The organism is Oryzomonas sagensis (assembly GCF_008802355.1).
GTDB classification, from domain to species: Bacteria; Desulfobacterota; Desulfuromonadia; order Geobacterales; family Pseudopelobacteraceae; genus Oryzomonas; species Oryzomonas sagensis.
The window spans coordinates 1,146,647-1,367,797 of record NZ_VZRA01000001.1; the positions used below are offsets into that span (position 1 = coordinate 1,146,647).

Below are 221,151 nucleotides of genomic sequence, written 5' to 3' on the forward strand. Positions count from 1 at the left end.
ACCGCCACCTGGAAGAGCGAACTCCCCTTGGAACAGAGCGAGCCATGGTTGATCGGATGCTGGGGGTCACCCTCGATGTTGACGATCTTGCCGTCCTTGGTGTGGACGATCAGGCCGCAGCCGACCGCGCAATAAGGGCAGATGGTGGTGGAACTCTTCAGTCCCTTGATCCTCATCTGCGGGGCATCGGCGCTCGCCTCGCCCGGCCTGCCGGTAAGGGCCACGCCGGCTGCCGCCAGCGCTCCTCCCCGCAGGAAGTCTCTTCGTGACATTCCCATACAGCTAACTCCCTTCACTATGAATAATTGTCCGGGCAGCAGAGGAAATGTTGGCTGCCCGGCGCCTTTGAGGTCACGCGTATACAGCAAATGGTATGCCTAACGGGGAAAATGACGGACGCATTTGATAAGTACCAGTAATTATTTTATATTTGTCGTGAGGAGGCTTTGGGGTGACCTTGGGAAAGGTATAGTGAGGTGATCCCTTTTGACCAGGTGGTGCACCCTTTTGTCAATTGGATAAAGGGGGTCTTAAATGGTGGTTGGGGGTCTGGTGGGGGTGTTTGAAATGCTGTCGTAGGGGGGCGATGTGGTCATGCGGGGCCAGGGGGGGCTGGAAGGGAGCGTGGAGTCAGGAGGAGACACCGTGCCGGCCGGTTCTTAAACATTACGCGCCGATACCGCGGCCCGTCCCGTTTCCGCTCCCAATTCAGGCGCCGAGTGCGGGTCAATCCAGGTATCTTACCTTCATCTCGAACGGCTCTTTCTTGGGCCCGCTCCCCCCCTCCCTGGAAGCATACCCCACGGGGACCACCGCCATGAACTCTCCCGCAGGTTCCCCCAGGAAGGCCAGGACCTCGTCCTTCATCAGGAACATGATGCCGAGCCAGACCGACGCCAGTCCCAGGGAGGTCGCCGCGAGCAGCATATTCTCAACGGCCGCCGCGGAGCTCTGGATCTCCATGGTCCTGAAGAAGTCGTAGGCCATCTCCTTCTCCACCTTGAAGAGCTCCGTGCCGTGATCGATCAGGTCTCCCGTGTTCGCAACGGCGATCACGACCGCCGCACTGGCGATGCTCCGTGCCGACATGCGCAGGAGTGCCTGGGCCGGTTTGGAGAAACGGGAAGCGCCTTCGGAGACCAGCTCGGCAAGCTCGTGTTTCTTTTGCCCCTTGAGGACGATAAACCGCCATGACTGTTGATTGTGGGCGGAAGGGGCCTCGTTTGCCGCTCGAAGGAGTATATGGATTTGTTCGTCGGAGACCGCCTCCTCCCTGGCAAAGGCCCTGATGCTCCGCCGCGCCTTTATGGTTTTCAGGGTTTCGTTTGTGGAAAAGATGGTTTCTTCTGGTAGCATGATTACCTCGATTGAAAGATGGGGAGGGCAACGGCGGCGGATTGCCACAAATGTGCCGGTCAAAGGTGAGGGCGGGGACCGGCACCGCAGATGCCCGATGCGTCATTCCCTCATTAGCACAATTTGCCGCCTCTTGAAAGTGATTTCCCCTGGATCTGTCCTGCAAGGCAGGGAGCCCGTTTCCTTGCCGCACCGCCGGCCGTCTTGTCTGTCGGGGCCGGGTGACGTATCTGTTTTATGACTGCATGGCAGCGGTTTTGATTGAAACTACCAATTTGACCTGGCCGGGGCGTCACGCTATAAGTGTGGCCGCATTTTCGATTGAACCCCAAAGGAGAAGTACATGAAAATCAGCAGATTCTTGGCCGCTGCTACGGCGCTGCTCGCGGCCCTTGCCCTGGCCCCGGCCTCGTGGGCGGCCCCTAAAAAACATTCCGGCACCATCACCACCACCGTGGACCTGTCCGCCTACGACCCGGCCGGGGAAGCGGAGCTGTGGCTCCCCTATCCGGTCTCGGACCGGGACCAGAAGATCACCGACGTCACGGTCAAAGGCGACTTCGTCGCCTCGGCCGTGTATGCCGATGCCGCCTTCAGCACCCCCATGCTGTACGCCCGCTGGAACAAGGGGGCCACGAGCCGCAAGCTGACCTTCTCGTTCAAGGCCGAGCGCAGCGAGGTCGTCCGCCGGGACTTCCCCGCCGTGGAGGGGACCTGGAACCGGGCCGATTTCGCTCAATATCTGGCCGCCACCAGCCTGGGCCCCCTGGATGGCGAGGTGGGCAAGCTGGCCACGACCATCACCGCCGGCAAGACCACGGTGCTTGAGAAGGCCAAGGCGATCTACGACTGGACCTGCGAGAACACCTACCGCGATCCCAAGACCCGGGGCTGCGGCGCCGGTGATGTGTGCGCCCTGCTCAAACAGCCGGGGGGCAAGTGCGCCGACATCCATTCCGTGTTCGTCGCCCTGGCCCGGGCGGCCGGCGTCCCCGCACGGGAGGCGTTCGGCATCCGCATGGGGAAAAAAGATGTGGAGGACGTGTCCACCTGGCAGCATTGCTGGGCCGAATTCTACCTCCCGGGCTACGGCTGGGTGCCGGTTGACCCGGCCGATGTGCGCAAGGCCATGCTGGTGGAGAACCTCAAGCTGGAGGACGCCAAGACCAGGGAATACCGTACTTACTTCTGGGGCGCCATCGACCCCTACCGGGTCAAGCTCTCCGCCGGCCGGGATCTGATCCTCAATCCGCCCCAGCCGGGCGGCCCGGTCAACTACCTCATGTACCCCTTTGCCCGGGTGGGGGACAAGATCATCGACTCCCTCGACCCGGCAACCTTCAAGTATTCCATCATCTACACGGCGCGCTAGGGCGTGTAATTCACTAAGTATAACGCAATCATGTTCCCTCTCCCCGCGGCAAGGGAGGGGGAACATGATCGTTGCATATCCACCGGGCTACTTGGCGATATTGGCCACGGTCAGCCGGGAGATGCAGACCAGCTTGTCCCGCTCGTCATGGATTCTGATCTCCCAGATCTGGGTCGTCTTGCCCACGTGGATCGGTCTCGTGATACCGGTCACCCACCCCTCCGTCACCGGGCGGATGTGGTTCGCATTGATCTCCAGCCCCACGATCCGCTGCCGTTCCCGGTCCACGCACAACCCGGCCGCGATGCTCCCCAGGGTCTCGGCCAGGGCCGCCGAAGCCCCGCCGTGGAGGATGCCGGCCGTCTGCCGGGTCCGCTCGTCCACCGGCATCCGCGCCTTCAGGTAATCGTCGCCGATCTCCAGGTACTCGATCCCCAGGTGCTCCATCAGGGTGTTTCTCGATCTCTCCGTGATCTGCTCCAGGGTTGCCGGGGATTTCCAGATGGGCATGGCGGTTTCCTTTCTCTGCCGTCGCACGGGCACTTCTTGTCTTGTAGGGAGGGTAGCAGAAGGGCCTGGCGTGTCAAGCTCGCCGGGAACCGGGTCGGCATAATGCTGTTCCCGCGCTTCCATATGTGATAGCCTCGCCGGGAGCCAAGGGATTGTCCGTCTCTTGCGTCTCGAACACCGCGGCCTCGCGTGTGACCCTTCTTTTTGTGCGAAAGATGCCATGGCTCCCGCCAAACGCCCCTCGGGGAAATACCAGCCCAAAGGCCTCCCGGTCCTGTACGAGGATCATGCAATCATCGTGGTGGAGAAACCGTGCGGCCTCCTGACCATGGGGACCGACCGGGACAAGTCGCGGACGGCCCATACCATCCTCAACGACTACGTGCGCAAGGGCGACCCCCGCTCCCGGAACCGGGTCTACATCGTCCACCGCCTGGACCGGGACACCTCCGGCATCCTCATCTTCGCCAAGAGCGAAGCGGCCAAGATCTTCCTCCAGGGGCACTGGGAGGAGACCGACAAACGCTACCTCACCATCGTCCATGGCACGCTCACCCCAAAGAACGGGACGATCACCAGCCATCTGGCCGAGAACAGCGCCCTGAACGTCTATTCCACCCCGGACCCGGCGCTGGGCAAGCTGGCCCACACCGAGTACACGGTCCTGAAGGAGGCCAAAGGGCTCAGCCTGCTGGAGATCCACCTGCTCACCGGCCGCAAGCACCAGATCCGGGTACACCTCTCGGAGCAAGGGCACCCGGTGGCGGGGGACCGGAAATACGGCAGAAACGACGGCTACGCCACCTTGGCGCTCCATGCCCGCTCCATCTCCTTCACCCACCCGGTGAACGGCAGGAGGCTCTCTTTCGAAACCGGCATCCCTGACTTTTTTACCCGCCTGATGGGGCGGATAGACATACCGTCGGCCTGACGGCTGACGGTGCCGTCACGTACGATGGTTCTGCGCTGCAGGGTAGGATATACGGGGGGCAGGAAAGGCCGTTGAGCAGGGCGGGGCGACGATGACGATTTATCCACAATGAACGAGTATACCCGGAAGATATTTTTTTTAACAGACTGTAAATTATCCGATCCGGTGGTATAGTCGAATCAGCAACAAAGAGGTACAAACTGTAGCGAGGAGGTTTTACTCTTTATGGAAGACACTCCACCCGACCGGATCGCGAAGTCATAGCTGAAAAACATAGTCCGATGGCAGGATGAATCGGATACATCCTTGCAAAAGGAACAAAGAAACGAAAAAATTACAGAAGCCCACCGAATCTCTTGGTGGGCTTTTCCTTTGCCGGAAGGGGGGAGATGCCGGGTTTGGACGAGGGCGGATTTCGGCGGAGGGGTGGGGGCTTTTTGAGCCAGGGGAGGATGCGCTGTAGCGTTGACAGGTAGGGGGCTGGCGGGATAATGTAAAATTTTCCATGAAGGTGCCAGCGTGACAGAACTCATCTGCGACTTCTACTGCGACAAGATTCTGAAAAGCCTCATCGACGTGCCGGTGTACCTCGAGAACGAACACATCTTTGCCTTTCACCACACCAACCCCCTCTGGGAAAACCATGTGGTCCTGCAACAGACTTTTTCGGGTGGAGCGGCTTCATGAAAAAGGCAGATCGCTACGACACATCGAACCTGATCGAGGACCAGTACGAACCCGGTTCCAGTGGTAGCGTGCTGCGTAACCTGCTTGGCATCACGAGCAAGGAAAAGATGGAGCGTGTCGAAGAAGCCCGGTTTGAGCGCTTGATGGACGAAGCAACAGCGCGCTTCGACAACGATCATCGTTTTACCGCAGGAGATATCCTCTGGCTCCACAAATGCTGGCTTGGCGGTATTTTTTCCTGGGCTGGCATCTACCGTACCGTCAACATCGGCAAGGGTGGCTTCATGTTCGCGGCTGCCACCCATGTGCCGGGATTGATGCGGCAGTTCGAGAACGATCAACTTGCGCGTCTGACACCGTGCCGGTTCGAGCGCACAGAAGATGTTGCAGCGGCCCTGGCCGAGGTGCATGTGGAGTTGATTCTCATTCATCCCTTCCGGGAGGGTAACGGCAGAGTTGCGCGGCTGTTGATGGTGTTGATGGCGTTGCAGGCCGGACTGCCGCCGTTGGATTTTTCCGAACTACAGGGGGCGAAGCGGGAGGAGTATTTCGCTGCCGTCCAGGCCGGGATGGACCGGGATTACCAGCCAATGGAAAGAATCGTCAATAGAGTTATCGAGCGAACGTTGAGCGCTTGCGGGCAGTAAAGACAGGTGTATCTTCCTTCACTGCGTTGCTGGTTTCTTCTTGCAGGTAGATTCCCTCGACGGCAAACGACGACACCAGCGAACGCCGCAGCAAACGCTTGCGCTGTTCGGGATTTTTCAGGTAGGGATTTGTTTCAAGCAGTGACTTTTTCATGCTGTTACTATACCGTAAAACGAACTGAAACGTGAGCAAAAAAGAGACAGCGAGCCACCATGACCACACCCGCCTGCGACTTCTACTGCGACAAGATCCTGAAAGGCCTCATCGACGTGCCGGTGTACCTGGAGAACGAACACGTCTTTGCCTTTCACCACACCAACCCGCTCTGGGAACATCATGTGGTGCTGCTCCCCAAGCGCCACATCGAATCCCTCATCACCCTGGAAGAGGCGGACAACGACCTGCTCCTGGAACTGCTGCGCACGGCCAAGGCGATCTCCCGCGACTTCATGGAGCGCTTCGGGGCCTGCCGGGTGTACACCAACCTGGGCGACTACCAGTCCTCCAAGCATCTCCACTGGCATATCGGCTGCGGCGCGCAGTTGCGTCCTTATTGATAAAACCGATGAGCCTTCGCGTATTCGGTAATGTCTCTGGTTTTTTACCCCTCCCGCTAAGGAGTGAACCATGCCCATCTTCACCTACTTCCCCACCCCGGATTTCGCCGCCAAGCTGGCAAAGATCGAGAAACACGACCCGCCGGGCCATACCCGCATCCTGGACGTGATCGACCGCATCCTCAACAACCCCGGCGACGCCGACGGCTGGATGCACGGCGAACACCACGGCCGCCTCAAGAAGTATGTGGGCCGGAGCGAGTACCGCCTCATCTACAACTGGTGCGAGGCTTGCCGCAAACAGGCCAAGAGCCTGGAAGAGAAGTGCGGTTTCTGCCGCCAGGTGGGGGACAACAGCGTGATCTTCTTCAACGTCTACCACAAGAACGAGGCGAGCAGGGTTTAAGCACAAGCCCCCTCCGAGCACTCCCCCGCTGGGGGAGGGGACTTGTGCATACCGGGAACCACGAAAGTAGAGAACCATGGATCGCTCCTCGCGCAATAGACTTACGGAAAAGCTTCTCCCCCACTTCGGCGGCGACACCCTGTTCGACGCCGTGGGCCGGGCGGTGTGCGCTGCCGGCTGCCTGCCGCGCAAGGAGCTGTACGAGGCGTGGGAGGTGGCCCGCCGGGTGCGTCGCCGTTTCCGGGGGGGACGGATCGTGGACCTGGCCTGCGGCCACGGGCTGTTGGCCCAGGTTCTGCTCCTGCTGGACGACAGCTCGCCCCTGGCCCTGGCCGTGGATCGCCGGATACCCAAGAGCGCCGCGACCCTGGCGGCGGCCATGGACGCGGCCTGGCCGCGCCTGCACGGACGCACCCGGTTTGTGGAGGCCGACCTGGAAACGGTGGCGTTGCACCGGGACGATGTGGTGGTGTCGGCCCACGCCTGCGGAGGGCTGACGGACCTGGTCCTGGACCGGGCGGTGGAGGCGCGGGCCAGGGTGGCGGTATTGCCCTGTTGCCACGACCTGAAGGGGGCCGACCTGGGCGGCCTGGAGGGATGGCTGGACGGCCCGCTGGCCATGGACGCGGCCCGGGTGGCCCGGCTCCGCTCCCAGGGATACCGGGTGGTTACCCAGCGGATTCCGGGGGATATCACCCCCAAGAACCGGCTGCTTCTGGCGGAGCCGGAATAGGGGAGAGGGATGGGGGGAAGCATGTCCACCACAGAGCAGACCGATCACCATGAAGAGGGGGTGGAGATCCCCTATGAACTCATCAACCCGGATACCCTGCGCAACCTGATCGGCGAGTTTGTGACCCGAGAGTGGGAGGAGTCGGGGGAGGCCAGCTATACCTATACCCTGGACCAGAAGATCGAGCAGGTCCTCCGGCAGTTGCGGGAGGGGAAGGCCAGGATCGTGTTCGACGCCACGTCGGAGAGTTGCAACATCGTTCCGTACCGTTAGGCCCACCTCCCGCCCCTCTTGACAGCAAGGGTATTCCCGTGGTTCACTACGCCATGATATCCGCCACGCGACAACCCCACCTCGTCATGCATCCCATAGACACCGTATCTGGCCGCGCCAACCGTGAGCCGGGCAGGATGTGACCCATGCTCCTGCGCCTCTTCCTGATATGTACCATTGTCCCGATCATCGAGGTCTGGCTGTTGATCCTGATCGGCCGGGTTATCGGCGTGCTTCCGACCGTGGCGACCCTGCTGGCCGTCTCCCTGGCCGGGGCCTGGCTGGCCAGGTCCCAGGGGTTCCGGGTCGTCGTCGCCATCCGCGACGAACTGGCGGCGGGGCGTCTGCCGGGAGCCCCTATCCTGGACGGCGCCCTCATCCTGGCGGGGGGGATTCTCCTTCTGATCCCCGGCTTCTTCACCGACTTCATCGGCCTGTTTTTTCTCATCCCCGCCACCCGCACGCTCCTGAAACGCTGGCTGGGGATCTGGTTGGAGCGGCGGCTGCGCCAGGGCAGTTTTGTGGTCCGCCGTTTCTGAAAGACTCGGTAAAAATTGAAAGACAATCATTGAACCAGAAGGAGACCCTATGAGCGACATGATGGAACTGTTGAGGAAGCGCCGCAGCATCCGCGCCTTCACGCCGGAACCGGTGGCCCCGGAAACCGTGGACCTGCTGGTGGAGGCGCTGCTCCGGGCCCCCTCGTCCCGTGGCAAGAATCCGTGGGAATTCGTGGTGGTGGATGACAAGGAGTTGCTGGAACAACTCTCCCGCGCCAAGGAGCATGGTTCCCAATTCATCAAAAAAGCGCCGCTGGCCATCGTGGTCTGCGCCGACACGACCGTATCGGACGTGTGGGTCGAGGATTGCTCCATCGCAGCCATCCTTGTGCAGATGGCCGCCCTCTCCCTGGGGCTGGGGAGCTGCTGGGCCCAGATGCGCAAGCGCCAGCACGACGCCGACAGCTCGGCGGAGGAGTATATCCGCAAGCTCCTCGGCCTGCCGGAACGGCTTGGGGTGGTGTGCATCATCGGTATCGGCCATCCGGCGGAGGACAAAAAGCCGGTCCCGGCCGATGCTCTACAGTACGACAAGGTGAAGCGCAACCGCTATTGACAGGTGGCCCCCATGAAGAGCTATCGCAAGGAGTTATGGTTCGAGACAAAAAGCCGCCGGGAGCTGATCAACATCACCTCCCGGGTGGCGGAGTGCCTCCGGGAGAGCGGCATCCGGGAGGGGCTTCTGTTGTGCAACGCCATGCACATCACCGCCAGCGTGTTCATCAACGACGACGAGTCCGGTCTGCACCAGGATTTCGAGGAGTGGCTGGAGGGGCTGGCGCCGGAAAAACCCTATTCTCGCTACCGTCACAACGGTTACGAGGACAACGCCGACGCCCACCTCAAACGGACCATCATGGGGCGGGAGGTGGTGGTGGCGGTGACCGACGGCAAGCTGGACCTGGGGCCGTGGGAGCAGATCTTTTACGGCGAATTCGATGGGATGCGTAGAAAGCGGGTCCTTGTCAAGATAATTGGAGAATAGCATATTCAAGGCACTTGGAGACAAAGGTTATGAAATTTTTTAGTGACCCAAACAACCTTTATTACGCTGGAGTTGTATTAACCATGGTTGGGCTACTTTTTACAGGTGTCGCTACTGTTCGTTCTTCTAACCTCCAAGCTAAAGCCGCAAAAGAAATAGCAGATTCTCAAAAGCAATTAACAATCAAGAGTGACCAGTTAACAAAGAAGAGTGAGGAAATATCGAAACTGAACCGTGAAATTGCCGATAATCAAAGTTTATTACGTGAGGATACCGAGAAACAATTAGAAATGCAGAAGAAACTTGCAGAAAAAAGTGAAGAAAACGCCCTACTAAATAGTCAATTAGCTAATATTAATAAAGATTTACGACTGAAGTCTGAAGCACAAATAGAGTCGCAAAGCATGCTTAAAGATAAAATTGAAAATAGTTTGGCATTAAATAAAGAGATAGTAGAGCTTGAATATGGACAAAACCAAATCATCGGAGATATTAAAGCAACAATTTTAGATCTTGAAAATTCTTTGGTGGCTAAAGGCATTATACAGACCCCAGAGAAGCACAATGCTATAGTTCAAGTACACGGAGCTAGCTCCACGTCTAGCATCAGTACCGTAAAGTTATCTCTGGCATCAACCAGCGTAACTGTTGCAAACGGTGGTACTCAGCATCTATTCGATAATAACCTATCAATTTCAGCCGATATTACCACTGCAAAGAAAAATCACCACTTATTACATGCTATTTTAGTCTCCTTGGGTAAAAAACCGTTCCGAGTAAACACAGATAAAGTCGGATATAAATTTGATTATGAAGAATATTCTGTAAGAGTTGATAATATATCACATGATTCAGTTGTATTTTTTATATCTATTAATGTCCCACATAACAAATAAAAGGCAAGATAGCCAGCATGTCAATATCAAATACTGGAGAATAAGATGACTATAGTGGCTCTTGATGCAAATGTATGGTTAAAAGAGCGTCTACTAAGGTCTGGAATGGGTGCTGCCTTACTCTGGGCAATAAAAAATACCGATAGTGTCCTTCTTCTTTCCGACGTAACCCAATGCGAAATCATGAATGGGGTAGTGAAAGAAATCCAAGAGGCTGCCGAAGAAATAGAAGCCGGTCTTTCGACCATACGTGCATTCATTGGAAAAAGCCAGGAAGTGACGATTCCATCGCCGGAAGAAGTTTATAAAAGTGTTAATGGGCGATTGGTTGATATTGGCACTATTTTAAAAGTGGACAACCACAAGAGCGAACACCTAGAGTCAGCTCTCCAAAGAGTTCTCAACCATCTTCCTCCCGCCCATAAGAAAGAAGAATTTAGAGACTGCATGATTTGGGAAATGTGTTTGGACATAGCACGCAGAACTCGCGAAGACTTAATCCTAATAACTGCTGATGCAGCTTTCTACCATAAAGATAAGTTCGAGAATGGTATGGCTTACCCCCTGCGCGAAGATCTCAAGCGATTTGAAGCAAATATCCAACTCTACCACAACATAGGGGCATATCTCGAAACAATACAGGAAAAAATACCTAAACCAGATGTAAAGTTAGTGACTTCTGCTATTGATGAACAAGTAATCAATACAGTCAAAGCTTCTGTTCAGGACAGTTCTTATTCAGAAATTGAGATATGCGACTCAAAAATTGATGTATTTTTAACAGAAGCTTTTGAAATACTAGCAATAAGTTTTAAACTAAAGTACAAAATATCCGACCTTGAATTAAAGGAGGGTATTGTTTTGTCAGAGGCATATGGAATAGCCGAAGGTAGCGCAACCCTTAACACTAAAAGTAACATCATCAAGAATCTTCAAATGACGGCTTACAGAATCGAAAGTGCGGACGGACAGATTCTTCGTCAGAGTGGTTACGTATATGGGTCGGGCGGGATTGTGGGCACGCGTTACATTCCATACACTCTTAGGAGAGCAATCTAACTCAGAACGTATTTTTACCACGTTCATATTATCCCGCTCGATTGAAACGGCATCCCGGCGTAACTAAATTTGCTATAGAAACGCCATGCACATCACCGTCAGCGTGTTCATCAACGACGACGAGTCCGGCCTGCACCAGGATTTCGAGGAGTGGCTGGAGGGGCTGGCGCCGGAAAAACCCTATTCCCGCTACCGTCACAACGGTTACGAGGACAACGCCGACGCCCACCTCAAGCGGACCATCATGGGGCGGGAAGTGGTGGTGGCGGTGACCGACGGCAAGCTGGACCTGGGGCCGTGGGAGCAGATTTTCTACGGCGAGTTCGACGGCATGCGGAAAAAGCGGGTACTGGTGAAGATCATCGGGGCGTAGGGCAGCCCCTTGCAGGCACAATTCCGAATCCGAAAAGGAGGATGTCATGCCACAGACCGACGACCTGAAGCGGTACCGCTGCTCCGAGATCTTTTCCCAAGCCACCGGCGTGGAAATCCGCGAGGCGTTCAAGGCCCACGAGGAGGGAGGACAGGTCACGGAGCGCGCCGGCAGGGTGCAGTTGCGCTTCTTCAAGCTGACCCCCAAGACCAAGCCGGACGAGGTGACCCAGATCCGCTTCATCTGCGAACCGGACGAGGCCTTTGCCCTGGGGGTGATGATCGCCCAGGTGGCGGCCTCCTCGGCCCCGTGCAAGGAAAAGCTCGCCCCCCACAAGTTCCCGGGCAGCGAGCAGGCGGCGGAGACGGTGACCACCCTGGCCGTGGAAAAATGGGAACGGGGCGGAAAGAGCGGCTATGCGCTCACGGTGGGGCGCGGCAAGGATTTCATCAGCGTGCCGGTGCCCCTGGGCAAGTTCCTCTTCGCCGGAGAGTTCCTCAAGTCCCTGGCCGTGGAACAGTGCTGGGTGGAGCGGCCGGAGAAGAAGCACTAACGGGTTGTTGAAAAACAGCCATCGGACCTTCGTCCTCGAAAGCCCTTTTGTAACTGAGGCCTTTGGCCTCACCCTTCGGGCGCCTTCGCGGTCCAATTTGGCAAGCTGAATTGTGCGGCGTAGCGCCCCTCATCCTATCCTTCTCCCAAAGGGAGAAGGAATACCGTTACCCTCTCCCCCTGGGAGAGGGTGGCCAAAGGCCGGGTGAGGGCGCCTCCGCGGTGCTTCCTGCGGGTGCGACGATCTGACTATTTTTGAACAACCTGAGTTTTCAGAGACCTACAAGTGTCCCAACCCAAACGGTATAATACCTTTTCCGACGAGTTGAAGCGCATCTTCGGCTGCAAGGTGCAACGCATCTCCGTGGATGCCGGCTTTACCTGTCCCAACCGGGACGGGACCCTGGACCGGGCGGGGTGCATCTTCTGCGGCGGGTCCGGCTCCGGGGCCTACAGCATCCGTCCCGAACTCTCCGTGGCCGCCCAGGTGGAGGACGGCAAGGAGGTCATGCGCCGCAAGTACCGGGCGGAAAAATTCATCGCCTATTTCCAGGCCTATTCCAATACCTACGCGCCGGTGGAACATCTGCAGGCGCTGTTCGACGAGGCGCTCTCGGTCCCCGGCGTGGTCGGCATCATCGCCGCCACCCGACCCGACTGTCTGCCCGACCCGGTGCTGGATTTCCTGGCCCGCCTGGGGGAGCAGACCTATTTCTGGCTGGAGCTGGGGCTGCAATCCATCCACGACAAGAGCCTGGCGCTCATTAACCGCCGCCACGACTACGCCTGTTTCGTGGATGCCCTCGAACGGGCCAAGGCCCGCGGGATACGGGTCTGCGCCCATGTGATCCTGGGGCTGCCGGGGGAATCGCGGGAGGAGATGCTGGCCATGGCGGGCGAACTGAACCGCCGCGGCGTGGACGGCGTCAAGCTGCATCTGCTGCATGTGATGAAGGGAACCCGCCTGGCGGAGATGTACGGGCGGGGCGAGGTGGCACTGCTGGACCGGGACGGCTACGCCGGACTGGTGTGCGATTTCCTGGAACTGCTCGATCCGACGGTCCTGATCCATCGCCTGACCGGCGACGGGGGGCGGGACAACCTGGTGGCGCCCCTCTGGTCGCTGAACAAGTTCGAGGTGCTCAATCTGATCGATGCCGAACTGGAGCGGCGCGACAGCCGGCAGGGGATGAGGTTTTCCCTGAACCCGTGACGCCTCCATGCCTCCGCTGGTCCGGAAGGCCTCTGCCTTTGTGTTTGAATGATGTGCAACAGACAGTCGGGGGGCGTCCGGGGGCGTGGGATGTTACGGCATGGCGGCGTGCGGGCCCCGGCTCTTCCGGGCGCTGCGGCATTCCGGCGTCCCGGATTCAGCCTCTCCCCAGCACGACAAAGCCGATGAACGCCAGGTAGAAAATCCCCCCCGCCAACAACGTCCCCGGCGTCAGGTGCCGTTTCCAGCGGATCTGGCAGTAGGCCATCCCCACCGAAGCGAAGGTGATGCCCACGGTGGTCAGGGCCGTGGCCTCCAGCCGCCATTCGGTCATCAGGATGCCGATGGCCGTGATGACCGCCCCCTGAAAGACCATGGCGCCGGTGATGTTGCCGATCGCCAGGGTATCCTTCCCCTTGCTGATCCAGATGACGCTGTTGAACTTCTCCGGCAGTTCGGTTGCGATCGGGGCGATGATCATGGCCAGCACGAAGGCTGAAATCCCCATCTGGGCCGAGATGACCTGGACCTTTTCCACAAAGATATACGAACCCCATACGATCAGGAGCAGTGACCCGAGCACTTGGAACGTGATGATGCTCATGTGGGGGTCATGGGATTTTGGCGCAAAATAGCACGGGTCCAGGTCGGCCTCCTCGACCTCGTGATTGCCGTTGCCCCCCCGCAGGGTCCTGAGCACGTAACCGCCGTAGGTCAGGAGCAGCGCCAGGGCGATGAAGGTCTTGATCACCGGGTGCCCCCCCAGGAACGAGGCGGCGATGGCCAGGGCGTAGAGTGCCATGAAGTATTCCATATCGCGGCGCATGACGATGGTGTCCACCCGCATGACCGGGTAGTCGTCCCTCTTGCCGCGGTTGACCATGACCGCGATCCCGCTGATGCAGAAGGCCAGGGTGCCCAGCATGAAGGGGGCGCCGATGATGGCCCCCACGCCGATCTCGTGGCCGGCGGCTTTGGAACCGAACAGGATGGCGATGATCGGCACCAGGGTCTCGGGCAGGGCCGTGCCGATGGCGGCAAAGATACTCCCCACGGCGCCGTCCGACAGGTTCATCTTCTTGCCGAACCACTCCAGGCCGTTCGTAAAAACGGTCGCCCCCAGCAGGATGATGCCCAGGGCGACCACCAGCAATAACCAGTTGATCATGATTGGATGACGTTCTTTCTGCGTTGAAATGGGGCAGCTAAATTTTCACGCATCTACATCTCAACACGGGTAATGACCCCTTGCAGCTTGGCTGCGGGGAGTTTGTTGAACTGCACGAAGTTGGGGGTCAGTTTCTTGATGGCGGAGAAGACCTTCCAGACCGGGTTGGCGGTGGCGATGTCCTCGATGCCGTAGAAGATGACCTTTTCCAGGATGCCCTTATCCTTGAGCAACTGTTCGATGTCGAACATCTCCATGTAGCCGGCGATGACTTCAAAGGCGTCCAGGCCGGTTCCCAGGCCGGTGGTCAGGTTGCTTTTCAGGCCATAGGGCTCGTCCGTGCGGATGATGGAGATCAGCACATTGCGCTCGTAGATGATGTTGCTGCGGATGGTGCAGTGCACGAGGTACGGCGGGATGGTGTCGTACTCCTTGACGAAGAACAGGCCGGTTCCGGCTATGTGCCCCTTGTGGTAGATCTGCTCGTAACTCATCAGGTAGGTTTCCAGGTCCAGCGGCTTCAGGGCGCGGTACAGGGCCCGCTGTCCCTTGGTCCAGATGAGGATGGCCCCCAGGGGGATGGATGCCAGAATCAGCGACCAGTAGCCGCCGGCAGGGAGTTTGTGAAGATTCGACGTCAGGAAGGCGGCGTCGATCAGGGTCACGAACAGGGCCACCGGCACCTTCCACTTCTTCTTGGTGCGGGAGAAGATCATGACCATCATGATGCCGGTGATGGTCATGGTGCCGGTCACCGCCAGGCCGTAAGCCGCCGCCAGGTTGTCGGACTTCTTGAAGATCAGCATGATCATGATCACCAGGGCCAGCAAGAGCCAGTTGACGGCGCCGATGTAGATCTGCGATTTGAGGTAATGGGAGGTGTAGTCCACCTTCAAGAGCGGCAGGATACGGGTGGTGATACCCTGGTAGACGATGGAAAACACGCCGCTGATCAAGGCCTGGGAGGCGATCACCGTGGCCATGATGGTCAGTACCAGAAAGGGGACATACAGCAGCGCCGACTGGGACTGGACCATGCCGAACAGGATGTTCTTGGCGTCGGGATGGGTGATGATGAAGGCGCCCTGCCCCAGGTAATTGATCACCAGGGCGACAAAGACCAGATACCAGGCCCGCTTGACCGGCTTGCGCCCCAGGTGCCCCATGTCGGCATAGAGCGCCTCGCCGCCGGTGGCGCAGAGGATGACCTCCGACAGGACAAAGAAACCGGCCAGGCCGTTTTTGGCCAGGAACGCGATGGCGTAGTGGGGGCTCATGGCGGCGATGATGCCGGGAAAGGAGGTCAGGGAGAGGGTGCCTGAAAGGGTCAGGGAGGCGAACCAGACCAGCATGATCGGCCCGAAGGCCTTGGCCACCTTGTCGGTTCCCTTGAACTGGAAGATGAACAGGATTATGGCGATGACGGCGGCGCCCAGTATGATGGCGCCTTGGGAGAGGCCGCTCAGGGACGGGATCAGCAGAGCCCCTTCCACGGCCGAGAGGATACTGATGGCCGGCGTGATGACACCGTCCCCCAAGAGCAGGGCGACACCCAGGTAGGAGAGAAAGGTCACGAAGACCATCTGGCGTCCCGGCTTGATCATGCGCACCAGGATCTCGCGCAGCACGATGGTCCCCCCCTCGCCCTTGCGGGAGAGGCTCATGGCCAGGAGGGCGTACTCGATGTTGACCAGGATCATCAGGGTCCAGACGATCAGGGAGATGATGCCGAAGACATTCTCCTGGGTCGGCTTGGTCAAGGCGATGATGACGGTCAGGGTATAAATGGGGCTGGTACCGATGTCGCCGAACACCAGTCCCATTGATTTGATGATGCCGCCCCAGTAGGAGTCGGCTTCCACATGTTTTACCACGCAATGCCTCCGAAAAATTACAACTTATACCACCGGAGGCGTATGCGCTCAATGTTTTTTCTGGAGGGGCTTCCGGCGCAGCCCCCATTCCATGGTCTGCCGGTTCGCCACGGCCGCCTGCTCGGGGGCGCCTCCGGGATAGGGGCCGGGTCCCGCGTCACAGAGGTCAATCTTCATGGCCGCGTCTCGCCGCGTTATTCGATAATCTTGAGCCGATATCCCACGCCCGGTTCGGTGACGATGTAGCGCGGACGTGAAGGGTCCGCCTCGATCTTGCGGCGCAGGTTGCTGACGTTCACCCGCAGCACGTGGGGCTGTTCCTGGTAGGCGATGCCCCAGATCTGCTTGAGTATCTGGCTGTGGGTCAGCACCTTGCCGGCATGGGTGACCAGCAGCCTGAGCAGGTCGTACTCGGTGGGGGTCAAGGGGACCTCGACGCCGTTGACGGTTGCCCGGCGGAGGTTCAGGTCGAGGGTGAGGCCGCCGCTGGTAAAAACCGGTTCCGCGGCCTGCTGGAGCGTGCGGCGCAGCGAGGCCCGGATGCGGGCCAGCAGTTCGCCCACGCCGAACGGCTTGGTGAGGTAGTCGTCGGCGCCGGCGTCCAGGGCGGCGACCTTGTCGTCCTCCCGCTCCCGCACCGAGAGCACGATGATCGGGACCTGGGACCATTCGCGGATGCGCCTGATGACCTCGATCCCGTCCAGGTCCGGCAGCCCCAGGTCGAGCAGGATCACATCCGGCCGGAATGCGGCTGCCGCCGCCAGCCCGCTGTGGCCGCCTTCCGCCTCGTGCAGGGAAAACTCCTCGTTGGACAGAATGGTATGGAGAAAGCGGCGTATCGCCAGTTCGTCGTCGATTACCAGGATGCGGGGCAGGAGGGAACTCTTTTCATCGGCCATGTCGCGCGCCCTTTCCGTCAGTCGTGTTCTCTCTTGAAGGTCTCACAGGGGATGTCCTCCCGGAGGATGCGGCCGGGAAACCCGTCCCGGATACTACTCTGTTCATGCCCTACAAGCCCGGCAGGCTGCCCGGATCGAGCGGCAGGTGCAGCACGATCCCGAGCCCTCCCCCCGGACGGTTCTCCGCCCTGATCGTGCCGCCGTGCGCCTCCACGATCCCCTTGCAGATGGAGAGCCCCAGGCCGGTCCCCCCGGCGCCCTCGGGGACCGGGATGCGGTAGAACTTGTCGAAAACGCGCTGGAGATCCTTTTCGGGAACGCCGGGGCCGTGGTCGGTTATCTCGATGATGAGCCGGGTGGCGGAGGTCTTGGCGGCAATCTCGATCGGTGTGGCGGGGGGCGAGTATTTCACGCTGTTCTCCAGGAGATTGACCAGAACCTGGGTCATCAGAACCAGGTCCATGGGCACCAGCGGCATGACCGGGAGCATCCTGAACGAGATCTCCCGGTTTTCGATGCGCGGCTCCAGTACCGCCAGGGCGCATCCCACCAGGTCCTGCACGTCGCACGGTTCCAGGTTGAGCCTGACCGCGCCGGCCTCGATGCGGGTCATGTCCAGCAGGTTGCCGACAAAACGGTTCAGACGCTCGGCCTCGCCGCAGGCGGTATCCAGAAGTTCGCGGCGCGCCGGGTCGCTCAGGTGCGCCCCCTCGTCCCTGAGGCTGGTGAGGACGCCGGTAACCGATGCCAAGGGGGTGCGCAGGTCGTGGGAGATGGAGTTGAGCAGGGCGCGCTCCAGGTTTTCCCGGGCCTGGAGTACCTGGGCCTGCTCGGCCTGCCGCGAGAACTGCACCCGTTCCATGGCCATGGCGGCCTGGGTGGCAAAGGCGTCCAGGAGCCGCCGGCTCTCGGTGGAGCGGTACTCCACCTCGTTTTCCAGGCGCACCCCCATGACGGCCAGCGTGCTGGCCGGGGTCTGCAGGGGGAGGTAGAGCAGGTCGGCGGAGACGAGGGTGTCGGTCCCGCGCCCGGCCGGGTGACGGTTGCGGAAGGCCCAGTCGGCCACGGCCTGTTCCTTGGCGTCGATAGTCAGGCCGCTGCTTGCCGCCATGACGTCGAGCCGTTCCCCCTCGGGCAGGAACAGGGCCACGTGCGCGTTCAGGGCCTCCTCCACATTCCTGATCAGTGCCTTCATGACGGCGCCGATATCCACGGCGGCGGCCAGGTCCCGGCTCAGGTAGTAGAGGCTCGCGGTTTGCACCTCCCGGGTCCGCATCGCCTCGGCCCGCTCCTTTGATCGGGCCACCAGCGTACTGATGACCACCCCAACGGTGAACAGGGCGATGAAGGTGATCAGGTATTGGGCGTCGGCCACGGCAAAGGTGAGGCGGGGGGGGACGAAGAAGAAATCGAAGGCCAACACCCCCAAAAAGGAGGTAACCACGGCCTGTTTCCGGCTGAGGCGCACCGCGGCGACCACCACCGCCAGGAGGTAGAACATGACCATGTTGGTGGGGTCCAGGAGGGGCCGGAAAAATTCGCACACCACCGAAACCGCAGCGACGAGCAGGAGGCTCGCCCCGTAGCCCCGGAAATCCGGCGCCCCCGGCACGGCCCGCTTCGGCCGCCGGGCCGCTTCTCCGGGCGATGCGAAGCTGACCACCACCACGTCTATGGCGCCGCTGTGGCGGATGACCCGGTCCACCACGGGGGGGGCAACCAGTTCGCGCCAGCGCGGCCGGGTCGGTTTACCCATGACGATCTTGGTGACGTTATGCCGCGCGGCATAGTCCAGGATCGCGTCGGTCACCGTGGGGGCGGTGACGGAGGCGACCTGGGAGCCCAGACTCTCGGCCAGGCGCAGGTCGCGCCACACATGCTCCCGATTCTCCCTGGCGTGTTTGCCGCTGCCCGGGGTCTCGATATAGACGGTGTACCATTGGGCCTTCAGCTCTTCCGCCAGGCGGCAGGTGGCCCGGATCAGCTTTTCGCTGTAGGGGCTGCCGCTGACGCAGACCAGGAGCCGCTCCGTGGCGGCCCAGGGGCCGGTGATGGCCTGAGTCTCCATATAGGCCCGCATCTGGTCGTCCACCCGGGCGGCGGTGCGGCGCAGGGACAACTCCCGCAGGGCCATCAGGTTGCCCGGCCTGAAAAACTTCTCCATGGCCTTGGCCGCCTGGTTGGCGATGTAGACCTTCCCCTCGTGGAGGCGTTGCAGCAGGTCTTCGGGGGGGATGTCCACCAGCCTGATCTCGAAGGCGGTGTCCAGCAGGTGATCGGGGAGGGTTTCCCGTACGACCACGCCGGTGATCCGGGCGACCACGTCGTTCAGGCTTTCGAAATGCTGGATGTTGACCGTGGTGAAGACATCGATGCCGGCGGCCAGGAGTTCCTCCACGTCCTGCCAGCGCTTGTCGTGGCGTGCTCCGGGGGCGTTGCTGTGGGCCAGCTCGTCCACCAGGGCGATCTGTGGCTTGCGGGCCAGCAATGCGTCCAGGTCCATCTCGGGGAGTCGCACCCCCTGGTGGATGAACTCCTTCCGGGGGAGGACTTCCAGGCCCTCCAGCAGGGCGTCGGTCTCGGAGCGGCCGTGGGACTCCACGTACCCCGCCACCACGTCGCGTCCCTCGCTGCGGCGCTGCCGGGCGGCCTCCAGCATGGCATAGGTCTTCCCGACCCCGGCGGCATAGCCGAGGAAGATCTTCAGTTTTCCCCGGTGTGCCTGATCCGCCTCGGCTTCCTCGGCCTGGGCGCGTTTCAGGAGGGTTTCGGGGGAGGGGCGGTTGTCGTCGCCGTTAGCGGGCATGGGGCAAGCCTCGTTGGGGGGGTGGCATGGTTCCATTATAGCCCATTGCCCCGGTGTGTCCATATCGGAATTCTAATGAACAGAAGGGGGATTCCGGTGGAGCGGCGCGGCGGGCATGGTATCCCAGGCCTGCTTGTCCGGGTCGAAGACCGGAACCTGGCCCGGCCCATAGGGGGGCGGGGCGATGGTGGTGACTCCTGCCACGTATTTCAGCGTCTCATCATTTTCGAACAGCTCGCCGGCATAGATGCCGTTATCCGGGTTGAACTGGTAGACTTTCATGGCCCGCCTCCTGTGCGCGTTCCTGCTACGATTACAGGATATCAGGGGTCTCATAAGGTGTGTGTCAAAATGGGGTGCAGGCCCGTCAAGAAGGTATCAAGACTTCAACTCCGCACCCGTATGGGGAGGATGACCGTTGTGAGGCCGTCCCACTGAAGGCGGCGCTGGATGGCGAAGGCGGTCTCGTTGTGCAGCATCCGGTGGTAGAACTTTTCCAGCCTGAAGGTGAGCTGGCCGGTGAAGACCACTGACCGTGGGTACTCTTCGTGTACCTGCTTGCAGATACCGGTGACGGTTTCCACCACGTCGGTGGCCACCTCCATGCGGTAGTCCGCGGCGAAGCCGAGCCGCCGCGCCAGATTAACGTATTTCTCCAGTCCCGCCTTGGCCGAGGCCTCCAGGGCCTCCACCTCTTCGGCCCCCTTGAAGGAGCCGGAGTCGACCACCGCCACGGAGACGAACACCACGTTCTTGTAGGTCTGGGGGAAGATGGTCAGGATCGAGAGCAGGGTATGCACGCCAAAGCCGCTGTAGCCGGAGACCAGTTGGATGGCGGTGGTATCGTTGCGGTTCAGGGGCGCGTCGTTATAGGGACGGGTGATGGGAAAGTCCAGCAGGGCTTCGTCCAGTTGGGCGATCCCCCGGCGCACCCTGGTGTAATGCCCCTTGATCTGGTAGCAAAGGGCGATGACCACCGAAGTGATCAGCAGGGTCAGCCATCCCCCCTCGGCGAACTTCTCCACCGTGGTGATGACCAGGATGGTAGCGCAGATCACGAGACCTACGAGGTGCACGCTCAGGTGTTGGAGCCACTTCGGGTCTTCCGTGCGGCGCTGGATGAAAAAGCGCGACATGCCCAGTTGGGAAAGGGAGAAGGTGACGAAGACATTGATGGAGTACATGACGATGAGCGCATCGACCGATCCTCCGGTATAGAGCAGCAGTGCAATGGCCGCCGTGCCCATGAGCATGATGCCGTTGCGCATGGTCAGCCTGACGGAGAGGGCGGCAAAGCGGTGGGGGAACCAGGAATCCACCGCCATGTTGGCCATGACCCGCGGCCCGTCCACGAAACCGGTCTGGGCGGCCACCAGGAGCAGGGCGCCCTCCGAGAAGATGGTGATGAAGGCTACCGCGTGCCCCATGGGCCAGTCGCTGAACAGGCCGTCGGCCAGGACGGCGTTGAGGGTCTTCCCCTCCACCGGTCTGACGCCGATGAGGGAGTAGCAGAGGAAGAGCACCCCGGCGGTGAAGGCCAGGGAGGCGGCCATGTAGACCATGGTCCGCTTGCCGGTCTGCACCCGCGGTTCGCGCATGATCTGCAGGCCGTTGGACACCGCCTCGATGCCGGTATAGGTGCCGCCGCCCAGGGAATAGGCCCGCATGAACAAGAGCAGGATGCCGAAGAAGCCGATGGTGGAGAGGTCCTGGTGGAGTCCGCTGCTGAAATCCCGGGTGATCGGTGCGAAGCGGTCGGTATGGGTGAAGATGCCGTCCAGCAGCATCAGGATGTGGGTAACCACAAAGGTGGCGAAGATCGGCGCCAGGACCGAAATGGACTCCTTGACCCCGCGGATATTGAGAATTATGAGGACCACCGCCAGGAAACAGGCGAAAGGGACCTTATAGTGGTGGAACTGGTGGGGGACATAGCTGAACATGGCATCCACGCAGGCCGCGATGGACACGGTGATGGTCAGCACGTAGTCCACCAAAAGGGCGCTGCCCGAGACCACCCCCGCCTTTTCCCCCAGCATGTGGGTCGCCACGATGTAGCCCCCGCCGCCGTGGGGGAAGTGCTCTATGATCCGCGAGTAGGCGTAGGAGATGATGAAAACGGTGACGGCCGTGGCCAGGCCCAGAAGGATGGCCAGGTAGGTGTGCTGCCCCAGGGCGCGGAAGGCCTCCTCGGGCCCGTAGGCCGAGGAGGAGAGGCCGTCGGCCCCCAGGCCGACCCAGGCCAGTATGGGGATGAGGGACATCTTGTGGAAGAGATGCGGGTCCTTGATGAGTTTCGGGCTTCCGAATACGGCGCGGGCGATCTTCTTGAAGATGCTGCTGTCGGCGGGATCGTTTTCCGGTTCCATCTGTTTCTCCGCGAGCGGTGGCCTGTGCCATGGCTGCAATGCGATAGTTTAAGACGAGTGTAGCTTATGATGTAATCATTTCAATCTACCATCACAGCCATTAAGAAAGTATCAAGATGCCCCGCGGCAATATCAAGAAAACATCAAGACGACCGCTGTCGCGGCGGAATAACCATATTTGGGTTGTACACGGCGGCCAAACCTTGCTAGACTGCGCCCCTATGGCACACATGGGCAGGAGAGCGGCGTTTCATGGCTGACAAGATCGTTGCACTGAAGGTGGATGTGGATACCTATGCCGGGACGCGCGACGGCGTACCGGCGCTTTTGGAGGATATGGCCCGCTTCGGGGTTTCGGCCACCTTCTATTTTTCCCTGGGGCCGGACAATTCGGGCAAGGCCATCCGGCGTATCTTCACCCGCAAGGGCTTCCTCAAGAAGATGCTGCGCACCAAGGCGCCGGCGGCCTACGGCATCAAAACCATGCTCTACGGCACGCTGTTGCCGGCGCCCATGATCGGGGCGGCCTTTCCCGGCGTGCTGCGGGCCACGGAACAGCGCGGCCACGAGGTCGGCATCCACTGCTGGGACCATGTCAAATGGCACGATTACCTCCCCTGGTTTCCCAAGCGCGTGACCGCCATGGAGTTGGGCCTGGCCAGCGCCCAGTTCGAGGAGATCCTGGGCCATCGCGCCGTAACCACGGCAGCCCCCGGCTGGACCGTGTCGCCCGATTCCCTGGAGGTGCAGGACGCCATGGGATTGAGCTATTGCAGCGACGGGCGCGGCACCCACCCCTTCTACCCGGTCATGGACGGCCGCCGTTTCCGCACCCTCCAGATCCCGACCACCCTGCCGACCGCCGACGAGATCCTGGGCGAGAACGGCGTCACCCCCGACAACATCCACGACTACTACCTGGCCCAGTTGCATGACGGGCTCAATGTGCTGACCATCCACGCCGAACTGGAGGGGGGCGCCATCCGCGCCTCGTTTGTCCGCCTGCTGGAGCGTTTCGCGGCAGAGGGCATCCGCTGCATCACCCTGGGCGAGGCGGCGCGCCAGGTTGCCAACGTGCCGGCATGCCGGCTCTTCATGGGCGAGATCCCCGGACGGGCGGGCCGGGTGGCCATCCAGGGGGAAGAGGCCCCGTGATGCGTTTTCAACCTCCTCGCCCCAGCCCGTTTTCCCCCGAAGTCCCCCTGTCCGATGCCGTCTGCCGTTATTTCCGGGTCAAGCACCGGGATATGGTCTACCTCAAGTTCATCCTGGAGGCCTATGAGGGGATGAACACCATGAGCACGGTGGATAATGTGGCCGGCATCATCCGCATTGCCATCATGCCCGGCTTCGTGGCGGAGATGGATGAACTGCTGGCCGAACTGGGCACCAGGGTGACCATGGAACCGGTCGCCTGGGAGGATCAGGGGGGTGAGTGACATGACCGGCCGCGTGGCCGTCATCCGAGTACTCCTGTTCCTCCTGTTTATCCCGTGCCTCCCTGCGCAGCTCTTTGCCGCCGCCGGCCCGGTCCTGCCCGGCATCGACGTGCTGGAACAACGCGGTTTCGACCTCCTGCAAGGGAAGCGGGTCGGCCTGATCACCAACCACACCGGCCGTTCCCGGGACGGCCGCAGCACCATCGACATCATCAACCGGGCCCCCGGCTGCCGCCTGACCGCCCTGTTCAGCCCCGAGCACGGCATCCGGGGCGAGGCGGACGACAAGGTCGCGTCGGCCACGGACCGGGCCAGCGGCCTGCCGGTGCACAGCCTCTACGGCGCCACCTGCCGCCCCACGCCGGACATGCTGCACGGGGTGGATATCCTGGTCTTCGACATCCAGGATATCGGCACCCGCTTCTACACCTACATCGGCACCCTCTCCCTCGCCATGCGCGCGGCCCGTGACGCCCACATCCCCTTCGTGGTCCTGGACCGCCCCAACCCCCTGGGGGGAGAGCGGGTCGAGGGGGCCATCCCCACCACGCCCCTGCCCGAGCGGGCGAGCGGCTGCGGCGCCATCACCAGCATCCATCCCATCCCCACCCGCCACGGCATGACCATGGGCGAACTGGCGCGGCTCTTCAACGCGGAGTTCGGCATCGGCTGCCGCCTGACCGTTGTCCCCATGCAGGGGTGGCGGCGCGCCATGTACTTCGACGCCACCGGCCTCGCCTGGATCAACCCCTCGCCCAACATGAAGAACCTCTCGGCCGCCATCCTCTACCCCGGCCTGGGGACGCTGGAAACGGCCGACCTCTCGGTGGGACGGGGCACGGAGCGAGCCTTCCTGGCCTACGGCGCCCCCTGGGTGGATGGCGCGGCCATGGCGCGCAACCTGGCGACACGTTCTATCCCCGGCATAAGCTTTACCCCGTGCAGCTTTGTGCCGACCGCGGCCGGGCACCCCTATCGGGGCAAACGCTGCTCCGGCGTCTGCGTCGCCAGCCTGGACCGGGACCGGCTCGATCCAATCCTGGCCGGGCTGCACCTGGCCCAGGCCTTCTACGAGACCCATCCCCGGCGGTTCAAGGTATCTGATGGGTTCGGCACCGAGGTGGGGGATCGGGAGGCGTGGCGATTGTTGAGGCAGAAGGGGGTGAGCCCCCTGGATGTGGAGCGACGGTGGGATAGGGAGCTTGAACGGTTCAGGATGGTGCGGGGGAGGTATTTGTTGTATTGAGCGTGCGTGGCAGGCTTTCAATAAACTTTGTGGACAGGCTTGCATTAAGGTTGAATCAGCCGATAAAGGCTCAGAAAATGGGGCAACCTCAATTAAAATAGGGATGTCCCGATTTAAGCCCAGATGTTATCAGATTCCCAACACTATCAACGGGTGTGTAGGAGTGTGCCGCTCTCGAAAATTCCCACGCCATAATTCCAATATATCCACCATCTTTGATTGCAATTAATTTTAAATAATCGTAGTGTCCCTGACTGTCGTTAATGCTTAAAGCACGAGTGAATAGCCCTATGACTAATGAATTATTGATAAAAAGTGCTATTGCACATAAAACCTCAACTGGCTTATATTTCAACGGCAAATCTGAGGATATTCTCCAATCTGAGGCCATGCAAGGATACAAAGGTAAAATACAGCTTATTTTAACCTCTCCGCCATTTCCCCTGAACAACAAGAAAAAATATGGAAACCTCAAAGAAGAAGCCTATCTTGAGTGGTTCACAAATCTGGCACCAATTTTCTCCCAGATGCTGACAGATAATGGGTCCATAGTTATCGAAATTGGGAATAGTTGGGAAGATAGTCGCCCTGTACAGTCTTTGCTGCCTTTGCAGTCACTGATGGGATTTGTGAGTCATGCCAATGCTGGTTTAAGGCTAATTCAAGAGTTTATCAGTTATAATCCTTCGAGACTTCCTTCCCCAGCCCAATGGGTCACGGTAAACCGAATAAGAACCGTTGACAGCTATACTCGTGTCTGGTGGATTGCAAAACAAGATTTTCCAAAGGCTGACAATAGCAAAGTATTACGGCCTTATAGCAAATCAATGCAAAAACTCCTAGAACGAGGAAGCTACAATTCTGGTAAACGGCCTTCGGAACATAACATAAGCAAAAATTCTTTTTTGAAAGACCACGGCGGTTCAATTGCCCATAATTTTTTCGAGATTGACGGACTTGATTTAGATCGTGAACCACGCTTACCCAATGCCTTTAGTTTTTCCAATACATCCTCAAATGACTTTTTCTCTCGCCAATGCAAAGAACGAGGCATAATTCCGCATCCAGCAAGAATGCCAATGGGGTTGGCAGAATTTTTTATTCAGTATTTAACTGACCCTGATGATGTTGTCCTCGACCCGTTCGCTGGAAGCAACACAACGGGTTATACTGCTGCCAGACTTGGCCGTAAATGGCTTTCAATTGACGCCAAAGAAGATTACGCCATTCAATCAAGGATTCGCTTTGAAGACCCCATACTATCAGATGGGCTACAGGAGGATTGAAATGCCCGAAAGCATTATTAGTCTTTTAACCCAAGTTGATTTATTCAAGCGCAGACAAGAGAGTGAAGACCTTGTTTGGGATACAGGCTTGTTTGTGGGACGCCCCTTCAAGCTCAGTTATGGAAAGGCTGAAATTTTGGTCGCTGATGCGTGGAAGCAGCGAGCGGGGGGGATTCCGCAGGGTTGTTTTCTTTTGGCATATTACGACAACGAGCCTTCCGACTCTTCTGCTTTTGAAGCGATTCTACTGCGGGTTATACAACCTACTAGCCTTCCGACAGACTCAACAGTTATTAGCAGCATGGTTGAATACTATAAGGATAATATCCGTACCGGCACTAACGCTCGTTCACAACTTGACACATTTACCCGGTACGAATTTTCCTTTAGTGCTCTGGAATGCTCCGTATTGGGGTCCTTTTACAAGGATGAGAATGGTAATGGGAAAATAAGGTTTGGGGCAGACCTGGAAAACTTTTTTAGTGCCCATAACTATTCAATTATCAAGCCGTCTCCTGAAATCCTCAAATCAATCGTGAATTATCGTGAAAGTGGCGCTCCGGGTGGAACTGGCGATATTCGCATCGGCAAGGTCAGGTATAGTTCCAGCCGGCGACGCCAACAATCAGAGGAGGTTGTGCCAGTATATGTTCAGGCCCCTGATTTTGCGGGAAAACGAACAGCCCTGTTTGGCATGACCAGAACAGGAAAATCCAATACAGTCAAAAAGATTATACAGGCGTGCGTTGAAATGAGTGAAAGCGCCCCGCTGGTCCTCGACCAAAGCCAAGAATCAACAGCAGAAGTCCTCAAACCGCTTACTGAAAACAATACCCCCAAGTATCCAATTGGCCAGATAATTTTTGACATAAATGGAGAATATGCTAATCCAAATTTGCAGGACCAAGGCACCGCCATTTTTGACATGTATCGTAACAAAACAGTACGATATTCAACCGTTGAAAAAGGTGACGACTTCAAGGTGATGAAGGTCAATTTTTATAATGAAGCAGGCACAGGGTTTGAGCTTGTAAAATCCTATCCAACAATTGCCGATGATACAACTCGCTTTGTAACAAACTTTAAAAATGTAATTTTGGAAAAGCCTGAAGATTATGATTCCAATAGATCTGCAAAAGAAAGGCATGACAGAAGGGTAGCGGCCTATTTTTGCTGTCTCTATCGTGCTGAATTTCCGGCTCCAAGAAATTTTAAGGTGAAATTCACTGCAAATGAAAAAGTTAGAGAAGCCGTAAATCCAAATATTGACCCGGCTAATGGGTTGTCACTGGAGGATGCCTCAAACTGGTGGGATAAGCTGTGGGAAGTCTATCCAAGCGCTCCATGCTTCGAGGAATATAAGCGTACCAAACAAAAAGAATGGGCAGATGACGATTTAAAAGCGGTTTTAACAATTTTGACTAGAAAGCGTGACCCAGGAACTGGGAGATCTGATTGCGCTGGTTTCCGAATCCTTAAAAATGTTAAAGATCAGCACACTTCTCAGACACAGGAACCGTTCGACCAAGACATTCTTAAGCAATTGCGGGCAGGTAAAATTGTTATTGTTGATTTGTCTTTAGGGGAAGAAAGTGTTCAGAGAATGTTTTCTGAGCGTATAACCAGAAAAATATTCCAAGACAGCATGAGTCGATTTACAAGTACAAAGCCAAACAATTTCATACAGTTCTACTTCGAAGAAGCACATAATCTCTTTCCCAAAAAAGAAGATAAAGATTTGTCCCAGATTTACAACAGGCTGGCCAAGGAGGGTGCAAAACTCAACCTCGGTCTTATTTATGCTACACAGGAAGTTAGTTCAATAAGTAGCAATATCCTGAAGGCAACGCAGAACTGGTTTATCTCCCATCTTAATAATGATGATGAAATCAGAGAATTGAGAAAATATTACGACTTCAGCGACTTTGCGGAAAGCTTGATACGTTTTAGCCAGGATACCGACAAAGGTTTTATCCGTATGAAAACCTACAGTAACCCCTTCGTCATTCCAGTACAGGTTGACCGATTTCCTTCTGATTAAGCTTAAGCCTGGAGGCTTCAATGTCATACTCAGCAGGTCGCCGACCTTACGAGGCAGCGAGCAAGGCTTCCCACCACCACATTATTAATGATTCAGCCGTTCAATCTCTGATGGGGCGAATCTATATGCCACGTCGGGACGATGCAATAAATCCTCTGGATATTTGTTGTGACTACTTGCCACCTCAAACCAATCCTGTAGAGGCCGTTATTGCTGTTGATGGTGGCTATACAGAAGTTGTTGTTGAACAAAAGTATCCTTCAAGGCTTATTCACTTCCTTCAGTTCGGGGCATTGATGTTCAAGACTGACGATCTGAGAACTTTGGAAAGAGCGCCTTTTATTGCACCTGAAGACATGAGCAAACTAAAAAATATTCAGCGACTCAAATTAGCACTTCCAACAAAGGGTATTCGGCTTGATGAAGAAATAACTCTCAAGGGATCAATTCTCAAAACAATTTATGAGTTTTTTCGAGATAACAACCTCGCTGAAGCTCAAAGTCTTCTTGATACATTGGCTTGGTTTATTTTCAGACGGTATAAGGGCGGGCAAAGGCAAGATGAAGATAAAAAATGGGTCTTAGCTACTAATCCGTTAAGTCCAACAGGTGAAAGGGTTACTTTGATTGAGTCTCAGATGGACTCCGATTACACCTTCCCATGTCCTGAAACGGGTGGACGTATCTTTCTGACGGATGTTTTCCGGTTACATGAAGTCATCGACGAGGAAACAGGGGCGGGTGGTATCCTGGGTTATCTGGTTAATGCAATCGAGCATCTGATTATTGTTCATCTTGTGCGAAACCTGCTATTACGCCAGCCGGATGTGTTGCAGAAGGTGTTTTTTATTAAAGATGGGCCAACTGGCTTATTTGGTCAGACAGCAAGACTCCACGAACCCATGAGAGATCTTGTAACTTGGCTTCTTGACAGTCATAATATCTATCTTGCAGGTTTTGAAAAAAGCGGTGCATTCGTTGAGCATGCACAAGCCATCCAGCAAATAATCCCTTCGGGTAAAGTAATCATACTGACAGACGATTATATTTACCGCCATATTTTACCTGGAAATCCTGATCCTACAGATCCCCCTTATGCTTCAACATCAAATTATGGCCATAAGGTCATTTTTAAAACTCCTGCTGGTCAAATGCATGTTGTCTCTATCCCTGTCAAGGAATTGAAAAAACAGCCGTCTGTTAATGACATTCCAAACTTACAAGCCATTTTGGCAAACGTAGAGTTGTTACATTGCGACATGTACGATTCAGCCCTTTTCCCTGTTGCACTTGTCAATAAGCTTGTTAGTCTTTCTGCATATCCGAGTCAGAGAATACTTCAAAAGTTCGCTACAAGCTCAATTGGATGATTAATCTCTGAGGGTGCAATTCCCCGCCTCTTGGGGCGATTGATGCACCCGATAAGGTTATTGATACCCCGCTGCTTGCGGCGGGGTGATTTATTTTTCAGGTCAAGTAGACACTCTGACCTTCCCCCTGTGGCAAACTACACCACCAGCACCCGCAGCCCCCGCCCCGTCCCGGAGGCGTACACGAAGGTAATCCCCACCGCCCCGTTCTTCCACTCCTCGCAACGATAATCCCTTAAAAACGTACAGCGGAAGGCCTTTACCCGGCTGTCCGCCGGCAGGTCCGGGGGATTGGGCAGGTCGCGCAGGGCCGGCCAGGTGCAGTCCGCCTGGCGTTCGGCGGCAAAGGAGGGGAGCTTGCCCATGAGCGGCATCTCGTGGCGGCAATAGTCGAAGAAGAGCGCGTCGTGCAGCAGACGCCGCGTTGCGTCGTCTACCAGCGGCTCCGCCAGACGGGCGAACAGTTCGTACACGCGCCGGGTGGAGAGGCCGGAGAGGTTGTCGTTGCCCGCCTGCCGCGCCAGGCGGTCGAAGAGGGAGGCGGTGTCGATGGTGCGCCGCAAGAGCGCCAGCGTCGCGGTAAAGCCGTCGTGGTTGTAAAACAGGTCCAGCAGGCGCCCGATGGTTTCGATGCGGCTGATGTCGGCAAAGGCGAGCCACGGGTTGCGCAGGATCGTGTAGGGGGGGAACCCGGAAAAATGGTAGTCGTCCCGGCTGGCGATCTCCCGCATGGCAGAGCCCTTGAGCACCTTGAGCGGTTCGATCTGGATCATGTGCGGGTTCAGGTCGGCCACGGCGCGCAGGGAGGCGAGAAAGCCGGTGAAGTCCTCGCCCGGCAGCCCGGCGATCAGGTCCAGGTGCAGTTCGATGTTGGTCTCGGCCCGCAGGCGGCGGACGGCGTCGAAGATGCGGCCCAGGTCCGTTTTGCGGCCGACCCGCAGCAGGGTGGTTTCCGAGGCCGACTGGACGCCGATCTCGAAGCGGAACGTGTCGGGGGGGACGCGCTTCAGCAGGTCCAGGTTCGCATCGGTCAACAGGTCGGCGGAGATCTCGAAATGGAAGTGGCTGCCCCGGTTGTGCTCCAGGATGAATTCCCAGATCCGGTTGGCCCGCTGGGCGTCGAAGTTGAAGGTGCGGTCCACCAGCTTGATATTGGCCACCTTGTGCCCCATGAGGAGGGTCAGGTCGCTTTTGATGCGTTCCGGGCCAAAGGAACGGACGTGCCCCTCGGCGGCCGAGAGGCAGAAGGCGCAGGCAAAGGGGCAGCCGCGGGAGGTCTCGTAGTAGATCAGCGGTTTCTTCAGGTCCACCAGTCCCGCCTCGAAGGGGGAGGGGACCGTGTCCAGCTCCAGAAAATGTTTGCCGAGCGGGCCGGAGGTGATGTCGTCGCCGTCGCGGAAATACAGGTTGTCGATCTCCCCCAGGGAACGCTCCAGGAGATTGCTGCCGCCGTGCTCCATGAGGGTTGTGGTCAGCTGGTGGAAGACCCGCTCCCCCTCGCCCTTGACCACGAAGTCCACGGCCGGATTGTCGTGCATCAACTCGAAGATGTTGAAGGATGCCTCCGGGCCGCCCAGGACGATGCGCGTATCCGGTGCGATCTTTTTGATGTCGGAGGCGATACGCAGGGTCTTTTCGATATTCCAGATGTAGCAGGAAAAGGCCACCATGTCCGCCTGTTCGGACATGATATGGCGCAAGAGCTGTTCGCGCGGCTCGTTGGTGGTCCACTCCCGGATGACGACCGCTACGCCGGGGATGGTGCGGCAGTATGCCGCCAGACAGGGGAGCGCCAGGGAGGCGTGGGAGTATTTGGCGTGGAGCGTGGTAAAGAGGATTTTCATGTCAGAAACTCACAAAGTATGACTTGTCGTGGGATTTGATCTCTGTTGTAAGCGCTTTCGACAGGGAATTCAATCGTTCTATGACGCTTGCGGCCGGTTTCCCCGACAACAGCCGGGGCTGAAACCCTACCCGTCGGTAGAGTACGTCCAGCGGCAGTATTTCCGCCTCGCGCCGCGTGTCGTCCAGGCGCAGGCGGATGATGACGCTCTGGTCGGCTGTCCTGCTCGTGCTGGCAAAGGTGAAGTTGCCCAGGCTGTAGAAGATGATGCCCTTTTCGTAACGCTCGATGCCCTGCAGCACATGGGGGTGGTGCCCGATGATCACGTCCGCGCCCGCGTCGATGGCCTTGTGGGCGATGCTGCGTTGAAAGGGGGTCGGCGTGGCCTGCCCCTCCTTGCCCCAATGGAAGGAGACGATCACGTAATCCGCCTCCCTGCGCGCCTTGGCAATATCGGGGGTAAAGATGGTGTCGTAGCCCGGTGCGGTTCCGGGGCGCTGCCGGGCGGCGAAAAACTCCACCGGCTGGGTCAGGGAATAGCCCAGAAAGGCGATCTTTTTCCCCTTGACGGTAAAGAGCGCCATCCTGCGCGCCTCGGCCAGGTTCTCGCCGGCGCCGATCCAGGTGATGTCGGCCGTCTCCAGGTTGGCCATGGTCTCGGTCAAAGCCGCGGCGCCGAAATCCATGCTGTGGTTGTTCGCCAGGGTGACCAGGTTGAAGCCCGCCGTGCGCACGGCCCTGGCCACCTCCGGCTCGGCCCGGAAGCGGAATTTTTTGGTGGTGAATTCTCTCCCCCGGTTCGCGATGGGGGATTCCAGGTTTGCCAGGTTGATGTCGCTCCCGGCCAGGGCCGCCGTCACCCCGCCAAAGGGGTGGTCGTACCCCTTGCTCTTCAGGAACGGTGCCCACCGGCCGGCCAGCATGATGTCGCCGACCGCGCCGATGACGATCTCCTGGCCATGGACGCACAGCGGCATGGCGACGAGCAGGATTGCGGTTAGTATGGCGAGGGCTGATATCCGTTTCATGGGGCTCTTTTACATTGACGTAGGGCGATGCAGGTGCTAAAAAATACACTTTTAATCCCTAAAAATAAAGGTGTTTCAGATGCTTGACATGAAATTTATCCGTGAAAACCTGGACGAGGCCGAACGCCGTCTGGCTACCCGCGGGGGCGCTCCCTACCTGGAACGGTTCCGTAACCTGGATGAGCGGCGCCTCGCGCTGCTTCGGGAGGGCGAATCGCTCAAGGCCGTCAAGAATAGCGTCTCCGAGGAGATCGGCAAGGTCAAGGACAAGAGCCTGGTTCAGGACAAGATCCTGGAGATGCGCGAGGTGTCCGGCAGGATCAAGGCGCTGGACGAGGAACTCAAACAGGTGGATGACGAGTTGACCGGCGTCCTCATGACCGTGCCCAACCTGCCCGACCCCACAACGCCGCTGGGGAGATCGGAAAACGACAACGTGGTGGTCAGGAACTGGGGCGAGCCGAAGCCGCTCGATTTCCCGGCCAAGCCCCATTGGGAGATCGGCGAGGGACTGGGCATCTTGGATTTCGAACGGGCCGCCAAGATCACCGGCGCGCGCTTCACCCTCTACCGGGGCGCCGGGGCGCGCCTGGAACGCGCCCTGACCAGCTTCATGCTCGACCTGCATACGGAACAGCACGGTTATACGGAGGTGCTGCCCCCCTTCATGGTCAACCGCGACTCCATGACCGCCACCGGCCAGCTGCCCAAGTTCGAGGAAGACCTGTTCAAGCTGGCGGACCCGGAATACTTCCTCATCCCCACGGCCGAGGTGCCGGTGACCAATATCCACCGGGGCGAGATCCTCAAGCGTTCCGACCTGCCGATCTGCTACACCGCCTATACCCCCTGTTTCCGGCGCGAGGCCGGTTCCTACGGCAAGGATACCCGCGGACTGATCCGGCAGCACCAGTTCAACAAGGTGGAGCTGGTCAAGTTCACCCACCCCTCCGAGTCGGCGACCGAGTTGGAAAAGCTGACGGCCAACGCGGAAAAGGTCCTGCAACTGCTGGAACTCCCCTACCGGGTGATGGCCCTGTGCAGCGGCGACATCGGCTTTTCCGCCGCCAAGACCTATGACCTGGAGGTCTGGCTGCCGGGGCAGAGCTGCTACCGCGAGATCTCCTCATGCAGCACCTTCGGCGATTTCCAGGCGCGGCGGGCCGGTATCCGTTTCCGCGAGGACGAAAAGGCCAAGCCGGAGTTCGTCCACACCTTGAACGGCTCGGGCCTGGCCGTAGGCCGGACCGTGGTGGCCGTGCTGGAGAACTACCAGCAGGCGGACGGCTCGGTGCTCGTCCCTGCCGTGCTGCGCCCCTACATGGGGGGGCTGGAGCGGATCGCCTGATACCCTTTGAATTTCGGGGGAGAGTATGCTATAGAAATTGAACTTGAGTGTCTGGAAGGGTGGCCGAGTGGTTTAAGGCAGCGGTCTTGAAAACCGCCGAGGTGCAAGCCTCCGTGAGTTCGAATCTCACCCTTTCCGCCATAACCATTTAAAACCATTTGGTTTTTAAAAAGGGGTCGTGAGCCGCAGCTCATGACCCCTATTTGTTACTGCCGCAGCTGTTGACGTGAAGAGGTGGCTCGCTTAGACCATCCGACTGATGGGGCGGGCCATGACAAGTACGGCGGTAAGACAAATGGTCGAGCAGACGGAGAGTGCCCTGGCAGCACCTACGGTCGTGGTCAGCAAGCCCATCAGGAAATGACCAAAGGGGGCCATGCCGATCAGCACGAGGGTATATATCCCCATGACCCGGCCGCGCAGGACGTCGGGACAGCGCCGCTGCAGCAGGCAACTGGTCAGTGCAAGCAGGAGGACGATCCCGGCGCCGATAAAGAGCAGCGCCAGCATGGAGGCGAAGTAGGCCTGCGAGCGTGCGAAGACCAGCAAGCAGACCGCAAATACCAGACCTGCAGCCACCAACAGTCGGCCCTTATGCGGCAATTCGCCTCGCAGGGCGATCACAACTGCTGCTGCCAGGGCGCCGGCGCCAGAGGAAGACCCTAGCATACCCAATCCTTGCGGACCGACGTGCAAGATACCATCGGCAAAAAACGGGAGCAACGGGACAAAGGGTATACCGAAAACGCTGAGTATCGCCACTAGGACAATGATTCGGGCAATGTCTTTTTCGGCGGCAACATAGCGCAGTCCGTCGTACAATTCATCCCGGTAGCTGTTGCGGGTTCCCTTCGCCTTTGCTGGTGGCGTGCCGGCGGCATGTTCCATGGCCAACAACGTGCCGATGCCAACCATAAAGCTGGCTGCATTCAGGTAAAAACATGTGGCGGTGCCCCAAGCGGCAATGATGCTTCCGGCCAGCAACGGCCCCATGATGCGGGTTGCGTTGAAAACAACGGCGTTTAGGGAAAGGGCGCTCAACAGGCATTCCGGTTGGACCAGCCTGCCCCACAGAGCCTGACGGGCCGGCAGGTCAAAAGCGTTGACCGTTCCCGTAATCAGGGACAGAACCACGATCCAGGGAGCCGTGATCATTCCGTTTTGAGTCAGGAGACCCAACAATAGTGCCGGCAGCAACGCCACTGCTTGCGTGATGATCAAAAGCCGCCGCCGGTCGCCGCGGTCCGCCTGTGCCCCTCCCATGAGAGCCAACAGGGAAACGGGCGCAGTCAAGGCTACCGCCGAAAGCGCCAGCCAGAAGGGGGAGTGCGTCAGGCTGTAGATTAACCAGCCCTGGGCAACCGACTGCATCCAGGTGCCGGAAAGCGAGACCAGTTGCCCTCCCAGATAGAGGCGTACGTTACGTTCTTCCAGTATGGTGAGGCATGCTGGACGGCCCATCATGGTCCCCCTGCGATGGTTGCGACGGGGCGGAGTATCCGCCCCGTCGCCTTTTAAAACGTGTCTACTTCTTTTCTATGGCTTGTTTGGCTGCATTTACACCGGCAATGCGCCCAAAGGTGATGGTTTGGGAAATGGAGTTGCCGCCCAGACGGTTCGCACCATGCACCCCGCCGGTTCCCTCACCCGCTGCATAGAAACCGGGAATCGGCGTGCCGTTTTTGGCAATGACCTGGGCAGCGGCATTGACCTTAAGCCCCCCCATGGTGTAGTGCACGCCCGGCTTGACCTCAATGGCATAGTATTTGGCGGTTCGCAACGGACGGGGGATGTCGGGACGCTTGAAGTCCGGATCGTTTTTCCCGTCGTAAGCCTTGTTGTAGGCCGCCACTGTTGCATCCAGGGCATCCGCCGGAACCTTGATGGCAGTGGCAAGTTCCTGGATGGTGGCGCTTTCCTTCACCAGTTGCAGGTGAAAATAGCCGTCGATCTGCTTGAGGCTCTTGCGGATACCTTCATCGAACACCAGGAACGCCGATTTGCCATTCTGGGCCAGAATAGCGGCCGATGCCTTGTCGCGGGTCGTCAGTTCGTTAACGAAACGCTTCCCGTCGTGATTTACCAAAATGGCGCCATTGCCGCGCACCGCTTCGGTGATCAGGATCCGGCTGCCGGCCGCAACGGTCGGGTGAATCTGGATCTCCTTCATGTCCTTCAACTCGCCGCCGGCGCCGACACCCAGGTCAATGCCGTCGCCCGTTGCGCCGGGTTGATTTGATGTGGTCATCCCTTTATAATCGGGCCGATAATAAGCCACTTTCTCGGGATTGGCGGAGAAACCACCGGTGGTCAGCACCACCGACTTGGCCTTGATGGTATAGAGACCGCTGTGTTTGCCTTCCACCTGAACCGCGACAACTCGCCCCTGTTTGTCCTCAATTAGCTTGACTGCCTTGCTGTTGACCCGAATGTCGATATTGCGATAGGCGGCGTTCCTGCGCAGAACGTCTATTACGTGTGCTCCTACCGCTGATCCGCCGTTGGGGCGATGAGTACGTGCGACGCTGGCGCCCCCCATCCTGCCCACGTCACTCATGTCTGCGCCGATGGAGGATAGCCAGTCGACAGAGGCGGCCGAGTTTGTTGCCAGTATCCTTGCCAACTCGGGATCGTTAATGTTGTGGCCGCCCTTCATGGTGTCCTGATACATGAGCTCCACGGAGTCGGCAATCCCCTTGGCCTTCTGAAAAGACGTCCCGGCGGCATTCATTCCGCCAGCGGCCAGCATGCTGTTCCCGCCCGTGATCGGTTGCTTTTCGAGTACCACGACCTTTGCTCCGGCGTCATGGGCAGTAATAGCGGCTGTCAAGCCGGTAGCTCCCGCACCAATAATGATGACATCAGCCTGCTCGGCCTGGCGGTTGCCGGCTTTTCCTTTTTCCGCGGCCGGTGGCAGTTTTTGCCAAGGTTGTCCCCCGCCAGCGGGTATCTTCATATCGTAGGTATGGCAGTTAAGGCAATAGGCCCACGATGAAGCATGCCCGTGATGACAGGTGGTACAATTGATTTCGCCCAGATGAGACTTGTGCGGATTGATGTGCTCCTTGGTATGCGTCGCCATTTCGGCAAGTGAGCCGTGGCAGGCGGTACAGTTCTTGTTGACGGTTGTTTCGTTGTCATCGACCGTAATCTTCTTGTCGTTTCCATGGCACGCCGCACATTTGAATTCCTTTTTCGCATGCAGGTCGGCAAGCATACCATCGCCGGTGGCGGCCCACACCATAGGTGTCAGTACGACCAATGCTGGGAAAAATAGCAACGGCACACTCCGTTTGAAACGTTTCATAATGTTTCTCCTTAACCATTTGTTGAGTTCGCCATAAGGCTCATGTTCAATAATGCGTGTCATCAGTTCCGTCGCGGCGTGGCAAGCGGATTACCCTGACGTGCAGAGCGAAGTCCTTGTCGTATTTGCGGGCGGCCGCCAAGATGATCGGACCCCCGGCTGTTTTGAGCTGATGCCGGCCGCCTTCGTGGCCCTTGTGATTGATACCCGGTCGTCGATCTTCTCCAGAAGGCTGATCGGGTAAACGTCCTGTCCGCCCTGTGCTTACCACGACCGCGCCTGCGGCAGACTCGGAATTGGTCAAAATTATTTAGGAAATGTCACCCCTGTAGAGTACATGACACGCTGCCCGACGTGGCGCAGCGTGTCATGTACTCTTCCTGTGGGCCTGATTAGAACTGCATCTGGACCTGGAAACGCACCTGCTGATCGTCGGTGGCGTTTTTGCCGCTCGTGGAGGCGATGGCGGCCTGCTTGTGGATATTGGTGTAATCGGCCTGGATCTTCAGATTTTGTTTGTTGATGTACCACGACACCGCGCCGGTGTTCTCCACCCAGTGGTCGTTGGTCACATCCCGGTTCGGGTCAATGTATGAATAGCGGTAGGCCAACTCGACCGTCTTGGGAATCACAAAATAGCCGGCCTGGGCGTAGAAGCCATCGGCGCGCAGTCTGTTCTTGGAGGTCTGGCCATCGGCTTCTGCGAAAAAGTATTCCCCGGTGGCCGAAAAACCACGCCATTTGAAGACCGCATCCGCGCCGGCCGTGTTGAAGTCGAGCGGTTCGCCGGCGCTGAATTTCTTTGTCATGAGGCTGCTGCCGAGCCCATACCAACTGGTGCTCTTGGCAAAGAAGAGGTTGTTGGTTTCGCCGTTGTAGATAGTGTCCCGGAAGAAGTTGGCGCCGAAGGATACGAGCGGGTTCACGCTGTATTCCACGTCGGATTCGGAGTATTTCACGTCGCCCAGGGGGTTGACGGCGAGCCGGGCGGCAAAGGAGTTATCCGTGGTGGTGCGGTAGGTGTTCTGCCCCACCCCGCCATAACCGCCGATGTTGTAGTTGACCAGGCCGCCGGCAATCTTGCCGTGGATCATCACCCCGGTGTCATATCCCGGGACAAAGGCGCTCGTTACCGCCGACGTATCGACGAACTGCTGGGCATCGGAAGATGTGATCCACTGCCGGCCGAACTGGACCTTGTCCTGGCCGAAACGGAGCTGGATCTCGTCGCGCAGGCGGTAGTTCAGCCAGGCAAACTCCAGTAGGCCGCCATTGTTGGTGGTGCCGCCGGCGATGTTGGCGAAATTCAGTTGCATCTTGTAGGTCAGGTCAGGGGAATAGGCATAGCCATTGAAGTGGAGCTTGATGCGTTTCAGTTCGAATTTGCTGTAGTCCTGTGCCCGTTTGGCGGCGGTGTTGTTAACATCGTCCAGATCCATCAGGGTGTAGCGGAGCTGATACACACCCCCAATGGAAGTGCTGAACTTCCCGTCGGCCGAGGTGAAGGTGAACCCATCACCCAGCTTGTATTTAATCGGGCTGCTCTTCTGAATATTTTTGTAATCATCCTCGGTGATGACACCCTTCTCCTTCAGCACGTCCTCAAGGCTCTTCGCCGAAACAGGGCCGGCCTGGGCCGCGATCAGGGCCACCCCCAGCAAAACGCCCAACCTTTTCATACCAACCTCCTTGTGTTTGATGAGCCTGATAGCCCACGTTTGTATTTGCCCTGTATGAGCATCGAGTGTGCCAAAGCCGTTAAAACGAATAAATGGCTAATATTATTAGTAAAAACAGGGTGTATCGAGTTTTGCCTCTATAACGTGTTGCTATAGCCTGTGTAAAAGAATATTGATTTTACTTAATTATTTCTATAGTTTGAGTTTGTTATAATTAAAGATTATATTTATAACATTACGTTATACCTGTTCAGTTAGACCGATCTCATGGCAAAATCGGCTCTCATGATTTGTCGCCCCTTTGCCAATGCACTGCGAACTTTTCAATATGGGTGTTTGTTCGAGCTCTACTCCGTTATTCGAGCACGATCTCCTGCTACGGATTCACTGGTGATATGACGACAAGGCAAAGTATGCGTGGAGGGGATTGCTATTGTGGCACGGGATGGGACTATGCGTCTTCATGACTTGATTTTATATCGAACGGGAATGTGCCCCTTCGTGGAAAGGTTTTTCCACCTTTTCATTATGGTTTCGTTCTCCATTGCGATCATTGCCGGCGAGGCCGAGGCAGACGGCCTCTCGGCGCCCAATGGACACCAGGCTATTATCGTCGGTGGCGACCGGGATTACCCCCCGTATGAATTTATTGACAAGAATGGCCAACCGGCAGGGTTTAACGTTGATCTTACCAAGGCCATTGCCGATGTTATGGGGATGAAAGTAGCGTTTAGGCTCGGCGGATGGTCAGAGATGCGCTCCGCTCTGCAGAGTGGTCAGGTAGACGTTCTGGAGGGGACGTCATATTCGGAAGAACGAGCCAAAGAGGTCGATTTTTCTCTGCCTTATGCCATGATCAACCACGCAGTATTTGCCCGTCGTGATTCACCACGAGTAAACTCACTCGCTGAACTGGCTGGGAGGTCGGTTGCCGTCATCCGGGGCGGGATCATGCACGACCTGTTGGAGCGGGAAGGATTTAACGGCCGGCTTCAACTCACACCAACTCCCGCCGATGCCCTGCGTTTTTTGGCAGCAGGGACTACCGACTATGCCATCGTCGCCATCGTGCCGGGCATGTACATTATCCGCGAATCGAAACTGTCCAATCTCGTTCCGGCGGTGCGTAATGTGGCAACGCAACGTTTCTGCTATGCCGCTAAAAAAGGAAATGATGAACTGCTGTCCCGGTTCAACGAGGGCTTGGCCATCCTTAGGAAGACTGGCCAGTATGATTTGATTTACAATAAATGGCTCGGCGTGATGGAGCCGGAGCATGTCGATTGGCGGACCATTTCCAAATATGTGGCACTAGTCGTTGTCCCGCTGGTAGCGTTGCTGGGAGGGTTTGCCCTTTGGTCGCGAACGCTGCACCGGCAGGTTGCCGTGCGTACTGCCGATCTGACGCGGGAGATTGCCGAGCGGAAACATGCCGAGGAAGAGTTGCGCATTAATCAGCAACAGCTTGTCCAGGCCGATAAGTTGGCCGCACTGGGAGTCCTTGTTTCGGGAGTAGCCCACGAGATTAACAATCCGACCGGCTTGATCCTGCTCGACGTTCCAATCCTGAAACGAGCAAACAGCGATACGGAGCGCATCCTTGAAGGGTATTACGCGGCGCATGGCGATTTCACCATCGGCGGACTTCCTTATTCCGAAATGCGCGATGAGATCCCAAAAATTCTGGACGCGATGCAGGATGGAGCAAAACGTATCAAGCGGATAGTTAGTGATTTGACTGATTTCGCCCGGCGGGATGATGTGGCCGACAAAGTGCGCATCGATTTTAATATGGTTGTTCAAACGGCGCTACGGCTCGTTGACCCGACGATCCGCAAGTCGACGAACCGTCTGCATGTCGATTATACTGAAGAGATGCCGTCGATATTGGGCAACAGCCAGCGGATCGAACAAGTGGTTGTCAACCTGATTCTCAACGCCTGTCAGGCCCTGCCGGATGCGGACAGGGGGATTTCGATCACTACCCGGTACAACCATGCGACCATGAGTGCCATCCTTATGGTCCGTGACGAAGGTGTCGGTATAGCCCCGGAAAATTTGCCACGCCTGACGGATCCCTTTTTTACCACCAAGCGGGAGAGCGGTGGAACGGGACTCGGTTTGTCGGTATCCGACGGTATCATCAAAGAGCATGGCGGCCATCTTAACTTTGAATCAACCATTGGCTCCGGCACCACCGTGACCCTGTCGATACCCGTAATTGAAGAGGAGCAGATGACGTGACCCAGCAAAACTATCCCGCCTTTGGTGTTCTCCTGGTCGATGATGAGCCTGCTTGGCTTAAATCTCTTTCCCTTGTCCTGCGGAGTTGCGCAGGGCTCAACAATGTCCGCACCTGTCAGGATAGCCGGGAAGTCCTGGGGCTGCTTGCTCGGGGGGACATAGGTCTTGTCATTCTCGACCTCACCATGCCGCATCTGTCCGGGCAAGAACTCCTCGAACAGATCAGTGAACGGCACCCCGAGGTTACCACCATCGTTGTTAGTGGCCTCAACCAGCTGGAAACCGCGGTTCGTTGCATGAAACTTGGTGCGTTCGAATATTTTATCAAAACCGATGAGGAAGACAGGATCGTGGGGGGAGTACTGCGGGCCGTCCGGATGAAGGAGATGCAACGTGATTACCTGGAGGTTTCGACCCGCCTGGTATCCGGTGAATTGTGTCATCCGGAAGCATTCGCCTCCATCGGCACCAGAAATCGGGCAATGTTGAACGTCTTTACCTATGTGGAGGCGGTGGCGAAAAGCCCGCAGCCGTTGCTGATCACCGGTGAGAGCGGCGTGGGCAAGGAGCTTATAGCGCAGGCTGCCCATCGGTTGAGCGGTTGTTGCGGCAAGTTGGTGACGGTTAATGTTGCCGGTCTTGACGACGCAGTCTTTGCCGATACCCTCTTTGGTCACGTCCGCGGTGCTTTCACGGGTGCCGATCAGCTCAGGCGCGGAATGGTCGAGGAGGCAGCCGATGGCACACTCTTCCTCGATGAAATTGGCGACTTGAGAATCGCTTCTCAGATCAAATTGCTGCGCCTGCTGCAAGAGGGTGAATTTTTCCCCCTCGGCAGCGACCAACCCAAGTGTCTCAAAGCGCGCATCATAGTGGCCACCCACCAGAATCTCGTGGAAAAGGAAGCGGCGGGAACGTTTCGCCGTGATCTCTTCTACCGCCTCCGTACCCATAAAGTGTATGTGCCCTCATTGCGGGAACGGCCGGATGACATCCCCCTGCTGCTAGACCATTTCCTGGGAGAAGCCGCCCAAGTACTGGGAAAAAAGAAACCAACCCCTCCCAGGGAACTGGCTCAGTTTCTGACTACTTATAACTTCCCCGGCAATGTTCGCGAACTGAAGGCAATGGTCTATGATGCCGTTAGTTTGCATCGCGGCCACATGCTTTCTATGGACTCATTTATCAATGCCGTCGGACAATCCCAACCTGCTAATGAAGAAACGGCCTCCCGACCCAAGCAGAACCCGTTTGCCGGTTTTGTCGACCTTCCCACATTCAGCGATGCGGCTGGCTTTCTTGTTGCCGAAGCCATGCATCGGGCTAATGGTAATCAGACCATGGCGGCGCGTCTCCTCGGTATATCCCAACCGGCCCTGAACCGCCGGCTGAAGATGTTGCGGGACTGAACCGCCGGGCCCTTGTCAGTAACCGATGCAGATGTATTTTACTTCGGTACTGACCGCGCAGTAAGGCGGTTTGCTGAATATGATTGTTGCGCTAGGACTTTTATGATTCGGCAGGTGCGTCCGTTATACCGAGATGGCCGACAGGGGAGTTTTTACGGAGCGGCAATAATTCCCTGGGTAAAGATGGCCGCATACTGGCTGACCAACTGCTCATCCTGAGCGGGTGAATGATTGGTCAGGGACTCGGTGGCCAGGGTGCTGAGGAAAAAATAATTGATCATGCCGGCAAGGGCAAGTGCGGCGTTCACGGCATCGATGCCCGGCCGGAATTGCCCTTGTTGCCTCCCCTCTTCAATCACATCCGCGAGGATTTTTATCACATTGCCGATGGGTGGCGCGACGAGCGTCGCAAAGTAAGCCGTGGGATTGGTGAGCTCGCTGGTGTAGAATCGCAGGAGGTACGGGTTGCTGCGGTGCCGCTGGATGGTCCAGCGAAGGTAGCCCTCTATCACTGCCAGAGGGCTGGCCCCTTGCTGCCGGATATCGCCAATCTGGTCGAAACAGGCAAACTGCTCCTGTAACACCGAACTGTATAAGCCTTCTTTACTGCCAAAGTAGTACGAGATCATGGAAATGCTCGTCCCTGCCGCCCGAGACAATTCCCTGACGCTAACGCCGTGCAAACCGCGCTCTGCAAACAGTCGTGTTCCCACCTCCATCAGTCTGCGGCGGCAATCCGCTTTTACCATGGCAATTCCAATCTGCTCGAGATATGTCGGGCCGGCAGCCCGATCCTGCAGCTACCGGCCCCATGAGGTACGTAACGCGGAATTCCATGGTTTTTCCAGCCCACTCGGCCTTTTTGCCGCGCCATGGGCTTCTGGCGTGTGGCCGGGCTCAGATATCCCAGTTGTCGATCTTCATTGTACCATTTTTTGCCAGATTGACCTGCATCTTGAAAACCCGATCGAGCAGCTGCGGTTCGTGGCCCGTCTTGCGTGCCAGGCACTCTTTCTTTGCCACGTCGAAATATTCCTGGAGCAGCGGTTTGTAGTCCGGATGGGCGCATTTATCGATGATGAGCTGTGCCCGGCTTTTCGGGTCCAGACCGCGCAGGTCGGCCAGGCCCTGCTCCGTCACCAGCACATCCAGGTCGTGCTCCGTATGGTCCACGTGGGGCACGTGGGGCACAACGCAGGTGATACCGGTGGGATCGGTCTTGGTCGGCCTTGCCGACGGCGTGTGCATGATGGAGAGGTAGGCGTTGCGGAGAAAATCGCCGGAACCGCCGATGCCGTTGATCATCCTGGAACCCCCCACGAGGGTGGAGTTCGCATGGGCATAGATGTCGAACTCGACCGGGGTGTTCATGGCAATGCACCCCAGACGGCGGATCGGCTCGGGATGGTTGGCAATGGAGAGGGGACGCATCAGTACCTTGTTGCTGTACTTGTCCCAGTTGTCGTAAAAACGTTTGAAACCGTCGACCGAATAGGAAAGCGAGACCGTCGAGGCGAAATCAAGTTTTCCCGAATCGAAGAGGTCGAGCATGGTGTCCTGCAACACCTCGGTCCAGACGTTCAAGCCGGTGAATGGTCCTTTCGCGAGTCCGCCGATAACCGCATTGGCGATGGAGCCGACCCCCGACTGGAGCGGCAGCAGGTTCTTGGGCAGGCGCCCCATCTTCACCTCGTTGGAGAAGAAGTCGATGATGTGGGCCGCGATGGCCTCCGAGGTCTCGTCCTGTTCGCTGAAGGAACGGCCTTTATCGGGGCGATCCGATTCGATGATGGCCACGATCCGGTCCGTATCCACCCGCACGTACGGGGAACCGGCCCGGTCGTCCACCCGGCTGATGAGATACGGTTGCCGGTGGGGCGGGTTCACCGGCTCGATGATATCGTGCAGCCCTTCAAAGCTCGGTATGGAGGTGTTGATCTCTATGATGATCTTGTCGGCGATCTGCACGATCTCCGGCACGGCGCCGCAGGAGGCGGTCAGCACCAGCCCGCCGTTTTCCGTGATGGCGGAGCACTCGATGATGGCGATATCCAGGCGTCCGCCGTTATCCTTGGTGTAGAAGCCATACCCCAGGTCCTGGGCAAACATGGAGAGATGTTTGTCCCCCATGCGGATGCGCCCTTCATTGATGCCGGCCTGGATATTCTTGCCGGTCTGGTAGGGCCAGCGGCGGTCGATCATGTCGAGGGCGGCCCAGCGGTCCTCCGTCTCGGTGCCGACCGAGGCGCCGATGAACAGGTTGAATTTCAGTTTGCCCTGCAAGCCGTTTTTCTCCACGTGATCTGCCAGGGCGATCGGCACCATCTTGGGGTAGCCGGCGGGGGTAAAGCCGGACCAGCCGATGTTCATGCCGGTTTTGAACAGGGGAATAACATCCTCGACCTTTTTGATCCGGGAGTGGAGATTGGTTTTTCTGATTCTCTTGAGCAATTCTGACATCTTCCTTCATTCTCCTTATGGTGTAATGGTTGCTTTCTGCGGCTCCGTGACGGCCCGTTCCCACAAAGGGGCGCGGACTCGCGTGATATGTCAATGCATCGAACGTTCGTTTGAATACACAATAACAATACGCAGTTTTGTCTGCAAGAGTTATTTTGCCGCACTCGCTCCACCACTGGGTTTGCGGGCCGCTATGCCGCTTTTAAAGAGAGCGGACCGGGTTGTCGCGCGGCCGGCTGGACGACGGTTTCGATGGCGGTTCATATGACGAGCCGGCGGTTGCGGATACCGGCTGCGGCATGGGGAGTTGCCGCAAGCAAGGCACGGGGCTGGCCTGCAGCCGCCTGCTTTCAGCAGAAAAGCGGCGGCCCCCCGGGACGGGGATTCCCCTGGGGGCTGGTGCAGCCAGACGCAATGGAAGGAAGAGGGATGAAACATGCCGCAGGACATGCCTGGGAACAACGAAGCAGCGATTTAAGCACGGTCCCCATACTCGTCAACGAGTGGTTGCCGCGCTTGGCCAGCCCACCTTTCGGAAGCTGAAATTTCAGCGATCCTCCACGGGGGTATCCAGAAAAGCCATGATCGAATGGTACATTGAAACGGGCAACTCCTTATGGCCTTTCCCGGGAGCAAAGACCTTGTCCCAGCCGTACCCCTGCAGATCCACCGCAATCACCCTGCCGGCGCCACGCGTATTGATGTGCGGGGTTATCTGTTTCACCACCCGCTGCCCAGGCTTTCGATTGAAAAAGTTGTGTTCTTCCTCTATATGCCGGATCAGTTCTACAAGTTGAGTAATGGTCACAGAGATGCGGCCTCGCTACGATCAGAGTCTTTCCCACAAGAGAAACCCCCCAAGCAGCCTCATCGCCTGGGGGGTCCGGTGCATCACACAAATGAAGGAGGGTAAAACATGACACCGGGCGCGGCAGAAGTCAACCGCAACAAGGATTTGCACAATGTTTCCCCATTTTTGCCGCCTTGAGCCCCCACGCCAAACCGTTCTCGAATGAACCGGCAAAAAATCGGGTGCCCGCCTCTGCCCGATGTCGCGGCCGAATAAGAAAGGCCCCGCTCCCTCTGCGCAGTGGTGCGTCGCACGGGGGCTCAGGGCCTTCTCCGGGGAAACGGTGGCGAACCGTGAGATCAGCGGGGCGCCCCGCGCCCCGCCTGCACCTGTGACGGCGCCACCCCCGCATGTTTCACGGGATACCGTCCCGTCCTAAAAATCGTCATTCTCGCGTTGTTTTTTGAGCATCTTTTCCAGATACAATTCCGGTGAGGTGAGCTTCGCAACTTCCGCCTCGTTGTAACCCAAGGCACGGAAGTTCAACACGCCGTTGACGATATGGCAATTCTCGCAACTGAGGGCCTTCGTCTTCGTCACGAGGTGGCTGCTGGAGAAGTAGATGGTTTGCCAGCCCGGCTCCGCCTGGTACTTCTTTATCCCCAAGGTCTTGGCCGCCGAGGCTACCCCGGCCAGGGTATCGCCGTTGGCCATGGGCTGGGCAAAGTCCATGGCAAGCAGGTTGCCGGTCAATTTGTCGTAATAGGCCTTACCCTGGAAGATCTTGAAGGGGTAGATCTTGCTGGCCGCGTCGCCCCGGCTCCCCTTGGGGCCGATGAAATGGGGCTCGTTCCGGACGGTCCTGTTGTACCACGCGTACACCGGGATCGTCTCGTTGGCTTCCTTCTTCAGGGTTGAAGGCTCGTAAAACCCGTTGGCCAGTTTTTCCCATTTGGTAAAATCCTTGGCGCTCGCCCCGCCGGTTCTGGGGATATGGCAGGTCTGGCAGGCGATCCGCGCCGTATGGCGGTTGTAGGCATCATCCTTGTGGGGGCGCTCCGGGTGGCAGCCGGAGGTGGTGCAGGTCAACCGGGTACCGTCATTGGCCCAGTTGTTGGGGTCGTAGCCGGTGGGAAAGCGGTGGTCCCTGGCCTTATGACAGTCCGCGCATTCCATCTTCTTGGCGGCGTGCACATCGTTCGCCGCGGTAAAGGCGAAGCCGCGCTTGATATAGACGCCGCCGCCGGCCGCTTCGTGGCAGACCATGCAGTTTTTGACCTTGGGCTTGGCAATGGCCAGCGCCGCCTTGGTGCTGCGGTCCTGCCCCATGACGATCCGCCCTTTGTCATCCTTGTACGGCTTGCGGTTGCTGAAGTCGTAGGCCGACGAATGACAGATCAGGCAGTCGATGGCCGCCTCCGCCTCGGGCCCCGTGCTCCCGACATCACTCACGTGGTTCCCGGGATGGCAGGTGTTGCACCCCGTATACTTGGTCTTGCCGGCGGCGTTCATCGGGATCTCTTTCAGATTGTTGACGATGTCGTTACCGTTGCACATGGTGTAGATGCGGTTTTTCATCCCATATTCTTTGCCCGCCTCCAGATTGTCCACGTTGTCAACCTTTGAAGCGTGTTTCCAGTGGACCGTTTCAAGAAACTTGTGCGCGGTCCCCTGATGGCACTCTTCGCAGGTCCCGGGACCTTTGTATCCGTTTTTCTCGATGTAGTCGCGCCCGGGATGCTCCGCCGCCTGGACGATGCCGGATAGCCCACACAGTACTGCCGCCGTTGCCAACAAGTTGAGATTCATGGTCCCCTCCGAGACAAAAATTTCTTTAAATATACAAAATACTATATATATGTCAATACAAATTTATATATAATAGTCAGTGGATGATGTGGGGCTTTCCGGAGCTCATGGGAAGGCCCTTCAGCGCGGCATATCCCTTCCGGTCCCTGAGGGGAGGGAGGGAAAAGTCCCCCTTCACCTGCCACGCGTCCTTCAGATAGACCCAAGGAGCAAGGGCCGACAGGGTGTAGCCCGGTTCGAGTTCGATCTTTTCTGAGCGGATGGCGCGGATGAACAGGCCGCTCTTGTCGGCGATCACCTCATGGCTGCCGTTGAACGGCAGCGCGCCGGGGTCGCTGTACTCCCAGGCAACCTGCTGCCGCTGCACCCCCTGGGGGTCGCCGTGGCAGGAGTCGCAGCCGCGGCCGGGGCCGTACTTGTGGGACATCTTGTCCAACTGGATCCAGAGCAGGGCTTTGTTGTTCTCCGGCAGGCCGTCGAAGAGCCCCACATAGGCCCAGGCGTCGTCCGTGCGTTTCAGGTCGGGAAGGTCGGCGGGGAAGCGCCAGTGCAGCCCGGGCGTGAAGGGTGACGACGTCTGGTTCATGACCGCCATGGGAAACGGTTTGACCGGAATCCAGCGCCCCTTCTGGTCTTTGATCAAAAAAGGCTCGGCCATGATCCCGTAGTAGGCTTTGAACTTGAAATAGGGGGTTGCTGCGCCGGCCAGTTTGCCCGGCCCCCAGTAGGTTCCCTGGTAGCCCCCCACATTGCGGATATGGCAGGCTTCGCAGGTCAGGCGTTTGTGCAGGGAGGCGGCATGGTTCCTGACGATCTCCCCATGGCAGCGGCCGCAGGAGTCCTGGGCCTGGCGCCTGACCATGGCGTGGCCGATGGCGGGGTTGCTTTTGCTGCTTTCGTGGCAGTCGAGACAGCCGACCTTGGCGGCCACGTGGACATCCGGCGTTCCCCCCTCGGGGAAGGAGAAGCTGCCGCCGAAATATCCCGCGCCGCGGCGCCGGTCCTCGGGTCCGGCGTGGCAGACCGAAGCGCGGCCATTGCCGTAGCAGCTCTCCGGCGAGGGGGTCTTGACAAAGGTGTGCACGCCTTTGGCCGGGTCGGTCCCGCTTTTGGGCTGGGGGGCGTAGTGGCAGTCCAGGCACCCCACATGGCAGGTGCTGCAACTCTTCTGCCCCAGGGCGGCGGCCTGGTCGCTGAATGGCTGCGCCGTTGCATTCCGCATCGCCCCCACGTTCCCCTCGAACCACGGGCCGCAGTTGTGCGGCCCGCGCTCAACGTCAAGCCACCCCCCGTACTGGCTCTGTTTGCCGTTTTGCGCCATGGTGCTGCGGCTGAACTCGGCAAATTCCCGCTGGTGGCAGGCGCCGCAGGTTTGCTCCATCATGGCGAAATTCTGCGACAGGGTGTCGCCCCGCTTGTCATGGTAGAGGAGCGCGGTCACCGAGGCATCCCTGACCTTCTTCCCACCCTTGTCGGTACTGACGATCAGGCGGGAGGCGGGGGCGGCGCCGAATTCCAGCGGGTAGCTGCGGGGGCTGGTCATGACGGCGAAGCCTTTCCGGGCCACCGGCATGAGGCGGCCCATGCCCCGATGGGCCTCGCCCGGCACGCGGGCGGACGGGTTGCCCCGATGGCACTCGCTGCAGGTGGCCGGCATACCGCTTTGGGCTGCCACCTCTTTTTGCGTGACCGTAAAACCGGGATAGCCCAGCTTTTTCATCGCCTGGCCGTCCTCGTGGCACTCCCGGCAACTGTCCAGAGGCCAGGCGGTCAGGGGGACAAGAATCCAGAGCACCAGTGCCAGGCTTATTGCCGACACGTTCATCAGGCACCTCCTCACTACGGGTTATGGGGGTTGGTCCGGTGGTTTCGCTGGCGTCGGGGAAAAGGCGGCAGCGCTTTCGCGGCTCATGCCGGATGGCGGCACGCCTCCGGCAGTTGCTGCAACGCCATAAATATTCAAATATCAATATGTTGCAATATAATGGGAGCCGGTCCACAGTATGGGCATTTTTTTTGCTTAATTCAACATTTTATATATGCGAGTAAAGAAATGTTTCACTATTTATATAAAATGATACAATGCGGCAAAAAAAGTTCAAGGCGGCCAGACGCGCGGGAAGGGGGGGAAAGGCGAAACCGGCCGTAAACCGCGCAGTGGAACGGGAGAATGGCGGCGCGTCGCGTGCCGCCACAACACACACAAAAAGGAGGAGACCGTGAAGAACAGAATGTTGTCCATGCTTTTGGTCGGGTTGATTGCAGGGATGAGTCTTCCCCTCTCGGCGCAGGCTGCCGATGAGGAGCTGCTGCAAAAGGTCGACAAGCTGTACAAGGAGATTGAAACCCTGAAGGGCTCGGTCAAGAAGGTGGAGGACAAATCCATCGGCAGATGGCTGACCATCGGCGGAGATTACCGTTTCAGGTACGATTATCTGAGTGGCCGCACCAAACCGTTCACCGATGTGAACGCCACCTTCAACAACGCCCAGAGCCAGATGCAGTCAAATTTTTTCTCTGCAAGCGCTTCGGGGGCTCCTGTTAATGGTTATTCCGCAGCCCAGTGGGCTGGGGCCCTTTCCCAGATGATGACGTTTTCACAACAGATGGCGCAGGTAAAGACGTATAATCAGGCCAATGCGTTTCTGGGTGCTAATCAGGCCCTGTTGGGTTCCCTGCAAAACTTTGCCGTACAGGTCCCTTCCTACAAGCCGGAAAACGCCACCCTCTATACCAACCGGCTCGGCCTGGACCTCCACGCCAAGGCCACCAAGGACGTTACGGTCAATACCCGCCTCGTCATGTACAAGGTCTTCGGTTCCCAGGATGACCAAGCCGTCACCAACGGCAACTCCGCTCCCTATTTTGCCGACCGCGTCGGCGTGTTCGACGGCACCCTCGGCCATGTCCCCTCCAACAGCTATCTGGATGTGGACCGGGCTTACGCCACCTGGAGCAATATCGCCGATCAGCCGCTCTGGTTCTCGGTCGGCCGTCGTCCCTCCACCAATGGCGCCCCCAGCAACCTGCGCCTCAACAACGAGCGCCCCGGCAATGGCGGCACCCCGTCGCTCCTGGTGGATTACGCCTTTGACGGTATGACCCTCGGCTATGCCCCGGACATCGAAATGCTTCCCGGCGCCTATGCCAAGGTGTGTTACGGCCGCGGCTTCGAGAGCGGCTTCCGTTCGACCCCCACCAACTCCGTCGCCGATACCGACATGCTCGGCATCGCCGTGATCCCGGTCGACACCGACCCGCTGCGCGTCTGGCTGCAGTGGAACCGCGGTTTCAATATCTTCGACGCCCCGAGCATGAGCAACACCTACTTCGGCAACACCGCTCCGAAAACCAACCTGGGCGATATCGACTGGTGGGGCGCCGGCGCCATGAGCACGCTCAAGAAGGTCGGCCCGGGCGATCTGAACTTCTTCACCGACGCGGCACTGAGCGTAACCCACCCCAACAGCAATGTTTCCTCGCAATTCGGCTTCCAGGGCCTCATGACCGGCGCCTTCTTCAATCCGGAAGCGCCGACCAGCAAGACCGGCTGGGCCGTATCCGCCGGCGTCCGGTACGACCTGCCGTCAAAGACCAAGCTGGGCTTCGAGTACAACCACGGCTCCAAGAACTGGATTACCTTTGCCCCTGCCGCCGACGACATGTGGACCTCGAAGGTCGGAACCCGCGGCAACGTGTATGAAGGGTACGTCATCCAGGAGTTGAACCTGAAACCGATCTCTTCCTACTTCAGCAAGACCTTTTTCCGCGTAGGCTACCAGTTCTATGACTTCGAATACACCGGCAGCAACAACTGGGTCGGCGCACCGGTCAAGATCTCCGATGTAAAGGGCCAGATGATGACCACCACCCCGCTGGAATACGCGCACAACGTGTATGCAACCTTCGAGGTGCATTTCTAGCAGGTTTCAAGTGTCCGCTTTCGTGATGCGGACAGTACACCGGGGGAGTGGAACCGTGCCTCCCGCTCCCCCGGTTTTTTTACCGGTTTGAGTCCTCTCCGTCTCCCGCCGGGGGGGGGCGGAGAAAAATACACCTACACCGTAAAAAAGGAGCAAGCGCATGAAAAAGATTCTCTCTGCCGTCGTTATGGCGGCCTTGTTGGTGTTCACCTCCCTGGCAGTCGTCACAACCGCCAGCGCGGAAGATGTCAAGATGGTCGGCGTCATCTCCAAAATCGAAATGGCGGCAGACGGCAAGTCGGCTACGGCAACCCTCAAGGACGGCAAAAGCGGGGAAAGCGTGACCATCATCATCACCGACGACCTGACCCTCGACAAATTCAAGGACAAACGCATCGTCGAGGGTGATGAGATCCGCTGCAAGTTCGAGAAGGCGGGCGGCAAGAATAGCAGCAAGATCTTCAAGAAAACGGCAGGATGTTAGACTAACCCCTCGCGAGGAGGGGCCGCATGACTGCCAGGCCGTTCCTGCTGCCGAGTAATGCACTTTTCAGCAGTTCAAACAGAGAGAGCCATGTCGCGTGACGTGGCTCTCTTTGTTTTTGCGCTGGCGGTTCCCGTGCATATGAAAAGCCCACCATGTCGTTCGGTGGGCTTCTTTTCTTTTGTGTCTCTTTGTGTGCTTTTCAAGCGGTTTCCCGATGCCTAGTGCCATCGGGCCACGTGCGCCTTCTATTTCGGGAACCAGCACGGCGGAGTGACTTCCATAGATTAGTAAGCCTCCTTTGCCTGGTTTGTACTGCTTTGCTGCTGATATTACTATAACATTAATGAGCTTAAATGGTAGTCTGTTTTTAAATAATCATAAAGAGTATACTAAAAAAATTGGCGCGGGCGCCGCTGCCGGGTGTTCGTGGGGCGTCACCACTTCTCCTGCACTGGCGGCAAGCGATAGGGGAGGGGCGGTACGTTAGTCTGTTGGTGGTTCTGATCGGGTTAATTTAATTGAAAATAATAATCAAAATCATTTACATTTAAAATCGGATTGGGTACTATACAACCATAAGTAGTACCAAAAATTCAGAGGAGGTAAGCCATGAACAGCATAGCAAGAACGATGACGGTAATCGCGGCATCTATGCTCTTTTCGGCCGTGCCGATCCTTGCCGATGAAGGAAATATGGGATCAATGGAGTCGCAGGTTCCGCAGGCGCAGGAAGGGACGAGGGATGAATGTCTGCTGGTTGCAATGAACTGTGGGAAAGACGTTGACTCTATTCAGGAACGGATTGATCGACTGAATGCTGAAATCGGCCGGGGAACGGACGTGTACACGCCGGAAGAGTTGAAAAAGCTTCAAGATCAGGTGAATGATTACAACAAGCAATTCGAACTTATCATTGAAAACGGCGGCGGTTAAAAGGGGTAGTGGCGGAATGTCTGCAACCCGGATGTAGCACGAAAAAGAAAGGCTGTGCGGCGAAATGCCGCGCAGCCTTTTTACGTCCCGATCAGGGCGATTGAATACTGTACTCTTTGCGAAAACAACGGTATGCTGTGTCCAACACCGACAACGCCCATAGATTATACCTCCCGGCAGGTTTTCGTGAAAGTGCTCCAACAGGGCTTGGGCCCTTTCTCGCCGGACGGCCTGTCGGGCGCCCGGCCCGAAGTGAAAGGAAAGGGATGCATGTCGTTTCAGATTACGAGTGAGCACATCAAGCTGGACAGTTTTCTCAAGGCGGTCAATGTCGTCGGTTCTGGCGGAGAGGCAAAGCTGATCATTGGGGAGGGGCATGTGCGGGTAAACGGTGCCGTCGAATTGCGCCGGGGTCGCAAGCTCCGTCCCGGCGACCGGGTAGAACTGGATGGCCATGCCTTTCTGGTGGAGTGACGGCGTCGTTTGGTGAGCCCCGGCGTTGGCCGCACCTCAAATTGATTTGACTTTTCCGGTGGTGTCGAACTAAAATCCCCCTCTATTTTGCTATTTTACCTGCAGCTATCACGTCCTGGGAGATGATATGAACACACGTTTTCTCGATGCTTGTTGGGGTAAGCCGGTGGACCGTACGCCGGTCTGGCTGATGCGCCAAGCGGGCCGCTACCTGCCGGAATACATGGCGGTGCGCTCGAAATGCACCTTCCTCGAATTGTGCAAAACCCCGGAGCTTGCGGCCGAGGTGAGCATTCAACCGGTGGACATCCTGGGTGTCGACGCCGCCATCATGTTTTCCGACATCCTCACGCCGGTGGAACCGATGGGGATGAAGCTGGATTTCGTGCCGGGACCGGTTTTCGAACACCCCATCAGAAGCATGGCCGACGTGGACCGGCTCCGCATCCCGCAGATGGAGCAGGACGTGCCCTATGTTCTGGAGACCATCAAGATCCTCCGTCGTGAACTGGCCAACAAGGTGCCGTTGATCGGTTTCGGCGGTGCCCCCTTTACCCTGGCCTGCTACATGGTGGAGGGCAAAGGCTCCAAGGATTTCGCCCAGATCAAGCGCATGATGTACTCTGCGCCCGATGTCTATGCGGCCCTCATGGAAAAGGTCACCATGATGGACATGGAGTATCTCAACGCCCAGATCAAGGCCGGAGCCCAGGCCATCCAGATCTTCGACACCTGGGGCGGCATCCTGGCGCCGTCGGATTACGAGACCTATGTCCTCCCCTATACCACCAAACTGATCAACGGCCTCAACCGGACGGAGACGCCGGTGATCCACTTCGTCAAGGGTGCCGGCGCCATGCTGGACTCGGTCAAGAAGGCCGGCGGCGACGTGATGGGGCTGGATTGGCACGTCAATCTGGGCGCGGCGCGCGATCTGCTCGGCCAGGGGATGGCGGTGCAGGGAAACCTGGACCCCACCGTGCTCTACGCGCCGAAAAAGGTCATCGAGGCGGAGGTCAAGCGGGTTCTGGACGAAAACGCCGGCCGGCCGGGGCATATCTTCAACCTGGGACACGGCATCCTGCCGACGGTCCCCCCCGAGAACGCCATCCATATGGTCGAGTGCGTACACCGGCTGTCGCAAAGAGCGGCACATTAACCGATTGGAGAATGGGGCTTCATGACCGTATCGATGAAAAACGTGGTTATCTTCGTCACCGACCTGGCCAAGGCCAAGAGGTTCTATGTCGAACTGCTCGGCCTGCCGGTTGCCGGGCAGAGCGAGATGGTGATGGAGTTCTTTCCCGGCACGCCGACCACCCTCGGCGTATCGTTGGCGCTCCACGAAGATGCCCGCAGGCTGGTGGGACGCCATACCGGCATCACCCTGCGGGTCGAGGGGATCGAGGCGCTGTGCGAATCCCTGCGGGCCGGCGGCGTTACCTTCGTGGAACCGCTGGAGTCGAGCCCGTGGGGCAAGATGGCGGTGGTCGCCGACTTTGACGGGAACCAGTTCGCCCTGGTGGATCGCTGATCCATAGTTATCGTTCTTAAGAACCGTCGCTGAGGCGCAAGATAAAAAGCGCGGCAGGCAACACGGGGGGAGGGGATACGTCGGGTGAGTTTTTTTCCGTCTATCCCCTTCATTCCTGGTGACCGGCTTCTCCGTCGCCCCGTCGCTGCGGCGGATTGCCCGCCGCGCAAATCATGGAGAATGGGATAGATGAAGATCGTAACCGCCGAACTGTTGCGCCAGCTTTCCGAACAAGCCTGCACCTCCCCCCGTCTGCGCAAGAATCACAACATCCATCGCTGCGACGAATCCCGTTGCCATCGCCTCCTGAATGCCGTTGAACCGGCCTCGTACATTCGCCCCCACCGTCACCTGGACCCGGAAAAGGATGAGGCCTTCATCCTGATGAACGGCAAGCTGGGCATTGTCACGTTCGCCGCCGACGGGACCATTGCGGAGACGGTTCTGCTCTCGCGGGACCAGGGCAACCTTGCCGCCGACATCCCCGCGGGCACCTATCATACGGCGGTGAGCCTCGAGCCGGGAACGGTCTTCTACGAGGCCAAGGCCGGGCCTTACCTGCCGCTCGGCGATGCCGAGAAGGCGGCGTGGGCGCCCGGCGATGACGAGCCCGGAGCAACGGCGTACCTGGAGCGGCTGCGGGGACTCTTTCCGGGGTGAGGCGGTCACGGCGATGAAGAGGTACGCACTGGCGATCACCCTGCTGCTCCTGATGGCCGCACCGGCGGTTTCCCAACCGCCGATGCGCCCGTACAGCGGCATCGGCGTGCTGCTCCTGACGACGGAACATGACGAGAGCGGCGTTCAGCAGGAGCCCCTGTACCTGTACGAGGAACCGGCCGTCCAGCGTATCGGAGCCCTGGACAGCGGCCGGACGCCCCCCTACGAGTGGCTCTTCACGGGGAACACTTCCGGGGTGCCGCTGATCGTGACGGCCCGTAAGGGGGAGTGGCTGCGGGTGGCCTATGACGATGCGGGCCGCCTGGGGTGGCTGGAACCGCGGCACCGGGGCGAGGTTCAGCCGTGGAGCGCCTTGCTGAAGGGGAAGCCGTGCCGGTTGCTGCCCGGCCTGCGTAAGCAGTATTACCAGATATTCCGGCAGCCGGGCAGGATGCCCTTGGCGCTGCCGGCATTGGCGAAGCAGTCGTTCAGGGTTGTCAAGCTGGACGGCGACTGGGCGCTGGCCATGCCGGACCAGAGTACGCTCGGCTGGCTGCGCTGGCGGGACGAGGACGGCCGGCTGCTGATCTCCGTGGGAATGGCCCCCGGCCCACAAAAACGTTGACGCCGACATGCCGGATGTGGTATAGAAAAAACCTATGTTTACTACGATGATTACCGCCATTGCAGCAGCACGAGCTATCAGCGCCGCGGCGAGCGACGCCGCTGGAGTGAGTTCTGCCCGGTGATCATTGTATGATCAGAATACCTTTACCAGCCGTGGGCAGAGAAGCCCGCGGCTTTTTTGTTTTTACGACGCTCTCGCCGCTCCGTTTCCGGTCCGGCGGGGGGATAGCGGAAACGATAAGGTGCATGTATCTATATAGTGAGAGGAGACGGCTATGCGTATCGATCTGGTAAGCCCCGGAACGGGGGAGTTGACCTACGAGATCCGCAATATTGTCAATGTGGCTGAAAAACTGCAAAAGTACGGCGTGAAGATCAACTGGGAGAATATCGGCGATCCGATCGTCAAGGGGGAGGTCATCCCTGGCTGGATGAAGGAGATCGTGGCCAATGCGGCCGCGGACGACGCCACCTGGGGCTATTGCCACACCCGCGGCGTACTGGAAACCCGCGAGTTCATCTGCGACATGACCAACCGGCGCGGGGGGGCCCGGATCACCCCGGAGGACATCATCTTCTTCAACGGCCTGGGGGATGCCATTGCCAAAATCTATGGCTGTCTGCGCCCCGAGGCCCGCGTGCTGATGCCGTCCCCCTCCTACACAACCCATACCCTGGGGGAGATCGGCCATGCCCATGCCGCCCCGGCCCTTTTCCGGCTCAAACCCGAGGAAAACTGGTATCCCGACCTGGATGACCTGCGCAACCATATCAAGTATAATCCCAACATCTGCGCCATCATGATCATCAACCCCGACAATCCCACCGGCATGGTCTATACCGAGAAGACGCTGCGCGAGATCGTGGCGGTGGCCAAAGAGCACAACCTGTTCATCATTGCCGACGAGGTCTACACGAACATCGTGTATAACGGCGAAACCGCCGTTCCCATCAGCGATGTGATCGGCGACGTCCCGGCCATCTCGTTGCGGGGGATCTCCAAGGAATTCCCCTGGCCAGGGTCGCGTTGCGGCTGGATCGAGGTGTATAACGGCCACGACGACCCGCAGTTCCAGAAGTACGTCAACCTGATCCTGACCAGCAAGATGAACGAGGTCTGCTCCACGACCCTGCCCCAGACCGTCATCCCCGCCATCATGCAGCATGCCGGCTACGCCGGGTACCTGGCGGAGCGCATCGCCAGCTACGAGAAGATGAGCAACATCACCTACGATTTTCTCAAAGAGGTGCCCCAACTCCAGGTCAACCGCACCAACGGCGCATTCTACATGGCCGTGGCGTTCAAGGCGGGGCTCTTGACCAACCGCCAGTCGATCCCCATCGCCAACAGCGAGGTGCGCGACCTGGTAAACGGCCTGGTCAACCAGCCCGGCGTCTCCCCGGACAAGCGTTTCGTCTACCACATCCTCGCGGCGACCGGCATCTGCGTGGTGCCGCTCTCCTCGTTCTCCACACCGTTGCAGGGCTTCCGCGTCACCCTGCTGGAGAAGGACGAGAACGAGTGCCGCCGGATCTACAGCACGCTGGCGGAGAAGATCGGCGAATACCTGGCGTCGTAATTTTCTGTAAATTCGCAAGTTGTCACGGGGAAGGGCTCGGGGAGTCTTTCCCCGTTTTGTTTTGATCTTTTGTGGGGCGAGGCTAGGAGCCAAGGGGAGGATTTTGTGTAACGTCAGGTTCTGTGGTATATAAAGCGATCATGACGTGTCACTTAATATCAAATTTTGAAAAATTGAGAGCGAGACGGGGTGAGGCTATCTCATGAACGACAAACCGAAAATCGTCATCATCGCCGGACCCAACGGAGCAGGTAAAACAACCTTTGCCCGTGAATTCCTCCCCCATGAGGCGAACTGCCCCGATTTCATCAATGCCGACCTGATTGCCGCAGGGCTTTCGCCGTTCAGACCGGAAGCGGCAGCATTTCGGGCCGGCCGTCTGATGCTGGAAGAGATGCACGAGAAAATCCTCAACAACAAGAGCTTTGCCTTTGAGACAACGCTGAGCGGCCGCACGTATGTAAAGCTGCTGCGGGAATGTCGCAATCGGGGCTACCATGTTTTGCTGGTCTTTTTAAGCCTGCCGACGGATGACATGGCGGTGGCGCGGGTAGCGGCCCGTGTGGCGCAAGGGGGCCACAACGTGCCGGAGGCCGATATCCGCAGACGATTCGGCGTGGGGCTGAAAAACTTCCATGAAGTTTACAAGGAGGCCGTTGATGGATGGACGATGTACGACAACTCTGGTAATATACCCAGAGTGATCGAGCGAGGAGAAAACAGATGAGCACAAAGTCTATGTTGCCGATGAATGCAGAATTTGCTGCTATTGATACCGCTCTGAAACGGGCCGCCAAGGCCGCCCATCTGCTGGCCCGCAAGACCAAAACCCCCTGCTATATCTGGAAAGGCGGCGAGATCGTGGATATTGCCGGATGGCAGAAAACGTCTGTGCAAGTCGATAGAACGGCAGGAAAGAAAAAAATCCAGCAATAGAATTTGAAAAAGCTGAAAGAAATAAAAAGGGGGGAAAGGCATCGCGCCTTTCCCCCTTGGTAATTCATCCGGGATCGACAAACCCCGATCAGGCTTTTTTGTCGTCCTCGCCGTCCTTCTTGGGCTTGATCTCGATCTCGTCCTTCCCTTCGGACGCTTTTTTGAAATTGCGGATGCTCTTGCCCAGTGCGCCCCCGATTTCGGGAAGTTTCCCTGCACCGAATACGACCAGAACGATGACTAATATGATTATCAGTTCGGGCATGCCAAATCCAAACATGTGATCCTCCTAAAACATTTCGGTAAATAATTTTGTCAGTATCGCACTGGCGCGCAAAAAAATCAAGTATTGCTGATGTCTCCCCGCCGGCTTGCCCGGCAGTGCGGGCGCACGGAGCTGATTTTATTCCATGTCTTTGAAATTAAAGATATTGTTTGCCCCTCATTCGTTGACAGCCTGTGGTCGGCATGATAAAAACGGTGAACTTCACATCGTTTCGCAAGGGTGGTCATGTATGGCAAACGAACGGCAGGCAAGCTTGTCGGCACTCAACAGCAAGATGGTGGCCGTTTCGCTGGGTATAGCGATCGTGGCGGCGGGCGGCCTGATGGCGGCCGGAGGCGGCGGTATCCCGGCCATTGCCGCTGTCGTCGTTACGGCGCTCTTCAGTTCGCTGGCGTGTGCCAGAATCTTTGCCGGGGGCGTTGCCGCCGCCCGCCTCGAACAACTCGCCGTGGTGGAAAAGCTCGGTTTGTCCGGTGAGGTATCCGGCTATGTGGAAGAAAACGACGACCTGAGATCCTTGCTGTCCCGCAGCGGCTTTATCATGGCGGTGCTGGACGCACGGCTGCGCGAGCATCGGCAGCTTCTGGCCCAGATCGTTGCGGCGGAGGAAAACCTCAAGGTCGTCATGCACAGCCTGTCGATCAGCGACGAGAAGGAGCTTGTCCAGGTGCGCGATGCCGTGGCCGCCATGGAGAGTATGGACGGCGCCTTTGCCACGGTTATCGGCGATATCGACGAACTGTCGGGGCGCAGCGCCGAGCAGGAAACCCTGTCGACCAAGATGAGTACGACCACCGACGGTATTGCCGACAATATCAATCAGTACTCCAGTTTTGTCATCGAGACCTCCAGCTCCATCGAGCAGATGGTCCGCGCCATCCGGGAGATCGCCGACAACATCCGTGGCCTGTCCGCCTCGACCGAAGAAACCGTGTCCTCCATCAACCAGATCAGCGTTTCCCAGGCCAAGGTGCGCAACAATGCCGAGCGCGGCGCCCTTGCCTCCGAAAACGTCCGCGAACAGGCCCAGAGCGGCTTGCGGAACATGGCCGCCACGCTGCGGGCAATGCAGGAGATTGAAAAGAGCAACGTGGAGTCCTTCGATGCCATCAACCGGCTCTCACGGTATTCGGCCCGTGTGGGCGAGTTCCTCAACGTCATCCAGGAGGTGGTGGAGCAGACCAAGCTCCTCTCCCTGAACGCCTCGATCATTGCCGCCCAGGCGGGCGTGCGGGGGCGGGCGTTTGCCGTCGTCGCCGAGGAGGTCCGTTCCCTTGCCTCCCGCACATCGGCCTCCACGCGGGAGATCGAGGAGTTGGTGCGCAATATCCAGAAGGAAACCGCCGCGGTGCAGCGTTCGGTGACCCAGGGGAAAGACAAGGTCAAGGAGGGGGTGAAGATATCCTCTCTGGCCAACGAAGCGCTGGTGAAGATCGAGAAGAGCGCCGACGAGGCCTCCCACATGGTGGCACGGATTGCCGCCGAAGCGGCGGAGCAGACGGTCGGCATCCAGCGTATCACCGAAGAGGCCGAGAAGAACCTCGAACGGGTCCAGCAGATCACCCTGAGCACGGAGAACCAACAGGACGGGGCCAACCTGATCGTCAGAAATCTGGAGCACATGCGGGATCTGGCCCATCGCATCAATATGACGGCCCAGGAGCAGGCCAAGGAGAACCGCCTGTATCTGCAGGGCGTCATTGAGCACAACGAGCGGACCAAGGGGCTGAAGGAAAACGTTTACCACCAGCTGGTCGTCGCGGAAAAGGCGGTAGAAGCCGTGTGCAAGGTGGACGACATGATCTCGGCCAATACCGTAGAAACCCGGAAGATCCTGGGGGCTGTCACGGCTTTGACGCGCGTGATCGACCTGCACCGCGGCGAGGCGGGCGCCGAAGCGGGTGAAGGTGAGGAGGCGGTCCGCTATGAATAGGATGCTGCCGGTATCCCTGCTCCTCCTGCTCGCCATGGCCGGTCCGGCGGCGGCAGAGGATATGGAGATCACCCCCTTCCGCACCGTCAACCAGAGCCCGCTGGTACAGATCTTCGGACTTCCCCCACAGTCGGAGGCTACGGTCGCCCCTTCCGGGAAGACCGTCGTTAGCCTTGTGCAGGATGTGGCCAGCGACTACACCGTCAGTTCCACGTCCCGGGAGCAGATCCATCTGGACGGCGAATCCTACCGGTGGACCCTGGCGGCCCGCCATGGTTTCGGCGGACGTTTCGATGCGGGGTTTGAGATCCCCTATGTCCTCTACGGCGGCGGTTTTCTGGACAGCTTCATCATCGAATGGCACAAATTTTTCGGCCTGCCCCAGGGGGGACGCACCAGCGCCCCGAAGGGCCGCCTGCTCTTCAGCTATACCAAGGACGGCGTACAGAAACTCAAGATGGACCACGCCGATTCCGGCCTCGGCGATATCAGCCTGACGGGCGGGATGCAACTCTACGAGGCCCGGGACGGGGAATCCCACGACAGCCTGGCGCTGCGGGCCTCCCTCAAGCTGCCCAGCGGCGACAGCAATTCCCTGCGGGGCAGCGGCAGCACCGATGCCACCCTGGCCCTGTGCGGCAGTATGAACAACTTCACCGAATGGGGTTCCCTGGGCGTCTTCGGCTCCCTGGGGGGGATGGCCATGAGCGATGGGGATGTGCTGCGCGACCAGCAGCAGCACCTGGTCGGCTTCGGCACCGTCGGCCTGGGGTGGGGGCCATGGTCGCGGGTATCCTTCAAGTTCCAGCTCAACGCCCATACGGCCTTCTACCGGGGAAGCACCCTGGACGAACTCTCCAAGCCGTCTTTGATGCTGGTTTCCGGCGGGGCGATCAAGCTCCCCGGCGATTACCGGCTCGACATCGGCGTTTCCGAGGATGTGGCGGTTGCCACCGCCCCGGATGTGGCCTTTCACCTGGGGGTGAGCAAACAGTTCTGACCGGCTGGCGGACCCCGTCCGGCCCTCTGACGATAAAAAAGAGCCCCGCTTTCGACGGGGCTCTTTGCGTTTCCAGGCTTTGTTGTCTCGCCGGATCAGTAGTTCTTGTCGGCGTAATCGACCCAGCCGCCGGCCAGCACCAGGGCCTTGTCGAACGGTGACAGGCTGAAGCTGAAGGTCTTCTGTTTGCCGCCGCCGCTCACGGTCAGGCTCTGGGCCTCGATGTCGATGCCGATGGCGGTGTCAGCGTCGTCGGCGTGGGAGAAAATCTGGTCCAGGTCCGCCTTGGGCAGCTCGATGGCGGCCATGCCGCAGTTGAACATGTTCTGGCGGAAGATGCGGGCAAAGGACTCGGCGATCACGGCGGTGATGCCGTTGACCTCGAACACCCAGGGGGCATGCTCCCGGGACGAGCCGCAGCCGAAATTGGCGCGGGAGACGACCACCCGGGCCGATTTCGTTCGCGGCCCCTTGGGGTCGAAGCCGGGCAGCTTCAGGTCTTCAAGTATGTAGGGTTTCAGGTCTTCCTTGGTGATCTCGGTCAGGTACTTGGCCGGGATGATCTCGTCGGTATTGATGTCGGAACGGTCGAGGAAGAGGGCCGGGCCTCCGAATGTCTTCATATGGTCAACTCCTTGAAAGAATTAATTCTCTAAAAACGTAAATCTGCCACAGAGACACGGAGACACAGAGGACGTCAAAATCAAAAGCGATATCAAAAGAAACTCGAATGGTTGAAAAGCATGTTTGCCGTTTGAGGTTTCGAATTTCTCCGTGTCTCTGTGTCTCTGTGGCAGGTTTTCTTCTGTGCCCTTACAGGTACTTCCTCGGGTCGGCGATCTTGCCTTCAATGGCCGAGGCTGCCGCGGTGGCCGGCGACATGAGGTGCACCATGCCCCCCTTGCCCATGCGTCCCATGAAGTTGCGGTTGGTGGTGGAGGCGCAGACCTCGCCCTCGGCCAGCACGCCGTTGCTCATCCCGAGGCAGGCGCCGCAGGTGGGGTTGGTGATGCAGAACCCGGCCTCCATGAAGGTGTCGATCAGCCCTTCGTGCAGGGCCTCCTGGTAGATCTTCGGCGTGGCGGGGGAGAGGATGCCGCGCACCGTGGGGGCGATCCGTTTTCCCTTCAACACGTGTGCCGCGATGCGCAGGTCTTCCAGGCGGCCGTTGGTGCAGGAGCCGAGGTAGACCTGGTCGAGCGGCGTGTCCGGCAGGTCGGCCACAAACTTGACCTGATCCGGTTTATAGCCGAAGGTGGAGATCGGCTGGAGCGTGGTGACGTCGATGTCGATCACTTGGTCGTACTCGGCGTCGGCATCGGCGGCCCACCTGGAGTATTCGGCCAGCGCGGCCTCCTTGGAGGCGAATTCTCCCTGGATGAAGGGCCAGAGGAACTCCACGGTGGTCGCGTCGGGCTGGCAGATGCCGGAGGTGCCGCCCGCCTCGATGGCCATGTTGCACAGGGTCATGCGGGACTCCATGGTCATGGCGCTGATGGTGTCGCCGTGGAATTCCATCACCCGGTCCGTGGCGCCGTTGACGCCGATCCTGCCTATGATGTGCAGGATGACGTCCTTGGCGTAGACCCCCTTGGGCAGGGCGCCGGTGACGTTGAACTTGATGGTCTTGGGCTGGCGGAAGGCGCAGACCCCTTTCAGGATGCCGACCTCCAGGTCGGTGGTGCCGATGCCCGCGGCAAAGGCGCCGAACGCGCCGTGGGTGCAGGTATGGGAGTCGCCCATGATGACCGTGTTGCCGGGGCGGATGAAGCCCTTTTCCGGGAACAGGGCATGGCAGACGCCGTTGGCGCCGATATCGAAGAAGTCGCGGATCGCGTGGCGGCGGGCCCAGTCGCGCAGGATCTTGGCCTGGGTCGCGGTCTTGCTGTCCTTGCTGGGGGTGACGTGGTCGATGACGGCCTTGATCCTGGACGGGTCGAAGACCCGGTCCTTGCCGCGCCGCACCAGGTCGTCGATGGCGATGGGGGTGGTGATTTCGTGGCACAGCACCACGTCCAGTTTCAGCACCTTGGTGCCGGGGAAGGGCTCCTCGACCAGGTGCGCCTCAAAGATCTTTTCCGCTGTGGTTTTACCCATGGGTTCATACCTCGCTTCAATCTGTAATGGTTCCCTGTATACCTTATTCTTTTCGCCAACAAAAGCAGTATATGGTGACGTTGCCATCGTGAACGGCGATGGCAGCCCCCTATGTTTCCGGTTGTCTGAGATGATCGACGAGGAGCCGGGCGGCGGCGTGCAGGGCAGCGCAGGAGCGGACGCAGAGCTTCAACTCCCGGCGGGCCCAGGGTTCGTCCAGGGCCACCGGGCGGATGCGCAGCCCTTTGAAATAGGGCTTGGCGGCACCCTTGGGGACGATCCCGATGCCCAGGCCGGCCTCCACCATCAGGCAGAGGGCATCGAAGCTGTTCACCTGGATACGCAGCTTGGGGGTCCGGTCCAGTTCCTGGGCGGCCCGCAGCACCTGGTTGTGGAGCGCGCTCCCCACGGTCAGGCCGACGAAATCGAACTCCAGGGTCTCCTGGAATGAAACGGACCTCCTCCGGGCCAGGGGGTGATCCTTGGGGGTGATGACGATGAGCTGGTCCGAGTGGTACGGCAGGAATTCCAGATCCTGGCGGTAGGTCCCCATGGTGATGATGCCCACGTCCGCCGCTCCCTCGGCCACGGATTTCATGATGGTCTCGCTGATCGCCCCCTCCAGGTGCACGTGTATCTGGGGGTGCAGGTCCATGAACGACCTGATCTCCGCCGGCAGGAACTGGTTGATGGCCGAGATGTTGGCGCACAACCTGACGTGGCCGCGCACGCCGCTGGAGTATTCGCTGATCTGCACGTAGAGGTTGTTCATGTCGTGCAGAACCCCCCGGGCAAGTTGCAGCAGGGTAATCCCCGCGTCGGTCGGGGCAACCCCCTTGTTCGTCCGGTGGAGCAGGGGGGTCCCGAAGCCCTCCTCCAACTCGCTGATCCGCTTGCTGACGGCCGACGCGGCGATATGCTCCCGTTCCGCCGCCCCGGCGATGGTGCCCTCTTCCACGATGGTGACGAACAGTTTAAGCGACAAGGGGTCGATAATCATGGTGTCTCGCTGGTCCGCCCTATTCCCGGCGGCCTGGGCCGCCCGGTTCCCTGGATCGGGCATAACAGTAAACCAATATCCTGGCATGCAACAACAATTTTTATCCGCAGCCTCGGCCCAGGGAAATAATCCGGGATTTCCCCTTGTCGCAATTCACGGAAATTTCAGGTGGAAAGCGTTGGGGGCGTGGTGTATAAACGAGGTTCGAGAGGTAAAGCAACCATGACACCCGATCAACTCAAACTATTGTTGGATTCCGTCAAAGAGGGCACCGTCCCGGTCGAGCAGGCCGTCGAGCGGCTGCGGCAGCTGCCGTTCCAGGACGTGGGGTGCGCCCAGGTGGATCACCACCGGGAATTGCGCCAGGGCATGCCCGAGGTCATCTTCGGCGAAGGGAAAAAAGACGAGCAGATCATCACCATCATGGGAGCCATGGCGGAAAACGGCAGCAACGTCCTGGTGACGCGGATCGATGCGGACAAGGCGCAGCGAATCCAGCGGACCTTTTTCGGCGCCCTGTACCACGCCAATGCCCGCTGCCTGACCCTGGAACAGCGGCCGGCGGAGGCCAAGGGGCGGGGGACGATCCTGGTGGTCTCGGCCGGGACCTCGGACCTGCCGGTGGCGGCCGAGGCGCTGGTCACGGCTCGTTTTCTGGGCAACGAGGCCGAGCATATCTACGACGTGGGCGTGGCGGGCATCCACCGCCTGTTGGCCCGGCACGAAGAGCTTGCCGCCGCTTCGGTGCTCATCGTGGTGGCCGGCATGGAGGGGGCGCTGCCCACGGTGGTGGGCGGGCTGGTGGACAAGCCGGTCATCGCCGTGCCGACCTCCATCGGCTACGGAGCGGCCTTCGGCGGCATCGCGGCGCTTCTGGGGATGCTCAACTCCTGCGCCGCCGGTGTTACGGTGGTCAACATCGACAACGGTTTCGGCGCAGCCTGCGCGGCTTCGCTGATCAACAGGGCCTAGCATGACAATCGTCTATCTTGACTGCTACGCCGGTATCTCCGGCGACATGACCGTGGGGGCGCTCCTGGATCTGGGGGTGCCGCTGGAACACCTGCAGGCCGAACTGGCAAAGCTCCCGCTCCCCCCCGGCTCCTACGCCCTCTCCGCAAGCCGCACCGAACGGCGCCACGTTCCGGCGCTGAAGTTCGACGTGGCCGTGCACGACCACCACACCCACCGCCACTACGGCGGCATCGACGCCATGATTGCCGGAAGCTCCCTGGCCGATGCGGTCAAGGAGCGGGCGCGGCGGATCTTCCGCCGGTTGGCCGAGGCCGAGGCCACGGTGCACGGCGTAGCCATTGAAGAGGTCCATTTCCACGAGGTGGGGGCGGTGGACTCCATCGTCGATATCGTCGGCACGGCCATCTGTTTGGATTACCTGGGCGTTACGGAGGTCTCTGCCGCGGCGCTGCCCCTGGGGGGCGGTTTCGTGGAGACCGCCCACGGCCGGCTGCCGGTGCCGGCCCCGGCCACGGCGGAGTTGCTGCGCGACCTGGCCGTGCACGGCGACTGCGGCGACGGCGAACGGGTCACCCCCACCGGCGCGGCCATCATCGCCGCCCTGGCCGCAGGGACGGGGCAGAGGCCGGCCATGCGCCTGGAACGGATCGGCAGCGGCGCCGGCGGCAAGGATTTCGGCGATTGCCCCAATATCCTGCGGGCCTTTCTCGGCACGGTTGAAAAAGGGGCGGGCGGCGACGACCCGGTCATGGTGGCCGAGACCAATATCGACGATTCCACACCCGAGGTCCTGGGGTACGTGATGGAGCGGCTTTTGGCGGAAGGTGCGCTGGATGTGTTCTTTACGCCGGTGCAGATGAAGAAGAACCGGCCGGCCACGCAACTCTCCTTCCTCTGCCGGCCGGAAGAGTTGGCAAACCTGGCGCGGCTGGTGCTGGCCGAAACCTCGGCCATCGGCCTGCGCCATTACCCTGTCGGCCGCATCGTCCTGGAGCGGCGAGTGGAGGAGTTGCAGACCCCGTTGGGCCCCGTGCGCTTCAAGCTGGTCTTCGACGGCGGCCTTTTGTTGCGGGCCGCCCCGGAATACGAGGATTGCCGCCGCATCGCCCGGGAACGGGGCATCCCCTGCCGCGAGGTCATGGAACAGGTGGCGGCGTGGCGGCGGGCCGGCGGGGAGGCGTCATGAGAATATCCACCCTGAGCATCGGCAGTGAGTTGATCAGCGGCGAGGTGACCGATACCAATGCCGGCCGCATCGCCGAACTCCTGCTGGGATGCGGCCTTCGCGTGCTGCGCCATATGGTCGTGGGGGATTCCGAGCCGGATATCGGCGAGGCCCTGAATGAACTTGCCCTGAAAAGCGACGCCGTCATCGTTACCGGCGGCCTGGGGCCCACGGTGGACGACGTGACTGCCCTGGCGGCAGCCCATGCCACCGGCCGACGCCTGGTGGTCAACGAGGAGTTGAAGGAACATATCCGCAGCTTTACGGCCAAGCTGGGGGGCGGCCATGCCTCCGACCGGCAGGCCATGATCCCCACCAAGTCGACGATCATCCCCAATCCGACCGGGACCGCCTGCGGTTTCCATTTCATCCACGGGGGGTGCTTTTTCTTTTTTCTCCCCGGCGTTCCCTCGGAGATGGAGCCGATGCTGGGCGATACGGTACTGCCGTTTCTCTGCGAACGGGTGATGCACAAAAAGGTGATCCTTTCTTCGTTCCAGAACGTCTATGGCCTTTCCGAGCCTGAGGTGGACGGGCTGCTGAAGGGGGCCTTCTCCGGCAACCATGCCGTGCAGATGAGTATCTGCGTCACCTTTCCCTGGATACGCGTAACCCTGCGGGTCGATGGGGATACGGAAACCGCGGCCCGAACCCGTCTCCAGGATGCGGTGGAACTGGTGCGGGAACGGCTGGGGGCTGCGATCTTTTCCGAAGGGCACGAGACCATGGAGCAGGTCGTGGCCGGACTCTTCGGCCGGCGCGGCCTGACCCTGGCCCTGGCCGAGTCGTGCACCGGCGGCCTGATCGCCAAACGGCTCACCGATGTGCCCGGCAGTTCCGCCTTTTTTCTGGAGGGGGCGGTGACCTACAGCAATGCCGCCAAGCAGCGCCTGTTGGGGGTGCCGCAGGTTGTTCTGGAGACCCGGGGAGCGGTCAGCTCCGAGTGCGCCGCAGCCATGGCCACCGGGGCGCGCGCCGCTGCGGGGAGCGACCTGGGGCTGGCCGTGACCGGCATTGCCGGTCCTGACGGTGGGACGGCGGACAAGCCGGTGGGCACGGTCTTCATCTCCCTGGCGGCGCCGGACGGCTGCTGGACCAGAGGGTTCCGGTTCGGCGGCAACCGGGAAGATGTGCGCACCTTGACCGCCTGGACGGCCCTGGACTGGGTGAGGCGTTATCTGGCGGACGGCAGTCCGTTTCCCGTATAATACCGATTCCAAATCAAGGCGCTATCTTCGTTGGCTCGTTTTGGGCTCCTCAGCGTACTGCTTGGTACGCCTTCGTCGCCACAAGCCTCGCCGCCTTGATTTCATCCTTGATTTGAAGTCGGTATAAACCCTTGCGGGAAAACCGCCGGATATGCTACCGTAACACCCCCCATTCATCCACGTTCATCCCACTTTCAGGAGACATGCAACCATGCAGGAAAAAAACAAGGCGATTGAACTGGCCCTGAGCCAGATCGAGAAGCAGTTCGGCAAGGGCGCCATCATGCGTTTGGGCAATGACGAGGCGCTGCCGGGCGTGGAGGCGATCTCGACCGGCGCCATATCCCTGGACATGGCCCTGGGGGTCGGCGGGGTGCCCCGCGGCCGGGTGGTTGAGGTCTACGGCCCGGAATCGTCCGGCAAGACCACCCTGGCGCTGCATATCGTGGCCGAGGCGCAGAAGACCGGCGGCATCGCGGCGTTCGTGGATGCGGAGCACGCCCTGGACATCGGCTATGCCCGCAAGCTGGGGGTCAAGACCGATGACCTGCTGGTATCCCAGCCGGACACCGGCGAGCAGGCGCTGGAGATCGCCGAGACCCTGGTGCGCAGCGGCGCCATCGATGTGCTGGTGATCGACTCGGTGGCGGCCCTGGTTCCCAAGGCCGAGATCGAGGGCGAGATGGGCGACTCCCATGTGGGGCTCCAGGCGCGCCTCATGTCCCAGGCCCTGCGCAAGCTGACCGGCATCATCAGCAAGTCCAACTGCTGCGTCATCTTCATCAACCAGATCCGCATGAAGATCGGCGTCATGTTCGGCAACCCCGAAACGACGACCGGCGGCAACGCCCTCAAATTCTACGCCTCGGTGCGCATGGATATCCGCAAGATCGCCACCCTCAAGCAGGGGGACCAGGTGATCGGCTCCCGCACCCGCGTCAAGGTGGTCAAGAACAAGGTCGCCCCCCCCTTCAAGGAGGTCGAGTTCGACATCCTCTACGGCGAAGGAATCTCCCGCACCGGCGACGTGCTCGACCTGGCGGTGGACAAAGGGATCATCGAAAAGAGCGGCGCCTGGTTCTCCTACGGCAAGGAGCGGATCGCCCAAGGCCGGGAGAACTCCCGCACCTGGCTGACCGAACACCCTGAAACCCTGGCCGAAATCGAAGGGAAGCTCTTGGCGCTGGTCAAGGGACCGGCGCCTGTAGAGGCCGCCTGATTCGGCCGGCATTCGAGTGCTGAGATAGTGGGCATTGCCCTCTGCTCATCATCTTGAATCCACGTCGGCACGGCAGACCTGAATTGGGGAGGCACGCATGGATCTGGACGAAATTCTCACTATCGCCGTCAAGGCCAAGGGCTCGGATATTCATATCAAGACCGGCCTTCCCCCCATCGTGCGCATCGACGGGCGGCTGCACCCCATTCCCAACACCCAGCGCCTCTCGCCGGATCTGGTGGTGGACATGTGCCAGTCCATGATGAACGACCGCCAGCGCCGCCTGTTCGAGGAAAACTCGGAGGTGGACCTGGCCTATGCCGTGCCGGGGCTGGGGCGATTCAGGGTCAGCGCCTACCGCCAGCGCGGCACGGTGGCCATGGTATTCCGTACCATCTCCTTCACCATACCGACGCTGGATGGCCTGAACCTGCCGCCGGTCCTGAAGAAGATCTGCCAGGAGGAGCGCGGCCTGATCCTGGTGACCGGCACCACCGGTTCCGGTAAGTCGAGCACCCTGGCGGCCATGATCGATTTCATCAACCAGAACCGCACCGCCAACATCATCACCATCGAAGATCCGGTGGAGTTTCTCCACCGGGATAATAAGAGCATCATCAGCCAGCGGGAAGTCGGCACCGACACGCCGAGCTTCTCCGCGGCGCTTAAAGGCGCCCTGCGCCAGGACCCGGACGTCATCCTGGTGGGCGAGATGCGCGATTACGAGACCATCGAAACCGCCATGACCGCCGCCGAGACCGGGCACCTGGTCATGTCGACCCTGCACACCATGGATGCGGCCGAGACCATCAACCGTATCATCGGCGTTTTTCCCCCGTACCACCAGCGCCAGGTGCGTATCCAGTTGTCCGGCATCATCAAGGGGGTCGTCTCCCAACGGCTGGTGCCGCGGGCCGACGGCAAGGGGCGCGTCCCGGCAGTGGAGGTCATGCTCGGTACGGCCAGGGTCAAGGAGTACATCGACGACAAGGAAAAGACCAAACAGATTCACGATGCCATCTCCCAGGGGTTTGTAACCTACGGCATGCAGACCTTCGACCAGTCGTTGATGAAACTGTACACCTCCAAACTGATCAGTTACGACGAGGCCCTGCGCCAGAGCACGAACCCGGACGATTTCGCCCTCAAGATATCCGGCATCTCCTCGACCTCGGATGCATCCTGGGAAAGCTTCGAATCCCAGGAGGAAGAGGCCGGTGAGCCCCGGAAGCTCGACATTGAAAAATTCTGAACCGTCGTCCCCGGAACGGGCCTTTCAGGCCGCGTTGAAGCTGCTTGCCCCACGGGATTACACTTCGGCGAAGCTGCGGGAGAAATTGGCCCGGCGGGGATTTGACGAAGCGGCGATCGAGGAGGCTGTGGCCCGCCTGGAGGGCCAGGGATGGCTCAGCGATCGCCGTTTTGCCGAGCGTTTCGCCGAGATGGCCGTGAACGGCGGCCGTTTTTTCGGCCCGCGCCTGCGCCTGGAGATGCGCCGCCACGGGGTCCCGGCCGAGCTGGTCGAGGAGACCCTGGGGCGTCTGCGCCACGAACGCGACGAACAGGACGACCTGCGGAGTGTGATGGAGCGCCGGTATCCCGGTTTCTCCTTTGCCGTGGCCGACGACCGTGAAAAACGCCGGGTAATCGCCTTCCTGCAGCGGCGCGGTTTCGGGCTCGGGGCGATCATGAAAATTTTGAAGGTTGAAGAAATTTACTAAAATTACCGTGAGTGCTGTATATGAGGAGACCGATGACAGGGAATGAGATTCGCGCACGTTTTCTGAAATTTTTTGCCGACCGGGGGCATACGGTGGTGCCCAGTTCGGGCATCATCCCCAAGAACGACCCGACCCTGATGTTCACCAACGCCGGCATGAACCAGTTCAAGGACTGCTTCCTCGGGATGGAAAAACGGGAGTACCGCCGGGCGTGCAGCTCGCAGAAATGCGTGCGCGCCGGCGGCAAACACAACGACCTGGAAAATGTGGGGCGCACGGCCCGCCACCATACCTTCTTCGAGATGCTGGGCAATTTTTCCTTCGGCGATTACTTCAAGAAGGAGGCCATCGCCTATGCCTGGGAGTTTCTGACCAGGGATCTGGGGCTGGACAAGAGCCGCCTGTATGTGTCCGTGTACAAGGAGGATGACGAAGCGGCCGACATCTGGCACCTCCAGGAGGGGATTCCCCGGGAGCGGATCTTCCGTTTCGGCGAGAAGGACAACTTCTGGTCCATGGGGGACACCGGTCCCTGCGGCCCCTGCTCGGAGATCTTCTACGACCAGGGACCCGAGGCGGGGTGCGGCAGCCCGGACTGTACCGTCGGCTGCGACTGCGATCGCTACATGGAGATCTGGAACAACGTCTTCATGCAGTTCGACCGGTCGAGCGACGGCGTCCTGACGCCGCTGCCCAGGCCCTCGGTGGATACGGGCATGGGGCTGGAGCGTATCTCTGCGGTTATGCAGGGGGTCATCTCCAACTACGACACCGACCTGATGCAGGGCATCATCAGGCACGTGGAGCGGCTGGCGGGGAAAAAGTACCGGGCCAACGAGAAGGACGACGTCTCCATGCGGGTCATCGCCGATCACTCGCGGGCGACAACCTTCCTGATCTGCGACGGGGCCCTGCCGAGCAACGAGGGGCGCGGTTACGTGCTGCGCCGCATCATGCGCCGGGCCGCACGCCATGCCAAGATGTTGGGCTTTGCCGAGCCGATGCTCTACCATACGGTGGACGCGGTCCGCGACATGATGGGTGACGCCTACCCGGAACTGCTGGAGCGGGAGGCCTACATCAAAAAGGTCGTCCTGGCCGAGGAGCAGCGTTTCGCGGAAACCCTCGACCGCGGCCTGGCCATCCTGAACGACGAGGTCGCCTCCCTGCGCGCCGCCGGGAAGAACGTCATACCGGGCGATACACTCTTCAAATTGTACGATACCTACGGCTTCCCCACCGACCTCACCGCGGACATCGTGGAGAGCGAGGGCTTTACCATCGACGAGGCCGGCTTCGAGGCCTGCATGGAAAAACAGCGGGAACAGGCCCGGGAACACTGGAAAGGGTCGGGAGAAGAGGGGATCGCCCAGGTGTTCAAGGCGCTTCACAAGCGCGGGGTGCGCAGCACCTTCGTGGGATACGACGAGATGTCGGTCTACGGGCCGGTGGTGGCCATCGTCAGGGATGGGGTCGAGGTAGACTCCGCGGTCGCCGGCGACTCGGTCGGGGTGATCACGGAAGCGACCCCCTTCTACGGCGATTCCGGGGGGCAGAAGGGGGATGTGGGGATCATCTCCACCGGCAATGCCCATCTGGAGGTCTGCGCCACCAGCCGTCCCTACCCCGATCTGATCGTGCACCACGGGGTGGTGAAGGAGGGGGCGCTCAAAAAGGGTGACGCCGCGGACCTGAAGGTGGCCCAGGCCAGCCGGAACGCCACGGCCCGCAACCATACCGCCACCCATCTGCTCCAGTCGGCACTGCGCCGGGTCCTGGGCGATCATGTCAAACAGGCCGGGTCGCTGGTCTCCGCCGATCGCCTGCGCTTCGACTTCACCCATTTCTCGGCCATGACCGCCGACGAGATCTGCCGGGTCGAGGATATGGTCAACGCCTACATCATGGGCAACGATCAGGTGGTCACGAACCAGATGCAGATAGCGGAAGCCATCGAGGCCGGGGCCACGGCGCTCTTCGACGAGAAGTACGGCGACACGGTGCGCGTGGTCAAGGTCGGCGACGTCAGCATGGAACTGTGCGGCGGCACCCATGTGCGCGCTGCCGGGGATATCGGATTGTTCAAGGTCGTCGCCGAGACCGGCATCGCCGCCGGGGTGCGCCGCATCGAGGCCCTGACCGGCACCGGAGCCCTTGCCTTTGTCCGGCAGCTGGAGGATGAACAGCGGGCCATGGCCGCGCTGCTCAAGGCCGAGGGGGGCAATCCCCTGGAACGGCTTGAACGGCTCCTCGCCCGGCAGAAGGAGTTCCAGCGGGAGATCGAGGCCCTGCAGGGCAAGCTCAACGCCGCCGCCTCGGGCGATCTGCTCGCGCAGGTCGTGGAGGTGCGGGGCATGAAGCTTTTGGCCGTCAAGGTGGCGGTGGAGGATGTCAAGGCGCTGCGCGATCTCTCCGATACGCTGAAAGAACGTATCGGCGAGGGGGTCCTGGTTCTGGGCGCCGCCATCGGGGGTAAGGCCAACCTGCTGGTGACGGTCACCAAGGGCCTGGTTGCCACCGTCAAGGCCGGTGATATAATTAAGCGTCTGGCGCCTCTCATCGGAGGCAGCGGGGGGGGCAAACCCGAGTTGGCCCAGGCCGGCGGGTCCCAGCCCGAAAAGCTCGAAGAAGCCTTGTCCGCCGCCGCACAGATGCTGTCGGAGCTGGTGGGGCCATAATCTGAACAGGATGGACAGATCGCTAAATGACGTTGCAGACACTGCATAACGGGGACTCCCCGTCGCCGGACAGGCCGGAAACGGTCCTGATCGTGGATGATGAACGGGTTATCCGCGAGTTGTGCGAAAAGGTCCTCAAGGAGTATCATGTCCTTCAGGCCGGCAGTTGCGCAGAGGCGCTGCACATCTACCAGAAGGAACATTGCGATCTGATCCTGACCGACGTGATGATGCCGGGCGGGTCGGGTATCGACCTGCTCAGCCAGGTGAAGACGCTGGACCCCAACGCGGTCGTGGTCATCATGACCGGCTTTTCCCAGAAGGAGATCATCCTCAATGCCCTCAGGGAGGGAGCGGACGATTTCATCAACAAGCCCCTCAACCTGTTGCAGCTTCGGACCGCCGTGGAAAAGTCTCTGGCCAGAAAACGGCTCAGGGAGGAGTTGGCCAGCCTCAAACGGCTCGACCGCTTCAAAAGCAACTTTCTCTCGCTGATTTCCCACAAACTGCGCACCCCGATTACCGCGATCTCGCTCTTTCTGCAGAATGTGGAAAAGGGTATCTACGATCAGAACGACCAGATCTTTCATCAGAATATCCGGCTGGTCAATAACGAAGTCGAGTATCTGGGGCGCCTGGTGTCGGACCTGCTCTCCTTCAGCAAGGTCATGGAGGGGCGTGAGGGGTTGAACCTGGAACCGTGCGACCTGAACAGCATTCTGGTGGAGGTCATAGGGGGAACGCAACGCAAAGAGGGGATCGAAACCGAGTTCAAGCCATCGCCGCTGCCCTTACTGCGGCTTGACCGGGGGAAGATCACCTTCGTCTTTCAGCAGGTCATCGAAAACGCCTACAAGTTTTCCGGCGAAACCGGGCATGTGTCCGTCACGCTGCGCATCGCCGGAGACGCCGTCCATGTGGTTGTCGCCGATACCGGCATCGGCATCCCCCGGGAGGAGTTGTCCAAGGTGTTCGAGAAGTTCTATCAAGCCGCCCCCGATAATGCCGGTCAGGTGCGGGGCTTCGGCCTGGGGCTGTTCTACGCCCGCGAGTTTGTGCACCAGCATGGCGGCTCCATTGCGATCGACAGCGAACCCCAGCGGGGAAGTACGGTCACGGTGACGTTGCCGCTGCAATAACCTTTTGAGATTTTGCCCGCTTTACGGTAAACTGCCACCTTTCCGGTCGGCAGTTTTATTTTTGGGGGATCAAGGTACGCGCTATGCTGATGGAACACCTGATAGGGAAGGCCAATACGCTGATGGAGGCGCTGCCGTACATCAGGCGTTTTTCGGGAAAGACCTTTGTCATCAAGTACGGCGGTCATGCCATGGCGGACGAAAGGCTGAAGGCCTCGTTCGCCCTGGATGTGATCATGCTCAAGTCCCTGGGGATCAACGCGGTCATCGTGCACGGCGGCGGCCCTCAGATCAACCAGACCCTCAAGCGCTACGGGATCGTCTCCGAATTTGTCCGCGGCATGCGGGTCACCGACGCGGAAACCATGTCGGTGGTGGAGATGGTACTGGTGGGCCAGGTGAACAAGGAGGTCGTCGGCTACCTGAACCAGCACGGCGGCCGGGCCGTCGGCCTCTCCGGCAAGGACGGCACCCTGCTGTTGTCCAAGAAGATGCTCCAGGAGGTCAAGGCGGAGGACGGCTCCCGCGAGTTGGTGGACATCGGCTATGTGGGGGATGTGGTCAAGGTCAACACCGACCTGATCAGGACCCTGGAGAGCGGGAAATACCTGCCGGTGATCGCCCCGGTGGGGGTCGGACCGGAGGGGGAGAGCTACAACATCAACGCCGACCTGGTGGCCGGCCGGGTGGCGGCCGCCCTGAACGCCGAGAAACTGATCCTGTTGACCGATATCGAAGGGGTCAAGGACAAGAACGGCACGCTGCTGGGCAGCATCGCCGTGGCCGGCATGCACCGCCTGATCGAGGAAGAGGCCATTACCGGCGGCATGATCCCCAAGGTGGTCTGCTGCGCCGACGCCCTGAACGAAGGGGTCAAAAAGGCCCATATCATCGATGGCCGGGTGGAGCACGCCGTGTTGCTGGAGATCTTCACCGACGGCGGCATCGGCACGGAGATCGTGAAATGAAACCTGAATCCGTGACGCCTCCATGCCTCCGCTGGTCCGGAAGGCCTCTGCCTTTGCCTTTGAAGAGTTTGCGACGATCAGGCGGGGTGCCAGCCACGTGAGTGATCTGTTGCGGCAAGGCGGCGTGCGGGCTCCGGCTCTTCCGGACACTATGGCATTCCGCCGTCACGAATTCAGGTACAGGGCCAAATAAACGCTTTTCATAGATTGGAAACGCAATGAACACACAACAATGGATAGAAAAGTCGGACAAATACATCATGAGGACCTACGGACGCTACCCCATCGTGCCGGTCAAGGGGCAGGGGTGCCGGCTGTGGGATGCCGACGGCAAGGAGTATCTGGACTTCCTGGGCGGGGTCGCGGTCAACAACCTGGGGCACTGCCATCCCGCGGTCGTCGCCGCCCTGCAAAAACAGGCCGCCGAACTGATCCACTGCTCCAACTATTACCAGATCCCGCAGCAGATCGAACTGGCCGAGTTGTTGTGCAGCCATTCCTTTGCCGACAAGGCCTTTTTCTGCAACTCCGGGGCTGAGGCCAACGAGGCGGCCATCAAGCTGGCCCGCAAGTACAGCCGGGACAAGTTCGGCCCCGAACGCTACGAGATCATTACCGCCGCCGAGTCGTTCCACGGCCGCACCATGGCGACCGTTTCCGCCACCGGCCAGGAGAAGGTGCAGCGTTTCTTCGATCCGCTGCTGCACGGCTTCAAGCACGTCCCCTTCAACGATGTCGCCGCCCTGGAGGCGGCCGTCACGCCCAACACCTGCGCCGTCATGCTGGAGCCGATCCAGGGGGAGGGGGGCGTCAATGTGCCCTCGCCCGGCTATTTCCGTGAGGTGCGCCGCATCTGCGACCAGCACGGCCTGATCCTGATCTTCGACGAGGTGCAGGTGGGCATGGGACGTACCGGCAAGCTCTTCGCCTACGAGCACTTCGACGTGCTCCCCGATATCATGACCCTGGCCAAGGCCCTGGCCGGCGGTGCGCCCATCGGCACCATGCTGGCCCGGGACGAGTTTGCCGCCGCCTTTGTGCCCGGCACCCACGGCTCCACCTTCGGCGGCAACCCGCTGGTCTGCGCGGCGGCCATCGCCACGGTACGCACCATCCTGGAAGAGGGGATTCTCAACCGCACCGAGGAGATCGGCGAGTACCTGCTGGGCGAGTTGACCGCCCTGGGAAAGAAGTACCCCTTTGTCAAGGAGGTACGCGGCATCGGCCTGATGATCGGCATGGGGCTGACGATCCCCGGCGCCGAGATCGTCAAGAAGGGGCACAGCCGTGGCCTGCTGCTCAACGTGACCCATGACACGGTGCTGCGTTTCGTGCCGCCCTTGGTGGTGACCAAACAGGAAATAACGCAAATGATAGCGATCCTCGACGGCATTTTTGCCGAGGTCGGGGCTTAGGGACTCGGAACGTGCCAATATACCGTTTTTGCATCTCGTCTTTAGGCCATCTTTGCCGCTCCCTCAATCGTAAAATCCTCAGCGTAGCTCTGGCTACGCCTACGGTTTTACTCAATCGGGAACGACAAATCTGACCTAAATCTGAGCGCAAAAAAAACGGCACATCGACAAATTCCAAGTCCCATAAACGGAGGAAATAATGGCGCGGCACTTTCTGGCGTTGCACGATTACAACAAGGCGGAACTCGACGGCATGCTGACCCTGGCGCGGGAGCTGAAGGAGAAGCAGCAACAGGGCGTCCCCCACCGGCTTCTGGACGGCAAGGCCCTGGCCATGATCTTCGAGAAGTCTTCCACCCGGACCCGCATCTCCTTCGAGGTGGGGATGTTCCAACTGGGGGGCCACGGCCTCTTCATCTCCAACCGTGACTCCCAGATCGGGCGCGGCGAGCCGATCAGGGACACGGCTCGGGTCATGTCCCGCTACTGCGACGGCGTGATGATCCGTACCTTCGGCCAGGAGATCGTGGACGAATTCGCCCGCTACGCCTCCGTGCCGGTCATCAACGGCCTGACCGACCTGTTCCATCCCTGCCAGATCATGGCCGACCTGCTGACGGTCGTGGAACACAAGGGCGCCTACGAGGGGCTGAAGTTCGCCTGGGTGGGGGACGGCAACAACATGGCCAACACCTGGATCGAGGCGGCGGCCATCTTCGGCTTCGACCTGGCCCTGGCCTGCCCGGCCGGCTACCGGCCGGACCAGGCGGTGCTGGCCTGGGCCGATGCCAAGGCCCCGGGCAGGATCATTGTGACGGACGACCCGAAGGCGGCGGTGAGAGATGCCGACGTGCTCAACACCGATGTGTGGGCCAGCATGGGGCAGGAGTCTGAGCAGAAGGAGCGGGAACGGGCCTTTGCCGGCTACTGCCTGGATGACGCCCTGCTGGCCCTGGCCAAGCCGGACGCAGTCGTCCTGCACTGCCTCCCCGCCCACCGCGGCGAGGAGATCTCTGATTCGGTCATCGAGGGGAAGAACTCGGTGGTGTGGGACGAGGCCGAGAACCGGTTGCATGTGCAGAAGGCGATCATGGCCACGCTCATGAAGTAGAAACGCCGCTTTTCCGCCATGCCGGCGTTGCCCTGCGGGAACTCCTTGTGCGACGTGGCGCTGCCACGTTTCCGCGGGTTCCCTTGGGCGCCTTGGCCTGACGAAAAATCGACGCTTCTTGGGGAAATACAACTACACCCCTTTGGGAAATTCATACAAACCTGTCAAAGGAGAACCACAACATGGCAAAAACTCAGAAGCAGGAAATCAAGAAGATCGTCCTGGCCTACTCGGGCGGCCTGGATACCTCCATCATCCTCAAATGGCTCAAGAACGAGTACGGCTGCAAGGTGGTCGCCTTTTCCGCCGACCTGGGGCAGGGGGACGAACTGGCGCCGATCCGCGAGAAGGCCCTGGCCACCGGTGCCGACAAGGTCTACATCGACGACCTGCGGGAAGAGTTCGTGCGGGATTTCGTATTCCCCATGTTCCGCGCCAGCGCCATCTACGAGGGGCATTACCTGTTGGGGACCTCCATCGCCCGGCCGCTGATCGCCAAGCGCCAGATGGAGATCGCCGCCAAGGAGAAATGCGACGCCGTCTCCCACGGCGCCACCGGCAAGGGGAACGACCAGGTCCGTTTCGAGCTGGCCTACTACCACTTCGACCCGGCCATCAAGGTCGTGGCCCCCTGGCGCGAGTGGGATCTGAACAGCCGCCAGGCCCTGATCGAATACGCCAAGAAGAACGGCATCCCGATCCCGGTCACCAAGAAGCGCCCCTGGTCCTCGGACCGCAATATGCTCCACATCTCCTTCGAGGGGGGCATCCTGGAGGATACCTGGGCCGAGGCGCCCGAAGAGATGTACGTATTGACCACCTCGCCGGAAAAGGCCCCCAACAAGCCGCAGTACGTGGAGATCGAGTTCAAGAACGGCAACGCCGTGGCCGTGGACGGCGAGCAGATGACGCCGGCCCAGTTGCTGGCCCACCTCAATTACCTGGGCGGCCAGCACGGCATCGGCCGGGTGGACCTGTTGGAAAACCGCTCGGTGGGCATGAAGTCCCGGGGCGTGTACGAGACCCCCGGCGGCACCATCCTGCGCGAGGCCCACTCGGCGGTTGAGCAGATCACCATGGACCGCGAAGTCCTGCGCATCCGCGACAGCCTCATCCCCGAGTACGCCCGCCAGGTCTACGGCGGCTACTGGTTCTCCCCCGAGCGCCAGATGCTCCAGACCCTCATCGACGATTCCCAGAAGTGCGTCAACGGCGTGGCCCGCGTCAAGCTGTACAAGGGACTCTGCCGCACGGTGGGGCGCAAGTCCGATACCGACTCGCTCTTCAATCTGGATTTCGCCACCTTCGAGAAGGACCAGGTCTACAACCAGGCCGATGCGGAAGGCTTCATCAGGATCAATTCGCTCAGGTTGCGGATCAGGTCGCTGATGCAGGCCAACCGGAAGAAATAGGGGCATCAGACGCAGATCGTTTTGTTTGCACACGAAGGGGCATGACCATGTTATGCCCCTTTGCTGTATCCGATCCCCTTCCCTTGCCGGAAGCGTTATCGCCAGGAAGAAAAAGCCGTACGTCTCCGCTTTGAATTTATCCATTTTTCACGTATAGTAGCGCCCGACATCAACTTTACTCCCAAACACGAGGAACCGAGATACCATGTCCAAAGACAAGCTGTGGGGCGGCCGCTTCACCCAGCCCACCGATAAGTTCGTCGAGGAGTTTACCGCCTCGATCCAGTTCGACAAGCGCCTCTACCATCAGGATATCCGGGGCTCCATCGCCCATGCCCGCATGCTGGGCAAGCAGGGGATCATCCCCATGGAGGATGTGGAGCAGATCGTCCACGGCCTACAGCAGATCCTGCAACAGATCGAGGCCGGCGAGTTCGACTTTTCCATCGCCTTGGAAGACATCCACATGAATATCGAGGCCAGGCTCTCCGCCAAGATCGGCGAGGCGGGCAAACGCCTGCATACCGGCCGCTCGCGCAACGATCAGGTGGCCCTGGATATCCGCCTCTACCTGCGGGACGAGATCGTGGAGATCGCCACCTATCTGGACCTGCTGATCGACGCCCTGTTGGGGCAGGCCGAGGCGAACCTGGATGTGATCATGCCCGGCTTCACCCACCTGCAGACCGCCCAGCCGATCCTGTTCAGCCACCACCTGATGGCCTACGTGGAGATGCTCAAACGCGACAAGGGGCGCATGGAGGATTGCCTGAAACGGGTCAATGTCCTCCCCCTGGGGGCGGGCGCCCTGGCCGGCACCACCTTCCCCATCGACCGGGAGTACGTGGCCGAGCAACTGAACTTCCCCGCCATTACCCGCAACTCCCTGGACTCGGTCTCGGACCGGGATTTCGCCCTGGAGTTCCTGGCCGCGTCGTCGATCCTGATGATGCACCTGTCCCGTTTTTCCGAGGAGTTGATCCTCTGGTCCACCAGCGAGTTCAGGTTCATCGAGCTGTCGGACGGCTTCTGCACCGGTTCGTCCATCATGCCCCAGAAGAAGAACCCGGACGTGCCCGAACTGGTCCGGGGCAAGACCGGCAGGGTCTACGGCAACCTGATGGCGCTTTTGACGGTGATGAAGTCGCTGCCGCTGGCCTACAACAAGGACATGCAGGAGGACAAGGAGCCGCTTTTCGACACCATCGACACGGTCAAGGGGAGCCTCAAGATCTTTGCCGACATGATCAGGGAGATGCGGGTCAACGGGGAGACCATGCGCCGTGCCGCCGGTTACGGTTTTTCCACCGCCACCGACGTGGCCGACTACCTGGTGCGCAAGGGGCTGCCCTTCCGCGACGCCCACGAGGTGGTGGGGAAGGCGGTGGCCTACTGTGTGGAGAACGAGATGGACATCACCGAGCTCTCCCTGGCCGAGTGGCAACTGTTTTCGGCCAAGGTCGACAATGATATCTTCGCGGCCATCACCGTCGAGGCCAGCGTCAATGCCCGCAATGTCCCCGGCGGCACCGCCAGGGCGCGGGTCGAGAGCGAAATTCGCGCCGCGCGAGAGGGAAAGTAGCGTCCGATGTATTGTGATTTTTTCGGATTCACCGAAAAGCCGTTTACGATCACGCCCAATCCCCACTTTATCTACCTGAGCGGCAACCATCGGGAAGCGTTTGCCCACCTCCTGTACGGCATCGACAGCCATGCCGGTTTCATCGCCATGACCGGCGAGGTCGGAACCGGCAAGACCACGGTGCTGCGTACCCTGTTGTCGCAACTGGACCCGGAAAAGTACAAAAGCGCCCTGATCTTCAACCCCTGCCTGTCGGGCGAACAGCTCCTGGCCAGCATCTGCCGCGATTTCGGCATCGAGACCGCCGAGAAGAACAGTTTTGCCTACCTGGAGGCCCTCAACCGTTACCTGCTGGAGCAGAATGCCGCCGGCCGCACCCTGGTGCTGGTCGTCGACGAGGCCCAGAACCTGGCACCGGAGGTCCTGGAGCAGGTGCGCCTCATCTCCAACCTGGAGACGGAGCAGGATAAGCTGATCCAGATCATCCTGGCCGGGCAGCCCGAGCTCGACGATGTCTTCAATCGCCACGACCTGCGGCAGCTCAACCAGCGCATCACGGTCCGCTGCAGGCTGTCCCCCATGGGGCTGGACGACACGAAGGAGTATATCAGCCATCGCGTGAAGATCTCCGGAAGCCGCATCCCCCGCCTCTTCTCCCCTGGTGCGGTGAAACAGATCTACCGCTTTTCGGGCGGTATCCCCCGCCTTATCAACGTTGCCTGCGAACAGGCGCTGCTTTTGGCCTGGACGCGGGAAAGCCTGACGGTAACGCCGGACATCGCCGCCCGGGTCATCGCCGCAGCAGGGGCCGTGGCCCCCCGCAGGGGACTGTGGGAACGAATCACCGGACGATTCTTCTCGGGAAAGTGAATAGAAATCTATGAGTTATATCCTCGATGCCTTGAAAAAACTGGAGAGCGAGAAGGAACGGAAGGCCCGCGGCAACGGCATGATCAACATTGCCGGGGAGCTGTTCAAAAACGGTCCGGCCCCCCAAAAGGAACGGAGGAACTGGCCCATTGTCCTGGGGCTGGTGCTGCTGGCATCGCTCATAACCTTCGGTGCGACCTTCCTGTTCCTGCACGGGGGCAAGGGGAAAAGGCATGCCGCTTCTCCGATTGTGCTGCCGCCGCCATCGGTGCCCCCTGCGCCGGCACTACCGTCGCTTCCCGCCAAACCGGCGATGCCCGAGCCGCCGCCCGGTCCGCCTGCGGCGGTTGCTCCGCAGAAAGCCGCGCCGCCTCCGGCACGGGTGCCGAAAGCCGCCAAGCCGCCCGTGCCCTGGCACCCCCCGGTTGCCCGGCCGGCACGACCAGTGGCACCGGCAGCCGAGGAAAACGCCCCCGCTGAGCCCGCCCGGCCCGCAGCCACTGCCCTTGTCGCCGCTCCCGCCGATATTAAGGTATCGGGCATCGCCTGGCAGGAACGTCGCGGTGCGTCCCGGGCGGTGGTGAATGGCTTCCTCCTGCGGGAGGGCAATACGGTTTCCGGCGCCAGGATTGTGGAGATCTTCCAGAACAAGGTCCGTTTCAGTTCAGGCACGGGAACCTTCGAAGTGTATCTGGTCGCCACCGGTTTGCCGGCGGCACCGAAATAGATGGGTATCGAGGTGCGCGTGGGCATTCGCTTTCTGCTGCTTTTCATGCTGTTTTCGCTGCTCTCCGGGTGCGGGAAGAAGGGGCCGCTGCTCTATCCCGACATGCTGGTCCCGGCCGCTGTGACCGCCTTGACGGCAAACCAGAGCGGCGCCGGCGTCAAGATCGCCTTTGAGTTGCCGGATAAGGACATGGCCGGGCGTTCGCTGCGGGATCTGGCCGGCGTAAGCGTCTTCAAACGGGTGGAATCATCGCTCCAGCAGCCCGATTGCCCCGCTTGCACCGATGATTTCCGGCTGTTTCGCAAGCTCTATCTCGATCTGCCCGATGCCACCCAGATCTACGGCAACAAGGTGGTGCTCCTGGACGGCGAGACGCGCAGGAATACCGCCTATAGCTACTACGTCGTCCCCTTTGCCCGGGATAACTCCGCGGGGGCGAGCTCGGCGCCGGTACGCGTTCGGGTCACGTTGCAGCCGTTCCCCCCGGTTCTCCAGGTCCTGCCGGCACCCACGGAAATCAAGCTGGAATTCGTGGCCATTCCGCCCGAGGAAGGCTCCTTCGTGGGGTATAACGTCTACCGCACCGCCAGGAACGAGCCCATGCCCTATCTTCCGCTGAACAAGGAACCGCTTACGGGCACCACGTACACCGATTCGGGGCTGGAGCGCAAGACGGTCTACCGCTATGTGGTCAGGACGGTGGTGCGCATGCCGTGGGGCGGGGTCGCCGAGAGCGGGGCCTCGAACGAGGCGGAAGGGGCTTTGAAGGAAGAGGAGTAATAACAGGTTGTTGAAAAACAGCCATCTCGCCGCCGTCCTCGAATGCCTTTTTGTGCGGCGTAGCGCTGCTACGCCTCCGCGGGGCGTTCTGCGGGTGCGACGATCTGACTATTTTTGAACAACCTGAGTTGAAAGACGAAAGAAACAGAAGAAGCAAAAAAGGGCATCCGACGGGATGCCCTTTTTTGCTTGCATGTTGATGCCGCTGCCGGGAGAAATTACTTGGCGACGGTTTCGGCCAGCTTGGTGGCGATTTCTTTGTAGGGGTTGGCGAACAGGATGATCAGGCAGACAACCAGGGCGTAGATGGCCAGGGACTCGATCATGGCCAGACCGATCATCATGGTGGTCAGGATTTTGCCGGAAGCGCCGGGGTTACGGGAAACGCCTTCTACGGCGCTTTTAACTGCCAGCCCCTGACCGATGCCGGTACCCAGGGTGCCCAGTGCCATGCCGATACCTGCTGCCAGAACGCACATTGTGAAAAAGCTCATTGTTACTTCTCCTCTCTTCGTATGGTAGTTATCCTAAACAGTATAGGATGCGTAAACTTGCTTGGGGACGCCTTGTTGCGTCCGGAAAACGCCTAGTGTGCCTCTTCCAGCGATCCCTGGATGTAGATCATGGCCAGAAGCATGAAGACGAAGGCCTGGATGAAGGAGACCAGCACGCCCATGAGCATCATCGGCAGCGGCACCAGGAAGGGGGCCAGGCCGAAGAAGATCATCAGGACCAGTTCATGGCCGTTCATGTTGCCGAAGAGACGCAGGGTGAGGGAAACCGGGCGGCTCAAGTGGCCGATGACCTCGATGAAGAACATGACCGGAGCCAGCCAGGCGATGGGGCCCATGAAATGTTTCAGGTAGTGCAGGCCGTGGTGCTTGATCCCGACCACATGGGTCGAGAGGAAGACGATCACGGCACAGGCGGCCGTGGTGTTGATGTTGGCGGTGGGTGGGAAGAAGCCCGGGATCAGACCGGTCAGGTTGGAGACCAGGATAAAGATCGCCAGGGTGGCTATCAGCGGGAAGTAGGGACGGCCATGTTCGCCCATGGTCTCGACGATCATGTTTTCAATGCCGCCGACAACCACTTCCATGAAGTTCTGCAGGCCGCCGGGGATCGCTTTGAGCGCCGACGTGGCCAGGACGGAAAGCACCAGCAGCAGCACGATGATCAGCCAGGTGTAGGCGATGGCATCGGCGCTGGCCTCGTTGAGATGCAGCGGCGCCAGCAGGTTGCGGAAAAACTCGAGAAACAGTAAAGGGTGAACCATGGAGCTAACCTCCCGTGCGCAAGGCACTATATAATGAAAGTGCAATTATGTTGGCAACGATAACGGACAGTCCCACCAGCAGCCCTGCCAGCGAGAACCATCCCGAAGTGATGATGACATACAGTACCAGGCCGGTGACGGTGATACGGCCCACGAACCGGATTTGGGCGTACAGATTCGGTTTGGCCGGCATCAGTCCGAGGATGCGCTGGAGCACGTTGCGCAGCCAGGCGAAATTACTGATGGCAATGATGCCGCCTGCCAGGATGCCCATGCCGGCCTTGGCCGAAAAAAAGGCGAAGCCCCCGATGCTCAGAACCGCCAGCAGGGCCAGGCTCCCTTTGATGATGACGGCGAAGAGGTTATCTTCGTTGATCGCTGTCGTCATCTCTGCGGATCTCCCTGCCGGCTATCACGTAAATATTCTTGAAACCGGCCGCAATCCCGATAAATAAAAAGATATAAAAGAACCACGGCTTGGTGCCAAGCCACCGGTCGAGCGCCAGGCCGAACCAGACGCCGATCCCTATTGCCAGGACGACCGAGATGCCCATGCTGGACACCATGGACAGGCTCCTGAGCAGATCGCGTTTGTCACGATCCATGATCAGAACCCCCGCCCGAAGTTGATACCAAAATCGATATTCCTTAGCATGGCAGCGCTCGTAATGTCAAACAAAATAACAGAATAACGTTTGACCTAGGCGATGAGCCGGAAGCATTTCGCCGCGGCGGCGATGGTTTTTTCGATATCGGCATCGCTGTGGGCGGCCGACACGAATGCGGTCTCGAACTGGGACGGCGCCAGGTAGATCCCTTCATCCAGCATGGCCAGGAAGTATGTGGCGAACGCCTTGGTGTCGCAGGCGGAGGCGGTCGGCCAATCGTGGACCTCGTTCTTGCTGAAGAAGGCGCAGAACATGCTGCCGACCCGCGTGGAATAGATCGGGTAGCCGGCGGTCTTGGCGGCCGCGGCGATGCCCTCCGCCACCTGGCGGCTCTTCTCTTCCAGTTTTTCATAGAAGCCGGGCTGTTTGAGCAGCGTAAGGGTCGCGATGCCGGCCGACATGGCCAGCGGGTTGCCGGAGAGGGTGCCGGCCTGGTAGATGCCGCCGGACGGAGAAAGTTTTTCCATGATTTCGCGCTTGCCGCCAAAGGCGCCCACCGGCAGGCCGCCGCCGATGATCTTGCCCAGGGTGGTCATGTCGGGGGTGATGCCGAACAGGGACTGGGCGCCGCCGTAGGCCACCCGGAAACCGGACATGACCTCGTCGAAGATCAGGATGATCCCCTCGTTGGTGCAAATCTCGCGCAGCCCTTCCAGGAAACCTTCCCGGGGGGGGACGGTTCCCATGTTGCCGGCCACCGGCTCCACGATGATGCAGGCGATGGTGCCCTTGTTTTCGGCCACCAGTTTTCTGACCGAGTCGAGGGAGTTGTATTCCGCCGTCAGGGTGTGTTTGGCAAAATCGGCAGGCACGCCGGGCGAATCGGGCACGCCGAAGGTGGCCGCGCCGGAGCCGGCCTTGACCAGCAGGGAGTCTGCGTGGCCGTGATAGCAGCCGGAAAATTTGAGGATATTGTCCCGCCCGGTGTAGCCGCGCGCCAGGCGGATGGCGCTCATGGTGGCCTCCGTCCCGGAGCTGACCATGCGCACCATCTCTATGGAGGGGACGGCCTCGATCACCATGCCGGCCAGGATGGTCTCCTGCTCCGTCGGCGCGCCGAAGCTGGCGCCGTTGTCCATGGTCCGCTTGACCGCCTCGATCACCTGCGGGTGGCAGTGCCCCACGATCATCGGCCCCCAGGAGCCGACGTAGTCCACGAAGGCATTGCCGTCTTCATCGTAGATGGCGCTCCCGGCCGCCTTTTTGATGAAAAGGGGGTCGGCTCCCACGGACTTGAACGCCCTGACCGGGCTGTTGACGCCGCCGGGGATTGCTGCTTTGGCCTGCTGGAAGAGAGCGCTGGAACGGGTGTGATTCATGGTGGAAGGACCCCTCATATTTTATTTTGAAATGAGCTTGCCAATGGGGTGTTTTGAATAGCACACCCTCCTCGATATTGTCAATCGCAAAGAAGGTTTTTTATTTTGATTTTAGTAGGTTGTGGGTAATGGCGGGGTATTTTGCGCGGCCCGAAAAAGGGGGAAAAATCTGCTTGACAAAGAAAATCAAATAACCTATTTTGACAACGTTTTGTATACAGTATACCGCAAGTAATTAGGAGGGTTTCCGATGCTTGGTGCATATCTCCCCATACTTCTCCTGGTCATAGTCGCCGTGTTGTTCGGGCTGGTTTCCATCGTCCTGTCCTCGCTCATCGGCCAGAAGAAGCCTTCCCCCGTCAAGCTGGCTCCGTACGAGAGCGGCTGCGTGCCGGTCGGAACGGCCCGGGAACGTTTCTCGATCAAGTTCTACCTGATCGCCATGCTGTTCATCCTGTTCGACATCGAGGCCGTGTTCCTCTATCCCTGGGCGATCCTCTACAAGAAGCTCGGCGTGTTCGGCCTGGTCGAGATGGGAACCTTTATCGTCATTCTCTTTGTCGGTTACATTTACGTCTGGAAAAAAGGAGCACTGGAATGGGAGTAGACAATCCGCTTGGCGACAACATCATAACCACGTCCTTGGATGCGCTCGTCAACTGGTCGAGGAAGTCGTCCATCTGGCCCATGACCTTCGGCCTGGCATGCTGCGCCATCGAGATGATGGCCGCCGGCGCTTCCCATTACGACCTCGACCGTTTCGGCATCATCTTCCGTGCCTCCCCCCGGCAGTCCGACTGTATCATCATCGCCGGTACGGTCACCAAGAAGATGCTGCCGGTCATCAAGACCGTCTATGAGCAGATGCCCGAGCCGAAATGGGTCATCGCCATGGGCGCCTGCGCCTGTTCGGGCGGGATCTTCGATACCTACAGCGTTGTGCAGGGGATCGACGAGGCGCTGCCGGTGGATGTCTATATCCCCGGGTGCCCGCCGCGCCCCGAGGCGCTCCTGTACGGCCTGATGAAACTACAGGATAAGATCATGCATGACAAGAACTCGTTTGGCTCCGCCATCGGTCTGGGCAACAGAATCGAGTCGGCTGCAGCGTAAGTCACCGGGTACACTGAATATATCAAATCCCAGACAAAGGGTCGAATGCCATGGCAGAGAACAATCGCGCAGTAGTCAAGTTGAAAGAGAAATTCGCCTCTTCCATCGTCGAGGTCGTCGAGTTTCGCGGTGAAGTGACGGTGACGATCAAAAAGGAAGACCTTCTGGCCGTTCTTGCCTTTCTGAAGCAGGCCCTCCAGTTCAATCTGCTCACCGACGTGACCGCGATCGACTATCTGGGCAAGAGGGAAGAACGCTTCATGATGGTCTACCTGCTGTACTCCATCCCCAACAAGGACCGGTTGCGCATCAAGGCGGCCGTTTCCGAGGCGGAGTGCCATATCGAGAGCGCGACCCAGGTCTGGGCTGCCGCCAATTGGCTGGAGCGCGAGGTCTACGACCTGTTCGGCATCACGTTCGACAACCACCCCGACCTGCGGCGCATCCTGATGACGCCCGATTGGGAAGGTTATCCGTTGCGCAAGGACTACCCGCTTCAGGGGCCGGACCGGGAACCCTATAAGGGCCGCCTGTCGTAAGTTCCCGCACCAACGTACTTCGTATCTACGATCATAGAAGAGGCGATATATGGCTACTACGGAAAAGATGACGCTGAATATGGGGCCGCAGCACCCCAGCACCCACGGGGTTCTCAGGCTCGTTCTCGAACTGGACGGCGAAGTGATCACCAAGATCACCCCGGACATCGGCTACCTGCACCGCGGGGTGGAGAAGCTCTCCGAGCACCGCACCTACCACCAGGTCCTGCCGCTGACCGACCGCCTCGACTACCTGGCCCCCATGCACAACAATCTGGGGTATATCCTGACGGTTGAGAAGTTGCTGGATATCCAGGTCCCGGAGCGGGCCCAGACCATCCGCATCATCATGGCCGAACTGACGCGCCTCGAGTCCCATCTGGTGTGGCTTGCCACGCATGCCCTCGATATCGGCGCCATGACGGTCTTCCTCTATGCCTTCCGCGAGCGCGAGGTCATCATGGAGACCTATGAACTGATCTCCGGCGCCCGCATGACTTCCAACTTCTTCCGCGCCGGCGGCCTCTCGCAGGATGTGCCGCCCGAATTCGAGAAGAAGGTGCGTGATTTCATCGATGCCATGCCCGGCAATCTGGATCAGTACGAGGGGCTCCTGACCACCAACCCGATCTGGCTCAAGCGTACGATCGGCAACGGCGTCATCACGGCCGAGGACGCCATCGACATCGGCATTACCGGCCCGGCCCTGCGCGGTTCCGGCGTGGACTGGGACCTGCGTCGCGACAATCCCTATTCCGGGTACGAAAACTACCAGTTTCAGGTTCCGGTGGGGGAAAAGTGCGATACCTTCGACCGCTACAAGGTGCGCCTGGTGGAGATGCGGGAAGCATGCAAGATCGTCACCCAGGCCCTCGACCGGCTCAAGCCGGGCCCGGTGCTGGCCGATTGCCCCCAGGTCTGTTACCCCCCCAAGGAAAACGTCTACAACTCCATAGAAGGTCTGATCCACCACTTCAAGATCGCCTCCGAAGGGTATCCCGTACCGGAAGGCGAAGTCTACCAGGGGGTTGAAAACCCCAAGGGCGAGTTGGGGTTCTACATCGTCAGCGACGGCAGTTCCAAGCCCTACCGCATGAGGATTCGGCCGCCCTCATTCGTCAACCTCCAGGCCATCGAGAAGATGGCCAAGGGGGCCATGATTGCCGACCTGGTGGCTGTAATCGGAACGTTGGACGTCGTTCTTGGCGAAATAGACAGATAACTCCCGTAACGATTCAAAGGAGACGGCGCGAATGAGTGAAGCAGTTGCGCAACAGGCAAAAGAACAGGAACCGGAAGTAGACCTCTCCATAGCCGATAAGGTTATCGATAAATACATCGATCTGCCGGGCAACCTGATGCCGGTCCTTCAGGGGGTCCAGGACGAGTACGGGTATGTGCCCCGCAAGGTTGCCGACTATGTCGCCGAGCGGCTGAACGTCTACCCCAGCCAGATCTACGGCGTCCTCACCTTTTACGCCCAGTTTCATCTGAAACCCCGCGGCAAGTTCATCATCCGGGTCTGCGTCGGGACCGCCTGCCACGTCTCGGGCGCTCCGCGCATCGTCGAAACCTTCTTCGACAAGCTGCACATCGGCCACGCCGAGACCACGCCGGACCTGCGCTACACCTTTGAAAAGGTCGCCTGCCTGGGCGCCTGCGGCATGGCGCCGTTGGCCATGGTCAACGATGACACCTTCGGCAAGATGACGGTCCAGAAGGTTGACGAGATAATTGCCGAATACAACCAGCGGCCGATGAAATAGAACCGACTCAACCATTCCAGCAGGGGACAAAGCGTTATGGGCGAAGCAATAAAAATTCTGATATGTCAAGGGACCGGCGGTATCTCGGCCGGTGCGAAAAAGGTTGAGGCGGAATTTCGCCGGGTGCTCCAGGAAAAGGGCGTTGACGCGGTGGTGGGCAAGCGTTGTGAGGTCATCCACACCGGTTGCCGCGGGCTGTGCGCCAATGACGTCCTGGTGGACATCATTACCGAAGAGCAGGGGCGGGTCACCTACGATTTCGTTCAGCCTGAAGAGGTCGAACAGCTCGTCAACGAGCATATCGTCGGCAAGACGGTCCTGGAAAAACGGAAGGCGAAACCGTACTACAACACGTTCGTCGACGCCCAGATGCGGGTCGTCATGTCCGGCTGCGGCCAGATAAACCCCGAGTCGCTGGACGCATTTCTCGGGGAAGACGGATTCAAGGCCATAGAGAAATGCATCACGACCATGAAGCCGGAAGAGGTCATCGAAGAGGTCAAGAAGTCCGGCCTGCGCGGTCGTGGGGGCGGCGGTTTCCCCACCGGCATGAAGTGGTCCTTCTGCAAGGCCTCCCCGGGCGAGCACAAATACCTGATCTGCAATGCCGACGAAGGCGACCCGGGCGCGTTCATGGACCGTTCGCTCCTGGAAGGCGACCCCTACTGCATCATCGAAGGCATGATGATCGCCGCCTATGCCATCGGCTGCGACTTCGGCTATGTGTATGTCCGCGCCGAGTACCCCCTGGCGGTGCAGCGCCTCCAGCGCGCCATCGACGACTGCTACGAAAAGGGCTACCTGGGGCAGAACATCAAGGGGTGGGGCCTCAACTTCGACATGCGCATCAAGATGGGCGCCGGCGCCTTTGTGTGCGGTGAAGAAACCGCCCTGATGGCCTCCATCGAAGGGCAGCGCGGCATGAGCCGTCCCCGTCCGCCGTTTCCAGCCGTGCGCGGTCTGTGGGGCAAGCCGACCAACATCAACAACGTGGAAACCTTCGCCAACGTCCGGCATATCATCAACAAGGGCGCTGCCTGGTACGCCTCGCTGGGCACCGAGACCACCAAGGGGACCAAGATCTTCGCCGTTACCGGCAAGGTCAAGCACACCGGCCTGGTAGAGGTCCCGGCCGGTATGACCGTCCGTTCGGTTCTCTACGACGTGTGCGGCGGCATCCTCAATAATCGCAAGTTCAAGGCCGTCCAGGCCGGCGGCCCCTCGGGCGGCTGTATTCCCGGCGAGATCCTGGACACCCCGGTCGACTACGACTCCCTGATCAAGGCCGGCGCCATGATGGGTTCCGGCGGTCTGGTCGTCATGGACGAGACCACCTGCATGGTGGACGTCGCCCGCTTCTTCCTCTCCTTCACCAGGATGGAATCCTGCGGCAAATGCGTCCCCTGCCGCATCGGCCTGAAGGTCATGCTGGACATCCTGGAACGCATCACCGAGGGACGCGGCGAACCGTCGGACCTGGATACCCTGCTGGATCTGGGGACAGCCATCAAGAAGGCCTCCCTGTGCGGCCTCGGCCAGACGGCTCCCAACCCGATCCTCTCCACCATCAACTATTTCCGCCACGAGTACGAGGCCCACATCAACGACAAGCGGTGCCCCTCCAACTGCTGCAAGGAGTTGCTCCTCTGGCAGGTCGTGGAAGACAAGTGCGTCAAGTGCGGGGCCTGCAAGAAGGCCTGCCCGGTGGATGCCATTGTCTGGGAAAAGGGCCAGGTCGCCTTCCTGGACCAGGAAAAATGCACCAAGTGCAAGTCCTGTTATGACGCCTGCCGCTTCATGGCGATCGAATAGAACCGGTTTCTTACAGAGTCAAACTCACTGATAGAGGTTGAGATGGTAAATCTGACGATAGATGACAAGCAGGTTACGGCTCCCAAGAACTCCACCATTTACGATGCCGCCAGGATCAACGGGATCAAGATCCCGATCCTGTGCCACGACAAGAAGCTGAAACCTTTCGGCGCCTGTCGCATGTGCCTGGTGGAAGTGGAACAGATGAGGGGACGGCAGGTCCCGGCCTGCACCACGCCGATCACCGAGGGCATGATCATCCGCACCTCGACCCCGGACATCATCAAGGCCCGCAAGATGGTGCTGGAGCTCCTGCTGCTCAACCACCCCATCGACTGCCCGGTGTGCGACAAGGGCGGGGACTGCGATCTGCAGAACCTGACCTACGAATACAAGGTGAACGCCAACCGCTTCAGCGACGAGAAGTTCCACCACGCGATCGACTACAGCAACCCGCTGATCGAGCGTGACATGAACCGCTGCGTGCTGTGCGGAAAGTGCGCCCGCATCTGCGACGAGATCGTCTCCTTCGGCGCCCTGACCTTTATCAGCCGCGGCATCGAAACCAAGATCGGCTGCGAGTTCGAAGGCTCGCTCAACTGCGAGTTCTGCGGTTCCTGCGTCTCCGTCTGCCCGGTCGGCTCCCTCCTGGCCCGCCCCTTCAAGTTCAAGGCGCGCTTCTGGGCCCTCACCAATCAAAAGTCCGTGTGCGGGTACTGCGGCACCGGCTGCAACCTGACCCTGGGGGTCAAGGACAACAAGGTCCTGACCACGGTCTACGACGAGAACCAGGGGTTCCATAACGGCCAGCTCTGTTGCCGCGGCCGCTTCGGCTACCAGTTCATCAACTCGGACAAGCGCCTGACCACCCCGCTGGTGCGCAAGAACGGCACCCTGACCGAGGCGAGTTGGGACGAGGCCCTGGAACTGGTCGCCGCCCGTCTGAAGGGCGCCGGTTCATCGGCTGCCGCCCTGGCCACGCCGCGCCTGACCAACGAAGAGCTGGTGCTGTTCAAGCGGCTGATGGAGACCGCCGGTTCGGCCAATTACGACCATTCGGCCGGTTACGCCCATGCCGCCCTGACCGAGGGCTTCGCCAAAAGCTTCGGGGCCGCGGCCTCACCGGCGACCATCCTGGATATCCAGAAGAGCGACCTGCTCCTGGTCATCAAGACCGACAGCTACGAGACCCACCCGGTGATCGGCTTCGAGATCAACATGGCGGTCAAGAACAAGGGCGTCAAGCTGAACATCCTCTCCGACAAGCGGGGCAAGCTCTCCAAGCTGCCCGACGCCCAGACCCTCGTACATACCCCCGGCAGCGAGGTCGCCGTCATCAACGCCCTGGCCAAGACGATCCTGGACGACAAGCTGGCCGCCGGCACGGCCGCTGCGATCCCCGGTTACGCCGACTTGGAAAAGGCCCTGGCCGGTTTCACCCCCGAGGCGGTCGCCGGACAGAGCGGTCTGAGCTCAGACGCCATCAAACGACTCGCCCGTGATTACGCCGCGGCCGAAAAGGCGCTGATCCTGTTCCCCATCGGCAACGCCTATCCGGGGCACAACGCCGACCTGGCCAGCGCCGTGGCCAACCTGGCCCTCCTGACCGGCAAGCTCGGTACGGAGGGAAGCGGCGTCCTCTGCATGGCCGAGAAGAACAACAGCCAGGGCGCCGTGGACATGGGCTTCTATGCCACCCGCGGCCTGAATGCGGGTCAGATCATGGACGGCTGCGCCAGCGGCGCCGTCAAGACCCTGTTCGTCGCCGGCGAGAACCCGGTGGTTTCCTACCCGAACCGGGCCGCCATCTCGGCCGCCCTGGACAAGGTCGAGTTCCTGGTGGTTTCCGACCTGTTCATGACCGAGACCGCGGCCATGGCCGATGTGGTGCTGCCGGCCTGTTCCTTTGCCGAAAAGGAAGGGACCTTCACCAGCGTCGACCGCCGTGTCCAGCACATCAAGCCGGCCATCGGGAAGATCGGCCAGAGCCGCACCGATTTCGAGATCTTTGGGCAGCTGATCGCCAAGCTGGGCGGACAGGCCCCCGCCACGCCGGCGACGGTATTCGGCGAGATTGCGGCCTCCACCCCGGGATACGCCGGCATGTCCTACGCTTCCCTGGGTGAGACGGGCGCCTTTGCGCAGGTTGCCGTCACGGCTGCCTTCGTGGTGCCCAGGACGGTCGCTGTGGAACCGGCGGCGGGCAAATTGGCCCTGGTTACCGGCAGCGCCCTGTACCACAACGGCACCCAGTCCCAGTTCGGCGAAGGCCCCATGTATGTCTGCCCGGAAGGGTACGTGGAACTCTCCCGCACTGATGCCGCCAGGCTGAAGATCCAGGAAAACGACCTGCTGAACGTGGCCTCCGCGATCGGCTCGACCAAGCTGAAGGCCAGGATCACCCCGCGCATGCCCGAGGGGGTGCTGTTCAGCCCGTACCACTTCGGCGCGGCAGGCGTCAACCAGGTCTGGGGCGGCGCTCCGGTCACCTGGGTGACCGTGACCAAGTAGCCTGACACCAACGTTCTCGGACTTATTTCATACTCGCAAGAAAAGAGGGACAGATGGGAATCGAGATTTTAGGACTGCCGATGATGTACTACGTCGCCATGGTCGCCAAGGTCCTTGTGGCATTTGTCTTCGTGCTCCTGACCGTGGCCTACGCCACCTACGCCGAGCGCAAGATCATCGGCCACATGCAGGTACGCTTGGGACCGATGCGCACCGGCTGGCACGGCCTGCTGCAACCGATCGCCGACGGGGTCAAGCTCTTCTTCAAGGAAGAGATCATCCCCTCCGAGGCGAGCACGTTCGCGTATCTTCTTGCGCCGCTGGTCGCCCTCATCCCGGCCTTCATCACCTTCGCGGTCATCCCCTTCGGCGGCGTCATCGAGGTGTCGGGCTACAAGATCCCGCTGCAGATCGCCGGCTACTTCGACACGGCCGCCGGCCGGGTCTTCGACATCAACGTCGGCGTCCTGTACATCCTGGCCATGTCCTCCCTGGGGGTGTACGGCATCGTCCTGGCCGGCTGGGCGTCCAACAGCAAGTACTCCCTGATGGGCGGCCTGCGCGCCTCGGCCCAGATGATCTCCTACGAACTTTCGGCCGGCCTGGCCATCGTGTCGGTGTTCATGCTCTCCGGCACCCTGTCTCTCAACGAGATCGTCGCCCAGCAGTCCGCCTCCAACGGGTTCAACTGGTTTGCCTTCAAGCAGCCGTTGGCGGCGATCATGTTCTTCATCTGCTCCCTGGCCGAGATCAATCGCACCCCCTTCGACCTCCCCGAGGCCGAGACCGAGCTGGTGTCCGGCTTCTGCACCGAGTACTCCAGCATGAAATACGCCATGTTCTTCATGGCTGAATACGCCAACATGGTGACGGTCTGCGCCCTGACCACCACCCTTTTCCTGGGCGGCTGGAACGGCCCGATGGCCGTTGCCGTACCCCTGCTCGGGCCGGTCTATTTCGTGGCCAAGGTCTATATCCTGATGTTCGTCTGCATGTGGATTCGCGCCACGCTGCCCCGCTACCGCTACGACCAGCTCATGCACCTGGGGTGGAAGGTCCTGTTGCCGCTCTCCCTGCTGAACATCGTGGCCACCGGCATCATCGGCTACTTCACAAACTAAGAAGCATACGACACCACGTAATTCCAAGAACAAGGATGGAATCATGAATCCGATTACGCCGATCATAAATGGTCTGAGGATCACCCTGGAACACCTCTTCAAGAAGCCGGTCACCCTGCAGTACCCGGCCGAGCGCCCCAAGGTCGCCCAGCGTTTCAGGGGGCTGCACGCCCTTAATGTCTCCCACGACAAGGCAAAGTGCGTGGCCTGCTACCTCTGTCCCACGGTCTGCCCGGCCAAGTGCATCACGGTCGAGGCGGGCGAGGACGCCAACCACGACAAGTATGCCGCCAGGTATGAGATCGACCTGTTGCGGTGCATCTTCTGCGGCTACTGCGTGGAGGCCTGTCCGGTGGACGCCGTCAAGATGACCGGCGAGTTCGAACTGGCCAACTACCATCGCTCGGACTTTGTCTATGACAAGGAACGCCTCTTAGAAAAGAAATAAAGGAGCAGTGCATGGAAACCCTTTTCTTCCTCATCATCACGCTGGTGGCCATCGTGTCGGCGCTTCTGGTGGTCACCTGCAAGAACCCGATCAACAGCGCCCTGGCGCTGGTCATGACCTTCTTCTGCCTGGCAACCTACTACGTCATGCTGGATGCTCCCTTCATGGCCGCCGTGCAGGTCATGGTGTATGCCGGCGCCATCATGGTCCTGATCGTGTTCACCATCATGCTGCTCAACATCAGGGTTGACGCAACCAAGAGGCACTCCCACAAGATCGTGCTGGGGTCCATCATCGGCTTCTTTACCCTGATCAACACCGCCTTCATCATCATGAGGAGCCGCGTCGCCATGCCCAACGGGCCGCTGACCGGCGAGATGATCCGGCAGCAGGGACACACCGAGCTGATCGGCCGCGAGATGTTCACCACGTTCCTGCTCCCCTTCGAGATCACCTCGATCCTGCTCCTGGTGGCCATCATCGGCGCGGTCATCCTGGCAAAGAAAAAACTCTAACAGAGGGCATATACAATGGAAAACCTGAACAGTTATCTCATCGTGAGCGCCATCCTCTTCTCCATCGGGACCATCGGCGTGCTGACCCGCAAGAATGCCATCGTCATCTTCATGTGCGTCGAACTGATGCTCAATGCGGTCAACCTGACCTTCGTGGCGCTCTCCCGTCACCTGGGCAACCTGGACGGCCAGATCTTCGTGTTCTTCGTCATGACCGTCGCCGCCGCCGAGGCTGCCGTCGGCCTGGCCCTGATGATCGCCTTCTACAACAACAAGGAATCCATCGACGTGGAAGACATCAACATCATGAAGTGGTAGCAGGCCCTCGCATCAACCGGAACGTAGACAACGCTTAACGATTGCATAAAAGGAGTCTTACATGTTTGACAACGTATGGCTGATCCCGCTCTTCCCCTTCATCGGCTTCCTGATCAACGGCCTGTTGGGGAAAAAGATCAAGAACGAGACCGTCATCGGCGGTATCGGCGCACTTGCCGTACTCTGTTCGTTCTTAGTTTCCTGCAAGACCATACTTGCTCTCCTTTCCTTGCCGGGTGAGGAACGGGTGGCCAATGTCAAGGTGTTCACCTGGATCACCTCGGGCAGCTTCAACGCCGACATCGCCTTCCTGATCGATCCGCTCTCCTGCGTGATGATCATGATCGTCACCGGCGTCGGCTTCCTGATCCATGTCTACTCCATCGGTTACATGCACGGTGAGGAAGGGTTCTACCGCTTCTTCGCCTACCTGAACCTGTTCATGTTCTCCATGCTCCTCCTGGTGCTGGGCAACAACCTGCTCCTGATGTTCGTCGGCTGGGAAGGTGTGGGCCTCTGCTCCTACCTCTTGATCGGCTACTACTTCCACAAGAAGTCGGCCGGCGACGCCGGCAAGAAGGCCTTTGTCATGAACCGCGTCGGCGACTTCGGGTTCCTGCTGGGCACCTTCACCCTCTACTGGTACATGGGACAGGCCCACAACGTCTGGACCATCAAGTTCACGGACCTGGCCGCCAACTCCCATCTCCTGCCCACCGGCGGCATCGTCACCGCGATCACCCTCTGTTTCTTCCTGGGGGCGACCGGCAAGTCGGCCCAGATCCCGCTCTACACCTGGCTGCCCGACGCCATGGAAGGCCCGACCCCCGTTTCCGCCCTGATCCATGCCGCCACCATGGTCACCGCCGGTGTCTACATGATCGGCCGCATGAACTACCTGTTCATCCGCTCGCCTGAAACCCTGATGGTCGTCGCCGTGGTCGGCGGCTGTACGGCCCTGTTCGCCGCCACCATCGGCACGGCCCAGAACGATATCAAACGCGTGCTGGCCTACTCCACCGTCTCCCAGCTCGGGTACATGTTCCTGGCCATGGGGACCGGGGCCTTTGCCGCCGGCATCTTCCACCTCATGACCCACGCCTTCTTCAAGGCCTGCCTGTTCCTCGGTTCCGGCGCGGTGATCCACTCCATGCACCACGCCCTGCACCATGCCCACTCCCATGACGACGCCCAGGACATGCGCAACATGGGCGGGTTGCGCTCCAAAATGCCCCTGACCTTCCTGACGTTCCTGCTGGCGACCATCGCCATCGCCGGTATCCCGGGCTTCTCCGGCTTCTTCTCCAAGGACGAGATCCTCTGGCAGGCCTTCTCCAACCCGCACCACGGCCAGTTGAACTACCTGCTGTGGGGGATGGGCGCCGTGGCCGCCGGCCTGACCGCCTTCTACATGTTCCGCCTGGTGTTCATGACCTTCTTCGGCGAATGCCGCATCACCCCCAAGGCCAAGGACCACCTACACGAGTCGCCCATGGTGATCGTCCTCCCCCTGATCGTGCTGGCCGCCCTGTCGGTGGTGGGCGGTTACATCGGCCTGCCCAAGGTGATCGGCGAACTGTTCGGCGGTATCCCCAACTATTTCGAGCACTACCTGGAGCCGGTCTTCAAGTATTCGGAAGAATACATGGCGCAGCACGCGGCCCATGCGGCCGAGCATAGCGCCACCCTGGAGTGGGGCCTGATGGGGCTGTCGGTCCTGGTCGCGCTCGTGGGCATCTCGATCGCGTTCACCATGTACGTCAAGAACACGGAGTTGCCCAAACGGTTCGTGGCCGCGTTCCCGGCTCTGCACCGCGCCGTCTACAACAAGTGGTACATCGACGAACTGTACGACTACCTGTTCGTCAACCCCTGCAAGGCGCTGGGCCGCTTCCTCTGGAAAGGGTTCGACGTGGTGGTGGTGGATGGAGCCGTCAACGGCGTCGCCCATGTGGTGATGGCCTTCAGCGGCGTGTTCCGCTACATGCAGTCCGGCTACATCTACAACTATGCCTGGTCCATGGCCTTCGGTGTGGTGGTGATCTTAGGCTACTACGTCTTCAAGTAATCGACACTTGCAATTTGCATAAAGGAGCATGAATTCATGAGTAACCACCTACTGAGCTTGACGACATTCCTGCCGATACTGGGTGTCTTGCTGCTGCTGTTCATCCCCAGGGACAGCAAGGGGGTGCTGCGGGGCGTCGCCCTGGCGGTGACCGTGGTGACCTTCCTGGTGTCGCTGCCGATCCTGACCGGCTTCCAGTCCAATGCCGAGTTCCAGTTCCTGGAGAACGTACCCTGGATTGCCGCCGGACCATTCGTCATGCGCTACAATGTGGGTATCGACGGCATCAGCCTGTGGCTCGTCATCCTGACCACCTTCATCATGCCGCTGGCCGTGCTTTCCACCTGGACCGCCGTGGAGGAGAAGGTCAAAGAGTACATGATCTGCCTGCTGCTCCTGGAAACCGGCATGCTGGGCGCCTTCATCTCCCTGGACCTGTTCCTCTTCTACATCTTCTGGGAGGTCATGCTGATCCCGATGTACTTCATCATCGGCATCTGGGGCGGCAAGAACAAAATCTACGCGGCCGTCAAGTTCTTCATCTACACCATGGTCGGCTCGCTGCTCATGCTGGTGGCCCTGATCTTCCTCTACTTCAAGGGATTGGATGCCGGCTTCAGCAACTTCGGCCTGCTGCAGTTCTTCGATCTGCGGCTTGACCCGGCGACCCAGACCTGGCTGTTTTTGGCCTTCGCCCTGGCCTTCGCCATCAAGGTCCCCATGTTCCCGCTGCACACCTGGTTACCGGATGCCCATACCGAGGCCCCCACGGCCGGTTCCGTGATCCTGGCCGCCATCCTGCTGAAGATGGGTACCTACGGCTACGTCCGCTTCGCCCTGCCGCTGTTCCCCGATGCCGCCCACCGGTTCACGCCGCTGATCGCCACCCTGGCGGTGATAGGCATCATCTACGCCGCCCTGGTGGCCATGGTGCAGGAGGACGTGAAAAAACTGGTGGCCTACTCCTCGGTGGCTCACCTGGGCTTCGTCATGCTGGGGGTCTTCGCCCTCAATACCCAGGGCATAACCGGCGGCATGCTGCAGATGCTCAACCACGGCGTCTCCACCGGCGCGCTGTTCCTTATCGTCGGCTTCATTTACGAACGCCGGCACACCCGCCTCATCACCGATTTCGGCGGCCTCTCCAAGCAGATGCCGATCTTTGCCACCATCTTCATGATCGTGACCCTCTCCTCCATCGGCCTCCCCGGCACCAACGGGTTCGTGGGAGAGTTCCTGATACTCCTGGGGTCCTTTGAGAGCAGTCTGCGCTGGTGGGCGGTGGTCGCTTCCAGCGGCGTGATCCTCTCGGCCGTCTACATGCTCTGGATGTTCCAGCGGGTCATGTTCGGCGAGCTGGACAACCCCAAAAACCAGACGCTTTCCGACCTGAACGCCCGCGAGATCGCCATCATGGTGCCGCTGCTCGCCCTGATCTTCATCATGGGCGTCTACCCCAACCCGTTCATCGAGAAGATGGACCCGGCCATCCAGAAGCTGGTTGCCCAAACCAAGCCTCTCGGGATGTCGGCCCGGCAGATGCCGGCCATGCAGGGGCTGCCCGTCGGGCATCCGGCGATACCCGGCATGGCTGTACCGGCTGTACCGGCAGTTGAACAGGCCGCACCGGCTGTTGCCGATCCGAATGAAGTCAAGTAACAAAACGAGTCAACCGACCGGAGGATTTCTTAGATGGACATGATTACTATTCCAGCCGTCAACATGACCCCAATCCTGCCGGAGATATTCCTCTCCGTGCTTGCCATGGCCCTGCTTCTGATCAACGTCTTCATTCCCAGCGGCCAGAAGTCCTACCTGGGGTACATCAGTTTCGTCGGCGTCGTGGCGGCAGGGGTTCTGGTGGGCGCCGGTTGGGGCGTGCCGGTTGAGAGCTTCAGCGGCTCGGTTGTCCAGGATAACTTCGCCACCTTCTTCAAGATGATCTTCCTGGTCTCGGCCGGTCTGGCGATCCTGATCTCCGACCAGTACATGGAGCGGGAAGGGTGCAACCACGGCGAGCTCTACCCCCTGATCCTCTTCACCGTGGTGGGGATGATGCTCATGGCGGCGGGAACCGACCTGATGACCATCTTCCTGGGGCTGGAGGTCATGTCGGTGGCCCTGTACGTCTTGGCCGGCTTCAACCGCGCCAGCCTGAAATCCAACGAGGCCGGGCTCAAGTACTTCCTGTTGGGGTGCTTTTCCACCGGGTTCCTGCTCTACGGCATGGCCCTGACCTACGGCGCCACCGGCACCACCCGCATCGCCAAGATCGCCGCCATCGTGGGGCAGATGACGGTGCCTTCCGCCAATATCATGCTGGTGGCCGGCATGCTGCTGATGCTCACCGGCTTTGCCTTCAAGGTGGCGGCCGCGCCGTTCCACATGTGGACCCCCGATGTCTACGAGGGGGCTCCGACCCCCATGACCGCCTTCATGTCGGCCGGCCCCAAGGCCGCCGGCTTCGCAGCCCTCCTGCGGATCTTCCTGGTGGCCCTGCCCACCTTGCAGGTCGAATGGAGCCAGCTCCTGTGGGTGTTGGCCGTATTGACCATGACGGTCGGCAACATCACCGCCTTGCGCCAGGATAACATCAAACGCATGCTGGCCTATTCGTCCATCGCCCACGCCGGCTATGCCCTGGTCGGTTTCGCCGCCGGCAACGGCACCGGCGCCGCGGGTATCCTGTTCTACATGCTCTCCTACGCCTTCATGAACATCGGCGCCTTTGCCGTGATCATCCTGATCGGCAAAAAGGGTGAAGCAAACGGAACGGTCATGGATTTTGCCGGCCTCGGCTTCAAACAGCCCGCCCTGGCGGTGGCCATGTCCGTGTTCCTCTTCTCCCTGGCCGGTATCCCCCCCACGGCCGGCTTCATCGGGAAGTTCTATCTGTTCTCCAGCGCCGTCCAGAAGGGGTACATCTGGCTGGCCGTGATCGGCGTTCTCAACAGCGCCGCCTCGGTGTATTACTATCTGCGCGTGATGGTCTACATGTATATGAAGGAGCCGGCCGAGGATTTCGAGTGGACCCGGGTCACCCCGCCCATCGCGCTCTCGCTGCTCATCTCCGTGGCCGGCACGCTGATCCCCGGTATCGTGCCGTCGGTCATCCTCCAGTTCGCCGAGCAGGCGGTCAAACTGATCTGATTGCCGGTTGCAGTCACGAAAAGGAAAAGGGCGGCCCCGCATTGCGGGGCCGCCCTTTTTTTCGTTGCACAGGCTGATTCCGTGTCGCCTTCACGGCTACTCTCGCTTACCACGTCGCCGTTACGGGTGCCGGTCGTGTCGGCATCGTGACGGCGGGGCATGGTGCCGCATGGAGGGCGCTGGCCCCAGGCATGCCGCTCGCGGTGCTCCGGATTCAGAACAGCAAACGGGGTATCAGTGGAAGGTGGGGGTCTTCTCCTGAATAAGGACGTAGGGACTGACGATCAGCATGGAAAACTTCTTGTGGCGATTGCTGTCCCAGGCGTGGATCTGGGACTCGGACGGTTTGCCGATCATGCCGGTGCTGATCCAGTCGGCAATGACTTCCGTATCGTCGCCGGCCACCCGCAGAGCGGCATCGGCCAGATCGAGGCTGTCGTTGACGAGGATGATGCCGCCGCGCTCCAGGTGGGCGCGCAGCCAGTCCCATTCCGCCTCGTCGATGGACAGCGCCAGTTCCTCTTTGCTCAGTACCATTGGATGCCCTTTCCCCCGCGCCGTTCGTGCACGGCACGAGGTGTGTCGTACGTCAGTGATCGTTTACTTGTATCAGGCTACGCAGATAAAGTCGAGCCCTTCCCGCAGTCCCAGGGGGTGGACCAGGCGCCTGAACTCCTCGCGGGCGCCGCGAACGCCGATGGCGACCAGCATCTTCTCCCCGGACAGGCACAATTGGTGCGGGTGGATGACCGGCGCACCGTGCAACTGGCGTCCTATCTTGCGGGGGTCCACATCGAGCCAGCAAGATACCCCGATACCCTCCGCCGCCAGCAGGCGCTGCCAGGCACGCCCTTCCAGGCCCGCTCCCGCCATGACGACGCTTTTCCGGCCGGCCAGAAAGCCGGGCAGGAGGTGATGGAGTTTGCAGGCGCGGAAGGCGGTGGCGGCATACTCCGCCTTGATGCGGGTCGCCCGCTCGGGGTGGTCGCGCCAGAAGAAGAGCGGCTGCGCCAGGCGCGCAAAACGGACGCCGGCAGCGGCCATGCGCAGCCAGAGATCGTAGTCCTCGGGCCAGCCGCAGTCGCGATACCCCCCCACACCGACCAACAGGTCGCGGCGCATCATGACGCTGGGGTGCACAAAGGGGGACTCCACGAACAGGTCGCGCATGATGATCTCGTGGTCGCGGAGCCCGTTCTGCCACGCCTCATAGGCCAGCATGCCCTGCTTGAGGGCAGGGCGCGGGAAGTGGCGGAAGGCGCAGGCCACAAGCCCGATCCCCGGCTCGGCAGCCAGCAGGTCTGCCTGCAGCTCCAGACGGCGGGGGTGGGCAACGTCGTCCCCGTCCATGCGGGCGATGAGCGGGGCGCGGCAGGCGGCCAACCCCTCGTTGAGCGCCGCGACCAGACCGCCACCCCCACATCGTTTCGCACGTACGCGCGGGTCGCGGCGGGCGGCGGCAGCGAGCAGGGCGGGGGTCGCGTCGGTCGAGCCGTCGTCCATGACGACCAGTTCCCAATCGGGCAGGGTCTGCCGGAACAGCGAGTCGAGGGCGGCCGACAGGTACCGGGCCTCGTTGCGCACCGGCATGAGCAGGGAAACGCGGGGTGGCCGGCTCACGGGGGTCAATGGAAGTTCTGCCAGATGAGTTTGGCCGTGATGACCAGAACCATGGTGACGAAGACCGGGCGGATGAAGCGCGTCCCCTTGCGCACCACCATGCGGGCGCCGATGCGGGCGCCGACGAACTGGCCGACCCCCATGACCAGGCCTTCCCGCCAGAGCACGGAACCGCCGCAGATGAACAGGACCAGGGACGCCACATTGCTGGTGAAATTCATCACCTTGGTATAGCCAGTGGCCCGGGTCATGGTGAACCCCAGGCCGAGCATGAGCGCCATCACCCAGAACGATCCGGTGCCCGGCCCCAGGAAACCGTCGTAAAAGCCCAGGACCAGGCCGGCCGCAAAGAAGAAGGGGCCCGGTTTCACGCGGGGGCGGATCTCTTCGTACCCCAGGCGGGGGGTCAGCAGGGTGTAGAGCACAATGGCGACCAGCAGCCAGGGGATGACGTGGCGCAGGAGCGCGGGGTCGAGCAACTGCACCGTAATGGTGCCGAGGGCGGCTCCAATGGCGGTATAGGCGATCCCGGTCCGGCAATCGTTCAAGCGCACCGTGCCCGAACGGACAAAGGTCAGCATGGCGCTGCCCGAGCCAAAGCTCGCCTGGAGCTTGTTGGTGCCGAGGGCGGCCTGGGGCGGCAGGCCGACGCCCAGCAGCACCGGAATCGTGATCAGCCCGCCGCCGCCGGCAATGGCGTCCACCAGCCCGGCGACAAGGCCGGTGAGGAAGAGGAGGGGCAAGAGGAGTAACGCAGGCATAGGGTATCGTCTCTGATTCTCGAAGTGATGGCGGCCGGCAGGGGTGCAGGTTTCGCCGGGGTGCGAAGCCGCACGGAACCATTCTCGCGATTCCGCGCCGATTGTCAAGCTATTCTGCCGTCGGGGTGTGCCGGTCTGGCGTGTTGGTGGAGGGGAAAAAAGAGCGGCGCGCCGTGGGGCGCGCCGCTAAGGAACGACAAAAGTGCTGGAGGACAGCGCTAGTTGAACTGCCGGACGATGTCGGGGACCGCCTGCTGCATGATCTCGCCGAGCGCGCCCTGAAACAGTTGTTGCGGCAGTACGTCACGGTCCTTGATGGCCACGTCGGACAGTTTGGAGTGATACTCGGACCGCTTGACGACCTGTCCGTTATTCCACAGTTCCACCTTCACCACCAGGTTGCACGACGCTTCGAGCTTGGGCAGGGAGGCCACCTCGTTCAGGGCCACGGTGACGGCGGTCAGGACGATAACCCTGCCCTGGCCCTCTTTCCGCGATTCCGTCTGGTCCACCCGGTAGCCTGCGGCGGAAAGTTCACGCTTCATGGCGTCGGCGATCACGCTTTGGGGCGAATAATCGCTGATCACATCGCCCCGTACGGCGCCGTCGCTATCCTTAATCTGACCCAATACCCAGCGTATGGCGGGATTGGAAGCCTGTTGCTCCTGGTGCGCGGCCTCCGCGACCAGGGTCACCTGCCCGCTGCCGCCGCGATACACGGCCAACGGGTTGTACAGTACATCGACCTTGTGGGCGGTCGGCATGCAGCCGGTCAGCACGAGTGCCGCCGCCAGGCCGGGCAAAATAAATTTGGACAGTACCTTGTTCATGGGGTCCCTCAGAGCGCCCGAAGTGTGACCCCCGGGCGCCGGTTGTCAGGGGGTTGCTATGACAAAATCGTCACGACGGTTTTTGGCCCAGGCCGCCTCGTCATGTCCAGCCACCGCCGGGCGTTCCTTGCCGTAGCTCACGACCGAAAGCCGGTCCGCAGGCACGCCCATGGTCACCAGGTATTTCAGGGCGGAGTTGGCGCGCCGCTCACCCAGGGCCAGATTGTATTCCGCAGAGCCGCGGTCATCGCAGTTCCCTTCGATCTTTATCTTTGCGTTGGGTTGCGCTTTCAGCATGGTAGCGGCATTCTTGCTCAGGACATCGCGAGCCGCCTGGCTGAGGTCGGACTGGTCGAAATTGAAGTAAATCGTCTCAAAGCTGGTCTGCTGTGCCGTTGCCTTCGCGGACTGGCCTGCGTTCTGCTTGGCCTGTTCAGCCGCTTTTTGCGCAGCCTGGTTCCGGGCGGCGTCGGATGCGTTCGCCTTTGCCGCTGCCGGGGCTGCCGGTTTGGCTGCCTCGGTCTTCTGAGCGATCGGCTCATCGCTCTTTACGACCTCTTTGTTTGCGCAACCAGCGATCATGAACACGGACACACAACAGGCCATCATTGTAGTTCCTACAACGGGTTTCATTGTCTTCTCCTTTTGGAATGGTGAATGTTTCTAGTACACATTATTTTAACTGATTATATTTGTATACTAACTAATAAGTCAATCAGATATTTAAAGAAATGTGCACCGCTTGACGGGTGGGAGCGTCGAAGGGGCCTGTGCCGGCGATGCCGTCCTGATGGCTTGCGGCAAAATGACCGTTTCGGAAAGCGATGCAATCGATCCCGCCCGGAAGGATCGCGGTGCAACGTGTCCCTCCTTTCCGCCGGCTTCATCTGTTGCCATTCGATTTTGCCAGTGCTATAAATAGAAATGAATGAAAATCGTAAAATGATAAATAGTCCTTATTGATTCCATGGCCATATCGTTTCGACAACTGGAAATATTCGAGAAGGTCGCCCAGACCGGGCATGTCACCCGGGCAGGGGAAGAGCTTCTGTTGACCCAATCGGCCATCAGTATGGCCGTGTCGCAGCTTGAGCAGTTCACCGGAGCCCCCCTGTTCGAACGCTCCGGCCGGAGGTTGATCCTGAATGACCGCGGGCGCTTGCTGCTTGCGGAGGCCGGGGGGATTCTCCAGGCGGTCCGGCGGATGGAACAACTGCTCCGGAAGGATGGCGGGGAGCTTACCGGCGAATTGCTGGTGGGGGGGAGCACAACCATCGGCAACTACCTGCTCCCGGCGCTCTTGGGCGCTTTTGCCCGGATGTACCCCAAAACCAGGGTTCAGCTGCGGGTGGGGAACACCCAGCAGGTGGTGAGCTGGATGGAGGAGGGGCGGTTGGACATCGCCTTTATCGAAGGTCCGTGCCACAGCCGCGGGATGATCGCCACCCCTTGGCGCGACGATGAACTGGTGGTGGTGGCCGGGCCGGAGCATGCCTGGGGCGGGGGACGCAAGGCTACGGCGGAGATGCTGGCTTCGGCTCCCTGGGTCATGCGGGAACGGGGTTCGGGAACCCGTGAAGTCTTTGAGACCGCAATGGATAACCTTGGGATCCACTATTCCATAGCGCTGGAGCTTGGCCATACCGAGGCGATCAAGAACGGCGTTGCCTCGGGACTTGGGGTGAGCTGCCTTTCGCGCCTGGCCGTCCATCGCGAACTCGAGCATGGCTGGCTCGTCCCGATTGCGAGCCCGTTGGCGCTCACACGTTCCCTGGCGCTCATCAGGCGCCGTGAAAGTTTCCGCACGCCGCTGCTATCCGCATTCCTCGAGGTCGCGGAGGGGGCGTGGGACGGCGCCGATTCTGCCGGGAGCGCTGCCGCCCTTCCCGGATAGCGGGACAGCCCTGTGCGGGGGGCGTGGTTAACGTTTTGCAAACAAACGGCTCTTTGTGGTATTGTTTTCCCATGAAAAAGATGCTCAACCAAAACGGTTTTACCTTCCTGGCCGCGCTGATGATCGTGGTCATCATGGGGATTATGCTCGGTCTTACCGGGCAGCCGTGGAAAACGATCATGAAGCGCGAGCGGGAACAGGAGCTGCTCTTCCGCGGCCTCCAGATCAGAAGCGCCATTATGGCCTGGAACGCAAAATCTGCAAAAGTGACTCCGCTCAACGACCTGAAAGACCTGTTGCTGGACCCCACTTCCCTGGAGAAGAAGAAATATCTGCGGCAACTCTATAAAGACCCCATGACCGGCAAGGATTGGACGCTCATTAGAGACAAGACCGGCGTGAAGGGGATTATCGGGGTGGCCAGCACCAGCAACGATGTGCCGCTCAAGACCTCGTTCTCGGAATACTCCGGCCTCGACACCTTTACCGACAAAAAAAAGTACAGCGAATGGCGTTTCGTGTTCGGGACCGATCCGGGGCCGGACCTGACGACTATCACCCCCCAGTCCCCGTGAGGGGCCGCTCGCCGGGGGCGATGCCGGCGTTTTCATGGATATGAAGATAATCGGAGGGGGGGCGGCGTATGCCGCACCCCCTTTTTATGTTTCAGGCCTGCACCTCGTCATGGCGCTATTTATTATGTCCTTTTCCTCTTCCTTTCCCTTTACCGGGCCCGTCACTCCCCCCGCCATCAGGAGTGCCGGTAAGGGAAAAATCGCCCCGTTTAAGGGCGTGGAACTCTCGTGAACCCGGTTTGATCCCCATTTCTTTGGCAATAACGCCCCACCCCTTGCCGCGATTTTTCTGATAGGTGCGGACAACTGCATCAGGAGCCTGCCGGGTCATGTGACCGAGCTGATAGACCATGAAGGCATCGGCCGGCTCCTTGACCGTGTTGATTACGGCACTGACCTGGGCCCCGGGGATGCCGAACTGGGTGCTAAGCCTGGCAGTAAAACCGTTCATATCGGCCTTTGCCTGGATATTGAGGTTGGAAAGAAAACCTTCGAGGCCCCCCGATGCGCCAGCTGGGCTGAATGCGAAAAAAACCGCCACTGCTGCAAGATAAATCATTTTCATTGTGAATTCCTTTCCCCGGCTGATTAGGAGTGGGATGGTCCGGATGAGCTATCGTCATTGCCCCTTGAACGGGGGCCCCCTTCCGGCAGGCCCCGGCTCACAAAGCGGATTTTCTGCACTACGGCCCGAGCTGGACGAGGCCGTTTGGCGGGACAGCCGTATCAACCCCCCCGGTCACGGTCAGGAGTGGCGAGGAGTAGAGGTTGAACGTGGGGACCGTCGACAGCGTGTCCCTGAACGCTCGCACGAACACCCGGTAGTGCGCCGAGGGCATGACGGCGCTGTTGTTCGGCGGCACAAACGCGCTGAAGGCCGTCTTCCAGACGCTCGGGCTGCTGAAGTTGCTGAAGACGACCCCGGAGGTGACCGCGCTCCCGGCGGGGTCGCGGGGCACAACCGTCACGGTGGCGCTCGACCACGGAGCGAACTGCGGCGAGCGGATCGTTCCCGATAGTGAACCGGCATTGGTCAGGGCGTTGAAAACCTGGATGATGCGGACGCCGGTCGGTTTGAGGTTGATATTACCTGAATTTCCCGCAAAGACAATCGCTTCATTCGGGTTGAAGTCGAGGACGACGGTATTCAGGGCCCCTGCCGTTACCGTGAAGTTGCCCTTGATCTTGAGCCCGCTCTCCTGGGCGCTCGGTGTGGTCAGGGGAAGCTTCTGGGCGGGGGCGGCCGACAGGGTGACATAGTTGTTGAGCGTCGGGCTGTTGGGCGCCAGTATGAGGCGGACCTGGCTGTAGCTGCCGGCGGGGATTGCGGTGGTCCCCAGGATCTGCGGCAGGAAATGCAGGTTGAGGATGTCGACGCCTACGCCTCCCGGGAAGGCGGCGATCACCGGCAGGGCGGGATCGTTATCCGCCAGGCCTTCCTTGCCGGTCGGGACAACCACCACCTTGTCGATCGTCAAATGGACACTGTCCAAATTCGGGAAGGCGGGGCTGTCCGTGATCCCGACCCGGAGCGTCCCCGTGTTGGCGGATGTGGAACCGTCTCCGCTGCATCCCTGCATCTGCCCAAGCCCCAGAAAAGCCGCTGCAAGAAGAACCGACGATACAAGGCGCGTTAGGGAATTCTTATTCATGGCTGTCGTCCTCCGTACTGTTTTTGACGTCTGAAGACCATACGAAAAAAGCCGGGTTGCCAATATCGCGTGATATTTCGGCAACCCGGCTGTCTCGGTAAGACCCTTGGGCTTTCCGCCCCATCCTCGCGGATGGTTGAGTAGTATCGTCTATCTCGAATATGGGAATAATTTTACACGATGAAATGGAAAAGTCAAAAAAATACATCCCGTTGTCTTCACAGGTCGATGCCCCTGGAGCCGCACCGGGCAGTTTACCGCGTTTCGTACTCCTTGAGCTTCCGGTAGAGCGTGGCCAGGCCGATATTCAGTTCCTCCGCGGCCCGTGCCTTGTTGTCGCCAACGGCGTGCAGCACCCCCAGGATATAGTCACGCTCTATTTCATCCAGAGGACGGATGCAGCCCGAGACCACCGGTTTCAATGACAGGGCCCGCAACTCGCATGGCAGGTCGGCGATGTCGATTTGATTGCCCTGGCACAAGGCAACGGCATACTCGACGGCGTTCTGCAGTTCCCGGACATTGCCCGGCCATTCGTAACGGAGCAGCTGAGCGGCGGCGCTCGGAGTGAACCCGGTTATGTCGCACCCTTGATTGCGAGTGATCTTATTGAGGTAAAAACGCGCCAAGGGAAGGATGTCTTCAGAGCGCTCGCGCAGTGGGGGAACCCGCACCTCGATCACTCTCAGGCGATAGTAAAGATCCTGGCGGAAATGCCCGGCGTTCAGCTCGTCGGTCAGGTTGCGATTCGTGGCGGCCACGACCCGCACGTCGATGGCGCGGGACCTGTTCTCGCCTACCCGCCGCACCTCCCGCTCCTGGAGGGCGCGCAGCAGCTTGACCTGCATGGCCGGGGACACCTCGCCGATCTCATCCAGGAACAGCGTGCCGCCGGTAGCCGCCTCGAAGAGCCCCAGACGGTCCTTGTCCGCCCCGGTAAATGCCCCCTTCGCATGGCCGAACAGCTCGCTCTCCAGCAGCGTTTCCGTGAGCGCGCCGCAGTTTACGGCCACAAATGGCCGGGATACCCGCGCCGATTGGTCATGTATGAAACGGGCCATGCGCTCCTTGCCGACGCCGCTATCCCCGGTTATGAGCACCGAAGAGTCGACCTTGGCGACACGCCGGGCGATGTCCACCACATCCCGCATCGCCTGGCTCCGGGCCATGATGAACGGGGAGGTGTCTTCCACGCCCTCGAGAAACTCGAGCTGCTCTTGCCGCCTCTTCAGTCGTTTTTCCGTACAACGCAGTTTGTCGCTCAACTCCTTCAAGATTGCCGAAGAGGATTCCATCCGATAATAGAGAAGATGGGGTTCGATCTCCGCCCCCCATTTTTCTTTGAAACGCCCCACAACGTGGCATGTGGCATCCCCCTTGCCGCAGCACCGGTCTTCGATGAAATACACCTCCCGGCCTTCTATATGGGACACAAACCCGCTGGCGTAGCCGACCAGCGTCCAGCAAACCGGTTCCTCCGCCCGCCCGATATGCAGAAGGTGCTGCTCGGCTTCGTAGCTGTCATCCCATGTCGAGTCGACCAGCGGTTCGTCGCCTTCCCCATTGGTTCGTATGTTGAGCGTGACATTGACCAGGCCTGTCAATGAATGGAACTTCGGTCCCGCTTTTCCCCGTGCATCCCGCCATACCTCCGGGAAGGTCGATTGGATGTTCTCGGCAGCCCGCCAGCCGTAGGCATAGCCGAAGCGGGTGAGAATGCTCCGCGCGGCGAACGTTCCCAAGGTATCGATCAGTTCCTTGCGGAGCAGTCCCATGGCGGCAGCATCGAACAGAAGCGCCCTTTGTCCCATGAGCTGTATCACCCCGCCCTTGGGGTCGAACGAAAGCAGCTCACGCAGGTCCAGACTCTCAATCTTCATGGCGCCCCCCCACGTTTTTTCATAATGATAAACCCTGTATCAAAACGAGAAACCCCTGTCTATGTATACATTTACAAAGTCAATAATAACAGATTGTTACATTTTTCTAACAAATGGCATGGCGGATGCTACATCCGTGTGACGACCAGAAACCAACGCTAGGAGCACGCGTACGGCGGATAACCATCCCGCAACCGCCGCAACGGTTGGGAGCCATTACGACAAAGGAGGTGAAGGGGATGAACAAACTGAAACTGGGAACATGCGCTGCTGCGCTTATCGCGGGCGTTATCCTCATGTCGGCCGGTGCGCAAGCGCACGAACTTTCCGGCAAGCATGCCAGGGAGGGGCTGAAATGCGTCGATTGCCACAAGGTGGACAAGCCGGTCTCGGCAGCGGCGCCGGATGCCTGCATGGAGTGCCATGGCGATTACGGCAAGGTTGCAGCCCTGACCAAGTCCTTGCACGCCAATCCGCACGATTCCCACCTGGGACGACTCGCCTGTACCAAGTGCCACGGCATACACAAACCGAGCGAGATCGTATGCCTGGAGTGTCATAGCGAGTTTGAGTTCAAACTAAAATAATAAACTATTAATTATCGTATTCCAAATTATTTGATCGTGTTCGAGATGGCTGGTGCGGAATTCGAGGTGAAGACAAGAGATCAGGGTGCCCTAAGGGGCATACCACACCACACGAGGAGGAAGCAATGAAGAGGTTTTGCGGAAAGATTGGCTTGGCGCTGGCACTGGTGACGGCCATGGCGGTACCGGCTCTGGCGGAAAAAACCATGGACACCGATGTTGCCATCATCGGAGCAGGCACATCGGGCCTGGCCGCCGCCGTCCAGGCACTGCAGGGCGGGGCCAAGGTCATTGTCCTTGAGAAGCAGCCCAAGGTCGGCGGGACCGGCAGCTTCTGCGAAGGGGTCTTCGCAGCAGAGAGCAAGATTCAGAAACGTATCGGCATTGACGTGTCCAAATCCTTCGCCTTCAAACTCATCATGAATTACAGCCACTGGAAGGCGAACGGCGCGCTGGCCAAGGCCTTTGTGGACAAGTCGGCCGAAACCATCGACTGGCTCGATGACCTGGGTGTCAAGATCGAGTATGTGGGGGTTGGCGGTTTCGGCGGTCCTCTGACCTGGCATGTCATCGCCCCCGGCCCGGACCTGGTCAAAGATCCGCGCGATTTCCATTGCCAGAGGATGATCAACGTCTTCAACAAATACGTCCTCGACCATGGCGGCAAGATCCTCCTTGAGACCCCCGGCACGGAGCTTATCTCCGAGAATGGCAAGGTCGTCGGCGTCGTAGCCAAGGATAAATCCGGCGAAAAGATCAGAATCAACGCCAAAGCGGTTGTGGTCGCTACCGGCGGTTTCGCCAACAACAAGGAGATGATGAAGAAATATGTGAAAGATTATCCTGACGTCATCCCGGTTGGGCAAATAGGCAAAGACGGCGACGGCATCAGGATGGCCGAAGCGGTTGGCGCCTCCCTCGAAGGCATGTCCACCGTCCAGGCGTACCGCCCCGGACTGGCCGGCTTCCACCCGGCTGACCAGATGATCGCCCTGGCGGTTCAGCCCTATTTTTGGGTGACCCCACGCGGCGAACGCTACACCGACGAATCCAGCATCGAATACTGGCCCTATGCCGGGAATGCGCTGACCAGGGTCGGCGGCACGACATACGCCATCTACGACGATGCCACCCGGAAGTTTGCCGTTGAAAAGGGCATTGAAATGCCCCTGGGCGAATGGGTTCTCCAGGGGACCAAGCTTACCAAGTGGGAAGATGCCTTCAACAAGGAACTGGCCCGCAAGCGGGGCAATGTTTTCAAGGCCACTACCATCGAAGACCTTGCCAAGCAACTCGGCATGGACGCGGCCGTCCTGAAAGCCAGCGTCGAGAAGATGAACAAGGCCGCCGCAACCCGTGAGGATACCGAATTCAACAAGCAGGCCAAGTTCCTCCGCCCGGTCGCCACTCCGCCCTTCTATGCAACCAAACTCCTGCCCCGCCACCTTGGTACGCTGGGCGGCGTCAAGGTGACGGCCGAGGCTGAAGCCGTCAACACCAAGGGCGTCCCCATCCCCGGTCTGTACGCCGTCGGCACCGATTCCGGCGGTATGTACGGCGACAGCTATGACCTGCTGCTCGGCGGCGGCACCGCCGGCTATGCCATCAATTCCGGTCGGATCGCTGCTGAAAATGCCCTGAAATACGCAGGTATCACCAAATAACGCTTCTGCTTCGGCTCCCCCTTCCCACTGGGGGAAGAGGGGAGCCTGAGCGGGCGGCATGGATTGTCTGTGTTGCATATTACCCGTGTAGACCCAATTGGCGCCAGCCAATCGGTAAAATGAGCATAAGGAGACACGCATGAAGAGAGGTATGATCGGAGTGGTAGCTTTTGGTGCGGCGGTGGCGTTTGCGGTTCCCGCCATGGCCATTGACTTTAGCGGGTACGGCGCCATCAGGCTGGGGACCTTCTGGCAACAGAACCAGTACTACAATGCTGCGGGTGCCAAAAGAAGCGACAGCGACTTCAGCCTTGACCTGATGGGCGACAGCCTGGTCGGCGTGCGCGCCAAGGAAGGCGACTTCTCCGCAGTCGCGGAACTCGGCGCCTACAACCCCAAGGCGTACTCGAAAGGCCTTGAACTCCGTCTGCTGTTCGGCGAATGGAATTTCGGCAACGGCAAGCTGCGCATCGGCAGGACCCCCAGCCCCTATGTCTACCGCACCCAGCAGGTATGGGACAGCGACGGCGGTTTCAACGCCTACGGTTCCCTGTGGGACGGCCGTTATGCAAATATCAAGCTGACCATGAACAACGGCTTCTACTTTACCCTCATGCAGCCGAGGGTCGGCGCCCAGGCCAACAACACCGGCAACGTCACAAGTAGCGACGCCACTGCCGCCGCCTCGCAAACCGGGAACCTCTATCCCACCGCGGCTTACACCAACTATAACACCATAATGCCAAAGATTGTAACCGGTTACGAGGGCAAATTGGACAGGTGGACCTATGGCGGCGGCGTGGCCTACAATATGTACAACGTGGAGACATACGCTACGGCAACGGCCAATCCTGTCAAAACGGACATCCACTCCTACCTGGTCTTTTTCCACGGCAAGATCGATCTGGCGCCGGTGGAGCTATCCTATAACGTTTTTACCGGCCGCAACCTGGGCGATCTGATGAGCACTGCCGCCAGCGCCTATGTCACGAGCGGCGCCAACCCCAACGGTGCCGGTACCGGCGCATACTATGATGTCACCAACAAGGCAAACGCCTACAGCTACGGTGGCTGGGGCCAGGTCGGCTATACCGTGAACGACAAACTCAAGCTCTATGCCGGCGCATCCTATGTCGCGGACGACAACCGCAAGACCCACGCCGACGAGCGCCTGGCCACCTTCGTCAATGCCCAGTACCAAGTCAGCAAGAATTTCAAGATCGTGCCTGAAATAGACTTCATGAATGACATGACCAGCACGACCGGTGCAAAAGAACCCAGAACATTCGTCGCCGGCGCCAAATGGGAAATGGCCTTTTAACACCACCACAAGGCTCGCCTCAAGGGCCTCCTTCATGTTATGGGGGGGAGCAGTCCCCCCCACTTTTTCACGGGTAGCCGGACTCGCGGGTCAGCTCCCGTTGCGGTTCGAGTATCTGGACATCAAAAGCTTGTATGGGCCGATGCCTGCCATGTCCAGGTTCCGGTATCCACGATCAGTCAACCATGCGGTAGAAAGACCATACAGCCACCATCGTCCCGGCTGTCCAAAAGGAGAACAGGTATGTTACCGACACTACGGGCACCTTTCTTTGTACTCGCCTTGTTCCTGCTGATTCCCGTCCTGAACGCTTCGGCGGCCGTCAATGAGGCGCTGGTTCGTGATTTCGCGCCGGTTTCGGGATACGTCGTCCAGCCGGCCGGGAGCGAGTTCATCATCGATCTGGATGCGCGGCAGCAGATTGCCGTCGGCGACATCTTCAGCGTCGTGACCCCCGGTGAAAAGATTGTCCACCCGGTGACAAAAGAGGTGCTCGGAACCCAGGATACCGTGAAAGGCGTCTTGCAGGTCACCCGCATCAAGGCGGGCTACTCCTATTGCCGCCCCCTCGGGTCCGTATCCGCCATCCGGAATGGAGACGTCATTCGCCGGTTCCAGAATATCGATGTTGATTTCTGGGACTATACCGGCCACGGGGAACAGCTCTTCAAGGAATTACGCGCGGCTCTGCCCCAGCTCCCATGGCAAGGCTATGCGGCATCCCAGAAGAACAGGCCTGCAACCCCGGCTCTTCCTCCGGGAAGGCCTCCCGCCCTCTACTTCGTCCTTACCAGCCTGGGGTTGGATGTACGCTCGTCCGATTTCGAAATTATCCATAGGTATCCTGTTTTCGACCTGTACCAGGCCCGAACCGCTCCGGCTTCGGCCATCGAGCCGGCATCGGTGACGCAGGATACCGCCATGATCAGCCGCGGACCCGACCCGGGCTCGAAAACCTACTGGACCAGCCCGCCTATGAAGGGGATGCCGGTCGGCGTGGAAACGGGAGATTTCGATGGGGACGGCAAGCAGGAGATTGCGGTGGCCTTCGGCGACAGGATAGAAATCTACCGCCTGACCGGTCACGACTATCAACAACTGGCCACGGTCCCGCTCGGCGCCGCGATCAGGGCCTATCATCTCGATGGGGTCGACCTGAAGGGAAACGGCCGGCCGCAACTCTTCGTTTCAGCCGTCACAAACGCCGGGAACCTGTCGGGCGTCATCATCGAATCGCAGGACGGCCAGTACCGCATCACCCGGAACGACATCCCCTGGCACCTGCGCCGCTTGACGATGCCGGGCGAGGGCCTTGTCCTGCTTGCCCAGAAGATGGGGCTCCAGGGACGCGAATTCGCCGGCCCCATCTTCCGGGTCAAACTGGCCGGCGGCGAGCTCGTTGAAGGCCCGACGGTGGACGTGCCCTCTAAAACGAATCTGTACGCTTTTGCCCTCCTTCCCACCAAAGGGCGGAACCTGTTCGCCTGTCTCGGAGATGACGGCTATCTGAATATCGTCACGCCGGACGGTCAGGTAGTGGGAAGCAGCGTCGACAGGATGGGGGGGAGTGAATCGTACCTGGAGATGAACGAAGAGGTGTCGAGTGGGGGAGAAAGCCGGATTTCGTACATCCCTGCCCGTATCGAGGTGAATGAAAACGGGGAAATCCTGGTTCCGGTCAACAGCGGTTTCAGCCTGCTCTCGCGCGTGCGGGTGTTTTCGAAATCGGAGATGAAAGCCATGACGTGGGACGGCTCGACCCTGCGCGAGGCATGGCACTCGACGCAGGAAAAGAGCTACGTGGCCGACTTTCGCCTGGCGGATGCGAATAACCGGGGAGTCAAGGCGCTTGTGACCGCTGTTGCCCTTCCCGATTACAGCCCTTTTTCGACTCGCAGGGCGGTACTGCACGTATATGAGCTCCCCTGAATCCGATGTGCGGTGATCTGCGCCCAAGGTCGCGGCGTCGGCTGGTGGAATCAGGCGCCCGTCGGATTCGGCTGTTAACCGACACCCCCGGGAAGATGGTCGGCCTGCAGATTGTGGAACGGATTCCCCATGGAAATCCCGCCCACCGGGACCCGCAGCCGCTCCATGAGGACCAAACGGGAAAAACGGGGCCATCTGCTGGCAAACCTGCAAGACGAGGACGTGGCATGGAAGTTCAAAATAACCATCGATTCAAGAGACAGCATAAGGCCATGAACAATGATTCACGCATGCCGAGTAGGGGGATGACCGTCAGCGACAGCCGCTACCGGAACATCGTCGGTCGATTGGATGCCATGTTTGAACAACTTTTGCATAAGCCGGATAAAGATCTTGGAGCGGACGTTGACCGGCTGCTGGACACCATGATGGAGCATATCGATAGCGAGAATGGTTACATGAGGATGGTGGGCTTTCCCCAAGCCGTGCAGCACGGTCTCCACCACCAGTTCATCTGCGCCAGGACGGCCGAATTGCATTACCGCATCAGCAAGGGGCAGGAGATAACGCCCGAAGAGTTGAGCAAGGTGCGCCTGCTCTGGATGGAGCACATCCATGTCCATGACCGGGCTTTCGAAGTGTTCCTGGCTTGCTAGTGGCCGCGCGGCTAGTCGTGGGGAGTAAGCCCCCCGCTTTTTAGACTGCTTCGGAAAGAGTGACGACCATGGCACGCTCATTAGTAGCCTTGCGCGGCGCTGATTTCGGGTCGCGCCCCATATATCGCCACAGGAACGAATAAAAAAGCGCATTGCAAGAAAAGGAACGACGACCATGAAGACCCGTAACCTGTTCCGGGGCCTGTTCCTGATCAACTTCGCCATTACCCTGGGTTTCGGCATCGCCGACGCCTTCTTCTCCATGTACGTCTTCAGCCTGGGGGCCCGGGGCCTCCTCCTGGGGCTGCCCCTGGTATTCTACTCCCTCTCCAAGGTCCTCTTCAGCCCCTTCATGGGCGCCTGGTCCGATCGGATCGGACGCAGAAAGATCGCTGCAATAAGCCTCGGCCTCTACCTGTTCGTCTCGGTCTGCTATTTCTTCACCACCAGCCTGCCCCTGATCACGGTCCTGCGCCTGCTCCAGGGGATCGGTTGCGCCATGTTCCGGCCGGTGGTGGTTTCCCTGGTGAGCGATTGCAGCTCCGCCAGGAAGCGGGCCACGGTCATGGGGACCTTTGACATGTCCTTCTACGGCGCCTTGAGCGTGGGACCGGTTATCGGCGGCATCCTGAAGGACCTGTGGGGTTTCAGGGGGATCTTCGCCACCCTGGCCCTGTTGTGCATCCTGGCGCTGGCAGTGGCCCTGGTCTGCATCCCTGCCCAGAGGGTCGCGCCGCGGCAAAGGGGACCCGGCGAAGGGGGGCGCTTCCGGGACATCCTGGACGTGACCCGCCACAGCACCCTGCGGGGCCTTCTGGCCTTCATCTTCGGCCGGGCCTGCGGCATCTCCCTCCTGGGCGCCTTCCTGCCGATCATGCTCACCACCCGGCTGGGGCTGAACGGCACCCGGACCGGCCTGGTCATGGCCTCCACAAGCCTGGTGATGACCCTGCTCCTGCGTCCCGTGGGCATGCTTTCCGACCGGGCGCCGCGCAGGTCCCTGGTCGCGGCGGGGGGCACCATCGTCTCGCTGCTCTACTTCCTGATACCGATGGCGGGCGGATTCTCCCAGATACTTGCCCTCGGGGTGGGGATCGGCCTGTTCAGCGTCCTGTCCCAACCGGCCAGCACGGCCCTGTTGGTGGAGGAGGGGAGCCGTCATGGCATGGGGGTGACGGTCGGGACCTTCAACGCCGTGCTCAACCTGGGCTTCGTCTCGGGACCGCTCCTGGGGGCGGGGTTGCAGAATACCCTCGGACTGACCGCCGTCTTCTACGCTGCAGGGATCATGGGGCTCGGCGCCGTGGCGCTGTTTATTAAGCATATTTCAGCAGAGGGAGGACATGCGAAACAAGATATGGGACAAGCGGAAGTTCGATTTTGACAAGTTGGCCGGGGGGCTATTTAAGAGGATGTAAGGCCGTTTGCCGGAAAAGCGGTCGCTCGGCTGCCGTCTGCGTCAGCAAATAAAAAAGGGGCTAGCTGATGAGCTAGCCCTTTTTTTAATTGGCGCGCCTGGAGAGATTCGAATCCACTTTCAGTGGTCAGTTGAATCTCTACTTTTTGGTAAAAATACTAATATGTTAGATAGTTATATCTAATGTGCCGGCTGGTTTTCGTTTGCAAACGTTCAACAGGATGCATCGGTTACCAAGCGATTGGTCAAAGTTAAGTCAAAGGCCTTGAGCCCGTCAATAAAAATGGTGTACCTCCAGAAAGGAGGGGAGACCGGGGTACGCCCATAACAACTATTTAAGTGAAATAAAGCGGGGCGGATCATGCCGGAATCGTTTGCTACAACGGACGGTACAGAAATGATGAAGTTCTCCTTTGTAGCTGAGCACCATTGCGGCCTTCTCCCCGTCGATCAATTCGCCGCAGACCGGATCGCGTACGACGTGATTCATGTCAATCTCCCGTTCCACACGCAAAGTGTTTGGCTAACTGCGGCAGCAAGCCGGAATACCGTATTTTTGCGCCGCGGCATTAATCTCCTTTTTGAGTTCCTTCTGGTTCTCCTCAAGCTCACGAACCTTGTTATTATCGATGGAGTCGGAACTGTTGTATTCCCGGTTGATTCGTAACAATTCAGTCATCATGGGGGCTGGTTTTCGTGTAGGCTCCCCCGCGTTATTGACAAGTAACCAACCTGCCGCATAGTGCATTGCTTGACGGAATCGTAAACCGAAATGCCCCCTCCATGGCTTACAACTGTTTTCAAATTATCCGCAAGATGAGAAAATCACCTGCATGCATATGAAACGGTAACCGAGCTTTCAAACAATCTGATAACCTGGTTCACGTGGTACAACGACAACCGGAAGCATTCTTCGCTTGACAAGCGAACATCGAATGAATCTTATTTATGCAACCGGATCTGGCACCTGAAGCCAAAACGTCAGGTCATTGCTCATTTCACCTTTCACACTGTCTCACAAGCCCCGCTCACCTCAGGAGGAAACAATGCCAACTACCACAACCGAAATAGAGCCAACCATCCGACGCGATAGGAAAATGGCGGATTATGCATTGGAACAGTTTTATTTATTCTTTGAGAACTCGTCCGACCTGTTGTGCATAGCTGATATTTCCGGTTATTTCAAGGTGTTGAGCCCAAGCTGGGAAAAGACCCTTGGCTATAACAATGAAGAATTATTAAGAAGGCCATATGTTGATTTTATTCATCCGGAAGACAAGGATAAGACTCTTAACGTAGTGCAAAATAATTTGAAACTCGGAATCCCTGTGTCCCATTTTGAAAATAGATTTTGCTGTAAAGACGGTACTTATAAATGTTTTTCCTGGGCAGCCAATTCTTTTCCTGAAAATAATGTAGTCTATGCCATAGCCCGAGATATTACCGACCGTAAGCAGATTGAGCATGAACGAGAGCAGTATTATATCTTCTTTAAAACATCCCGCGACATGATGTGTTTTACCGACCCCAATGGTGCTTTTATAAATGTAAACCCTGTCTGTACTGAGATTCTCGGGTTTTCCGAAGCAGAGCTCGTATCAAAACCCTTTATCGATTTTATCCATCCTGACGACAAACAGAAAACGCTCGATGAAATGGCACGGCAGCAGACAATCGGTTCCTCGTTGGCATTTGAGAACCGCTATATTTGCAAGGATGGTTCTTTTCGCTGGCTATCTTGGGGAGCCGTATATAACCGAGACGAAAAACGCACCTATGCGATTGCCCGTGACATTACAGAGATAAAGAAGTTGGAGGAAGAGAAAAATTTGCTTGAACAGCAGTTACAGCACGTCCAAAAATTGGAAAGCTTGGGTGTCTTGGCTGGTGGGATAGCCCATGACTTCAACAATATCCTCACCTCCATTGTTGGAAACGCCGACCTGGCATTGATGAAGATAAATCCAGAATCACCAATAATACAAAACCTGCACAATATCGAGCAGGCAGCCTCTCGGGCCGCCGATCTTGCCAAGCAGATGCTGGCCTATTCAGGCAAAGGAAAGTTTATTGTCAAAAAACTTGATCTGGGCCTGTTGTTGGAGGAAATGCTCCACATGTTGGAGGTATCCATTTCCAAGAAAGTGGTACTGCGCCTCAACACCTCCCCGAATCTTCCCTCTATCGAGGCTGATCCCTCCCAGATGAACCAGGTGATTATGAACCTGGTTATCAACGCTTCAGAGGCTATCGGCGACAAGAGTGGTGTCATTAGCATCACCACCGGCTGCATGGATTGCGACGAAAACTATCTGAAGGGCACCTGGCTTGCCGAAAACATCACCAATGGACTTTATGTCTATCTGGAGATCGCCGACACCGGCTGCGGCATGGACAAGGAAACGGTGGCGAAGATCTTTGACCCCTTCTTCACGACCAAGTTTACCGGGAGAGGTTTGGGCATGTCAGCAGTGATGGGTATTGTCCGGGGGCACAAAGGGGCCATCAAGGTCTACAGCGAACCCTCAAAGGGCACCACGTTCAAGATACTTCTGCCGACATCCGGCAAACCTGCTGAGATCTTCAATGTTGAATCCTTCGAAGACGACTGGAAGGGGAAAGGTAAAGTCCTGCTGGTTGACGACGAGGAAACCGTACGTGGCATTGGCAATGAAATGCTGAAGGAGTTGGGGTTCGTTGCCATTACCGCAATTGATGGCTTAGAAGCCATTGAAGTTTTTAAACAGAACCCAGATATCGCCCTTGTCATTCTCGACCTGACCATGCCCCACATAGACGGTGAACAGTGTTTCCGGGAACTCAAACGTCTCAATCCCGATGTCAAGGTGATTATGTCCAGTGGCTACAACGAGCAAGATGTCACTCAGAAATTTGTTGGCAAGGGCTTAACCGGATTCATTCAAAAGCCTTACAAATTATCGGCACTGAAAGAGGTAATACAGAAAATTATGTGACGGGGCTCTAATCCGTGTGCAAGGAGCAAACCCTGGCGACCTGACATTTGTTGTGCGGAGGGGAAAGCCTTGACGGCTTTTCCCCGTTCTTTCGCCTCGGGCAGGCCGTGTAGCTGCTGAGCGAGAGTTTAGGCTTTCTGGTGCCTTATTTCAGGATGTTTTTTGCTCCCAACTTCCCCTATTCGTCAAGCTTTCGATAGAGTGTAGTTTTGCCAATTTTTAATCTGGCTGCTGCGAGCTTCTTATTATCGCCACACGAGCGTAGCATGGACAAAATGTATTCCCTCTCCATTTCTTCCCGTGAAAAATCCCGGTTTGCTAAAACCGCTGTCGTGGTGGAGAGGTGAATTTCCTCGGGAAAGTCTTCCGGTTCAATGCAATTCCCATTACAAACAACCAGGCTCCGCTCAATAACGTTTTGGAGCTCACGAACATTTTCGGGCCGCTAACAGAAAAAGATGTCCGAGCCGGTAATTCCGTCCCAGATAGCAAAAGCCCCTGACCTTGCCATAGCTGTTAGTCACAGTTTTGGTCAAAGCCAAGGGCTCTATGCTGATAACTATCTGCAATAGTTATCTTTTTAATGGTGCGCCTGGAGAGATTCGAACTCCCGACCTACGGATTCGTAGTCCGTTGCTCTATCCAGCTGAGCTACAAGCGCAAGCTGATTTTCCTGAAACAAAAGGGTCGGTACCCTCTGGAAAATAATGGTGCCCAGGGACGGAATCGAACCGCCGACACGAGGATTTTCAGTCCTCTGCTCTACCGACTGAGCTACCTGGGCGAAAAAGGATTTTTTATATACCCCGATTTGATTCGAACTGTCAATGAAAAACTGCCCTTTGCCGGGCCTGTCTCACATTATTTCTCTTCGGCCCGCTGAACCCGGATGGGAACGTAGTTGCAGAAGGGCTCTTCCTCCATGTAATCGCCGTGCACCGCATCCGCCCTGGCCCGGCACCCGCCGCAGACGTTGATGTATTCGCATTGCCCGCATTTGCCCTTGTAGGCTTTGAAGTCGCGGAGATTCTGGAAGATTTCCGAATTCTCCCAGATCTCGCGGAACGGGGTCTGCTTGACGTTCCCGGCGACCCGATGGAAGTAGGAACAGGGCTTGACGTTGCCGAAGCAGTCGATCAGGCAGATGGTCTGGGCGGCGATACACCCCTTGCCGCCGCCGGTGGAAAACGTCAGGGAGCGCCGCTCAAACTTGAGCCCCTCCGCTTTGGCTTTCTGGGGAACGATCCGGTAGTAATGGGGGGCGCAGGTCGGCCGCATGAGGATGTCGTCTTCGACCTTTTCCTGCTGGTAGTGCCAGTCGAGGATCTCCTCGTAGTCCTCCTTGGAGATCAGCTCGTTCATGATCGCTTCGCCGCGGCCGGTGGGGACGATCATGAACATGTACCAGGCGGTTGCCCCCAACGATTTGGCCAGCTTGAACGTATCGGCAATGTCATGCTGATTGCGCTTGGTAAAGGACGAGTTGATCAGGAATTTCTGGCCGTTGCGGCGGAAGATCTCGGCCGCGCGGATAACCCCCTCGAACGAGCCGGGGCACTGGCGAAAGTTGTCGTGAATTTCCGGTGTCGACCCATCCAGGGACAGTGACACCATCTTTATGTCGGCCTTTTTCATCTTCTGGCAAATCTCGTCGGTTACCAGGGCACCGTTGCTTGCCATGCACATGCGCAGGCCCAGGGATGTCCCGAACTCTGCCAGTTCGAAGATATCCGGTCTCAAGAGCGGCTCGCCGCCGGAGAGTACGATGACCGGTTTGGAGAATGCGGCGATTTCGGACAGCAGCTTTTTCCCCTCATCCGTCGTGAAGTCGCCTTCCGATGAGGTCATGTCCGAAGAGCAGCGGCAGTGCACGCAGCGCAGATTGCATTTCTGCGTGGTTTCCCAGGCGATCCATTTGGGTACAAATTCCTCGCGCATAAGGCTCCCGTCTCAAATAATAGGGCGCCCATTCGTGACGCCCATTCAAGACTTTACCGCGAATGGGCGTGTAAACTCAAGGATAATTGTTGGAGAACCGTTTGTTTGCCAAACGGCGTATATTGGCGCTCCCCGTTTTTTAATAAACTTGAAAGGGCACACCAATTCTGTTATACAAAAGCCTATTAACCTAGATACGTGCAATTCTGCCTGAATTTCTACGGGTAAATGCAAGGAGCGAGGCATGTCCACTCCGCAGATGGTCATGTACGACGAAGAGTTCCAGGAGATCAACGAGGTTATCGGCAGACTCCTGAAAGAGGCGAATGCCAAGGTTATCTTTCTGGTGGACAAAAACGGCCAGCTCATTTCCGGTGTGGGGGAGACCGAGCGTTTTGATACGACATCGCTGGCCTCGCTCACTGCCGGCAATATCGCTGCAACGGGCGGCCTCGCCAAGCTGATCGGTGAAAAGGAATTCTCGATCCTTTTCCATGAGGGCGAAAAGGATAATCTGCACATATCGATCGTCGGCGGCCGGGTGATCCTGGTCGTGTTGTTCGACAGCCGCTCATCCCTCGGGCTGGTCCGGCTGCGGGTGAAAAAGTCTTCGGAAGAGCTCTCGGGCATTTTTGAAAAATTACTCAAAAAAGCGGAAGATAAGGAAAAGCGCGGGGTTTCTGATTTTCCCTTTGCCGAGATTACTGATGATGATATTGATAGCCTTTTCAGTTAAGGTTTCGAGGTAAGCTGGCAATGTCCTTTATCAACTACGCCTCCCGCGAGATTAATTGCAAGATCGTCTACTACGGTCCGGGGTTGTGCGGCAAGACCACGAATCTTCAGTATATTTATCAAAAAACCGCCCCGGACGCCAAGGGCAAGATGATCAGCCTCGCAACCGAGACGGAGCGGACGCTTTTCTTTGATTTTCTGCCGTTGGCACTGGGTGAGATCCGGGGCTTTAAAACCCGTTTTCATCTCTACACCGTTCCGGGGCAGGTCTTCTATGATGCATCGCGCAAGTTGATCCTGAAGGGGGTCGACGGCGTTGTCTTTGTGGCCGACTCACAGGAAGAGCGCATGGACGCCAATGTGGAATCCCTGGATAACCTGCGTTTCAACCTCAAGGAACAGGGGTACGACCTTGACAAGCTCCCCTATGTTGTCCAGTACAATAAGCGCGATCTGGACAATATCGTGAGTATTGAAGAGTTGCGCCGCGAAATCAATCCAACGAATGTCCCTGAATTCACGGGGTGCGCTACGACCGGCGAGGGGGTGTTCGAGACCCTCAAGGCGGTGGCGAAGTTGATCCTGATTGACCTGAAAAAAGGTAAGTAACACTCGAGACACCATCATTCAAGGCCCATGGATGGTATCTATGGGCTTTTGAATGAGTAATCGTGGAGGTTCAGATATGTCAACGGAGCTGATCGACGTACCCAAGGGGATGAGCATCGTCAAATCGATCCTCGTCAAGCGTCTCCAGACCCCCGGCTATTTTGCTGATGTCTACTTGGTTATGCAGAACGGGCAATATGAAGCCGCCTTGTTCATCAACGACAAATACAAGCCCGGCCCGCCGATCCCTTACCCGCTTGATAACCCTACCGAAGAAGTAACCCATTGGATGGGGGTGCGGCCGAGCGTGGGGCTGAGCCTGGAGGAGGCGGACCGGATCATCAGCGAGGTGGAGGGCGAGAATGCCATCCATCGCAAGAAGATGCAGGACCGCTGGAATAAGAGCGACACCCTGTAGCTTTCTTTCGGCTTGATTTTTTCGAGCCTGCATGGTAATTAGAAAACCCTGCTGAATCAGGGCTGCGATATTTGGAGAGATGGCCGAGTAGGTCGAAGGCGCTCGCCTGCTAAGCGAGTATACTGGGAAACCGGTATCGAGGGTTCGAATCCCTCTCTCTCCGCCATTGCGTTGTGATAATGGGTGTTTTTTTGACTATAGTTGCTCGCGTGCACAAGGTACTACTTATTGTTTTGCTTTTTCTGCCGGCGTTCCTGATGGGCTGTCAGCAAAAGGGACAAGAGCAGAAGCCGCAGCCGAAGATCGATGCCGCCGGGTCGCACGTCACCAAGAAGGAAGCGACGGTTGTTGTCCCCGATGCCGTAAAGAAGTCGTGGAAGGCGGTTCGGATCGCCGTCATAGACAAGGCGAACATCAAAGAAACCGTCTATACCGTTCCCATCGGCAGTTCCGTTTCCGTCCCCGCATTTTCCCTGGATATCGCAGTTGAGGCCTTCCTCCCCGCCTTTATCATGGAGGGGGCCGTCATGACCACCTCCTCAAACGACCTGAAGAATCCCGCTGCAAAAGTCACGATAACCGAAAAAGGGAACATCATCTTCAAAGGGTGGCTCTTTGCGCGGTTTCCGACGAACACCTTCATGCATCCGAACTATGGGTTCACCCTGGTCGATGCGGTCCCCGCCAAATAGCCGTCCCTGAGCGCTGTCGCCCCACGGCGTTCATCCCTGGGTGCCAATCGCCTCCCGGGCCAGCGTGTCGCAACGCTCGTTCTCGCTATGGCCGTTGTGGCCGCGGACCCACCTCCATTCTATGGAGTGGCGCTGGGCAAGCCCCAAAAGCGTCTCCCACAGGTCGCGGTTGACGACCGGTTCCTTCTTGCTGTTCTGCCACCCCTTCCGTTGCCACCCCGTGATCCATTCGGTCATACCCTTTACCAGGTACTGGGAATCGGTCGTCAGAATCACGCGGCAGGGACGGGTCAGTTGGCGCAATGCCTCAATGGCGGCGGTCAACTCCATGCGGTTATTGGTTGTGGGCGTTTCCCCGCCGGAGATCTCTTTCGTGCGCCCCTGGCAGCGCAGGATCGCGCCATAGCCGCCCGGGCCCGGATTGCCGCTGCAGGCGCCGTCGCAAAAGATCTCCACCACCCCGCCCGGCTGCTCCTGTTCGGTTTTTTTACGCTTCGCCGGCATAGGCCCCCTCCTTCTTCAGCAGGTCGGCGATGGCGTTCATGACGCGTTCGACGATGAGTTGGTGGGTTTCCCGGGTGTCTTCCAGGCAATAGAGGTCGCTGAAGTCGAGGGGGGCGCCGAAGATAACGGAGGCGGACTGGCCGAATCCCGGGAATTTCCAGTGGTTCAGGCCGATCAGTGCTGTCGGGATGACCGTGGGCCGGGTGTCGAAGATGATCTTGCCGACGCCCCGGTTGCCCTTGCCCAGGCGTCCGTCCCGGTGGCGCGTTCCTTCGGGGAAGAGCATGACCTTCTGGTCCGCAAGCAGTTGGTTGATGATCCGGTTGGCCCTGACGTCGCGGCCGCGCCTGACGGGAAAGGCCCCCCACGAGGAGTACAGAAGACGCGGGATAAGTTTCTGGAATAGCTCCTCCTTGGCCGGAGCCCATACCATTTGCAAGGGATGGTGCCGGACGATGGCCCAGGGGAGAAAAATCGTGTCGTAGGCGGAAATGTGGTTGGAGGTAAACAGAACGCCCCCGCTGTTCGGTATCTGCCCGCCCCCCTTGGAGGTGAAGCGGTTCAGTGCCGAGGCATAGGAGCCGATCACCCAGCAGGAAAATGTTACCCAACTACGTCGTACAAGCGACCCGTTCATCCGTCTACTTCCTTCATAATGCCGCCGTGCGGCAGAAATGGCCTTGCAAGCTCCCCGCTTATACCATGTCCGGCACAATTCGGCAACCTCGACCGGGGCAGATTGTTCTGCGTTGGAATTGCCCAGGATTGCTGCTATAGTTCAGGCATGAACGCAGACAACCGAGAGATCGTCTTCAACGGACTCGTATACGATATCGAGCAGATGCAGGTGGAGATCGGCTCCCACGGCAGCCATACCTTTCAGGTCATCCGGCATCCCGGCGGCGCCGGGGTGCTCCCGGTGCATGCAGACGGGAGCGTATCGCTGATCCGGCAACTGCGCCCGGCGGTCGACGCCGTGCTCCTGGAGATCCCGGCCGGTCGCCTCGGCCCGGGGGAACCGCCCCTCCGCTGTGCCGGCCGCGAACTGCGGGAAGAAACCGGGATGCGGGCCGAACGGTTGGTTCCGCTCGGCACGATTCATTCGTCGCCCGGCGTTTTCGATGAGCTCGTGCACCTTTATGCGGCTACCGGCATCTCCCAGGGGGAGGCGGAACCGGAGGACGACGAGGAGATCGAGGTCGTCCGCATGCCGTTTGCCGAAGCCCTGGCCATGGCTGCCGACGGGCGCATCAGCGATGCCAAAACCATAGTTACCCTTTTCAGATGGGACCAGAGATGCACGACGCAAACTACCTGATCGGCAGACAGCCGGTCCTTGACCGCAATGAAGGAATCCGCGCCAATCTCAGCCTCTCCCGGGAAGGCGTGCTGGAAGCCCGGGTCAAGGCCTACGGCTGGCGCAGCGGGATGTTCTGAACATGAGTGCCTATGCCGTAAGCGAGGAGAAAAACCGCTGGCTCATCCGCAAGATGGCCGAGCTGGGGGTGACGGAGGAGGACCTGGAGGAGACCTTTGTCCGGTCGTCGGGCAACGGCGGCCAACATGTCAACAAGACCTCCACCTGCGTCCAGTTGCGCCACAAGCCCAGCGGCATCACCGTAAGCGCTTCCCGGGAGCGCAGCCAGTCGGTAAACCGTTTCCTGGCGCGGCGCGAATTGCTGGAGCGCCTTGAGGCACGGAACGGCGTGCAGACGGCCGAGATGAAACGGGTCGAAAAACTACGCAAACAGAAAAACAGGCGCCGCAGACGGACCGCCACGAAGGTTGTATCATGATCGCCCCCGAAACCCTGAAACGGCTGGAATACGACAAGATCCTGACCGAGATCGCCACCCTGGCCCACAGCGACGCAACCTACGAACGGGTCATGGCCACCGCGCCGCTGGACACTCCTGAACAGATCCGGCTGGCGGCGGGACGGGTCGCCGAGGTCCGAAAGCTGATCAGCCTCGGCATCGCCCTGCGGCTTGACGCCTTCCAGGACATCCGCCCATTGCTGGAGGCCGTTCGTCCGGCGGGGGCCTTTCTGGCGCCCCAGGACCTGCTGCTGTTCATCCCCGTGTTGAGCGCCTTCGGCGACATCTCGCGCCAACTCGCCCCGCGGAGCGATTGCCCCGGCCTTGCATCGCTGGCCCCACCGTTGCGCCCCTTTCCCGACATCCTGGAGCCGCTGGTCGCCTCCATCGATCACGACGGCAGCATCATGGACAGCGCTTCGGTGCAACTCCGGGAGATCCGCCGGGCCAAACGCACCCTGGCGGCCCGCATTCGCAAGAAGATCGAGGAGATCGTCCGGGACAACGCAATCGAGATCTTTCTCCAGGACGACTTCATCACCCAGCGTTCGGGGCGGTGGGTGATCCCGGTACGCATGGACTCCAAGGGGATGGTGCGCGGCGTGGTGCACGACGTCTCGGCCTCGGGCGAGACCGCCTTCATGGAACCGCTGGAGATCATCCCCTTTGTCAACGAACTGGAAAATGTGAGCGCCGAGGAGAAGGCCGAGGAGATCCGCATCCTCAGGCAGCTCTCGGCGTGGCTCCGTGAGGATGCCCCGGCCCTGGAAGGGTGCTTCGCCACGCTGGTTGCGTTGGACGTGCTCAACTGCACGGCCCGTTTTGCCGAACGCCACGGCCTGGAAACGCCCAATCTGAACGGCGAGGGGGCCTTGCGTCTGGTCCAGGCCCGCCATCCGCTGCTCATGATGCTCCAGCGCCAGGGGGCCATTCCGAGGGTGCAGCCGCTGGATCTGGAGATGGGGGACGACGGCAGGGTCATGGTCATCACCGGTCCCAACGCCGGCGGCAAGACCATCGCCTTGAAGACCGCCGGGGTCCTGACCCTGATGGCCCTCTCCGCCATACCGGTGCCGTGCGACGGCGCCCGCTCCACCTTCCCGCTGCTGGATACCCTGCTGGTGGACATCGGTGACGAGCAATCCATCGAACAGAGCCTCTCCACCTTTTCGGCCCACGTGGCCCGCATCGTCACCATTCTGGGGCAGGCCGGCCCGCACTCCCTGGTGTTGCTGGACGAGTTGGGCGCCGGCACCGAGCCGCAGCAGGGGGCGGCCATCGCCTGCGGCGTGCTGCGGGACCTGCAGGAACGGGGCGCCACGGTGATCGCCACCACCCATCTCTCGGAGATCATCGGGTTCGTCCACCGCACCGCGGGCATGATCAACGCCGGCATGGAGTACGACGCCGCGACCTATACCCCGCTCTACCGCCTGATCAGCGGCGAGCCGGGGCATTCTCACGCCGTCGAGATCGCCCGGCGCTACGGCATGCCCGAACGGGTGATCGCCTTTGCCCGGGAGATGGTGGGCAGCGGGGGGGCGGAATTCACGGCGCTCCTGGCCGACCTGCACCGCAGGCGGGATGAACTGGCGGAGGCGCAGCGGGAGTTGGACCGGCAAGGGGACGCGCTGCGCAGAAAACAGCAGGAGGTGGAGGCGCGCGCCGGCGCCATCGAGGCGGCGCGGCGGGAGGCGTCGGATCGTGCCTGGACCGAGGCCCGGGACCTGATTTCCACGACCCGGCGGCAGATGAACGAGCTGCTGGAGGAGTACAAACGGGAGAAACGCGCCGAAACCATCGAACGACTGCGTCAAAGCGAGGCGGACCTGACCGGACAGCTCAAGCCCCGCACCTCCGAGGGGCTTGAACTGCTCCCCCTGAAGGAGGTCGCGGCGGGGGATGCGGTACATATTCGCTCTTTGGGGCACGACGGGGTTGTCGTTTCCGTGGACCCCCGGCAGGAGAAGGCGCGGGTCAGGACCGGCAGCATGGAGGTGGACGTGGCCGTCGGCGACCTGGCGGCCCCCCGCAAGCAGGGGAAAGAGAAGGCGCGGCGTCCGGCCCCGGGTGCCTGGAAGGCCGGGCAGGTGGAGACGGAGGAAGACGGGGAGCGGGAGCTGAAGCTGATCGGTCTGCGGGTTGACGATGCCCTGGACCTGTTGGAGCCGTTCCTCAACCACGCCTCCCTGAACGGCCTGACGGAGGTCCGCATCATCCACGGTGTCGGCACGGGGCGGCTGCGCGATGCCGTGCGCGACCACCTGACCCGCCATCCGCTGGTGGCGGAGTTTCGCTCCGGTGGTCCCCATGAGGGGAGAGACGGCGCCACGGTGGTGCTTTTACGAGGTTGTTGAAAAACCCAGGTTGTTCAAAAATAGTCAGATCGTCGCACCCGCAGAGGGCCCCGAGGAGGCGTAGCAGCGCTACGCTGCACGAAGGGGCTTTCGAGGATGGCGGCGAGATGGCTGTTTTTCAACAACCTGCTGCGGGGAGGTACACTCTGGACAGCTTCATCATGGAAGTCAGCGAACAGGACGTCAGGCGGGAACGGGACAAGTCCCGGGAGTTGCGCAGGAGCCGCTGGTGGCAGAATCGCCTCGCCCTGGGGCGTTGCCACTGGTGCGGCGGTGCGTTCCCCCCCGATGAACTGACCATGGACCATATCATCCCCCTGGCCCGGGGGGGGAAAGGCTCCCGCAACAACGTGGTGCCGGCCTGCAAGGAATGCAACAGCCGGAAGAAGTACCTGCTCCCCATGGAGTGGGATGATTACGTGAGACAGTTCGAAAAGCAGGAGCAGTGAATGACGAATGCCGCGACGAGCCGTTACAAGGTGGTCATCTACGATTGCGACGGGGTCCTGTTCGACTCCCTGGAATCCAACTACATCTTCTATAACCGGGTCATGGAACACCTGAACCGGCCCCCCCTGGACCGGGGGGACGAGCATGCCCGGAAGGTGCTGCACACCTATTCGTTCAACGATGTGATGGCGTATTTCTTTGCCGGCGACCGGTGCCACGAGGAGGCCCTGCGCTTTGCCAAGACCATCCATTACCGGGACCTTGCCCCTTACATGCGTATGGAGGCGGGGCTGATCGAGACCCTCGACCGGCTCAAGGGGCGGGTCTCCCTGGCCATCTGCACCAACCGGGCGGTTTCCATGGACATGATCATCGACGACTTCGGGCTGAACGGCTACTTCGAGTGCGTCATGACCGCATCCCAGGTGACGAATCCCAAGCCGCACCCCGAACCGCTCCTCAAGGTGCTGGACCATTTCGGCATCGAACCGCACGAGGCGCTGTTCGTGGGGGATGGGGAGGTTGACATGCTCTCGGCCCGCGGCGCGGGGGTCCCGTTTGTCGCCTACAAGACTTATTTGCCGGGTCAGACCCGCATCGAGCACCACGCCGAGATCATGGCGCATCTCTTTGGGGGGCCGGAAGACGTCCGGCTTACGCCATGATCGTCCTTTCAACCTAAAGACGTCAGTCCTTCACCACAAAGGCACAAAGAGCACAAAGAACCCACAGTGTTAGCGGCGAAAGATATTCAACCAACAGGTGAGTCCAGCCAATTATGAAATTATCATATAACCAGCTAAAATCATTATTCGTGTAGCTTTGTGTCCTTTGTGTCTTTGTGGTGAACTGCGTTTCCCTGGTTCAATCCTTGCCGCCGGCTGCCGCGCCGTAACCGCGGACCTGCTCCATCAGAAAATCGACGAAGGCCCGGTTGGCCCGCGACAGGTAGGCCCCCTTCTTCCAGGCCAACATCAGGTCCAGATGAAGCGGCGGGTCGAAGGAGACGGCCCGCAGTTCGGCGTCGTCCTCCACCACCATGCGCAGCAGGGTCGAGATGCCGAGTCCTTTTTTCACCAGCGACTTGACCATGGTGTACAGGTTGGTCTCGAAGACCACCTCGGGCGTTATGCCGCTTTCCTTCATCTCCTCGAAGAGCATCTCCCGCTGGTAGTACCCCTCCTTGAACATGATGAGCGGCTGTCGCGCAAACTCCTCCATGGTCAGGGCGGAACGGGCGGTGAAGGGGTGGTCGGGAGGGACGCAGACCACCACCTCTTCCCGCAGTATGGGCCGTACCTCCAGGTTGTCGGGGACATGACCTCCGGCAATGACCCCCATGTCCAACTCCCCCTGGATGATCATCTTCAGGATGCTGGCGGCGCCTTCGCCGGAAACCGCGAGGTGGAGGTACGGATAGCGCTCGGCAAAAGCGCAGATGATGGTCGGGAAGAAGTAGGCGCTCATCATGGGGGGGACGCCGACCCGCACCTCGCCCTTGCCGAGACCGCGCAGGTCGGCCATCTCCTGACCGGCGGCCTTCAAGTCCCCCAGGATGCGGCGGGCGTGCCCCAGCAGTATCTCCCCCTCTGCCGTCAGGGATATCTTGCGGTCCTGCCGGTTGAACAGGATCAACTCCAATTCCTCTTCCAGCTTGCGGATGGCCGCACTGACGGCGGGCTGCGCCACATGCAACGCTTCAGCCGCCCTGGTAAAGTTGCTGAACCGGGCAATCTCCGCAAAAAATTTCAGTTGACGCAGGTCCATTCCGCATCCTCCATATAAAATTATTATCGATATGATAGATATTATATATTTTTGTTATCGTAATGCAAATGGTACGCTACCAATATATTCGAAACAGGAAAGCGAACCATGAGCGAATTGACCATTACTACGGAAGCAGAGTTCATCCGCAGCGGCAGCACCACCTTCCGCCAGACCAATCTGGCATTTTTTGCCGCCGGTTTTGTCACCTTCATCACCCTGTACGACGTCCAGCCGCTCCTGCCGGAGTTTGCCCGGGAATTCGGCGTTCCGGCCGCCCTTGCCAGTCTGCCCCTTTCGGTTACCACCTGCACCCTGGCCATAGCCATGCTGCTCGTGGGAACCGTGTCGGAAACCCTTGGCCGCAAGCCGGTCATGGTGTTCTCGCTTTTTTTGACCTCGCTTTTGGCGTTCACGACCGCTTTCAGCCACACCCTCTCCTCGCTGATCGTCGTCAGGCTTCTGCAGGGATTGGTGCTGGCGGGGCTGCCCTCGGTGGCCATGGCCTACCTGAGCGAGGAGATCGACCCCCCGTCCATCGGTGCCGCCATGGGGCTCTATATCAGCGGTAACGCCATCGGCGGCATGTCGGGGCGGATCTTTACGGCCACCGTTACCGACCTCTCCTCGTGGCGTACGGCCCTGGCGCTCATCGGGGTCGCCTGCCTGGGACTGAGCGTCTACTTTGTCCGCCACCTCCCGCCTTCCGCCCATTTCCGGCGGCACCCCTTCGAGGTGGGGTATCTCTTCACCTCGCTCTACCGGCAGATGCGGGACCCGGCGCTCCTCTGCCTCTACGGTCTCGGCTTCCTGATCATGGGGAGTTTCGTCACCCTCTACAACTACATCACCTTCCGGCTCCTGGGGCATCCCTACGACCTGACCCAAACCCTGGTCAGCCTGATCTTCCTGGTCTACTTCTTAGGCTCCTACAGTTCCAGCTCCATGGGACGGATGGTGAACCGTTTCGGCCGCCGCGCCATGATCTGCGCCGGCCTCGGCGCCATGGCCGCCGGCACGGCCATCACCCTGGCCGCGCCGCTCCCCTGGATCATCGTCGGGGTGGCCGTATTCACCTGCGGTTTTTTCAGCGCACACTCCGTCGCCTCCAGTTGGGTGGGGCGCCACGCCAAAACCGGCAAGGCCCAGGCCTCCTCACTCTACCTCTTCTTCTATTACCTGGGATCGAGCATCTCCGGGACCGCAGGCGGGTTCTGCTGGACCCACGGGGGATGGGGCGGTGTGGCGGGATTGATCGGTCTGTTGCTCGCGACCGCGTTTGTGATCATCGCCTTGTCCACGCGCCTGTCGACAGAACAGCCCTCGGGTGGTATAGTTGGAAAGATTTGAAGCGGTCCGGCTGATTTCTGTCAGCCATGCTGGAAAGAGGAGGGCGTTATGGCGGCAAAAAAGATTCTGATGCTGGTAGGCGATTATGTCGAGGACTACGAGGTCATGGTGCCGTTCCAGGCCCTGCAGATGGTCGGGCATACGGTGCACGCGGTCTGCAGCGGCAAGAAGGCCGGCGACACGGTGCGCACGGCGGTGCACGACTTCGAGGGGGACCAGACCTATAGCGAGAAGCCGGGGCACAACTTTGCCCTGAATGCCACCTTTGCCGAGGTCCGCGCCCAGGATTACGACGCCCTCGTGGTCCCCGGCGGCAGGGCACCCGAGTATATCCGCCTGGATCAGGCGGTGCTGGAGATCGTACGGCACTTCGACACCGCCCGCAAGCCCATCGCGGCCATCTGCCATGGAGCGCAGCTCTTGGCCGCCGCCGGGGTGCTGAAAGGGAAGGGGTGTTCCGCATACCCGGCCGTCGGGCCGGAGGTGACCATCTCCGGCGGGACCTACGTGGACATCCCCGTGGACAAGGCCCATGTGGACGGGAACCTGGTCACGGCCCCGGCATGGCCGGCCCATCCCGAATGGCTGGCGAAATTCCTGAAGGTTTTGGGGACGGAGATCACCCCGTGATCAGGCGCTGTCCCGTTGTTGCAGGACCACCACATACCTCTGCCTTTCCGGCGCCGTGCGGCAGTCGGTGAGGGGGCCCTTCTCGCGTATGGCCCGCCTCCGGGCGCTGTTCGCCGCCCTGCTGCTGTTCGTCGGTGCTTCGTTCCCGCTGCCGGCAGGCGCTGCCGGCGACCGCACGGTCCTCTGGAATATCGTCACCAACTGCCTGGATGCTTCCGGTGCGGATTACTGTACGGCGTGCCGCTGGCCGCGGGTCGACAGCACCTGCTTCCACGGGGGCGCCTGCAACGGCGCGACGGAGGTCTGGGCCGAGTCGGGCGATTTCGTTGTGCTGCGCGACTCCAAGATGTGCGGCTGCCCGGAGGGCTTTGTGCACGGCCTGGCGATCCCCCGCGCCCGGGTGACCGGCGTCGAAGACCCGCGGCGTCCCGATGGCATCTGGGCGTTTGCCTGGGAGGCGGCCCGCAAGCGCATGGGTGACGACCCGGCTATCGCCCTTGCCGTCAACCCGCAGGGGCAGCGCGGCCAGGACCAGCTCCACGTCCACCTCCTCCGGCTGCATGGCGATGCCGGCGAACTCATCGCCCAACGCGCAAAAGACCGCGTGCGGAACCTGGATCAGGTCTGGAAGGTCGCCGCCCAAAGGGCTGCCGTCGAGGGGCTGACGGATTACGGCGTGCTGGTTGTCGCCCACCGCGAGGGGGGATTCATGGTGCTGGTCGCCCGGGAAAGCCCGGAAAAGCTGTACACCGATGCGCGCTGCCGTTGAGAACCACCGGCAGGGGCCTGTCGGAATAATCGGGATACGAGAAAGAAACATGGCCTACGTATATCTGCTGGTGGCAATCGTTGCCGAAGTGATCGGGACGAGCGCCCTGAAGGCGTCGGAGGGCTTTTCCCGCCTGATCCCGAGTACGCTCGTCGTGCTGGGGTACGGGATCGCATTCTACTGTCTGAGCCAGGTGCTGAAAAGCATCCCGGTGGGGGTGAGCTATGCCATCTGGTCCGGCCTGGGGATCGTCCTCATCTCCGTGGTCGGCGCCGTTTTCTTCAAGCAGGCGCTCGATCTCCCCGCCATCCTCGGCATGGCGCTGATCATCGCCGGGGTTGCCGTCATCAACCTGTTTTCCACGTCGGTAAGGCCCTGAGAAAAAATAGTCTGCACTACCATTCGACACGGAACATGGCCGCTACTTCCTCCCCGCCTCGGCCGGTTGCACCATCTGCCCCTCGCTGATGCCGCTGCCCGGATTGAGCACGACCCGTTCCCCCTCTTTCAGCCCCGCGCCACTCCGCACCATCTTGCCGTCGCTGTCGGCCACCGACACCTCGCGGAACCTCACCCGGTTGTCGCTCCCCACCACTCCCACGTAGGACTGTTCCCCCTTCACCAGCAGCGCCTCTGCCGGTACCTGGACATGGGGCGGGGCGGTCAGCGCCAGACTGACCTGCACGAATCCTCCGGCCAGAATTACGCCTTCCCGGTTATCCAGGTCCAACTCCACCAGGAGCGTACGGCTCTTGAGGTCGAGTTCGCCGCTGATGCGGGTCACGCTGGCCGGAAGTTTCACCTCGGGGCGTGTGGCGTCGGCGATCTCTGCACGGTCACCTTTTCTGACGAAGGCGGCGTTCTTTTGATCCAGGTAGACATAGACCCGCAGCCGGTCGGTTTTGGAGATGGTCGCGACCGGTTGCGCCGCGGTCTGGTTGGTGGTGGCGCTCTGCAGGAGCGCCCCGGGGTCGACGAAGCGGGCCGTCACCGTACCGCTGAACGGGGCGCGCACCGTCTCGTACCCCTTCTGGCTCTTCAGCCCCGCGGCGGTAGCTTCGGCGCTCCTGGCGGCGGCCTCGGCGTTGTCATAGTCCTGCCGGGCAACCACCCCGTCCTTGATCAGGAGCCGCTCCCGGTCGGCAAACAGCCTCTTGGTGCGGGCATCGGCCGCGGCCGCATCGTACTGGCGGTCCAGTTCGGGGGATTCGATCAGCGCCAGTACCTGGCCGCGGTCGACCCGGTCCCCCTTGTCCACGCGGATTTCGCGCAGATAGCCGCTTACCTTGGCGTACAGGGTAACCTCGGCAAAGGGACGTGCCTCGCCCGATAGTACCACGCTCCGCTGCGCGGGGGAGCGGCCGGCAACGGCAATCGTCACGCGAGGTCCGGCCGTGAGGGCGGCCTGGCGAACCCGGAGTTCAGCCCGCACCTGACTGCGGCGACTGCCCATCAGCACCGCCACAAGGACCACTGCCAGCGCCACCAGCAGGCCGCCGGCCAGGAAGAGTCGTCTTCGTGATGTCAAAGCACGTTCATTCATTGGGATTTCCCCTCTCTCCCTCGTCCTCGCCCCGCTCCGCAGCCAGGAACCGATCGTCAAGGAGATGCTTGACCGGCATCTTGGTGCGCAGCAACGAGTAGATTACCGGCACCACGAACAGGGTCAGGAGCGTCGCCACCAGCAGCCCGCCGATCACGGCCCGGCCCAGGGGGGCGTTCTGCTCGCCCGCTTCGCCCATGGCAAAGGCCATGGGCACCATGCCGATGATCATGGCCAGGGCGGTCATCAACACTGGCCTCAGCCGTGTCCTGGCAGCCTCCAGGGCCGCTTCCGCCGGTGTGACCACCTTTTCCACCCTGATGTCGTTGGCAAAGCTCACCAGCAGGATCGAGTTGGAGGTGGCGATGCCGATGGCCATGATCGACCCCATGAGCGATTCCACGTTGATGGTGGTGCCGGTCAGCGCCAGCATCCAGAGTATCCCCATCAGGGCGCCCGGCACGGCCATCATGATGATGAAGGGGTCGATCCACGACTGGAACAGCACCACCATCAGGAAATAGACCAGGAGGGTGGCCAGGACCAGCCCCAATCCCAGGCTGCGGAAGGACTGGTTCATGACCTCGTTCTGGCCGCGCACCGTGATGCGCATGCCCGGGGGGAGTTTTCCGAGTGCCGCGATGCTCTTGTCGATATCCCGGATCACGGAGCCCAGGTCGCGCCCCTCTACGCCGGCATCCACATCAAGCACCCTTTGCACCGTGTAGTGGGTGATGTTCTCGAAGCTCACCCGGTGGGAGATGCGCGCCAGGTTGCCCAGGGTTTGGGCCGGGATCTGGGGCGTATCCGCCGGTGCCGGCTGGAATGGCGGCTGGAGCAACGCGCCGGCCGACGGCGGGGTGACCGGCATGGCTGCCAGGTCCGACAGGGTGGTCTGGTACCGGCGCGGGATCTGCACCGCCACGGTGTAGTTGACGTTGTTGGCCGGGTTGAGGAAAAACGAGGGGGCGATCAGGATACTGGAGGAGAGGGCGATCAGGGCGCTGGTGGCCACGTCCCGTTCACTCATGCCGAGCCGGGCCGCCCGGACCCGGTCCACGTCCACCTGCAGGGTCGGGTAATCCAGCACCTGGTTGATATGCACGTCGGCGGCGCCCGGGATGGTGAGCAGGGCATCCCTGATCTTGAGGGCGTACGGGTAGGATTTGCTGAAGTCCGCCCCTTCGATCTGGATATCGATGGGTGAGGTCAGACCGAAGTTGAGCACCTGGGTGACGATGTCGGCGGATTGGAAATAGAAGGATGAGCCGGGGAACTCACGGGGGAGCACCTCCCGTATCCGGTGCCGGTACAGGGCCGTCGGCCGGTGCCCCTTCTTGAGGGAGATGAGGATCTCGGCGTCCATGCCGCTGATGTTCTCGGTCTGCACAAAGGCCAGGTTATAGAACGTGGGCACCCCGATCATATCGTTGATGGTGTCGATCTCCCCGGCCGGGATGATCCCGCGGATCCGTTCCTCCACCCGGGCCAGCAATCTCTCGGTATCCTCGATGCGGGTTCCGGCCGGGGCGCGCACATGCAGCTTCATCAACCCCACGTCCACCGGGGGGAAAAAGTCGGTGCCGATGATGAAGAGCAGCCCCAGGCTGGCCAGCCCCACCAGGGCCGCCACCGCCAACGTGAAGGCGCGGTGGTGCAGGGCCGTTGCCAGCAACCGGCCGTAGCGTTCCCGGAACCGCTCGAAGCCCTCCTCGCGGCGTTGGTTCAACCTCCGGAAGAGGTCGGCCGTCCTCCCGGGTGATGGCGGGGCCCCTCCCTGGTGGTGCTTCCCTCCCAGCAGCATCCGCGACAGCACCGGAACCAGGGTGCGGGAGAGCAGGTAGGAGGCCAGCATGGCGGTCACCACCGCGAACGCCAGTGGGGTGAAGAGGTGCTTGGCCGGCCCGACCAGCAGCACCACCGGAAAGAAGACCACGCAGATGGCCATGGTCGCCACGATGGCCGGCATCGCCACCTGGCGGGCGCTGTCCATGACCGCCATGGTGAGCGGCTTGCCCTGGGCGCGGTTGCGGTGGATGTTCTCCACCTCTACCGTGGCGTCGTCCACCAGCATGCCGATGGCCAGGGCCAAGCCGCCCAGGGTCATGATATTGATGCTCTGGCCGGCCAGGTTCATGGCGATCACGGCGCTGAAAATAGCCAGGGGGATGGAGGTGGAGACCACGATCATGCTGCGCAGGCTGCCGAGGAAGACCAGGATCATGAGGGACACCAGGATCGTGCCGATGACCGCCTCGCGCACCACCCCCTCCACCGCCGCCCGCACGAAGAGCGACTGGTCGAAGTCGATCTTCAGTTCCAGTCCCTGGGGCGCCACCTCCCTGATGGCGGGCAGGGCCTCGCGGGCGGCGTCCACCACCGCCAGGGTGGAGGCGTCGGCGTGTTTGAGGATGGACAGGTAGGTGGCCCGCCGGCCATTGACGTGCACGATGTTGTTCTGCTCGGCATAGCTGTCCGAGATTCGGGCCACATCACCCAGATAGACCGGGGCGTTGCCCACCACCTTGACCGGGATGGCGTTGAACTGGTCGATGATCCGCGGGCTGGAGTTGAGCAGCACGTTGTACTCCTGCCCGCCGATGCGGGCGGTGCCGGCCGGGATGATCACGTTGGAGGCCTGGAGGGCGCTCACCACATCGGCCGGCGAGAGCCCTCGCGCCGATAAGGCTGTGGGATCGATGTCGATCATGATCTGGCGGCTCTTGCCACCGAAGGGCGCCGGCGTGGAGAGCCCCGGGATGGTGAACAGCTTGACCCGGATGAAGTTGAGGCCGTAATCGAAGATCTTTTCTTCCGGAAGATTTTTGCTCGACAGGGTCAACTGGGCCACCGGCACGTTGGAGGCGTTGAACTGGACGATGGCCGGCGGCTGGGTGCCGGGCGGCGCGATCCTGAGCAGGGTGCTGGAGACGGAGGAGATCTGGGAGATGGCGGCGCCGATCTCGGTGCCGGGCTGAAAGTAGACTTTGAGGACCCCGGTGCCGGGGATGGATTGGGACTCGATGCGGGAGATGCCGTTGACGGTGGTGGAGTAGGCCCGTTCGCTGATCAGGACGATGCGCCGCTCCATGTCCTCCGGCGAGAGGCCGGGATAGTTCCAGACCACCACGACCACCGGGATGTCGATCACCGGGAAGATATCGACGATCATCCTGGTGAGGGAAAGGGTGCCCAGCACCAGGATCAACAGGGCCATCACCGCAACGCTGTAAGGGCGGCGCAGGGCCAATCTGACTAGCCACATGACGAACCTCGCGAGAGGTCGCACGGTTTCCTCCCTTGCCGCCGGACCGATTCGGGATGGGGCCGCATGGCCGGCAGGGGCGGGAAACGGTATGCATCTCTATTGTGTCATGGTAGAACCTCTTTCGTTAGATGATTACCAATAAGACCCCGTATGTCTTTATAGGTAGTATTGTACATCAAACCTGCCACTCTGCAAATCCGATTACGGCATGGGGGAGGAACACTGCGGGGAGGGGGGATAGGTCGATCATGCGGCAGGTGCAAAACCGCATGGGGCAGGATCGCGCGATCCCGCCCCATGCGGTCGGTAGACTGCCAGGGTGAGGCGGTTACCGCACCAGTTTGGACAGCTTCTTGAATTCTTCCGTTCCCGCGACCTTCAGGAGCTGGAACAGGACCGATTCGGTGGAGGTGGGGACCGCGCCGGTCAGGGTCATGGCTTCGGCGGCGGTCTGCCAGTTGCGCTTGCTGCGGCTCATGACGGCGTCCTTGACCACGTGGACCTCGAAGCCGGCGTCGCGCAGCTCGATGACGGTTTGCAGCACGCAGACGTGGGTCTCCATGCCGGTGACGATGATCTGGGTGCGGCCGGTGCTCGTGAGCCGCTCCATGAAATCGGTGCTGCCGCAGCAACTGAAGGCCATCTTCTCAAAATAGCCGGCATCACCGGCCTTCTCCTTCAGCTCCGGCAGGGTGGCGCCCAAACCCTTGACGTACTGTTCGGTGATGAGTGCCGGAATTCCCAACTCCTGGGCGGTTTCCAGCAGAATGGCGATATTCCTGGTCAGTTTGTGGAGGATCTTGTCGTCCATGGCCAGGCAGAGCTTCTCCTGGACATCGATCACCACCAACACCGCCTTGTCACGCTCCAGAAAGAATCTGTCCTTGACCGACATGGTTGATCTCCTTTCTAAGAGGTTGTTGAAAAACAGCCATCTCGCCGCCATCCTCGAAGCCTCTTTCGTGCGGCGTAGCGCTGCTACGCCTCCTCAGAGCTTGTCTAGCGGGTGCGACGATCTGACTATTTTTGAACAACCTGAGTTTTTCAACAGCCCGTCAATCCCGTTTCAATTCGATGCCCAGATCGTTGATCTTCTTGCGCAGCGTGTTGCGGTTGATGCCGAGGATATCCGCCGCCTTGACCTGGTTCCAGCGGGTTTTTTCAAGGATGAAGCGGATCAGGGGGCGCTCCACCTGCTCCAGCACCATGGCGTGGATATCCCCTTTTTCCAGTTTCTCGATACCGTTCATGCAGGAACGCAGCTTCAGGTCCACGATCGACTCCAGGGAGGCGTCGTGGGATACGGCTGCCTGCCCTCCGGAGAGCGGCTCGAGCCCTTCGAAGTCCCGGGGGGTCAACAGCGGGTCGCTGGAGAGGATGACGGCGCGCTTGATGGTGTTTTCCAACTCCCGCACGTTGCCGGGCCAGGAGTGGGCGGTCAATACGGCCATCGCCTCGTCGGTGCACTGCTTGTCGCTGATGTCCATCTCGGCACAGGCCCGGCCCAGAAAGTACTGCACGAGCTGGGGGATGTCCTCCCGGCGCTCCCGCAGGGGAACCAGGTTGATGGGAACCACGTTCAGCCGGTAGAAAAGGTCCTCTCTGAACTCCTTCTGGCGGACCTTTTCGATCAGTTCCTGGTTCGTGGCGGCCACGATGCGCACATCCACCGGGATGCTCTGGTTGCCGCCGGTGCGGGTGATCTCCCGTTCCTGGAGGACGCGCAGGATCTTGGCCTGCAGGTCGAGCGGCATGTCGCCGATCTCGTCCAGGAAGAGCGTTCCCTGGTTGGCCTGCTCGAACTTGCCCAGCTTGCGCTCCACGGCGCCGGTAAAGGCCCCCTTCTCAAAGCCGAACAGCTCGCTTTCCAGGAGCTCCTTGGGGATGGCGGCGCAGTTGATGGCGACGAACGGTTTGCCCAACCGGCGCGAATTGAAATGGACGGCCCGCGCCACCAACTCCTTGCCGGTCCCCGACTCTCCCTGAACCAGGATGGTGACGTCGCTGGCGGCCACCTTGCCGATGGTCTTGTAGACCTCGCGCATGGCCGGCGAGTTGCCGATGATATTCTTTTCGACCTGGTAGCGCTCCTTGAGTTCCTGCTTGAGCATGGTGACTTGACCGGCGATCTCCCGGGCGCGTCCGACCTTTTCGATGATGGCGTCGATCACGTCCAGGTCGAACGGCTTGGTGATGTAATCGTAGGCCCCGCGTTTCATGGCCTCCACCGCGTTCTTCATGCTGGCCTCGGCCGTCATGATGACCACCAGCAGGTCGCTCTTCAGTTCGCGGATCTTGTCCAGCAGGTCGAGACCGCTGATACCCGGCATCTTGATGTCGAGAATAGCCAGGTCGTAGTTGTTGTCCTGGACCAGCGACAGCGCCTGACGCCCGTCGTGGGCCAGGTCCACCGCGAACCCTTTCCGTTTCAGGGCCTTGGAAAGGACCCAGCGCATACTCTCTTCGTCATCGGCCACCAGGATTCTGTTTAACGGCATTGTTGTTGTCCCCTGTTCGTCACGAATAAAATTGCATTACACAACATCATGGACGCTCCCGACGGATGCGTTTGGTTGGCGCGTGCCGCCAGGTCATTGCACCAGCGGCAAGAGTACCGTGAACTTGGTCCCATGGACGGCATCGGACTCCACCTTGATCATGCCGCGATGTTCCGCCACGATCTTGTGGCAGATGGCCAGCCCCAGGCCGGTGCCCGACGACTTGGTGCTGAAAAACGGCGTCCAGATGTTTTCCAGGTCCTCGGCCGGGATGCCGGGGCCGTCGTCGGCGATCTCCACGGCAACCATACGGGAGCGGCGGTCATTCTGGGCCATGCGGTAATCGGACAGCACCCGGCTCGCCACCGTCAGCTGCCCGGTATCCTGCAAGGCATCGATGGCGTTGCAGATCAGGTTGAGAAACAGCCGGGTCAGCATCTCCTCGTCGGCCATGATGGGCGGTATGCTGGGATCGAAGTGTTTGTTGAAGGTGATGTCGCGACCGGTTACGGCCTGCTTTTGCAGCAGGAGGATGTCGCCCAGCACCTTGTGCAGGTTGACCGGCCCCAGCTTGAGCCCCCGCGGCGAGGCCAGTTCCAGCAGTTCGCGGATGATGTGGTCGATGCGTTCGGTTTCGCGGATCATCACCCGGGTGTAATCCAGCAGTTCGCTTTCGGCGTCCAACTCCCGCTCCAGGAGTTGGGCCGCCCCCTTGATGCCACCCAGGGGGTTCTTCACCTCGTGGGCCAGCCCGGCCGCCAGTGCCCCCATGGTGGAGAGCCGGTCGGCCTGACGGACCGCCGCCTCCAACTCGCGGATGTAGGTGATGTCCTTGAGGGACAGGATGGTGCCGATGTTTTCGCCGGTCCCCAGCATGAGCGGGTAACAGGTGGCGGCAACCGGCTTGACCTTGCCGGTGGAGCGGACCACCACGTTCTCATGGTCCGAGATGGTGATGCCGGTCTGGGTCGCCTTCTGGACCATCTCCACCAGGGCCTTTTCCAGGACAAAGAGCTTGGCGAAGCTGGCGCCCATGGCCTGGCGCCGGGAAAATCCGGTGATCTCCTCGGCGGCCGGGTTGCACAGGGTGATCACGCCGTTGCGGTCCACGACGATCACGCCGTCGCCGACGCTGTCGAGCACGGTGGCGTAGTAATCGCCCGGATAGCTGCCTTGTTCGGCGATGTTGTCAGGCGTGGGCATGGTGGTCATCCGGTGTGCCGGTTATCCTTTCGATCAGGGTGAACAAATCAGCGACGGTGCGGACGGAATTGGCTTCGCGCCGAATGTCGGCGGCGCCGGCAAAACCGCGCGCATACCAACCGATGTGCTTTTTCATCTCCCGGGCGGCCACAGCCTCGCCGCTTTCCTGCACGAACAGCTCCAGGTGCTGGCGCATGGCGTCGGCCCGCTCGGCTGCGGCAGCCGGCGTCACGGCCCCCCGCTCTTCCAGTTCCAGGACCTGCCGAAATATCCACGGATTGCCGAGGGCGCCCCGGGCGATCATCACCCCGTCGCACCCGGTTTCGGCCATCATGGCCCGGCAGTCGTCGGCGCTGAAGATATCCCCGCTGCCGATGACCGGGATGGTCAGGCACTCCTTGAGCCGGGCGATCTGGCTCCAGTCGGCATGTCCCGAGAACATCTGGGAGCGGCTGCGGGGGTGCAGGGTAACGGCGTCGCACCCCTCGGCCTCGGCGATCCTGCCGATCTCAAGATAGGTATCGTCTCCGCAATGCCAGCCGGAACGGATCTTGATCGTCAGGGGCAGGTCGGTGGCGGCCCGCACGGCCTTGACGATGGCGGCAATGCCGGCCGGATCGCGCAGGAGGGCGCTGCCTGCGCCGGTGCCGACCACCTTGCGGACCGGGCACCCCATATTGATGTCGAGCAGTTCCCCGTATTCCGCCACCATGCGGGCGGCTTCCGCCAGGCTCTCGGGCGTATCCCCGAAGAGTTGGATGCCCAGCGGCCGGTCTTCCGGGCAGCTCTTGAGCAGGGCCAGGGTTTTTGTGCCTTCGCGGACCAAACCGTTGACGCTTACCATCTCGGTGAAGGCAAGGGCGGCACCATTGCGGCGGCAGAGGAGACGGAACGGCAGGTTGGTGATTCCGGCCAAGGGGGCAAGCACAACGTTGTGCGCCAGGGATAGTCTACCGATTTTCAATGGTTTCAGCATGATGCACACGGGTAATGGCTAACGGAAGGAGAATAAATAGTCGAGCGATGCCTAATTTTTGGGCATAATATCACAGCCATTTAAAATGGCAAAGGGAAAATTCAGAAAATAGTTGTTGCCAAGATGGCTGTTTACGGTTTTAATATTATTCTAACCATTACGCACGCATTGGGTGACAGGCCAGCGCAATCAAGGAGTTGAACATGTTTGGAATCGGGATGCCGGAACTTATCATTATTATGGTCATCGCCCTGATCGTTATCGGACCGCACAAATTGCCGGAACTCGCCAAGTCCCTGGGCAAAGGTTTGGCGGAGTTCAAGAGGGCCTCCGAGGACTTCCAGCGCAACATCCAGGAAGAGGCCCGCAAGAGCGAGGAGAAGGTGGAGCCGCACCAGGAGGCCGTGACGCCGCCCGCCGAGCCCGAGCATGTGGCTACGGCCGCAGCGGCGCCGGCTGAGCATGCTGCCGGGGAAAAGAAGGATGCCCCGCACGCCTGATCCGACGGCTGGCGCAACGCTTCAAAAACGAAAAGAGCCGGGTCGCGCCCGGCTCTTTTTTTATACCCTGTGGTCCTCAGGTCGCTTATTTGACCTCGATATTGATCTGTTTCGGCTTGGTTTCCTCTTTTTTCGGGAGGACGATGTTCAGGATGCCTTTCTCGCAGGTGGCCTGCACATGTTCCTGATCAATGGTCGCCGGCAGGCTGAAGCTGCGTTGGAATGAGCCGAAATAGCGCTCGATGCGGTGATAGTTCTCCTTCTTGACCGAGTCCTCGTGTTTGCGTTCCCCCCTGAGGGTCAGGGTATTATCCTCGATGCGGACATCGATGTCCCTCTGGTCCACATCAGGCACCTCGGCCTTGATGACGATGGCGTCTTCCGTCTCGTAGATGTCCACCGCCGGCTGCCAGATCCCCTCGCGGGTCTCCTCCCCGGAAATATCATGGTTCCAGGAGACGTTCAGCAGCCGATTCATCTGCTCCTGCATGGTGCGCAACTCCCTGAGCGGGTTGTATTTGACAAGTGCCATATCCGTATCCTCCTTTGTTCTTTAAATGGCGAACCCTTTCTATCACAAACATAATGTCGAATCTCCCAAAGTCAAGGGGAGGCGAAACTCATTAAACTGGGTGTATTATTTTTTTACGATAGTGTATAGTAAAAACGGATTGGCAGCCAGAGTGGGCCGACAGGCCGCAGGAGACGAACCATGCCACTGATTGTAGAAGCGATCTTCATAGCACTGACCATGCTTATAGCCTTTTTCCTGGCGTTTTTGATGATGTTCCTCCTGGCCCTGTTCCTTGCCCCCATCGAGCGCGGGCTTTCCAAGTTCATTTGGGACCACACCACCCCCACTCCCCCTGCACCGTCCCAAAAGGGCCAGTCCTACCGGGATTTCAGCAAGAAACATTTTTAATGTCTTGTTGTTACAGGCACCACCCCTAACCCTTTAGGCCCCAGAGGGCCCTCCTGAATCGGGGGGGGATACGATCCGCCCCCCTCACGCACACCTTTAGGCCCCGTGGGTCCGCACGTGGCCATCCCTCAACAACCCGCTACGTCCCAATAATGGGAAACCTGCGCCGGGAGAGAGCTTATGGAATTCAAAAACCTGCTGATCGAAACCGTCGACAACGTGGCCACCCTGACCGTCAACCGCTCCAGGAGCCTCAACTCCCTCAACAGCGAGGTGTTGGGAGAGCTGGAATGCGCCCTGTATGGCCTGGACCTGAATGCGGACGTCAGGGCGGTGGTGCTGACCGGCGCCGGAGAGCGGGCCTTCGTGGCCGGGGCGGACATCAAGGAGATGTCCGCGATGAACGCCCCTGAGGCGCATGCCTTTGCCCGGAAGGGGCAGCAGGTGATGCTGCTCGTAAAGAGGATGAAAAAGCCGGTCATCGCGGCGGTCAACGGCTATGCCCTGGGGGGCGGGCTGGAGCTGGCCCTGGCCTGCGATTTCATCTACGCCGCCACCACGGCCCGGTTCGGTTTTCCCGAGGTGACCCTGGGGATCATGCCCGGTTTCGGCGGCACCCAGAACCTGGCCCGCCTGATCGGCCCCAACCGGGCCAACGAGATGATCTTCACCGGCCGGATGCTCGATGCCGACCAGGCCCGGGCCTGGGGGATCGTCAACGAGGTTTTTCCTCCGGAGGAACTTGTGGCCAAGGCCCGGGAAACGGCCCGGGCCATCGCCCAGGTGAGTACCCTGGGTGCGGGCAGCGCCAAGGATGCCATCGCCAATGGCCTGAACATGGGGAGGGAGGACGGCTTCCGCTACGAGGCGGCCCTGTTCGGCGTGCTCTTCGCCACCGAGGATCAGCGGGAGGGGATGGGGGCCTTTGTGGAGAAGCGTCGGGCGGTCTTTACGGGCAAATAGCGGCGGTTTCATCCGTCCGGCGGGAACGCTAAACGCACATGACATCATTCCCGTCCCGTCGCCCACAAATACAACTATTAAATGAGGACCCTATGTACCCTGAGTCGGACGATCTGAACGACTATCTGGTTTCCGATGCCGTTATCGACTGGCAGACCCCGGCTGTCCGGGAGAAGGCCCTGGAACTTACCCGGTCGTTGCCGGACGAGGTCGCCAAGGCCCGCTGTCTGTTCGAATGGGTGCGGGACACCATCCCCCATTCCGCCGACGCCGGTCTGGACATCGTGACCTGCACGGCCAGCGAGGTGCTCCGTCACGGCACCGGGATCTGCTTTGCCAAAAGCCACCTCCTGGCCGCCCTGCTCCGGGCGGTCGGCATCCCGGCCGGTTTCTGCTACCAGGTCTTGCGGCTGGACCCGCCCGTGGATAACGAGCCGGTCTTGCACGGCTTCAACGGCATCTACCTGGCGACCCTCCATAAGTGGATTCGGGTCGATGCGCGGGGCAACCGCAAGGGGATCAACGCCCAATTCAGCGTCGAGAAAGAACAGCTCGCCTTTGCCATGGACCCGGAGGCGGACGAGTTCATCTACGAGGCGATCTTTGCGGCCCCGGTGGAGAGCGTGGTCAACCGGCTGAAGATGTACACGAGCAGAAGCGAATTGTGGGACGATCTGCCCCAATGTCTGTAGTCGTCTGGAAATACACAAGGAACAGGGATGTACCATGAACAGGGACGCAACCCTCTATAACCAGGGCAAAAACGCGCTGATGCTGCTGGTGCGCCGGTATCGGCAATGCGGTTCGTACCGGATCATACGCGACCCCGAAGGGGTCATCAGCCTGTGGGCCATCGAAGGCGCCGAGAGAACCCCGTTTTCCGTATCCTTTGCGGATCGGGGCCGCATCAGCGGGAATATCGAGGACATGTCCCCCGATTTTGTGCGGTCATTCATCGAGTATGTCAGAAAGAACGGTGTGCGCGCCGCCTGATCCGATGGCGGAGTGATTCCCCCCTTGCGTCAAGCCCGCGCTGCAAACTGCCGGGACCTGCCTGTATACCTTTTCATTGCCCCCCCAGACGTGCTACATTGCCTCCCCTTTCAGGTCAAGCCTCCAGAGACCCGGAACCGCCGTCGCCTCCTCCCGCATTCCTCCATAGTGCTCCGTGATGCTGCGCCTCAACTGCCATGAGTTGCCGTAACAGGCCCGCGAAACAGTGCCACGGGGGGAGTTCGGCGACCTGCACGGCACTCGCACGAGTGACTTTTCATAGCCAAGGACGATACCATGATCGTACGCGAACGCCCCTCCGGGCTGCGCCTCTATTTCATCTTCAAGGGCTCCATGCTCCAGAGCATCCGCTGGCAGCTGGTCAGCACCGTACTGGTGGCCGCCGCCGTGTACCTGACCCACGGCATGCTGTTCGCCATCAAGATCACCATGACGCCGATCCCGTTCAGCCTTATCGGCCTGGCGCTCGCCATCTTTCTCGGCTTCCGCAACAACGCGAGTTATGAGCGCTACTGGGAGGGGCGCAAGCTCTGGGGTGAGTTGATGATCGCCTGCCGTACCATCACGCGGCAGATGCAGACCTTTGTTACGGGGAGCGGCGCGGATGAGGCGCGCCGCCGCATGGCATACCGCGCCATCGCTTTTGCCCATGCGCTGCGCCACCATCTGCGCGGATCGGACCCGCGGGAGGAGGTGGGCGCGCTGCTGACGGCCGAGGAGTTCGCCGCGCTCGAGGGGGCCGTCAACAAACCGGATTTCCTGGTGCGCCGCATGGCCGCCGACCTGCGCGGCCTGGTCGGTGAGCGGGCGACCAACCCGCTCTTTGCCGCACGCATCGACGAAACCCTGACGAGTTTTGCCACCATTCTGGCCGGCTGCGAGAGGATCAAACAGACGCCGATCCCGTTCTCCTATACCCTGCTGATCCACCGTACGGCCTATCTCTACTGCTTCATGCTCCCGTTCGGGCTGGTGGACTCCATCGGCTTCATGACGCCGTTCGTCGTCGGCTTGATCTCCTACACCTTTTTCGGGCTCGATGCGTTGGGGGATGAGATTGCCGAGCCTTTCGGGACGTTGCCCAACGATCTGCCCCTGGCCGGGATCTGCCGCGGCATAGAAATCAGTATCCGTGAGGCGCTGGGGGAAGAAGGGCTTCCCGAGGCGCTTAAGCCCGTTGATTTCTGCATCCTGTAGGCGCTGCCCTGAATTGCGGAGAGTGTGTTGAACTGCCGTGCCGCGAGGCGCCTGGATGTCGCCCTGCCGGAGCGGTTCTGCCGGCGGCGTGTCAGCCGCAAACCTCGGTCTTGGCGATGGTCTTCATCTTCTTCAGCCGGCCTATGGCCTGTTTGCAGGCTTCGAAGGCATCGCCGCTGTTGGGGGAACTGACGGCGGCAAGCGAGATAATGTCGCCGACGCGGAGCCGGCCGGTGCGTCGGATCAGGAGGATATCTTCCAGGGCGAATTCCGCGGCCAGTTTGCCGGCCATGTCGCGCAGCTCCGCCTCGGTATCACCGTTTGTGGCATAGTCGATGTAGCTTGTGGTCCCGCCAACCCCTGCCATGGGCTTTACCACGGCATAATGGATAACGACCGACCCGGCCTTCTTCGTCGTTATCAAGTCATAAATCTGTGCAGGGTCAATAGGGTCGGGTGTGATTCTAACCATTCGTATCTCCATTTCTGTGATGTCATACGGATGATGGCTCGTCCGTATCTTTTTACGTGGTTCTTGATTGCAGCACTGACGGTCTATAGCTCCATCTTTTGTTTTTGGAGCCGTTTGTAATAAAAATTCTGCCCGTACAGCACGGCGATGGGGTTGTGGCCGGTGACCCGGTCCTTGACCACCAAGGTGGTGACCGGCGCCTCCGAGCGCTTGTTGAAGAGCATGTCATGGCCGACGCACAGGCCGAGGATGATGTTCATGTCGGTCTCGAGCCGGTTGCAGATCTCGGCCTGGGCAATGGGGTTGCAGGCCGGCTCAAAGGTGCCGGGTCTGACCTTGTCCCTTTCCTCCAGCCCCAGTTCCCGTTTGTCGATGCTCCCCGCCTTGCAGCAGACGCTCAACGGTTCAAGCCCCTGGGCCTTCAGGATGGCCACGAGGCGGTCGGCTTCGTCCAGGAGGCCAATGCAGGTGGCAATGCCGATCTTCGTGTATCCCATCAGTTTGGCAAAGGCGATGGTGTCCTCCACGCGGGTCCAGCGCGGCATGATCGTATCGCCGCCCTCCGCCCGCTGGTAGCAGAGCCCTTCCACACGCGCCGCCACCAGGGCGATGCGGGCCTCCTCACTGTCCCCCCGGTAGTCCTCGAACGCCTCCTTCACCACGTCGTCATAGGTGCCGGACGGGCAGTTGCCCGGTTTGGGCGGCGCGGTTGCCGGGTCGCCGCTCCAGCAGTTGGTGGTGCCGCACTTTTGCCATACGGCGCTGCACTTGGAACATGAGACCGGTGTTTCGTCTGACATGATAAACCTCCCGAATCTGAAATTGTATGAACCTAAAAATTCGCTGAAAATCCAAACCCGCCACGGAGGCACAGAGACACAGAGAAAACCAGGAGTAAGACAAGCAAAAAAGGTTCTTGATGATAGTATTATCGAAAAATAGTTTTTGTTTTTCTCTGTGAACCTCTGTGTCTCCGTGTCTCTGTGGCAGATTTGAGGTTTTTCAGTGTTTTTGGGGATTGAGGTTGCGGGTCACCCCATGAACGCCACCAGCAGGAGCGGCGGCAGCGCCACCACGCCCATGGCGAACAGGGCGTCGAGCCAGATGGCGGCTCCGGCCTGGCACAGGCGGATCAGTCCCACCGCCGGTACGAGCAGAAATTTCCCAAGGATGCCTACGTGGGGGCTGGTAACATCCTGCCAGAGCGCATCCCCGTCGCCGCTGCTGGGAAAGGCGTGCAGGGCCATGGAAAAGCTGAGCCAGGCCCCGGCAACCACGGCAAGGTCCTTGAATTCAGCCGCCGCCGGGCTCGTGACGAGGAGGGATGTCAGCAGGCTGACCGCCAGGGCGGCCCCGGTGGAGACGAAGAATGGTGCGACCGCCACCATGATGTGCTGCACGGCGTATGCCGGCTGTTCGTGGAGCACATACCCCAATGGGTTGCCCAGGCGCAGGTAGCATACCTTCAGGACGCGGATGCCGAGCCGGCGGCAGGCCCAGGCATGGGCAAACTCGTGGGCCATAACGCCCGGAAAGGTAAGCAGGGAGACGATCAGCCGGACGGTCACGGGCGCCGCTTCACGTCGTGGTCATGGTGTTGAAGAGTTGGTTCACCTCGCGGAAGACCTCCACGTACTCATCGGACAACATGAAGAAGAAGTCTCCCAGGTTGTCGGGAAGGGGATGGCGCGACTGCTGCCTGAGCAGGTTCCAGGCGTATTCCTCGGACCGGTCCGGCTTGGTGGCCTGGGCCACGCTGTCCGAGATGGTGTAGGCCAGGCAGAAGAAGTCGGCCAGCGCGACGATGGCGGTCAAGAGCGGGTCTTCTATGGCCAGTTCGGAGGTGTGGTGGTGGGAGATGACATCGCAGTACACCGGCGGGAAGTTCCAGCGCTGGGCCAGGCAGAGCCCCACCTCGCTGTGGGTGGTGCCGAAACACTCCAGCTCGGCGTCGTAGGTCGTGGAGCGGGTGTAGTTGATGTGGGCGAGCATCTCGCCGTATTCTTCCCTGAGGTAATGGCCGAAAAAAACCTTGCCGATGTCGTGGATGATGCCGACCATATAGGCCAGCTCGGTGTCGTTGTACCCCACCATGGCGGCGATGCGGCGGGACATGGAGCCGACGCTGAAGGAATGCATCCAGAAGATGTTCATGTCGAAGGGCTGCTCCGGCGCCTTGAAGCCGTCCACGAAATAACTGGTCAGAATCATCTCGCGTACGCTCCTGAAGCCGAGGTAGAGCAGGGCGCGTTTCACCGAGGTGATCTTGCTCCCCGGCATGTAGAGCGGCGAGTTCACCACCCGGATGACCCTCGCCGCCAGGACCTGGTCGGAAAGGATCAGGTCCGCGACCTCGTCCGGGTTGGACTCGTGATCGTCCAGGAGCCTGATGACCCGTGAGACGATCACCGGGATGGTCGGCAGGTCGCTCACATCCTTGAACAGCTTGCGGGCCTTGATCATCATTGCTGCTTTGTCCAAGAGTCGTTCCTTTCGGTCTGCCGGTTGTGGGATGCCCTGAATCCGCGACGCCTCCATGCCGCCGGTCCGGAAGACCTCTGCCTTTGCGTTTGCAAAGTTTGCGACAATCAGGCGGAGGACCAGCCTGGTGAGTGGGCTGTTACGGCACGGCGGCGTGCGGGCCCCGGCTCTTCCGGACGCTGCGGCATTCCAGCATCACGGATTCAGGACATCAGTCCGTCTTCTGCACAAGCTCGGAAAACTGGGCCTCCGAGAGCACGGCAACGCCCAGTTCCCTGGCCTTGTCGAGCTTGCTGCCCGGCTCTTCTCCGGCGACGACGTAGTCGGTCTTCCGGGAGACGGAACCGACCACGTGCCCCCCCTCGTCTTCAACGATCCTGCGGGCCTGATCGCGGGTAAACCGGGCAAGTCCGCCGGTGAATACGAAACTTTTGCCGCTGAGTCTGCCGCCGACCCGTTTCTCTTCGGCGGTGGGGGCCACGCCCGCTTCCTGGAGGCGCCGGACGACGGCCACGTTGTCCCGGTTGTCGAAGAAGGTGCGGATACTTTGGGCAACGGTGGCGCCGATGTCGCGAATGCCGGTCAGTTCCTCGATGGTCGCCTGCTCCAGATTCTCCAGGCTGCCGTAGGACTGGGCCAGGGTCTTGGCCGTGCGTTCGCCCACGTGGCGGATGCCGAGGGCGAAGATGAACCTGCCCAGTTCCCGCTGTTTGCTGTTATCGATGGCTGCCAAAAGGTTGCCGGCCAGTTTGTCCCCCATGCGTTCGAACCGCATGAAATCGTCACGGGTCAGGCGGTAGATGTCGGCCACGTTGTGCACCAGCCCCAGGGAGAGCAGTTGTTCGATGAACTTCTCCCCCAATCCTTCGATGTCCATGGCGTTGCGCGAGGCAAAGTGAATGATCGACTCGCGGATCTGGGGCGGGCAGGAAAGTCCCATGCAGCGCACCGCCACCTCGTCGGCGATGCGGACCACCTCCGAGCCGCATTCCGGACAGGTCTGGGGCGGCGGCAGCGGCCGCTCACGGCCGGTGCGTTTTTCCGTCAGCACCCTCACCACCGCCGGTATGACGTCGCCGGCCCGTTCCACCAGCACGGCGTCGCCGATGCGAATGTCCTTGGCGGCGATCTCGTCCCAATTGTGCAGTGTGGCGCGGGCCACCGTGACCCCGGAGACCACCACCGGCCGCAGGTGCGCCACGGGCGTGATGACCCCGGTGCGGCCGACCGACGGGACGATGTCCTCCACCACGGTTTCCGCCTGACGCGGGGGAAATTTGCAGGCAATGGCCCAGCGGGGCGAACGGCTCTTCTCTCCCAACTCCCGCTGGAGGGCATAGGAGTCCACCTTGATGACCGTGCCGTCGATCTCGTAGGGGAGCGACTCCCGGCGCTCCTGCATCTCGCGGTAATACGCCACCGCCGCCTCGATCCCGGTTACCTGCCGCACCAGCGGGTTGACCGGCAGCCCCTTGGCACCGATGACGGCGAAGAATTCCTGCTGGGAATCGAAGGCCGTTCCCTCGCTGACGCCGGGGGCGTAGCAGAAGAGGGAGAGCGGCCGCCGCGCCGTGATGCGCGGGTCCAACTGGCGCAGCGAACCGGCCGCCGCGTTGCGCGGGTTGGCGAAGGGGGGCTCGCCGTTTTCCTCTTTTTCCCGGTTGATGTGCTGGAATGCCTCCAGGGAGAGATAAACCTCCCCCCGCACCTCCAGCAGGCGCGGGGCGTCTTTGCCGGAAAGCCGCAGGGGGAGTGAGCGGATCGTGCGGATATTCGCGGTCACGTCCTCACCGGTCAGGCCGTCCCCCCGGGTGGAGGCAACCGCCAGTGCGCCGTTCTCATACACCAGTTCCACCGCCAGGCCATCCATCTTCGGCTCACAGACGTAGCCCACCTCCGCCTCGGCCGGCAGCGCCAGGATCTTCTTGACCCGCTGGTCAAACTCCCTGATCTCTTCTTCATTGGTGGCGTTTTCCAGCGACAGCATGAGGAGGCGGTGGGGCAGGGGGGAGAATTTATCCAAGGCTGCGCCGCCGACCCGCTGGGTAGGTGATTCGGGCGTCACCAAGCCGGGGTACTGCTCCTCGATTGCCTGGAGTTCACGGAACAGGGCGTCGTAGTCGGCGTCGGTGACCTCTGGTGCGTCCAGCACATAGTACATCCGGTTATGGTGTTCGAGCAGGCGGCGAAGTTCCTCGGCCCTGGCCCGAACACTCTCCTGAGGATCGTGTATGTCAGGCAACAAGGGCATTTGCATGGGCGGCTCCGGGAGATGGTATTTGACTTCACCGCAGATTACAGTATTATTTCAGCAATTTCAACGCCGCAGGCAAGAACCGGACGATTCATGGAACAACAACAGCTTGCGGGCATCAGTCGATGGTTCGACGACTATACCCGCACCTTTCTCGATACCGACCCGGAAGGGGTTGTAAATATGCGGCTCAAGATCGAACACACCCGCAAGGTATGTGCGGTCAGCGACATTCTGGCAACCGGCGAAAGGCTTTCGGCAAGCGAGGCCCGCATTGCAGGGGCCATCGCCCTGCTGCACGACGTGGGCCGTTTCCCCCAGTACCGGCGCTGGCGCACCTTTCGCGACAGCCGGTCCGACAACCATGCCCGGCTCTCGGTGGAGGTCCTGCGGGAACACCACCTGCTGGACGGCCTTGATCCCGCCGAGCGCCTGCTGATCGAGGAGGCGGTGCGTTTTCACAACCTTCTGGAACTGCCCCAACGGGTCAGTTCGCCGACCCGGCTCTTCATGAAACTGATCCGGGATGCGGACAAGCTGGATATCTGGCGCGTATTTCTCGAACTCTTCACGCTGCCAGAAGAGCGGCGGGCCTCCGCCGCCACCCTGGATTTACCCGATCTGCCGGGGTGCACGCCCGCCTGCCGGGACGCCTTTCTGGCCCACCAGGTCGTCAGACTGGACCTGTGCCGGGTCCTCAACGACTTCAAGCTCTTGCAGATCTCCTGGGCACTGGACCTTGGTTTTGCCTCGTCCTATCGCCTGCTGCTGGAGCGCGACTATATCGCTCGCCTGGCAGGCACCATCAATGGTAAACTGGATATCGGGGCAGCCATCGAATATATTCGGCAAGAGGCCGCCCGGCGGGCGGAAAATTTTCAAACCCAGTGACCAACGCGGAGGCGATGATGGAAACCAAACTACGCATGGTTTTGCCGGATCAGGAGTTGCTGAGGCTCTACGAGCAGATGTTTCTTTCGCGGGAATTCGAGGAACATTGCGCCGAACAGTATACCAAGGGCAATATCACCGGTTTCCTGCACCTGTACAGCGGCCAGGAGGCCGTGGCGGTCGGGGCGACGGCCGGCCTGCACAAAGAGGACTATATCCTCTCGGCCTACCGTGAGCACGCCCAGGCCATCGTACGGGGCGCCGACCCGAAGCGGGTCATGGCCGAACTGTTCGGCAAGGCCACCGGCCTCTGCAAGGGGAAGGGGGGCTCCATGCACCTCTTCGATCCCTCCCTGAATTTCATGGGAGGCTATGCCATCGTCGGCGGCCAGTTCCCCATCTCGGTCGGGCTGGCCTTCAGCGCCAAGTACCGGAACGAGGACCGCATCACCGCCTGCTTCTTCGGCGACGGTGCGGTCAACCAGGGGACCTTCCACGAATCCCTCAACTGGGCTCAGTTGTGGGAGTTGCCGGTGCTCTTCATCTGCGAGAACAACTTCTATGGGATCGGCACCGAGGTGCACCGCTCCTCGGCCCTGGCCTCCATCCACCGCCGCACCTGCGGCTATGACATCCCCTCCGAAAAGGTCGACGGCATGGACGTGATCGCGGTCTACAAGGCGGTGAAGTACGCCGCCGAGAAGGTGCGGGAAACCGGTCGGCCTTACTTCATCGAGGCGGCCACCTACCGTTTCCGGGGGCATTCCATGGCCGATCCGGGCAAATACCGTTCGGCGGCCGAGCACGAACTATGGAAATCCCGCGATCCCCTGCCCGGCTTTGCCAAGCGCCTGCTGGAGGAGGGGATCGCCACCCGCGCGGCCCTGGACGCCATCGAGGCGCGTTGCACGGTAAAGGTGGAGGAGGCGGTCACCTTCGCCGAAGAGTCGCCCTGGCCGGAGGATAGCGAGGTTCGGGAGGATATCTATGTCTGAAATGACCTATCGTGATGCAATCAACCTGGCCCTCAAGGAAGAGATGCGCCGCGACCCGTCCGTGGTGGTCCTGGGCGAGGATGTGGCGCTCTACGAGGGCTCCTTCAAGGTGACCCGCGGGCTTCTGTCCGAATTCGGCGAGGAGCGGGTCAAGGATACGCCCATCTCGGAGAATACCATCGTCGGTGTGGCCGTGGGGGCCGCCATGGGGGGCTTGCGCCCGGTGGCCGAGCTGATGACCGTCAACTTCGCCCTCCTGGCCATGGACCAGATCGTCAACCACATGACCAAGATCCATTACATGTTCGGCGGTCAGACTGTGGTGCCCATGACGATCCGCATGCCGGGCGGCGGGGGGAGCCAACTGGGCGCCCAGCATTCCCAGAGCCTGGAGACCTTTTTCATGCACTGCCCCGGCATGCGGGTGGCCTATCCCGCCACGCCGGCCGATGCCAAGGGGCTTCTGAAGAGCGCTATCCGGGACAACAACCCGGTCATTTTCCTGGAGCATGAACTGCTCTACAACAGCAAGGGGGAGGTGCCGGAAGATCCCGAGTTTCTGGTCCCCATCGGCAAGGCCGCCGTCAAGCGGCCGGGGGAACGGGTCACCATCGTGGCCTATGCCCGCATGACCGTGCTGGCCCTCCAGGCGGCCGAGGAGTTGGCCAAGGAGGGGATCTCCTGCGAGGTGGTGGACCTGCGCAGCCTGGCACCCCTGGACGACGATACCGTCATGGCCTCGGTGAAAAAGACCGGCCGGGCGGTGGTGGTGGAGGAGTGCTGGCGCACCTGCGGCCTGGGGGCCGAGATCGCCAGCCGGATCTTCGAGAACTGTTTCGATCTCCTCCAGGCGCCGGTCAGGCGCGTTTCGGGGCTGGACGTACCCATGCCCTACTCGCGCAAGATCGAGAAGCTCTGCATCCCCCAGGCGGAAACCATCGTCCAGGCCGTGAGGGATGTGGTGAACGGCCGTTATTGAAGGTAGCACTCTCCCACTCAGCGGGGAAAGAAGGGGGCACGTCTCTATGGCACATGAAATCACCATGCCCAAACTGTCGGATACCATGACCGAGGGGAGCTTCATCGGTTGGCGCAAGAAGGTGGGCGAGCGGGTCGAGCGCGGCGAGGTGATCGCCGAGGTGGAAACCGACAAGGCGGTCATGGAACTGGAGGCGTTTGCCTCGGGTGTCCTGCTCAAAACCATGGCTAACGAGGGCGAAAACGTCCCGGTCGGCACGGTGCTCGGGGTGATCGGCGAACCGGGTGAACTGGCGGCCGGGACGGCAGTGCCTTCCCACACGGGAACAGCCGCCGTTGCGCCTCTTCCCGTGACACCGGCGGCACCGGAGCCACGGGATGCCGCGCCCCCGCCGCAGCCCGCGGCGCCGGCCTCCCCCGCGCCGACGGACCACGGCACGGACGACCATGAAAAGGCGTCCCCCCTGGTGCGCCGCATGGCGCGGGAGATGGGCATCGATCTCTCCCTGGTGCGCGGCAGCGGCCCCGAGGGGAGAATTCTTCAGGAAGACCTGGCGGCACCGGCGGCACAACCGGCACAAGCCCCTGAGCCGCAGGCAGCCCCTGTTCCGCCCCTTGATTCGGCTTCTGTTTCCCCCGGCCCGCCGGAGGCCGCCCCGCCTGCCGGCCTGCCGGCTTCGAGCGCCATGCGCCAGGCCATTGCCGCCACGGTCAGCCGCTCCTGGCGGGAGATTCCCTTTTTCACCGCTACGGTGGAGGTGGGGATGGAGGCCTGCCGCGAGGTGGTGAGCGAGCTCAAGGGGAGCGACGGGTCGGTCGGCTACCATGCCCTGCTGCTCAAGGCCTGCGGCGTTGCCCTGCAAGGTTTTCCGCTGCTCTCGGCCGGCAGCGCCGACGGGCCGGTCAACATCAGCTTTGCCGTGGCGTTGCCGGACGGCCTTTTGATGCCGGTGGTCAGGGATTGCGCGCGCCTGGGGGCTGCGGAGATCGAGCGCGAGGCCGCCCGCCTGGCGGACAAGGCCAGAAGCGGACGGCTCACCTCCGAAGAGATGTCGGGTGGCGGCTTTTCCCTCTCCAACCTGGGCATGTACGGTGTGGACGAATTCGATGCCCTGATCGTGCCGGGGCAGGTCGCCATCCTGGCTGTGGGCGCAGTGGCCGAGCGGCCCGTGGTCAGAAACGGTCAGCTTTGTGTGGCCCCCACCATGCGGGTCACCCTGTCGAGCGACCACCGCGTGGTGGACGGCGCCTATGCCGCCAGGTTCCTGGCCGAATTGCGCCATGTTCTGGAACACCCGGTTTTGTTGCTGGCCGCCCATGGTTCGCCGTGACATACCCCCCGGCCATGGAGCATGATTCCCATTTCCCTTGTGCAGGAGACCCCCATGTCATCCACCAAACTGCTCATACCTGCTGAAAAGCTCCGTTGGACGTGCGACCCCCATACCTTCGATTTCGAGACCACCGAAGATCTTCCCGACCTGGAAGACGCCATCGGCCAGGAACGGGCCCTGCGTTCGATCGAGTTTGGGCTCGGTATGCAGGGCACCGGCTTCAATCTCTACATCTCAGGCGAGACCGGCACCGGCAGGGCCTCGACCATCCGCAACATTCTCAGGAAACGGACCGCAAGCGAGCCCCAACCCTGCGACTGGTTGTATGTCCATAATTTCAAGGATCACGATGCGGCGGTATCCCTGTCGCTGCCGGCCGGCATGGGCAGCGAACTGGCCGCGGACATGAAGGAGTTGATCGAGGCCTTCAAGGAGGATATCCCCAAGGCATTGGAAAGCAGGGAGTACGAGAACCGTCGCGCCGAGATACTGGAAACCTATCAGGCCACCAATAGCGAACTGTTTCAGGTGCTTGAAAAGGAGTGCGGGAAACGCGGTTTTACCTTGCAGCGAACGGTCTCCGGGCTGGTTGTCGTCCCCCAGAAGGAGGGGCGCAACTACACCCAGGAGGAGTATGAGGGGCTGCCCCAGAAAAAGCGCGAAAAGCTGGAAAAGGACGGCAAGGAGCTGACGGAACGGTTGAACGAGGTGCTGCGTCAGGTCCGGGAAAGCGAAAAGGCGACCAAGGATGCGCTCGCCCAGGCCGACCGCGAATTGGGCATGTCGTGCCTGGGGCATCGTCTCGACCCGCTGCGCCAGAAGTATGGCGAGTTTCCCAAGGTGTTGGCCTATCTGGAGGCGGTACAGGAGGATATCCTCAATAATCTCGAGGATTTCAAGCCCCAGGCGCCCCAGTCCCAGATCCCGGGGCTGAAGATGCCGCGCCAGGAGCCGACCTTTGAACGCTACGAGGTCAACGTGCTGGTGGACAATCGAGAGGCCAAGGGCGCGCCGGTTATCTTCGAGTCGAATCCCACCTACAACAATCTCTTTGGCCGTATCGAGCACGTCATGCAGTACGGCGGGGTGGCGGTGACCGATTTCACCATGATCAGGTCCGGGGCGCTCCACCGGGCCAATGGCGGCTATCTGGTGATCGACGCCCGTGAGGTGCTGATCAACCCCTTTGTGTGGGACTCGCTCAAACGCTGCATCCGGACCGGCGAGATCAGGATCGAGGACGTGCTGGAACAGTACCGCTTCATGACCATGGTATCCCTGAAGCCGGAGCCGGTGCCGCTCCAGACCAAGATCATCCTGGTGGGCACCCCCTGGATCTACTACCTGCTGTTCCACCTGGACCCGGATTACCGCAAATTCTTCAAGGTCAAGGCCGAGTTCGACAGCCGGGTCGCCCGCACGCCGGAGATCATGCGGGATTACGCCCTGTTCGTGGCCACCCACTGCCGGTGCGAAAAACTGCTGCATTTCGACCGGAGCGGCGTCGCCCGCCTGCTGGAGTACACCGCCCGCATGGTAGAAGACCAGGAAAAACTCTCCTCCCAGTTCATGGAGATCGCCGATTTTATCCGTGAGGCTGCTTTCTGGGCTCAGAAAGACGGCCATGCCATCGTGAACAGCGCCGATGTGCAGCGCGCCGCCGATGAAAAGCTCTACCGGGTGAACCGCATCGAAGAACGCCTGCAGGAGCTGTACGACGACGGCACCATCATGGTGGATACGGACGGGGAGGTGGCCGGCCAGATCAACGGCCTGTCGGTGATGTCCCTCGGCGACCACACCTTTGGCCGTCCTTCGCGCATCACCGCCAGGGTCTACACCGGGCAGGCCGGCATGGTCAACGTGGAGCGGGAGGTCAAGCTCTCCGGCCCGATCCACGACAAGGGGGTCCTGATCCTGACCGGGTATCTGGGAGGGACCTTTGCCGCCAAGCATCCCCTGTCCCTCTCCGCTTCCATCTGTTTCGAACAGTCCTACGACGGCGTCGAGGGGGACAGCGCCTCCTCCACCGAGTTGTACGCCCTGCTGTCCGCCTTGTCCGGTGTCCCGATCAAACAGGGGATCGCGGTGACCGGCAGCGTCAACCAGCGGGGCGTCGTCCAGCCCATCGGCGGGGCCAACTACAAGATCGAGGGCTTCTTTGCGGTCTGCAAGTCCAAGGGGCTGACCGGGCGGCAGGGGGTCCTGATCCCCAAGGCCAATGAACGGAATCTGATGTTGCATGATGACGTGGTAGCCGCCGTTGCAGCGGGCCAGTTCCACATCTGGAGCGTGGAGACCATCGAGCAGGGGATCGAGATCCTGACCGGCATGCCCGCCGGAGTGCGGGCCAAGAACGGCGCCTTTCCCAAAGGGACGCTGTACCATCTGGTGGATGCCCGTCTGGGGCGGATGGCGGAGCTGTTGCAAAAACAAGAAGAAAAGGGTAAAAGAAAAACAAGAAAATGAGTCGGGTTGACCGGTCTGTGATTTAAGACTGTAAAGAGGGAGATTGGGTATGGGAATCGCGTGGAGAGAGTCGCTGGCAATCGGCATACCGGAGATCGACAATCAGCATAAGGAGTTGCTTGCGCGTTTCGACAGCCTGCTCAAGGCCTGCGAGGCGGGCAAGGGGATGGATGAATTGCGGAGGCTTTTGGGGTTTCTCGATGACTATGTGATCAGCCACTTCAGCGACGAAGAGGGGATCCAGAGAAGCAGCAATTATCCCGCATATGCCGCCCACAAAAAAGAGCATGACGGATTCATCGCCCGGGTGAAGGCGGTCAAGGACGAGATAAAGTCAGAAGGGGTGGCCGTCCATCATGTGACGGAAACCAACAACATGCTGCTCAAATGGCTGATCAACCACATCTCCAAGGTTGATGCGGAGTTGGGCAAGTACCTGCGGGCCACCAGGGCGCAATAGTGCGAACGGGGCGATTGCTCCCGGGGCGGTAGGGATGGCTCCGTGCCTGTTCCCCGTTGTCAGTCGCAATCCTCCCGCCAGAGGCAGTTGTCCTGGCCGCACGTGACGGCTTTGCCGGAATCGAAGCACTGCTCGTTCCCTTCGGCCTGCTGGATGGCGCGTATCAGGTCGGCTTTTTTCATCCTGCCTGTCTTGATGTTGAGCTGTTTCGCCCGTTCCTTGATTTCATCAAGCTTCATGCCGTGTTCTCCCATCATCTCGGTGATGACATCTCGTAAGATAATAACGCAGCTTGGTAAAATCTCCACAACGGTTGCGTAAAAAAACGCAAACAAAAAGGGCGGGCCAGTGGCCCGCCCTTTTGGCATGGTTTGAAAACGCAAGTTATGCGCGGATGCCGGCGATACGGAAGAGCGCCTCGCGGTACTTTTCGGCGGTCTTTTCAACGATCTCCGCCGGCAGGGGCGGGGCAGGGGCTGTTTTGCCCCAATCGAGGGTTTCCAGATAGTCCCGCAGGAATTGCTTGTCAAAGCTGGGCTGCTGGCCGCCCGGCTTGTAGAGGTCCTTGGGCCAGAAACGACTGGAGTCCGGGGTCAGGCACTCGTCGATGATGATCAGTTCACCCTCATACACGCCGAACTCGAATTTGGTGTCGGCAATGATGATGCCCTTCTGGGCGGCCAAGTCACGGGCCCGGCTATAGATCCTGACGGTATAGTCGCGGGCCTGCTCCGCCAGTTCGCGGCCGCAGATTTCAGCCATCTTTTCGAAGGAGATGTTTTCGTCGTGGGTGCCCAGCTCCGCCTTGGTGGAAGGGGTGAAGATCGGCTCAGGCAACCGGTCCGACTCCTGGAGCCCGGCCGGAAGTTTGATGCCGCAGATAGAGCCGGTGTCCTTATAGGCTTTCCAGCCGGAGCCGGAAACATAACCGCGCACGATACACTCCGCAGGCAACGGTTTGGCCTTTTTCACCAGCATGGAGCGCCCCGCGAGCACATCGGCATAGGGCCGGCACGCCGCCGGGTAATCGGCCACATCGGTGGAGATGATGTGGTTCTTGACAATGTCCTCCATCTGGCGGAACCAGAAGGCGGATATCTGGGTCAGCACGAAACCTTTGTCCGGGATCGGTTCGTTCATGATTACGTCAAAGGCCGAGATACGGTCCGATGTGACCAACAACAGGGTGTCCCCCAAGTCATAGATGTCGCGTACCTTGCCCCGGGCGATAAGATTCAGGGTGGGAAAATTGGTCTGCAGAACTGGTTGTGACATGATCTCTCTCCTATTTTTCAGCAATAAGCGTCTGGTTGATCTCGATCTTGGCCTTGTTCCTGAGCCCCTTTACCCAGGCGGCCAGCGCTTCTTCCTGCTTCTTGGGCAGCATTTTCAGCTTGAGCTGCTGTTTGGTCTTGTCGAAGTCCGCTTTCGGGGCTTCGATGCGTTGCTTGAGGCGTGCCGCATACCAGCGGTTGCCGACCTTGAACGGTTCGTTGGTTACCGGCGCTGCCGCGGTCAGCTTGAAGGCCGCCTCCATCAGGTCGGGGGCGTTGCCGATCACCGGGATGTTGCCTTTGTCCGAGAAGCCGAACGTGCCGGTGGTCTGGGTCTTGAGCGCTCCTTTGGCGGCTAGCTTCCGGGCCGCGTCGGCAGCCTTTTTCTTGGCCAGTTCCACCGCCTTGGCGGCCTTGACCTTCACTTCCAAAGTCGCTCTGATCTCGCTGAGCGGCGGGACGACCGAGGCCTTGCGTTCCCTGGCCTTGATGATGTAAATGCCCTTAGGGGTTTCGACCGGGCCGCCCAATTCGCCCTCCTTGAGTTCAAAGGCCTTTTTGATAACGGCCGTCTCACCGGCCAGGGCGGCCACCGGGGCATTGGCGTCGAACAGCGGCGTTTCCTGCACCTTGAGGTTCAATTGTCCGGCGATCTGTTTCAGATCGTTCGACTTGGTATGTTTGTAGAGGGTGTCGGCCGCCAGTTCAAAGGCCTGCTTGGTGGCCTTCTGCCGAAGGGCGTCGGCCTTGACCCTGTCCTTTACCTCTTTGAGGGGCAGGATGCCGTCTTTGCCCTGCCAGCGGTCGATGTTCTTCTGGTAGAAGGTCTGAATCTCCTCTTCGGAGACCGTCAGCTTTGCGGCCTGGGCGGCCGGATCGAGCAGGATGTAGGAAAGGGCCGTTTTCTCTGGTGTCTTGAACTCGTTCTGGTTTCTCTGCAGATAGTCGTTGAGTTCCGCATCGGTCGGCTTCACCTCGGAGATCACCTCATTCGGCGCATAGGACACGTACTCCAGTTCGATCTTGTCGTTTTCCTTTTTGTACTGGGCCAGGGCTTCGTCGTCAGTGACCGTGGCCTTGTCCTTGATGGCCTGGCGGGTCTTGGAAAGCAGCAGTTCCTGCTTCTGTCCCTCCTCGAAGTCCTTGGGGGTCAGGCGGTTGCTCCGCAACAGCTGCTGGTACAGGTCGAAATTGAACTTTCCGTCTTTCTGGAAGGTCGGCAGGGCTTCAATGGAGTTGGCCACCTCTTCCTTGGATACCTTGATCCCCATGGACTTGGCTTCCTTGGCGATCAGGAAGTTGTCGATCAGGCTGTCCAGGGCCACCTTTTTCAGCCCCAGGGCCTTTTCCATGTCGGGGGTGATGGATTGGCCGTAGATCTGCTGGTAGATGTTGCGGATGCGCTGATAGGCGTTCTGGTATTCTTCCAGGGGAATCTTGGTGCCGTTGACCTTGGCCGCGTACCCCCCGCGCCCGCCGACACCCTCGCTCCCCTTGCCCCATACGAGGAACATGGTACCGATAAAGGAAAGCACGATGACGACGAACACGATCTTGATGATGAAGGATTCCTTCTTCTTGCGGATGAAGTCCAGCATGGCCGAAATACTCCTTGAATAGATTGGTTTTCGCGGATAAGTGCCCTAGTGGCGGAAGAAAAAGAAAACAAATACTACTATACGTCCCACCCGAATGCAAGATGCTTGTTTGGCTTCACGATCGGGCGGATGAGCCCTCTTTGCGGCGTTTGATTTGCGCCCGGACCTGTGGTAGGGTGAGCGATCAGATTCCGAATCCAAGCACGGGGATGTGGTAATGGAACTCAGCTTTTCACGGCCCAACGCCGAAATCGACCAGTTGATCAACCGGCTGGTCGAGGCGGCCGGCGACATTCACCACGCCGAGATCACCCGCGAGATGATCCTGTCGACCCTCAAGATCGGGCAGGAGGTCGATTACCCTGCGGATCTCAAGCTGATCAACCGCACGTTGCGCGAGATGCGGTTCACGGCCCGGGTTTTCGGCCCGTATCGCGGCCGCAAGAAGGTCACCATCTTCGGCTCGGCCCGTACCGGGCGGGATGAGGAGATGTACCGGAAATGCATCCGCTTCAGCCGCATCCTGGCGGATAACGGCTACATGATCATCACCGGGGGCGGCCCCGGTATCATGCAGGCCGGCAACGAGGGGGCGGGCAGCGAGAATTCTTTTGCCGTCAATATCCGGCTCCCCTTCGAACAGCAGCCAAACCCGGTCATGTACCGCAACCCGCGCCTGATCACCTATAAATACTTCTTCAACCGCAAGGTCGCTTTCGTCAAGGAAGCCGACGCCATCGCCGTTTTCCCCGGCGGTTTCGGCACCCTGGACGAGGCCATGGAGGTCTTCACCCTGATCCAGACCGGCAAGACCTCGCCCAAACCGCTGATCCTGGTGGACGACGAGGGTGGCTACTGGGAGCAGTTCTTTGCCTTTGTCAAACAGAGCCTGCTGGTGAAAGGCTTTATTTCCGGGGAGGATTTTTCCCTGTTCACCATCACCAAGGACGAACAGGAAGCGGCAGAGGCCATTGAAACCTTTTACCGCATCTATCACTCCATGCGTTTCATCGACCACCGCCTCGTCATCCGGTTGAACAAGACGCTGGCCCCGGAACAGATCCGCACCCTTGAGGAAGAGTTCCCCGAGTTGCTCCAGGACGGCGAACATATCGTCTGCTGCGGGGCAATGCCCGAAGAGGCCGATCAGCCCGACCTGGTCGCCCTGCCGCGTATAACCATGAAGTTCAACCACCACCACTACGGCCTGCTGTTGGCCTTTATTCATCGGATAAACACCTTCTGAGCAAACGCTCTCATGGACGCGCCCGGCATTCGTTGACAAAGGCCGCCGATTGGCGGTATAGTCTCATTATCTTACTCGGACTCTTTATTCCCGGAACGCCATGCAGGACCTTAAACATCTATCCAGAAAAAAGCAGTTTTCCGCCTTCCGGCTTTTCGGCTTCTATCGCAGCAACAGGAAAATCAAGGCATCTGGCGAACGCACGGTCTTGCGGCTACCCATCCCGGTAGGCAAACGTCGCGAACAGCTGAAGCATGTCCTCCTGTTTCTGGCCGTTGTACTGGCGCTGACGCCGGTTTGCGCCCTTGTGTACCAGAAGTCACCCCACGTGGTGCGGGCGGTGACGCTCTGGCTCCATTCCCACTCCACTCCCGACATCAAAGCGGCCGAGGCGGCCAAGCCCCCGGCCAGTGGCAGTTTTGAGTCTGCCGTGCGCCTGTTCGATACGGCGGTCGTGAACGATGGACAGCTCACGGCCCGCAGCGCGGGCGGCGATACCCTGCACTACACCATCAAGGACGATTTGCAGAAGCGGGTTCACGATTTCATGGCCCAAAAGCAGGTGCCGTTCGGGGTGTTTGTGGCCATTGAACCGTCAACCGGCCGGATCCTTGCCATGACGTCCTATTCTGCCGTCGATCCCCAGTGGACGCAATCCGCGTTCTTCGACCTCTATCCCATGGCGTCGCTGTTCAAGATCATCATCGCTTCCGCCGCCCTGGAGAACAAGAAGATCACCCCCCAGACGGTGGTCGAGTTTCGGGGCGCCCCCTATTCGGAAAATCCCCGCTACTGGGATATCAACCCCAGGGGCAACAACAACCGCATGGATGTGGGCTATGCCATGGGCAAGTCCATCAACCCGGTCTACGGCCGGGTCGCCAACAATATCGTCGGCAAGGCGTCCGTCATGGAGTACGTGCATAAGTTCGGCTTTAACCAGGCGCTTTTCCCGGGCGTTCCGGTCAAGGCAAGCCGGGCCAGCGACCCCCAGCCGGGCCATGCCTTGATGTTGATGGGGGCAGGGCTCGACCACGAGGTCAAGATATCGCCCCTGCACGCGGCGGTGATCATGGGGGCCATCGCCAATCAGGGACGGATGATGGCCCCGACCCTGACCGACAAGGTGGTCAGCGCCGCAGGAACGGAGAAGGATGGGCATAAGCCCCGTGAACTCCGTCGGCTCGTATCGCCCGAAACGGCGGCGTCCCTCACCCAGATGCTCTCCAATACCGTTACCCGCGGCACCTCCCGGCGCGCCTTCCATGATCGCCGGGGAAGGCCGATGCTGGCCGGGATCGATATCGCCGCCAAGACCGGTTCCATCGACGGGGTCTCACCCAAGGGACATTATTCCTGGTTTGCCGCCTACGCGCCGGCCCATGAACCGCGCATAGCGCTGGTGGCGCTGGTCATTAACCAGGACCGGTGGAAGATCAAGTCTGCGCAGGTGGGGGAGCAGGCCCTGGAAGAGTTTTTCAGAAAATAGGGTCCAGCCTCTTGGCGCGATTTACGGCCGGTAGGTGAGCAGGTGCAACTCCCCGCCCCGCATCTCGCCGTAGGTGAACTGTTCCATCCAGTCCCCCAGGGAGAGGACGGTAAAGGGTGGGGAGCCCAGTTCCTGGCGAAACGCCAGGTGGAAATGGCCGGTAACGAGCCCGTCGTACCCCTGCTGTTGCGCTGAGCGGGCGAAGGTGAGGATGATCTCCCGGTAGTTCCATCGTTTCCGTTTGGCCTGGTAGCCGGATTGGCTGGTGCGTTGCAGGCGTTCCTTGACCTTCAGCGCCAGGGATGGCGGAAAATGCCGGACGGCAGCGGCAATCAGGCGGTTGTGCAACAAGAAACGCAGCAGGCGGTAGCCCCGGTCTTCCCGGTTGATCTGGTCGCCGTGGCAGAGCAGGAGCCGCTTCCCCTGCACCGTCACGACAGCCGGCCCCCGGTGGATCTCGGCCTTGAGATGCCTGCTGAAGATCGTGCCCAGGTGGAAGTCGTGGTTGCCTTCGAAGTAGACGATGCGGCAACCGTTGCGGGTCAGGTCCAGAAGGGCCTCCAGCACGGCGTCGTACTGGCGGAATGGGTGGGAGGGGAAGCCGACCCAGAAGTCAAACAGGTCGCCCATGATGAACAGGGTTTCCGTGTTCCCCTTCAGGGAATCGAGAAAACGGAGCAGCAAACGGTAATTCGGGTCCGTCGGCGCTTTCAGGTGGGCATCGGCCAGGAAGATGGTTCGCATGCCGGGGATTGTGCTGTCACTTGCACGATATGTCAACAGGATAAGAGGATAAGGCGTCATGGCTATTATACATAATGTGGAAATTGTCTGGGATGAACTGATGGACGCTTTCACCAGCGGGCAGAGCGACCGGGTATACTTTCTCGACCGCTATACCGGCGAGGTTTTCTTCATTCCGACCGCGTTGGAGGACGAGGATGTCTGGCAGCAGATGGATACCGGCCGGGATCGTTTTCTGGAGATTCCCCGCTTCGATTACGGCGTCGAACGGCAGCTCATGTCCGGTTTCGTCGGAGCCATCCAGGATCCGAGCCTGCGCAGCATACTCAACGGCTCCCTGGCCGGTAGAAAACCCTATGGCAACATCAAGGAGATCCTCTCCTTCTTCCCCGAAGAGGAGGAACGGCTCGGGGCAATGAAGGACGATTTCCTTGCCAGCAGGGTCAAAACCTGGCTCGACGAAAACAATCTGTTCACGGTTGATTCGGAAACGCTGCTTTCATCGCGTATGTAAGGAAGGCGGCCATGGAACACCATACCGAGCACCAGAGTGTTCGCCGAAGCGATTATGGCCGGCTGATCGCCATCATCATGCTGCTCTGCCTGCTGGCCGCCGCCGGATACGCTCTTCAGCATACCATCTCCTGTTTTCTGCTCTCCTGGATAATCGCCTATCTCCTCGACCCGCTGCTCGTACAGGCCGAACGGCATGGTATGAAACGGCTCGTTGCCCTGGGGCTGCTCTACGTCGCCCTCGGTATCCTGATCGTTTTCTTCTTTGCCTTCATGCTCCCCAAGCTCACCATCAGCTGGAACGGTATCCTCGCCGAACTGCCCACCTATATCCAGAGGATCAAGCTGGACGCCCTGGAATGGAAGTCACGGCTTCCCGACCGCTACGGCTCCGAGGAGATCCAGTGGCTTCTGGACAAAGTCTCGGCGAATGTGGATACGGCGGCTGAGAAGGCCGGCGCCTGGGTCTACGTCTTCGCCACGCGGATATTCTTCAACCTCTTCAATATCGTGCTCTCCCCGGTCCTGGTTTTTTTCATGCTCTACTACAAGCAGACCATCATCGAAACCGCCTCCTCCTGGCTCCCGGAACAGCGCCGCGAGATGCTCCTCAGTATCGGCCGCGAGGTCAATACCAGTATCGGCGGGTATCTGCGGGGGCAGGCCATTGTTTCCATCATCGTGGCGTTCCTGTCCCTGACGGCGCTGTTCATACTGGATATCCCGCACCCCATCATCAGCGGCATCTTTGCCGGGGCCGCTTCGGTGCTCCCCTTTATCGGGGTGTTTATCGCCGCATTGCCGGCACTGTTCTTCGCCTGGTTCAAATACCAGACCATGGCCAGCCTGGCCCAGGCCGCCGCCGCCTTCGGGGTCATCTACTTCTTGGAAGGGTACGTGATCAAGCCGCTGGTGTTCAGGGGGTCCATGAACCTTAATCCGCTGGTGACCATCATCATGGTCATGGCCCTGGGCGAACTGCTCGGTTTCTGGGGTATCCTTTTGGCCCTGCCCATCGCCGCCGCCATAAAGATAACGTGGGGGCACCTGCATAACGGCGATTTCAGGGATTAATTCTTACGAGACGTTCCGGCCCCCCCATTCGCCCTGATCAGGGATGGGGAACCGGACCTCTGGAAAGTCGGCCTATGACTACGATCAGCATGAAAATCACCGGCATGTCCTGTGCCAATTGCGCCGCCCGGATCGAGAAGGAGATCGGAAAACAGCCCGGCGTCTCCGCGGCAACCGTCAACTTTGCCATGGAAGAGTTGGTCGTCGGTTTCGATGAAGCTGTCGTTTCGCTGGAGGAGATCGCCGGCCGCGTCGAGAAACTGGGATACGGCGCGATTCGCCCCGAACCGGCCGATGAGCTGACCTTCGGTGTTCAGGGCCTGCACTGCGCCTCCTGCGTCAACCGGCTGGAAAAGAAGTTGCTGGAAAACCCGGCCGTCACCGCCGCCATCGTCAACCTGGCGGCCGAAACCGGGTTTGTGCGTTTCGACCCGCACCAGCTCGGCAAGGCGGATATCTTTGCCATGGTTCACGAGGCCGGCTACACCCCGGTTGAGCTGCAGGGCGCCGAGGCCTCGGCCGACGATGCGCTCCGCCGGCAACGCAACTGGTTCCTCTTCTCCCTGGCCGCCTCGCTGCCGATCATGCTTACCATGGGTATCCATGACAATCGGGCCGTGATGCAGCTCAATCTGCTTTTGGCCACGGCGGTCCAGTTCTCGGCCGGCCTGACCTTTTACCGCGGCGCCTGGAGCGCCTTGAAAAACCGCAGCGCCAACATGGATGTCCTGGTGGCCCTGGGGACCTCGGCAGCCTATTTCTATTCGCTCCTGGCCTATGCCGGCCTGTTGGGCTCCCATCGGGAGGTGTTCTTCGAAACCTCGGCCATGCTTATCGCCTTCATCCGCCTGGGCAAGTACCTGGAGGCCCGGGCCCGGGGCAAGGCCGGCGAGGCGCTGAAGAAGCTGCTCCATCTCCAGGCCGATACGGCCCGCCTGGTGACGGAGGAGGGGGAGCGGGAGGTGCCGGCATCCCTGATCCGGGTGGGCGACGTGGTGCTGGTGCGGCCCGGCCAGGCGATCCCGGTGGACGGCGAGGTCATCGAGGGGAACGGCGCGGTGGACGAATCCATGGTGACCGGAGAATCCCTGCCGGTGGAAAAGAAGGCCGGCGACACGGTGACCGGGGCCACCATCAATAAAAACGGCGTCCTGCGGGTCCGGGCCACCCGTGTCGGGGAGGCTACCCTCCTTTCCCAGATCGTTCGCATGGTCCGGGAGGCCCAGGGGGACAAGGCCCCCATCCAGCGGTTCGCCGATGCCGTTTCCGGCTGGTTCGTGCCGGTGGTGCTCCTCCTTTCTCTTGCGACATTTTCCATCTGGTTCTATACCCTTCACGCAGGTTTCCTGGCGGCCTTCCGTTTTGCCATCGCCGTCGTGGTGATCGCCTGCCCCTGTGCCATGGGGCTTGCCACGCCGACCGCCATCATGGTGGGGAGCGGCGTGGCTCTGGCCCGGGGCATCCTCATCAAGAAGGGCTCGGCCCTGGAGGCCATCTCCCGCATGCAGGTGCTGCTGCTGGACAAAACCGGCACGCTGACCATCGGCACGCCGACCATGACCGACCTGGCGGCCGTGGCGGGGGTTGATCCGGCGCGGCTCTTGGAGTGCCTGATAACGGCCGAGATCCACTCGACCCACCCCCTGGCCCAGGCTGCGGTGCGGGCGGCCGAGGAGGCGGGCATCAAGCCGGGGGCGGCAACGGACTTCGAGGAGCGGGGAGGTTTCGGTATCACCTGCACCCACGAAGGGTTCCGCTTGGCGGTGGGCAACGAACGGCTGATGGAGGAAGAGGGGATCGGCCTCAAGGCACTGGCGGATAAGGCCAGGGAACTGGCCGGGGCCGGCAAGTCGCTGATCTACGTAGCGGCCGGCACGACCCTGGTGGGGGTAGCCGCCTTCGCCGACACGCTCAAGCCCGGTTCCGCCAAGGCGGTGGCCGAATTTCGGCGCATGGGCATCCAGACCTGCATGATTACCGGCGACCACGCCGATGTAGCCGCGATTGTGGCCGGGCAGGCCGGTGTGGACAGCTTCGAGGCCAGTGTGCTGCCGGACCGCAAGCAGGAGGTGGTCAGGGAATACCAGCAGCGCGGTATGATCACCGGCATGGTGGGGGACGGCATCAACGACGCTCCGGCCCTGGCGCGGGCGGATATCGGCATTGCCATCGGCGGCGGCACGGACGTGGCCAAGGAAACCGGCGATATCGTCCTGATGCGCAACGACCTGACGGACGTGGTGCGGGCCATCGCCATCGGCCGGGCCACCCTGGCCAAGGTCAAGCAGAACCTGTTCTGGGCGCTGTTCTACAACATCCTCGGTATCCCGGTTGCGGCAGGCTTGCTCTCCCGTTACGGCATAGCCCTCAAGCCGGAGTACGCCGGCCTGGCCATGGCCTTTTCTTCGGTCTCGGTGGTGCTCAACTCCATCCTGTTGAAACGGGTGGAGCGGAGCCTGTGAGGGGGCTGGCCCCGGAGGCGGGACGGTGTTGACCAAACTGGAAGAGATCGTCCTCGAATGGGTGTGCCTCGACTATGAGCGGGCGCCTGCCATCGTCGGCGAGGTCTCTTCCGCTCTTGGCCGTCAGGCCACCGACCGGGAGGTGTTCGGGGTGCTGCTGGCACACCTTGGGCGTGGTCTGGTGAAAGCCTATCTTTACGAAACAGAGTCGAGAGCGTTCAGGCAGCTTACCTGTCCTGCCGGCCATGACCCGGAAGAGGTGTGGTGGTATTGTACGGAAGCAGGGAAGAAAGCTCTTTTCTGAGCCGCGACGGGATCATTCTTGAAGATCGTCGCATGCAGCGGCAGTCCCCGCAAAGAGGGTAATACCTCGCTGCTCATCAAGCATGTCTTCGCGGAATTGAGCCGTGGGGGATCGAGGCGATGCGCGACGGGGGACAAACACGGCGTGGCTGATGAAGAGGATGGGGGGATGCGGGGCGATTCGCGAATCGCCCCGCCAAAACCGGAAACAGCCTACAACAGCGCCTTGGCCGCAGCGATTGCGGCGGCGTAGTCCGGTTCGCTGGTCACCTCGGGAACGATCTGGACGTAGCGGACGATATCGTTGGCATCCACCACGAAGACCGCCCTGGCAAGCAATACCAACTCTTCGATCAGAACGCCGTAGTTCTTGCCGAAGGAGCGGTTGCGGTAGTCGGACAGGGTGACCACCCGGTCGATGCCCGCTGCGCCGCACCAGCGTTTCTGGGCAAAGGGGAGGTCCTGGCTGACGGTCAGCACCACCACGTTGCCCGGCAGGCCGGCTGCCTCCTGGTTGAAACGGCGGGTTTCCGTGTCGCACACCGGAGTGTCCAGTGAAGGCACGGCGCTGATGATCTTTATCTTGCCGGCGTAGGTTCCCAGGGTGGTTGCCGCCAGTCCGTTGTCCGCCACGGTAAAATCGGGTGCCTTGTCCCCGACCTTGATCTCCGGTCCGACCAGGGTCATGGGGTTCCCTTTGAAGGTGATGATGCCTTTGCGTTCGCTCATGGACGTGTCCTCCTGAAATTAGCTGCGTATCTTTTCGGACAATTTTACTCCGTAACCGGGAAAATGCAACCCTCCCCCGTCAAAACAAGCCATGCATCTTTAGAAACTGCATCACCAGCCGATAGGTAATGCCCCATAGCACCGGCTTGTCGGGCTGCGGCAGGCGAATGGCCGGGGTCTCCACCGGTCGGCCGCGAAAATGGACCTGAGCGGTGATGTGTCGCCGCTGGTCGGCAAGGTCGGCCAGATTGACCCAAAAGGCGTCCCGCGATTCGTGGTTGATGGTGACTGCCGGGAGGGCGCCGCTGAAACCGTAGGCGAAACAGGCGATCCTGACCGGCAGGTGCGCGCCGGCGATATCGCCCAGTCTGCCCAAATGGCGGGCAGCAGCCAAGTCGATGGCCGCCTCCTCGCGGGTTTCCCGCTCGGCGGCCTGGCGCAGTGTCTCCCCCGGCTCGACCCGTCCCCCGGGAAATGCCAGGTTGCCGGACCAGGGGTCGCGCTCGTCGGTTGCCCGCTCCAGGAACAGCAGATGGAGGCCGGCGGACCGTTCAACCAGAACCATGGCCACCGCTGCGGGGCTGCGTCCGTCGTCGGGCGCTTCGTCGTGCTGCAACCGGGAAATGGTTGCGCAGATGGTATCAAAGGTGAGGGTCATACAGGAACCTGCCACATGTTTTGTTTTACGGAACTGTAAACGGCAATGGGGAGGGAAGTCAAAACCATTTTCCCGTGAGCCGGAGTAGGGGACCAAAGTAATCCCATACTTTTTGACTTTTCAGGTCCCCCATGTTATAAATATCCACTTTTTCCTCAAATTATTGTCTGAAATATTTACGAAATCATTATATAGTTCATACAGGGAGGCATGCAATGAACCACTTTCAGTACAAAGCCAACGAACTCTATGCGGAAGACGTGCGGCTCGCGGATATCGTCGCCAAGGTCGGCTCGCCGGTCTACGTCTATTCCCACGCCACCTTGGAACGGCACTTCAAGGCCTTTGACGGTGCTTTCGCCTCGGTGCCCCACACCGTCTGCTACTCGGTCAAGGCCAACTCCACCCAGTCGGTGCTCAAAACCTTCATCAATCTCGGCGGCGGTGTGGATATCGTCTCCGGCGGCGAACTGTACCGGGCGCTCAAGGCGGGTGCCGATCCGAAAAAGGTGGTATACTCCGGCGTGGGCAAGAAGGACGAGGAGATCGAATACGCCCTGAATGCCGGCATCCTGATGTTCAACGTGGAATCGGAGCAGGAGTTGACCAGGATCAGCGAGATCGCCTCCCGCCTGGGGAAAAAGGCCGGCATCGCCATCCGGGTCAACCCGGACGTGGACCCCGGCACCCATCCCTACATCACCACCGGCCTGAAAAACGCCAAATTCGGCATTACCATCGACCGGGCGTTGGAGGAGTATAAACGCGCCGCCGGCCTGCCGGGCATCGAGGTGATCGGCATCGACATGCACATCGGCTCCCAGTTGACCAAGGTCAACCCCTTCGTCGATTCCATCGAGAAGCTGAAGATCATGATCGGCAAGCTGAAGGAGATGGGTATCAACCTGCAGTACTTCGACTGCGGCGGCGGCCTGGGCATCCAGTACAACAACGAGGAACCGCCCCTGCCGGCCGACTACGGCAAGGAGATCATCGCCGCCACGAAGGATCTGGGCCTGCACCTGGTGTTCGAGCCGGGCCGCAACATCGTCGGCAATGCCGGCATCCTGGTTGCCCGCTGCCTCTACACCAAGGCGCGGGACGAGAAGAACTTCATCATGATCGACGCCGGGATGAACGACTTGGCGCGCCCGGCCCTGTACGGCTCCTTCCATAGCGTGCAGGCGCTGAAAAAGGATCAGGACGGCCTGATCACCGCCGACATCGTCGGGCCGATCTGCGAGTCGGGCGACTTCCTGGTCAAGGAGCGGGAGGTGCCGATGTTCAAGCAGGGCGACCTGATGGCCTTCATGTCGGCCGGTGCCTACGGTTTTGCCATGAGCAGTTCCTACAACAGCCGCCCCCGCGTGGCCGAGGTGATGGTCAAGGGAGGCGCATTCGAGATTATCCGCGAGCGCGAGACGATCGAAGACCTGGTCAAGGGCGAGAAGGTCGCCACGTTCCTATAATTGAAATAACAATATTCCACCCGCAAGGAGGGAAAGGGTATGTTTAGAGGCAGCATTGTCGCCATCGTGACGCCATTCAAAAACGGTGCGGTTGACGAAGAAAAATTGCGTGAACTGGTGGAATTCCAGATTGCGGGCGGCACCGATGCCATCGTGCCCTGCGGCACTACCGGTGAGTCGTCCACCCTGGATTACGAAGAGCACGACCGGGTGATCGAGATCGTCGTGCAGCAGGTGGGCAAGCGGGTCCCGGTCATCGCCGGCACCGGCTCCAATTCGACCCGCGAGGCGATCGAGATGACGGCCCATGCCAAGAAACTCGGCGCCGACGGCGCCCTGCTGGTGACCCCCTACTACAATAAGCCGACCCAGGAAGGGCTTTATCGCCACTACACGGCCGTTGCCGATGCCGTCGAACTCCCGCTGGTCCTCTACAACGTGCCCGGCCGCACCGGCGTGAACCTGCTGCCCGAGACCGTGGCCCGTCTGGCGCCCCACAGGAATATCGTTGCTGTCAAGGAGGCCACCGGCTCCCTGCAACAGGCGTCCGAGATCCTGGCCCTGTGCGGCGGCCAGATCGATGTGCTCTCCGGCGACGACTTCATCACCTTCCCGTTGATGGCCTGCGGCGGCAAGGGGGTCATCTCGGTGACCGCCAACATCATGCCCGCTGAGGTGGCGGCCTTGGTGGACGCCTTCGAGGCCGGCAACATGGATGAGGCCCGCCGACTGCACCTGAAACTGCTCAAGATCAACAACGCCATGTTCCTGGAGAGCAACCCGATCCCGGTGAAGACCGCCCTGGGGCTGATGGGCAAGTGCAGCGACGAGATGCGCCTGCCGCTCTGCCCCATGGGCGAGGCCAACAAGGCCAAGCTTGCTGCCATCATGAAAGAGTACAACTTGATTTAACTTCATAACCTGCCACAGAGACGCAGAGAAAGGCAGGAGAGAAACAAAAGCATAAATCCGGGATTCAGGTTCACCCCTCTCTGCTTCCTGCTTTTGCCGTTCTCTGTGAACCTCTGTGTCTCCGTGTCTCTGTGGCAGATGTAAGGAATCTACCATGATCAATATCGCCGTTTGCGGCGCTGCCGGACGTATGGGACAGCGCATCATCAATTCCATTGTCGAAACCGAAGGGGTCCGGTTCTCCGGCGCGCTGGAGCGTCCGGGGCACCCTCTGGTAGGCCAGGATGTGGGCCTGATCGCCGGTTGCGGCGAGCTTGGAGTCGCGGTTTCCGATGACCTGAACGGCGTGATCGCCGCCTGCGACGTGCTGATTGACTTTACCGCGCCCAAGGTCTCCCTCAAGAACCTGGAGGCCTGCGGCCTGCAAAAGAAAGCCATCGTGATCGGCTCCACCGGTTTTACCCCCGAGGAGCGCGCCCTGGCTGCGGAACTGGCCAAGACCACCCCGGTGGTGCTGGCGCCCAACATGTCGGTGGGAGTCAACGTCTGCTTCAAGATTCTCAAGGACATCGCCGCAACCCTGGGAGACGATTTCGACGTGGAGATCGTCGAGGCGCACCACCGCCTGAAAAAGGACGCCCCTTCCGGCACGGCCGTGCGCATGGGCGAGGTGGTGGCCGAGGCCCTGGGCCGCGATTACAACAAGGTGGCCAACTTCCATCGCGAGGGGATCACCGGCGAGCGCACCCGGGAAGAGATCGGCATGCAGACCATCCGCGGCGGCGACATCATCGGCGAGCACACGGTCTACTTCATCGGCATGGGTGAGCGTATCGAACTGTCCCACCGGGCCATGACCCGCGACATGTTTTCCCGCGGTTCGGTCCGCGCCGCCAAGTGGGTCGTATCCCAGAAGCCGGGCCTGTACGATATGCAGGATGTCCTGGGGCTGCGATAGCCTCGAACAGAACTCAGCGGCCACGTCACGCCATTAAAAACGGGGAGCTTTTTGACCAATGAATGCCGGGGTTCCGTTCAGGCGACACAGTATCACCGTGAGGATGACCGTGGCGGTTTGCACCTTCGTCATCCTGTTCTCGTCGCTTATGGCGGTCGCCTCCCTGTACTATTTCAAACAGGAACTCAAGGAAACCATCTCCAACCAGCAGATGACCCTGCTGACCGTCGTGGCTCAGGGCATCGACCAAAAACTGACGTCCGCCCAAAAGACGGTTGTCGAGGCGTCCCGTGACGTCACCCCCGGCATGGTTGCCGACCCGGATGCGGCGCAACGGTTTCTCGATAGTCTGCACAGCGTCAAGAGCCTCTTCGACAACGGCATCTACCTCTTCTCGAAGGACGGGCGGATCATCGCAGAATCGCCTTTTCTTCCCGGCCGGCGGGGCAAGGACATCTCTTTCCGGCAGTTCTACCGACAAACCATCGCCACGGGAAAACCGACTATCTCCACCCCTTTCATCTCGACCCACTCCCCCGGGACCCCGGCGCTCAACATCACCGCCCCGGTGCGGGATAAGAACGGCGCCCTGATCGCCATCCTGGGGGGCAGCATAAACCTGTTGCAGGACAACTTCCTGGGGGATTTGTCCCATACCCGCATCGCGCAGAACGGGTATCTCTTCCTGGTGTCCGGCGACCGGACCGTCATCATGCACCCGGACAGGTCGAGGATCATATCCACCAAGATCGCACCGGGCGCCAACAAGCTCTTGGACAAGGCGCTGGACGGCTTTGAGGGGGTGGCGGAAAACACCACCTCCCGTGGTGTGCACGTCCTGTCGTCCTTCAAACGCCTCCAAGCCACCGACTGGGTCGTGGGAGGGGAATATCCGCTGAACGAAGCCTACCAGTCGATCTACCGGCTGGAGAGATATTTTGCCGTGGCGGTGGTGCTCAGCGCTGTCCTGATCATCCTGATCATCAGGCTGATCATGGGCAGCTACACCAACGCCCTGGTGCGCTTCGCCGAGCACGTCGGGCAAATCTCATCAAAGATCGGCGCGGACCGGCTGTTCAAGCTCGAGAGCAAAGACGAGGTCGGGTTCGTCGTGCAGGCCTTCAACGCCATGGTCGAGGACCAGGACAAGAAGAACGAGGAGTTGTTCTACATCAGTACCCACGACGCCCTTTCGGGACTCTACAACCGCGCCTATTTCGACGATCAGATGGACCGTCTCTCCGCCGGCCGCATCGCCCCGATCTCCGTGGTGATGGCGGACATCGACGACCTCAAGGTCTTTAACGACAGGCACGGCCATGCGGCCGGAGACGTGCTGATCACGACCGTCGCCATGATCCTGCTGGAATCGTTCCGGGCCGAAGACGTGGTGGCCCGCATCGGCGGCGACGAATTTGCCATCCTGCTGCCGGGCGTGGATGCCGTCCATGCGGAGATTGCCTTGAAACGGGTCCGGAGCGTGGCTGACAAGTATGCTGCCCAGGCAAACGGCCTCACCTTGACCATCTCCCTGGGGCGCGCCACGGTTGAGAACCCGGCCAAGCTGGATGAAGCCCTGCAACTGGCCGACCAGCAGATGTACCTGGACAAGGTGAGCCGCAAGCTGGTGGAAAAGGAATCGAAACTGTAGCTTCGTTACGCTATATTCAGACATTTCAAGGAGGATTGAAGCACCAATGGCAAAAATCAACGACAACTACCTGAAACTCAAAGCAGGCTACCTGTTCCCGGAGATCGGCCGCCGCGTGCGCGCCTTTAGCGAGGCCAACCCGAGCGCCAGGATCATCCGTCTGGGCATCGGCGACGTCACCCGCCCCCTGGCCCCGGCCGTGATCAAGGCCTTCCACGACGCCGTGGACGACCTGGCGACCACCGACAAATTCGCCGGCTACGGCCCGGAGCAGGGCTACGATTGGCTGATCAACGCCATCATCGAAAAATCCTATAAGCCGCTGGGGGTCAGTCTCAAGACGGATGAGATGTTCATCTCCGACGGCTCCAAGTGCGACTGCGCCAACATTCTGGACATCTTCGCCCTGGACAACGTGGTGGCCATCGGCGACCCGGTCTACCCGGTCTACAACGACACCAACGTCATGATCGGCCGCACCGGCGAGGCCGACGACAAGGGGTACTACAAGAACATCGTCTACCTGCCGTGCAACGAGGCCAACGGCTTCATCCCGGCCCTGCCGGACCGGAAGGTGGACATCATCTACCTCTGCTTCCCCAACAACCCGACCGGCGTGGTGGCGTCCAGGGACGAGTTGAAGAAGTGGGTCGATTACGCCCTGGCCAACGACGCGGTGATCTTCTACGACGCCGCCTATGAGGCCTTTATCACCGATTCCGCCATCCCCCATTCCATCTACGAGATCGAAGGGGCCAAGAAGTGCGCCATCGAGTTCCGCTCCTTCTCCAAGACCGCCGGGTTCACCGGCGTGCGCTGCGGGTTGGTGGTGGTGCCGGAAGAGGTCATGGGCACCACCCCGGCCGGCGAGCGGTACAGTTTCAACAAGCTCTGGCTGCGCCGCACCACCACCAAGTTCAACGGCGCCTCCTACCCGGTGCAGCGGGCCGCCGCGGCGGTCTACAGCGACGAGGGGTGGCCCCAGGTCCGGGAGACCATCGACTACTACATGGAGAACGCCCGCATCATCCGCGAGGGACTGGCGGAAGCGGGGCTCACGGTCTACGGCGGGGTCAACGCCCCCTACATCTGGCTCAAGGTGCCGGCCGGCATGACCAGTTGGGACTTCTTCGACAAGCTCCTGCACGAGGCCAACGTGGTCGGGACGCCCGGCTCCGGTTTCGGCCCCAGCGGGGAAGGGTTCTTCCGGTTGTCGGCCTTCGGGAACAGAGACAACGTCATTGAGGCGGTGGAGAGGATCAAGAAGAATTTGAAGTAGGATTGAGGAAGGGCAGCCGATCGGCTGCCCTTCCTTCTAGATTTAAGTATATTTTTTGTCATCAATTCCGAGGACATACATACAGTGCTTCTGAAACGACTATTTCGACGCACCAACCGTTGACAAAAACACCGCAACCGTGCCATAAAATAAACCGGTAAGGGAAAACCGCTTCTGCCTGATGAAGCGGTTTTTGTTTTTCCCTGGATGATCCTGTAAAAAATTTTTGGAGATAGTGTGTGGACAACAGAAAACGACTACTGATCAGAAACAAGACAATCGCCACGGGATTGATGATTGGTGCGGCCCTGCTGTTTGTTGTGGCTCGCTTGCACAAGGGGCAGGGGGCCTGGGAGTGGGCCGCCGCCTTTGCGGAGGCGGCCATGGTCGGCGCATTGGCGGACTGGTTTGCCGTGGTGGCGCTGTTCCGCCACCCCCTGGGGGTGCCCATACCCCATACGGCCATCATCAAGAACAAGAAGGCAGTCATTGCCGGGAACCTGGCCGGCTTTATCCGCGACAAGTTCCTGGCCACCGATACCCTGATCGCCAGGCTGCGGGAGTACAACCCGGCCGGGCATCTTGCCGTGTACCTCATGTCCAGGGATAATGCCGCCGGCCTGGCCAAGGGGGTGACCCGCGTACTGGCCGACTCCCTGGATTTTATCCATGACGAGCGGGTGCAGCGGTTGTTGCGGGCCGCCCTGGGCAATCGGCTGGAAAGCTTCGACCTCTCCACTGCCGCCGGGGGGATGCTCGATGCCCTCAGAAAGGACAACCGCCATCAGATCGTGCTCGACGACCTGTTGCGCCGCTGCGCCGCGTGGCTGGCGACCGACGAGGCGCAGACCGGGCTGGCCAACGCCATCGATACCCTGTGTACGAAAGAATATCCGCTCCTGAGCGCCTTCATCCCCAATCGGGACCAGTTCGCCAAAGGGGTGGGGGAAAAGGTCGCGCACCGGATCAACGCATTTATCCAGGAGGTTAATGCCGATCCGTGCCATGAGGTCCGGTACCGGTTCGATACCACCGTGACCGAGTTCATTGCCCGGCTGAAATCCGACCCGGCACTGCGCGCCAAGGTCGAGACGATCAAGGGTGAGGTCGTCCATAACCAGGCCATAGCCGATTACGCCCGGAGCATCGGCAGCGATCTGAAGAGTTGGCTGAGCGACGACCTGCACCGGCCCGAGTCACAGGTGCAGGAGAAGATCGGGGCGGTGGTTGCGGGCATCGGCGCGACCCTGTCCCACAATGGGGAGTTGCAGGAGTCGTTGAACGCATACCTGGAACGGTTGCTGCTGCACCACGGAGATACCCTGCGGAGCGCGGTTGCCGGGCATATCTCCGGCACCATGCAACAGTGGGAAAGCGCTGACTATACCAACGAGATCGAACTGAGCATCGGCTCCGACCTGCAGTTTATCAGGATGAACGGCACCCTGGTGGGCGGCATGATCGGCCTGCTGCTGCACGCCGTTTCCCTGCTGCTCGGGTAGCACCTCTCCCTATTTCAGCCAGTGCCACGGGGGCCCTATGAAGATACAAACAGTGACGCCGGAAACCCGGCCCAAGGTCTATGCCCTGTTGCGCCGCGCCTTTCCCGGCAGCGACTACGAAGCCGCGCTGGTAGAGAAACTCCACGGGAATGGCCGGGCCCTGCACGAGTGGGTCTGCATCCATACCAACAAGGTCATCGCCTATATCGCCTTTTCCCCTGCCTATCACGGCAATGAGGTCTGCGGCCTGCACCTGGCGCCCATGGCCGTGGCCCCCGATTTTCAAAGGCAGGGGGTGGGCACGGAACTGCTCCGGTTTGCCCTGCGCCAGGAGGCGATCAAAAGCCAGCCCCTGTTTGTCCTGGGCGAGCCGGGCTATTACAGCCGGTTCGGCTTTGAGCCGTGCCGCACGCCCCTCTGTCCGTTCGATGCCGATAACGCCCATTTCCTGGGCATGCGAAACAGTACTGCCGACAGCTTTGTGGTGGGTTACGAACCTGAGTTCAAACCGGCTGCCACACCGCCCCGCCCCCGGGGGAAGAAGCGACGGGCAAGGTAAATAGCGGGAGATAGGCTCCTGGGGATCAGGGGAGGGGATTCAGGAGGCGAACATCGCGGCGGGGAACCGGGTACTCGATCTTCTTGTCCCGGAAGGTTTCTAGTACGGCTTGGTAGATCGCCGCCTGGGTGGGAACAAAATCTTCAACCTTCACCCACGGCTTGATCGCCAAGGCGATGGACGATTCATTGAGGGCGGCTATGCCGACAACAGGGGCAGGTTCCCGTAAGACGGAGGCATTTTGCTGCAGGATGGTGTTCACCAGTGAGAGCGCCAGGGCGATGTCCGCACCGTACCCTACGGCCGCCGTCAGATCGAGCTGGCGGATCGTGCCGTAGTTGTGGAGGATCTCCCCCACGATCTTCCGGTTGGGGACGATGACGAGGGAATTGTCCGTATGCAGCAGCGTGGTGGAGAACAGGGCTATGTCGGTTACCTGGCCGTAGACCCCGAGGAGTTCAATATAATCGCCGATGGTGAACGGTTTCGAAAAGATGATCGTCAATCCGGCCACCAGGTTCCCGAGGAGCCCCTGCATGGCAAGGCTGACGCCGACCCCGGCCACGCCGATCCCGGCTATGAGCGGCGTGATCTGCACCCCCATCTGGCCAAGGGACATGATCCCTATGAGTGCTATGATCAGGAGCTTCACAACCTTGACGATGAGATTGCTCACCGGCTCGTCATACGCCCTTGACTTCAGCCAGCGATGGATGAGGTTGCCGACCCAGCGGGCGATAAACACACCGATGCCCATGAGGACGATGGCGGTGAGGATCTGCATCCCGTGATCGACAAAATAGAAGATTACCTTTTCGGTCAGTTCCGGTGAGGTTGCCGCGGCTGCCTTTTTTACCAGTGCGCTGTCTGCCATGAAAAAAGGGTATCATGGGATGGGGCGGCACGCAAGGGACTCCGGGGAATAACGTGCTGAATACATGCAGCATGGCGATTGATGGTGGAAGTTCTGCGTGCGATAGTGCATACTGACAGAGTAGATTCCGCGCGGGGCATCGCCTGACTGGAGACGCGCATATTAATCCTGCTGGAGTGCAACGGATGAAAGTGGATCTGGACGTGATGAAAAACCTGCTGAGCAAGCGGGGTGATGAGATCGAAAAAAGTGTTGCCGGCACCGGCTATCTGGTAAAGACCGTCATGGGCGTCGGCACCTTTCTGCTCGATAACGAAGGGGATATCGACCTCCTGACCGCCAAGCAGAAGGCCACGTTCGAAAGATTCCTCCTGCCGCTGTTGGAGGAACCGCCCCGTTAGCCGCTCGTGCACCTCACAACAGAGCAGACCCGACGACAGAGGCGGCCCATCGGCCGCCTTCCGTTTCTTTCGGCGGCATGGGCCGACGAGACGCATGCCCTTGGATAAAAGCGCACCGGCGGCAAAGAAGATCGAACAAGCTTTAAAAAATACCGACTGAAGGTGAAACTATGAGTATATTCAACCTGTGGAACCCCGAGAAAGTGTGCCGTACCCGTATGATCAGCAAGGATTTTTTCGAGTGCAAGGTGAAACGGCCCGACCCCGAATTCTGCGAGCATTCTCTCCGCATGGGGGGAAGCTACATCTGCAACCACCTGGATCGCCTCGAATTCTCCAACAGGAAATAGCAGGCGCCTGTGCCGCTTCTGACGGCGCTTTCCGGGGAAGCGGCGATATGCCGGCCTGAAATCGCCTGAACACCGTCCCGCGGCGATCGAGGAAACCTTATGGGGATTTCGAAACACCCTTCCGTCGTGACCATGCCGAAGGCCGAGAGGCCGTACCCCACCATCCTCTCTTTCCTGAGCGGGAGATTCCCCACGATCTCCCGGGAAATTTGGGAAGGGAGGATCAGGGAGGGCAAGGTCCTCGACGAGGGGGGGCAGTGCATAACCCTGGACACGGAATACGCCCCCTTGCGGCGCATCTTCTATTTTCGCGAGGTCGGCGCTGAACCGTCCATCCCCTTTAGCGAAAAGATCCTGTTTCAGGACAACCAGATCCTGGTCGCCTGCAAACCCCATTTTCTTCCCGTAACCCCTGGCGGACGGTATGTCGATGAATGCCTGTTGAACCGCCTGCGCACCAGCACCGGGATCGAGGAGTTGGCGCCGCTGCACCGCATAGACCGGGAAACAGCCGGTTTGGTGCTCTTTTCCGTCAACCGGGGGAGCAGGGGAATCTACGGTCAGCTCTTCATGGATGGCCGTGTTGAAAAGACCTATCAGGCTCTCGCGGCGTGTCGGCCGCTTCAGGAACCGGGAGCGTGGGACGTGGCGAACAGAATCGAGCGGGGAGAGCCGTGGTTCAGGATGAAGGCCGTACCCGGCGTTGCCAATGCCCGATCCACCATCCATCTGGTGGAGGTCAGGGGGGCGCTGGCCCGTTTTGTCCTGCACCCCCACACCGGCAAGACCCATCAGTTGCGGCTCCACATGAGCGGTCTCGGCTTCGGGATACTGAACGACCGGTACTACCCCGAGTTGCAGGCCGAGCGAGAGGATAACTTCGCAACCCCGCTCCAGCTTGTCGCTCAAAGGCTGCGCTTCAGGGACCCCCTCAGCGGCCGGGCCCGGGAATTTGTCTCCGAACGTACGCTGTTGTGGCAGCCCGCGTGACTGGCGAATAATTTGCTCAGAAAGCGGTACCATGGTATAGTTGCAGCGCGTCTGAACCACAGGGACAACCAACCTGTGGTTTTTTTGTGGACGCAGAACGGGAGCGCAGCGCCATGAACCCCACAGCATTTTCATCACTCCACCTGAGAGCCCCGCTGCTCAAAAACCTGGTCTCCCTCGGCTATGCCGAGATGACGCCGGTTCAAGCCCATAGCCTGCCGCTCATCCTGGCCGGCAAGGACGTGATCGCCAAGGCCAAGACCGGCAGCGGCAAGACCGCGGCCTTCGGCATCGGCCTGTTGACCCGCCTGGACGCTGCATCCTTCCGGGTACAGGCGCTGGTGCTCTGCCCGACCCGCGAACTTGCCGACCAGGTCGGCAAGGAGCTGCGGCGCATCGCCCGCTTTACCGACAACATCAAGATTCTCACGGTGTGCGGCGGCGTTCCCTTCGGTCCCCAGCTCACCTCCCTGGAACATGGGGCCCACGTGGTGGTCGGCACCCCCGGCCGCCTGCTGGACCATCTGCGCCGCGGCAGTCTCGATCTCTCCGCCCTGCACACCCTGGTGCTGGATGAGGCGGATCGCATGCTCGACATGGGTTTTCAGGAGGACATCAGCGCCCTGATCGCCGCCGCCCCGCCCAAGCGGCAGACCCTGCTCTTTTCCGCCACCTACCCGGAGTCCATTGCCGCCATGAGTGGGGCGATCCAGCACGAACCGGTGGAGGTCAGTGTGGACGAGGCCCATGACGAGGGGGCTATCGAACAGGTCGTCTACGAGGTGGACCACGAGCAGCGGACCGAGGCGGTGGCGCGCATTCTCGGCCATTATCGGCCGGAGTCGGCTCTGATCTTCTGCAACACCAAGGTGGAGTGCCAGGAAGTGGCCGATGCCCTGATCAGCCGGGGTTTTGCGGCCCTAGCTATCCACGGCGACCTGGAGCAGCGGGAGCGGGATCAGGTGCTGATCTGTTTTGCCAACCGGAGCGCCTCGGTGCTGGTGGCTACCGATGTGGCCGCCCGCGGGCTGGATATCAAGGAGTTGCCGGCGGTGATCAATTACGAACTGTCCCGCAACCCGGAGATCCATACCCACCGTATCGGCCGCACCGGTCGCGCTGGGGAGCAGGGGCTGGCAATAAGCCTGGCGACCCCCCGGGAAAGCCGGGTGGTCGCCGCCATCGAAGATGTCTTGGGGAGCACGATCACCCGCGGCGATCTTGCCGCCCTGACCCCGGCGTCGGGCAGGCCGCCGGGCCCCCCCATGGTGACGCTCTGCATCGACGGCGGCCGCAAGAACAAGTTGCGCCCCGGGGATGTCCTGGGTGCCCTGACCGGCGAGGGGGGGATCGCCGGGAGCGAGGTCGGCAGGATCGATGTCCTGGACTTTCACACCTATGTGGCGATCATGCGGCACAGCGTCGATCGGGCCGTGGCCTGCCTGGGGGGCAACAGGATCAAGGGGCGCTTCTTCAAGGCCCGGAAACTGCGCCTGCCTTTCTGAAATCCACCGCAGGGCCGTGGGGCGAGCCGCTTTGCTGTATGGCGGTAATAAAAAAATGCCTCTGCCTTCAATGAGTGGTATAGTGTGCCTGACCGACTCTGTCGGAGAGGCGCCATAACCATACGCGACAAGGAGAAACAGCCATGAGCAAAGGTGTGGACAGTAGGAAGGAAACAAAAAAAGAACCGGCTAAAACCCTGAAGGAAAAAAGGGCTGAAAAGAAGATCAAAAAGGCTGAGAAGAACCAATAGGGCAGACTTCCTGGGATGGGAAAATCGACGAAAGGCGGCCAAGCGGCCGCCTTTCGTATTTCCGGGGGAGATGCCGAACCCGGGAAGCGCCCCCGCCCTTCACCAGCATCGATGGGTTTGCAGAAGGGTGCGGTGTGAAATGCCGAGTGTGCCCCCTTGCGGATTGCCGCGATTCACGTGATGGACATCACAACATTTGCATCTGCTCCCATGTTATGGTAATCACTGGAGTGCCGCACTCAGCCCGGATAATCGCCCGGGCCCTGCGATCAACTGCCTGCACCCTGCAAAGGTCTACCGTGCGTCTTTTTTGTTGCATCATTTCATGCTGCCTGTTTTTTTCTGCATCGCCCCTGTTCGCATCGGATGAGATTCTGGATTACGGCCGTATCGCCACCATCGATCTTCTCATGGAACGGGCCATTTCCAGCAATCTCATCGCCGGCGGCGTCGTGGTGATCGGCAACCACAATGGTATCCTCTCCAGTACCGCCCGCGGACGGCTGAACGCCCGGCCTGATGCGCCGTTGCTCGACGGGCAGACCATCTTCGATCTTGCCTCCCTGACCAAGGTAATCGCAACCGCGCCGGCGGTGATGAAACTGCTGGATGAGGGGCGCATCTCCCTGCTGGACCCCCTCACCCTCTGGTTTCCCGAATTCAAGGGATCCGAACTTGAAAACGTCACAATCATCCATCTGCTGACCCATACTTCGGGACTCGCGGATTTCGATATGAGTACGGACGAGGCCATGAAAACAGCCGTCATCAGGGCGGCGGCGGAGAAAAACCGGCCCCGGCCGGGCAGCAGTTTCCATTATGCCGATATCAACTTCATTCTGCTGGGTGAGCTCGTCCACCGGGTTTCAGGCAGGACCTTGGACGCCTTCTGCCGCGAAGAGATCTACACGCCGCTTGCCGTCCCCGAGACCATGTTTTTGCCCGCACCGAATCTCGCAAGCCGGATCGCCCCCACGCTGGGCGGTGACGGCGGCACCGTGCAGGACCGGAACGCGCGGCGCCTCGGCAGTGTTGCGGGCCATGCCGGCCTGTTCAGCTCTGCCCGGGATCTCGCCCGGTTTGCCCGCCTGATGCTGGCCGGGGGGGCGCTTGACGGCAAGCGCATCCTGTCCGAACAGGCGGTGAAGCAGATGACCACCCCGTTTTCCTGCCGCAACGGCACGGTGGTGCGCGGCTTGGGCTGGGACATGAATTCTCCCTTTTCGGCGCCGAAGGGGAAATTGTTTTCAGATGCCTCCTTCGGCCATACCGGTTACAGCGGTTCTTCCATCTGGATCGACCCGAAACAGGACCTGTTCGTGGTTCTCCTGACAAACCGCCTGGATTACCGGCACATCAGACAGTTCAACAAGCTGCGCAGCGACATCTCCACCATTGCCGTGGCGGAGTTCCGCACATCGGGCGATGAACGGGGTCCGGCGGCAACGCCGGAGCTTGCAAGAATCTCCTCGGACCTGCACCAGAAGGTGGCGGTCGGGAAGGCCCCGGTCGTTGCACACCGCATCAGGCTGGTAGCGGCGGTATCCAAGCACACCAAGGCGTATCGTCAGTACGCCAAAAAGGGCGGCAAGAATCATCGTCACAAATCCTATGGCCGGACCCGCCGGGCGTGAATCACCGAAGGGCCGATTCCCATGCTGCATAGGGAGAACGGTTGACACCGGAATAGACAAAGGGCGACCGCTTGGCCGCCCTTTGTCTGTTCCGCGTTGCGCGAACGGTTACGTTCATGCCGGCGCCGCGCCGATTCCGCGTCCTGTACATCGGCGGCATTGTTGTTCCCTGCGGCGTCAATAGCCTGGGGGAGACCTAAAGCGACGGAACACGCCCGGCAACTCCGGGATGCCCCCGCTCGGCAGGATAGCCTTGGGGCGACATCAAGATGCGCCCATTGCAGTGCCCTCCCTTTTGTGCTATTCCCAGAGCAGGAAACGCTTGGGCATTTCATACGCGCCGGCATGGGGCGGTCCCTCGCCGATACGGGGTTCCGATGCTCCTGCCGGTTGCATTTCCGGGGCGCAGCGCCCCGGTGCGGGAGTCTTGTTGGGTGGAACTGTTTTCGATGGCCCAGTGCGTCGGGTATGGCGCCTTTGTTTTGGGGGTGACGGCCTTTTTCCAGAAGATCGATCATCGCCTGAAATTCTTCAACGCCGCCGAATGCCTCGCTTATGCGGTGCATTTCATGCTTTTGGGTAATTTCCCCGGTGCGGCCAGCGCCCTGATATCGAGCGCGCGCTCGTTTCTCGCCATAAAGATCCGCTCGCCGCTCCTGGCCGTGGCGATAATCGGCCTCAACATCGCCGTCGGACTCACCCTCGCCAAGAGCTGGGTCGGCTGGTTTCCCGTGGGCGCATCGAGTATGGCCACCTTGGCGGTCTTCACCATGCGGGGGATCCCCATGAGGCTGGCTTTGCTGGTCAGCACGTTTCTCTGGCTGGCCAACAACATCATCTGCGGCTCCATTGGCGGTACGCTGCTGGAAACCGTCATCGCCATCGTCAACGGCTCGACCATGTTCCGTATTCTCAGGTCGCCCGAACGGAGATTGTCTCGGGGATTTCCCGGAGCGGAAGATTGAGAGGGACGGGCAGAATGACATAATGGTGGGTAAGTGCCCTTTTCCCCTTGACGTCCGCCGAAATATGTAGGAATACGAGGCAGGCTTGGCGAAGGCGACGCTAGGACGAAAACCGATGGATTACCGTGCGATTACGCATTAGGACTGAATACCTTGAATATCCTCAGATACACTTGTGGTAAATGGCTGCTGTATCCCGTGCTTCTGGCTGTTTCCCTGCTTCTGACCCAGGTCGCCCCGGCGTCTGCCCAGGGCAATTTTGCCAACTACCCCCCGCTGCTACCCGACTATACGTCCATCAAGATTTTCGACAACCAGGGGAGGTATGTCGGCCGGCTCCTGCCGGAGAAGCGGTACTGGGCCTCCATCGACCGCATCCCTTCCTTTCTGCAAAAGGCGGTGGTTGCCGTTGAAGACGCCCGCTTTTACGAGCATGGGGGGATCGATATCCGCGGCATCGCCCGGGCCTTGGTGAAGGACGTGGTCAAGGGGAAGATGGTCGAGGGGGGCTCGACCATCACCCAACAGTTGATCAAGAATAAATACCTCTCCGGTGCCAAGACCATCGAGCGCAAGCTCGATGAAGCCCGCATGGCCATTGATTTTGAAAAGAAATATACCAAAAAGCAGATACTGGAGATGTATTTCAACGAGATCTATTACGGGAACGGGGCCTGGGGAATTGTCCAGGCTGCCCGCATCTATTTCGACAAAAACCCGGAGGAGTTGACCGATGCGGAGTGCGCCCTCTTGGCCGGTGTGCCGAAGAACCCGGGGCGTTATAATCCACTGGGGAAAGCGGCCAGCGTCACGCGGCGGCGGGACGTTGTTCTCAAACGGATGGTGGAGTTGAGCATCATCACCCCCCGGCAGCAACAACGGCTGAGGACCCAGCGGGTCACCTTCATGCGCTCCGGACAGGCCTTACAGTATGTGGCCCATGTCCGGGCCAAGCTGATCGAGCGGTACGGTGCCGAGATCATTGAGCAGGGGGGGCTGGAGGTGACCGCGGCTCTGGATCTGAACCTGCAGAAACAGGCGGAGCTGGCGCTGGCCGAGGGGGTAAAACGCATTTCTCCCCGCATGCAGGGGGCTCTGGTGTGTCTTGATCCCGCCACGGGCGATGTGCTGGCCGCCGTGGGGGGCGTGGGCGTTACCAAAGGGTCCTATAATCGCGCCTTTTCCGCCAAGCGTCAGCCTGGGTCGGCCATCAAGCCGCTGATCTATGCCGCAGCCCTGGAAAAGGGGATTACCGCCGGCAGCATCTGGAACGATACGCCGGTGGCCTACGACCGGGGCAATAATCAAGTCTGGAAACCGCAGAACTATGGGAGGGAGCGGTATGGTGATCTTTCCCTGAGGCGCGCCCTGGCATATTCCAACAATGTCATCACGGTAAAGGTGCTTGAGGCCATCGGGGTCCCGTATTTTACCGATTTCGCCGGAAAAATGGGGCTGCCGTTACGGGCGCAGAACGGCCTCTCCCTGGCCCTGGGAACGGATGAAGTCTCCCTGAACGACCTGGTCCAGGCGTACACGCCTCTGGCCACCGGGGGCATGCGCTCCGAAGGTCGGACCATTATCCGGATCTATGACCACAGGCGCCGTGCCTGGACGGAAAATCCTCCGATAGTCACCCCGGTCCTGGCACCTGCCACCGCTTTCGTCACCACCCAGATGCTGAAGGACGTCATGACCTATGGCACCGCAAAGTCGCTCAGGCGGTTCAGCCAACAACACCCGGCCGCCGGGAAGACCGGGACCACCGACGACTACCGGGATGCCTGGTTCGTCGGCTATACCCCCCAGGTGATAACCGGCGTCTGGGTCGGCTATGACAAACCCCGGCCGGGGGGGAAGGGCTTTAGCGGAGGTGCGGCCGCAGCCCCCATCTGGGAGCGGTTCATGCGCCGGGCTGTGGCAGGGAAGCCTGCCGTGGATTTTCCCAAGCCGGATACGGTGGTTTCCGTTACCATAGACCCCACCACGGGCTATCTGGCAACGGCGGAGTGCCCGAAGAAACACGACGAATTCTATATCGCCGGGACCGAGCCCACCCGCTACTGCCCCAAGCATGGCGGAGGTGCGGCTATGCCCGTACCGGTCCCGCCATCGCCACCGCCACCGCCGGCGGCACAGGATGGTATATTATGATTCATAAAGAGTCCCAACATTCATCACCGCGGTAAAAAGGAGAAGGAATATGGCACAGTACGGTTTTCTCGGTCTCGGTATCATGGGTAACGCCATGGCGGCCAACCTGGTGCGGGCCGGTTTCCAGGTCATGGTCTGGAATCGCAACCCGGCCAAATGCGCCCCCCTGGTGGCCCTGGGCGCGCGCCAGGGGGGGAGCCCCCGGGAGGTGGCCACTGCCTGCGACATCACCTTTGCCATGCTCGCCGATCCCGCCGCCGCCTCGGAGGTCTGCTTCGGCCCCAAAGGGGTGTTGGAGGGGATCGGCGGCGGGCGCGGCTACATCGACATGTCCACCGTGGACGACGCGACCGCCCGCACCATCGCCGGGGCGGTGGCCGAACGGGGCGGGCGTTTCCTCGAGGCCCCGGTTTCCGGCACGAAGAAACCGGCCGAAGACGGGACCCTGGTCATCCTGGCGGCGGGCGACCGGGCGCTCTACGACGAGGCCGCCCCGGCCCTGGACACGATGGGGAAAAAACGTATGTACCTGGGGACCGTCGGCCAGGGGGCGCGCATGAAGCTGGTGGTAAACGCGATCATGGGCGGGATGGTGACGGCCCTCTGCGAGGGGGTGGCCCTTGGCCAGAAGGGGGGGCTCGACGGTGCCGAGATCCTGGAAGCCCTCGATGCCGGTGCCCTCGCCAACCCGCTCTTCAGGGGCAAGGGGCCGATGTTGTTGCAGGGTGAATACCCCACCAGTTTTCCGCTCAAGCACATGCAGAAGGACCTGCGCCTCGCCGTGGCCCTGGGGGATGAACTGGGGCAGCCGCTCCACTGCATCGCCGCGGTCAACGAGACCTTCAAGCGGGCCCGCATGGCGGGCCACGCCGACGAGGATCTTGCCGCGGTCTTCCAGGTCGTCAAACAGTAGGGCGCTGCGGTCAGGGACGCGGTATGGGAGAGGACGTTGTCATGAAACAGGGGCCGTGTGCCACATGGGAAGCGGAAGCGGCAGTGACGCTTCCGCCCCTTGCGGACGGATGGGCAGCGGGGCGCATGAGATGAAATTCACCCTCCTGACCCATTTCAAGGAGTTCGAAAAACCCTCCAATACCGGCAAACTGGTGCTGGAAGTCCTGGGAGACGCGGCCGAGCAGGTCCGCTGGGACCGCCTGAACCCGCCCGCCGGACTCGTGGAGGAGATCGAGGCGGGCGGGGTGGCGCTGGTCTATCCCGGCGCACCGGACGAAAATGACGACGATTTGACCGGTATCGACCACTTCGTCCTTATCGACGGCACCTGGCACGAGGCCCGCAAGATCCACCAGCGTAGCCCCTATCTCCTGAAGCTCCGCCGGGTCTGTCTCAAACCGACCGGGAAGTCCCTCTACAACCTCAGGAAGAACCAGAAGGAGGCCTGCCTCTGTACCGCAGAGTGCGTAATGGAGATTCTGCGCAGCACAGGAAGAAACGAGGAGGCGGAGCGCCTGCGGGAACGTTTCCTGGCATTCATCAGGCCCCCGGGCGTCATGCGGGGAGCGGTGCCGGGACACTGAGGCGAAAAAATCACTTCCCCATTTGCCTCTTACCGCCTCGGAGGGCATCGACGCTCCAGATTCCCCCACCCTGGGTGGCGATGAACAGGAACACAAAGCAATAGATCACCGCCAGTTCGCCATTGTTCTGAATCGGCAGCAGCGCCTTTGTCCCGTGCGCCATCCAGTATGCCACGGCCATCTGGCCGCTGGTGACGAAGGCCGCCCAACGGGTGAAGAGCCCGACCATGACCAGAATACCCCCAATCAGCTCGATCGGGCCGGCGACGTAGGTAATGAATGCGGGGGCTCCCGGCGGCATCGGGATCGGGAGACCGAACAGCTTCTGGACGCCGTGCCAGAGAAAGAGAAACCCGACGACGATCCGCATCAGGGCGTAACACTGGGAATTGTAGGCCGACATGAATGGTTTCATGGTGCCACCTCCTGTGGTTTGTGACCGTGCCGGTTCATTTCGCGGCAAAGAGGGCCTTGGCACGCGCCCCGATCTCTTCCGGCGTCACGTCTTCCGTATGCGTGGCAACTGACCATTTGTGCCCGAACGGATCGGCGACCGTGCCCATGCGGTCCCCCCAGAACTGGTCCGCAACCGGCATCAGCAACTCGGCGCCGGCCGCAACCGCACGGTTTACGACGGCGTCCACATCCGCCACATAGAGTACGATGGATACGGTAGTGCCCCCCCTGGTCTGCGGACTGAGGGCATTCCACTCGGGGCATTCATCGCACAGCATGATCGGCGAATCGCCAATCATGATTTCGGCATGCATCAATTTGCCGTCCGGGGTTGGCAGACGCATGCACTCCGTGGCGCCGAATGCTTCTTTATAGAATTCTATGGCCTTGGCGGCATCGGTGATAACCAGATAGGGGGTAGCCGTGTGATAGCCGGCCGGGATCGGCTTTGCCGTGGTGCTCATGATGCTTCTCCTTTCCGTGGCGTAACGCTAACTCGGGTGTCTCTCCACCATGGGGGCCTTTTGCCTATGAGACCATTTTAGTCCCTTGGCGGAAAAAGGCAATACGCCGCTTTACAGCGTGTCAACCGGCTGGGGCAAGCAAGAAAAACCGGGCCACAACCGGCTTTGCCCCTGGAACATTGCCGGTCAACTCGTTATCCGTGACGCTCGCGACCGCATGATGACGGTTGTAATTTTGGGGTTCATAACCCATACTCCTGACTTCGCATACCGCCCACATCCCCTGACCGGGAAAAAGTAAGGATATCAGCCGACATGGCACTGCCGTCAAAAGTTTACAAAGCATCCCTGCAACTCTCGGATATCGACCATGGCGTCTATGAAACCTTGCTGGCGACGGTCGCCCAGCATCCCTCCGAAACCGAGGAGCGGCTTGTGGCCCGGCTGCTGGCCTACGCGATCTTCCACGAACCGGAGCTGACGTTCACCAAGGGAATCAGCGCCACCGACGAACCGGACCTTTGGGTGAAACGGGGCGACGACAGGGTCAGGCTCTGGGTCGAGGTCGGCCTGCCGGAGCCGGATCGCATCATCAAGGCGAGCCGCCACTCGGAACGGGTCGCCCTGCTGGCCTGCGGCAGGCAGCTCGCCACGTGGGATCAACAGCAGTTGCCCAAGTTGGAGAAGGTCGCCAACCTCATCGTCATCAGCATCGATCCGGCAATCATTGCCAGGCTGGCAGCGCAGTTGGAACGCTCCATCACCTGGTCGGTCACCATAACCGAAGGCACGCTCTATCTGACCTGCGGCGAAGAAACGCTGGAAAGCCCCATCCAGGTAAAGATGGGCAGCCGCTGAGCCCTGCGGGCGGGACCAGCTGTGTCCCCCTCCGCAAATGCGGTAGCCATAGCCACGATTACAGTCACGAAGGGAACGCCATGACCAATAACGATCTTCTCCGCAGCCTGCGCTACGCCCTGAAATTGAATGGCGAAACCATCGCCGAATTGTGTACGGTGGGCGGGCATGACCTCAAGCCCATAGATGTGTTGAAACTACTTAAAAAAGAAGAAGAAACCGGCTTTGCGGCCTGCGACGACGCGGTGATGGGGGCCTTTCTGGACGGCCTGATCGTCTCACGGCGAGGCGTGCAGGAGCCGAAACCGGGCGTAGCCAAGGCACCGGACGCGGCGTTGAACAATAACCTTATCCTGCGGAAACTCAGGATCGCGCTGGAGCTGAACGAGGAGGGGATGCTCGCGGTCCTGGCAAAGGCCGGGGTCCAGCTCTCGAAGTCCGAATTGTCCGCCATGTTTCGGGCAAAGGGACATAGGAACTACAAGGCCTGCGGCGACCAATTCCTCCGCAACTTCATCCGGGGATTGACGCTTGGCGGGGGGAACACAGAGTAGGAAGCGGCGTTTGCCCGAGATTTTGAGGGGACGGCCCGCTTTATGGAATGCGGCCCGCCCCCTTTTTTATGCTTGTTTTTTACCGAAACCAGAGGAGAGTTATGACCCCATGACGAAGGAACAGATGATTCAGGAGATAATCGCACGGCTCTCCGCCGATCTTGCGGTGCTCTCCACCGCCGCGCGGACGGCCCATGAGGCGGCCACCCACGAGGAATGCCTCCCCGACAACAAGTACGATACCACCGCCCTGGAGGCATCCTACATCGCCCAGGGGCAGGCCAACCGTGCCCAGGAGATCAGGATCGCCCTGGAGAGCTACCGGACCCTGACGCTGCATGGTTTCGACGACGATACGCCGATCCGGCTGACGGCCCTGGTTACCCTTGAAAGTGCCCAGGGGGAGGTGCGGCGGCTTTTCCTCGGCCCCCAGGCCGGAGGCATGAAGGTCGCGGATCGTGACGGGGAGATCATGGTCATCACCCCCCGTTCCCCCCTGGGGCGCTCCCTGGTGGGGCTGAAAACCGGCGATGAGGTGCAGGTGGGAGAGGCTGCGGCGGCCCGGTCCTTTACCGTTGTTGAAGTCTGTTGATGCGGCCCGTGCCGGTGTGCGGTCCCGCTCGGTAGTGTCCGCCGGAACTGCCGGATCGGGATTTTCTGATATACTTGAAGCATGAAACATGCACGAGGTGACGCCATGACGGAAGCATCTATAACCAGCGAGGATACCCCTCGCATCCGCGAGATGGAGATCGACGATTTCCCCGAGGTATTCCATATCGGCGAGGAGGTGTTCACCGTCGAATACTCCCAGAGCCTCTACCGCACCTGGGACGAATTCGAGATTACCACCCACTTCAACCTGGACAACGACCTCTGCCTGGTGGCCGAACTGGGAGGCCGCATCGCCGGTTTTGCCCTGGGGACCACGGTCAAGAAGCATAACTCCCCCTGGAAGTACGGATACCTGGTCTGGCTTGGGGTCCGGCGGGACATCCAGAAGGGGAGCGTGGGGAGCCGCTTGTTCCATGAGATCAGGCGCCGCATGGTGGAGCAGGGGGTGCGGATGATCATCATCGATACCTCGGCGGATAACCTGGCCGCCATCAATTTTTTCAAGAAACAGGGCTTCGGAGATATCCAGGAACACGTCTACATGTCCCTCAACCTGACGCGCAAGACCAGGAAAAAAACGGTGAAGAAACCATGATCGCCCGCCTTGATGAGGTCTGGAGGGCCATTGATCCGGTGCGGCTGCGCAGGACCCTGCTCGATATGCTTGATATCTACTCCCCCTCCGGCAAGGAAGAGGATATCCAGCTCTATCTGGAGGACATCCTCTCCCGTTCCGGGTTCCGCGTGGAACGCCAGGAGGTGGAGCATGAGCGGTATAACCTGCGGGTCACCATGGGGAGCGGCGAACCGGAACTCTATCTGGTCGGGCATGTGGATACGGTCCCGGCCTGGGATCTGGAGGAATTCGAGGCGCATGAAGAGGGAAACCTCATCCGCGGTCTGGGGAGCGCCGATATGAAGGGGGGCTGCGCCGCCATGGTGGAGGCGTGGCTGGCCCTGGCCGACGCCCTGAAACCGGAGGAACGGCCGTCCCTGGGCTTGCTGCTGGTGGTGGGGGAGGAAGAGAACGGTGACGGCAGCGCCGTCTTTCTGGAACGATACCGCCCTCCCTGGGTGGTGATCGGCGAGCCGACCGGACTGGCGGCCTGCTTCGCCCATTACGGCTACCTGGAGGCGGGGTTCGTCACCCGCGGCCTGCGGAGCCATTCGTCGCTGCCCGAACTGGGGAACAACGCCGTGGAGTCCATGCTGCGCCTGTTGCTCCACCTGGGCAAGGCCCAGCTCTTCGACCGGGAGCGGGGGGAGATCGTCTACTCGATCCGTGAGCTGAGTTCGTCCCGGGCCGGTTTTGTCGTCCCGGACCGCTGCGAGGCCTGGATCGATCTGCACCTGCCGCCCGATATGGACCCGGCCGTCCTGCAGGAGTCGATCCGCAGCATCGCCACCGATGCGGGACGCTTCATCCCGAAGCTCAACATGGAGTTGAGCTTCGACTTCTCCTCGCCCGGCTACGACTTGGGCAACGACAGCCGGCCGGCCCGGTTGGTGGAGGAAATATATGCCCGCCTGGGGCGCACACCCGACTTGAGCGCCTTCCGCTCCCACTCGGACGGCAACCTGTTCCATGCGGCCGGTACCTGTCCCATCATCCTGGGGCCCGGCTTCCTGGAAAACGCCCATACGCCCGATGAGCAAGTCCTCTTCCACGAGGTGGCGGAGGCCGCCCGCATCTATGCCGCCCTGGGCCTGGGGATGGGCTGATCCGAAACCAGCCTGGAGGACGGTGCCGGCAGAAGCATGATCACTGCAGGTATTCTTTGGCCCAGGCGCACATCCGATCGAGGATGGGGATGATGGTTGTGCCCTTTGGGGTGAGGGAGTACTCCACCTTGGGCGGCACCTGGGGGTAGACCTCCCGGTGCACCAGGCCGTCGGTCTCCAACTCCCGCAACTGCTGGGTGAGCATCTTTCTCGTGGTCCCGGAGAATTGCCGCTGCAAATCGGAAAAGCGCATGGTCCGTTGCGACAGGTGCCAGAGTATGGAAGCCTTCCATTTGCCGCCGACCACGGCCAGTGTGGCATCGATACCGCATTTGTATTCCTTCTCCCGATACACCATCCGCTCCCCTTTCTCTCCGTTCTCTTGCATGGGACCTCCAATGCTTCTTATGTTACAAAAAAGGTACTACGTACCTAAATAGTCCGTTATTGACGAATAGATACCTATGGTAGAATATAGCGCACATGTTTGAAAAATTGAAGCGCGAATGTAAAACCCACCGCGAAAACAGGAGGACGGATCGATGAAAGTAGTCGCCATTAACGGCAGTCCCAAAAAAGAGGGCAACACCTATCATGCCATCAGGATGGTTGCCGCCGAGCTTGAAAAGGCCGGCATAGAAACCGAGATCGTCCACATTGGCAACAAGGCGATTCAAGGCTGCATCGCCTGCGGTCAGTGTGCCAAGAACAGGAACGAGCGCTGCGTCCTGCCTGGCGACGAGGTCAATAACGCTCTCCAGAAGATGAAGCAGGCGGATGGGATCATCTTGGGGACTCCCGTCCATTATGCTGCCATCGGTGGCACCATGAAGTCGTTTCTGGACCGGGCCTTTTATGTCGCCGGCTCCAACGGCGGGATGCTGCGGCACAAGGTCGGCGCAGCAGTGGTCGCGGTGCGGCGCTCCGGCGGCGTGCCCACATTCGATCAACTGAACAATTTTCTGCACTATGCCGAGATGCTGGTACCGAGCTCCAATTACTGGAACGTCATCCATGGCACCCAGCCGGGAGAGGTCGCACAGGATGAAGAGGGGGTACAGATCATGCGCATGCTGGGGAAAAACATGGCATGGCTGCTGAAACTGGCGGAACACGGCAAGGGGGCGGTTGCGGAGCCTGAGGCGGAACCCAAGACCTTCATGAATTTCATCCACTAAATTGTACGGCATGTAAAGATGCTTCCCATGACTCCATGAAAAACGAAACGAGAAAGGACTCCCTATGTCGAGAGTAACCGTTGTTGCCAGACTGTTGGCACGAAAAGAGGCGGCCGATGCCGTCAAGGCCGAGCTCCTCAAGCTGCTTGCACCGACCAGAAACGAAGAGGGGTGCGTCGAGTACCGGCTGCACCAGGATAATGACGACCCGGCGCTGTTCTTCTTCTACGAGACGTGGGAGAGCGATGCCTGCCTGGGGAAACACAAGGAGACGACCCATTACCGGAACAGCTTCGGCGCCATAGAGGGCATGATCCGGGAACGGTCCGTGAACAGGTTGACCATGATTGAGGCGTGATGGTGCGTCGGCGGTTCGGGACCTGCTCCTCTGCCGGCAATTGGGGGCAGAACACAAGAATACAAAAGGCGGCCGATCGGTCGCCTTTTGTATTTATCAACGCTTTGACCTGAAACGGCACGACTGCATCGCTCTTCGCGAGCAGTATCTGGGGTTCGGGTGTTGGAGGCTGAAGGGGCGCAGGGGGAGTGTGGCCAAGGGGGATTCGTGCCGCGATGGGATAGATATGCTGTGTTCCGCTGGCGTGTAGATTAGGGGAGGGGCGCACATCGCAGCGGTCTATCCGCTGCGTCTAACCGAATCGGCAAAGGTGCTGGTCTGCGTTGAATTCCTTCAGCAATGGCTCGACCGCTGATGGCTTGCACCGCACCGCATCGATTCTTGCGCCCGGATTTAAGCTGTTTCTTCCTCGACAGGGGCCTCTTCGCCGTTTTCGTCGGTTGGGGGGCTGTTCTTGGCCGCCAGCTTGCGTTGCAGCTTTTCCTCGTTCTTTTTCTTCCGCTCCAGTTCCTTCTGCTTTTTCTGAAACTGAAAATTGGGCTTGGCCATTGTGTTGCTCCCTAACTAGTTGGTTTTAAATAAAAAAGCCCCGAGTATCCCCCGGGGCTTTTGAGGCCAATTACGGCGTTTTTCAGGCTCTGTTTACGTTCGCGGCCTGAAGCCCTTTCGGACCCTTGGTAATTTCAAACGTTACGCTATCTCCTTCAGCAAGGGATTTGAAGCCGTTGCCCTCGATTGCGGAAAAATGACAAAAAACATCTTCGCCATTTTCCTGCTCAATAAAACCAAACCCCTTGCTGTCATTAAACCATTTTACTGTTCCGTTTACCATTTTCTTACGTTCTCCTGATGCTGCTTTTAAATTTCGTCTGGAAACATTCCAGACGTAGTGTGAGCCTACCAGCTTTGAATGGCGCAAGTCAAGCTAAAAATAAGGACATAGGGTGGGGGGAATAATATAACTATTGGAATGAGTGCCTTGAAAAAATAAATACAATCATGATGTCATGGTGTGAATATTATGTATTGATTGCGTTACATCCTTTTATGAGCCAGGATTATACTGAATTTATAGTATTCAATTACCACTAAATATTGCAAATAATCATTGCTAACATACGGTTTGTGACGTAAAGTATAAAAATATAATTCTATTTGAATGGACGATAGTCGTGATGGGGGCGGGCCGGAAATGGTAATTTCACTCATTTCTCACAAGAAAGCGATATGACACTATGGTAATCAAAGTCGGCAACATTGTAAGCCACACAGGCGCACTTGAATGGGGCGCCGGCAAGGTTATGGAAATCACATCCTCCTCGGCGATGATCCAGTTCAGCGATGGCAAAAACAGAAAAATCGCCGTATCCCACTTTACCACCCTGCAACCGGCCGCTCCGGGCTCCTTTTTGCCCCCTCCCGAAGTACCTGCCGTGATGAAGGCCGCCCGAGCCGCCAAGGTGCCCAAGGCAGCCAAAAAGAAGCTGTAAAACCACCAGGAAAACCTGCAACGACGACGGGCACCTTATCGATGATAAGGTGCCCGTCGTCGTTGTATCGTGCGAACATACTCCTCCGTACCATGTTTCCGTTTCCGGAAACAAGCCTTGGCACTTCAAAATAACAGGATATAATCAGATAAACGATGCGATGCAACTCGGGAAGGCTTGCAGTCGGGGTCCCGAGGCGCATCCACAGGAGGGCACCATGTCAGATACAACCATTCGGGACCGCGGGGCGGGCGCCATCATGGGCGCCTTTATCGGCGATGCACTGGGGCTGGGGCCGCACTGGTATTACGACCTTGCCGAACTGCGCCATGACTACGGCGAATGGATCAGCGGCTATACCGACCCCCGGCCCGGCCGCTACCACGACGGGTGCAAGGCGGGCCAACTCTCCCAGGCCGGTTTCATCCTCAGACTGCTGGTCACATCGTTGGTGGAACGGGGTGGGTACGACGAGGCCGATTTCTGCCGTCGCATGGATAAGGAGCTGCTGCCGCTCCTGGATGGCACCCCCATGAGCGGGCCGGGGGGCTACACCAGCCAGTCGATCCGCGAATTGTGGCGGCGGCGCGTGGAGCAGAAACTGCCCTGGGGCGAGACCGGCGGGCATGCCGACACAACGGAAGCCATCGAACGCACCCTGGCCCTGGGGGTACGGTATGCCCTGGACCCCGCCCGACTGGCCGGCGCCATCACCGGCAATGCCGTCCTGACCCAGTCGGACGATACGGTGGTGTCCATGACCGTGGCCTATGGTGCGGTGCTGGGGCAGGTGGTGCAGGGGCACGCCCTGGATGCCCGGCTATCGGGCAGGTTGATGAAGCTGGTGCATGACGGGGCGCTCCCCTTCCACGCCGTTACCGGCGACAACCTGCAACCTCCCCGGCCCGGCGATCCCGATCCGCCCCGGGCCGGGAGGTTCGCCTCCCCCGACGCCCTGCTGACCCCGTCGTACATGGCGAGTGCGGCCGCCGACCCTGATATCCGTATCGAACCCGCCTGGAAGGTGTCCATCGTCTACGGCATGCCCTGTGCGATCTACCACCAATTGCCCGCGGCCTACTATCTGGCTGCCCGTTTTCACGACGATTTCGAATCGGCCCTGCTGCATGCCGTCAACGGGGGAGGGCAGAATCAGGCACGGGCCATCCTGACCGGAGCCCTGGTGGGCGCCCAGGTCGGCCTTTCCCGGATACCGCGGCGCTTCCTGGACGGTCTCGATGACTCCGCCGCCCTCTGCCGGCTGGCCGCCGATCTGGCTGCGGGTGTTGGTAAGCCATAACGCCGCAGGAAAACATGAGGTGATAGTGATGAACACCAAGAGGATTGCCTTTCCCAATAGCCGGGGGGAGCTGCTTGCCGCCCGGCTGGAACTCCCCGAGGACGAACGGCCCCTGGCCTACGCCCTGTTTGCCCACTGCTTCACCTGCTCCAAGGATCTCACGGCGGCGGTGCACATCTCCCGCGCCCTGAGCAGCCGGCGCATCGCCGTGTTGCGTTTCGACTTCACCGGCCTGGGGGAGAGCGAGGGGGAGTTCGCCGCCACAACCTTCTCCTCCGAGGTGAGCGACCTGGTGGCGGCGGCCCGTTTCCTGGAACAGGAGTATGAGGCCCCCCGGCTGCTCATCGGCCATTCCCTGGGGGGGGCGGCCGTGCTGGCGGCGGTGGCGGAGATCCCCTCGACCGTGGCCGTGGTCACCATCGCCGCCCCGTTTCATCCCGACCATGTGCGGGGCTTGCTGGGAGAGGCGGCGGAACGGGTCGAGGAGACCGGACAGGGAACCGTCACCCTCGAGGGCCGCACGTTCACCATTCGCAAGAGCCTGCTGGACGACCTGGCTGCCCATCGGCCGGAGGATACGTTGCGCCGGCTCAATGCGGCGCTGCTGGTGATGCACTCGCCCCGGGACCACGTGGTGGGGATCGACAACGCCACCGACATCTATCGGACAGCCCCACACCCCAAGAGCTTCGTCTCCCTCGATTCGGCCGACCACCTGCTGTCCGATAGCCGGGACTCCCGCTACGCCGGCGGGATCATCGCCGCCTGGGCCGGCCGCTACCTGGGGATATCCGAAACGCCGGGCCCCCACCCTATCCCCCCGGAGGCGATCGACAACCGTGTGTCGGCCCGCACCGGGGCGGGGGGATTTCGCACCGAGCTGTTTGCCAACGGTTTTCCCCTGCTGGCCGACGAGCCGGTGGAGGACGGCGGGGGCAACGAGGGCCCCTCCCCGTACGACTACCTGCTGGTCGCCCTCGGCGCCTGTACCGGGATGACGCTCCAGGTGTATGCCCGCAGCAAGGGATGGCCGCTGGAAGAGGTTGTGGTGCGGCTCTCGCACCGCAAGGTCCACGCCGAAGATTGCCGTGACTGTGATGAGAAGGAACGCCGGATGGATACGTTCGAGCGGGAGTTGGAACTGCATGGTGGGCTGGACGAGGCACAGCGGCAACGCTTGCTGGAGATCGCCGGGCGGTGCCCGGTGCACCGCACCTTGACGGCAGGGGTGCGGGTCGTGACCACCCTGCGGCCGGTCTGAGGCGCCGCCGGCTTACGCTCGGAACCGGTGGCCGATACCAAAGGGCCGGACTGCCGTTTTACTTGCAGTCCGGCCCCATGCGGTTGCGGTCCGTTAGTCCCTGTGGTGTTTGTCTTTATGCTCGTGCTTCTTGTAGTGTTTCTTGTAGTGTCCTTTGTGTTTGCCCCAGTCGTGCCGTTCTCCCCGTTCGTGGGTGATGACGCGTTCCCGCTCCACAACGACCGTGCGGGGGGCAAGGGGCGGTGGCGGCGGTGCGCCGACCTGCACCCGCACGTTGGGGGTGTTGACATCCACACCCACCGCCACGTCGGCCGCGCCGGCCACGGTTGCCATCGTCATTGCCCCGGCCACTGCCCCGATGATTGCTTTCATGCCATACCTGTTCATGTTCGTTTCCTTTCGTGATTGGATCTGCCGTGGGTTTCCGGCGTCCCGGCACGAAAAAAGCCGGGACGCCGAATATGGTGATAGTTCGGCATCCCGGCTGTCTCGGTGAGACCCTATGGGCTTTCCGTCCCACCCTCGCGGGTGGTTTAGTCTTATCGCGTATCTGCTGCCTGATGTTGAAACAGCGGCATTATAGAGGACAAATCTGCCCGCGTCAACCATCACGGGAGCCCGTCCCGCGGCCGTCCGCTCTTCCGTGCCCCTGCTGTCCCTCGTCAGGCTGCCTTGGCGATCAGGTGCCCCAGGAGCCCGTTGAGGATCGCCTCCTGTTCCCGCAAATCCGCTCGCCACTCACGATTGTCGGTTTTGCTCCTCTCCGTCTTAAGGTCGGAGAGGTAGGATTCCAGCGCATCTACCAAGACGATCCGTTCCTTTTCCGTCAATTCGAGGACTGACATGATGCTGCCCCCTTTCTGCTGCCCGATCCCCCTGCCGGGCCGGACAACGTTCCACCACGTACTACTGCCCCTTTTATATTTTATGCCCCCGCCTGGAGGTGGTCAATGCCGTTGGCGGGGGACAAGGGGGGGCGGACACCGCTGATTCCATGCTATAATTATGGTGTAGTCTCCACGGCCGTCAGCATTCCGCCGGGGTGGATATCTGCCCGGAGGGTGGGGTGAAGGGCCGCTTGGCGAAAGGGGTGGTTGAAATGTTGGAAGGATTCGAAGTGAGCGCGGAAACGGTCAAGGCCCATATGCATGACGCAGTTCTGCCGGTCTTCGTCAATATACGCCATCATCAGGATTGGGATAGCGGCCTCTTCAAAGCCAGGGGGGCGTTGCGCATACCCGATGACGAGGTGGAACGGCATCTCGATGAGATTCCCCATGACCGTACGGTGGTGGTGTACTCAAGCTGCCCGGGGGATGAGGCGAGTGTGCGGGCGGCTCAGGTTCTCAGGCAGCATGGCTGGGACGATGTCCACCCTCTGGCGGGCGGCTTCAATGCCTATCTCCAGGCCGGGCTTCCGGTCGAGGGTATCGGCGGGAACGTCCCGGCAACGAAGATCATGCTGCTCTAAGGTCCCGGAGGCCCCTTCGACGGGGATTCACGGAGGGGGATGAACGACGTGTTCCGCACCGGCGGCCGTTTGGCCGCCGGTGCGTGTCCCGGATGGTGGCAATGGTAGGGAGCGGGCTCATTTTTTCAGGGTGATGCAGAGGCACTCCCCTTCGGCGTAGACCGTTTCTCCGCTGCAGAGGCGGCCATGCACCATTATCTTGCGCCCTTCGGCGGAGATGACCCGGCTTTCGAGCGTGACGACCTGTTGCAGGGGCAGCAGATTGCGGAAGCTGACGTTCAGGTTGCCGACTACGATCGAATACCCCGCGGCCCAGGCGGCCAGTCCCAGTACCTCGTCGAACACTGCGGCCATGGAGCCGCCGTGGGCATGTCCCGGAGGGCCTTCGGTCTCGGGGCCGAACCAGATGCGGGCCTTCAATTGTTGCTCTCCGTCACGGTAATAGCGCACCCGGAAACGGTTGCCGTCCGGTTCGCCGGAGACGAAGCGCAGGGATTCCCCCACCAGCGCCGGGGCATCGAAATCGCTCCAGCCGGTTTCACCGCTCAGGTCCACCGGCGGGCAGAGGGTCGTACAAACTTTTTTTGCAGTGGTTTCGGTCACGGATGTTTTCCTCCAAAAGAGCGCCGCCAGGCGGTGGCGGCAGGATGATACGTCATACTAGCAGACTCCGGCAGGGCAATAAAGGGCTTCGGGGCGGTGCCGGCGGGCGACAAGGCGGCCGGTCGGGCCGCCTTCAGGCGTTGGAGCTGGTGGGGAACCATCACTTCCCGCAGCATTTCTTGTATTTGAGGCCGCTGCCGCAGGTGCAGGGATCGTTGCGGCCGATCTTGACGACGGTGATCGGTTTCGGCTTCACCATGGCCCCCTCGGTGAAGTACCATTTTCCGCTTTTGCGTTTGAACTGGCCGCACTCGTGATGTTCGCGGGCAACGCCCTTGTCCTTGAATCGCGCCACGAATTCCACCTGGCCGATGCTGTCTTCCTGGCCACCCTTGTCGGTGGCGATGATGTCAAGCCCCAGCCATTCGGAATTCTGTGCCCATTCCCTGGTGCCGGCATGGTCGTAGCCCTGGCGATGGTCGGGGTGGGTGCTTTCGAAGATGAAATCCATCTGCGCGCCGACATAGGCCGAATAGCGGGCTCTCATGAGTTGTTCCGCCGTTTCGGCGGGGCGGACTCCGTTGATGACCGGTTCGCAACAATCGGAATAGGCAATGCCGCTTCCGCAGGGGCAGCTGTTCATGTCTGGTTCTCCTTGATGATGGTAATTGGTTGATCCACTTGGGTGCCATAGAACCGGCCCATTTGTCAAATGGTAACTGAAGTGGCCACCTGTACGCCATTGCCGGCATCGGATTTCCGGCGCCTGTGCCTTGTGAAGCCTGTTATGGCGCCTTTTGCCGATTCGGCGTGCCAGGAGGGAGCTAACTTGGCAAAAAAGAGGCTGAAAAGACCAGTATCACGTTGACGACTGATCTTTGGGAGTGATATTCTCGCCACCCGATTATTGTGAAATAGCCGTTGTCGTGTGTGGTGGTACGTTTGGATTTGACTATCAGATCAGGAGGTGTTCGGTGAAAAAGAAACTCTGTGCGTTGCTGGTGTTCCTTGCAGTCTCTCTTATGGTGGCGGCTCCGCTCTTTGCGGCAAACCCGCCGAAAAAGGTCCTCATCGGGATATCCAAGATCGTGGCCCATCCCGCCCTCGATGCCGTTGAAAAAGGTATCAAGGACGAGCTTGCCGCTGCGAAGATCGCCGCGGAGTACGACCAGCAGAATGCCAATGGCGATATCGGCACTGCGTCGTCAATCTCCAACAAGTTCAAGTCGGAAAAGGTGACCCTGGCGGTGGGGATCGCCACGCCCACGGCCCAGTCGCTGGTGAATACCCTGAAGGGGACCCCGGTCGTCTTCTCGGCGGTAACCGACCCGGTGAAGGCCGGTTTGGTGGCCTCTCTGAAAAAGGGGGGCAAGACGGTTACCGGCGTGTCGGATATGACCCCGGTGAAACAGCAGATTCAACTGCTGCTCAAGATCAAGAAGATCAAACGTCTTGGCCATATCTACACCAGTTCCGAGGAAAACGCCGTGGTGCTGGCCGGTGTCGTAAAGCAGGCCTGCAAGGAGTTGGGGATCGAATACGTGGAGACGACGGTGTCCAAGTCGTCCGAGGTGAAAGAGGCTACCCAGGCGATCATCCGCAGGGTGGATGCGCTGTACATCAGCACCGACAACACGGTCGTATCGGCCATGAGCGCCGTCGCCGACGTGGCCGTGAAGAACAGAGTGCCGATCATGTCGGCTGACCCGAGTTCGGCTGAAAAATATGCCGTCCTGGCCGCCTGGGGGTTCGACTATTACAAAGTTGGGCGTGCCACCGGCAAGATGATCGTCGAGATCCTCAAGGGCAAGAAGCCGGAGCAGATGCCGACGCGTTTTATGACCAAGACCTCGGATGTCGACCTCTTGGTCAATCTTGATGTGGCCAGGAAACTCGGTCTGACCGTGCCGAAGGATATCGTCAAGAGCGCCAACAGGGTCGTGGAAAACGGCAAGCTGACCAAAAAGTAGAATTTTTTCCCCGCCGGGCGGCCGAGGCCGCCCGGCATTATTTTATCACGAAGGGTACACGGCATTGCTATGATCGAAGGTATTCTGGTAGAAGGCCTGATTTACGGAATTATGGTCCTGGGGGTATTCATCACCTTCAGGATCCTGGATTTTCCCGACTTGACGGTGGACGGCTCGTTCCCCCTGGGAGCAGCCCTGATGGTGCAGTGCATCCTGCTCGACGTGAACCTCTGGTTGGCGCTGCTGGTCGCATTTGTCGGCGGGATGCTGGCGGGCATGGTCACGGCGCTGATCCACAACCACCTCCGGGTGCCCAACCTCCTGGCCGGCATCCTGACCATGACCATGCTGTACTCCGTTAATATCCGCATCCTGGGCAACCGGGCCAATGTGCCGGTCCTGGAGCATGAAACCATTCTGACCAAGGTTTCCGAGCGCTTTTCGGGCCTTATCCCGGATGAGTACATCCTGCTCCTGTTTTTCATCGTGGTCGCCATCGTGATCAAGATACTGATCGACCTGTTCTTCCGCACCGACCTGGGCATGACCCTGGGGGCCATGGGCAATAATGAACAGATGGTCATCTCCCAGGGGGTTGACCCCAAAACCCTGAAAACCATCGGCGTGGGGCTGTCCAACGGCCTGGTGGCCCTATCCGGCGCCTTTGCGGCCCAGTACCTCGGGTTTGCCGATGTGGGCTTGGGGCAGGGGATCATTGTCTCGGGTTTGGCTTCGGTCATGATCGGCGAATTTCTGGTCATGAAGAGCAACCGCATCGGCGTTCTGACCCTCTGCGCCATCCTGGGTTCGATACTTTTCCACGCGGTGTTGTATTTGGGCAGGTATTACGGCTATGTCATCCATATGACGCCCAATGACCTGAATCTGATCAAGGGCATCCTGATCATCATACTGCTGGTCCTGACCCAGGCCAAAAAACTGAAGAAGGTCGCCATCAAGGCGGTGGTGGAAAAATGATCGAGCTCAAGAATGTGTCCATGCTTTTTAATCCCGGCACGGTGAATGAAAACCTGGCCATCAGCGCTATCAACCTGAAGGTCAAGGAAGGGGATTTCATCACCGTTATCGGCAGCAACGGCGCCGGGAAGTCCACGCTCTTCAACCTCATAGCCGGTACCATCATCCCGAGCCAGGGCGCCATCCTGGCAAACGACAGGGATATCACGCGGGAGCCCGAGTATCGGCGCGCCCGGTACATCGGCAGGATATTCCAGAACCCGCTTCTCGGCACGGCCTCCAACATGAGCCTGGAGGATAACATGATGATCACCTACCGGAAGGGGTTCAAGTGGCTGAAACGGAGCCTGAACAACAAGATGCGGGAGTTCTTCCGGTCGGAACTGGTCCAGTTGGAGATGGGGCTGGAGGACCGGATGAAGGAAAATCTCGCCATGTTTTCCGGCGGGCAGCGGCAGGCCCTGACCCTGCTGATGATGGTCCTCTCCAAGCCCGAGCTGATCCTGCTGGATGAGCATACCGCGGCGCTCGACCCCAAAAATGCCGAGATCGTCCTGGAATTGACCAACAAGTTCATCAAGGAATACAACCTCACCTCAATGATGATCACCCACAACATGAGCCATGCCATCGAGTTCGGTAACCGTCTGCTGATGATGGACAAGGGAGAGATTATCTTCGATGTGGAGGGTGAAGCGAAACGGGAACTGACGGTGGAGAAGCTGATCGAGAAGTTCCACGAGATTCGCCATGCCTCTTTTGGGGACGATAAGGCGCTTCTCTCCCCGTGAACGCACAGGCCAGCGGTTTCCTGCTGCGGCCGCAATTCTTTTTCTTCACACGGTTGCGCCCCTGAAATTATGTGGTAGCATTAAAAACAGTTAAGTATGCTTGGTATTCCCGCTGGCTATGCAGCAAGAGGGGGCGGATATCATGGGCGAAAAGAGGACCAGCCATAGGGTGGGGTGCTTCACAAAATGCTTCCTGTACCACGATGGGGCGACGTACGGATGTATCCTCGAAAATCTCTCGTTCTCCGGCGCCCTGATCAAGATGGGCCGTCCGCTGCCGGATCGGCTGCGGCAGGGGGACCGCTGCAGTCTGGTGTTGTGCGGAGACCCGGTCATTTCCCCCGGGGAATATAACAGCACGATCGCCCGCTTGAACTTCCCCAGGGTCGGCCTCCACTTCCAGGAACGGGAAGGGGAGGCATGATCGGCATGCTGCAGCGGCGAAGGCCGGCTCCCCGGGTGGGGTGCCGGCCTTTTTGCGCCAGCTCCATTCTGCGGGTCTGCTGCATCGGCCGTCAGACTCTTAGAAACATGCCCGGACCACGCCTCCGTCAACCCGCAGGGCCGCGCCATTGGTGGCGGACGAGAGGGTGCTGCACACGTAGACGGCCAGATTGGCAACCTCTTCCGGGGTCGCGAAGCGCTTAAGGAGCGAGGCCGGGCGCACGGTTTGGAAAAACTCCTTTTCGAAATCGGCGAAGGATTTTCCGCCGCTCAGTTTCGCTACGAAACCATCCACGCCTGCCGTGTGGGTCGGGCCCGGCAGGATCGCGTTGACCGTAACCCGCGTGCCGGCACACGTCTCGGCAAGACCGCGCGAAACCGCCAGTTGGGCGGTCTTGGTCATTCCGTAATGGATCATCTCGGCGGGAATCTGGATGCCGCTCTCGCTGCTGATGAAGAGGACTCGCCCCCAATTCTGCTCCTTCATGCCCGGGAGATACGCCCTGGCGAGACGGATGCCGCTCAATACGTTGACCTCGAAAAAACGCCGCCACTCTTCGTCGGAAATCTCCTCGAAAGGCTTTGGTTCGTAGATTCCCAGGTTGTTCACCAGGATATCCAACGAGGGCACCTGCTGGCGTAGCCTGTCAACCTCTCCGGCTTGGGAGAGGTCGCCGTTGAAACCTTCCACCGACGCATTCGGCAGGGCGCTTTTGATCCGTTCCCGTGCCGCGGCCAGGGAGTCGTCGTCGCGCCCGTTGATGACCACGCGGGCCCCTTCCCGCGCCAGGGCTGTGGCTATGGCAAGGCCGATCCCCTTGGTTGAGCCGGAGACGAGCGCCTTTTTACCGTTGAGTTGCAAGTCCATGAGATATCTCCTTGTACTGATGTGGTTGTCGTGCAACGCTGACTTGAGAGGCCGGATGGCCTTTGAAAGAAGTCTATCACGATGACGAAAAAATCAAGTAGCTGCCGGAAGGGCGCAGGGGGATACGGAAAGGCGCCCGGAAATAGGGGTTGTGTCTCCGGAAATTTCCTAGTAGGCTTGCGGTGCAGCTAGAATAACACCCGGAGAGGACCCTATGACAAAGGCCGATAAGGCGCTGCTGGTGGCGGCATTGACGCCGGAAGAGACACGCTGGGCGACGGAGCTCGCCGACAAGTTGCCCGGTGAGGTGGATCTGACGTTTGAGGAGGCCAAGATTCTGACCAGAATCCCGATTGACAGGTGGCCGAAGAGGCTCCTGGCCAAGGTGAGGGATGTGATCGACTTCGGTGATTTCATCAGCGACGATGCGGAGAGGGAAGAGTCCCCATGACCCTCCCCGAAGATTTCTAAAAGGCGGGACAAACAACGGGTGCGGACTGCGTGCGGAACACGGCCGCCGCACCCGTTTTCGGTTGAAGGCGGCTTACTTCGTCACGCCGAGCAGTTCTATCTCGAAGACCAGCGCTGCGTTGGCCGGAATGGGGCCGGCACCCCGTTCACCGTAGGCGGTTGCCGCCGGACAGACCAGTTTGGCCTTGCCGCCCGTTTTCATCATCTGCACCCCTTCGGTCCAGCAGGCGATTACCCCGCTGAGGGGAAACTCGGCAGGCTCGCCGCGTTTGTAGGAACTGTCGAACTCCGTCCCGTCGATCAGCGTGCCGCGATAATGTACCTTGACCTTGTCGCTGGCTGCCGGGGAAACGCCATTACCTTCCTTCAAGGGCTGGTAGACTATGCCCGTCTTGGTCGTGACCGCTCCCTTTTCCTTGGCCGCCTTGGCGAGGAATTCCTGAGCTGCGGCAGCCTGCTTCTCTCCCAGGGCGTTGCGGCGTGCGGTGGCCAGTTCCTGGGTCTTCTTCTGATAGACATTCACATCCACGAGGGGTTTTGCCCCGGTGATGCCGTCCGCCAGCCCCTGCTTCACCAGATCGAGTTCTGCCGGGGTGAGGTTGAATACGGACAGTTGGCGGGCGACAATGAGGCCAATGGCATACATGGTCTTTTGTTCTTCGGTTTGCGGAGCTTCGGCAGCAAAAGCCGGGAGAGCAATCAGGGTGACAAGTACGGCCAAGAATAATCTGCGCATGTTTTTCCTTTCGACGCTCGTGGATTTAAAGAAATTACATCTTAGCAGAATTGACGGCTGAGACAACAAATAGATGCACTCCGGCGCGCTCTTGGGCAAAACCGTAATTCTCATGGGATGTGACCGTGGCGGGGGTGTTCACCTTTCTTGCTTTTTTCGGCTGTCGACTATATGATTCCCCCACTGCGTATACGAAACGAGGGTCCCCTTCTCCTCTGGTGGAGCAACAAGCGCCGCGCCGCAAGGATTAGTGGGAGCAGAGCTGCGGAGGTCTGCCGATAAGGCCGCCCGTAAGGAGCCGGGCGCCACCGGTCGGCGCACGGAACCAGACGTTGTGTGATGTCGCCAGTTGCAGAAGGTGCAATACCATATGGCCGGCTTTGATCGGCCTGCTCCCAAGGATTGATGAATGCCTATTTCGCTGACGATCCGGCGGCTTCTGTCGATACAGCCTGTTGATCTGCCGGTCTTCCATCCCATAGCCCTCAAACTGATCCATCTGCTCTCCGATTGCAATTTCACCATCGATGAACTGGCGAGCACCGCCAACGACGACCAGGCCCTTGCCGGCCAGATCCTGAATATGGCGAATTCGTCCAGTTACAGTGGGCGGGTCAAGGTGGAAACGATCAAGGATGCCCTTATCCGGCTGGGGGCGCATCACGTTTCCAACTTGGCCATGGCGGCCTCCCAGGCGGCGCTCCACGCCTCGCACAACGGTACGGTCAATGCCATCATGCAGGAGTTGTGGCTCCACTCCCACGGCTGCGCCGTCGGCTGCCGCTGGGTGGCCATGAACACCGGTCACCGCGGCTTGGCGGAGCAGGCCTATCTGGCGGGTTTGCTCCACGATGTGGGCAAGTTGTATCTGATCAAGGCCCTGGAGCGGATAACCAACACAGGGGTTGCCCTGGCCGCGCTGGAGCGGGAGCTGTTGTTGGAAATTTTCGGCGAATTGCATGTGGAACAGGGAACCCGCCTGATGGAGCATTGGAGCATGCCCGCCGTCTACCGTGCTGCCGTTGACAAACATTCCGGCGAGCATTTTGATCCCGATGATATGGTTCTTGTTATTGTCCGGCTTGTGAACGCGGCTACCAGAACCTGCGGCTTAAGTCTGGGCGCCGGACCGGACCGGCCGCTTGTGGAATTCCCCGAGGCGGCCCGGCTCGGCATGAGCGAACAGCAGTTTACAGAGCTTGGGAAGGTGCTGGAAGCGTCCCGCAGTGTGTCTTTCCTGCCTGCTCCGGCATGATGTGCCGGCAGCTGCATCGGCGATTTCCCGCTCTTTCGGAGTAAGGTGCCATGACGAAAAATCTGAAAACGGCGTGCCTTCTGGCGCTTGTTGTTGTCTGCGTGACATGGCGGGAAGCCTACCCGTTCTGCTTCGATGAGGCCGGAGAGATGTATGGCATCAACCCCTTGGTCCTGAGGGCCATTGCCAAGGTCGAGTCGAATTTCGTGCCTGAAACGATCAACAAAAACAGTAACGGCACCTTCGACATCGGGTTGATGCAGATCAACACCATCTGGAAACCGGTGCTCGGCGAGGCGCGATGGAACTATCTCGGAGATGCCTGCTACAATACGAAGACCGGCGCATGGATACTGGCCGGCTGCATCAGCAAATACGGCTATAACTGGAAGGCCATCGGTTGCTACAACAGCCGGACGCCGGAAAAAAGCGAAGTCTATGCCAAGAAGGTCTTCAGCCATTTAAAACAGCTGGAACATCATAAAGAAGCCCAGCCCGTGGACAACAAGATGAAGGCGGTCATGCTGGACCAGATAAACGGTCTGGTCGAATCCGCACAGCAGGGCCGGGGGGAGAAAAAGGTCGTCAAGTTCGTCCCCTATGTGCGCGTGTCCCGCCAGACCCTGCGCAAACCACCGCCCCTTCCTCCCCGGGAGGCGGGGCCGCAGCCGCTCTCCGGCAATGACCTGCCGAAGCCCCTCCCTTCTCCCGCAGCCAACTAGTGTTGCGCGCTTCCCCTTGGTTGTAGCCTTGATTGATGGTATGGTGCTGCCGATCCCTTTCCTGCAAGCCGAAACGCCATGGAGAACCACTCACGATGCCTGAAAGCCCCCATCCTTTCCAGACCCTTATCCCCGGCTTCATCATGGATGCCGTCGAGAGCCAGGGGTTTCGTTGCGATTGCCGCACCCTTGCCCTGAACAGTTACGAGAACCGCGTGTACCAGGTCGGCATCGAGGAGGGGCTGCCCCTGATCGCCAAGTTCTACCGCCCCGGCCGCTGGAGCGACGAGCAGATCGTCGAAGAACACCGCTTCTGCTTCGAGTTGGCCGAACATGAACTGCCGGTGGTGGCCCCCTGGACCAATGCCGCCGGCGAGAGCCTCTTTCGCCACGCCGGGTTCCGTTTCGCCCTCTACCCGCGCCAGGGAGGGCATGCCCCGGAGTTCGACAATCTGGACAACCTGCTGATCCTGGGCCGTATGTTGGGCAGAATCCATCTCATAGGCGCCGTGCAGCCGTTTGCCTCCCGGCCGACCTTGGACAGCCGGAGTTTCGGCCATGCCAGCGTCGAGCTGATCCGGGAGCGCTTTATCCCGGAGGAGTACCGGGCAAGCTACACCGCCGTGACCGACCAATTGCTGGCGGCTGTGGACGGTATCCTGGCCGAGGCCGGGCCGATCCGTTACCTCCGCTCCCATGGCGACTGCCACAGCGGCAACATCCTGTGGCGCGACAATGCCCCTCACTTCGTGGATTTCGATGATGCGCGCATGGCCCCGGCGGTTCAGGACCTCTGGATGATGCTCTCCGGTGACCGCCAGCGGCGGAGCGCCCAATTGGAAGTGTTGCTGGAGGGGTACAACGAATTCTTCGACTTCAATCCGGCGGAGCTGCGCCTGGTCGAGGCCCTGCGCGCCCTGCGCATGCTCCATTACAGCGCCTGGCTCGCCAACCGCTGGGAAGACCCGATCTTTCCCGCCACGTTCCCCTGGTTCAACACCGTCCGCTACTGGGGAGAGCACATCCTCGACCTGCGCGAGCAGCTGGCCGCCCTCGGGGAACCGCCGCTGGAACTGGTGGGATAGGGGATGGCAGCGCGGTTGGGGGCCTTCCGGCCGGCGGCGCTCTTCCAATTCATGCAGGAAAGAAAAAAGGGGCTCGTGGGAGCCCCTTGATTTTAGCAATTAGTCTTGTGTAACTGATTGTTTTAACTCGTCGAGCTACCCGCAGCGGAGCAGTTTTTTCCCGTCCTGGAACAGGACCTGCATCTTGTTGGGCGTAACCATGACCTTGACGACGCCGAGGCCGAACACGGGGTGAGCCACCAGGCTGTTCACGCGGAACTTGCCATTCATATCGTACGGGAGCGCGCGTCCCGGCTCCATGGCCGGGCTGAGGGATTCCCACTCTTCCCGCTCGGCGGCTCCCGGGTCCTTCCGCGCTTTGCGGGGGGCAGCGGCTGCCGCTGTCCTGGTTGTCCTTGCCGCCGGTTCCTTGGTTGTCTTCTCGCCACGGTAATTATGCATCCCGCGGCAGGTATTGCACTCGACCCTGATGATCTTGTCCCCGACCATGGCGACAATGGTATGATTGAGCACTGCCCGGCAGCGCGTGCAGCGCGCCTCGATACAGTCCCCTGCCGCTAATTTTTTGGTTGCCATGCTGCTCTCCCGTATTCCCGACTATTAAATTTTCTGCATTCATCACAATAAAAAAACTCCGGACTGCTCCGGAGCATTATGTGGCGACGCACGTGACACGGTCTGCACCGTGATGGTATCGTCCACGGATGTTCCAGCGTACCAGCTTTCCTGGGGTGCTGTCAAACAAAACAGGCCCCGCCGGACCTGCCGCCCCGGCGGACGCCGTGCCGCCGCTCAGACATCCCCTTGAAATACGACAAGAAACAGCGCTGCGCACCGTTTCTTTGCTGCCTCCGGCGGGGAGTGGGCTGCCAAATGCGCGCCCGTCGGTTGCGGCCCTCACTGATTTGTGATACTACTTCCTAAACGCCTCGTTTCTCCGGAAGAACCGGGGGGACCGATATTCCGAAGCAAGGAGCCGTATAATCATGGAACTGCTGGACGGTAAGAAGTGCGCTGAGAGCCTGGTGGCCGATATTTCCCGGAAGGTCGCCGGTTATATCGGTTCCGGCCTGCGCAAGCCGCATATGACCATCATCCTGGTCGGCACGCACGCCCCCAGCGAATCCTATGTCAAATCCAAGATCGCCTCCTGCGGGAGAGCCGGGTTCGAGGGGAACCTGATCCGCCTGCCGGAAACGGTCACGGAACAGGAGCTGTTGGCGAAGATCAATGGTATCAACAACGACCCGAGCACCGACGGCGTGATCGTCCAACTGCCGCTCCCCTCCCATATCAACGAGCAGAACGTCATCAATGCCATCGCCCCGGAAAAGGACATCGACGGCTTCCACCCCACCAACTTCGGCCGCATGGCCCTCGGCCAGAAGGCCTTTCGCCCGGCGACCGCCTACGGCATCTGCAAGTTGTTGCAGTTCTACGATATACCGATCAGGGGGAAACACTGCGTCGTCATCGGCCGCTCGAACATCGTCGGCAAGCCGATCTCCATCATGCTGGCCAATGATTTCGATATCGGCAATGCCACCGTCACCCTGACCCATATCGAAACCCCGCGGCCGCTCCTGCTGGACGAGACGCGCCGGGCCGATATCGTGATCGTGGCGGTGGGCATCCCCGGCTTTGTCAGCGAGGACATGGTCAAGGAGGGGGTGGTGCTGATCGATGTGGGCATCAACCGGCTGGAGAACGGCAAGCTGGTGGGGGATGTGGATTTCGCTGCGGTCGCCCCCAAGTGCTCCTGGATCACCCCGGTGCCGGGCGGTGTCGGTCGTATGACCGTGGCGGCCCTGATGATCAACACCCTGATGGCCTACGAGAACAATTTCAATTTGACCTGAGGCCAAGGCAACGGGCCGCGACATGGCGCTGGAACCGACGGGTGGATACTATTATGGCATGTTTGAGTGGCACAACGGCTCGGATGGCTCGCTGCGGGGCGGCAATGCTGCTCGCGGTGCTCATGCTGTGCCCCTGCAGGGCCGGTGCCCACAGCGAAGAAGCCTCTCAAAAACACCAGGCCGGCGATCCCTTCCCGGAAGAAGGGGGGGCGGCGGTCGGGGTCGATGAGCGGTTGGGTGCCAAAATCCCCCTGGACGCAACCTTTCGCGACGAGGCGGGGAGGACGGTCCGCTTGCGGGACCTGATCACCGGGCCGACCATCATTCTCCCGGTGTACTACAGCTGCGCCAATGTGTGCAACTACCTGCAAGGGGGGCTGGCGCGGGTCCTGCCGACCCTGAAGAACAGACCGGCGACCGAATACCGCGTCATTTCCTTCAGCTTCGACGAGAGCGAAACGCCGCAACTCGCCGCCCGCTACAAGCGCATGTACCTGACCTCCATGAATGTCCCCTTTCCCGAGGACGGCTGGCGCTTTCTCACCGGCGACGCCGCAAGCATCCGGCGCGTGACCGCTGCCGCCGGGTATCGTTTCCAACGCCGGGGGCGGGACTTCATCCATCCGGTGACGACCCTGGTGGTCGCCGGGGACGGCACCATCGTCCGGTATCTGTACGGCACGACCTTCCTGGCCAAGGATGTGTCCCTGGCCCTGCTGGAGGCGCGGGAGGGGAAGGCGGGGGCCTCCATCCGCAAGGTGATGGAGTTCTGCTTCAGCTTCGATCCCACGGGCAAGACCTATGTCTTCAACCTGCTGCGGGTGAGCGCCACGGTGGTGATCCTCTGCGCCGGGGGCTTCCTGGCCTTTTTGCTGCTGGGCGGGGCAACGCGAAGAAAACCGGGCACCCTTGCCGACAAGAAGGAGCAGGATTAACAGGATACCGGCCGGAGCCTACCCCGTTTTTTCCGTTATCCCGCGCGGTGACGATTTTACCGTTCACCGCGAACATCGTTCTTCACCTTTCCGGGAGGTTTGATGACCACCGTTCAGCCTACGCAGCCAAGTTTCTGGAACGATACCGGCAGGAGCGGCCTCGCAGCCTGGATATTCTCCACCGACCATAAGCGGATCGGACTGCTCTATTTCTACTCCACCTTCGGTTTCTTCCTGGTGGGGGTCCTGCTGGGGCTCTTGCTCAGGATCGAGCTGATGGCGCCGGGGCGCACCATCATGGGGCCCCAGACCTACAATGCCCTCTTTACCGTGCATGGCGTGGTGATGATCTTCCTCTTCATCATCCCCGGTTTCCAGGGCTCCTTCGGCAACCTGGTCATGCCGATCCAGATCGGCGCCCGCGACGTGGCGTTCCCCCGCCTGAACCTGTTCTCCTGGTGGCTCTACATCATGGGTGCCGTGATCATCCTCGCCTCGCTCTTCACCGGCGGCGGTCCGCCCGACACCGGCTGGACCTTCTATGTCCCCTTCAGCTCCCGCACCGGCACCAACGTCTCCCTGGCGGTGTTCGGGGTCTTCGTGGTCGGCTTCTCGTCGATCCTGACCGGTCTCAACTTCATCACCACCATCCACCGCCTGCGGGCCGAGGGGATGACCTGGGGCAGGCTCCCCCTGTTCGTCTGGTCCCTGTACGCCACGGCCTGGGTGCAGATATTGGCCACGCCGATCCTGGCCATCACCCTGGTGCTGGTCATGGCCGAGCGGCTCCTGGGCACCGGCCTGTTCGATCCCGGCCGGGGGGGCGACCCGGTCATGTACCAGCATCTGTTCTGGATCTATTCCCACCCGGCGGTCTACATCATGATCCTGCCCGGCATGGGGGTGATCTCGGACGTGATCCCGGTCTTCTCCCGCAAGCCGATCTTCGGCTACAAGATGATCGCCTTTTCCAGCATCGCCATCGCGGCCTTCGGCTCCCTGGTCTGGGGACACCACATGTTCACCAGCGGCATGAGCGACACCGCCATCCTGGTCTTCTCGTTTCTGACCTTCATCGTCGCCATCCCCTCCGCCATCAAGGTATTCAACTGGGTGTCCACCCTCTACAAGGGCTCCATCTCCCTGGACGCGCCCATGCTGTTCGCCCTTTCCTTTATCCTGCTCTTCTCCATCGGCGGCTTGAGCGGCCTGATCCTGGGGGCGGCCGCCACCGACGTCCACGTGCACGACACCCATTTCGTGGTGGGGCATTTTCATTACGTGATCTTCGGCGGCGCCGGTTTCGCCTTCTTTGCTGCCATGCACTACTGGCTGCCCAAGTTCTACGGCCGCCGCTATGCCGAAAAACCGGCCATCGTGGCCTGGGCGCTCATGTTCGTCGGGTTCAACGTCATGTACTTCACCATGCAGGTGCTCGGCATGAAGGGGATGCCGCGACGCTACTACGATTACCTGCCCGAGTTCGCCACCCTCAACCTGGTGGCCACCGTCGGCAGTTGGATTCTGGCGGCCGGACTGATCGTCATGCTGGTGAATCTGTTCCGCGGCCTGTTCCGGGGAGAGCCGTTCACGGGCAATCCCTGGGGGGGGGCGACCCTGGAGTGGACGACCGCCACGCCGCCCCCCACGGAAAACTTCGAAGAGGAGCCGGTCGTCACCCACGGCCCCTACGACTTCAGGGGGACCGGTATCCCATGAGCCACCTCAAGGACGACAGCGGGGCCAAGCTCGGCATGTGGCTGTTCCTGTTCACCGAACTGCTCCTGTTCGGCGGCCTGTTCCTGCTCTATTCGGCCTATCTTTCCCGCTACCCCCATGACTTCTCGTCGGCCGGCCGTCAATTGAACGTGGTATTCGGCACGATCAACACCGTTGTTCTGCTGACCAGCAGCCTGTTCGTGGCCATGGCGGTCACCGCCGTGCAACGGGGGGAGCCGCGCCGCACCCTGTGGCTGCTCGGCGGGACGATCCTCTGCGCGGCCATCTTCATGGCGATCAAGTACGTGGAGTGGAGCACCAAGATCCTGCACGGCATCTATCCCAACTCCCCCCACCTGGCTGCCGGCCCTCCGGGGGAGTCGGTGTTTTTTAGCCTGTACTTCATGACCACCGGCATCCACGGCCTGCACGTGCTGATCGGCGCCACGCTGTTGGCCTGGGTGGGGGCCAAGGTGAAACGGGGCGCCGTCCACAGCGGAGATTACATCCTGCTGGAGAACGGCGCCCTGTACTGGCACCTGGTGGACCTGATCTGGATTTTCATCTTCCCGCTGTATTACCTGATTCTCTAGGAGTCCCGCATGACGTCCGACACGAGTGCCCATCATATCGTAGGTTACGGCAAGCTGGCGCAGGTCTGGCTGGCCCTGTTGGCCCTGACCGCCCTGACCGTTCTGATCACCCGTGTCGAACTGGGCGGCTACAAGGTGCTGGGGGCGCTGACCATCGCCTGCCTCAAGTCGGGGCTCGTGATCGCATTCTTCATGCACATGAAGTACGAGGGGCGGCTCTTGCGCTGGCTTTTGTTCGTGGCCCTGGTGACCCTGGCCATCTTCATAGGCTTTACCTTCTTCGACGTGCTCTACCGCTGAGGAGCTACCGTGAATAGCGCATATCTCACCACCACGACCGAAGCCATCGACCCGGTCTTCATGTTCATCTTCGGGGCCTGCCTGGTACTCTTGGCCGGCATCACCGCGGCCATGGTGTTCTTTGTGGTCCGCTACCACCGTTCCCGGG

The 221,151-nt window shown here is 60.1% G+C and carries 229 protein-coding genes, 4 tRNA genes, 1 pseudogene and 2 riboswitches (2 of these 236 only partly in view); of the genes and pseudogenes, 155 read left to right on the forward strand and 79 right to left on the reverse strand.

All coding sequences use genetic code 11. The features are described 5' to 3' along the window. On the reverse strand, positions 1-278 hold the start of the coding sequence (gene fdnG, locus F6V30_RS05145) for a formate dehydrogenase-N subunit alpha (RefSeq protein WP_151155560.1). The gene continues 2,755 nt to the left of window position 1, outside the view; only the first 278 of its 3,033 coding nucleotides appear in the window; its start codon is at positions 276-278; its stop codon lies off the left edge, out of view. 448 nt (positions 279-726) lie between these two features. Then, positions 727-1,356 (reverse strand): nitroreductase family protein, encoded by a 630-nt coding sequence (locus F6V30_RS05150; protein WP_151155562.1) that lies wholly within the window; start codon positions 1,354-1,356, stop codon positions 727-729. 343 nt (positions 1,357-1,699) lie between these two features. On the opposite strand from F6V30_RS05150, the gene F6V30_RS05155 reads away from it, so the two are divergent. Then, positions 1,700-2,728: a transglutaminase family protein gene (locus F6V30_RS05155; RefSeq protein ID WP_151155564.1), complete on the forward strand. Its 1,029-nt coding sequence runs from the start codon at positions 1,700-1,702 to the stop codon at positions 2,726-2,728. An 87-nt stretch (positions 2,729-2,815) separates the two neighbouring features. Here the strand turns inward: F6V30_RS05155 and F6V30_RS05160 are convergent, their stop codons facing one another. Beyond that, positions 2,816-3,238, reverse strand: a complete 423-nt coding sequence (locus F6V30_RS05160; protein WP_151155566.1) for a hotdog fold thioesterase — start codon at positions 3,236-3,238, stop codon at positions 2,816-2,818. 220 nt (positions 3,239-3,458) lie between these two features. On the opposite strand from F6V30_RS05160, the gene F6V30_RS05165 reads away from it, so the two are divergent. The 3 genes from F6V30_RS05165 to F6V30_RS05175 all read left to right on the forward strand — a co-directional run bounded on the left by F6V30_RS05165 (position 3,459) and on the right by F6V30_RS05175 (position 5,503). Then, a complete protein-coding gene (locus F6V30_RS05165; RefSeq protein WP_151155568.1) occupies positions 3,459-4,169 on the forward strand; it encodes an RluA family pseudouridine synthase in 711 nt (236 codons plus the stop codon). A 519-nt stretch (positions 4,170-4,688) separates the two neighbouring features. Continuing rightward, positions 4,689-4,856 carry a hypothetical protein gene (locus tag F6V30_RS05170; protein WP_246163219.1) on the forward strand — a complete coding sequence of 56 codons (168 nt, stop codon included), beginning with the start codon at positions 4,689-4,691 and terminating at the stop codon, positions 4,854-4,856. Further along, a complete protein-coding gene (locus tag F6V30_RS05175; protein ID WP_151155570.1) occupies positions 4,853-5,503 on the forward strand; it encodes a Fic/DOC family protein in 651 nt (216 codons plus the stop codon). Before F6V30_RS05170 ends, F6V30_RS05175 begins: the two co-directional genes overlap by 4 nt. Here F6V30_RS05175 and F6V30_RS05180 read toward each other — a convergent pair. After that, complete coding sequence (locus tag F6V30_RS05180) at positions 5,469-5,657, reverse strand: hypothetical protein (RefSeq protein WP_151155572.1); 189 nt, start codon at positions 5,655-5,657, stop codon at positions 5,469-5,471. The genes F6V30_RS05175 and F6V30_RS05180 overlap by 35 nt on opposite strands. Positions 5,658-5,716: 59 nt before the next feature. Here F6V30_RS05180 and F6V30_RS05185 point away from each other — a divergent pair, with 59 nt between their 5' ends. The 12 genes from F6V30_RS05185 to mnmL all read left to right on the forward strand — a co-directional run bounded on the left by F6V30_RS05185 (position 5,717) and on the right by mnmL (position 13,111). Then, complete coding sequence (locus tag F6V30_RS05185) at positions 5,717-6,061, forward strand: HIT domain-containing protein (protein WP_151155574.1); 345 nt, start codon at positions 5,717-5,719, stop codon at positions 6,059-6,061. A gap of 70 nt (positions 6,062-6,131) precedes the next feature. Further along, on the forward strand, positions 6,132-6,467 hold the full coding sequence (locus F6V30_RS05190) for a type II toxin-antitoxin system RelE family toxin (RefSeq protein WP_151155576.1): 336 nt from the start codon (positions 6,132-6,134) through the stop codon (positions 6,465-6,467). Between the two features lie 76 nt (positions 6,468-6,543). After that, positions 6,544-7,200, forward strand: a complete 657-nt coding sequence (locus F6V30_RS05195; RefSeq protein ID WP_151155577.1) for a methyltransferase — start codon at positions 6,544-6,546, stop codon at positions 7,198-7,200. Between the two features lie 21 nt (positions 7,201-7,221). After that, a complete protein-coding gene (locus F6V30_RS05200; protein WP_151155579.1) occupies positions 7,222-7,473 on the forward strand; it encodes a YheU family protein in 252 nt (83 codons plus the stop codon). A 146-nt stretch (positions 7,474-7,619) separates the two neighbouring features. Further along, positions 7,620-8,012: an FxsA family protein gene (locus tag F6V30_RS05205; RefSeq protein ID WP_151155581.1), complete on the forward strand. Its 393-nt coding sequence runs from the start codon at positions 7,620-7,622 to the stop codon at positions 8,010-8,012. Between the two features lie 49 nt (positions 8,013-8,061). After that, positions 8,062-8,589 (forward strand): nitroreductase family protein, encoded by a 528-nt coding sequence (locus tag F6V30_RS05210; protein ID WP_275938125.1) that lies wholly within the window; start codon positions 8,062-8,064, stop codon positions 8,587-8,589. Between the two features lie 12 nt (positions 8,590-8,601). Continuing rightward, positions 8,602-9,018 (forward strand): secondary thiamine-phosphate synthase enzyme YjbQ, encoded by a 417-nt coding sequence (locus F6V30_RS05215; protein WP_151155583.1) that lies wholly within the window; start codon positions 8,602-8,604, stop codon positions 9,016-9,018. 29 nt (positions 9,019-9,047) lie between these two features. Beyond that, positions 9,048-9,914 (forward strand): hypothetical protein, encoded by an 867-nt coding sequence (locus tag F6V30_RS05220; protein WP_151155585.1) that lies wholly within the window; start codon positions 9,048-9,050, stop codon positions 9,912-9,914. Between the two features lie 45 nt (positions 9,915-9,959). Beyond that, positions 9,960-10,973: a PIN domain-containing protein gene (locus tag F6V30_RS05225; RefSeq protein ID WP_151155587.1), complete on the forward strand. Its 1,014-nt coding sequence runs from the start codon at positions 9,960-9,962 to the stop codon at positions 10,971-10,973. Positions 10,974-11,040: 67 nt separating this feature from the next. Then, positions 11,041-11,346 (forward strand): secondary thiamine-phosphate synthase enzyme YjbQ, encoded by a 306-nt coding sequence (locus F6V30_RS05230; protein WP_420850265.1) that lies wholly within the window; start codon positions 11,041-11,043, stop codon positions 11,344-11,346. Between the two features lie 46 nt (positions 11,347-11,392). After that, positions 11,393-11,899 carry a hypothetical protein gene (locus tag F6V30_RS05235; protein ID WP_151155589.1) on the forward strand — a complete coding sequence of 169 codons (507 nt, stop codon included), beginning with the start codon at positions 11,393-11,395 and terminating at the stop codon, positions 11,897-11,899. A gap of 285 nt (positions 11,900-12,184) precedes the next feature. Next, complete coding sequence (gene mnmL, locus F6V30_RS05240) at positions 12,185-13,111, forward strand: tRNA modification radical SAM protein MnmL/YtqA (RefSeq protein ID WP_151155591.1); 927 nt, start codon at positions 12,185-12,187, stop codon at positions 13,109-13,111. A gap of 157 nt (positions 13,112-13,268) precedes the next feature. On the opposite strand, the gene F6V30_RS05245 is transcribed toward mnmL, so the two are convergent. From F6V30_RS05245 to F6V30_RS05270, 7 genes are all read right to left on the reverse strand, one after another. Then, positions 13,269-14,279, reverse strand: a complete 1,011-nt coding sequence (locus F6V30_RS05245) for a sodium:calcium antiporter (RefSeq protein ID WP_151155593.1) — start codon at positions 14,277-14,279, stop codon at positions 13,269-13,271. 53 nt (positions 14,280-14,332) lie between these two features. Continuing rightward, the gene (locus tag F6V30_RS05250) at positions 14,333-16,102 is read right to left on the reverse strand and encodes a KUP/HAK/KT family potassium transporter (RefSeq protein WP_151156418.1); all 1,770 of its coding nucleotides are present in this window, start codon (positions 16,100-16,102) and stop codon (positions 14,333-14,335) included. A 99-nt stretch (positions 16,103-16,201) separates the two neighbouring features. After that, positions 16,202-16,330, reverse strand: a complete 129-nt coding sequence (locus F6V30_RS17425; protein WP_275938126.1) for a hypothetical protein — start codon at positions 16,328-16,330, stop codon at positions 16,202-16,204. A gap of 17 nt (positions 16,331-16,347) precedes the next feature. Further along, entirely contained in the window at positions 16,348-17,052 is a 705-nt protein-coding gene (locus tag F6V30_RS05255; protein WP_151155595.1) for a response regulator, read from the reverse strand. 109 nt (positions 17,053-17,161) lie between these two features. Then, positions 17,162-19,858, reverse strand: a complete 2,697-nt coding sequence (locus F6V30_RS05260) for a sensor histidine kinase (RefSeq protein ID WP_151155597.1) — start codon at positions 19,856-19,858, stop codon at positions 17,162-17,164. Between the two features lie 72 nt (positions 19,859-19,930). After that, positions 19,931-20,140, reverse strand: coding sequence for a hypothetical protein (locus F6V30_RS05265; RefSeq protein ID WP_151155599.1), 210 nt, complete (start codon positions 20,138-20,140; stop codon positions 19,931-19,933). A gap of 104 nt (positions 20,141-20,244) precedes the next feature. Then, positions 20,245-22,227: an APC family permease gene (locus F6V30_RS05270; protein ID WP_151155601.1), complete on the reverse strand. Its 1,983-nt coding sequence runs from the start codon at positions 22,225-22,227 to the stop codon at positions 20,245-20,247. Positions 22,228-22,479: 252 nt separating this feature from the next. Between F6V30_RS05270 and F6V30_RS05275 the strand changes: the two genes are divergently transcribed. The 6 genes from F6V30_RS05275 (at position 22,480) to F6V30_RS05300 (ending at position 29,609) form a co-directional block, all read left to right on the forward strand. Further along, positions 22,480-23,382: a 4-deoxy-4-formamido-L-arabinose-phosphoundecaprenol deformylase gene (locus F6V30_RS05275; protein WP_151155603.1), complete on the forward strand. Its 903-nt coding sequence runs from the start codon at positions 22,480-22,482 to the stop codon at positions 23,380-23,382. Beyond that, positions 23,382-23,666: a DUF4911 domain-containing protein gene (locus F6V30_RS05280; protein WP_191965578.1), complete on the forward strand. Its 285-nt coding sequence runs from the start codon at positions 23,382-23,384 to the stop codon at positions 23,664-23,666. Before F6V30_RS05275 ends, F6V30_RS05280 begins: the two co-directional genes overlap by 1 nt. Before the next feature lies 1 nt (position 23,667). Beyond that, on the forward strand, positions 23,668-24,912 hold the full coding sequence (locus tag F6V30_RS05285) for an exo-beta-N-acetylmuramidase NamZ family protein (protein WP_246163330.1): 1,245 nt from the start codon (positions 23,668-23,670) through the stop codon (positions 24,910-24,912). Positions 24,913-25,202: 290 nt separating this feature from the next. Beyond that, entirely contained in the window at positions 25,203-26,198 is a 996-nt protein-coding gene (locus F6V30_RS05290) for a DNA-methyltransferase (protein ID WP_151155610.1), read from the forward strand. 1 nt (position 26,199) lies between these two features. Continuing rightward, the gene (locus F6V30_RS05295; RefSeq protein ID WP_151155612.1) at positions 26,200-28,239 is read left to right on the forward strand and encodes an ATP-binding protein; all 2,040 of its coding nucleotides are present in this window, start codon (positions 26,200-26,202) and stop codon (positions 28,237-28,239) included. A 20-nt stretch (positions 28,240-28,259) separates the two neighbouring features. After that, a complete protein-coding gene (locus F6V30_RS05300; protein ID WP_151155614.1) occupies positions 28,260-29,609 on the forward strand; it encodes a NurA domain-containing protein in 1,350 nt (449 codons plus the stop codon). 137 nt (positions 29,610-29,746) lie between these two features. Here F6V30_RS05300 and F6V30_RS05305 read toward each other — a convergent pair whose 3' ends face one another. Further along, positions 29,747-31,453 (reverse strand): B12-binding domain-containing radical SAM protein, encoded by a 1,707-nt coding sequence (locus F6V30_RS05305; protein WP_151155616.1) that lies wholly within the window; start codon positions 31,451-31,453, stop codon positions 29,747-29,749. Position 31,454: 1 nt separating this feature from the next. After that, positions 31,455-32,480, reverse strand: a complete 1,026-nt coding sequence (locus F6V30_RS05310) for a CapA family protein (RefSeq protein WP_246163222.1) — start codon at positions 32,478-32,480, stop codon at positions 31,455-31,457. A gap of 79 nt (positions 32,481-32,559) precedes the next feature. Here F6V30_RS05310 and serS point away from each other — a divergent pair, with 79 nt between their 5' ends. Together serS and F6V30_RS05320 are read left to right on the forward strand one after the other, a co-directional pair. Next, complete coding sequence (gene serS, locus F6V30_RS05315; protein ID WP_151155618.1) at positions 32,560-33,828, forward strand: serine--tRNA ligase; 1,269 nt, start codon at positions 32,560-32,562, stop codon at positions 33,826-33,828. Between the two features lie 53 nt (positions 33,829-33,881). Further along, positions 33,882-33,969, forward strand: a tRNA-Ser gene (locus F6V30_RS05320). A gap of 102 nt (positions 33,970-34,071) precedes the next feature. Here the strand turns inward: F6V30_RS05320 and F6V30_RS05325 are convergent. The 3 genes from F6V30_RS05325 to F6V30_RS05335 all read right to left on the reverse strand — a co-directional run bounded on the left by F6V30_RS05325 (position 34,072) and on the right by F6V30_RS05335 (position 38,814). Further along, positions 34,072-35,292: an MFS transporter gene (locus tag F6V30_RS05325; protein WP_151155620.1), complete on the reverse strand. Its 1,221-nt coding sequence runs from the start codon at positions 35,290-35,292 to the stop codon at positions 34,072-34,074. A 61-nt stretch (positions 35,293-35,353) separates the two neighbouring features. Then, positions 35,354-37,135 (reverse strand): flavocytochrome c, encoded by a 1,782-nt coding sequence (locus F6V30_RS05330; protein ID WP_151155622.1) that lies wholly within the window; start codon positions 37,133-37,135, stop codon positions 35,354-35,356. Positions 37,136-37,527: 392 nt separating this feature from the next. Beyond that, the gene (locus tag F6V30_RS05335) at positions 37,528-38,814 is read right to left on the reverse strand and encodes a porin (RefSeq protein WP_151155624.1); all 1,287 of its coding nucleotides are present in this window, start codon (positions 38,812-38,814) and stop codon (positions 37,528-37,530) included. A 528-nt stretch (positions 38,815-39,342) separates the two neighbouring features. On the opposite strand from F6V30_RS05335, the gene F6V30_RS05340 reads away from it, so the two are divergent. Further along, a complete protein-coding gene (locus tag F6V30_RS05340; RefSeq protein WP_476739153.1) occupies positions 39,343-41,058 on the forward strand; it encodes a transporter substrate-binding domain-containing protein in 1,716 nt (571 codons plus the stop codon). Further along, positions 41,055-42,467, forward strand: coding sequence for a sigma-54-dependent transcriptional regulator (locus tag F6V30_RS05345; RefSeq protein WP_151155628.1), 1,413 nt, complete (start codon positions 41,055-41,057; stop codon positions 42,465-42,467). Before F6V30_RS05340 ends, F6V30_RS05345 begins: the two co-directional genes overlap by 4 nt. A gap of 152 nt (positions 42,468-42,619) precedes the next feature. Here F6V30_RS05345 and F6V30_RS05350 read toward each other — a convergent pair whose 3' ends face one another. The 5 genes from F6V30_RS05350 to F6V30_RS05370 all read right to left on the reverse strand — a co-directional run bounded on the left by F6V30_RS05350 (position 42,620) and on the right by F6V30_RS05370 (position 49,351). Next, on the reverse strand, positions 42,620-43,216 hold the full coding sequence (locus F6V30_RS05350; protein WP_151155631.1) for a TetR/AcrR family transcriptional regulator: 597 nt from the start codon (positions 43,214-43,216) through the stop codon (positions 42,620-42,622). A gap of 148 nt (positions 43,217-43,364) precedes the next feature. Continuing rightward, on the reverse strand, positions 43,365-44,927 hold the full coding sequence (locus tag F6V30_RS05355; protein ID WP_151155633.1) for an acetyl-CoA hydrolase/transferase C-terminal domain-containing protein: 1,563 nt from the start codon (positions 44,925-44,927) through the stop codon (positions 43,365-43,367). A gap of 547 nt (positions 44,928-45,474) precedes the next feature. Further along, a complete protein-coding gene (locus F6V30_RS05360; protein ID WP_191965579.1) occupies positions 45,475-45,651 on the reverse strand; it encodes a hypothetical protein in 177 nt (58 codons plus the stop codon). Between the two features lie 501 nt (positions 45,652-46,152). Further along, positions 46,153-47,526 (reverse strand): cytochrome C, encoded by a 1,374-nt coding sequence (locus F6V30_RS05365; RefSeq protein WP_151155637.1) that lies wholly within the window; start codon positions 47,524-47,526, stop codon positions 46,153-46,155. A gap of 76 nt (positions 47,527-47,602) precedes the next feature. Beyond that, a complete protein-coding gene (locus F6V30_RS05370) occupies positions 47,603-49,351 on the reverse strand; it encodes a cytochrome c3 family protein (RefSeq protein WP_151155639.1) in 1,749 nt (582 codons plus the stop codon). Between the two features lie 406 nt (positions 49,352-49,757). Between F6V30_RS05370 and F6V30_RS05375 the strand changes: the two genes are divergently transcribed. The 11 genes from F6V30_RS05375 (at position 49,758) to F6V30_RS05425 (ending at position 58,680) form a co-directional block, all read left to right on the forward strand. After that, a complete protein-coding gene (locus F6V30_RS05375; RefSeq protein WP_151156420.1) occupies positions 49,758-51,449 on the forward strand; it encodes a DUF3373 domain-containing protein in 1,692 nt (563 codons plus the stop codon). 160 nt (positions 51,450-51,609) lie between these two features. Further along, complete coding sequence (locus F6V30_RS05380; protein WP_151126820.1) at positions 51,610-51,933, forward strand: hypothetical protein; 324 nt, start codon at positions 51,610-51,612, stop codon at positions 51,931-51,933. A gap of 612 nt (positions 51,934-52,545) precedes the next feature. Next, a complete protein-coding gene (locus F6V30_RS05385) occupies positions 52,546-52,869 on the forward strand; it encodes a hypothetical protein (protein ID WP_151155641.1) in 324 nt (107 codons plus the stop codon). Between the two features lie 270 nt (positions 52,870-53,139). Continuing rightward, complete coding sequence (locus F6V30_RS05390; RefSeq protein WP_149307333.1) at positions 53,140-53,343, forward strand: RNA-binding S4 domain-containing protein; 204 nt, start codon at positions 53,140-53,142, stop codon at positions 53,341-53,343. Positions 53,344-53,470: 127 nt separating this feature from the next. Continuing rightward, positions 53,471-54,502, forward strand: coding sequence for a uroporphyrinogen decarboxylase (gene hemE, locus F6V30_RS05395; RefSeq protein WP_151155643.1), 1,032 nt, complete (start codon positions 53,471-53,473; stop codon positions 54,500-54,502). 21 nt (positions 54,503-54,523) lie between these two features. Next, positions 54,524-54,877 (forward strand): VOC family protein, encoded by a 354-nt coding sequence (locus tag F6V30_RS05400; RefSeq protein WP_151155645.1) that lies wholly within the window; start codon positions 54,524-54,526, stop codon positions 54,875-54,877. Positions 54,878-55,066: 189 nt separating this feature from the next. Next, positions 55,067-55,537 (forward strand): WbuC family cupin fold metalloprotein, encoded by a 471-nt coding sequence (locus F6V30_RS05405; RefSeq protein WP_151155647.1) that lies wholly within the window; start codon positions 55,067-55,069, stop codon positions 55,535-55,537. A 13-nt stretch (positions 55,538-55,550) separates the two neighbouring features. After that, positions 55,551-56,162 carry a hypothetical protein gene (locus F6V30_RS05410; RefSeq protein ID WP_151155649.1) on the forward strand — a complete coding sequence of 204 codons (612 nt, stop codon included), beginning with the start codon at positions 55,551-55,553 and terminating at the stop codon, positions 56,160-56,162. 277 nt (positions 56,163-56,439) lie between these two features. Continuing rightward, positions 56,440-57,744 carry a pyridoxal phosphate-dependent aminotransferase gene (locus F6V30_RS05415; protein ID WP_151155651.1) on the forward strand — a complete coding sequence of 435 codons (1,305 nt, stop codon included), beginning with the start codon at positions 56,440-56,442 and terminating at the stop codon, positions 57,742-57,744. A 202-nt stretch (positions 57,745-57,946) separates the two neighbouring features. After that, complete coding sequence (locus tag F6V30_RS05420) at positions 57,947-58,471, forward strand: ATPase (protein ID WP_151155653.1); 525 nt, start codon at positions 57,947-57,949, stop codon at positions 58,469-58,471. Then, a complete protein-coding gene (locus tag F6V30_RS05425; RefSeq protein ID WP_151155655.1) occupies positions 58,468-58,680 on the forward strand; it encodes a hypothetical protein in 213 nt (70 codons plus the stop codon). The genes F6V30_RS05420 and F6V30_RS05425 overlap by 4 nt, the downstream gene beginning before the upstream one ends. An 88-nt stretch (positions 58,681-58,768) precedes the next feature. Here the strand turns inward: F6V30_RS05425 and F6V30_RS05430 are convergent, their stop codons facing one another. Then, positions 58,769-58,960: a twin-arginine translocase TatA/TatE family subunit gene (locus F6V30_RS05430; RefSeq protein ID WP_149307327.1), complete on the reverse strand. Its 192-nt coding sequence runs from the start codon at positions 58,958-58,960 to the stop codon at positions 58,769-58,771. 235 nt (positions 58,961-59,195) lie between these two features. Between F6V30_RS05430 and F6V30_RS05435 the strand changes: the two genes are divergently transcribed. Both F6V30_RS05435 and F6V30_RS05440 read left to right on the forward strand, forming a co-directional pair. Next, positions 59,196-60,899 carry a methyl-accepting chemotaxis protein gene (locus F6V30_RS05435; protein ID WP_191965580.1) on the forward strand — a complete coding sequence of 568 codons (1,704 nt, stop codon included), beginning with the start codon at positions 59,196-59,198 and terminating at the stop codon, positions 60,897-60,899. Continuing rightward, positions 60,892-61,899 carry a DUF3187 family protein gene (locus F6V30_RS05440; protein ID WP_151155658.1) on the forward strand — a complete coding sequence of 336 codons (1,008 nt, stop codon included), beginning with the start codon at positions 60,892-60,894 and terminating at the stop codon, positions 61,897-61,899. Before F6V30_RS05435 ends, F6V30_RS05440 begins: the two co-directional genes overlap by 8 nt. Positions 61,900-61,994: 95 nt before the next feature. On the opposite strand, the gene F6V30_RS05445 is transcribed toward F6V30_RS05440, so the two are convergent. From F6V30_RS05445 to F6V30_RS05455, 3 genes are all read right to left on the reverse strand, one after another. Further along, positions 61,995-62,522 carry a 3-isopropylmalate dehydratase small subunit gene (locus F6V30_RS05445; RefSeq protein ID WP_151155660.1) on the reverse strand — a complete coding sequence of 176 codons (528 nt, stop codon included), beginning with the start codon at positions 62,520-62,522 and terminating at the stop codon, positions 61,995-61,997. A 190-nt stretch (positions 62,523-62,712) separates the two neighbouring features. Then, complete coding sequence (locus F6V30_RS05450; RefSeq protein ID WP_151155662.1) at positions 62,713-63,996, reverse strand: 3-isopropylmalate dehydratase large subunit; 1,284 nt, start codon at positions 63,994-63,996, stop codon at positions 62,713-62,715. 109 nt (positions 63,997-64,105) lie between these two features. Next, on the reverse strand, positions 64,106-65,059 hold the full coding sequence (locus F6V30_RS05455; RefSeq protein ID WP_246163225.1) for a LysR family transcriptional regulator: 954 nt from the start codon (positions 65,057-65,059) through the stop codon (positions 64,106-64,108). Positions 65,060-65,218: 159 nt separating this feature from the next. Between F6V30_RS05455 and larB the strand changes: the two genes are divergently transcribed. From larB to F6V30_RS05535, 16 genes are all read left to right on the forward strand, one after another. Further along, entirely contained in the window at positions 65,219-65,968 is a 750-nt protein-coding gene (gene larB, locus F6V30_RS05460) for a nickel pincer cofactor biosynthesis protein LarB (protein ID WP_151155664.1), read from the forward strand. A gap of 1 nt (position 65,969) precedes the next feature. Further along, positions 65,970-67,157 carry a nickel pincer cofactor biosynthesis protein LarC gene (larC, locus tag F6V30_RS05465; protein ID WP_151155666.1) on the forward strand — a complete coding sequence of 396 codons (1,188 nt, stop codon included), beginning with the start codon at positions 65,970-65,972 and terminating at the stop codon, positions 67,155-67,157. Then, a complete protein-coding gene (locus F6V30_RS05470) occupies positions 67,154-68,404 on the forward strand; it encodes a competence/damage-inducible protein A (RefSeq protein WP_151155668.1) in 1,251 nt (416 codons plus the stop codon). Before larC ends, F6V30_RS05470 begins: the two co-directional genes overlap by 4 nt. Before the next feature lie 211 nt (positions 68,405-68,615). Continuing rightward, positions 68,616-69,623 carry a recombinase RecA gene (recA, locus tag F6V30_RS05475; RefSeq protein WP_151155670.1) on the forward strand — a complete coding sequence of 336 codons (1,008 nt, stop codon included), beginning with the start codon at positions 68,616-68,618 and terminating at the stop codon, positions 69,621-69,623. A 97-nt stretch (positions 69,624-69,720) separates the two neighbouring features. Continuing rightward, entirely contained in the window at positions 69,721-70,875 is a 1,155-nt protein-coding gene (locus tag F6V30_RS05480) for a type IV pilus twitching motility protein PilT (RefSeq protein ID WP_151155672.1), read from the forward strand. Further along, the gene (locus F6V30_RS05485; RefSeq protein ID WP_191965581.1) at positions 70,862-71,344 is read left to right on the forward strand and encodes a regulatory protein RecX; all 483 of its coding nucleotides are present in this window, start codon (positions 70,862-70,864) and stop codon (positions 71,342-71,344) included. The genes F6V30_RS05480 and F6V30_RS05485 overlap by 14 nt, the downstream gene beginning before the upstream one ends. 32 nt (positions 71,345-71,376) lie before the next feature. Further along, positions 71,377-74,022, forward strand: a complete 2,646-nt coding sequence (gene alaS / locus F6V30_RS05490) for an alanine--tRNA ligase (RefSeq protein WP_151155676.1) — start codon at positions 71,377-71,379, stop codon at positions 74,020-74,022. A 26-nt stretch (positions 74,023-74,048) separates the two neighbouring features. Continuing rightward, complete coding sequence (locus tag F6V30_RS05495) at positions 74,049-75,161, forward strand: hybrid sensor histidine kinase/response regulator (RefSeq protein WP_151155678.1); 1,113 nt, start codon at positions 74,049-74,051, stop codon at positions 75,159-75,161. Between the two features lie 89 nt (positions 75,162-75,250). Beyond that, positions 75,251-76,129 (forward strand): acetylglutamate kinase, encoded by an 879-nt coding sequence (gene argB, locus F6V30_RS05500; protein WP_151155680.1) that lies wholly within the window; start codon positions 75,251-75,253, stop codon positions 76,127-76,129. Positions 76,130-76,347: 218 nt separating this feature from the next. Next, positions 76,348-77,544, forward strand: coding sequence for an acetylornithine transaminase (locus tag F6V30_RS05505; RefSeq protein ID WP_151155682.1), 1,197 nt, complete (start codon positions 76,348-76,350; stop codon positions 77,542-77,544). Between the two features lie 199 nt (positions 77,545-77,743). Further along, positions 77,744-78,655 carry an ornithine carbamoyltransferase gene (argF, locus tag F6V30_RS05510; protein WP_151155684.1) on the forward strand — a complete coding sequence of 304 codons (912 nt, stop codon included), beginning with the start codon at positions 77,744-77,746 and terminating at the stop codon, positions 78,653-78,655. 182 nt (positions 78,656-78,837) lie between these two features. Then, complete coding sequence (locus tag F6V30_RS05515; RefSeq protein ID WP_151155686.1) at positions 78,838-80,067, forward strand: argininosuccinate synthase; 1,230 nt, start codon at positions 78,838-78,840, stop codon at positions 80,065-80,067. A gap of 205 nt (positions 80,068-80,272) precedes the next feature. Beyond that, positions 80,273-81,649 carry an argininosuccinate lyase gene (gene argH / locus F6V30_RS05520; RefSeq protein WP_151155688.1) on the forward strand — a complete coding sequence of 459 codons (1,377 nt, stop codon included), beginning with the start codon at positions 80,273-80,275 and terminating at the stop codon, positions 81,647-81,649. A gap of 6 nt (positions 81,650-81,655) precedes the next feature. Continuing rightward, a complete protein-coding gene (locus F6V30_RS05525) occupies positions 81,656-82,519 on the forward strand; it encodes an ExeA family protein (RefSeq protein WP_151155690.1) in 864 nt (287 codons plus the stop codon). Positions 82,520-82,529: 10 nt separating this feature from the next. Beyond that, positions 82,530-83,246: a hypothetical protein gene (locus F6V30_RS05530; protein ID WP_151155692.1), complete on the forward strand. Its 717-nt coding sequence runs from the start codon at positions 82,530-82,532 to the stop codon at positions 83,244-83,246. Positions 83,247-83,264: 18 nt separating this feature from the next. Continuing rightward, positions 83,265-84,026, forward strand: coding sequence for a fibronectin type III domain-containing protein (locus F6V30_RS05535; RefSeq protein ID WP_151155694.1), 762 nt, complete (start codon positions 83,265-83,267; stop codon positions 84,024-84,026). Between the two features lie 218 nt (positions 84,027-84,244). On the opposite strand, the gene atpE is transcribed toward F6V30_RS05535, so the two are convergent. The 5 genes from atpE to hemL form a co-directional block, all read right to left on the reverse strand. Beyond that, positions 84,245-84,520 carry an ATP synthase F0 subunit C gene (gene atpE, locus F6V30_RS05540; RefSeq protein ID WP_149211401.1) on the reverse strand — a complete coding sequence of 92 codons (276 nt, stop codon included), beginning with the start codon at positions 84,518-84,520 and terminating at the stop codon, positions 84,245-84,247. 92 nt (positions 84,521-84,612) lie between these two features. Next, positions 84,613-85,302 carry a F0F1 ATP synthase subunit A gene (gene atpB, locus F6V30_RS05545; protein WP_149307305.1) on the reverse strand — a complete coding sequence of 230 codons (690 nt, stop codon included), beginning with the start codon at positions 85,300-85,302 and terminating at the stop codon, positions 84,613-84,615. A 4-nt stretch (positions 85,303-85,306) separates the two neighbouring features. Beyond that, on the reverse strand, positions 85,307-85,690 hold the full coding sequence (locus F6V30_RS05550; RefSeq protein WP_151155696.1) for an ATP synthase subunit I: 384 nt from the start codon (positions 85,688-85,690) through the stop codon (positions 85,307-85,309). Beyond that, on the reverse strand, positions 85,665-85,907 hold the full coding sequence (locus F6V30_RS05555; RefSeq protein WP_151155698.1) for an AtpZ/AtpI family protein: 243 nt from the start codon (positions 85,905-85,907) through the stop codon (positions 85,665-85,667). The genes F6V30_RS05550 and F6V30_RS05555 overlap by 26 nt, the downstream gene beginning before the upstream one ends. Positions 85,908-86,002: 95 nt before the next feature. After that, positions 86,003-87,289, reverse strand: coding sequence for a glutamate-1-semialdehyde 2,1-aminomutase (hemL, locus tag F6V30_RS05560; RefSeq protein ID WP_151155700.1), 1,287 nt, complete (start codon positions 87,287-87,289; stop codon positions 86,003-86,005). Positions 87,290-87,539: 250 nt separating this feature from the next. Here hemL and F6V30_RS05565 point away from each other — a divergent pair, with 250 nt between their 5' ends. The 14 genes from F6V30_RS05565 to F6V30_RS05630 all read left to right on the forward strand — a co-directional run bounded on the left by F6V30_RS05565 (position 87,540) and on the right by F6V30_RS05630 (position 102,650). Beyond that, the gene (locus tag F6V30_RS05565) at positions 87,540-87,896 is read left to right on the forward strand and encodes an NADH-quinone oxidoreductase subunit A (RefSeq protein ID WP_151155702.1); all 357 of its coding nucleotides are present in this window, start codon (positions 87,540-87,542) and stop codon (positions 87,894-87,896) included. Beyond that, positions 87,887-88,402: an NADH-quinone oxidoreductase subunit B gene (locus F6V30_RS05570; RefSeq protein ID WP_149307300.1), complete on the forward strand. Its 516-nt coding sequence runs from the start codon at positions 87,887-87,889 to the stop codon at positions 88,400-88,402. Before F6V30_RS05565 ends, F6V30_RS05570 begins: the two co-directional genes overlap by 10 nt. Before the next feature lie 50 nt (positions 88,403-88,452). Next, complete coding sequence (locus F6V30_RS05575) at positions 88,453-88,941, forward strand: NADH-quinone oxidoreductase subunit C (protein WP_151155704.1); 489 nt, start codon at positions 88,453-88,455, stop codon at positions 88,939-88,941. A gap of 49 nt (positions 88,942-88,990) precedes the next feature. Next, positions 88,991-90,163 (forward strand): NADH dehydrogenase (quinone) subunit D, encoded by a 1,173-nt coding sequence (gene nuoD / locus F6V30_RS05580; protein WP_151155706.1) that lies wholly within the window; start codon positions 88,991-88,993, stop codon positions 90,161-90,163. A gap of 31 nt (positions 90,164-90,194) precedes the next feature. Beyond that, the gene (locus tag F6V30_RS05585) at positions 90,195-90,707 is read left to right on the forward strand and encodes an NADH-quinone oxidoreductase subunit NuoE family protein (RefSeq protein ID WP_151155708.1); all 513 of its coding nucleotides are present in this window, start codon (positions 90,195-90,197) and stop codon (positions 90,705-90,707) included. Positions 90,708-90,743: 36 nt separating this feature from the next. Then, a complete protein-coding gene (nuoF, locus tag F6V30_RS05590; RefSeq protein ID WP_151155709.1) occupies positions 90,744-92,519 on the forward strand; it encodes an NADH-quinone oxidoreductase subunit NuoF in 1,776 nt (591 codons plus the stop codon). Between the two features lie 42 nt (positions 92,520-92,561). After that, positions 92,562-95,030, forward strand: coding sequence for a molybdopterin-dependent oxidoreductase (locus F6V30_RS05595; protein ID WP_151155711.1), 2,469 nt, complete (start codon positions 92,562-92,564; stop codon positions 95,028-95,030). Between the two features lie 53 nt (positions 95,031-95,083). Continuing rightward, the gene (gene nuoH, locus F6V30_RS05600; RefSeq protein ID WP_151155713.1) at positions 95,084-96,151 is read left to right on the forward strand and encodes an NADH-quinone oxidoreductase subunit NuoH; all 1,068 of its coding nucleotides are present in this window, start codon (positions 95,084-95,086) and stop codon (positions 96,149-96,151) included. Between the two features lie 43 nt (positions 96,152-96,194). Beyond that, positions 96,195-96,599, forward strand: a complete 405-nt coding sequence (nuoI, locus tag F6V30_RS05605; protein ID WP_151155715.1) for an NADH-quinone oxidoreductase subunit NuoI — start codon at positions 96,195-96,197, stop codon at positions 96,597-96,599. An 11-nt stretch (positions 96,600-96,610) separates the two neighbouring features. After that, on the forward strand, positions 96,611-97,114 hold the full coding sequence (locus F6V30_RS05610; protein ID WP_149307292.1) for an NADH-quinone oxidoreductase subunit J family protein: 504 nt from the start codon (positions 96,611-96,613) through the stop codon (positions 97,112-97,114). A gap of 15 nt (positions 97,115-97,129) precedes the next feature. Continuing rightward, complete coding sequence (nuoK, locus tag F6V30_RS05615; protein ID WP_149307291.1) at positions 97,130-97,432, forward strand: NADH-quinone oxidoreductase subunit NuoK; 303 nt, start codon at positions 97,130-97,132, stop codon at positions 97,430-97,432. 61 nt (positions 97,433-97,493) lie between these two features. Further along, entirely contained in the window at positions 97,494-99,500 is a 2,007-nt protein-coding gene (nuoL, locus tag F6V30_RS05620; RefSeq protein WP_151155717.1) for an NADH-quinone oxidoreductase subunit L, read from the forward strand. A gap of 36 nt (positions 99,501-99,536) precedes the next feature. After that, entirely contained in the window at positions 99,537-101,159 is a 1,623-nt protein-coding gene (locus F6V30_RS05625; protein ID WP_151155719.1) for an NADH-quinone oxidoreductase subunit M, read from the forward strand. A 33-nt stretch (positions 101,160-101,192) separates the two neighbouring features. Beyond that, the gene (locus F6V30_RS05630) at positions 101,193-102,650 is read left to right on the forward strand and encodes an NADH-quinone oxidoreductase subunit N (protein ID WP_151155721.1); all 1,458 of its coding nucleotides are present in this window, start codon (positions 101,193-101,195) and stop codon (positions 102,648-102,650) included. A gap of 234 nt (positions 102,651-102,884) precedes the next feature. On the opposite strand, the gene F6V30_RS05635 is transcribed toward F6V30_RS05630, so the two are convergent. The 5 genes from F6V30_RS05635 to pal form a co-directional block, all read right to left on the reverse strand. Next, positions 102,885-103,187: a DUF2288 domain-containing protein gene (locus F6V30_RS05635; RefSeq protein WP_151155723.1), complete on the reverse strand. Its 303-nt coding sequence runs from the start codon at positions 103,185-103,187 to the stop codon at positions 102,885-102,887. Between the two features lie 72 nt (positions 103,188-103,259). Continuing rightward, the gene (locus F6V30_RS05640; RefSeq protein ID WP_246163333.1) at positions 103,260-104,270 is read right to left on the reverse strand and encodes a glycosyltransferase; all 1,011 of its coding nucleotides are present in this window, start codon (positions 104,268-104,270) and stop codon (positions 103,260-103,262) included. Between the two features lie 5 nt (positions 104,271-104,275). Continuing rightward, positions 104,276-105,031, reverse strand: coding sequence for a TSUP family transporter (locus tag F6V30_RS05645; protein ID WP_151155725.1), 756 nt, complete (start codon positions 105,029-105,031; stop codon positions 104,276-104,278). Between the two features lie 218 nt (positions 105,032-105,249). After that, on the reverse strand, positions 105,250-105,861 hold the full coding sequence (locus F6V30_RS05650) for a hypothetical protein (protein ID WP_151155727.1): 612 nt from the start codon (positions 105,859-105,861) through the stop codon (positions 105,250-105,252). 45 nt (positions 105,862-105,906) lie between these two features. Continuing rightward, a complete protein-coding gene (gene pal, locus F6V30_RS05655; RefSeq protein ID WP_151155729.1) occupies positions 105,907-106,494 on the reverse strand; it encodes a peptidoglycan-associated lipoprotein Pal in 588 nt (195 codons plus the stop codon). A gap of 334 nt (positions 106,495-106,828) precedes the next feature. Between pal and F6V30_RS05660 the strand changes: the two genes are divergently transcribed. Then, on the forward strand, positions 106,829-107,755 hold the full coding sequence (locus F6V30_RS05660; protein ID WP_151155731.1) for a LysR substrate-binding domain-containing protein: 927 nt from the start codon (positions 106,829-106,831) through the stop codon (positions 107,753-107,755). A gap of 71 nt (positions 107,756-107,826) precedes the next feature. Continuing rightward, positions 107,827-108,330, forward strand: a complete 504-nt coding sequence (locus tag F6V30_RS05665; protein ID WP_191965583.1) for a type II secretion system protein — start codon at positions 107,827-107,829, stop codon at positions 108,328-108,330. A 115-nt stretch (positions 108,331-108,445) separates the two neighbouring features. On the opposite strand, the gene F6V30_RS05670 is transcribed toward F6V30_RS05665, so the two are convergent. From F6V30_RS05670 to F6V30_RS05680, 3 genes are all read right to left on the reverse strand, one after another. Then, positions 108,446-108,895: a hypothetical protein gene (locus F6V30_RS05670; RefSeq protein ID WP_151155733.1), complete on the reverse strand. Its 450-nt coding sequence runs from the start codon at positions 108,893-108,895 to the stop codon at positions 108,446-108,448. A 118-nt stretch (positions 108,896-109,013) separates the two neighbouring features. Beyond that, entirely contained in the window at positions 109,014-109,982 is a 969-nt protein-coding gene (locus F6V30_RS05675) for a DUF4382 domain-containing protein (protein WP_151155735.1), read from the reverse strand. A 76-nt stretch (positions 109,983-110,058) separates the two neighbouring features. Then, positions 110,059-110,134: riboswitch (cyclic di-GMP riboswitch) on the reverse strand. Positions 110,135-110,236: 102 nt separating this feature from the next. After that, positions 110,237-111,862 (reverse strand): sigma-54-dependent Fis family transcriptional regulator, encoded by a 1,626-nt coding sequence (locus tag F6V30_RS05680; protein ID WP_151155737.1) that lies wholly within the window; start codon positions 111,860-111,862, stop codon positions 110,237-110,239. A 239-nt stretch (positions 111,863-112,101) separates the two neighbouring features. Here F6V30_RS05680 and F6V30_RS05685 point away from each other — a divergent pair, with 239 nt between their 5' ends. The 7 genes from F6V30_RS05685 (at position 112,102) to F6V30_RS05710 (ending at position 119,403) form a co-directional block, all read left to right on the forward strand. After that, positions 112,102-112,449, forward strand: coding sequence for a cytochrome c3 family protein (locus F6V30_RS05685; protein ID WP_246163228.1), 348 nt, complete (start codon positions 112,102-112,104; stop codon positions 112,447-112,449). 125 nt (positions 112,450-112,574) lie between these two features. After that, positions 112,575-114,113 carry an FAD-dependent oxidoreductase gene (locus F6V30_RS05690; RefSeq protein ID WP_151155739.1) on the forward strand — a complete coding sequence of 513 codons (1,539 nt, stop codon included), beginning with the start codon at positions 112,575-112,577 and terminating at the stop codon, positions 114,111-114,113. 139 nt (positions 114,114-114,252) lie between these two features. After that, positions 114,253-115,434, forward strand: a complete 1,182-nt coding sequence (locus tag F6V30_RS05695) for a hypothetical protein (RefSeq protein WP_151155741.1) — start codon at positions 114,253-114,255, stop codon at positions 115,432-115,434. A gap of 243 nt (positions 115,435-115,677) precedes the next feature. Beyond that, a complete protein-coding gene (locus tag F6V30_RS05700) occupies positions 115,678-117,363 on the forward strand; it encodes an FG-GAP repeat domain-containing protein (RefSeq protein WP_151155743.1) in 1,686 nt (561 codons plus the stop codon). A 129-nt stretch (positions 117,364-117,492) separates the two neighbouring features. Beyond that, positions 117,493-117,639 carry a hypothetical protein gene (locus tag F6V30_RS17010; protein WP_191965584.1) on the forward strand — a complete coding sequence of 49 codons (147 nt, stop codon included), beginning with the start codon at positions 117,493-117,495 and terminating at the stop codon, positions 117,637-117,639. After that, on the forward strand, positions 117,636-118,019 hold the full coding sequence (locus F6V30_RS05705) for a hemerythrin domain-containing protein (RefSeq protein WP_151155745.1): 384 nt from the start codon (positions 117,636-117,638) through the stop codon (positions 118,017-118,019). The genes F6V30_RS17010 and F6V30_RS05705 overlap by 4 nt, the downstream gene beginning before the upstream one ends. A 175-nt stretch (positions 118,020-118,194) precedes the next feature. Further along, positions 118,195-119,403, forward strand: a complete 1,209-nt coding sequence (locus F6V30_RS05710) for an MFS transporter (RefSeq protein WP_151155747.1) — start codon at positions 118,195-118,197, stop codon at positions 119,401-119,403. Between the two features lie 364 nt (positions 119,404-119,767). Here F6V30_RS05710 and F6V30_RS05715 read toward each other — a convergent pair whose 3' ends face one another. Together F6V30_RS05715 and F6V30_RS17015 are read right to left on the reverse strand one after the other, a co-directional pair. After that, positions 119,768-119,926: a YHS domain-containing protein gene (locus F6V30_RS05715; protein WP_151155749.1), complete on the reverse strand. Its 159-nt coding sequence runs from the start codon at positions 119,924-119,926 to the stop codon at positions 119,768-119,770. Between the two features lie 33 nt (positions 119,927-119,959). After that, positions 119,960-120,118 carry a hypothetical protein gene (locus F6V30_RS17015; protein WP_191965585.1) on the reverse strand — a complete coding sequence of 53 codons (159 nt, stop codon included), beginning with the start codon at positions 120,116-120,118 and terminating at the stop codon, positions 119,960-119,962. Positions 120,119-120,265: 147 nt separating this feature from the next. Between F6V30_RS17015 and F6V30_RS17560 the strand changes: the two genes are divergently transcribed. Together F6V30_RS17560 and F6V30_RS05725 are read left to right on the forward strand one after the other, a co-directional pair. Beyond that, positions 120,266-120,529: an integrase core domain-containing protein gene (locus tag F6V30_RS17560; RefSeq protein WP_151156425.1), complete on the forward strand. Its 264-nt coding sequence runs from the start codon at positions 120,266-120,268 to the stop codon at positions 120,527-120,529. After that, on the forward strand, positions 120,483-122,411 hold the full coding sequence (locus F6V30_RS05725; RefSeq protein WP_151155751.1) for a PAS domain-containing hybrid sensor histidine kinase/response regulator: 1,929 nt from the start codon (positions 120,483-120,485) through the stop codon (positions 122,409-122,411). The genes F6V30_RS17560 and F6V30_RS05725 overlap by 47 nt, the downstream gene beginning before the upstream one ends. Before the next feature lie 178 nt (positions 122,412-122,589). Here the strand turns inward: F6V30_RS05725 and F6V30_RS17510 are convergent, their stop codons facing one another. The 5 genes and pseudogenes from F6V30_RS17510 to F6V30_RS05745 form a co-directional block, all read right to left on the reverse strand. Then, complete coding sequence (locus tag F6V30_RS17510) at positions 122,590-122,703, reverse strand: helix-turn-helix domain-containing protein (protein ID WP_151155753.1); 114 nt, start codon at positions 122,701-122,703, stop codon at positions 122,590-122,592. Positions 122,704-122,751: 48 nt separating this feature from the next. Beyond that, positions 122,752-122,841, reverse strand: a pseudogene (locus tag F6V30_RS17565) (AAA-type ATPase lid domain-containing protein); the annotation flags it as partial. 154 nt (positions 122,842-122,995) lie between these two features. Then, a tRNA-Arg gene (locus tag F6V30_RS05735) sits at positions 122,996-123,072 on the reverse strand. A 47-nt stretch (positions 123,073-123,119) separates the two neighbouring features. Further along, positions 123,120-123,195 (reverse strand) — tRNA-Phe (locus F6V30_RS05740). 77 nt (positions 123,196-123,272) lie between these two features. Further along, positions 123,273-124,349: a radical SAM/SPASM domain-containing protein gene (locus F6V30_RS05745; protein WP_151155755.1), complete on the reverse strand. Its 1,077-nt coding sequence runs from the start codon at positions 124,347-124,349 to the stop codon at positions 123,273-123,275. A gap of 244 nt (positions 124,350-124,593) precedes the next feature. Between F6V30_RS05745 and F6V30_RS05750 the strand changes: the two genes are divergently transcribed. From F6V30_RS05750 to F6V30_RS05770, 5 genes are all read left to right on the forward strand, one after another. Further along, positions 124,594-125,085 (forward strand): roadblock/LC7 domain-containing protein, encoded by a 492-nt coding sequence (locus tag F6V30_RS05750; protein WP_151126918.1) that lies wholly within the window; start codon positions 124,594-124,596, stop codon positions 125,083-125,085. 20 nt (positions 125,086-125,105) lie between these two features. Continuing rightward, entirely contained in the window at positions 125,106-125,693 is a 588-nt protein-coding gene (locus F6V30_RS05755) for a GTP-binding protein (protein WP_149306904.1), read from the forward strand. A 76-nt stretch (positions 125,694-125,769) separates the two neighbouring features. Continuing rightward, complete coding sequence (locus F6V30_RS05760; protein ID WP_151155757.1) at positions 125,770-126,111, forward strand: hypothetical protein; 342 nt, start codon at positions 125,770-125,772, stop codon at positions 126,109-126,111. Between the two features lie 73 nt (positions 126,112-126,184). Further along, positions 126,185-126,277 (forward strand) — tRNA-Ser (locus F6V30_RS05765). Between the two features lie 91 nt (positions 126,278-126,368). Further along, a complete protein-coding gene (locus F6V30_RS05770) occupies positions 126,369-126,803 on the forward strand; it encodes a DUF2155 domain-containing protein (protein ID WP_246163230.1) in 435 nt (144 codons plus the stop codon). A 30-nt stretch (positions 126,804-126,833) separates the two neighbouring features. On the opposite strand, the gene rnhA is transcribed toward F6V30_RS05770, so the two are convergent. Next, a complete protein-coding gene (gene rnhA, locus F6V30_RS05775) occupies positions 126,834-127,307 on the reverse strand; it encodes a ribonuclease HI (RefSeq protein ID WP_151155761.1) in 474 nt (157 codons plus the stop codon). Continuing rightward, positions 127,291-127,944, reverse strand: a complete 654-nt coding sequence (locus F6V30_RS05780) for a lysophospholipid acyltransferase family protein (RefSeq protein WP_151155764.1) — start codon at positions 127,942-127,944, stop codon at positions 127,291-127,293. Before F6V30_RS05780 ends, rnhA begins: the two co-directional genes overlap by 17 nt. Positions 127,945-128,091: 147 nt before the next feature. Here F6V30_RS05780 and F6V30_RS05785 point away from each other — a divergent pair, with 147 nt between their 5' ends. The 6 genes from F6V30_RS05785 to F6V30_RS05805 all read left to right on the forward strand — a co-directional run bounded on the left by F6V30_RS05785 (position 128,092) and on the right by F6V30_RS05805 (position 132,596). After that, positions 128,092-128,625: an NUDIX hydrolase gene (locus F6V30_RS05785; RefSeq protein ID WP_151155766.1), complete on the forward strand. Its 534-nt coding sequence runs from the start codon at positions 128,092-128,094 to the stop codon at positions 128,623-128,625. Continuing rightward, entirely contained in the window at positions 128,604-128,744 is a 141-nt protein-coding gene (locus F6V30_RS17020) for a hypothetical protein (RefSeq protein ID WP_191965587.1), read from the forward strand. Before F6V30_RS05785 ends, F6V30_RS17020 begins: the two co-directional genes overlap by 22 nt. Before the next feature lie 2 nt (positions 128,745-128,746). Further along, the gene (locus tag F6V30_RS05790) at positions 128,747-129,103 is read left to right on the forward strand and encodes a peptide chain release factor family protein (protein ID WP_151155768.1); all 357 of its coding nucleotides are present in this window, start codon (positions 128,747-128,749) and stop codon (positions 129,101-129,103) included. Next, positions 129,100-131,481, forward strand: coding sequence for an endonuclease MutS2 (locus F6V30_RS05795; protein WP_151155770.1), 2,382 nt, complete (start codon positions 129,100-129,102; stop codon positions 131,479-131,481). The genes F6V30_RS05790 and F6V30_RS05795 overlap by 4 nt, the downstream gene beginning before the upstream one ends. 146 nt (positions 131,482-131,627) lie before the next feature. Further along, the gene (locus F6V30_RS05800; protein WP_151156426.1) at positions 131,628-131,930 is read left to right on the forward strand and encodes an HNH endonuclease; all 303 of its coding nucleotides are present in this window, start codon (positions 131,628-131,630) and stop codon (positions 131,928-131,930) included. Next, positions 131,931-132,596, forward strand: a complete 666-nt coding sequence (locus tag F6V30_RS05805; RefSeq protein ID WP_151155772.1) for an HAD family hydrolase — start codon at positions 131,931-131,933, stop codon at positions 132,594-132,596. It begins immediately after the preceding gene. A gap of 199 nt (positions 132,597-132,795) precedes the next feature. On the opposite strand, the gene F6V30_RS05810 is transcribed toward F6V30_RS05805, so the two are convergent. Next, positions 132,796-133,698 (reverse strand): LysR family transcriptional regulator, encoded by a 903-nt coding sequence (locus F6V30_RS05810; RefSeq protein ID WP_151155774.1) that lies wholly within the window; start codon positions 133,696-133,698, stop codon positions 132,796-132,798. Between the two features lie 108 nt (positions 133,699-133,806). Between F6V30_RS05810 and F6V30_RS05815 the strand changes: the two genes are divergently transcribed. From F6V30_RS05815 to F6V30_RS05830, 4 genes are all read left to right on the forward strand, one after another. Continuing rightward, entirely contained in the window at positions 133,807-135,048 is a 1,242-nt protein-coding gene (locus F6V30_RS05815; RefSeq protein ID WP_151155776.1) for an MFS transporter, read from the forward strand. 48 nt (positions 135,049-135,096) lie between these two features. Beyond that, on the forward strand, positions 135,097-135,678 hold the full coding sequence (locus tag F6V30_RS05820; protein WP_151155778.1) for a DJ-1/PfpI family protein: 582 nt from the start codon (positions 135,097-135,099) through the stop codon (positions 135,676-135,678). An 88-nt stretch (positions 135,679-135,766) separates the two neighbouring features. Then, positions 135,767-136,447: a CDP-diacylglycerol diphosphatase gene (locus F6V30_RS05825; RefSeq protein ID WP_151155780.1), complete on the forward strand. Its 681-nt coding sequence runs from the start codon at positions 135,767-135,769 to the stop codon at positions 136,445-136,447. 49 nt (positions 136,448-136,496) lie between these two features. After that, positions 136,497-136,826, forward strand: a complete 330-nt coding sequence (locus F6V30_RS05830; protein WP_151155783.1) for a DMT family transporter — start codon at positions 136,497-136,499, stop codon at positions 136,824-136,826. Positions 136,827-136,868: 42 nt separating this feature from the next. On the opposite strand, the gene F6V30_RS05835 is transcribed toward F6V30_RS05830, so the two are convergent. From F6V30_RS05835 to dusB, 6 genes are all read right to left on the reverse strand, one after another. After that, positions 136,869-137,990: an efflux RND transporter periplasmic adaptor subunit gene (locus F6V30_RS05835; RefSeq protein WP_151155785.1), complete on the reverse strand. Its 1,122-nt coding sequence runs from the start codon at positions 137,988-137,990 to the stop codon at positions 136,869-136,871. Continuing rightward, the gene (locus tag F6V30_RS05840) at positions 137,983-141,279 is read right to left on the reverse strand and encodes an efflux RND transporter permease subunit (protein ID WP_218043304.1); all 3,297 of its coding nucleotides are present in this window, start codon (positions 141,277-141,279) and stop codon (positions 137,983-137,985) included. The genes F6V30_RS05835 and F6V30_RS05840 overlap by 8 nt, the downstream gene beginning before the upstream one ends. Positions 141,280-141,586: 307 nt before the next feature. Continuing rightward, positions 141,587-142,153 (reverse strand): hydrolase, encoded by a 567-nt coding sequence (locus tag F6V30_RS05845; RefSeq protein ID WP_151155787.1) that lies wholly within the window; start codon positions 142,151-142,153, stop codon positions 141,587-141,589. 160 nt (positions 142,154-142,313) lie between these two features. Next, positions 142,314-143,756, reverse strand: coding sequence for a sigma-54-dependent transcriptional regulator (locus F6V30_RS05850; RefSeq protein WP_151155789.1), 1,443 nt, complete (start codon positions 143,754-143,756; stop codon positions 142,314-142,316). 93 nt (positions 143,757-143,849) lie between these two features. Then, positions 143,850-144,959 carry a two-component system sensor histidine kinase NtrB gene (locus tag F6V30_RS05855; protein ID WP_151155791.1) on the reverse strand — a complete coding sequence of 370 codons (1,110 nt, stop codon included), beginning with the start codon at positions 144,957-144,959 and terminating at the stop codon, positions 143,850-143,852. Beyond that, positions 144,946-145,935, reverse strand: a complete 990-nt coding sequence (gene dusB / locus F6V30_RS05860) for a tRNA dihydrouridine synthase DusB (protein ID WP_151155793.1) — start codon at positions 145,933-145,935, stop codon at positions 144,946-144,948. The genes F6V30_RS05855 and dusB overlap by 14 nt, the downstream gene beginning before the upstream one ends. 203 nt (positions 145,936-146,138) lie before the next feature. On the opposite strand from dusB, the gene F6V30_RS17310 reads away from it, so the two are divergent. After that, positions 146,139-146,435, forward strand: a complete 297-nt coding sequence (locus F6V30_RS17310) for a TatA/E family twin arginine-targeting protein translocase (RefSeq protein ID WP_151155795.1) — start codon at positions 146,139-146,141, stop codon at positions 146,433-146,435. Positions 146,436-146,520: 85 nt separating this feature from the next. Here F6V30_RS17310 and F6V30_RS05870 read toward each other — a convergent pair whose 3' ends face one another. Beyond that, positions 146,521-146,967 (reverse strand): Hsp20/alpha crystallin family protein, encoded by a 447-nt coding sequence (locus F6V30_RS05870; protein WP_151126959.1) that lies wholly within the window; start codon positions 146,965-146,967, stop codon positions 146,521-146,523. Between the two features lie 180 nt (positions 146,968-147,147). Between F6V30_RS05870 and F6V30_RS05875 the strand changes: the two genes are divergently transcribed. The 5 genes from F6V30_RS05875 to F6V30_RS05895 all read left to right on the forward strand — a co-directional run bounded on the left by F6V30_RS05875 (position 147,148) and on the right by F6V30_RS05895 (position 150,531). Next, positions 147,148-147,357 (forward strand): hypothetical protein, encoded by a 210-nt coding sequence (locus F6V30_RS05875; RefSeq protein WP_151155797.1) that lies wholly within the window; start codon positions 147,148-147,150, stop codon positions 147,355-147,357. A gap of 180 nt (positions 147,358-147,537) precedes the next feature. Beyond that, positions 147,538-148,320: an enoyl-CoA hydratase/isomerase family protein gene (locus tag F6V30_RS05880; protein ID WP_151155799.1), complete on the forward strand. Its 783-nt coding sequence runs from the start codon at positions 147,538-147,540 to the stop codon at positions 148,318-148,320. A gap of 92 nt (positions 148,321-148,412) precedes the next feature. Continuing rightward, positions 148,413-149,012: a transglutaminase-like domain-containing protein gene (locus tag F6V30_RS05885; protein WP_151155801.1), complete on the forward strand. Its 600-nt coding sequence runs from the start codon at positions 148,413-148,415 to the stop codon at positions 149,010-149,012. Between the two features lie 34 nt (positions 149,013-149,046). Then, on the forward strand, positions 149,047-149,313 hold the full coding sequence (locus F6V30_RS05890; protein WP_151155803.1) for a hypothetical protein: 267 nt from the start codon (positions 149,047-149,049) through the stop codon (positions 149,311-149,313). 297 nt (positions 149,314-149,610) lie between these two features. Further along, the gene (locus tag F6V30_RS05895; RefSeq protein WP_151155805.1) at positions 149,611-150,531 is read left to right on the forward strand and encodes a bestrophin family protein; all 921 of its coding nucleotides are present in this window, start codon (positions 149,611-149,613) and stop codon (positions 150,529-150,531) included. Between the two features lie 91 nt (positions 150,532-150,622). Here F6V30_RS05895 and F6V30_RS05900 read toward each other — a convergent pair whose 3' ends face one another. The 5 genes from F6V30_RS05900 to ligA all read right to left on the reverse strand — a co-directional run bounded on the left by F6V30_RS05900 (position 150,623) and on the right by ligA (position 155,735). Further along, the gene (locus F6V30_RS05900) at positions 150,623-151,003 is read right to left on the reverse strand and encodes a molybdenum cofactor biosynthesis protein MoaE (RefSeq protein WP_151155807.1); all 381 of its coding nucleotides are present in this window, start codon (positions 151,001-151,003) and stop codon (positions 150,623-150,625) included. Between the two features lie 83 nt (positions 151,004-151,086). Then, positions 151,087-151,803 (reverse strand): DUF1847 domain-containing protein, encoded by a 717-nt coding sequence (locus tag F6V30_RS05905; RefSeq protein ID WP_151155809.1) that lies wholly within the window; start codon positions 151,801-151,803, stop codon positions 151,087-151,089. Between the two features lie 231 nt (positions 151,804-152,034). Next, positions 152,035-152,571 carry a metalloprotease family protein gene (locus F6V30_RS05910; protein WP_151155811.1) on the reverse strand — a complete coding sequence of 179 codons (537 nt, stop codon included), beginning with the start codon at positions 152,569-152,571 and terminating at the stop codon, positions 152,035-152,037. A gap of 10 nt (positions 152,572-152,581) precedes the next feature. Continuing rightward, positions 152,582-153,484, reverse strand: coding sequence for an HDOD domain-containing protein (locus F6V30_RS05915; protein ID WP_191965588.1), 903 nt, complete (start codon positions 153,482-153,484; stop codon positions 152,582-152,584). A 211-nt stretch (positions 153,485-153,695) separates the two neighbouring features. After that, positions 153,696-155,735 carry an NAD-dependent DNA ligase LigA gene (gene ligA, locus F6V30_RS05920; RefSeq protein ID WP_191965612.1) on the reverse strand — a complete coding sequence of 680 codons (2,040 nt, stop codon included), beginning with the start codon at positions 155,733-155,735 and terminating at the stop codon, positions 153,696-153,698. 96 nt (positions 155,736-155,831) lie between these two features. Here ligA and F6V30_RS05925 point away from each other — a divergent pair, with 96 nt between their 5' ends. From F6V30_RS05925 to F6V30_RS05950, 6 genes are read left to right on the forward strand one after another with little or no spacing between them, the layout of a single operon-like run. Continuing rightward, on the forward strand, positions 155,832-156,629 hold the full coding sequence (locus tag F6V30_RS05925; protein WP_151155817.1) for an HD domain-containing protein: 798 nt from the start codon (positions 155,832-155,834) through the stop codon (positions 156,627-156,629). Positions 156,630-156,646: 17 nt separating this feature from the next. Then, positions 156,647-157,624 carry a pyruvate dehydrogenase (acetyl-transferring) E1 component subunit alpha gene (gene pdhA / locus F6V30_RS05930; RefSeq protein ID WP_151155819.1) on the forward strand — a complete coding sequence of 326 codons (978 nt, stop codon included), beginning with the start codon at positions 156,647-156,649 and terminating at the stop codon, positions 157,622-157,624. Further along, a complete protein-coding gene (locus F6V30_RS05935) occupies positions 157,617-158,603 on the forward strand; it encodes an alpha-ketoacid dehydrogenase subunit beta (RefSeq protein WP_151155821.1) in 987 nt (328 codons plus the stop codon). The genes pdhA and F6V30_RS05935 overlap by 8 nt, the downstream gene beginning before the upstream one ends. A 46-nt stretch (positions 158,604-158,649) precedes the next feature. Further along, the gene (locus F6V30_RS05940) at positions 158,650-159,933 is read left to right on the forward strand and encodes a dihydrolipoamide acetyltransferase family protein (protein ID WP_151155823.1); all 1,284 of its coding nucleotides are present in this window, start codon (positions 158,650-158,652) and stop codon (positions 159,931-159,933) included. Between the two features lie 54 nt (positions 159,934-159,987). Continuing rightward, positions 159,988-162,405 (forward strand): Lon protease family protein, encoded by a 2,418-nt coding sequence (locus F6V30_RS05945; RefSeq protein WP_151155824.1) that lies wholly within the window; start codon positions 159,988-159,990, stop codon positions 162,403-162,405. 49 nt (positions 162,406-162,454) lie between these two features. After that, positions 162,455-162,865 carry a bacteriohemerythrin gene (locus F6V30_RS05950; protein ID WP_151155826.1) on the forward strand — a complete coding sequence of 137 codons (411 nt, stop codon included), beginning with the start codon at positions 162,455-162,457 and terminating at the stop codon, positions 162,863-162,865. A gap of 59 nt (positions 162,866-162,924) precedes the next feature. Here the strand turns inward: F6V30_RS05950 and F6V30_RS05955 are convergent, their stop codons facing one another. The 3 genes from F6V30_RS05955 to F6V30_RS05965 form a co-directional block, all read right to left on the reverse strand. Continuing rightward, entirely contained in the window at positions 162,925-163,104 is a 180-nt protein-coding gene (locus tag F6V30_RS05955) for a Rho termination factor N-terminal domain-containing protein (RefSeq protein WP_151155828.1), read from the reverse strand. Positions 163,105-163,249: 145 nt separating this feature from the next. Continuing rightward, the gene (locus F6V30_RS05960; RefSeq protein ID WP_151155830.1) at positions 163,250-164,140 is read right to left on the reverse strand and encodes a phosphoribosylaminoimidazolesuccinocarboxamide synthase; all 891 of its coding nucleotides are present in this window, start codon (positions 164,138-164,140) and stop codon (positions 163,250-163,252) included. A 10-nt stretch (positions 164,141-164,150) separates the two neighbouring features. Further along, positions 164,151-165,737, reverse strand: a complete 1,587-nt coding sequence (locus tag F6V30_RS05965; protein ID WP_151155832.1) for a peptidylprolyl isomerase — start codon at positions 165,735-165,737, stop codon at positions 164,151-164,153. A 217-nt stretch (positions 165,738-165,954) separates the two neighbouring features. Between F6V30_RS05965 and F6V30_RS05970 the strand changes: the two genes are divergently transcribed. Further along, a complete protein-coding gene (locus F6V30_RS05970; RefSeq protein WP_151155834.1) occupies positions 165,955-166,983 on the forward strand; it encodes an LOG family protein in 1,029 nt (342 codons plus the stop codon). A gap of 100 nt (positions 166,984-167,083) precedes the next feature. Then, positions 167,084-168,472: a penicillin-binding transpeptidase domain-containing protein gene (locus F6V30_RS05975; RefSeq protein ID WP_151155837.1), complete on the forward strand. Its 1,389-nt coding sequence runs from the start codon at positions 167,084-167,086 to the stop codon at positions 168,470-168,472. 21 nt (positions 168,473-168,493) lie between these two features. On the opposite strand, the gene F6V30_RS05980 is transcribed toward F6V30_RS05975, so the two are convergent. Then, the gene (locus tag F6V30_RS05980) at positions 168,494-169,216 is read right to left on the reverse strand and encodes a UDP-2,3-diacylglucosamine diphosphatase (protein ID WP_151155839.1); all 723 of its coding nucleotides are present in this window, start codon (positions 169,214-169,216) and stop codon (positions 168,494-168,496) included. 58 nt (positions 169,217-169,274) lie between these two features. Between F6V30_RS05980 and F6V30_RS05985 the strand changes: the two genes are divergently transcribed. The 5 genes from F6V30_RS05985 (at position 169,275) to F6V30_RS17275 (ending at position 173,821) form a co-directional block, all read left to right on the forward strand. Next, on the forward strand, positions 169,275-169,730 hold the full coding sequence (locus tag F6V30_RS05985; protein WP_151155841.1) for a UPF0158 family protein: 456 nt from the start codon (positions 169,275-169,277) through the stop codon (positions 169,728-169,730). 11 nt (positions 169,731-169,741) lie between these two features. Continuing rightward, a complete protein-coding gene (locus F6V30_RS05990; protein WP_151155843.1) occupies positions 169,742-170,803 on the forward strand; it encodes an AI-2E family transporter in 1,062 nt (353 codons plus the stop codon). Positions 170,804-170,877: 74 nt separating this feature from the next. Then, positions 170,878-173,265, forward strand: coding sequence for a heavy metal translocating P-type ATPase (locus F6V30_RS05995; RefSeq protein WP_151155845.1), 2,388 nt, complete (start codon positions 170,878-170,880; stop codon positions 173,263-173,265). A gap of 25 nt (positions 173,266-173,290) precedes the next feature. Next, a complete protein-coding gene (locus F6V30_RS06000) occupies positions 173,291-173,569 on the forward strand; it encodes a hypothetical protein (protein WP_151155847.1) in 279 nt (92 codons plus the stop codon). Positions 173,570-173,587: 18 nt separating this feature from the next. Then, on the forward strand, positions 173,588-173,821 hold the full coding sequence (locus F6V30_RS17275) for an NAD(P)H-dependent oxidoreductase (protein ID WP_218043305.1): 234 nt from the start codon (positions 173,588-173,590) through the stop codon (positions 173,819-173,821). Here the strand turns inward: F6V30_RS17275 and tpx are convergent. Together tpx and F6V30_RS06015 are read right to left on the reverse strand one after the other, a co-directional pair. Next, the gene (gene tpx, locus F6V30_RS06010; RefSeq protein ID WP_151155849.1) at positions 173,782-174,297 is read right to left on the reverse strand and encodes a thiol peroxidase; all 516 of its coding nucleotides are present in this window, start codon (positions 174,295-174,297) and stop codon (positions 173,782-173,784) included. The two genes, F6V30_RS17275 and tpx, sit on opposite strands and share 40 nt — an antisense overlap. Before the next feature lie 79 nt (positions 174,298-174,376). After that, positions 174,377-174,955, reverse strand: coding sequence for an NUDIX hydrolase (locus tag F6V30_RS06015; protein WP_151155851.1), 579 nt, complete (start codon positions 174,953-174,955; stop codon positions 174,377-174,379). Between the two features lie 215 nt (positions 174,956-175,170). Here F6V30_RS06015 and lysA point away from each other — a divergent pair, with 215 nt between their 5' ends. From lysA to F6V30_RS06050, 7 genes are all read left to right on the forward strand, one after another. After that, positions 175,171-176,424: a diaminopimelate decarboxylase gene (gene lysA, locus F6V30_RS06020; RefSeq protein WP_151155853.1), complete on the forward strand. Its 1,254-nt coding sequence runs from the start codon at positions 175,171-175,173 to the stop codon at positions 176,422-176,424. A 39-nt stretch (positions 176,425-176,463) separates the two neighbouring features. After that, positions 176,464-177,336: a 4-hydroxy-tetrahydrodipicolinate synthase gene (dapA, locus tag F6V30_RS06025; protein WP_151155855.1), complete on the forward strand. Its 873-nt coding sequence runs from the start codon at positions 176,464-176,466 to the stop codon at positions 177,334-177,336. Between the two features lie 154 nt (positions 177,337-177,490). Further along, positions 177,491-178,294 carry a 4-hydroxy-tetrahydrodipicolinate reductase gene (gene dapB, locus F6V30_RS06030; protein WP_151127020.1) on the forward strand — a complete coding sequence of 268 codons (804 nt, stop codon included), beginning with the start codon at positions 177,491-177,493 and terminating at the stop codon, positions 178,292-178,294. Between the two features lie 58 nt (positions 178,295-178,352). Continuing rightward, on the forward strand, positions 178,353-179,945 hold the full coding sequence (locus F6V30_RS06035) for a sensor domain-containing diguanylate cyclase (protein ID WP_151155857.1): 1,593 nt from the start codon (positions 178,353-178,355) through the stop codon (positions 179,943-179,945). Between the two features lie 46 nt (positions 179,946-179,991). After that, a complete protein-coding gene (locus F6V30_RS06040; protein WP_151155859.1) occupies positions 179,992-181,224 on the forward strand; it encodes an LL-diaminopimelate aminotransferase in 1,233 nt (410 codons plus the stop codon). A 239-nt stretch (positions 181,225-181,463) separates the two neighbouring features. Continuing rightward, on the forward strand, positions 181,464-182,726 hold the full coding sequence (locus F6V30_RS06045) for a DUF445 domain-containing protein (protein ID WP_151155861.1): 1,263 nt from the start codon (positions 181,464-181,466) through the stop codon (positions 182,724-182,726). 37 nt (positions 182,727-182,763) lie between these two features. Beyond that, a complete protein-coding gene (locus F6V30_RS06050; protein ID WP_151155863.1) occupies positions 182,764-183,285 on the forward strand; it encodes a GNAT family N-acetyltransferase in 522 nt (173 codons plus the stop codon). Positions 183,286-183,310: 25 nt separating this feature from the next. Here F6V30_RS06050 and F6V30_RS06055 read toward each other — a convergent pair whose 3' ends face one another. Next, positions 183,311-184,159 carry a mechanosensitive ion channel family protein gene (locus tag F6V30_RS06055; protein WP_151155865.1) on the reverse strand — a complete coding sequence of 283 codons (849 nt, stop codon included), beginning with the start codon at positions 184,157-184,159 and terminating at the stop codon, positions 183,311-183,313. A gap of 185 nt (positions 184,160-184,344) precedes the next feature. Here F6V30_RS06055 and F6V30_RS06060 point away from each other — a divergent pair, with 185 nt between their 5' ends. The 9 genes from F6V30_RS06060 to F6V30_RS06100 all read left to right on the forward strand — a co-directional run bounded on the left by F6V30_RS06060 (position 184,345) and on the right by F6V30_RS06100 (position 193,947). After that, a complete protein-coding gene (locus tag F6V30_RS06060; protein WP_151127039.1) occupies positions 184,345-184,560 on the forward strand; it encodes a hypothetical protein in 216 nt (71 codons plus the stop codon). Between the two features lie 170 nt (positions 184,561-184,730). After that, entirely contained in the window at positions 184,731-184,910 is a 180-nt protein-coding gene (locus F6V30_RS06065) for a hypothetical protein (RefSeq protein WP_149306841.1), read from the forward strand. Between the two features lie 99 nt (positions 184,911-185,009). Beyond that, positions 185,010-185,900: a pseudouridine synthase gene (locus F6V30_RS06070; protein WP_151155867.1), complete on the forward strand. Its 891-nt coding sequence runs from the start codon at positions 185,010-185,012 to the stop codon at positions 185,898-185,900. 113 nt (positions 185,901-186,013) lie between these two features. Continuing rightward, positions 186,014-187,405, forward strand: a complete 1,392-nt coding sequence (gene dbpA, locus F6V30_RS06075) for an ATP-dependent RNA helicase DbpA (protein WP_151155869.1) — start codon at positions 186,014-186,016, stop codon at positions 187,403-187,405. A 550-nt stretch (positions 187,406-187,955) separates the two neighbouring features. Beyond that, a complete protein-coding gene (locus F6V30_RS06080; protein WP_246163235.1) occupies positions 187,956-189,290 on the forward strand; it encodes a serine hydrolase domain-containing protein in 1,335 nt (444 codons plus the stop codon). A 377-nt stretch (positions 189,291-189,667) separates the two neighbouring features. Beyond that, complete coding sequence (locus tag F6V30_RS06085; RefSeq protein ID WP_218043306.1) at positions 189,668-190,255, forward strand: YgjV family protein; 588 nt, start codon at positions 189,668-189,670, stop codon at positions 190,253-190,255. 153 nt (positions 190,256-190,408) lie between these two features. Further along, the gene (locus F6V30_RS06090; protein WP_151155873.1) at positions 190,409-192,409 is read left to right on the forward strand and encodes a transglycosylase domain-containing protein; all 2,001 of its coding nucleotides are present in this window, start codon (positions 190,409-190,411) and stop codon (positions 192,407-192,409) included. Positions 192,410-192,458: 49 nt separating this feature from the next. Further along, positions 192,459-193,322: an NAD(P)-dependent oxidoreductase gene (locus F6V30_RS06095; RefSeq protein WP_151155874.1), complete on the forward strand. Its 864-nt coding sequence runs from the start codon at positions 192,459-192,461 to the stop codon at positions 193,320-193,322. Between the two features lie 109 nt (positions 193,323-193,431). After that, entirely contained in the window at positions 193,432-193,947 is a 516-nt protein-coding gene (locus F6V30_RS06100) for a tRNA-uridine aminocarboxypropyltransferase (RefSeq protein ID WP_151156429.1), read from the forward strand. A 10-nt stretch (positions 193,948-193,957) separates the two neighbouring features. Here the strand turns inward: F6V30_RS06100 and F6V30_RS06105 are convergent, their stop codons facing one another. Together F6V30_RS06105 and F6V30_RS06110 are read right to left on the reverse strand one after the other, a co-directional pair. After that, positions 193,958-194,362, reverse strand: a complete 405-nt coding sequence (locus F6V30_RS06105) for a DoxX family protein (protein ID WP_151155876.1) — start codon at positions 194,360-194,362, stop codon at positions 193,958-193,960. Positions 194,363-194,396: 34 nt separating this feature from the next. After that, on the reverse strand, positions 194,397-194,867 hold the full coding sequence (locus F6V30_RS06110; protein WP_151155878.1) for a VOC family protein: 471 nt from the start codon (positions 194,865-194,867) through the stop codon (positions 194,397-194,399). A gap of 315 nt (positions 194,868-195,182) precedes the next feature. Between F6V30_RS06110 and F6V30_RS06115 the strand changes: the two genes are divergently transcribed. The 5 genes from F6V30_RS06115 to F6V30_RS06135 all read left to right on the forward strand — a co-directional run bounded on the left by F6V30_RS06115 (position 195,183) and on the right by F6V30_RS06135 (position 198,616). Beyond that, positions 195,183-195,725 (forward strand): YaeQ family protein, encoded by a 543-nt coding sequence (locus F6V30_RS06115; protein WP_151155880.1) that lies wholly within the window; start codon positions 195,183-195,185, stop codon positions 195,723-195,725. A gap of 80 nt (positions 195,726-195,805) precedes the next feature. Then, entirely contained in the window at positions 195,806-196,279 is a 474-nt protein-coding gene (locus tag F6V30_RS06120; RefSeq protein ID WP_151155882.1) for a YehS family protein, read from the forward strand. Positions 196,280-196,388: 109 nt separating this feature from the next. Then, positions 196,389-196,871 carry a GreA/GreB family elongation factor gene (locus F6V30_RS06125; RefSeq protein WP_151155884.1) on the forward strand — a complete coding sequence of 161 codons (483 nt, stop codon included), beginning with the start codon at positions 196,389-196,391 and terminating at the stop codon, positions 196,869-196,871. Positions 196,872-196,976: 105 nt separating this feature from the next. Continuing rightward, positions 196,977-197,489, forward strand: coding sequence for a GNAT family N-acetyltransferase (locus tag F6V30_RS06130; RefSeq protein WP_151155886.1), 513 nt, complete (start codon positions 196,977-196,979; stop codon positions 197,487-197,489). After that, the gene (locus F6V30_RS06135; RefSeq protein ID WP_151155889.1) at positions 197,486-198,616 is read left to right on the forward strand and encodes a M20 family metallopeptidase; all 1,131 of its coding nucleotides are present in this window, start codon (positions 197,486-197,488) and stop codon (positions 198,614-198,616) included. Before F6V30_RS06130 ends, F6V30_RS06135 begins: the two co-directional genes overlap by 4 nt. Positions 198,617-198,656: 40 nt before the next feature. On the opposite strand, the gene F6V30_RS06140 is transcribed toward F6V30_RS06135, so the two are convergent. Beyond that, positions 198,657-199,004 (reverse strand): winged helix-turn-helix transcriptional regulator, encoded by a 348-nt coding sequence (locus tag F6V30_RS06140; protein ID WP_151155891.1) that lies wholly within the window; start codon positions 199,002-199,004, stop codon positions 198,657-198,659. A 154-nt stretch (positions 199,005-199,158) separates the two neighbouring features. Here F6V30_RS06140 and F6V30_RS06145 point away from each other — a divergent pair, with 154 nt between their 5' ends. Together F6V30_RS06145 and F6V30_RS06150 are read left to right on the forward strand one after the other, a co-directional pair. Beyond that, positions 199,159-199,794, forward strand: a complete 636-nt coding sequence (locus F6V30_RS06145) for a flavodoxin family protein (RefSeq protein WP_151155893.1) — start codon at positions 199,159-199,161, stop codon at positions 199,792-199,794. Between the two features lie 64 nt (positions 199,795-199,858). Continuing rightward, the gene (locus F6V30_RS06150; protein ID WP_151155895.1) at positions 199,859-200,152 is read left to right on the forward strand and encodes a putative quinol monooxygenase; all 294 of its coding nucleotides are present in this window, start codon (positions 199,859-199,861) and stop codon (positions 200,150-200,152) included. A gap of 393 nt (positions 200,153-200,545) precedes the next feature. Here F6V30_RS06150 and F6V30_RS17025 read toward each other — a convergent pair whose 3' ends face one another. Both F6V30_RS17025 and F6V30_RS06155 read right to left on the reverse strand, forming a co-directional pair. Beyond that, positions 200,546-200,701 (reverse strand): hypothetical protein, encoded by a 156-nt coding sequence (locus F6V30_RS17025; protein WP_191965589.1) that lies wholly within the window; start codon positions 200,699-200,701, stop codon positions 200,546-200,548. Between the two features lie 82 nt (positions 200,702-200,783). Further along, a complete protein-coding gene (locus F6V30_RS06155) occupies positions 200,784-200,984 on the reverse strand; it encodes a cold-shock protein (RefSeq protein WP_149306815.1) in 201 nt (66 codons plus the stop codon). Between the two features lie 469 nt (positions 200,985-201,453). Here F6V30_RS06155 and F6V30_RS06160 point away from each other — a divergent pair, with 469 nt between their 5' ends. The 3 genes from F6V30_RS06160 (at position 201,454) to F6V30_RS06170 (ending at position 204,203) form a co-directional block, all read left to right on the forward strand. Further along, the gene (locus tag F6V30_RS06160; protein WP_338042759.1) at positions 201,454-201,642 is read left to right on the forward strand and encodes a DUF3553 domain-containing protein; all 189 of its coding nucleotides are present in this window, start codon (positions 201,454-201,456) and stop codon (positions 201,640-201,642) included. A 217-nt stretch (positions 201,643-201,859) separates the two neighbouring features. Then, entirely contained in the window at positions 201,860-202,942 is a 1,083-nt protein-coding gene (locus F6V30_RS06165; protein ID WP_151155899.1) for an ADP-ribosylglycohydrolase family protein, read from the forward strand. Between the two features lie 28 nt (positions 202,943-202,970). Continuing rightward, a complete protein-coding gene (locus tag F6V30_RS06170; RefSeq protein WP_151155901.1) occupies positions 202,971-204,203 on the forward strand; it encodes a bifunctional alpha/beta hydrolase/OsmC family protein in 1,233 nt (410 codons plus the stop codon). Positions 204,204-204,296: 93 nt separating this feature from the next. On the opposite strand, the gene F6V30_RS06175 is transcribed toward F6V30_RS06170, so the two are convergent. Together F6V30_RS06175 and F6V30_RS06180 are read right to left on the reverse strand one after the other, a co-directional pair. Further along, entirely contained in the window at positions 204,297-204,590 is a 294-nt protein-coding gene (locus F6V30_RS06175) for a hypothetical protein (RefSeq protein WP_151155903.1), read from the reverse strand. An 84-nt stretch (positions 204,591-204,674) separates the two neighbouring features. Then, positions 204,675-204,751, reverse strand: a riboswitch (cyclic di-GMP riboswitch). Between the two features lie 114 nt (positions 204,752-204,865). Beyond that, positions 204,866-205,048: a hypothetical protein gene (locus F6V30_RS06180; RefSeq protein ID WP_151155905.1), complete on the reverse strand. Its 183-nt coding sequence runs from the start codon at positions 205,046-205,048 to the stop codon at positions 204,866-204,868. 254 nt (positions 205,049-205,302) lie between these two features. On the opposite strand from F6V30_RS06180, the gene F6V30_RS06185 reads away from it, so the two are divergent. Beyond that, positions 205,303-205,674: a rhodanese-like domain-containing protein gene (locus F6V30_RS06185; RefSeq protein WP_151156430.1), complete on the forward strand. Its 372-nt coding sequence runs from the start codon at positions 205,303-205,305 to the stop codon at positions 205,672-205,674. A gap of 117 nt (positions 205,675-205,791) precedes the next feature. On the opposite strand, the gene F6V30_RS06190 is transcribed toward F6V30_RS06185, so the two are convergent. Both F6V30_RS06190 and F6V30_RS06195 read right to left on the reverse strand, forming a co-directional pair. Continuing rightward, positions 205,792-206,277 carry a PaaI family thioesterase gene (locus F6V30_RS06190; RefSeq protein WP_151155907.1) on the reverse strand — a complete coding sequence of 162 codons (486 nt, stop codon included), beginning with the start codon at positions 206,275-206,277 and terminating at the stop codon, positions 205,792-205,794. 160 nt (positions 206,278-206,437) lie between these two features. Next, on the reverse strand, positions 206,438-206,920 hold the full coding sequence (locus tag F6V30_RS06195) for a YchJ family protein (protein ID WP_151155909.1): 483 nt from the start codon (positions 206,918-206,920) through the stop codon (positions 206,438-206,440). Between the two features lie 331 nt (positions 206,921-207,251). Here F6V30_RS06195 and F6V30_RS06200 point away from each other — a divergent pair, with 331 nt between their 5' ends. The 4 genes from F6V30_RS06200 (at position 207,252) to F6V30_RS06215 (ending at position 210,440) form a co-directional block, all read left to right on the forward strand. Continuing rightward, entirely contained in the window at positions 207,252-208,247 is a 996-nt protein-coding gene (locus tag F6V30_RS06200; RefSeq protein WP_246163239.1) for an ABC transporter substrate-binding protein, read from the forward strand. Between the two features lie 69 nt (positions 208,248-208,316). Beyond that, positions 208,317-209,225 (forward strand): ABC transporter permease, encoded by a 909-nt coding sequence (locus F6V30_RS06205; protein WP_151155911.1) that lies wholly within the window; start codon positions 208,317-208,319, stop codon positions 209,223-209,225. Beyond that, on the forward strand, positions 209,222-210,016 hold the full coding sequence (locus tag F6V30_RS06210; protein ID WP_151155913.1) for an ABC transporter ATP-binding protein: 795 nt from the start codon (positions 209,222-209,224) through the stop codon (positions 210,014-210,016). Before F6V30_RS06205 ends, F6V30_RS06210 begins: the two co-directional genes overlap by 4 nt. 142 nt (positions 210,017-210,158) lie before the next feature. Continuing rightward, positions 210,159-210,440 (forward strand): PilZ domain-containing protein, encoded by a 282-nt coding sequence (locus F6V30_RS06215; RefSeq protein WP_191965590.1) that lies wholly within the window; start codon positions 210,159-210,161, stop codon positions 210,438-210,440. 99 nt (positions 210,441-210,539) lie between these two features. Here F6V30_RS06215 and F6V30_RS06220 read toward each other — a convergent pair whose 3' ends face one another. Continuing rightward, the gene (locus F6V30_RS06220; RefSeq protein WP_151155918.1) at positions 210,540-211,328 is read right to left on the reverse strand and encodes an SDR family NAD(P)-dependent oxidoreductase; all 789 of its coding nucleotides are present in this window, start codon (positions 211,326-211,328) and stop codon (positions 210,540-210,542) included. A 214-nt stretch (positions 211,329-211,542) separates the two neighbouring features. Between F6V30_RS06220 and F6V30_RS06225 the strand changes: the two genes are divergently transcribed. Then, positions 211,543-211,779 carry a hypothetical protein gene (locus F6V30_RS06225; RefSeq protein WP_151155920.1) on the forward strand — a complete coding sequence of 79 codons (237 nt, stop codon included), beginning with the start codon at positions 211,543-211,545 and terminating at the stop codon, positions 211,777-211,779. 93 nt (positions 211,780-211,872) lie between these two features. On the opposite strand, the gene F6V30_RS06230 is transcribed toward F6V30_RS06225, so the two are convergent. After that, a complete protein-coding gene (locus tag F6V30_RS06230; protein WP_151155922.1) occupies positions 211,873-212,535 on the reverse strand; it encodes an FKBP-type peptidyl-prolyl cis-trans isomerase in 663 nt (220 codons plus the stop codon). A 409-nt stretch (positions 212,536-212,944) separates the two neighbouring features. Between F6V30_RS06230 and F6V30_RS06235 the strand changes: the two genes are divergently transcribed. The 3 genes from F6V30_RS06235 to F6V30_RS06245 all read left to right on the forward strand — a co-directional run bounded on the left by F6V30_RS06235 (position 212,945) and on the right by F6V30_RS06245 (position 215,597). Continuing rightward, positions 212,945-213,790, forward strand: a complete 846-nt coding sequence (locus F6V30_RS06235; protein WP_151155924.1) for an HDOD domain-containing protein — start codon at positions 212,945-212,947, stop codon at positions 213,788-213,790. Positions 213,791-213,840: 50 nt separating this feature from the next. Beyond that, the gene (locus F6V30_RS06240) at positions 213,841-214,512 is read left to right on the forward strand and encodes a lytic transglycosylase domain-containing protein (RefSeq protein WP_151155926.1); all 672 of its coding nucleotides are present in this window, start codon (positions 213,841-213,843) and stop codon (positions 214,510-214,512) included. A gap of 95 nt (positions 214,513-214,607) precedes the next feature. Beyond that, the gene (locus F6V30_RS06245) at positions 214,608-215,597 is read left to right on the forward strand and encodes a serine/threonine protein kinase (RefSeq protein WP_151155928.1); all 990 of its coding nucleotides are present in this window, start codon (positions 214,608-214,610) and stop codon (positions 215,595-215,597) included. Positions 215,598-215,732: 135 nt separating this feature from the next. Here the strand turns inward: F6V30_RS06245 and F6V30_RS06250 are convergent, their stop codons facing one another. Continuing rightward, a complete protein-coding gene (locus F6V30_RS06250) occupies positions 215,733-216,173 on the reverse strand; it encodes a hypothetical protein (RefSeq protein WP_151155930.1) in 441 nt (146 codons plus the stop codon). A gap of 410 nt (positions 216,174-216,583) precedes the next feature. Here F6V30_RS06250 and F6V30_RS06255 point away from each other — a divergent pair, with 410 nt between their 5' ends. The 6 genes from F6V30_RS06255 to coxB form a co-directional block, all read left to right on the forward strand. Then, a complete protein-coding gene (locus F6V30_RS06255) occupies positions 216,584-217,456 on the forward strand; it encodes a bifunctional 5,10-methylenetetrahydrofolate dehydrogenase/5,10-methenyltetrahydrofolate cyclohydrolase (RefSeq protein WP_151155931.1) in 873 nt (290 codons plus the stop codon). A 53-nt stretch (positions 217,457-217,509) separates the two neighbouring features. Then, positions 217,510-218,391: an SCO family protein gene (locus tag F6V30_RS06260; RefSeq protein ID WP_246163241.1), complete on the forward strand. Its 882-nt coding sequence runs from the start codon at positions 217,510-217,512 to the stop codon at positions 218,389-218,391. Positions 218,392-218,493: 102 nt separating this feature from the next. Next, complete coding sequence (gene ctaD / locus F6V30_RS06265; protein ID WP_151155933.1) at positions 218,494-220,110, forward strand: cytochrome c oxidase subunit I; 1,617 nt, start codon at positions 218,494-218,496, stop codon at positions 220,108-220,110. Further along, complete coding sequence (locus F6V30_RS06270; protein ID WP_151155936.1) at positions 220,107-220,703, forward strand: cytochrome c oxidase subunit 3 family protein; 597 nt, start codon at positions 220,107-220,109, stop codon at positions 220,701-220,703. Before ctaD ends, F6V30_RS06270 begins: the two co-directional genes overlap by 4 nt. A gap of 9 nt (positions 220,704-220,712) precedes the next feature. Continuing rightward, a complete protein-coding gene (locus F6V30_RS06275) occupies positions 220,713-221,003 on the forward strand; it encodes a cytochrome C oxidase subunit IV family protein (protein WP_151155937.1) in 291 nt (96 codons plus the stop codon). Positions 221,004-221,012: 9 nt separating this feature from the next. Beyond that, a protein-coding gene (gene coxB, locus F6V30_RS06280) for a cytochrome c oxidase subunit II (protein WP_151155940.1) crosses the window boundary here: on the forward strand, positions 221,013-221,151 show its start. 1,073 nt of this gene lie beyond the right edge of the window; 139 of the gene's 1,212 nt are visible here — the first part of the coding sequence; the start codon lies at positions 221,013-221,015; its stop codon lies beyond the right edge, outside the window.

What these genes read in the sequence shown, in the direction of transcription:
- F6V30_RS05790 (WP_151155768.1), top strand. Translation starts at nt 128,747, where the DNA reads ATGAGTGCCTATGCCGTAAGCGAGGAGAAAAACCGCTGGCTCATCCGC.
- F6V30_RS06255 (WP_151155931.1), top strand. Translation starts at nt 216,584, where the DNA reads ATGGAACTGCTGGACGGTAAGAAGTGCGCTGAGAGCCTGGTGGCCGAT.
- F6V30_RS05400 (WP_151155645.1), top strand. Translation starts at nt 54,524, where the DNA reads ATGACCGTATCGATGAAAAACGTGGTTATCTTCGTCACCGACCTGGCC.
- F6V30_RS05985 (WP_151155841.1), top strand. Translation starts at nt 169,275, where the DNA reads ATGGCTATTATACATAATGTGGAAATTGTCTGGGATGAACTGATGGAC.
- F6V30_RS06170 (WP_151155901.1), top strand. Translation starts at nt 202,971, where the DNA reads ATGAACACCAAGAGGATTGCCTTTCCCAATAGCCGGGGGGAGCTGCTT.
- hemE (WP_151155643.1), top strand. Translation starts at nt 53,471, where the DNA reads ATGAACACACGTTTTCTCGATGCTTGTTGGGGTAAGCCGGTGGACCGT.
- F6V30_RS05380 (WP_151126820.1), top strand. Translation starts at nt 51,610, where the DNA reads ATGAAAAAGATTCTCTCTGCCGTCGTTATGGCGGCCTTGTTGGTGTTC.
- F6V30_RS05660 (WP_151155731.1), top strand. Translation starts at nt 106,829, where the DNA reads ATGGCCATATCGTTTCGACAACTGGAAATATTCGAGAAGGTCGCCCAG.
- F6V30_RS05250 (WP_151156418.1), bottom strand. Translation starts at nt 16,102, where the DNA reads ATGGGACTGGTGTTCGGCGACATCGGTACCAGCCCCATTTATACCCTG.
- F6V30_RS05415 (WP_151155651.1), top strand. Translation starts at nt 56,440, where the DNA reads ATGCGTATCGATCTGGTAAGCCCCGGAACGGGGGAGTTGACCTACGAG.
- F6V30_RS05565 (WP_151155702.1), top strand. Translation starts at nt 87,540, where the DNA reads ATGCTTGGTGCATATCTCCCCATACTTCTCCTGGTCATAGTCGCCGTG.
- F6V30_RS06130 (WP_151155886.1), top strand. Translation starts at nt 196,977, where the DNA reads ATGACGGAAGCATCTATAACCAGCGAGGATACCCCTCGCATCCGCGAG.
- F6V30_RS05940 (WP_151155823.1), top strand. Translation starts at nt 158,650, where the DNA reads ATGGCACATGAAATCACCATGCCCAAACTGTCGGATACCATGACCGAG.
- F6V30_RS05670 (WP_151155733.1), bottom strand. Translation starts at nt 108,895, where the DNA reads ATGAAAATGATTTATCTTGCAGCAGTGGCGGTTTTTTTCGCATTCAGC.
- alaS (WP_151155676.1), top strand. Translation starts at nt 71,377, where the DNA reads ATGACAGGGAATGAGATTCGCGCACGTTTTCTGAAATTTTTTGCCGAC.
- F6V30_RS06185 (WP_151156430.1), top strand. Translation starts at nt 205,303, where the DNA reads ATGTTGGAAGGATTCGAAGTGAGCGCGGAAACGGTCAAGGCCCATATG.
- nuoF (WP_151155709.1), top strand. Translation starts at nt 90,744, where the DNA reads ATGGGCGAAGCAATAAAAATTCTGATATGTCAAGGGACCGGCGGTATC.
- larC (WP_151155666.1), top strand. Translation starts at nt 65,970, where the DNA reads ATGACAATCGTCTATCTTGACTGCTACGCCGGTATCTCCGGCGACATG.
- F6V30_RS05575 (WP_151155704.1), top strand. Translation starts at nt 88,453, where the DNA reads ATGGCAGAGAACAATCGCGCAGTAGTCAAGTTGAAAGAGAAATTCGCC.
- F6V30_RS05505 (WP_151155682.1), top strand. Translation starts at nt 76,348, where the DNA reads ATGAACACACAACAATGGATAGAAAAGTCGGACAAATACATCATGAGG.
- F6V30_RS05270 (WP_151155601.1), bottom strand. Translation starts at nt 22,227, where the DNA reads ATGGAACCGGAAAACGATCCCGCCGACAGCAGCATCTTCAAGAAGATC.
- F6V30_RS05805 (WP_151155772.1), top strand. Translation starts at nt 131,931, where the DNA reads ATGACGAATGCCGCGACGAGCCGTTACAAGGTGGTCATCTACGATTGC.
- F6V30_RS05780 (WP_151155764.1), bottom strand. Translation starts at nt 127,944, where the DNA reads ATGAACGGGTCGCTTGTACGACGTAGTTGGGTAACATTTTCCTGCTGG.
- recA (WP_151155670.1), top strand. Translation starts at nt 68,616, where the DNA reads ATGCAGGAAAAAAACAAGGCGATTGAACTGGCCCTGAGCCAGATCGAG.
- atpB (WP_149307305.1), bottom strand. Translation starts at nt 85,302, where the DNA reads ATGGTTCACCCTTTACTGTTTCTCGAGTTTTTCCGCAACCTGCTGGCG.
- F6V30_RS05335 (WP_151155624.1), bottom strand. Translation starts at nt 38,814, where the DNA reads ATGAAAAGGTTGGGCGTTTTGCTGGGGGTGGCCCTGATCGCGGCCCAG.
- F6V30_RS05870 (WP_151126959.1), bottom strand. Translation starts at nt 146,967, where the DNA reads ATGGCACTTGTCAAATACAACCCGCTCAGGGAGTTGCGCACCATGCAG.
- F6V30_RS05990 (WP_151155843.1), top strand. Translation starts at nt 169,742, where the DNA reads ATGGAACACCATACCGAGCACCAGAGTGTTCGCCGAAGCGATTATGGC.
- F6V30_RS05890 (WP_151155803.1), top strand. Translation starts at nt 149,047, where the DNA reads ATGAACAGGGACGCAACCCTCTATAACCAGGGCAAAAACGCGCTGATG.
- F6V30_RS17010 (WP_191965584.1), top strand. Translation starts at nt 117,493, where the DNA reads ATGGAAATCCCGCCCACCGGGACCCGCAGCCGCTCCATGAGGACCAAA.
- pal (WP_151155729.1), bottom strand. Translation starts at nt 106,494, where the DNA reads ATGAAACCCGTTGTAGGAACTACAATGATGGCCTGTTGTGTGTCCGTG.
- F6V30_RS05880 (WP_151155799.1), top strand. Translation starts at nt 147,538, where the DNA reads ATGGAATTCAAAAACCTGCTGATCGAAACCGTCGACAACGTGGCCACC.
- rnhA (WP_151155761.1), bottom strand. Translation starts at nt 127,307, where the DNA reads ATGCCGGCGAAGCGTAAAAAAACCGAACAGGAGCAGCCGGGCGGGGTG.
- F6V30_RS05495 (WP_151155678.1), top strand. Translation starts at nt 74,049, where the DNA reads ATGACGTTGCAGACACTGCATAACGGGGACTCCCCGTCGCCGGACAGG.
- F6V30_RS05265 (WP_151155599.1), bottom strand. Translation starts at nt 20,140, where the DNA reads ATGAAAGTCTACCAGTTCAACCCGGATAACGGCATCTATGCCGGCGAG.
- F6V30_RS05385 (WP_151155641.1), top strand. Translation starts at nt 52,546, where the DNA reads ATGAACAGCATAGCAAGAACGATGACGGTAATCGCGGCATCTATGCTC.
- F6V30_RS05635 (WP_151155723.1), bottom strand. Translation starts at nt 103,187, where the DNA reads ATGGTACTGAGCAAAGAGGAACTGGCGCTGTCCATCGACGAGGCGGAA.
- F6V30_RS05470 (WP_151155668.1), top strand. Translation starts at nt 67,154, where the DNA reads ATGAGAATATCCACCCTGAGCATCGGCAGTGAGTTGATCAGCGGCGAG.
- F6V30_RS05185 (WP_151155574.1), top strand. Translation starts at nt 5,717, where the DNA reads ATGACCACACCCGCCTGCGACTTCTACTGCGACAAGATCCTGAAAGGC.
- larB (WP_151155664.1), top strand. Translation starts at nt 65,219, where the DNA reads ATGACACCCGATCAACTCAAACTATTGTTGGATTCCGTCAAAGAGGGC.
- F6V30_RS05195 (WP_151155577.1), top strand. Translation starts at nt 6,544, where the DNA reads ATGGATCGCTCCTCGCGCAATAGACTTACGGAAAAGCTTCTCCCCCAC.
- F6V30_RS06155 (WP_149306815.1), bottom strand. Translation starts at nt 200,984, where the DNA reads ATGGTAAACGGAACAGTAAAATGGTTTAATGACAGCAAGGGGTTTGGT.
- F6V30_RS06245 (WP_151155928.1), top strand. Translation starts at nt 214,608, where the DNA reads ATGCCTGAAAGCCCCCATCCTTTCCAGACCCTTATCCCCGGCTTCATC.
- F6V30_RS05855 (WP_151155791.1), bottom strand. Translation starts at nt 144,959, where the DNA reads ATGCCCACGCCTGACAACATCGCCGAACAAGGCAGCTATCCGGGCGAT.
- F6V30_RS06195 (WP_151155909.1), bottom strand. Translation starts at nt 206,920, where the DNA reads ATGAACAGCTGCCCCTGCGGAAGCGGCATTGCCTATTCCGATTGTTGC.
- lysA (WP_151155853.1), top strand. Translation starts at nt 175,171, where the DNA reads ATGAACCACTTTCAGTACAAAGCCAACGAACTCTATGCGGAAGACGTG.
- F6V30_RS06060 (WP_151127039.1), top strand. Translation starts at nt 184,345, where the DNA reads ATGAAAGTGGATCTGGACGTGATGAAAAACCTGCTGAGCAAGCGGGGT.
- F6V30_RS05595 (WP_151155711.1), top strand. Translation starts at nt 92,562, where the DNA reads ATGGTAAATCTGACGATAGATGACAAGCAGGTTACGGCTCCCAAGAAC.
- F6V30_RS05980 (WP_151155839.1), bottom strand. Translation starts at nt 169,216, where the DNA reads ATGCGAACCATCTTCCTGGCCGATGCCCACCTGAAAGCGCCGACGGAC.
- F6V30_RS05225 (WP_151155587.1), top strand. Translation starts at nt 9,960, where the DNA reads ATGACTATAGTGGCTCTTGATGCAAATGTATGGTTAAAAGAGCGTCTA.
- F6V30_RS06165 (WP_151155899.1), top strand. Translation starts at nt 201,860, where the DNA reads ATGTCAGATACAACCATTCGGGACCGCGGGGCGGGCGCCATCATGGGC.
- F6V30_RS06250 (WP_151155930.1), bottom strand. Translation starts at nt 216,173, where the DNA reads ATGGCAACCAAAAAATTAGCGGCAGGGGACTGTATCGAGGCGCGCTGC.
- F6V30_RS05405 (WP_151155647.1), top strand. Translation starts at nt 55,067, where the DNA reads ATGAAGATCGTAACCGCCGAACTGTTGCGCCAGCTTTCCGAACAAGCC.
- F6V30_RS06215 (WP_191965590.1), top strand. Translation starts at nt 210,159, where the DNA reads ATGGGCGAAAAGAGGACCAGCCATAGGGTGGGGTGCTTCACAAAATGC.
- F6V30_RS05365 (WP_151155637.1), bottom strand. Translation starts at nt 47,526, where the DNA reads ATGAATCTCAACTTGTTGGCAACGGCGGCAGTACTGTGTGGGCTATCC.
- F6V30_RS05525 (WP_151155690.1), top strand. Translation starts at nt 81,656, where the DNA reads ATGTATTGTGATTTTTTCGGATTCACCGAAAAGCCGTTTACGATCACG.
- F6V30_RS06095 (WP_151155874.1), top strand. Translation starts at nt 192,459, where the DNA reads ATGGCACAGTACGGTTTTCTCGGTCTCGGTATCATGGGTAACGCCATG.
- F6V30_RS05710 (WP_151155747.1), top strand. Translation starts at nt 118,195, where the DNA reads ATGAAGACCCGTAACCTGTTCCGGGGCCTGTTCCTGATCAACTTCGCC.
- F6V30_RS05995 (WP_151155845.1), top strand. Translation starts at nt 170,878, where the DNA reads ATGACTACGATCAGCATGAAAATCACCGGCATGTCCTGTGCCAATTGC.
- F6V30_RS05190 (WP_151155576.1), top strand. Translation starts at nt 6,132, where the DNA reads ATGCCCATCTTCACCTACTTCCCCACCCCGGATTTCGCCGCCAAGCTG.
- F6V30_RS05215 (WP_151155583.1), top strand. Translation starts at nt 8,602, where the DNA reads ATGAAGAGCTATCGCAAGGAGTTATGGTTCGAGACAAAAAGCCGCCGG.
- F6V30_RS06140 (WP_151155891.1), bottom strand. Translation starts at nt 199,004, where the DNA reads ATGCAAGAGAACGGAGAGAAAGGGGAGCGGATGGTGTATCGGGAGAAG.
- F6V30_RS05440 (WP_151155658.1), top strand. Translation starts at nt 60,892, where the DNA reads ATGAATAGGATGCTGCCGGTATCCCTGCTCCTCCTGCTCGCCATGGCC.
- F6V30_RS05820 (WP_151155778.1), top strand. Translation starts at nt 135,097, where the DNA reads ATGGCGGCAAAAAAGATTCTGATGCTGGTAGGCGATTATGTCGAGGAC.
- F6V30_RS06110 (WP_151155878.1), bottom strand. Translation starts at nt 194,867, where the DNA reads ATGAGCACCACGGCAAAGCCGATCCCGGCCGGCTATCACACGGCTACC.
- argB (WP_151155680.1), top strand. Translation starts at nt 75,251, where the DNA reads ATGGAACACCTGATAGGGAAGGCCAATACGCTGATGGAGGCGCTGCCG.
- pdhA (WP_151155819.1), top strand. Translation starts at nt 156,647, where the DNA reads ATGGAAACCAAACTACGCATGGTTTTGCCGGATCAGGAGTTGCTGAGG.
- F6V30_RS05200 (WP_151155579.1), top strand. Translation starts at nt 7,222, where the DNA reads ATGTCCACCACAGAGCAGACCGATCACCATGAAGAGGGGGTGGAGATC.
- F6V30_RS05690 (WP_151155739.1), top strand. Translation starts at nt 112,575, where the DNA reads ATGAAGAGGTTTTGCGGAAAGATTGGCTTGGCGCTGGCACTGGTGACG.
- ligA (WP_191965612.1), bottom strand. Translation starts at nt 155,735, where the DNA reads ATGCCCTTGTTGCCTGACATACACGATCCTCAGGAGAGTGTTCGGGCC.
- F6V30_RS05815 (WP_151155776.1), top strand. Translation starts at nt 133,807, where the DNA reads ATGAGCGAATTGACCATTACTACGGAAGCAGAGTTCATCCGCAGCGGC.
- F6V30_RS05375 (WP_151156420.1), top strand. Translation starts at nt 49,758, where the DNA reads ATGTTGTCCATGCTTTTGGTCGGGTTGATTGCAGGGATGAGTCTTCCC.
- serS (WP_151155618.1), top strand. Translation starts at nt 32,560, where the DNA reads ATGCTTGACATGAAATTTATCCGTGAAAACCTGGACGAGGCCGAACGC.
- F6V30_RS05355 (WP_151155633.1), bottom strand. Translation starts at nt 44,927, where the DNA reads ATGTCAGAATTGCTCAAGAGAATCAGAAAAACCAATCTCCACTCCCGG.
- F6V30_RS05410 (WP_151155649.1), top strand. Translation starts at nt 55,551, where the DNA reads ATGAAGAGGTACGCACTGGCGATCACCCTGCTGCTCCTGATGGCCGCA.
- ctaD (WP_151155933.1), top strand. Translation starts at nt 218,494, where the DNA reads ATGACCACCGTTCAGCCTACGCAGCCAAGTTTCTGGAACGATACCGGC.
- F6V30_RS17310 (WP_151155795.1), top strand. Translation starts at nt 146,139, where the DNA reads ATGTTTGGAATCGGGATGCCGGAACTTATCATTATTATGGTCATCGCC.
- F6V30_RS05705 (WP_151155745.1), top strand. Translation starts at nt 117,636, where the DNA reads ATGAACAATGATTCACGCATGCCGAGTAGGGGGATGACCGTCAGCGAC.
- F6V30_RS05850 (WP_151155789.1), bottom strand. Translation starts at nt 143,756, where the DNA reads ATGCCGTTAAACAGAATCCTGGTGGCCGATGACGAAGAGAGTATGCGC.
- dusB (WP_151155793.1), bottom strand. Translation starts at nt 145,935, where the DNA reads ATGCTGAAACCATTGAAAATCGGTAGACTATCCCTGGCGCACAACGTT.
- F6V30_RS05350 (WP_151155631.1), bottom strand. Translation starts at nt 43,216, where the DNA reads ATGGTAAAAGCGGATTGCCGCCGCAGACTGATGGAGGTGGGAACACGA.
- F6V30_RS05650 (WP_151155727.1), bottom strand. Translation starts at nt 105,861, where the DNA reads ATGAACAAGGTACTGTCCAAATTTATTTTGCCCGGCCTGGCGGCGGCA.
- F6V30_RS17015 (WP_191965585.1), bottom strand. Translation starts at nt 120,118, where the DNA reads ATGATGACTGAATTGTTACGAATCAACCGGGAATACAACAGTTCCGAC.
- F6V30_RS05905 (WP_151155809.1), bottom strand. Translation starts at nt 151,803, where the DNA reads ATGTCAGACGAAACACCGGTCTCATGTTCCAAGTGCAGCGCCGTATGG.
- F6V30_RS05455 (WP_246163225.1), bottom strand. Translation starts at nt 65,059, where the DNA reads ATGCCCGATCCAGGGAACCGGGCGGCCCAGGCCGCCGGGAATAGGGCG.
- F6V30_RS05150 (WP_151155562.1), bottom strand. Translation starts at nt 1,356, where the DNA reads ATGCTACCAGAAGAAACCATCTTTTCCACAAACGAAACCCTGAAAACC.
- F6V30_RS05305 (WP_151155616.1), bottom strand. Translation starts at nt 31,453, where the DNA reads ATGAAAATCCTCTTTACCACGCTCCACGCCAAATACTCCCACGCCTCC.
- F6V30_RS05935 (WP_151155821.1), top strand. Translation starts at nt 157,617, where the DNA reads ATGTCTGAAATGACCTATCGTGATGCAATCAACCTGGCCCTCAAGGAA.
- F6V30_RS06100 (WP_151156429.1), top strand. Translation starts at nt 193,432, where the DNA reads ATGGGCAGCGGGGCGCATGAGATGAAATTCACCCTCCTGACCCATTTC.
- F6V30_RS05530 (WP_151155692.1), top strand. Translation starts at nt 82,530, where the DNA reads ATGAGTTATATCCTCGATGCCTTGAAAAAACTGGAGAGCGAGAAGGAA.
- F6V30_RS05290 (WP_151155610.1), top strand. Translation starts at nt 25,203, where the DNA reads ATGACTAATGAATTATTGATAAAAAGTGCTATTGCACATAAAACCTCA.
- F6V30_RS05975 (WP_151155837.1), top strand. Translation starts at nt 167,084, where the DNA reads ATGCAGGACCTTAAACATCTATCCAGAAAAAAGCAGTTTTCCGCCTTC.
- F6V30_RS05645 (WP_151155725.1), bottom strand. Translation starts at nt 105,031, where the DNA reads ATGCCTGCGTTACTCCTCTTGCCCCTCCTCTTCCTCACCGGCCTTGTC.
- F6V30_RS05715 (WP_151155749.1), bottom strand. Translation starts at nt 119,926, where the DNA reads ATGAATCACGTCGTACGCGATCCGGTCTGCGGCGAATTGATCGACGGG.
- F6V30_RS05830 (WP_151155783.1), top strand. Translation starts at nt 136,497, where the DNA reads ATGGCCTACGTATATCTGCTGGTGGCAATCGTTGCCGAAGTGATCGGG.
- F6V30_RS05435 (WP_191965580.1), top strand. Translation starts at nt 59,196, where the DNA reads ATGGCAAACGAACGGCAGGCAAGCTTGTCGGCACTCAACAGCAAGATG.
- F6V30_RS05550 (WP_151155696.1), bottom strand. Translation starts at nt 85,690, where the DNA reads ATGACGACAGCGATCAACGAAGATAACCTCTTCGCCGTCATCATCAAA.
- F6V30_RS05945 (WP_151155824.1), top strand. Translation starts at nt 159,988, where the DNA reads ATGTCATCCACCAAACTGCTCATACCTGCTGAAAAGCTCCGTTGGACG.
- F6V30_RS05370 (WP_151155639.1), bottom strand. Translation starts at nt 49,351, where the DNA reads ATGAACGTGTCGGCAATAAGCCTGGCACTGGTGCTCTGGATTCTTGTC.
- F6V30_RS05750 (WP_151126918.1), top strand. Translation starts at nt 124,594, where the DNA reads ATGTCCACTCCGCAGATGGTCATGTACGACGAAGAGTTCCAGGAGATC.
- F6V30_RS05900 (WP_151155807.1), bottom strand. Translation starts at nt 151,003, where the DNA reads ATGGTTAGAATCACACCCGACCCTATTGACCCTGCACAGATTTATGAC.
- F6V30_RS05675 (WP_151155735.1), bottom strand. Translation starts at nt 109,982, where the DNA reads ATGAATAAGAATTCCCTAACGCGCCTTGTATCGTCGGTTCTTCTTGCA.
- F6V30_RS05685 (WP_246163228.1), top strand. Translation starts at nt 112,102, where the DNA reads ATGAACAAACTGAAACTGGGAACATGCGCTGCTGCGCTTATCGCGGGC.
- F6V30_RS05255 (WP_151155595.1), bottom strand. Translation starts at nt 17,052, where the DNA reads ATGGCCGATGAAAAGAGTTCCCTCCTGCCCCGCATCCTGGTAATCGAC.
- F6V30_RS17020 (WP_191965587.1), top strand. Translation starts at nt 128,604, where the DNA reads ATGCACGACGCAAACTACCTGATCGGCAGACAGCCGGTCCTTGACCGC.
- F6V30_RS05795 (WP_151155770.1), top strand. Translation starts at nt 129,100, where the DNA reads ATGATCGCCCCCGAAACCCTGAAACGGCTGGAATACGACAAGATCCTG.
- tpx (WP_151155849.1), bottom strand. Translation starts at nt 174,297, where the DNA reads ATGAGCGAACGCAAAGGCATCATCACCTTCAAAGGGAACCCCATGACC.
- F6V30_RS06260 (WP_246163241.1), top strand. Translation starts at nt 217,510, where the DNA reads ATGGCATGTTTGAGTGGCACAACGGCTCGGATGGCTCGCTGCGGGGCG.
- F6V30_RS05835 (WP_151155785.1), bottom strand. Translation starts at nt 137,990, where the DNA reads ATGAATGAACGTGCTTTGACATCACGAAGACGACTCTTCCTGGCCGGC.
- nuoD (WP_151155706.1), top strand. Translation starts at nt 88,991, where the DNA reads ATGGCTACTACGGAAAAGATGACGCTGAATATGGGGCCGCAGCACCCC.
- F6V30_RS05955 (WP_151155828.1), bottom strand. Translation starts at nt 163,104, where the DNA reads ATGAAGCTTGATGAAATCAAGGAACGGGCGAAACAGCTCAACATCAAG.
- F6V30_RS05680 (WP_151155737.1), bottom strand. Translation starts at nt 111,862, where the DNA reads ATGAAGATTGAGAGTCTGGACCTGCGTGAGCTGCTTTCGTTCGACCCC.
- F6V30_RS06115 (WP_151155880.1), top strand. Translation starts at nt 195,183, where the DNA reads ATGGCACTGCCGTCAAAAGTTTACAAAGCATCCCTGCAACTCTCGGAT.
- F6V30_RS05760 (WP_151155757.1), top strand. Translation starts at nt 125,770, where the DNA reads ATGTCAACGGAGCTGATCGACGTACCCAAGGGGATGAGCATCGTCAAA.
- F6V30_RS06145 (WP_151155893.1), top strand. Translation starts at nt 199,159, where the DNA reads ATGAAAGTAGTCGCCATTAACGGCAGTCCCAAAAAAGAGGGCAACACC.
- F6V30_RS05450 (WP_151155662.1), bottom strand. Translation starts at nt 63,996, where the DNA reads ATGGGTAAAACCACAGCGGAAAAGATCTTTGAGGCGCACCTGGTCGAG.
- F6V30_RS05950 (WP_151155826.1), top strand. Translation starts at nt 162,455, where the DNA reads ATGGGAATCGCGTGGAGAGAGTCGCTGGCAATCGGCATACCGGAGATC.
- F6V30_RS05280 (WP_191965578.1), top strand. Translation starts at nt 23,382, where the DNA reads ATGCGTTTTCAACCTCCTCGCCCCAGCCCGTTTTCCCCCGAAGTCCCC.
- F6V30_RS06175 (WP_151155903.1), bottom strand. Translation starts at nt 204,590, where the DNA reads ATGAACAGGTATGGCATGAAAGCAATCATCGGGGCAGTGGCCGGGGCA.
- F6V30_RS06210 (WP_151155913.1), top strand. Translation starts at nt 209,222, where the DNA reads ATGATCGAGCTCAAGAATGTGTCCATGCTTTTTAATCCCGGCACGGTG.
- F6V30_RS05965 (WP_151155832.1), bottom strand. Translation starts at nt 165,737, where the DNA reads ATGCTGGACTTCATCCGCAAGAAGAAGGAATCCTTCATCATCAAGATC.
- F6V30_RS06065 (WP_149306841.1), top strand. Translation starts at nt 184,731, where the DNA reads ATGAGTATATTCAACCTGTGGAACCCCGAGAAAGTGTGCCGTACCCGT.
- F6V30_RS05610 (WP_149307292.1), top strand. Translation starts at nt 96,611, where the DNA reads ATGGAAACCCTTTTCTTCCTCATCATCACGCTGGTGGCCATCGTGTCG.
- F6V30_RS05770 (WP_246163230.1), top strand. Translation starts at nt 126,369, where the DNA reads ATGGGCTGTCAGCAAAAGGGACAAGAGCAGAAGCCGCAGCCGAAGATC.
- F6V30_RS05570 (WP_149307300.1), top strand. Translation starts at nt 87,887, where the DNA reads ATGGGAGTAGACAATCCGCTTGGCGACAACATCATAACCACGTCCTTG.
- dbpA (WP_151155869.1), top strand. Translation starts at nt 186,014, where the DNA reads ATGAACCCCACAGCATTTTCATCACTCCACCTGAGAGCCCCGCTGCTC.
- F6V30_RS05700 (WP_151155743.1), top strand. Translation starts at nt 115,678, where the DNA reads ATGTTACCGACACTACGGGCACCTTTCTTTGTACTCGCCTTGTTCCTG.
- F6V30_RS05165 (WP_151155568.1), top strand. Translation starts at nt 3,459, where the DNA reads ATGGCTCCCGCCAAACGCCCCTCGGGGAAATACCAGCCCAAAGGCCTC.
- F6V30_RS06235 (WP_151155924.1), top strand. Translation starts at nt 212,945, where the DNA reads ATGCCTATTTCGCTGACGATCCGGCGGCTTCTGTCGATACAGCCTGTT.
- F6V30_RS05960 (WP_151155830.1), bottom strand. Translation starts at nt 164,140, where the DNA reads ATGTCACAACCAGTTCTGCAGACCAATTTTCCCACCCTGAATCTTATC.
- F6V30_RS05235 (WP_151155589.1), top strand. Translation starts at nt 11,393, where the DNA reads ATGCCACAGACCGACGACCTGAAGCGGTACCGCTGCTCCGAGATCTTT.
- F6V30_RS05175 (WP_151155570.1), top strand. Translation starts at nt 4,853, where the DNA reads ATGAAAAAGGCAGATCGCTACGACACATCGAACCTGATCGAGGACCAG.
- F6V30_RS05665 (WP_191965583.1), top strand. Translation starts at nt 107,827, where the DNA reads ATGAAAAAGATGCTCAACCAAAACGGTTTTACCTTCCTGGCCGCGCTG.
- F6V30_RS17425 (WP_275938126.1), bottom strand. Translation starts at nt 16,330, where the DNA reads ATGAAGATTGACCTCTGTGACGCGGGACCCGGCCCCTATCCCGGAGGC.
- F6V30_RS05325 (WP_151155620.1), bottom strand. Translation starts at nt 35,292, where the DNA reads ATGATGGGCCGTCCAGCATGCCTCACCATACTGGAAGAACGTAACGTA.
- F6V30_RS05430 (WP_149307327.1), bottom strand. Translation starts at nt 58,960, where the DNA reads ATGTTTGGATTTGGCATGCCCGAACTGATAATCATATTAGTCATCGTT.
- F6V30_RS05220 (WP_151155585.1), top strand. Translation starts at nt 9,048, where the DNA reads ATGAAATTTTTTAGTGACCCAAACAACCTTTATTACGCTGGAGTTGTA.
- F6V30_RS05295 (WP_151155612.1), top strand. Translation starts at nt 26,200, where the DNA reads ATGCCCGAAAGCATTATTAGTCTTTTAACCCAAGTTGATTTATTCAAG.
- nuoK (WP_149307291.1), top strand. Translation starts at nt 97,130, where the DNA reads ATGGAAAACCTGAACAGTTATCTCATCGTGAGCGCCATCCTCTTCTCC.
- F6V30_RS06040 (WP_151155859.1), top strand. Translation starts at nt 179,992, where the DNA reads ATGGCAAAAATCAACGACAACTACCTGAAACTCAAAGCAGGCTACCTG.
- F6V30_RS05725 (WP_151155751.1), top strand. Translation starts at nt 120,483, where the DNA reads ATGCCAACTACCACAACCGAAATAGAGCCAACCATCCGACGCGATAGG.
- F6V30_RS06135 (WP_151155889.1), top strand. Translation starts at nt 197,486, where the DNA reads ATGATCGCCCGCCTTGATGAGGTCTGGAGGGCCATTGATCCGGTGCGG.
- atpE (WP_149211401.1), bottom strand. Translation starts at nt 84,520, where the DNA reads ATGAGCTTTTTCACAATGTGCGTTCTGGCAGCAGGTATCGGCATGGCA.
- F6V30_RS05745 (WP_151155755.1), bottom strand. Translation starts at nt 124,349, where the DNA reads ATGCGCGAGGAATTTGTACCCAAATGGATCGCCTGGGAAACCACGCAG.
- nuoL (WP_151155717.1), top strand. Translation starts at nt 97,494, where the DNA reads ATGTTTGACAACGTATGGCTGATCCCGCTCTTCCCCTTCATCGGCTTC.
- F6V30_RS06205 (WP_151155911.1), top strand. Translation starts at nt 208,317, where the DNA reads ATGATCGAAGGTATTCTGGTAGAAGGCCTGATTTACGGAATTATGGTC.
- F6V30_RS05895 (WP_151155805.1), top strand. Translation starts at nt 149,611, where the DNA reads ATGATCGTACGCGAACGCCCCTCCGGGCTGCGCCTCTATTTCATCTTC.
- F6V30_RS05425 (WP_151155655.1), top strand. Translation starts at nt 58,468, where the DNA reads ATGAGCACAAAGTCTATGTTGCCGATGAATGCAGAATTTGCTGCTATT.
- F6V30_RS05210 (WP_275938125.1), top strand. Translation starts at nt 8,062, where the DNA reads ATGAGCGACATGATGGAACTGTTGAGGAAGCGCCGCAGCATCCGCGCC.
- F6V30_RS06240 (WP_151155926.1), top strand. Translation starts at nt 213,841, where the DNA reads ATGACGAAAAATCTGAAAACGGCGTGCCTTCTGGCGCTTGTTGTTGTC.
- F6V30_RS05875 (WP_151155797.1), top strand. Translation starts at nt 147,148, where the DNA reads ATGCCACTGATTGTAGAAGCGATCTTCATAGCACTGACCATGCTTATA.
- F6V30_RS06225 (WP_151155920.1), top strand. Translation starts at nt 211,543, where the DNA reads ATGACAAAGGCCGATAAGGCGCTGCTGGTGGCGGCATTGACGCCGGAA.
- F6V30_RS06270 (WP_151155936.1), top strand. Translation starts at nt 220,107, where the DNA reads ATGAGCCACCTCAAGGACGACAGCGGGGCCAAGCTCGGCATGTGGCTG.
- F6V30_RS05825 (WP_151155780.1), top strand. Translation starts at nt 135,767, where the DNA reads ATGGCCCGCCTCCGGGCGCTGTTCGCCGCCCTGCTGCTGTTCGTCGGT.
- dapB (WP_151127020.1), top strand. Translation starts at nt 177,491, where the DNA reads ATGATCAATATCGCCGTTTGCGGCGCTGCCGGACGTATGGGACAGCGC.
- F6V30_RS05160 (WP_151155566.1), bottom strand. Translation starts at nt 3,238, where the DNA reads ATGCCCATCTGGAAATCCCCGGCAACCCTGGAGCAGATCACGGAGAGA.
- F6V30_RS05155 (WP_151155564.1), top strand. Translation starts at nt 1,700, where the DNA reads ATGAAAATCAGCAGATTCTTGGCCGCTGCTACGGCGCTGCTCGCGGCC.
- nuoI (WP_151155715.1), top strand. Translation starts at nt 96,195, where the DNA reads ATGAATCCGATTACGCCGATCATAAATGGTCTGAGGATCACCCTGGAA.
- F6V30_RS05625 (WP_151155719.1), top strand. Translation starts at nt 99,537, where the DNA reads ATGAGTAACCACCTACTGAGCTTGACGACATTCCTGCCGATACTGGGT.
- F6V30_RS06180 (WP_151155905.1), bottom strand. Translation starts at nt 205,048, where the DNA reads ATGTCAGTCCTCGAATTGACGGAAAAGGAACGGATCGTCTTGGTAGAT.
- F6V30_RS06160 (WP_338042759.1), top strand. Translation starts at nt 201,454, where the DNA reads ATGGAAATCACATCCTCCTCGGCGATGATCCAGTTCAGCGATGGCAAA.
- hemL (WP_151155700.1), bottom strand. Translation starts at nt 87,289, where the DNA reads ATGAATCACACCCGTTCCAGCGCTCTCTTCCAGCAGGCCAAAGCAGCA.
- F6V30_RS06275 (WP_151155937.1), top strand. Translation starts at nt 220,713, where the DNA reads ATGACGTCCGACACGAGTGCCCATCATATCGTAGGTTACGGCAAGCTG.
- F6V30_RS17025 (WP_191965589.1), bottom strand. Translation starts at nt 200,701, where the DNA reads ATGGCCAAGCCCAATTTTCAGTTTCAGAAAAAGCAGAAGGAACTGGAG.
- F6V30_RS05260 (WP_151155597.1), bottom strand. Translation starts at nt 19,858, where the DNA reads ATGCCCGCTAACGGCGACGACAACCGCCCCTCCCCCGAAACCCTCCTG.
- F6V30_RS05695 (WP_151155741.1), top strand. Translation starts at nt 114,253, where the DNA reads ATGAAGAGAGGTATGATCGGAGTGGTAGCTTTTGGTGCGGCGGTGGCG.
- F6V30_RS17510 (WP_151155753.1), bottom strand. Translation starts at nt 122,703, where the DNA reads ATGGAGAGGGAATACATTTTGTCCATGCTACGCTCGTGTGGCGATAAT.
- F6V30_RS05310 (WP_246163222.1), bottom strand. Translation starts at nt 32,480, where the DNA reads ATGAAACGGATATCAGCCCTCGCCATACTAACCGCAATCCTGCTCGTC.
- nuoH (WP_151155713.1), top strand. Translation starts at nt 95,084, where the DNA reads ATGGGAATCGAGATTTTAGGACTGCCGATGATGTACTACGTCGCCATG.
- F6V30_RS05245 (WP_151155593.1), bottom strand. Translation starts at nt 14,279, where the DNA reads ATGATCAACTGGTTATTGCTGGTGGTCGCCCTGGGCATCATCCTGCTG.
- F6V30_RS06105 (WP_151155876.1), bottom strand. Translation starts at nt 194,362, where the DNA reads ATGAAACCATTCATGTCGGCCTACAATTCCCAGTGTTACGCCCTGATG.
- F6V30_RS06035 (WP_151155857.1), top strand. Translation starts at nt 178,353, where the DNA reads ATGAATGCCGGGGTTCCGTTCAGGCGACACAGTATCACCGTGAGGATG.
- F6V30_RS06220 (WP_151155918.1), bottom strand. Translation starts at nt 211,328, where the DNA reads ATGGACTTGCAACTCAACGGTAAAAAGGCGCTCGTCTCCGGCTCAACC.
- F6V30_RS05970 (WP_151155834.1), top strand. Translation starts at nt 165,955, where the DNA reads ATGGAACTCAGCTTTTCACGGCCCAACGCCGAAATCGACCAGTTGATC.
- F6V30_RS06055 (WP_151155865.1), bottom strand. Translation starts at nt 184,159, where the DNA reads ATGGCAGACAGCGCACTGGTAAAAAAGGCAGCCGCGGCAACCTCACCG.
- F6V30_RS05585 (WP_151155708.1), top strand. Translation starts at nt 90,195, where the DNA reads ATGAGTGAAGCAGTTGCGCAACAGGCAAAAGAACAGGAACCGGAAGTA.
- F6V30_RS05845 (WP_151155787.1), bottom strand. Translation starts at nt 142,153, where the DNA reads ATGTCGGTCAAGGACAGATTCTTTCTGGAGCGTGACAAGGCGGTGTTG.
- dapA (WP_151155855.1), top strand. Translation starts at nt 176,464, where the DNA reads ATGTTTAGAGGCAGCATTGTCGCCATCGTGACGCCATTCAAAAACGGT.
- argH (WP_151155688.1), top strand. Translation starts at nt 80,273, where the DNA reads ATGTCCAAAGACAAGCTGTGGGGCGGCCGCTTCACCCAGCCCACCGAT.
- F6V30_RS06230 (WP_151155922.1), bottom strand. Translation starts at nt 212,535, where the DNA reads ATGCGCAGATTATTCTTGGCCGTACTTGTCACCCTGATTGCTCTCCCG.
- F6V30_RS05180 (WP_151155572.1), bottom strand. Translation starts at nt 5,657, where the DNA reads ATGAAAAAGTCACTGCTTGAAACAAATCCCTACCTGAAAAATCCCGAA.
- F6V30_RS05285 (WP_246163330.1), top strand. Translation starts at nt 23,668, where the DNA reads ATGACCGGCCGCGTGGCCGTCATCCGAGTACTCCTGTTCCTCCTGTTT.
- F6V30_RS06120 (WP_151155882.1), top strand. Translation starts at nt 195,806, where the DNA reads ATGACCAATAACGATCTTCTCCGCAGCCTGCGCTACGCCCTGAAATTG.
- F6V30_RS05810 (WP_151155774.1), bottom strand. Translation starts at nt 133,698, where the DNA reads ATGGACCTGCGTCAACTGAAATTTTTTGCGGAGATTGCCCGGTTCAGC.
- F6V30_RS05330 (WP_151155622.1), bottom strand. Translation starts at nt 37,135, where the DNA reads ATGAAACGTTTCAAACGGAGTGTGCCGTTGCTATTTTTCCCAGCATTG.
- F6V30_RS05885 (WP_151155801.1), top strand. Translation starts at nt 148,413, where the DNA reads ATGTACCCTGAGTCGGACGATCTGAACGACTATCTGGTTTCCGATGCC.
- F6V30_RS05480 (WP_151155672.1), top strand. Translation starts at nt 69,721, where the DNA reads ATGGATCTGGACGAAATTCTCACTATCGCCGTCAAGGCCAAGGGCTCG.
- F6V30_RS05630 (WP_151155721.1), top strand. Translation starts at nt 101,193, where the DNA reads ATGGACATGATTACTATTCCAGCCGTCAACATGACCCCAATCCTGCCG.
- F6V30_RS06150 (WP_151155895.1), top strand. Translation starts at nt 199,859, where the DNA reads ATGTCGAGAGTAACCGTTGTTGCCAGACTGTTGGCACGAAAAGAGGCG.
- F6V30_RS05390 (WP_149307333.1), top strand. Translation starts at nt 53,140, where the DNA reads ATGTCGTTTCAGATTACGAGTGAGCACATCAAGCTGGACAGTTTTCTC.
- F6V30_RS05555 (WP_151155698.1), bottom strand. Translation starts at nt 85,907, where the DNA reads ATGGATCGTGACAAACGCGATCTGCTCAGGAGCCTGTCCATGGTGTCC.
- F6V30_RS05420 (WP_151155653.1), top strand. Translation starts at nt 57,947, where the DNA reads ATGAACGACAAACCGAAAATCGTCATCATCGCCGGACCCAACGGAGCA.
- F6V30_RS06085 (WP_218043306.1), top strand. Translation starts at nt 189,668, where the DNA reads ATGCTCCTGCCGGTTGCATTTCCGGGGCGCAGCGCCCCGGTGCGGGAG.
- F6V30_RS05205 (WP_151155581.1), top strand. Translation starts at nt 7,620, where the DNA reads ATGCTCCTGCGCCTCTTCCTGATATGTACCATTGTCCCGATCATCGAG.
- F6V30_RS05445 (WP_151155660.1), bottom strand. Translation starts at nt 62,522, where the DNA reads ATGAAGACATTCGGAGGCCCGGCCCTCTTCCTCGACCGTTCCGACATC.
- F6V30_RS06125 (WP_151155884.1), top strand. Translation starts at nt 196,389, where the DNA reads ATGACGAAGGAACAGATGATTCAGGAGATAATCGCACGGCTCTCCGCC.
- F6V30_RS05925 (WP_151155817.1), top strand. Translation starts at nt 155,832, where the DNA reads ATGGAACAACAACAGCTTGCGGGCATCAGTCGATGGTTCGACGACTAT.
- F6V30_RS06050 (WP_151155863.1), top strand. Translation starts at nt 182,764, where the DNA reads ATGAAGATACAAACAGTGACGCCGGAAACCCGGCCCAAGGTCTATGCC.
- F6V30_RS06070 (WP_151155867.1), top strand. Translation starts at nt 185,010, where the DNA reads ATGGGGATTTCGAAACACCCTTCCGTCGTGACCATGCCGAAGGCCGAG.
- F6V30_RS05340 (WP_476739153.1), top strand. Translation starts at nt 39,343, where the DNA reads ATGGTTTCGTTCTCCATTGCGATCATTGCCGGCGAGGCCGAGGCAGAC.
- F6V30_RS05755 (WP_149306904.1), top strand. Translation starts at nt 125,106, where the DNA reads ATGTCCTTTATCAACTACGCCTCCCGCGAGATTAATTGCAAGATCGTC.
- F6V30_RS05515 (WP_151155686.1), top strand. Translation starts at nt 78,838, where the DNA reads ATGGCAAAAACTCAGAAGCAGGAAATCAAGAAGATCGTCCTGGCCTAC.
- argF (WP_151155684.1), top strand. Translation starts at nt 77,744, where the DNA reads ATGGCGCGGCACTTTCTGGCGTTGCACGATTACAACAAGGCGGAACTC.
- F6V30_RS06015 (WP_151155851.1), bottom strand. Translation starts at nt 174,955, where the DNA reads ATGACCCTCACCTTTGATACCATCTGCGCAACCATTTCCCGGTTGCAG.
- F6V30_RS05275 (WP_151155603.1), top strand. Translation starts at nt 22,480, where the DNA reads ATGGCTGACAAGATCGTTGCACTGAAGGTGGATGTGGATACCTATGCC.
- F6V30_RS05785 (WP_151155766.1), top strand. Translation starts at nt 128,092, where the DNA reads ATGAACGCAGACAACCGAGAGATCGTCTTCAACGGACTCGTATACGAT.
- F6V30_RS05300 (WP_151155614.1), top strand. Translation starts at nt 28,260, where the DNA reads ATGTCATACTCAGCAGGTCGCCGACCTTACGAGGCAGCGAGCAAGGCT.